We start from the raw sequence: 188,844 nt of genomic DNA on the forward strand, positions 1-188,844 counted from the left end.
GGATGCCGCCCGCATAGCCTGCCCCCTCTCCGGCGGGATAAAGACCCGCCACGTTGAGGCTCTGAAAATCCTTGCCCCGCGTGATGCGGATGGGGGAGGAAGTGCGCGTCTCGACCCCGGTCATCACCGCATCGGGATGGTCGTAGCGCGCAATCTGTCGGCCGAAGGCGGGAATTGCCTCACGAAATGCCTCCAGCGCGAATTCGGGCAGGCAGCGCGACAGGTCGGTCATGGTGACTCCCGGCTTGTAGGAGGGGATGACCTCCCCCAATCCGGTAGAGGCGCGGCCCGCCAGGAAATCCCCCACGGTCTGTCCCGGCGCATGATAGCTTTCGCCGCCCGCGACAAAGGCCATGCTTTCCCAATGGCGCTGCAATTCTATCCCGGCCAGCGGCCCGCCCGGATAATCCCGTTCCGGGTCGATGCCGACGACCAGTCCCGAATTGGCGTTGAACTCCGCGCGGGAATATTGGCTCATGCCGTTGGTGACGACGCGCCCCTCCTCGGAAGTCGCCGCCACCACGCGCCCCCCGGGGCACATGCAGAAGCTGTATACCGTCCGCCCATTGGCGCAATGATGGGCCAGGCTGTAGGCGGCGGCGCCCAGCACCGGATGCCCAGCGCAATTGCCGTAGCGCGCCCGGTCGATCCAGCTTTGCGGATGCTCGATCCGCACGCCGATGGAAAAGGGCTTCGCCTCGATATGCACGCCCCGGCGATGGAGCATTTCGAAGGTCGGGCGCGCGCTGTGGCCGACCGCCAGAACGACATGGTCCGCCTCGATGAAGCTGCCGTCCGCCAGATGCAGCCCACGCAGCTTCTGCGTGCCGTCCGCCTGCCGCTCCAGTTCCAGTTCGTCGACCCGGTGCTGCCAGCGATATTCACCGCCCAGCCCCTCGATCTGCCGCCGCATCGATTCCACCATCGAAACCAGGCGGAAGGTGCCGATATGCGGGTGCGCTTCGGTCAAAATATCGTCCGGCGCGCCCGCCGCAACGAATTCCTCCAGCACCTTGCGGCCCAGAAAGCGCGGGTCTTTCACCCGGCAATAGAGCTTCCCGTCGGAAAAAGTCCCCGCGCCGCCCTCCCCGAACTGCACATTGCTGTCGGGATTGAGTTCGGCCCGGCGCCACAGGCCCCAGGTATCCTTGGTACGTTCCCGCACCACCTTGCCCCGATCGAGGATGATCGGCCGAAATCCCATTTGCGCCAGGATGAGGCCCGCGAACAGCCCGCACGGTCCCGCGCCGATCACGACGGGGCGCTTGCCCGACCAGCCGGGCGCCGCGCTGGCCACGAATTTATAATCCGTGTCCGGACGCGGGCGAATGTCTTGATCCTTCGCGAAACGCGCCAGCACGCCCGCCTCGTCGACCAGTTCGACGTCGACGGTGTAGACGAGCTGGATCGCATTCTTGCGCCGCGCATCATTGCCCCGGCGCACCACGACATGGCGCAGCAATTGCTGAGGCTCAAGCCCGAGCCGCTCGCAAATGGCTGCGGCCATCGCCTCGTCGGGATGGTCCAGGGGCAGTTTCAATCCGGAAAGGCGCAACATCCGCCCGCCCCTAAACCTATTACCGAGTCGGCTCCAGTGCTGTTAGAAACGGGCCCTTATTCCACCATAAAAGGCGCGCCTTTCGATCGGATAGAAGATCGCCCGGCTGGCGGGCGCGAGCTTCGAATAATCGACCACGGCACTGATATCCCCCACGGCCCGCTCGGCCGTCAGGTTGCGCGCATCGACAAACAGGGTCAGCCCCTTCTTCACCTCCGCCTGCGCACCCAGGTTCAGCGTCGCATAATCCCCGACCCGCTTGCTATTGGCATAATCGGCCCAGGCTCCCTGTGGCAGCCATTCGACGGCGGGCGAAATGCTCAGCCGCTCCGTCCCCAGCTTCAGTTCCGCGCGATAGAAATGGCGCGGCACCACGGGCAGGCGGTTGTTCCCGAACTGCACATCGCCCCGGAAGCGGAAATCGCTATATTGATAGACCTGCCGCAGGCTCGCCCATGGGGTGAGCGTCAGGTCCAGTCCCGCCTCTATCCCCTGATGCTGCGTGCGGTCCGCGTTGAAGGTCGCCGCCGGATATAACCCCGCCACGACATTATATTGCAGCAGTTCCCCTCTCAGCCTGGCGCGGTAAAAGCTGACATCCCAATGCGCGATGCCCAGCGTCCCGCGCGTGCCGACCTCAGCCGTCCACGCCTTCTGCGGGGCCAGCGGCGTGAAGCCCGGCGCCCCGCCCGCAGGCGCCTGCCCCAGTTCGATGAAGCCCGGCAACTCCACCGACCGGCCATAATTGGCGTAGAATTGCACAGCCTGCGCTGGTTCGAACAGCAGCCCGAATTTCGGCGCGAAGGCGTCGAAGGACGCATCCCCGCTCCGCACCGGAGCGAAGCGGTTGTCGAGCCGCCGTTCGCCATGGGTATAGATGCCGCCCGCGATCAGCCACAGCCGGGCGACTGGCGCGATCCGCGCCTCGCCATAGCTGTTGATCGTCTGCGCCCGCGCCTTCTGATAGGATGTCGGCGCGCCCGCCCTGCCGTTCACATTGACGAACTGCCGGAACCGGCCCTGCCCGAAGCGTGCCTGCGCACCCAATGTCAGCTCGACCGGCATCCCGCCCAGATCGCCCGCCAGATCAAGGCTGGCGAAGACACCGCGATCCTCCGACTTCTGGTCCACCACCTGATAGATCGGATGGTCCAGCGCCTTCGCATTATAATAGGCGCCGAACGCCAGCTCGCCGCCGTCCAGCGCCACAGTCGTGCGGTTCTGCAAACGGATCGAATCGATATTGCGCGCCTGATCCCCGGCGAAATTGCCCTTCGCCGGATGGTTCAGCGCGTCGCTTTCGTTGAGCGCACCCGCCAGCTTCTGCCGGATTGCCTGTGCACTGGCGTAGAAGCGCGTCTCCACGCGGTCAGTCAGCTTGAGCCCGACATTGCCGTTGAAGCGCAGCGCCCGGCGCCGTCCATGATCGCGGTCGCCGTCCGATCGGTCCCCCGTCACGGCGGCCCAGGCATCGCCCCGCTCATCGGCATAGCCATAGGCGGCCTTCGCCCGCAGCGTGTCGAACGAGCCGCCATCCAGCCGGACTTCCGCCCCCGGCGCCGTGCGCCCGGTCGGCGTCACGGCATTGATGGCGCCGCCCAGCGTCGATCCTCCCAGACGCAGCGCATTGCCGCCGCGATAGACCTCCAGATGCTGGAAGACCTGCGGGTCGAATTCCTGGAAATCGCCATTGTCATCGGCCATGTTGATCGGAATGCCGTCCTGCAACAGCGTCAGGCCCCGCATATGATAGCCACGGGACAGGCCGGACCCCCGAATGGAAATGCGCACCTCCTGCCCGAAGCGCGGCTGGGTATAGACGCCGGGCGAGAAGCTCAGCGCGTCGCGCAGGGAGACGGCGAGCTTGTCCTCGAAATCTTCCGCCGGGACGACGTCCACGCCGCCGGGCGTGCGGACGACCTTCGCCGCGGCTTCCGCGACGACGGGGCTGGCGGTGACGATGATCCGGCTCTGCTCGGCCTCTTCGGCCAAGGCAGGAGCGGACAGGGAACAGGCGAGCGCGCACAGCGAAACGCCGCGCGAAACGGAAAAGACTGACATGAAGAAACCCTTGTTGAAAATCCCGGAAAATGACGGATTTTCAATAGGCGGGCGGCCCCGAGGACGGCGGTGGAGGCGCAGCCAGCCGGGCGATAAGCCCGGTCTTGAGCGCAAAGGCGATCGCCCCGAAACCCAATTGCCAGGCAGGCAGCGGCAGATCGGCGAGGACCAGCGGCGGGACCAGCGGCTGCACCGATGCGGCGAAGGGGCAATGCTGCTGGCCCGGTGCGCCGTCATCCGGACGATGCTTGCCCGACGTGTCGTTCCGGTCGAATCTGGCCCGTTCGACCACGACATTGACCGCGCCCTGCCCGGTGCAAAGCGTCACCACCACGCCGCTTTCGGTCCGCATCGGCATGAAACCGGACGGCGCCACAAGCTGAATCGCCAGCACGAGCAGAGCCAGCGCCGCCAACAGGCGCCTTGCCCCTTCCGATCGTCTGACTGCCCCCATCACGGCACAAGCCCCTAGCGGCAGCGGCTGGCCCTGTCACTAGGACAAAAGAGCCAAGCGCCCAGGCAGGGACGATCGGTTTTGATCACCCGGATATCGCTCTCACCTTGACGTAAACGTAAAGCAACGCTACACCAGCCGCCATGGACAAACGCACCACTATCGCCGGTATCGAGCTTCCCGATCACAGCGATCGGCAAAGCTACACCATCTCGGACCTGTCGGATGAATTCGGCGTCACCGCCCGTGCCCTGCGTTTCTACGAGGATGAAGGGCTGATCGCGCCGGAACGACACGGCCTTGCCCGCATCTATTCGCGACGCGACCGTGCCCGCCTGGCCTGGATTCTGCGCGGCAAGCGGGTCGGCTTCAGCCTGTCCGACATTCGCGAGATGATCGACCTTTATGATGCGGATGAGGAACATGAGGAACAGCGCCGCGTCACCATCGCCAAGTGCGAGGCGCGCATCGCCCTGCTGACCAGGCAAAAAGACGACATCGACGCTGCGATAGCGGAACTGTCCCAGTTCGTATCCGTCCTTCACAAATAATCCGCTCACCAGAACAGAATCGTCCGGAGAAGATCCATGCCCAGCTACGCCGCCCCCATTCGCGACACCCGCTTCGTGCTCGACCACATTGTGGGGCTGGACCGCTACACCAACCTGCCCGGCTTCGAAAATGCGACTGGCGATCTGGTCGATGCGATCCTGACCGAAGGCGGCAAGATCGCCGCCGAAGTTCTTTTCCCGCTGAACGCAGTGGGCGACAAGGAGGGCTGCACCCGCCACCCGGACGGCAGCGTCAGCACCCCGACCGGCTTCAAGGCAGCCTTTGAAGCCTATGTGGGCGGCGGCTGGACCACGCTGAATGCGCCGGTCGAATATGGCGGCCAGGGGTTGCCCCATGTCGTGGCGACGGCGGTGAGCGAATATATATTGTCCGCCAACCACAGTTTCGAAATGTACCATGGCCTGACCAGCGGCGCCGTGGCCGCCTTGCTCGCCAAGGGCAGCGATGAACTGAAGCAGAAATATGTCCCCAACATGGTGTCGGGCCAGTGGACCGGCACGATGAACCTGACCGAACCGCATGCGGGCACCGACCTCGGCCTCATCAAGACCAAGGCCGTTCCCAATGCCGACGGCAGCTACGCCATCAGCGGCACCAAGATCTTCATTTCCGCGGGCGAGCACGACCTGGCGGAAAACATCATCCACCTCGTCCTGGCGAAGACCCCGGGCGCGCCCGACAGCAGCAAGGGCATATCGCTGTTCGTCGTGCCCAAGTTCCTGGTGAACGAGGATGGAACCCTGGGCGATCGCAATGCCGTCTCCTGCGGGTCGCTGGAACACAAGATGGGCATTCACGGCAACGCCACCTGCGTCATGAACTATGACGGTGCGACCGGATGGCTGGTGGGGGAGGAGAACAAGGGTCTCGCCGCCATGTTCATCATGATGAACGCCGCGCGGCTGGGCGTCGGCCTGCAGGGCCTGGGCCAGGCGGAGATCGCCTATCAGAACGCTGCCGCCTACGCCCATGACCGCCGCCAGGGCCGCGCCCTGACCGGGCCCAAGGACATGCAGGAAAAGGCCGACACGCTGTTCGTCCACCCCGATGTCCGCCGCATGCTGATGGAAGGCAAGGCGCTGACCGAAGGGTTGCGCGCCCTGATGCTGTGGGGCGCGCTTCAGGTCGACCTGTCGCATCAGGCCGCCACGGAGGAGGAGCGCCAGGCCGCCGACGACCTGGTGCAACTGCTGACCCCGGTGATCAAGGGCTATGGCACGGACAAGGGCTTCGACGTCACCGTCGTGGCGCAGCAGGTATTCGGCGGCCATGGCTACATCTGGGAAAATGGCGTCGAACAATATGTCCGCGACGCCCGCATCGCCCAGATCTACGAGGGCACCAACGGCGTGCAGGCGATGGACCTTGTCGGGCGCAAACTGCCCATGAACGGCGGTCGCGCGCTTCAGGCCTTCCTCAAGATCGTCGCGGACGAAGTGGCGCAGGCCAAGGGCGATGAAAAGCTCGCCCCCATTGCCGAAGCTCTGGAGAAGGCGAGCGGACAGCTTGGCGCGGCGACCATGTGGTTGATGCAGAACGCGATGAAGAACCCGGACAATGCCGGGGCTGGCGCGGTGCATTACATGCACATCGTGGGCATCGTCGCGACGGGCCTTATGTGGCTGCGCATGGCCAGGGCCGCGACGGCCCTGCTGGCGGCTGGCGAAGGCGACGCCAAGTTCATGGAGGCCAAGCTGGTGACCGCCCGTTTCTTCGCGGAACGCATCATGCCGGACGCCGGCGCGCTCCGCCGGAAGATCGAGGGTGGCGCCGACAGCCTGATGGCGCTTGATCCGGAAATGTTCCTGGCTGCCTGATCTTTACGCCAGGCAAGGTTCGGGCCGCTGTGCAGATCGATTTCAGGAGAAGAGGGCAAGCTCCTGAAGGCGATCTGCTGCGTTATCCCATTGCGCGCGACACTGCATAAGCCCATCAACAGGCGGATGATGCAGCGAGCCGCTTCGTGAACGGGCCTCCTACGGCGAACCGAACGCTCGGTCTTCCCGCCTGTATTGCGCTGGTGATGGGCAATATGATCGGATCGGGCGTGTTCCTGCTCCCGGCTGCACTCGCACCGTTCGGCTGGGATGCCGTGGCGGGGTGGATATTCACCATCGCCGGATCGCTGCTTCTCGCCTATGTCGTCGCGCGGCTCACCGTGCTGATGCCCGATGTCGGCGGCACGGCTCAGTTCATCACCCGTGCCTACGGCCCCCCCGCCGGATTTGCGATCGGGTGGATTTACTGGATTTCGGTGATCTTCACCAATGTCACCATAGCCGTTGCCGCAGCCGCCAATCTCAGCAGCATCCTGCCGGCGCTGAACCGGCCCGGCATGGGGGCGCTTACCTCCATCGGCTTCCTCTGGGCGACGACCGGCATCAATCTGATCGGCGCGCGGGCGGCAGGTGCCACCCAACTCGCCACCACCGCGATCAAGCTGATCCCGATCGCAGTCGTGCTGGTCCTGCTCGCAGTCACGCTGGGCGATGGGCGGGCGGAGATAGCGCCATTCCCGGCGCAAGGCTTCACCAGCGCCGGCATCACCGCCTCGGCTGCGCTCACGCTCTGGGCGCTGCTGGGCTTCGAATCCGCGAGTGTCGCGGCCGACAAGGTACGCGACCCCGCCAGGACCATTCCACGGGCCACGATGCTCGGCACAGCGATCACCGGGCTCATCTACCTGCTGGTCTGCTCCGGCATCGCCCTCACCCTGCCTGCGGCCGAAAGCCGGTCCGGCTCTCCCTTTGCAGCCTATGTCGCGCATTACTGGTCAGCGGGGCCAGCGGGATTCATCGCTGTCTTCGCCACGATCAGTTGCCTGGGCGCACTCAATGGCTGGACATTGTTGCAGGGCGAAGTGCCGCTGGCCATGGCGCGAGGCGGCGAATTGCCGCGATGGCTTGCAGGAACGAACGGTTCGGGCACGCCGGTCCACGCGCTGCTGCTGTCCTGCGCGGTCGGGACGCTGATGCTGATCGCCAACAGTTTGCAGGGGCTGGTCGCGCTGTTCACGGCGATGGCGCTGCTGTCGACTTCGGCCACGCTCTGGCTCTATGTCGGGTGCGCGCTGGCGGCGCTCAGGTTCCGGCTCGTGGTGCCGGCGGCGTTGCTGGGCCTTGCCTATGCGCTCTGGACATTATGGGGCGCGGGACCGGTGCCGAGCGGCGCCAGCTTCCTGTTGATGGCGGCGGGATTTCCCTTTTACGCCTGGGCGCGGCGTGAGGGGCGGAAACGCGCCTGAATCAAGCGCGCATGCTGCCGCCCTTGCAGCGACCCGCCTCCCTGAAGGACGGGGAAGAACTCAGTCCCCCCACAATTCCTTGAGCTTGCTGAAGAAGCCTGTCGACTGCGGGCATTCCTCGCCCGTTTCCGTCTCGCGGAACGCCTCCAGCAATTCACGCTGCTTCGCCGTCAGCTTGGTCGGCGTTTCGACATCGACCTGGATCACCAGATCGCCCTGCCCACGCCCGTTCAACACCGGCATGCCCGCGCCGCGCTGGCGGATCTGCTTGCCCGACTGGATGCCGCTGGGGATCTTGATCTCATGCCGCTGGCCGTCAAGGCCCGGCACTTCGATCACGCCTCCCAGCGAGGCCGTGGTGAAGCTGACCGGCGCGCGGGCGAACAGCGTCGTCCCGTCCCGTTCGAAGATCGCATGCCGCTTCACATGCAGGAAGATGTAGAGATCGCCGGACGGCGCGCCCCGCGCTCCGGCCTCGCCTTCGCCTGACAGGCGGATGCGGGTGCCTTCATCGACGCCCGCCGGAATGTTTACCGACAGCGTCTTGGGCCGGTCCACCCGCCCCTCTCCCCGGCAACTCCGGCAGGGACTTTCGATGACCTGCCCCGCGCCATGGCAGGACGGGCAGGTCCGCTCGACCACGAAGAAGCCCTGTTGCGCCCGCACCTGGCCATGACCATGGCAGGTGCCGCAACTCTTGACGCCGGTGCCCGGCTGCGCGCCGGAACCTTCGCAGCTTTCGCACGCGGCGGAAACCTCGATCTCGATCTCGGTCTTCTTGCCGTGATAGGCATCGTCCAGCGTGATTTCCATGTCATAGCGCAGGTCCGCCCCGCGCCGCTGGGCCTGCCGCCCGCCACCAAAGCCGCCGGCGGCCTGGCCGAAAATCGTCTCGAAAATATCGCCCAGGTCGGAAAAGCCGCCGCCGCCGCCGCGCCCGCCACCGAAACCGCCGCCGCCATTCTGGAACGCGGCATGGCCAAAGCGGTCATAGGCGGCGCGCTTCTGCGGATCCTTCAAACATTCATAGGCTTCGGAAACAGCCTTGAACTTCGCCTCGCTGTCGGTGCAGCCCCCGGTCTTGTCCGGGTGATATTTCATCGCGAGCTTGCGATAGGCGCTCTTGATCGTGGCCGAGTCGGCCGTGCGCTCGACCTCGAGCAGTTCGTAATAATCAACTTCGGTCGTCATATCGCCCCCGACGGCATGTCACCGTCACCCCCGCAAAAACGGGAGTCCATCTTCCAACCTATACGCTCGGGGCGATGTTTGGGAGATGAATTCCCGCTGGCGCGGGAATGACGGCGAGCGTCCATCAGCTTACGCCTTGTTATCGTCCACTTCGGAGAATTCAGCGTCGACGACATCGTCATCCGCCTTCGGCGCGTCCGCGCCCGGAGCAGCCGCAGCCGCCTGCTCCTTCTCGTAAATGGCCTGGCCCAGCTTCATCGCGACCTGCGCCAGTTCCTGCGCCTTCGCCTTCATTGCTTCAGCGTCGCCGCCCTCGACCGCCGATTTGGTCGCGGCGATCGCGGTCTCGATTTCCGACTTCAGGCCGGCATCCACCTTGTCGCCATGCTCGGAAAGCTGCTGCTCGGTGGTGTGGATCAGGCTCTCGGCATTGTTCTTCGCCTCGGCCGATTCGCGCTTCTTCTTGTCTTCCTCGGCAAAACGCTCGGCATCCTTGACCATCTGGTCGATGTCGGCGTCCGAAAGGCCACCCGAAGCCTGGATGCGGATCTGCTGTTCCTTGCCCGTGCCCTTGTCCTTGGCATGGACATTGACCAGACCGTTGGCGTCGATGTCGAACGTCACCTCGATCTGCGGCACGCCGCGCGGTGCAGGGGGAATGCCGACCAGGTCGAACTGGCCGAGCAGCTTGTTGTCCGCCGCCATTTCGCGCTCGCCCTGGAACACGCGGATCGTCACCGCCTGCTGATTGTCATCGGCGGTCGAATAGACCTGCGACTTCTTGGCCGGGATAGTGGTGTTGCGGTCGATCATGCGGGTGAACACGCCACCCAGCGTTTCGATGCCCAGCGACAGCGGGGTCACGTCCAGCAACAGCACGTCCTTGACGTCGCCCTGCAACACGCCCGCCTGGATCGCCGCGCCCATGGCGACGACTTCGTCGGGGTTCACGCCGGTGTGCGGTTCCTTGCCGAAGAAGTCCTTCACGGCCTCGCGCACCTTGGGCATGCGGGTCATGCCGCCGACCAGCACCACTTCGCTGATCTCGCTCGCGGATACGCCGGCATCGGCCAGCGCCTTCTTGCAAGGCTCCATCGTCCGCTTGATGAGGTCGGCCACCAGCCGTTCCAGATCGGCGCGGGTGATGTTCTTGACGAGGTGCTTGGGACCATTCTGGTCAGCGGTGATGAAGGGCAGGTTGACTTCGGTCGACTGCGCAGAAGACAGCTCGATCTTCGCCTTTTCCGCCGCTTCCTTCAGGCGCTGCAAAGCCAGCTTGTCCTTGGTGAGGTCGATGCCCTCAGCCTTCTTGAAGTCCTCCGCCAGATATTCCACCAGCTTGGCGTCGAAATCCTCGCCGCCCAGGAAAGTGTCACCATTGGTTGACTTCACCTCGAACACGCCGTCGCCGATCTCCAGGATCGAGATGTCGAAGGTGCCGCCGCCAAGGTCATAGACCGCGATGGTCTTGCCGTCCTGCTTCTCCAGCCCATAGGCGAGCGCGGCCGCGGTCGGCTCGTTGATGATGCGGAGAACTTCCAGGCCCGCGATCTGGCCGGCGTCCTTGGTCGCCTGACGCTGGGCGTCGTTGAAATAGGCGGGAACGGTGATGACCGCCTGCGTGACCGTTTCGCCCAGATAGCTCTCGGCGGTTTCCTTCATCTTCTGCAGGGTGAAGGCGGAAATCTGCGAGGGCGAATAATCCTTGCCGCCGGCATTGACCCAGGCGTCGCCATTGGGACCCTTGGCGATGCTGTATGGCACCAGCTCCATGTCCTTCTTGGTCATCGGATCGTCGAAACGGCGGCCGATCAGGCGCTTCACCGCAAAGACCGTATTGTCGGGATTGGTGACGGCCTGACGCTTTGCGGGCTGGCCGATCAGTCGTTCGCCATCCTTGGTGAAGGCGACGATGGAGGGCGTCGTGCGCGCACCTTCCGCATTTTCGATAACCTTGGGCTTGCCGCCATCCATCACAGCAACGCAGCTGTTGGTGGTGCCCAGGTCGATACCGATTACTTTTGCCATTGTGTCCTCTTTGAACCCCAAATCATATTCAGCGGTTGACGGCCCCATACCTCACGAAAGCGCCAAGGCAAGGGCGTTTGCGCAAGGGATATAGGCGCGCTTTTGCTTGGCACAAGAAGCTGTGACGATTACCTCTGGGAAACGACCGGAAACGGGACATCAAGAAAGCCATTGCCCATGCGCGCATTTTACCCCCTGATCGCCCTTGCCGCCCCTCTGGCCCTCGCCGCCTGCGGCGACCCCGCGCCCACCTATGTCGACCAGGCCTGGGTGCGGCTCAGCCCCAACAAGGACACGCCATCCTCCGGCTATTTCGTCGCCCATGGCGGTGATGCGGATACAGCGCTGCGCGGCGTGCTCACGGACTATGCGCTGAAGGTCGAGATGCATGAGAGCATGAGCGAAGGCGGAAAAATGACGATGAAGCCGCTCGACAGCGTTCCCATCCCGGCAAAATCCAAGGTCGCCTTCGCGCCGGGCGGCAAGCATCTGATGCTCTGGGGCATCAACGACACGGCCATCAGCCGCGGCAAGATGACGCTCACCTTCCTGCTCGCCAATGGCGACCGCCTGCTGGTCGACGCCATCATCCAGAAGCCCGGCGGCGCCGCGCCCACCCCCGCTCCCCAGGGCAAGGAGCATGACGCGCATTGACCGGGCGCCCGCTGACCGAGGCGGAAGCCGCCCTCGCCCTGTCGGTTTTCGCCGCCGCCATCGATTATCGGCGCGTCCGCGTGCACAACCGCAAATGGTGGCCGTTTCAGCCGCGGCAAGTCACCATGGCGCCCGACGGCAACCTCTGGTTCCATCCGGAAAGCGGCCTGTTCTGCGCCGATTTCTGCGATAGTCCGCTGCACATACAGGGTCATTTCATCCATGAAATGACCCATGTCTGGCAGGCGCAACAGGGCGGCAGATGGTATCTGCCGCTGATGCGCCACCCCTTTTGCCGCTATGACTATGAGATTGTGCCGGGCAGGCCCTTTCACCGCTATGGCCTGGAACAGCAGGCGGAAATCGTGCGGCACGCCTTCCTCATGCGGCGCGGGATTCGCGTGGAAGGCAAGCCGCCGCTGACGACCTATGAGGCGCTGCTGCCGTTCGCAGGGGAAGGGAATGACAGGATCGGCCGATCGCCTTCTTAACCATAAACGCCAGACCGCCTTCAACGAGGGACATGCTGCATCCCGACGCCCTGTCCCCTGTCGCCTTCTCCTTTAAAATTAGGCTTTTGCGCGGAGAGCAAGCCATGCAGGTCGACAGCAACGACACTCTGTCCGAACGGGCGGAGCTCCACTTTCTAGCAGCATTGGTGGACGAGCTGATGCGCAAGCTGCTGGTTTCAGGCGTCCTCAGCCAGGCCCAGCTCAACGAGATAGAGCAGCAGGTCTCCCGTCGCGTCGGGCACAGTCCCCGCGCCTGGTAGTCTTTCAGGCCGCTTCATCCTGCTATATCATCGCCGGATGCGCGTCCTGACTGCCCTCCTGCCCCTCGCGGTCTTCCTTGCCGGACCGGCCTGGGCGCAAGAGTCCCGGTGGGCTGGCCATTATTATCTTAACGGCGTGATGGAGACCGGCTCGGAACTGATGCTCCGCCCGGACGGCCGTTTCCAATGGTATCTGGCCTATGGCGCGCTTGATCTGTTCGCGGAGGGTCGATGGGCCGAAAAGGACGGATCCGTCATCCTCACCTCCGAAAAGACGAAGGATGTACCCGAACCAGGCTTCGAGACGCTTGTCCTGAAGATCAAGGACAGGTCGCTCGTTCCTCCGGACGGCCGTGGCGCCTATGTCCGGCCCTGATGGTGCTTCTATTATCGGACTGCCGGCTCCAGCAGCCGGATCGTACCCGCATCGGCATCGATCTCCGCACGGCAGCCCACCGGCAGACTGAACTGGCTGGCGACATGGCCGAACAGCGCACCCTGGAAGGCCGGAACACCAAGGGGCGCCAGATGCTGCTGCAACACCTCCGCCAGGGTAAATCCGCCATAGGAAGCGCCGCTCGGGCCGCAATCGGTGCATTGCCCGAACACGACGCCCGCCACCTTGCCCAGCACGCCGGCGAGCGCCAGTTGGGTGAGCATCCGGTCGATCCGATAGGGCTGCTCGCTCACATCCTCGATGAACAGGATCGCTCCGTCGAAATCAGGCAGCCACGGCGTTCCCATCATCGTCGACAGCACAGTCAGGTTCCCGCCCAGCAGCCGCCCGCTCGCCTTCCCTCCGCGGAACGTCAATATGCGCCCGCTGCGCTGCACCAGCCTGTCTTCATGCCCCTCTGGACTGGCCATCAACGGCGTCGCCCCGTCGAAGGCGACGGCGCGAAAGGCATCCCAGGAAAAGCGCGGCCAACTGCTCGCGGCATTGGGCCCGTGGATCGTGACGAAACCGGCCCGCGCCGCGAACGCCAGATGCAGCGCCGTGATGTCGGAAAATCCGACCAGCAGCTTGGGATTGGCCCGGATCGTCGCGAAGTCGAGATAAGGCAGGATGCGGGCGCAGCCCCATCCGCCGCGCGTGGCGAACACCGCCCGCACCTGCTGATCGGCGAACATCGCATTGACGTCGGCGGCCCGCTCCGCATCCGTCCCGGCCAGATAGCCGTAACGATCGACCAGATGCCTGGCGGGCCTGGGCACCAGCCCCATGGCGACGATCGTTTCCTTGACCAGGTCGAGGTCGAAGGCGTCGTCGGTAAAACCTGCCGGTTCGATCAGGCCGACACTGTCTCCCGGACGAAGCCGGGGCGGCTTCACCGGGTCCGCGGCGGATGCGGCCAAGGCGCCGGGCGCTGCCATCGCGGCGCCCAGCACGGCCATCAAACCCCGGCGGTCCAGCCTCAAAAGACGCTTCCATTCTTGCGCCTATAGGTGCCCCCGGCCCACTGCATGTCGATGTCGGGATAATGCGCATCCCCCAGTGGAACGCGCCCAACGGCAAGGAACACGCAATCCTCGCTGCTTTCGTTCACCAGCTGATGACCATTGGGCTCGCCCTTCGGGAACGATGCCATATCGCCGACGTGCAGCGGCGTGCGGCTTCCCTCCTCGACCAGCACCGCTTGCCCGCTCAGCATGACGACGAACTCGTCCTCATCCTCATGCCAGTGCCGCTGGGATGATGCCGCACCGGGCTTCAGAACCACATGGCTGATGCCGAAATCGGACAGGCCGGTCACGGGGCCCAGCTTGCGCACCCACCGCCCGGCGACCGCACCGGCATAAACCGGCGGATAGCCCGTTCGATTGGTCTCTTCGACGGCCGCCAGGTCAACCTTGGGCATGACATATCCTCCTGCCGGCAGCGCCGCTTGCATCCTATGCATGCGCGCCTCGCACCCATTCCAGACAGCTTCAAATGCGCGTCGGCCTTCAACGCATTTTGCGAGCCACTGTCTGTTCCAGACAGCTTCAAAATGCGCGCTGGTCTCTAACGCATTTTGCGAGCCGCTGTCTGTTCCAGACAGCTTCAAAATGCTCTAACGCAACCCCATGAGCAAGACCAGCGCCGATGCCAGATCCATCGACATAGCCGAACAACTGATCGCCTGTCCGTCCGTGACGCCCGCCACGGGGGATGTGTTCGCGGTGCTGGAGGCGATGCTGAAACCCCTGGGCTTCACCATCGACCGCTTCCTGGCCGGAGAGGCGCCGGACGGACCGGTAGAAAATCTGCTGGCGTGGCGGACAACCGGGCCGGGCAGGCATTTTGCCTTTGCCGGGCATCTGGACGTGGTTCCGCCGGGCAATGGCTGGGCGAGCGATCCGTTCACGCCAGAGATACGGGGCGACCTGCTTTACGGGCGCGGCGCCGTCGACATGAAGGGTGCGATCGCCGCCTATGTCGCCGCCCTGCATGACCTGCCCGAAGACCTGCCCGGCACGATCAGCCTGATCATCACGGGCGATGAGGAAGGCGCGGCTGTCCATGGCACTCTGGCCCTGATGGACCGGATGGCCGCCCATGGGCTGCGCCCCGACCTGTGCCTGGTGGGCGAGCCCACCTCCTCCCGGCGACTGGGCGACGTCATCAAGATCGGCCGGCGCGGATCAGTCAACATGTGGATCCATGTCGACGGCGTGCAGGGCCATGTCGCCTATCCGCATCTGGCCGACAATCCGATCCCCCGCCTGATCCGCATCCTGTCCGCCATCGACGCTCTGGTGCTGGACGAGGGCAATGACTGGTTCCAGGCGAGCAATATAGAGATCACCGACCTGAATGTCGGCAACCCGACCACCAATGTCATCCCCGCCGCCGCGCAGGCCCGCATCTCCATCCGCTTCAACAACGAACATGGCGGCGCGGAACTGGTCGACCGCATCACCGCCATCGCCGCGGCCGAAGGCGGCAGGGTGGACGCGAAGATCAGCGGCGAACCCTTCCTGACCGAACCCGGCATGCTGTCCGATATGGTTGCTGGCGCGATCCGCGACGTGACCGGGGTGGTGGCGGAACTGTCGACTACCGGCGGCACGTCCGACGCCCGCTTCCTCTCGCGCCTGTGCCCCGTGGTCGAATTCGGCCTCAACAACGCAACCATGCACAAGCTGGACGAAGCGGTGGCTCTGGCGGATCTGCGCGACCTGACGGAGATTTACCGGCTGGTCACCATGCGCGCGCTGGCGACCGGGACGCCCGCCCAGTCATGACCTGAGGGTCAGCTTGAAATTGCCCTGGCCACCGGTGAAGCTATGGCGAAACGGGCGAGATAATCCTCCTCCCTCATCGGCCGCGCCAGATGGTAGCCCTGGAACAGCGTGCAGCCGATCACGCGCAGCATTTCCATCTGCGCCTCGGTCTCCACGCCCTCGACAACCACCTCCATGCCCAATCCCTGGATCAGCCCGACGACCGCACTGCAGATCGTGCGCGCTTCGGCCGAAACGGCGATGTCGCGGACCAGCGAGCGGTCGATCTTCACCCGGTCCACGGGCAACTCCCGCAAGCGCGACAGGTTGGAATAGCCGGTTCCGAAATCGTCGATGGCGATGCGCACGCCCTCCCGCCGCAGGGCGCCGATCTGGTCCAGCGTCCGCGCCTTCATCTCCATCGCAAGCGATTCGGTGATCTCCAGCTCCAGCATGACCGCCGGCGCCTGATGCGCGTCGATGGCATGGCGCAGGCGCATGAAGAAATCGGCCTGGCTCAACTCGCGGGAAGAGATGTTGATGGCGATCCGCTGCCTCACCCCGGCCCGCGCCCAACGCGCCGCCGTCTCGCACACTCGTCCCATGACCCAGTCGCCCAGCGCCACAATGGCGCCGCTTTCCTCCGCCACGGGCACGAAAGAGCCGGGCATCACCAGATCGCGTTCCGGATGCGCCCAGCGGACCAGCGCTTCGGCCCCGATTGCCCGACCACTGCCGATCTCGATCTGCGGCTGGAATTCGAGGAGGAACTCCTCCCGCTGCAACCCCAGCAAAAGGTCGCGTTCCAGTTCGGCGCGGTCGGCCGCTTCAAGCGCCAGTTCGGCGGTGAACATCTCCGCTCGGTTACGGCCCTGACGCTTGGCATGATACATGGCGATGTCGGCCGATCGCAGCAGCGCCGACAGGGTGTCGCCATGCTCGGGATAGCAGGCGACGCCGATCGAGGCGCCAAGGTCGACATGCTGGCTGCCGAGGTCAAAGCGTTCCCGCAGCGCGAACTGGATGGCGCGGGCGATGCGCCCGGCACTGTCCAGGTCGGCCAGGCTGGGCACGAACAGCGTGAATTCGTCGCCTGCCAGGCGGCCTATCAGGCAATCGCCCGCACCCGCGCTCGCCTGCGCCATGGCGACTTCGCGCAGGCGCCCCGCGACACGCGCCAGCAACTGGTCGCCCGCCGCATGGCCCAGCGTGTCGTTGACCCCCTTGAACCCGTCCAGATCGATGAAGAACAGTGCCGCCAGCCCTTCTTCGCTGCGCTCGGCCAGCAGGCGTTCGACCTGCCGGCAAAAGCTGGCGCGGTTGGCAAGGCCAGTCACCTGATCGAACAGGGCCAGCGCCTGCACATGGTCCAGGTTGGTGCGGACCTGGCTGAACAGGCTTTCCATCGCCACCGACAGGTCAGGCAGCTCCAGGCCGATCTCGCGCGGCACGTCCGATTGCAGGTCGCCATGCGCCGCGGCCAGCAGGCGCTCCGTCGCACCATCGATCGCGCTCGCGGTCGTCGCCACGGTCCGGCGCGCGGAAGCCCAGCTCAGCGTACCGCACAGGATCGCGATGATGAGGGAGCGGCCAATGCCGCCAATGTCGGTCGCCTGCCCCTGGCCCAGGACCAGCGACAGGATGAACACCAGCGCCCCCGCGGCGCAGGCGAAGGCAGTGGCGCGGCTCGTCAATGTCACGCCCTGCATGTGCCTCCCTGCCCTGCCAGCCCGTCGCGGACTGGATCAGCGGGATATGAAGGGCAGTGGTTAAGAAAAGGTCAGTGGATCCCTCGGAAATGCTTATTTTTTGCGTCGCATTATGACATAGAGTGCGCCTTCGCCGCCATGGCGCTGATGTGCGATCCGCACGCTGGCGATACGGTCGGCATAGCTGCTGGTTTCCAGCCAGTGGCCGATCTCGCCCCGAATGGCGCCGCGCCGCGATCCACCGCCCATCGACGGGCTTTTTGGCGGTTTGCCGGTAACGACCAGCATGATGCGGACGTCCCGCGCCCAGGCCGCGGCCAGTGCCTGGTTAAGCCTTGCATGGGCCGCCGACAGTGTGTGCCCGTGCAGGTCGATGGTCATGTCCGGTGCCAGGTTTCCGTTACGGATTCTGCGCTCCCAGCCCGAATCCAAAATGGCCGCCGGGGTACGGCCCGGCGCCGGCGCCACCCTCTGAACGGAGGGAGCCGTTAACCCTGTCCTGTCCTGTTCGGGGACGGGAAGCGTGGGGAGGGAGAGCGGCCGCGCACCCGGCCGCAGCGGCCTGACCGAGCGGGTCAGTGCCGTCCAGAGCGCCTGTTCATCGGAAGAGAGACTCCGTCGGGGCATGGCCGCATGCGGTCAGCGCTGCTGGGCCAGCCGCGCCGCCGATCCTATCGGCAGCAGGATGAGCGCGCTGCCCCGCGCCGACATGCCGCCCGCTATGCTGCGCGCGTTGCTGCCCGCGCCCCAGAAGCTGTCGAAGCGGTTGGCGCCCTTGATCGCCCCGCCGGTGTCCTGGGCGATCCATATGCCATTGGGTTCGGCCCGGTCGAGCGAAAGCAGCAGCGGCGCGCCCAGCGGGACATAGCTGGGATCGGCCGCCACCGTGGCCTCTGGCGTGACGGCGACGCCCATCGCCCCCAGCGGGCCGGGCCCGGTCAGTTCGCGGAAGAAGACGAAGCTCTTGTTCTCGTTCATGATCGCGGCGCCCTCATCGGGATGGGCGCGCAGATATTGCATGATGTCCTGCATCGATCCGGCCTGGATGAGGCCGCGATCCTTCATCAGCTTGCCGATGCCGGTATAGTCGCGGCCATTCTGGCCGTCATAGCCGATCCGCATGACGCCGCCGCCGGGCAGCAACAGGCGTCCGCTGCCCTGCACCTGCAGGAAGAAGAATTCCACCGGATCGGCCGCCCAGGCGAGTTCCAGGCCCTTGCCCGCCAGCGACCCGCCCACGATCTGCGATCGTTCGTCGAACGGCACCAGATTGCTGCCGTCCACCTTGCCGCGAATGGTCTTGCCCTTCAGGCTGTCGCTGAACAGGCCAAGATTGACGTCGATCAGATTGGACGGACGGCGATAGATCGGCACATCGTAACCGGGCTGCTGCGTCCGCGACCCTGCGATTTCCGGCTCATAATAGCCGGTAACGAATGCCTTTCCGTCGCCCACCTGCACCGCTTCGAAATAGCGGACGAAAAATTCGCTGGCCGATACCTCCGGCCAACTTGCAGCGGCGGCGCAGGCACTGTTCCAGTCCGCGCCGCGCGTCAGTCCGCTCTGGTCGCTGCGCCGCATCAGCGAAGGGCAGGACAAGCGGAAAGCCTGCAAAGCCTTGCGCGAACGCTCCCCCGACGGAATGAGGTCGATGATGGACGGGCCGGGCGTGATCCCTGCGCCGAGGGCGTTGGCGGTGTCGACTGGTGCCGTCACAGGCGGCGCAACCGGCACGGGCGGACGGGGGGTAGCGGGAATGGGACGGGTCGCTGTCTCACCACCCTCGCGAGGGGGCCGCGTCGGCGCCGGGCCACCCGCTCCAGGAGGTATCACACCGCCCGCGCAGGCAGAGAGCAGCAACGCCGCGGCCAGCGTGCCTCCCGACTGCCGCAGGCTCATGCCGCCTCGTCGGTCTCGCTGAGCTTCCAGTTGGGATCGGTGCTGCGCAGGTCGCGGGTAAATGTCCAGATGTCGTTCGTGCCGACCGCGTCGGTCAGCGAACCGGCAACGACATTGCCGTCCCGGTCACGTGTGACAGCGGCGATGTCCGCCTCGAAACGCAGCGATATCTCAGCCATCCGGCCGGTGACGCCCGCTTCGATGATCTGAACCTTTTCTATGCGCACCAGGCGGTTGTCGAGGACATGGCCTTCCGCCTCCCGCGCCGCGATCGCTTCCTCGAAGGAGGCGAGCACGTCGGCGTCGCAAAGCCACTCCAGTTCCTGGCGGTCGCCGCGCCAAAAGGCTTCAAGGACCATCTTGTAGGCCGCCTTCGCACCTTCCACGAACTGCGGAACGTCGAAGCTGCGGTCCGCCGCGATCAACGCGCGCACGCCCACTTCGCCGCCGGGGGCGATCAGCCCATCGGACAGACGGACCGAATCGCCCGCCATTTCCGGAACGGGGCGAGGCTGCACGATCGTTACCTTGGCACGTTCCTCCGCCGGACGAAGGGCAGGCTCCTGCTCATGCCCGGTGCGCTTGCCCAGCACGGAATATAGCCGCAGCGCCAGGAAACCGGCGATCATGGCGAGGATGACGATCACATACACGGGGTAAAGCACCCTTTGGGTTGAATCTGAAACTGTAACGCGACCAACATAGGCATGTTTCCCTGCATATTCAAATGGCCGCTTTTCAAGTGCCGCATTGCTCCCTCCTGCCGCCCCTGCTAAGCGCGCGGATCGACATGCGCGGGCATTCTGCCTGCCAGGCAAACCTTAAAACCAGGGAAAAGAGATGGCCGAGGAAGCCGATACCATTCAGACAACCGGCAATGGCGCCGACAACGGCCCGCAGATCGCGCTGATCAGCCAATATGTGAAGGACATGTCCTTCGAAAATCCGAATGCTCCCGCCGTCTACCAGTGGCAGGACCAGCCGCAGATCGACGTGCAGTTCAACATCGGCGCCGACAAGGTGGGCGAGGAAGTCGTCGAGATTTCCCTGAAGATCGAAGTCAAGGCCATCGCGCCGCAGGGCACTGCCTTCGCCGTGGAGTTGGTCTACGCCGCGATCTTCGGCATGCGCAATGTGCCAGAGGACCAGATGCAGCCCTTCATGCTGGCCGAAGCGCCGCGCCTCCTCTTCCCCTTCGCCCGCCGCGTGCTGGCTGACGCCATCCGCGATGGCGGCTTCCCGCCGCTGCTGCTCGAACCCATTGATTTCGGCGGCCTCTATGTCCAGCAGGCGCAAGCCATGGCCCAGACCACAGGCGAACCGGCCGGCCACGCCTGAGCGCAGCCATGGCTCCCACCCCGTTCGCCCCGAGCGTGTCGAAGGGAATGGCTGAGCCTTCCGAAGCCGCTTCGCTCCGCTCGGCACGGGGTTTCACCCAGCCCTACCCAAGGTTGGTCGTATGAAACTCGCCAAGGCACTCGGTTCGGTCGGCGGTCTGACGCTCGCCAGCCGGGTGCTCGCCCTGGTCCGCGATTCCCTGGCGGCGCGCTATGTCGGCGCCGGATTCGCGTCGGACGCCTTCAACGGCGTGGCCTTCCGCCTGCCCAACATGTTCCGCGCCCTCTTTGCCGAGGGTGCCTTTTCCGCGGCCTTCATCCCGATGTTCAACCGCAAGGCGGCTGGGCCGGGCGGCGTTGCGGACGGCTATCTGTTCGCGGAGCGCGCGCTGGCCGTGCTGCTGCCGGTGCTGGTCGCCTTCACCGCCCTGCTGATCGCGGCGGCATGGCCGATCACCTGGGCGCTCTCCGGCGGCTTTTCCCGCCAGAATCCGACGCCGGAACAATTCGCCTTCGCGGTCATGCTGTCGCGGATCACCCTGCCCTATCTCGCGCTGATCAGCCTGGCCTCGCTGCTGGGCGGCATCCTGAATTCGCTCGACAAATTCTGGGTCAATGCCGCCGCGCCGATCCTGCTCAACCTCGCCATGATCGCGGGCCTGTGGCTGTTCCACGGCGCCGACGAATATGAAACCGCCAGGGTGCAGGCAATCTCCGTCACCGTGGGCGGAGCGCTGCAATTGCTGTGGCTGATCCTGGCCTGCCGCCGGGCGGGCGTGTCGATGCGGCTGAAACGGCCGCGTCTAGACGCCGACGTAAAGGAATTGCTCCGGTTGATCGTGCCGGCGGCGGCGGGGGCGGGAGCGTCCCAGATCAACCTGCTGATCTCCACGGCGCTGTCGGGCTGGCTGCTCGCCTCGGGCTCGATCACCTACATCTATTATGCCGACCGGCTGAACCAGTTGCCACTGGGACTGATCGGCATCGGCCTGGGCACCATATTGCTGCCGACCATATCCCGCCTGCTGTCGACGGGGCAGGAGCAGGTGGCGATGGACACGCAGAATCGCGGCATCGAACTCGCGCTGTTCCTGACCCTGCCCGCGACCGTCGCCTTCATCACCGTGGCGGAACCGATCGTGCGGGGGCTCTTCCAATATGGCCGCTTCACCGCGCTGGATGCGCAGCGCTGCGGCTGGGCCCTGTCCGCCTTCTCCCTCGGGCTGCCCTCCTATGTTCTCGTGAAGGTCCTGACGCCCGGCTATTATGCCCGCGGCGACACGAAGACGCCGGTCCGCTATGCGATGCTGTCGATCCTCATCAACATCGTCGGCAATATCCTCCTGATCCCACTTCTGGGTCATGTCGGGCCGCCGCTGGCGACGGCGCTCTCCTCCACCGTCAATGTCGCCATGCTCTATTCTACACTTGTGAAGCGCGGCCATTTCGCCGCCGACGGTCAGTTGCGGCGGCGCCTGCCCCGCCTCGCGATAGCGGCGGTGGCCATGGGCGGGGCGCTCTATGCGGGCGAGGGACTGCTCGATCCATGGCTCGGCGGGATGATGGTCCAGCGCTATGTGGCGCTGGCGGTGCTTGTCGGCGTGGGAATCGCGCTGTACGGGGTGGCCTGCTTCCTGACGGGCGCCTATCGGCTCTCGGACCTGAAGGCGCTGATGCGGCGCAAAAGTGCAACCAAGACAGAGAACGGATAGAAGAATGCGCGTCCTTTCCGGCATCCAGCCGACCGGCAATCTGCACCTGGGCAATTATCTGGGCGCGATCCGCAACTGGGTGCGGATGCAGGACGAGATGGATGCGGGCAGCCAGTGCTTCTTCTTCCTGGCCGACATGCATTCGATCACTGTGCATGAGGGGCGCGAACAGCGCATCCGCAACGTCCGCGACATGGCCGCCGCGCTGGTCGCCGCCGGGATCGACCCCGACCGCTCCGTGCTCTTCAACCAGGCGCGGGTGCCCGCCCATGCGGAACTGTGCTGGCTGCTGAACGGCACGGCGCGGATCGGCTGGCTCAACCGCATGACCCAGTTCAAGGACAAGGTGGGCAAGGACCGCGAGGGCGCCTCGATCGGCCTGTTCGTCTATCCGGTGCTCCAGGCGGCGGACATACTCGTCTACAACGCCACCCATGTGCCGGTGGGCGAGGACCAGAAGCAGCATCTGGAACTGGCGCGCGACATCGCCACGAAGTTCAACACCGATTTCGGCGTGGAGCTTTTCACCCTGCCCGATCCGATCATCCCCAGAGAATCAGCGCGCATCATGTCGCTGCGCGACGGCACCGCGAAGATGTCGAAGTCCGATCCCTCCGACATGAGCCGCATCAACCTGACCGACGATGATGATGCGATCATGCAGAAGGTTAGGAAGGCCAAGACCGATCCCGAACCGCTGCCGGACAATGCCGGCGGGCTGGCCGGGCGTCCCGAAGCGAACAATCTGCTCGGCATCTATGCGACCCTGTCAGGAACGAATGTGGACGCGGTCTGCGCCGAATTCGCTGGCAGGGGCTTTGGCGCGTTCAAGCCGGCCCTGGGCGAACTGCTGGTGGAAACGCTCCGTCCCATTCGCACCCGGTTCCTGGAACTGCGGACCGATGACGCCGCGCTGGACGCCATCCTTGAAAAGGGTGCGGCCAGAGCCGCGGCGGCTGCCGACCCTACATTGCGGGCGGCCTATGACGCGATGGGGCTGATGCGCTGATGCCACAGGGGCCGTCAAAATGGCGGCCCCTTCCGGTTCGTGACGGAATAATCCATGCCGCGCCGTCGTAGGGATGGCAGGACATGGTTTGCGCCCGTTCGCCCGTTACGTGCGTTCAAACGATGTTCAGTTGCGTTTTGCTATGGCAGGACGCAAGATGTTTGGCAGGCGTAGTGCCTGATACAGGACGCAAGAAAAATGACCCGTTTCAAAAAGATCGGCCTCCTCGCGGCGCCCGCCCTGGCGCTTGTGGCGCTGTCCGGCTGCGCGACATCGTTCAAGGCTGACGTCGCCCGCTTTCAGCAGCTTCCGGCACCTGCCGGCCAGAGCTTCACGATCGTCGCCGACGATCCGCGCCTGGCAGGCGGCCTCGAATTTTCGCATTATGCCGACCTCGTCGGTCAGCGGTTGACCCAGACCGGCTATGTCGCCGCCGGCGACCCGGCGCGGGCCGACCTGATCGTGCGGGTGGCCTATGGCGTCGACAATGGGCGCGAAAAGGTGCGCTCGACCGGCTTTGGCAACCCCGACCCGTTCTTCTACGGCGGCTGGGGCTGGAGGGGCCGCTGGGGCCGTCCCTGGGGCTATGGCTTTTATGATCCGTGGCTGTTCGGCCCGGGCGGCTATAATGACGTGTCCAGCTACACCGTCTATACCGGCGACCTCAGCATGAAGATCGACCGCGCCGCCGACAATCGCCGCCTGTTCGAGGGCAAGGCGCAGGCCCAGTCGCTGTCGAACAAGCTGACCTATCTGGTGCCGAACCTGATCGACGCGATGTTCACGGGCTTCCCCGGCCAGAATGGCGAGAATGTGAAGATCACGCTGCCGCCCGAAAAGAAGGGATGAGCGGTTTGCCATTCTGATCGAAAATCACTTCGGGCGGCTCCCAGCCATGCCCTTTGCCCGGCGGTCGAGGATCGCCGGGCTTTCTTTTTTGGGCTTGGGCGGTCTGGCCTCGAGCGATCCATGATTGTCCCTTCCAAGGAGGCCATCAAGCTTTGCGCCGGAGGAAGACTGAAAGTGGCGCTCCGTCCGAACCCTCAGGCTTATGGGCTTGCAAGCATCAGGGAATGCGCCGCGCCGTCAGGATCTTCACCGGCTGCTCCAGCATCTGCCCTTTCATCACGCCCTCGCCCGCTGTCGGCGACTTGGGGGCAGCGAGGATCGCCTTCACCACATCCATTCCTTCGACCACATGGGCGAATACGGCGAAGCCCTGATTGTCGCCCGCCGCTTCCGGATGGGCGTCCATCCCCGGCATCTTGCCCAGAACGATGAAGAAATCCCCCGTCGCGCTGCCAGCGGCGTAGCGGGCCATGGAGAGAGCGCCATCGTCATGGGTGAGGCCCGTCTGGCTGGTGGGCTCATGCTTGATCGGCGGCAACAGGCGCCTGGGATCATTTTGCGCCCCGCCTTGCACGAAGCCATAATCGGCCGAGCCGACGCTTCGGTAGAAGCTGGTGCCGTCCAGCCGCTTCTGGTCGACATAATGCAGGAAATTGGCCGCCGTCACCGGCGCTCTTGCGACATGCACCGCGATCAGTATGCGGCCGGCGCTGGTATCGAGCGCCACCCGCACATCGGCCGGCGGCGCCGCAGGCGCGTCCTGGGCCAGGGCGGGGGCTAGGCAGAAGAAGGCGGCAAGGAGGAGGGCGAATTGTCGGATCATGGCGAAAGCCTAATCCAAAGCTCCTCGCCTGTCAGCCTTCCAACTGGCGCTGCAAGGCGCGAATATCGGCGTCGATATCCGGATTGCTCTGGCGCAGTTCCTCGATCGTGCGCACGGCATGGATCACCGTGCTATGATCGCGACCGCCGAAGATGCGGCCGATTTCAGGCAGGGAACGCGGCGTCATCTTCTTGGCCAGATACATCGCCACCTGGCGCGGCCGGGCCACCGCCCGCGCGCGGCGCTTGGAGCGCATTTCCGCCGGGTCGATCCGGTAATGCGCGGCGCAGGCCTTCTGGATCTCATCGACGGTGATACGGCGGGCATTGGCGCGCACCGCGTCCGCCAGCATCGCCTGCGCGAACTCCAGGTCGATGGACCGCCCGGTCAGTTGGCCATAGGCGATCAGCTTGTTGAACGCGCCTTCCAGCTCGCGCACATTGGAACGGATCGAACGCGCGAGGAAATCGACCACCGCGTCCGGCACTGGCGGATCGCCCGCAATCGCCCGCTTAGCCTCCAGGATCGCGAGCCGCAGATCAAGGCTGGCGGGGCGTATATCGGCGACCAGTCCGCCGGCCAGGCGCGACAGGATGCGCGCATCGATCGCGTCCAGCATCTGCGGCGCGCGGTCAGCGGTGACGACGATCCGGGCGCCCGAATCGATCAGGTCGTTGATCGTGTGCAGAAACTCTTCCTGCGTCGAACCCTTGCCGGCGATGAACTGGACGTCGTCGATCAACAGCAGTTGCGCCGCCCGCAGCCGCGCCTTGAACATCATGGTTTCGTTCGCCCGCATGGCGTTGACGAATTCCATCATGAACCGCTCGGCCGACATGTAGAGAACGGGCGCCGAGGGCGAATGCGCCGAAAAGGCCTGGGCAATGGCGTGCAGCAGATGGGTCTTGCCCTGTCCGGTCCCGCCATGGATGAAAAGCGGGCTGAAACGCGGCCGGCTTTTGGCCGCCATGGCCTGCGCCGCCGAAAAGGCGAGATGGTTGGTCTCGCCGGTCACGAACTGGTCGAAACGGTGGCGCGGCTGGAAATTCGATGCGGGCGCCTGATCATAGGCCGATCCGTCTTCCGCGATCGCGTCGGCATCCGCCTGCGGCAGTTCCAGAACGCGGGGACCAACGGCATTGGGTGCGCGTCGCAGGCGCACCTCGCGCACGCCGGCGCCAGCGCAACGCCATGCCATGCGCAAACGGTCGCCGAACTGGCCCGACACGAAATTGGCGCTGAAGTCCGACGCGAACAGCAGGTCCAGCGTCTGGGATTCCGGGCAATAATCGCCCAGTTGCGCCGCCTTCAGCCATTGGTCGAACATGCGCGCACCAATGTCGCGGCGCAGGCCGGCACGGATGGTCGCCCAGGCGTTCTCCAGGCGCGCATTCTGCTGCGTGTCGAGACCGCTCAAACTTCCAATCACTGCCGCAATATCCTTCATAAACAGTCGACCCCCATCAACTGCGCCCCCATAGGCAGGAGCGATACGACACAGAAACCCGTTCCGGGAAAGCCCCGCTTTCCTGGATCTCATGCATCAACCAACCTTCTGATGACCGCCGGAATTCGATTCGAGTGGCGGCCGGAGATCCAAAATAGACAGGGCTGCTTCGCCTGATCAAGGCCGCTGCCCGTCAAAAATGTGAAATAAAGGCGTTGACTCGGCAAACCCGCGGAAAAAGCCAAGTTGAAAAATTATCGTTATATTTCAGTATATTGATAAAGGCCATATGACGCCGCTCGTCTCGAATCGACGGGGAATCGCCGGAAATCCTGGCTTCCTCCGAAATGACGCTTTCGTGAACGAAACATGAAAAGCCCGCCCCGCATCGAAATGCGGAGCGGGCCTGTTATGCTTGACGAGCTGTAAAGGGTGTCGGCTTCAGCCGAGCGCGCTGACGCGCTTCGTCAGGCGGCCGAACTTGCGGGCCGCGGTGTTCTTGTGCAGCACGCCACGCGCAACGCCGCGCGCGAGTTCCGGCTGGACCGACTGGAGCGCCGTGGTCGCGGCAGCCTTGTCGCCGGCGGCGAGGGCGGTTTCGACCTTCTTCACCAGGGTGCGAATCCGGCTGATGCGGGCGCCGTTGATCTCGGCGCGGCGGGCGTTGCGGCGGATGCGCTTCTTGGCTTGCGGCGTATTGGCCATTTATTGTCCTCGGTTCTCGTCAAATCTCGTGGAGGAGCCCGTCGGAATCGCCAACCAGCTCTCGTGAAGGTGCGCCCCTTACAGGGGAACGCGGGGTGCGTCAACCGCTCAGCGTCCCGCTATTTCTGGCATTTCGGGCAGAAAAAGGTCGATCTGCCCCCATCCACACGACGCCTGATGGGCGTGCCGCAGACGCAGGATTCCCCTTCCCGCCCATAGACCCGCCATTGCTTGGAAAAATAGCCCAGTTCCCCATCGGGCCGCGCATAGTCGCGCAGGGTGGAGCCCCCCGCAGCGATCGCGGCGGCCAGCACATCGCGAATCGCGTCGACCAGCAGGACGAGGCGCGCGCGGCTGATCCGGCCCGCTTCGCGCGTCGGGGCGATGCCCGCCATGTTGAGCGCCTCGCACACATAGATGTTGCCCAGGCCCGCGACGACGCGCTGGTCGAGCAGCGCAGCCTTGATCGACGTCGCCTTCCCCTTGAGCGCGCCAGCCAGCACATCTGCCGTGAATTGCGGTCCCAGCGGTTCCGGACCCATGCGGGTAAAGGGGTTGAAGCTTTCCCGGGCGTCGCTGCGAACCAGGTCGAGCGAGCCGAAGCGGCGCGGGTCGTTGAGCGAGAGCAACCGCCCGCCCCCGGTTTCGATCAGCAGATGATCATGCGCCCCGATCTCCGCCGGATCGATTCGCCAGCGGCCCGACATGCCGAGGTGGAAGATCAGCGTATCGCCGCGATCGGTGTCGATCAGCCCATATTTGGCGCGACGGGACAGGCCGGTGACGGTGGCGCCGGTCAACCGCTGACGCAGATCGACCGGGATCGGAAAGCGCAGGTCGGCGCGCCGCGCCTCCACCCGCGCGAGCAGCGCGCCTTGAAGGACCGAGCGCAGGCCCGCCACGGTGGTTTCGACTTCGGGAAGCTCGGGCATGGCCCTCTATGTAATGCGCCGGTCGGCCCGGCAACAGGCCAGTTGCCGCATGCGGCGCGCCATGGACATTTTACCCGATCTCAGATGTTTCCTCTCCCCGGAAAAATGCTCTAGAGCGTGCGCCATGAGTGAAACCGCTTCCTTTGGCTATCGCGATGTCGAAGCCGCCGAAAAACAGGGGATGGTCCGCGCCGTCTTCTCCAATGTGGCGTCCAAATATGACCTGATGAACGACGCCATGTCGGCGGGCGCGCATCGGCTGTGGAAGGATCAGTTCGTCAACCGGGTGAAGCCGCGCCGGGACGAGCGGATATTGGACATGGCCGGCGGCACCGGGGACATCGCCTTCCGCATGCATCGCCATGGCGCGCAGGTGACCATATCCGACATCAATCCGGAAATGCTGGCCGTGGGCATTGACCGGGCGAAGAAAAAGGAACTGGAGGGGCTGATCTGGTCCGAACAGAATGCCGAGGAGCTGACCTTCGCGGATCGGACGTTCGACGCCTATACCATCGCCTTCGGCATCCGCAACGTGACCCGTATCGACAGCGCACTGCGCGAGGCGCACCGGGTGCTGAAGTTCGGCGGGCGATTCTTCTGCCTGGAATTTTCCACCACGACATGGCCCGGTTTTTCCGATGTCTATGACGTTTATTCGCACCGTCTGGTGCCCCGGCTTGGCAAGCTGCTGGCCGACGATGAGGACAGCTATCGCTATCTGATCGAATCGATCCGCCGCTTCCCGCCCATGCCGGAATTCGAGCGGATGATCCGCGAGGCCGGCTTCGTTCAGACGAAGGTGGAGCCGATATTGGGCGGATTGGTGGCGATCCATAGCGGATGGAAAATCTGATGGGGCGCCTGTCCGGTCCTTCTCCCGCCGGGGAAGGGCGTAAATAGCGATGCCGTCCCACCTCACGCATATCTGGCGGCTGCTGAAATGGGGCCGCACCTTGGCGCGGCATGGCGCGCTGACGGGAATCGAGCGCGATCCGCTGACGCCGACGCCGGTGCGGCGGCTGGTGCGGGTGGCGCGGCTGGGCGCGCGCGTGCCCCGGCAACCACGCTATGCCGACGCGTTCCAGTCGATCGGCCCGGCGGCGATCAAGCTGGGACAGACGCTGGCGACGCGGCCCGACCTGGTGGGGGAGGATGCGGCGAACGACCTGCTGCGCCTTCAGGACGCCCTGCCCCCGGTACCGTTCAACACCATCCGGACGCAGATGGAGCAGAGCTTCGGGCGGCCCCTGGAAACGCTCTACAGCCGTTTCGACGAGGTGCCGGTCGGCGCCGCCTCCATCGCGCAGGTGCACCGCGCCGTGACGACGGACGGGCGCGATGTCGCGGTGAAGGTGATCCGTCCCGGCGTCATCGACCAGTTCAACCGCGACATCCAGACCTATGAATGGGCCGCCGCCCATGTCGAGATGCTGGGCGGCGAGATCGCGCGCCTGCGGCCCCGGCTCGTCATCGCGAACATGAAGCGCTGGACGGCGCGCGAACTGGACCTGCGGCGCGAGGCCGCGTCGGCGTCGGAACTGGGCGAAGCAATGGAGGCCATGCCCGGTTATCGCGTGCCCGCCATCGATTGGGACCGCACGACCGGCAAGGTCATGACGATGGAGTGGATCGACGGGGTCAAGATCTCCGACCGGGACGCGCTCGTCGCCGCCGGTCATGATGTGAAGGAGATTGCGGCGCGGCTGGTCAACGCCTTCCTGCGCCAGGCAATCGCTGAAGGTTTCTTCCATGCCGACATGCATCAGGGAAATCTGTTCGTCACCGCCAATGGCGACATCGTCGCGATCGACTTCGGCATCATGGGCCGGATCGACCGGCGGGCGCGGATGTGGCTGGCGGAGATTCTCTACGGCCTCATCACCGGCAATTACCGCCGCGTGGCGGAAATCCATTTCGAGGCGCAATATGTGCCCGGCCATCACAATGTCGAGGAGTTCGCCACGGCCCTCAGGGCTGTGGGCGAGCCGATGCGCGGCAAGCCGGTGCGGGAATTGTCGGTCGGCGGCATGCTGGACGGACTGTTCGCCATCACCCGCGATTTCGACATGCAGACCCAGCCGCACCTGCTGCTGCTCCAGAAGACGATGGTGATGGTGGAGGGCGTCGCGACCGCGCTCGACCCCGACATCAACCTGTGGGAAACAAGCGGTCCCTATGTGAAGGAATGGCTGCGGGCCGAACTGGGGCCGGAGGCGAAGGCTGCCGACGCGCTGATCGAGAATGTCCGGATCCTGCAGCGTCTGCCCGGACTGGTGAAGCGGATCGAGGAAGCCTTTCCGGAAAAGGGCGGCGCGCCGCCGCCGCCGCCGCTGACCGAGGTACGGCTGATCCGCGTGGGCAGCGGCTGGCGCTACATGCTGGTGGCGCTGCTGGCCGGCCTGGCCGGCGCAGGCGCCATGGCGGCAGTGACGACCTTTTTATAAGATCGCGCCTCCCGATCCGGGACCGAAGGAGGCAGCAAAACGCCCGCTTCCTCGGTTCAGCCGTTCGGGACGATCAGATATTTCTCCCCCGTCCGGCGGGCGTTGTAGCGCAGCACCGTGTCCCGGCTCAGCGCCTGGTCAAGCGAGATGCGGGCCTTGTACTGGCTGGCGAAGGTGGTCGTCAGTCCATCGCGCACCCGGCGGCGGAGACGTTCGGCCGATTCGCCACCGATCTTCTGCAGGAAGGGGAAGAGCAGCCAGCCGCCGACATTCCAGCCAAAGCCGAAGCTGCGCGTCAAAATGGTCGGTGACAGGTCCAGAGCGCCATAGATATAGGCCTGCTTCAGAATGTCGGAGCCATAGCGGCTATAGGGCGCCGCCTTGCTCGCCGCCTGTTCCATGGCATGGAGAATCCGGCTGACAAGATCGCCGCCGCCGATCGCGTCGAAGACAATGGTGGCGCCGGTGGCGGTGACGGCATCTTGAAGCCGTGCGTTGAAATCGTCCTTCGAACTGTCCAGCACATAGTCTGCGCCCAGGTCTCTCAATATCGCCACCTGCGCATCGTTGCGGACGATGTTGACCAGCGGGATGCCATCCTCCTGACAGATGCGCACCAGCATCTGGCCCAGATTGGAGGCAGCGGCGGTGTGGACGATCGCCTTGTGCCCTTCCCGCCTCATGGTTTCGACAAAGCCCAGCGCCGTCATCGGATTGACGAAGGCCGACGCACCCTGCTCAGCAGTGACGTCGTCGGGCAAGGCCATGCAGCCTGCGGCGCCCAGCAGGCGATATTCCGCATACATGCCGCCGCCGATCATTGCGACCCGCTTGCCCATCAGCGCCTGCGCTTCCGGCGCCTCGCCCGCGGCGATGACGGTGCCCGCGGCTTCATTGCCGATGGTCATGGGCTGGCCGACGCGTCCCGCCAGCGCGCGACGAGCCGGCTCCGGCATGCGGGCGACGATCCGTCCCTCGGCATAGTCGGCATTCTCGACATCGGCGGACGCGAGAAGCAGGCCCAGGTCGGAGGGATTGATCGGCGCGGCTTCCACCCGGACCAGCACTTCGTCTCCCTTGGGCGGCCGGAGCGTTTCTTCGATCAGTTCGACGATCAGACGGCCATCTTCATGCAGCGTCGAGATCAGCTTGCGGCCATGGACTTCGCGCTTGGGTCTCCCTTTCAGGCAGAGGGGCGGTCGCTGTAGAATGTGGGAAACAGCGCCTTGAGCGCCGTCAGCTTGGGCATGTCCCATCGCTGGATATAGGGATGACGGGGGTTTTTGGTCAGGAAATCCTGATGATAGGCGTCCGCATCCTGAAAACCGGAAAAGCGTTCGATGCGGGTGACAATGGGATCGCCCCAGAGCCCGGACTGGCCAAGCTGAACCAGATAGGCCTTGGCCGCCTTCTCCTGCTCCGCATTGAGCGGGAAGAGCGCGCTGCGATATTGGGTGCCGTGGTCAGGCCCCTGATAGTTGAGCGTGGTCGGGTCCGCTATGACCGAGAAGAAAATGCGCAGCAACGTGCCGTAGCTGACCTGCCGGGGATCATAGGTGACGCGGACGGACTCGGCAAAGCCGGTATCACCCTGGCTCACCTGCTCATAATCGACCTTTCGGCCTCGCGGCCCGCCCGCGAAGCCGGACACGGCCAGATGAACCCCCTTCACATGGGAAAAGACGCCCTCCACGCCCCAATAGCAGCCACCCGCGAAGACAGCGGTTTCGAGCTTGCTGCCCGGAACGGCATCGACCGCCGGCACCGGCGCAAGGACCGGACGTTCGGCGTGCAGGGGGGAAGCGACGGCAATCGCCGCCAGAACAGCGAGGGCCAGGCCGTCAGCGCGCCGCATGATCGACGGACGAGGCGGACGCTGCCATGGCAGTGCCGGTCAATGGCGGCGCGCTGTTCGGCTGGAGCACGAAGACGCCGATCGCACCGATCGCGAACCCGCCCAGAAAGCGCAGGAACAGGTCGGATTTCAAGAAGGCCAACATGGCGTTCTTCCTTTCGGTCGTCTTGGCCGTCCCGTGGACGGCAATGAATGTCGCGCGGCTTAGCCCCCGATCAAAGCTGCGCCAGGCAGTTTCGACCAACGCGCCACAGGACGCGATGGGTAACGGGGGAAGCCAGTTTCGGTTCGCAACGGGATATAGACTCCCGCTCTCCATCTGCAAGACGGCACGAGGGAAATTTTCCGTTTCCGAAATGAGGCTGATGGGACGGAGAGAGGGCAAAAGGGCGCCCTCCCCCCTGTTCCCTGGAGCATGCGGTGCCTTATTTCAGGGCGGCGCAGGCTTCCTGGATACGCGTGCAGGCCTTTTGCAGCACCTCTTCCGACGTGGCATAGCTGATGCGGAAAGCCGGAGAGAGGCCGAAAGCGGCGCCATGGACGGCGGCGACCTTCGCTTCATCGAGGAAATAGCCGATCAACGTTTCGTCGCTGTCTATGACCTGCCCCTTGGGCGTGGTCTTGCCGATCACGCCGCTGGCATCGGGATAGACGTAGAAGGCGCCTTCGGGCGTCGGACAATCAAGACCCGGCGCATCGTTCAGCATGGCGACGACCATGTCGCGGCGCTTCTTGAAGGCGGCGTTGCGTTCCTCCAGAAAGTCCTGGTCGCCCGTCAGCGCGGCCACGGCCGCGGCCTGGCTGATCGAGCAGGGATTGCTCGTCGACTGCGACTGGAGCTTGCCCATCGCCTTGATGATCCATTCCGGACCGCCGGCAAAGCCGATGCGCCAGCCCGTCATGGAGAAGGCCTTGGAACAGCCGTTGACCGTCAGGGTACGGTCATAAAGTTCGGGGCACACCTGCGCTACGGTGGCGAAGGGCGTGGGCGCGTACCAGACATGTTCATACATGTCATCGGTCATCACCAGCACATGCGGATGGCGCAGCAGCACCTCGCCCAGCGCTTTCAGCTCTTCGGCCGAATAGGCCGCGCCCGACGGGTTGGACGGCGAGTTCAGCATGACCCATTTGGTCTTCGGCGTGATCGCGGCTTCCAGCTGCGCGGGCGTGATCTTGTACCCCTGGCGCGCCGGCGCCTCGATGAACACCGGCGTGCCGCCGGCGAAGTTCACGATGTCGGGATAGCTGACCCAGTAGGGCGCGGGAATGATGACCTCGTCGCCCACATCCACGGTCGCGACCAGCGCGTTGAACAGCGTATGCTTGCCGCCCGAATTGACGCTGATCTGGCTGCGCTTGTAGATGAGGCCATTGTCACGCTTGAACTTGAAGGCGACGGCTTCCTTGACGTCGGCGGTGCCATCGACGTCGGTGTAGCGGGTCAGGTTCTTGCGGATCGCCTCGATCCCGGCCTCCTTCACGAAATCCGGCGTGTCGAAGTCCGGTTCGCCGGCGGAAAGGCCAATCACGTCCACGCCTTCGGCTTTCAGGGCATTCACGCGCGCGCTCATCGCCAGGGTGGCGGAGGGCTGGATGCGACCGAGGGCTGCGGAAGTCTGGCTCATTGTGACAATCTTTCTGAAGAATCCCCAAGGCCCGCAATAATACGGACGGCAGGCTCCTTAGTGCGCAACGAAAGAAGGGGCAACCGCCAGTTGGCCTCCTCTGGCCCTAACGGCAGATTATGAGGTTGGACGGTGCCGGTTCGGATGATTGCAGCGCATCCATCCCGGCCGGGTCATCACGTCATCGCGCCAGGGAGGCCGCCACCATGCCGCGCGCCGCATTGCCGATGAAGAAGCCATTTTCAAGGTCGCGGGGACGCAGGTCGGCTTCCACCGCCTCGCCCATGTCGAGCAGGCTGCGGCGCAGCACGCCGGGAAGCAGGCCGCGGGACAGGGGCGGCGTCAGCAGCTTGTCGCCGCGCTCGACGAAAACGGAGGAGAAGCACCCCTCCGTCACGAAGCCCGCCTCATCCGTCATCACCACCTCATAGCTTCCCCCGCGCCGCAGGGCATCGCGGTAGATCGATCGGTCCGTCGTCTTGTGCGCCAGCCGCGCGTCGGCGGCGGGCGCATTGCGCGGGACCAGCGCCACCTGCATGATCGCCTGGGGCCAGGTGCGATGTTCGCGCACTTCGATGGCGATGGCGCCCCGGCGCGACACCAGCAGGCGAAGGCGGCTGCGCTCCCGCAGGCGGAAGGTGGCGGCCTGAAGCTCGTTACGCACATCATGACGATCGAAGGCGAAATCGAGCGCTTCCGCGCTGGTCTTCAACCGCTCCAGATGCAGTTCCAGCAATCTGATGCCCTCGACCGGATCGAAGGCCATGGTTTCGAGCAGGTCGAACCGTCCGTCAGCCAATGCCATGGAAAAACTGCAAACCCCTTATGCCGATCACTGATCGCGCCGATGAATCAGGCTGGTGCGAGGAAGCGCCCCTTGGCCAGGCATTCCGCCCATTCGGACGCGACGTCCGAATCCGCGACAATGCCCGATCCCAGGCCCAGACGACCCTCCTTGCTGCCTTCTTCGACGCAAATGGTGCGGATGGCAACATTGAACGCGGCATCGCCCGCCGGATCGATCCAACCCATGGAGCCGGTATAGACGCCGCGCGGGACGGCCTCCACCGCATCGATGATCTCCATCGCCCGGACCTTGGGCGCGCCGGTGATCGATCCGCAAGGGAACAGGACGCGCAACACATCGACGGGCGTCAGGCCGGGCAGCAGACGGGCACGGACCGTGGACACCATCTGGTGGACGGTCGGATAGGTCTCCACCTTGAACAGGTCGGGCACGGTCACCGTGCCGGCGCTGGAAACGCGGGACAGATCATTGCGCAGCAGGTCGACGATCATCAGATTTTCGGCGCGCTGCTTGGCGTCCCGCTCCAGCCATTGGACGAGTTCGGCATCGCTGGCGAGGTCGGGATCGCGGGGGGCGGTGCCCTTCATCGGCCGCGCCGTCAACTGACCGCGGACATGGGTGAAGAAAAGCTCGGGGGAAAAGGAGAGGATGCTATGCTCCCCGGTGCTGAGCACGCCGCCATAGCCCGCCTGCTGGCGCGGACGGATGGCGGCATAGAGCGCCATGGGATCGCCCTTGAAATGCGCCGCGCAGGGAAAGGTCAGATTGACCTGATAGATGTCGCCGGCGCGGATATAGTCACAAACCTGGGCAAAGGCCGCGCGATAGGCCGCCTCGTCGATCAGCGGCCGGACATGATCGACCCTGGCGCCCGCCGGGTCCGGCAACAGGCCCGGCATGGCGGCCGGGTCGATCAGGCGCACCCCTTCGAACAGGCCGAACCAGATCAGCGGCGTCTTCGGCTGGTCCTGCCGATGCCGCTCCGCCAGCGGACGGAGGCGCTCCTCCAGAGCGAGCCCGGCTTCATAGGCGATGAACCCGGCCGCGTGCAGCCCGGCCTCCGCCGCTTCGGCCAGCCGGTCGAGCGCCGGCTGCACCTCCGCCAATTGATGGGCGACGATCACCGACACCGGATCGCGATAGAGGCGCGCAGGGGCGGGAGCCCGCGGGCGGGCGTCGTCGAACAGGACAAAGGTTTCGGTCGGTCCCGGAAGGCGCATGGCGCTTCTTAACAGGCTTTGCGCGGGGCGGAAGCTTTAACCGGGCGCCGACATGTTGCGTGGCGCGCGCTTTGGTCATAGGGGAATGCGATGCCCGAAGGACCACCCCATGACGATGCGGCACGGCCGCTGCGGCCGGCGCTGGCGCTGGCGCTGAGGGGACGTTGCCCCGCCTGCGGCGAAGGCCGGATGTTCGCGCGCTTTCTGAAGCCCAGCGGCGCCTGCCGCCATTGCGGGCAGGCATGGGACACCTCGCGGGCGGACGATTTCCCCGCCTATATCGTCATCTTGCTGCTGGGCCACCTGCTCGTGCCGCTGATGATAGAGGTGAACGCGGTTCTGGACATTCCACTGGGCGTGCAGGCTGGGCTATGGCCCGGCTTGGCGATCCTGCTTGCACTGGCGATGATCCAGCCGGCCAAGGCGGCGGTCATCACCTTCCAGTGGAGCCGCCGCATGGACGGTTTCCGCTAGAGCGATTTCCAAGCGATCGGAACCGATCGCTGGTTAAGAAATCGCGGAAAACAAGGAAACCGGAGCGGCGATCTGATTCAATCAGATCGAAACCCGCTCTAAGGGCAGGGCCTTCAATCCTGGCGGATGATGAAGTTGCGTTCCATGGCCTCGCGCAGGGTTTCATCGATGGTGCGACGTCCCTCCGACCCATGGGTGACGACGGTGGTGTCGGCGGTGGCGACGCACACCCCTTTTTGAAAACCGGCGGAACTGATCGTCCAGCTGGTGCGACCGATATGGCCGATCGCGCAGTGCACTTCGAACGGATAGGGGAAATGGGCTTCCTCGACGAAATTGAGGTTCACGTTCGCGACCAGCCAGCGCACCCCCTGTTCCTGCGGATGACGGCCCAGATGATGGTGGAACCTAATGCGGGCCGTTTCGAAAATGCCCGATATGGCCACATTGTTGATGTGACCCATGGTATCGATGTCCTGGAAGCGGGTATCGATGCTGGTGACGAAACGATAAGCTTCCGGGCGGAGCCGCCAGGATTCGGGTTTGGCCATGTCCTGCTTGTCCTATGTTTTTTTCTGGTCTTAGTCCCTGATGACGGGGATGCAATCGCCGGGTCGAAATTGATCGGACTGCGACCTTTATGACACAGGCGCGGGGATCATCGGCCCATGACGGTAACGGATTGTTTCCGGTCACGGCGATGGACTTCGCCGCGGGCGCCGCATAGCTTCCGGCTGATTTGTCGCGCATGGGAGTCTTGATGCAACGCTATAGTCGGCTGGCCATTTTCCTGCATTGGGCAATCGCCGCCCTGCTGGCGTTCCAGATCGCCGTCGGATGGGCACTGGAAGATCTTGGCGCCCGCGGCTTTGCACTGTTTCAATGGCACAAGTCGATCGGCATCTCGATCCTGCTGCTGACCTTCGCCCGCATCGCCATACGCTATTGGAAACCGCGTCCTGCCCCGGTCGAGGGCGGCTGGCAGGGCGCTCTGGCCAAGGCGGTGCATGCGGGCCTCTATCTGTTCATGCTGGGCGCGCCGCTGACCGGCTGGGCGCTGGTGTCGACCGCGAAGGTCAAGGTGCCGACCCTGATCTTCGGCATCGTCCCCCTGCCCCATTTGCCCCTGCCCATGAGCACGCATGAACTGGCGGAGGGCGGCCACGGGTTGATCGCCTGGCTCGGCATCGCGCTGTTCGCGCTGCATGTCGCGGGCGCGCTGCGGCATCATGTGCTGATGCGCGACGGGTTGCTCTGGCGGATGATGCCGGCGCGTTCGCCGCTGTTGCTCTTTGCCTTGCCCGCGCTGATCGCATTGGGGTTCGTCCTGGGACGCGCCATTCTGCCGGAGCCCGCTCCAAAGGCGGCGGCCTCCCCGGCCAAGCCGGAGGCAGTGGGGGCAGTGGAGGAAGAGGCGCCCGCCAGTGCAGCGCAGGTCGCCGACAACACCGCCAACGCCGCGGCACCGGCCGAAGCCGACAATGCCGCAGCGGTTGAAGAACCCGTTGGGCCGCCGCCGTCCTGGACGGTGCAGCCGGGCGGGACCATCGGCTTTTCCGTCGGCAACAGCGGTGCGACGATCAGCGGCGGCTTTTCCAAATGGACGGCGAAGATCGTGATGGACCCGGATCATCCGGACGGCGCCGACATTCGCGTGGAAATCGACCTGGCGAGCGCCAGCGTCGGCGACAACTATCAGGACGGCATGCTGGCGGGGGACGAATTCTTCGGCGTGGCGGCGCATCCCAAGGCCATCTTCACCGCACGGGGCGCACAGAAGACCGGCGCCAACAGCTATCGCGCCTCTGGCACCCTGAACCTCAAGGGCGTGAGCAAGCCGCAGAGCATCCGCTTCACCCTCTCCGGCACCGGAAAGGCGCGGAAGGTTGCGGGATCGGCCACCATAGCCCGCGCCGCCTTCGACGTCGGCAATGGCGCCAGCAGCAGCGGTCTGGACCCCAAGGTGTCGGTCAGCTTCGCCTTCAGTGCGAAGGCGGAATGATCCGCGGATAGATTTGCATCGGGACTTCTGCCAAAGCAGCATGATGGACAGCAAAGAGCCACCAGCCACGCGAATAGAGGATGGGGTCTTCCTCGGCTTCGTCCTCATTGTCTCGATCGCCTTCGCGCTGGTGATCGAACCCTTTTTCGCGGCCATATTGTGGGGCGTGATCGCCGCCATCCTGTTCGCGCCGGTCAACCAGGGCCTGATCGGCATGATGCCGCGGCACCGGAACAGCGCGGCGGCGCTGACGCTGCTTCTGATCATCGCGCTCGTGATCGTGCCCGCCATCATCCTGACCATGGCGCTGGTGCAGGAAGCGACCCTCTTCTACGCCAAGGTGCAAAGCGGAGAGATCAACTTCGCGCGGATGTTCGCGCAGTTCCAGGCCAGCCTGCCCCGTTGGGCCGCGGTCTTTCTCAACCGGCTGGGCATCACCAATTTCGCCGCCGCGCGCGAGATGCTGAGCGCCGGCATCTCGTCAAGCTTCCGCACGGTCGCCACGCAGGCGCTGCAGATCGGGCAAAGCGCTTTCAGCTTCCTGATGGCGCTGGGCGTGATGCTGTACCTCACCTTCTTCCTCCTGCGCGATGGACCACGGCTGTCGGCAATGGTGGACAGGGCAGCGCCGATGCGGATCGCCTATCGCCGCGCGCTGATGGCGCAGTTCGTCCTCGTCACCCGCGCCACGATCAAGGGCAGCATCGTCGTCGCCATCGTACAGGGACTGATCGGCGGAATCATCTTCTGGGCGCTGGGCCTGCCGGGCGCGCTGCTGTGGGGCGTATTGATGGGTGCGTTCTCGCTGATTCCCGCGGTGGGAACCGGGCTGATCTGGGTGCCGGTCGCCATTTATCTCTTCGTGACCGGAGCGGTGGTGAAGGGATTGATCCTCGTCTTTTGCGGCATGTTCGTGATCGGCATGGTCGACAATATCCTGCGCCCGATCCTGGTCGGCCGGGATACGCGGATTCCCGATTATGTGGTGCTGATCACCACGCTAGGCGGGATCGACCTGTTCGGGTTCAACGGCATCGTCATCGGGCCGGTGATCGCGGCCCTGTTCATCGCGACGTGGAATATCGTGACGAAGATGCGGACCGGCGCCGACGGGCTGGAAGGGCCGCTGACGGAAGAAGCGCCGGGCGGCTGAAGCACGACGCGTTCCTGCGCAGGAGCACGACCGGAACCGGGCGTCTACAATTCCTCCAGCGCCGCGCTGGCTTCCATCCAGACTTCTTCCGCGGCTTCCAGCTTCTTCTCGACCTCGGAACGCTTCACCATCAGTTGCGTCATGGTCATCTTCGCCTCGACGCCGGTGGCGGACTTGGGGTCGAACAGCGCCTTGTCGATGCGGCTGCGCTCGGCCGCCAGCGTCGCCATTTCCTTTTCCGCTTTGGCAACGGCGTTCTTCGCCGTCTTCTGCCTTTCGCGCCATTCTGCGGCGTTGCGCTTTTCCGCCTTGCGGTCCACCTTGGGCGCGTCTCCGCCGCTCCCATTCCCATCCGCCTTGCGCAGGATGATGTCGGTATAATCCTCCAGGCTGCCGTCGAACGGCTGGGCCGTGCCATTGTCGACCAGCACGAGGCGATCCGCCACCAACTCGATCATGTGGCGGTCGTGCGATACGATCACCACCGCGCCCGAATAGTCGTTCAGCGCCTGCACCAGCGCCTCGCGACTGTCGACGTCGAGGTGGTTGGTCGGTTCATCGAGAATCAGCAGATGCGGCGCGTCACGGGTGATGAGCGCCAGCGCCAGCCGCGCCCTCTCCCCGCCCGACATGGAGCCGACCTTCTGCGTCGCGCGCTCGCCGGAAAAGCCGAAGCGGCCGAGCTGCGCACGTACGGCGGCAGGCGTGGCCCCCTTCATCACCCGGCTCATATGTTCAAGCGGCGTGTCGGTGACGTCCAGTTCCTCCACCTGATATTGGGTGAAATAGCCGACCTGCATCTTGGCAGAGGCGTTCATCGCGCCTTCCATCGGCTTCAGTTGCGCGGCGATCAACCGGGCGAGCGTGGTCTTGCCATTGCCGTTCCGTCCCAGCAGCGCCAGCCGGTCGTCGGGATCGATGCGCAGATTGACCCGGCGCAGCACCGGCGTGTCGTCATAGCCCACCGCCGCCATGTCCATGGTGATGAGCGGCGGGCGCAGTTCGGGCGGGTTGGGGAAACCGAAATGCAGCGTCGGGTCTTCGATCGCGGCGGCGATGGGCTGCATCTTCGCCAGCGCCTTGGCGCGGGACTGCGCCTGTTTCGCGGTCGACGCGCGGGCGGAGTTGCGGGCGACATAGTCCTGCAATTTCTCGCGCTCGGCCTGCTGCTTGGCGCGGGCAGCCTCCTGCTGGGCCAGGCGTTCGGCGCGCTGGCGCTCGAATGCGTCGTAGCCGCCGGGATAGAGGGTGATCTTTCCCCCTTCCAGATGGAGGATATAGTCGACCACATTGTTGAGCAGGTCGCGCTCATGGCTGATCACGACCACGGTGCCGCGATAGCCTTTGAGGAAATTCTCCAGCCACAGTGTCGCTTCCAGGTCGAGATGGTTCGACGGCTCGTCGAGCAGGAGCAGTTCGGGGTTGGAGAAGAGCAGCGAGGCAAGCGCCACGCGCATCTTCCAGCCACCCGAATAGCTGTCGAGCGGACGCCCCTGCATCTCCTCGTCAAAGCCAAGGCCGACAAGGATGCGGGCGGCGCGCGCTGGCGCGGTATAGGCGTCGATGGCGTTCAGCCGCTCATAGATATGGCCCAGGCGGTCGGGATCTTCGGTATGTTCCGCCTCCGCCATCAGCGCGGCGCGCTCACTGTCGGCGGCCAGCACCGTGTCGAAGGGGGTGGCCGTGCCGGAGGGGGCCTCCTGCGCGATATAGCCAAGGCGCGTGTCGCGGGGCATCTCGCATGCCCCCCCGTCCGGGTCGAGCTGGCCGATCATCACCTTCATAAGCGTCGACTTGCCCGCGCCGTTGCGGCCGATCAACCCGACGCGGCTGCGCGGCGGCAGCGCGGCACTGGCGCGATCGAGGATGGTGCGTCCACCGAGGCGCACGGTGATGTCCCTGAGATTCAGCATGGCCGGCCCCCTAGCAGAGCCGATCGCGATTGTCAGCGGTCGGAAAACGGCCGGCCGAAAGGAGAAGGCGGCGAGGTGATGTTTCCGGCAATGTTTCTGAACGATTGTCGACAGCCATATTCAGCATGGCGCAAGCCGCACGGGTGCAAAAGCGTCCTTGTCAGATCCCGCCACGGGAATTTTTGCGAGGTTGCCATGCTGAAGACCATGATCCTGTCACTATCGATGGCCGGTGCCGCCTTGGCCGGCATTGCCGCTTCACCGGCGATGGCGCAGAGCAATTATCATTATAGCGAGCGCTATGACGGCGACGACGGCAGCTATTATCGCAGCGAAACCTATCGGGAGGATGACGGCTATCGCGGCGGCTATGACCGCGACTATCGCGAATATGACCGTGCCCCCGTCCATTATCGCGACAGCTATTATCGCGAGGGTTATGACAGCGGCCCCCGCGTCTACCATGCCAGGCCGCGCTATGCCCGCTGCTCGTCGGGAACGACCGGCACGGTGATCGGCGGCGTGCTGGGCGGGCTTCTTGGCCGGGAGATCGGCCGCGGCGGGCGCTGGGACCGGCCGAGCACCACCGGGCTGATCCTGGGTGCGGGCGCCGGAGCGCTGGCCGGGCGCGCCATCGAACAGAATGATTGCCGCTAATCGACGTTTCTGAAACGCGCCCTGGGCGCATATGGACGACGACGTGAAATCCTCCCCACGGTATCCGTGGGGAGGATTTTCCTCTGCGCGCTATGCGGCATAGAGCGTGAACTGGGCGTGCAGGCCATTGATCGACGACTGCCCGACCCACAGGTCGAAAGCGCCCGGCTCCGCAATGATCCGGTTGCCCGCGCCGACAAATTGCAGGTCGACGCGGGACAGGGAGAATCGAACCGTCCTGCTCTCGCCGGGGTCCAGCGTCACGCGCGCGATGCGTTTCAGTTCGCGGATCGGGCGGGTGCGGCTGGCGACGCGGTCGCGAATGTAGAGCTGCACCACCTCGCTGCCCTTGCGCCCCCCCTTGTTGGTGAGGCGGGCGGTCACCTCAATCGCCCGGTCCCAGCGCAGCGCCATGTCCGAAAGCTTGAGGTCCTCCAGCACGAACTCGCTATAGCCAAGCCCGTGCCCGAAGGGATAGCGCGCGCTGTTGTCGGTCGTGGCATAGCGCGATCGATATTCGGTGCGATTGTCGATCACCGGGCGCCCGGTCGACTTGCGGTCGTAGAAAAAGGGCTCCTGCCCCGATTCCCAGGGAAAGCTGACCGGCAGCTTGGCAGAGGGATTCTCCTTGCCGAACAGGATGTCCGCTATGGCATGGCCGGACTCCGACCCCAGGAACCAGGTCGCAAGGATCGCCTGCGCATTGGCGACGCCGTCATGCAGCGCCAGCGCCCGGCCGTGGCGAAGGAGGACGATGACCGGCTTTCCCGTACCGGCCACCGCATCGGCCAGCGCCTGCTGCACGACCGGAATCTCGATGGCGGTGCGGGATTGCGCCTCGCCCGACATGTCCTGCGATTCCCCTATGGCGAGGATGACGACATCGGCGGCCCTGGCGGTCTCCACCGCCTTCGCCACCCCGCCGTCAATGGGCGTCAATATGCCGCTGCCCGGGGCGATCAGCAATCGGCCGGGATCGGGCATGGCGGCGCGCAGGCCGGTGGCGATGTCGACGCCCTTTCCCTTGTCGCCGTAAAAGGCCCAGGGGCCGTAGACATTCTCCCTGTCCTCGCCGAAGGGACCGATGAGCGCGATGGTCTGCGCCTTGGCCGGATCGAGCGGCAGGACGCCGTTATTCTGCAGCAGCACGACCGAACGCGCGGCTGCTTCGCGCGCCAGGGCACGATGGCCGGGCGTGAAGATACGACTCCTTTCCGCTTCCTCGTTCAGGGAACGCCAGGGATTGTCGAACAGCCCGATGGCCGTCTTCACATAAAGGATGCGCCGGACCGCGACGTCCACCGTCTCCATCGGCACGGCGCCGCTTTTCACCAGATCGGGGATATGGCGGATATAAAGGCCGCTCTGCATAGACATGTCCACCCCGGCCAGGATGGCGAGGCGGGTGGCATCGCGCTCATCCTCGGCATAGCCATGGGCGATCAGTTCCTCATCCGCCGTATAGTCGGAAAAGACGAAGCCGCGAAACTTCATCTCCCCGCGCAGCATGTCGGTCAGCAGGTCACGGTCGGCCGTCGCCGGCACGCCGTTGATCTCGCTGAACGCCGCCATGGTGGTGAGCGCGCCCGCCGCGAAGGCCGCGCCAAAGGGCGGAAGATGGGTTTCGCGCAGCGTCTCGTCACTGATGTCGACGCTGCCATATTCCAGGCCCCCGGCGACCGCGCCATAGGCGGCGAAATGCTTGGGGCAGGCAAGCAGGCTGTCGTCGCGGCGCAGGTCACGCCCCTGGAAGCCGCGCACGCGGGCGGCGGCGAACAGCCCGCCCAGATAGACATCCTCCCCGGCGCCCTCGACCACACGCCCCCAGCGCTGGTCGCGGGCGACGTCGACCATGGGCGCAAAGGTCAGGTGCAGACCGGCCGCCGTGGCCTCGACCGCCATTGCGCGCGCCGTGTGCTCCGCCAGCGAAGGATCAAAACTGGCCGTTTCGGCGAGCGTCACCGGGAAGATCGTCTTGAGCCCATGGATCACGTCGCCCGCGAACAGCAGGGGAATGCCAAGGCGGCTCTGCCTGACGGCGATCTCCTGCGCGCGGCGCGCGCCCGCCACGCCTATGCCGTTGAACAGGCATCCCACACGCCCCTTGCGGATCTCCTCGGCAAGCTGCCTTTCATTCTGGATGCCGGTCTGCGGATTGGGCGGGTTATAGGGACGGAAACTGTCGGCCAGACAGGTCATCTGTCCCGCCTTCTCCTCGATGGTCATGCGCGCGATCAGATCGTCCACACGCTCGACCTCCGTCGCGGCAAGCGCGCGACGGGGCAGCGGAAGCGTCAGGAAGCCGGCAAGGGCGGCGGTCAGGACGGCCCGGCGGGCTACGGGAGGGATCGGGGTCATCAAGGGGGAGCGTAACTGATTCCGGATGAACCGCACCTATCCCGTCAACGCATGAAAGAAAGCAACCGGCGGAGGGATGGACCGAGCCTCAGGGCCGATCAGTTCAGCCGGGGACGCAAGATGGCGGGGCGATGGTGGACAGGGCTGGATTCGAACCAGCGTACGGGAAACCCGGGCAGATTTACAGTCTGCTGCCTTTAACCACTCGGCCACCTGTCCAGTCGCCTAACCATATTCGGAGAAGCCCCGATCGGCTGGAGGGCGCTCCAATGGCGAAAGGAGACTTGCCTGTCAATGGTCCAATGTGAAAAGAGCGCTTCCATGAAAAGAGGAAATCGCACCGGAAAGGCCAAAGGGACCTTTCCCCGCTTCTATGGACGGCATGCCGTCATCGCCGCGCTCGCCAATCCGGACAGGGTGGTGCGCAAGATCTGGGGCACGCGGGAGGCGCTGAACGCGCTCGACCTGCCGCCGGTCCTGCCCATCGTCTATGCCGACGGGGCGGATCTGGGCCGCATGGTGCCGTCCGACGCGCCGCATCAGGGGATCGTGGCGGAGGTAGAGCCGCTGGACGATGTCTGGCTGGGCGACGCGCTGGAGGCCGGGCGGGACGATCATCGTCCCGTGCTGGTGCTGGACCAGGTGACCGACCCGCACAATGTCGGCGCGATCCTGCGCTCCGCCGCCGCGTTCGACGCGCTCTGCATCGTCACGCAGGACCGCCATGCTCCGCCCGAATCGGGCGTGCTGGCGCGCTCGGCATCCGGCGCGCTGGAAATCGTGCCCTGGGTGCGGGTCGTGAACCTTGCCCGCGCCCTCGATGAAATCGCGGAAGCGGGCTTTTGGCGCATCGGGCTGGACGGCACGGCGGAACAGACACTGGGCGAGGCGATCGGCACGTCCCGCGTCGCGCTGGTGCTGGGGGCCGAGGGTGAAGGGCTGCGCCACAACAGCATGGCGCATTGCGACATTTTGGCTAAGCTGCCGATCAGCCCGCGCATGGAGAGCCTGAACGTCTCCAATGCCGCGGCGATCGCCCTTTATGCCGCTGCCAGCCGGTAGCGGCCCGGGGCCACGGACGACAGGGGTTTCGATCGTGATGATTTTTCTGCGCTCGGCCGTTGTGCTGGCGGCCAGTCTGCTGCTCTCGGCCTGCCTGGTGACGCCGGGCAAGTTCGACTCCACGCTGGATATCCGGGCGGACCGGAGCTTCAGCTTCACCTACAAGGGCGAGATCCTGGCATCGGACATGGGCAAGGGCCTGGGTTCGATGCCCGGCAATGACGATCCGATCGACGGCGCACCGCCGAAGGACCAGCAGAGCAGCCTGCATACGGCGCTCCAGTCCAAGACGCAGGGCAAGACGGAAGAGCGCTTCGACGTCAAGGACGACAAGAATGACGAGCAGCAGATGCAGGCGATCGCCGCAGCGCTGCTGAAGGAAAAGGGATTCCGGTCGGCCCGCTACATGGGCAATCACCGGTTCGAGATCGACTATGCGATCAGCGGCCGGCTGACCCACGCCTTCCTGTTCCCCTTCAACAGCGATGCGCAGATCGTGCTGCCCTTCGTCGTCGTGGAGTTGCGCGGGGAAGACCGGGCGCGGGTGAAAGCGCCGGGCTATTCCAATGGCTATGACAAGAGCCAGGGTCCGATGGGCGGGGGCAATGACGATGCCGCCAAGGCGCTGGACGGCACCTTCACCCTCACCACCAATGCAGAGATCGTCAGCCAGAACCAGGAAGACGGCGCGCAGGACACGCCGCAAGGGAAACGAATCGTCTGGAAGGTGACGCCCCTGACCAGCGAAGCACCGGCGGCCACCCTGAAGTTCAGGCCGTAAAGCCATGCTGCGTCAGATTCAACGCAGCACAGGTCTCATCGGCTGACGCGGATCATCGCGCGCTCGCGCCAATCCCGGCCCTTCCGCATGCGGGACGGGAATGTTCGGGATTGGTCACCAGCGACCGGATTCAATCTTCCGGCGCAATCGTCACGCGCAGACCGTCGAGCGAATCGTTGAACTGCAACTGGCAGGACAGGCGGCTCGTCTCGTTGCGATGATCGGAGCTGTCGAGCAGGTCGTTCTCGTCCTCGCTGATCGCAGGCAGGCTGTCGGTGAAGGCAGGGTCGACGAAGACATGGCACGTCGCGCAGGAACAGCAGCCACCGCAGAGGGCCAACAGTTCGTCAAATCCGTTGTCGCGGATGATCTCCATCACGGAAAGGCCGCTGTCCGCCTCCACCGTCTGTTCTTCGCCCGCGCGGTTGACCACGATCAGTTTCGCCATGTACCCAAGTCCCTCTAATTTTTTCCCGCCGCTCATGTCGGACGAGCAGCAGGAAATCAAGGGCCAGGCGACAAATCATGGTGAATACGGCAGAAGCGTTGCGGAACAGCCTGGATATCATAGCTGCGATGGAACCCGGTTTCGCCGCGGCCATCGGCCGGGTCGGTTATCCGCCGCCCCGCGTCCGCGAGCCAGGTTATGAAACCTTGCTGCGCACCATCGTCGGCCAGCAGGTGAGCGTTGCCGCGGCCGGGGCGGTCTGGCGGCGGCTGGAAGCCGAACTGGGCACAGGCTGCGCGCCGGACACCCTTCTCGCCCGTGATTTCGATACGTTGCGCGCCTGCGGCCTGTCGCGGCAGAAGCAGGGCTATGCCCGAAGCCTGGCGGAACTGGTGGTCAGCGGCGAAATCGACCTGCACAATCTGCCCCAGGATGATGAGGAAGCGATCGCGCAACTGGTGCAGGTCAAGGGGATCGGGCGGTGGTCGGCCGAAATCTACCTGCTGTTCGCCGAAGGGCGGCCGGATGTCTGGCCGGCGGGCGACCTCGCGGTGCAGATCGAGATCGGACGGATATTGGGCCTCGCTCAGCGGCCCAGCGAGAAGCTGACCCGCGACGTCGCCGAACGCTGGCGCCCCCATCGCGGCGCGGCCGCCATCATGGCATGGCACCATTATAATACGGAGGTTTTGTAGACCATGTCGAGATGGAGCACAGTTCAGGCCGAACCTGGAGGCCAGCCCCCTGTCCTGCTGCGGACGGGCCGCCGTGCGGGCCTTGGCCTGGAGCTTTGCCCGCCGGTATGCGTCGACCCTCAGACCTCGAATTTGGGAATAATGTGATGCCCCTGCCCCATGCCCGCTACATCGTCCTCGAACATGAGGGCGTCTGGAAGATCAATCTCGACAATCGCTATTATGGCCCTTTCGTGACGCAGGAAGCGGCGGTGGAAAATGCGACCGCCACCGCGCAAAAGGCTGGCGGCGCGGGTTATCCCGCCTCGGTCCTGCTGATGCGCGGCACCGCCTTCGAGACGCTCTGGACCAGCGTGGAGGCAGACAAGGCCTGAAAAATTTTGCGCTCCCACGGGAACCTGTGACGGATCTGCGCATTTAACGCCTCCGGTTGCGTGGACTGTGGGATGAGCAAAAAGGTTCTGATCGTAGAAGACGAAATATTCGTCGCCCTGGAAATCGAGCACATCGTGGAGGATGCGGGCTTTACCGTCGGCGCCATCGCGGCCGATCGTCAGGCTGCATTGGACGCTGCCCGCCATTGCGACATCGCGCTGGTCGATCTCAACCTGCGCGACGGCCCCACGGGACCGGGCATCGGCGTAGAACTGGCCAGCCAATTTGGCATCCGGGTCATCTATGTGACGGCCAATCCGGCGCAGATCGGGACCGCCTCAGCCGCTGCGCTCGGCGTCATCACCAAGCCTTTCCGCGCCCACAGCATCGCCGAAACGCTGCACCTCGCCGCCGCCGAAAGTCCTGAGCTGGAAGCCGCCGAAATCGCCGGCTTCACCCCTTTCCTGCCGCTGCCCGGCTCATTGACCGGGCTGGAATCCAGAGGCTGAGGCTCAAGCCTTCCGGCCGCCATTGCCGGGTCATGCGCCCGCCCAGTTGCCGTTCCACGCTCAACTGCATCAGCCGGCTGCCAAAACCCTCGCTGGTGGCCGGTGCGGGCGGCGGTCCGCCCTCCTCGCGCCAATCGATGCGGATATGGTCGTCCTCACCCTTCACCTCGATCATCACCTGCCCGCCGGGTGCGGAAAGCGCGCCATATTTCGCGGCGTTGGTCGCCAGTTCGTGGAACAGCAACGCCAGCGGCGTAGCGGAACGGTCGTCGATTTCAGGATCGTCGCCGATACAGCGGATACGCGGTCCCAGCGCGTCGCGATAAGGCGTGAAGATCTGCTCCAATATGCCCCACAGCCGGCCGTCACCCTGATCCGGCTGGGAATTCGGGCCATGGGGCCGGACGAAATCATGGGCGCGGCCCAATGCCATGATGCGGTCGCGCAGGTCGTCCGCCGCGGCGCGGATTTCCGGATGCTGGCGCGCCGACAGGCCGATCAGCCCGGAAATCACCGAAAAGATATTCTTGATCCGGTGCGAGAGCTCATGGGCAATGATCTCCCGTTCTTCCACCATCGCGATCTGGTCGTTGATGTCGGTACAGGTTCCGATCCAGCGAACGATCGCCCCATCCTCATCCCGGATCGGCAGCGCGCGCCCCAGCGTCCAGCGATAATCGCCGCTGTGATGGCGCAACCGATATTCGATCTCATAGGGTTCGCCGGTCTCCAGCGAACGGCGCCAGCGGCCCCAGGCGCGTTCCTGATCGTCAGGATGGAACATGCCGTTCCATCCCTCGCCATCGGTCGAACCCGTCGGCACGCCGGTAAACTCGTACCATCGTGCATTGTAATAGTCGTGATAACCGTCCGGCAGCGTCGACCAGACCATCTGCGGCATGGTGTCGGCAAGCGTGCGGAACATACGGTCGCTTTCCGCCACCGCCTGCGCATCCCGTTGCTGCCGGGCGATCACGTCGCGGTCGCGGCGGCGCCCCTCCAGCTCGACCATGACCTGCCGGGCCAGGAGAGACAGTCCCTGACGCTGAAGGACGGTCAGGTCGTCCCGCGGCTTGTCATCGATGACGCAAAGCGCGCCCAGCGACGCATCCTCGCTGTCGATCAGCGGCGCACCGGCATAGAAACGGATGAACGGCGGCCCCGTGACCAGGGCATTGTCACGAAAACCGGGATTCTGCGTGGCATCGGGGACGACGAATATCCCCTCACCCTGCATGGCATGGGCGCAGAAGGACACGTCGCGGGGCGTTTCCTCCGCGTCCAGCCCGGTGCGGGCAAGAAAACGCTGGCGATCATCCTCGACGATGCTCACAAGCGCGATGGGCGCATCACACAGCGCGGCGGCGAATGCGGTAATCTGGTCGAGCGTGGCGAAGCCCCCGGTATCGAGATCGTAGCGCGCCAGCAGCGCCGCGCGATCGGTCTCGAGCCCGCGCCCGTCAACCATCGCTGACGCGTTCGATGTCCGCGCCAACGGCAGAGAGCTTTTCCTCCAGCCGCTCATAGCCACGGTCCAGGTGATAGACGCGGTGGACCTGGGTTTCCCCTTCGGCGGCAAGGCCGGCAAGGATCAGGCTCATCGAGGCGCGCAGGTCCGTCGCCATGACCGGCGCGCCGACCAGCCGGTCGACCCCGCGCACGACCGCGGTGCGGCCGTTGACGCCGATGTCGGCCCCCATGCGCGCCAGTTCGGGAACATGCATGTAGCGGTTCTCGAAGATCGTCTCGGTCAGCACCGATGCGCCGTCCGCGCGCGTCAGCATCGCCATGAACTGCGCCTGCATGTCGGTCGGAAATGCGGGGAAGGGCGCGGTCGAAATGGTCAGTGGGCGCAGCCGGCCGTCAGCCGACACCCTGATCCCATCCTTCAGCTCCTCGACATGGACACCCGCCTCGCGCAGCGCGGCCAATATGGCGTGCATGTCATCGGCGCATGCCCCGGCCAGTTCCAGCGAGCCGCCGGTGATCGCCGCGGCGCAGGCATAGCTCCCCGCCTCGATCCGGTCGGGCATGACGCTGTATGTCGCGCCGTGCAGCCGTTCGCGGCCGTGGATGATAAGCTTGTCGGTCCCCACGCCCTCTATGTCGGCGCCCATGGCGTTCAGCAGGTTGCAGAGATCAACGATCTCCGGTTCTCGCGCCGCATTTTCCAGGATGCAGCTACCCTTGGCCAGCACGGCAGCCATCAGCGCATTCTCCGTCGCGCCGACCGACACGACCGGGAAGGTGTAGATGCCCCCCGGCAGGCCGCCGTCGGGCAGACTCGCGCGCACATAGCCGGCGTTGATCTCGATGATCGCGCCGAACGCCTCCAGCGCCTTCAGGTGCAGGTCGATCGGGCGGTTGCCGATGGCGCAGCCGCCGGGCAAGGACACCCGCGCCTCGCCCGCGCGCGCGAGCAGCGGGCCGAGCACCAGGATCGATGCACGCATCTTGCGCACGATGTCATAGGGCGCTTCGGTCGAGGTCACGCGGCCGGCCCGCAGCGTCATGACGCGGCCGAAATCCTCGGGACGGGCGCCCTCGATCATCGTCGACACGCCAAGCTGGTTCAACAGATGGCCGAAGCTGTCGACATCCGCCAGCCGCGGCAGGTTGCGCAGCGTCACCGGCTCGTCGGTCAGCAGCGCACAGGGCAGCAGCGTGAGCGCGGCGTTCTTCGCGCCGGAAATGGGAAGGCGGCCGTTCAGCGCTTTGCCGCCGCGGATGTGAATGCGGTCCATCGGCTGGGTTCTTAACGTTAATTACGGTTTCCGCAAGGCGGTCGGCGCGGCTGTCCATTCCCGGACATATTTCCGCGCACAATTGAAACATTTGTGCGTTCGTCCGCCCATTATTGATCGAGTTTAGTGCAGTTTGCGCAAATGCAGCCAAAAGACGCGTGGGGCGTTTTGCCATCGTAACGACAATGCAAGCAAAAAGGTGTTTTGGTGGCAACAAGTTGTTTCGCGGACAGGTTGGCGAAGCATGTGGCCCTGTCCGATGCAGAAAAAAAGGCACTTACAAGGCTGGAGGAGAATCCCCGCAAGGTAAAGCGCGGCGCGATGATACAACGCGTCAACGAAATGGTGACCGAACTCTTCGTCCTGCGCGAAGGACGGGTGATGAGCTTCGTGATCCTGCCCGACGGAAGCCGTCAGATCCTGCGCGTCTACTTCCCCGGCGATTTCATCGGATCGGCCAGCACGATCTACAGCCGGGCGCCGGAATCGCTGGTTGCGCTGTCCGATGCGATCATCTGCCCGTTCGACAAGCACGCGCTGCGCCGTCTGCTGGAGGAATATCCCCGCGTCGCAGCGCTGCTGTTCCTGCTTTCCAATGCGGAACGGGTCGCGCTGACGGACCGGCTCGCCTCCCTGGGACGCACCTCTGCCAAGGCGCGGGTGGCATCCTTCCTGCTCGACATATTCGACCGCCTGCGGGTGACCGACGATGGCATCACTGACAGCTTCGACCTCAAGCTGACGCAGGAGGAGATCGGGGACGCGATCGGCCTCACCTCCGTCCACGTGAACCGGATGATCCGGCAGATGGAACAGGAAGGGCTGATCAGCCGGGCCAATGGACGGATCACCCTGCGCGACATGGCGCGGCTGGAGGAAATCGGCCATTATACCAACCGGCACAAGGATATGGACCTGGATTGGCTGCCGGGCCTGGATTGACGGCATCCCCTCCGGCGAGGGATTTTACGCCAGCAGTTCCACGTCCCAATAGAGCCAGTCGTGCCAGCTTTCGTGCAGATAGTTGGGCGGGAAGGCCCTGCCATGTTCCTGCAATTGCCAGCTCGTCGGACGGATCGGCGTCACATGCAATTGCATATGCGCCTCCTTCGGCGTCCGCCCGCCCTTCTTCAGATTGCAGGGCGAACAGGCCGTGGCGACATTTTCCCAGGTCGTCCGCCCGCCCGCGCGCCGCGGAATGACATGGTCGAAGGTCAGGTCGTTCGGGGAGCCGCAATATTGGCAGGCGAACTTGTCGCGCAGGAACAGGTTGAACCGGGTGAAGGCGGGATGTTCCGACGGCTTCACATATTGCTTCAGCGCGATCACGGAAGGTATCTGCATCTGGACGCTGGGGCTGTGCACCTGCCGCTCATAGCTGGCGACGATGTCCACCCGATCCAAAAAAACCGCCTTGATGGCGGTTTGCCAGGGCCACAGGCTCAACGGATAATAGCTTAAAGGCGTGTAGTCCGCATTCAGGACCAAAGCCGGACAGTTTTCCGGATGTCGTATCAGGTCGGGATGGTACATATATTACCCTTCAACCCCCTTTCGCCACCGCCCTGATCGATCAGAAAGGTGACGACAGCATGACAGCATCATCGACCCCATCCCGTCAAGGGCCTGTATGACTCAATCGGCACGACCACAGCATATGGTGACTCGCTTTGCGCCAAGCCCCACGGGTAGGTTGCATGTCGGCCATGGCTGGTCGGCGCTGCTGGCCATGGACCTGGCGCGGGCGCGGGCCGGGTCCTTCCGCCTGCGGATCGAGGATATAGACGGCACCCGCAGCCGGCCGGAGCATGTCGCCGGCATCGTCGAGGATCTGCGCTGGCTGGGCATCGCCTGGGACGGGGACATCGTGTTCCAGTCGGCGCGGCTCGACCATTATCAATCGGCGCTGGAACGACTGAAGGCCATGGGCCTGCTCTATCCCTGCTTCTGCACCCGCGCCGACATCGCCGCCAGCGCGACGGCGCCGCACGGGCCGGAGGGGCCGGTCTATCCCGGCACATGTCGCGGGCTGAACGATGCGCATCGGGCAAGCCGGATCGCGGCCGGCCATCCCCATGCATGGCGGATCGACATGGCGCAGGCGGTCGCGCGGGCGGGCCCGCTGCAATGGCATGCCCTGCCCTTCCCGCCGAATGACGATGCGGCAACGGCCGTCCCTGCCGGACCGCTTGCCGCGGGCGACGTCGTGCTGGCGCGCAAGGATGCGCCCGCCAGCTATCATCTTTCCTGCACGCTGGACGATGCGGCGATGGGCGTGACCCATATATTGCGCGGCGAGGATCTGCGCCCCGCGACCGACATCCACCGCCTGATCCAGGCGCTGCTCGACCTGCCCTCCCCCCTCTATGCCCACCATCCCCTGCTGGTCGGACCGGACGGCAGGCGGCTGGCCAAGCGCGCCGGATCGATCGGCCTGGCCGATCTGCGCGCGGAGGGCATGGACCCGCAGCGCCTGGCCGACGATCTGCGCCATGCGCGCTTTCCGATTGGCATTTCCCTGGGCAGCGCCTAGATTCGATCTCATGAACACGCTGCTCGTCATCGCCCTCATCCTGGCCATGGGCGCCACCCTGTTCGCCCTGATCCGGGGAATCATCGCCTTTCTGCAGGCGACCAAGGAACAGTTGAACTCGCCGGAAGGCGGACCCAGTCCATCCAGCCTCAAGCAGAACAGGATGATGATGAACCGCATCCTGTTTCAGGCAGTGGCGGTGATCATCGTGGCGCTGTTGCTGCTGATGAAGGGCCACGGCTGAGCGCCCGCCCGTCATGGTGAAGCTGAACAGGATCTACACTCGCACCGGGGACGCGGGCACGACCGGGCTGGTGGATGGATCCCGCCTGCCCAAACATGCGCCGCGCATGCAGGCGGTAGGCGACGTCGATGAGGCGAACAGCGCCATCGGCCTCGCCGTCATCGCGATCGGCGACAGGCCGGAGGCGGGCTGGCTGACGACCATCCAGAACGACCTGTTCGACCTGGGCGCCGACCTGGCCACACCCGTGCCGGAGGGGGAGGACGAACCCTGGGCGTTGCGGATCGTCTCGTCCCAGGTCGATCGGCTGGAGCAGCAGATCGATGCGATGAACGCCGATCTGGCCCCACTGGACAGCTTCGTCCTGCCCGGCGGCTCGCCCGCTGCCGCCGCCGTACATCTGGCCCGCGCCGTCGCCCGCCGCGCCGAACGCTCGGCCACCGCCGCAGCCGTCGAGGTCGCGATCAATCCGCAGGCATTGGCCTATCTCAACCGTTTGTCCGACCTGCTGTTCGTGATGGCACGGCGCCTTAACGGCAATGGTGCGGGCGATGTCAAATGGGTGCCGGGCGCGTCGCGCTGAAGCGATTTCCCGGCAATCGACGCCATTCGACTCATGGGCAGCACGGTTCGTCCCTGCGCCAGGCGTTAACCCTGTTGCTTCACCGCCTCTTTACGCGCCACCCCAATTTTGGCCCGATCGCTACGACAGGGCCCAGGGATGCAATTCTACCTCGCGACCTCTTTCATCTTCCCCCGCCCCTTGCGGCTTCGCCTCCTGACCCTCTGCCTTGCGACCACTCATCTGCCGCTGCTCGGTTATATCCTGTGGGGCACGGCGACGGGGCGGATCGCCTGGGCGGAGTTCATCATCTTGACGCTGGCGACCATGGCGGGCGCTGCCGGAGCGCTGATCGGCATTGGCGCGCTGCTGGACCCGCTCCACGGGCAGGTGAACGCGCTGAACCCGGTGGAGCAGCCGGAACGCAAGCGTTGGGCACCGACGCTGCGGGAAATGAGCGACATCTCCACCAGGCTCTTCCACCGCGTGCGCGGCCCCGCCGCCACGACGCGCGAACAGATCGACGCACTGAACATCGCGGCCAATGAGGATGCGCTGACCGGCATTCCCAACCGTCGCGGCTTCCTGGCGCAGCTCGACGCGCTGCCGCTGGCCGGGCGCAAGGGCTGCATCGCGATCATCGACCTCGACCATTTCACGCAGGTCAACGAGATGCTCGGTCATGAGGAAGGCGATCGCGTGCTCGTCGATTTCGCCACGCGCCTGTCGTCGCAGACCCGTCGCGTCGACATCATCGCCCGCTGGGCCGGACAGGCTTTCGCGATCTTCTATCAGGACGCCATAGAGGAGGAGGCAAGCTGGTCGCTGGCCCGCATTGCGGAACGGATGCGGCGGGAGCCCGTGGGCACGGTGAACGGACAACCGATCACCTTCTCCGTCGGGCTATGCGCCTGGCGGGGCGGCCCGGTGATGACGGCGATCGGCAAGGCCGACGAGGCGCTCTATCGCGCGAAAAATTCGGGCCGCGGCCAGATCCAGCGCGCCGAGCGGCCCGCCGTCAGCCTGCGGTAATTCCCGGCCCTCAATCGGCATGATCCATGCCGAGACCACCTCAAGGGTCATCCAGAAGCCGCATCGGAAACAGTTCAGGCGGAGCCTGCTTCCAGACCCCGCCCGACAAAGACCACCGAAAATCGGCAAGCTTATTTCGGCGCCAGCACCATCAGCATCTGGCGCCCCTCCATGCGGGGATAGGCTTCGACCTTCGCGATCTCGCCTACATTCTCCGCCACGCGCTGGAGGAGTTGCATGCCCAGCTGCTGGTGCGACAATTCACGGCCACGGAACCGCAAGGTGATCTTCACCTTGTCGCCTTCGCCGATGAAGTCATGGACCTTCTTCATCTTCGTATCATAGTCATGATCGTCGATGTTCGGACGCATCTTGATCTCCTTGATCTCCTGCGTCCTCTGGGTCTTGCGGGCAAGGTTCGCCTTCTTCTGCGCCTCGTACTTGTACTTGCCGATGTCCAGGAACTTGCACACCGGCGGATCGGCGTTGGGCGACACCTCGACCAGGTCCAGCCCCAGCTCATAGGCGCGCTCGATCGCTTCCTGCGTATACATCACGCCCAGATTTTCGCCTTCGTCATCGATCACGCGCACCTTGGGCACGTTGATGAACTCGTTGTAACGGGGACCGGACTTCGGCGGCGGCGCCATGGGACGGCGCATCATCGGGGGACGTATAGTGGCTTCTCCTATGGCAATTACGAAACGGCTCCGGCGGACTCCCGCGCATTTTGCGATCAGCCGGAACAACCAACCGATCGCGGATACGGCAAAAGACGAGCTAGAGAGTGATCCGACTCAATCGGAGCAGCCTCTAGCGCAAAGCCGAAAGGGCCGGCAAGTCCGCAATCGCTGATTTGCCGGTCCCATGTGGCATTGCTGCCTCACCGCATATCGGGTGCCCGTGCCTCCTTTGCAAGACGGGCGATGACATCATCGAGAGAAAGAAGGCTCTGCCCTTCCTTGCCCAGCTCGCGCAGCGCCACCGTCCCTTCGTCCGCCTCCCGGCGGCCGACGACCAGCAGATTCGGCACTTTCGCAAGGCTATGCTCGCGCACCTTGTAGTTGATCTTTTCGTTGCGGACGTCGGTTTCGGCACGGATGCCAGCCGCCCGCAGCTTCTCCACCACATGGCTCGCATAGCTGTCCGCATCGGACACGATGGTCGCCACCACCGCCTGCACCGGCGCGAGCCAGAGCGGGAAACGGCCGGCATAATGTTCGATGAGGATGCCGATGAACCGTTCATAGGAGCCGAAGATCGCGCGATGGAGCATCACCGGCCGATGCCGCTCGCCATCCTCACCCACATAGGATGCGTCCAGCCGCTCCGGCAGCACCCGGTCCGACTGGATCGTGCCGACCTGCCACGTCCGCCCGATCGCATCGGTCAGGTGCCATTCCAGCTTCGGCGCATAGAAGGCGCCTTCACCCGGCAGTTCCTCCCAGCCAAATTCGGGCGTGTTGAGACCCGCCGCCGCCACCGCGTCGCGCAGTTCATTTTCCGCCTGGTCCCACATCGCATCACTTCCGAAGCGCTTTTCCGGACGCAGGGCGAGCTTGATCGAGTAGGTGAAGCCGAAATCCTTGTAGATGCGGTCGGCCAGCGCGCAGAAGGCCCGCACCTCCTCCACGATCTGGTCCTCGCGGCAGAAGATGTGCGCGTCGTCCTGCGTGAACTGGCGCACGCGCATCAGGCCATGCAGCGCCCCATGCGGCTCGTTGCGATGGCAGCAGCCATTTTCGTAGAAACGCAAGGGCAGGTCGCGATAGCTCTTGATCCCCTGGCGGAAGATCAGGACATGCGCCGGGCAATTCATGGGCTTCAACGCCATCCAGTCGGCATCGTCCGACACCAGCGGCCCTTCATCCGCGACATTGGGCACTTCGTCGGGGATGACGAACATATTTTCGCGATATTTGCCCCAGTGGCCCGACTGCTCCCACTGGCGCGCGTCCATCACCTGCGGCGTCTTCACCTCGCGATAGCCCGCCGCATCGATGGCACGGCGCATATAGGCTTCCAGTTCGCGCCAGATGATATAACCCTTGGGGTGCCAGAAGACGCTGCCATGCGCTTCCTGCTGAAGGTGGAACAGATCCATCTCCGCACCCAGCTTGCGATGGTCGCGCTTGCCCGCTTCCTCCAGCCGCGTCAGATGCGCGTCGAGCTGCTTACGATTGAGCCAGCCGGTGCCATAGATGCGCGAAAGCATCGCATTTTTCTGGTCGCCGCGCCAATAGGCGCCCGACACGCGGGTCAGCTTGAACGCCGCCGGATCGAGCTTGCCTGTCGAGGCCAGATGCGGTCCGCGGCACATGTCGAGCCAGTCGCCGCCCGACCAATAGACGGTCAGTTCCTCGCCGTCGGGCAACTCGGCTGCCCATTCGGCCTTGAACGTCTCGCCCTCCGCCCGCCAGCGCGCGATCAGTTCCTCGCGCTTCCACACTTCGCGCCTGAGCGGCTTGTCGGCGGCAATGATCTCCCGCATCTTCGCCTCGATGGCGGGCAGGTCTTCCTCCGTGAAGGGCCGCTGCTTTCCTTCGACGACCGGGGGCGCGAAGTCATAATAGAAACCATCGTCCGTCGCCGGACCGAAGGTGATCTGCGTCCCCGGAAAAAGCGCCTGCACCGCTTCGGCCAGCACATGGGCAAAGTCGTGCCGCGCCAGTTCCAGCGCATCGGCCTCGTCCTTCGCCGTCACCAGCGCCAGCTGCGCGTCGGCCTCCAGCGGCCGCATGATGTCGCGCAGTTCGCCATCGACGCGCGCGGCGATGGCAGCCTTGGCCAGGCCCGGCCCGATCGCCGCCGCAATGTCCGCCGGGGTAGTGCCGGGCGCGACTTCACGCACGGAACCATCGGGCAGGGTTATCTTGAGCATGGCGGACACGGGGGGTCTTTCTGTTGAAATGCAGGTTGCGCAGCCGAAAAGGGCCGCGCCTTCCCCATAAATGGGCCGCCCGCCCTGTCAATAGAAGCCCTCTTGCCAGAGAAGCCCTCTTGTCAGTGCATCGCAGTCGGTGCATCATGCATGTGTTGTTATATCATTATTTCAACAGGAGGGATGCATATGGCCTTGAGCTTCGCAAGACCCCGGCCGGGCGACGGGGAAACGCCAATGTCGGACATGAACACCACGCCGCTGATCGACGTGATGCTGGTGCTGCTGATCATGTTCATCATCACGATCCCGATCCAGACGCACAGCGTCGGCGTCGACCTGCCGCAGACCCCCAGGGAATTGATCCCACCACCGGTCGACACCGTCAAGAACGGGGTCGGCATCGATGCCGACGGCACCATCCGCTGGAACGGCGGGGCCGTCGACCGGCTGACGCTCCGCCAATATCTTGCCGCCTCGCTGCGCCTGCCTGCCGAACCGGAGCTGCAGTTCCAGCCCGATGCCGGCGCCCGCTATGTGACGGTGGATGAAGTGCTGGCCGACATCCGCCGGTCAGGCGTGACGAAGCTCGGCTTCATCGGCAATGAACGCTACGCCAGCTTCTGATCACCCGTAAAATGCCGATCCGCCTGATTTCAGCGGGATAGCATTCCATACAACCATGAAACCCCTTGACCGACGGTCCCCGGCATAGTCTTCTCCCACCGGGGACCAAAGGGGGGGGCATCATGGATCAGGAACGCATAGGCGGCGACGGCTTCGCTTTCGAGGGCAACTGGCGCGACTATGCGCCGATCGCCTTCACCAACCTGCTGCTGACGATCGTCACGCTGGGCATTTACCGCTTCTGGGCGACGACGCGCACGCGGCGCTATCTCTGGGCGAATACGCGCTTCATCGACGACCGGCTGGAATGGACGGGCACGGGCAAGGAACTGTTCCTGGGCTTCCTGATGGTGGTCGTGCTGATCGGCCTGCCCTTCCTCTTCCTGCAATTCGGCGCGCAGGCGCTGATCCTCCAGGGGCATCAGGGGATAGCCGCGATACTGACGCTCGCGGCGTTCGTGACGATCTTCTACATGGTCGGCCTCGCCCGCTTCCGCGCGCTGCGCTACCGGCTCAGCCGGACATGGTGGCACGGCATCCGGGGCGGCAGCGACGATCAGGGCTTTGGCTACGGCATTTCCTATATGTGGAAGTCCGCAGTGGGCAGCCTGGCTCTCGGACTGCTCATCCCCTGGTCGATGATGTCGCTGTGGAACGAGCGCTGGAACAAGATGAGCTTCGGCCCGCATGCCTTCGAAGCCGCGGGCGATCACGGCCCGACCTTCAGGCGTTTCCTGCTCTTCTACCTCCTGCCGATCCTGCTGTTCGTGGGCGGAGGGGTGATGGTCGCCATGGTGGGCTTTCCGGGGCAGGACAATGTGGGCTCCCGCATGGCCGGGGTCATAATAGGCATCATCGCGCTCGTGCTGGTCTTTTATCTGGGGCTCGGCCTCATCGCGCTCGCCTTCTACGCCAGCTTCTTCCGTGAAGCGGTGGAAGGGCTGTCGCTCACCGGCCTCGACTTCCATTTCTACGCCCGGACCAGGGACTGGATATTGCTGTTCCTGGGTGACATTGCGCTGGTGGTCTGCACGCTCGGCGTCGGTTCGATCTTCCTGCAATATCGGCACTGGAAATTCTTCGTCACCCATATGGGCGTGACCGGCACCATCTATACCGACGAACTCACCCAGTCGCAGACGAAGACCAGCCGCCATGGCGAGGGCCTGCTGGACGCGCTCGACGTGGGCGCTTTCTGAGCCGCATGTCCGACTTCCGGCTCTGGCATTATGACGGCGTGACGGCGGTCCGGCGCGAAGTCCTGCTGCGACCCGCCGGCACGGGCTTTGTGCTGGAGGAGCCGGAAAGCGGCTGGGCGGGCCTGCCCGCCGACTGGAGCGACCTCACCGTCATCGGCCTGCAGGGTGATCGTTCCGCCTATGGCCATAAGACGGTTCCCGGCTGGCGCATGGGCTTTTCCGGCGAAGCGCCAGCCGACATCGCCACCCATTTGCCGAAGGGCGAACGCTATGGCCGCTGGATCGACCGCTTCGGCCTGTGGCCGGCGGCCGCCGTCTTCACCATCGCCGCCGCTCTCATCATCTGGGGCGCGCTCGAGGCACCCGCCGCCATCGCCCCGCTCGTCCCGCACGCCTGGGAGAACCGGATGGGCGACGCCATGGTGGGCGATTTCGGCGGCCGTTTCTGCCACACGCCGGCGGGCGATGCCGCGCTCAGGGGACTGGCGGCACGGATCGACCCGGGCCATGAGGCCCGCGACATCGCACTTGCCAATATTCCGATGGTGAATGCGGTGACATTGCCGGGGGGACGGATCATCCTCTTCGACGGGCTGGTCCAGCAGGCAAAGTCCGCCGATGAAGTCGCGGGCGTGCTTGGCCATGAACTGGGCCATGTGCGCCACCGCGACACGATGACGGGCCTCATCCGCCAGCTTGGCCTCAGCGTCGTGCTGGGCGGCGCGGGGGGCAATGCGGGCAATTATCTGAACGGCGTATTGTCGCTGAGCTACGGCCGCGGCGCGGAGTCTGCCGCGGACGGGGTCGCCATCGACCAGATGCGCGCCGCCGGGATTTCGCCCGCCGCGACTGCCGCCTTCTTCGATCGGATCGGCGGCAAGGACGAAGGCACGGAAGCGCGGGCGATGAGCTGGCTTTCCTCCCATCCGCTCTCCGCCGAACGCCGCCGCCGCTTCGCCGCCGCCGTCAAGCCGGGCACAGCTTACCGACCGGCGCTGGATCAGGCGCAATGGCAGGCGCTGCGAACCTCCTGCGCCAGCGATCCGAAGGTCGCCAAATTCTGGGGCCAGTCCTTCTAGGACGAATCGACATTCAGCCCTGACGGCTCGGAAAACATGCTCCAGGACAATTGTCGTCAGCAGACCGCCCGTTTCCCGGCCCCATGAACGGGCCAGCCACCTCACACGAATATCAGCCGGGCCTCGTCGCTCGTCTGCTGCAGGAACCCGACCGGCCCGCCAACCTCCACACCCTTGGGCAGATCGTCCGCCGACATGCCGCAAAGCACAAGTCCGCTCTGACAGGCGAGCAGGGTCACGCCCAATTCCACCGCCTCTTCGATCAGCATCGCCAGCGAGGGCAGGCCCGCCGACCGATGCGCTTCGTCAAGGGGCGCTGCCAGGGGCATACGCAACAGCCCTACCGCATCCAGTTGCAGGAACAGGACCGCGCCGCCGCCCAGCGCCGCCTGGGTCGCCGCCATCACCAATGCGCCGCGCAGCCGCTCGGCATCCGCCGTCGCGACGACGATCCTCAGTTCGCGCATAGTTCCGCGGCGCAGCCCTGGCAGGCGGCGTCCTTGGGCACCGCCACGGTCCGGAACCGCATCGACAGCAGGTCGGCGAGCAGCAGGCGCCCCGCCATATCTTCGCCAAAGGGAACCAGCGCGCGGATCACCTCCAGCGCCGCCAGGCTGCCCATCACGCCCGTCAACGCCCCGATCACGCCCGTTTCGGAACAATTCCGCTCCGGCGCATCCTCCGGCGATCCGACAAGGCAGCGATAGCAGGGCTTGCCCGCTTCCCAGCCGCGATAGGTCGCCAACTGTCCCTCAAATGGCCCGACCGCCGCCGAAACCAGTGGAATCCTCATCTTTTGCGTGCAATCAGCCACCGCCAATCGGGTCGCGAAACTGTCGCAACCGTCCAGCACCACATCCGCGTCCCGCAGCATCAGCGCGGCATTGTCCGCATCGATACGGGCATTGATCGGGATCAGCTTCACGTCCGGATTGAGCCGCGCAACGGCCGCCATCGCGCTTTCGGCCTTGGACGCGCCGATCGCGTCGGTGTCGAACAGCACCTGCCGCTGAAGATTGGAGAGGGCGACGATATCATCGTCTATTACCCGGATGGTCCCGACCCCTGCCGCCGCGAGATAGAGGATCGCCGGGCTGCCGATCCCGCCCGCACCGATGATCGCCACATCCGCCGACAACAGCCGCGCCTGGCCCGCGCCGCCAATCTCCTTCAGCACGATATGGCGGGCATAGCGTTCAAGCTGATCGTCGGTGAGGGGGAGGGATGCCATCAGTTACGCACCCCCGTCGATCCGAAGCCGCCCGCGCCCCTCGCCGTCTCGTCCAGTTCCTCGACCTCGGCGAAGCGTGCCACCTGCACCGGCGCGGCGACCAGTTGCGCGATCCGGTCGCCCCGCGCGATCACAAAGGGTTCCTCGCCCAGATTGATCAATATGACCTTCAACTCGCCGCGATAATCCGCATCGATCGTCCCCGGCGTGTTGGGCAGGCTGATGCCATGTTTCAGCGCCAGACCGGATCTCGGCCGCACCTGCACTTCATAACCTTCCGGAATCGCCATGGCAAAACCCGTCGCCACCGCATGCCGGCCGCCAGGCGCGAGGGTGACGTCCTCCGCCGACACGACATCCAGCCCCGCCGCATGCGCCGTGGCATAGGCCGGCACCGGCAGACCCTCCCCATGGGGCAGGCGCTTCAGGCGGATTTCAATGGGCGGAAGAGGAGAGGACATGGGCGACCTTTTCTATCAAACGGGTGGCGACGGCATCCTTGGGCAGATGGTCCCAGCTCTCGACGCCATCCTTCGAAACAATGTGCACACTGTTGGAATCGCCACCCATCACGCTGGAGCCGGGTGGGCCCGACACATCGTTGGCGACGATCCAGTCGGCGCCCTTGCGCGCCAGCTTCGCCTGCGCATGTTCGGCGATCTTCTGCGTCTCGGCGGCAAAGCCGACCAGCAGGTTGGGACGCTTCGCATGCCGGCCCAGCGTGGCGAGGATGTCGGGATTCTCCACCAGGGCCAAGGGTGTCGGCTTGCCGGAGCTATCCTTTTTGAGCTTCTGATCCGCGGCATCGGCCGTGCGCCAGTCCGCGACGGCCGCCACCATGATCGCCGCATCGGCCGGCAACGCGGCTTCCACCGCCGCCAGCATCTCCCGCGCGGTTTCCACATCGACGCGGCTTACGCCCGCTGGCGTCGGCAGATGTACGGGGCCCGCCACCAAAGTCACCCGCGCGCCTGCCCGCGCCGCTGCGGCCGCTATGGCAAAGCCCTGCTTGCCGGAGGATCGGTTGGCGATGTAGCGGACCGGGTCGATCGGCTCATGCGTCGGCCCCGCCGTCACCAGCACATGCCGTCCCGCAAGCGGCGCATCCGCCGTCTCGAAATCCGGCTGCCCTGCCAGCGGATCGGCGGCAAGCGGCCGGGCGAGCAGCCGCGCCACTTCCGCCGCGATCGCCTCGGGATCGGGCAGACGGCCCTTGCCGAATTCGCCGCAGGCCATTTCGCCGCTGTCCGGTTCCATCACATGCACGCCGTCGGCCTTGAGCTGGGCAACGTTCCGCTGCGTCGCCGCATGATGCCACATGCGCACGTTCATCGCTGGGACGGCAAGCACCGGCTTGTCGGTCGCCAGCAGCAACGTGGTCGCCAGATCATCGGCAATGCCGCCGGCCATCTTGGCAAGTATGTTCGCCGTCGCCGGCGCGACCACCACCAGGTCGGCCTGCCGCGAAAGCTGGATATGGCCGATCTCCCGCTCTTCCTTGAGGTCGAACATGTCGCCATAGACATGATCCTCGGTCAGCACGCCCAGCGACAGCGGCGTCACGAATTTCCCGGCGCTCTCCGTCAGCACCGCCCGCACGGCGATGCCTCGCTTGCGCAACAGCCGCACCAGCTCCAGCGATTTGTAGGCCGCGATGCCGCCCGACACGATGAGAAGGATGCGCTTGGTCATGACTGGCCATCATTTGGTCAAGCGACGCGCCCTTGTCCAGCAATTCCCATGGATGCGCCGGGGACGGTCGGAACCTACAGGCCCCCTCATGCGATTATTGGTTGAGAGCGGCGCAACCGTATCGAAGGGGCATGCATGGCAAGAAGCCGGACCGCACCGGGCCAGATCGACCTCCTGACCCGCTACCGCGAAGTGCGGGCGTTGAGCGAGGCGATCGCCGCGCCCCTGTCGGACGCGGACGCCACGGTCCAGTCCATGGCCGATGCTTCCCCCGCCAAATGGCACCTGGCCCATGTGAGCTGGTTCTTCGAAAGCTTCGTCCTGCGCGACAATGTGGCGGGCTACACGCCCTTCGACCCGCATTACGCCTATCTGTTCAACAGCTATTATGAGGCCGAGGGTCCACGCCACGCCCGGCCGATGCGGGGCATGCTCACCCGCCCGACGCTGGACGAAATCCGCGCCTATCGCGCCCATGTCGACGCGGCGCTGACCACCGCGCTGCCGATGCTGATGCCCGATGCGCAGGCTCTGGTGCTGCTCGGCCTTCATCATGAACAGCAGCATCAGGAACTCATGCTCACCGACATGCAGCATCTGTTGTCGCTGAACCCGCTGGAGCCGGCCCTGTACGATGCGCCCAATGCGCTGCCGGCGCCCGTTCCCGGCCCGCTCCACTGGATCGAGGGTCGGCAGGGCCTGGTCGAGATCGGCGATGACGGAAAGAGCGATTTCGCCTTCGATTGCGAAACCCCCCGCCACAAGACGATTCTCCACCCCCATGCCCTGGCGCACCGGCCGATAACCAATGGCGAATGGATCAGCTTCATGGAGGATGGCGGCTATGCCGACGCCGCCCATTGGCTGTCGGACGGCTGGGCCTGGGTAGAGGCGGAACGGATCGACGCACCGCTTTACTGGCGACGGGACGGACGAGGTTGGACGCGCTTTGGCCTGGACGGGCGCAAGCCGGTCAATCCCGCCGCCCCGGTATGCCATATCAGCCTCTATGAGGCGGACGCCTATGCCCGATGGGCGGGCGCCCGACTGCCCACGGAGGCGGAATGGGAAAGTGCGGCACTCAATATCGCGCCTACCAGCGGCAATCAGTTGGACGATGCGGCCTGCCCCCGCCCCCGCGCCGCGAATGGTGCTTCCGCCCTGACGCAGATGTTCGGCGACGTCTGGGAATGGACGGGCAGCGCCTATCGCCCCCACCCCGGTTTCCGCGCCGCCGAGGGTGCGGTGGGCGAATATAACGGCAAGTTCATGTCCGGCCAGTTCGTGCTGAAGGGCGGCAGTTGCGCCACCCCGCGGGGTCATTTGCGCGCGAGCTACCGCAATTTCTTCTACCCCCATCAACGCTGGCAGTTCACCGGACTGCGGCTGGCAAAGGATCTGTGAGGCGATGCTCCTGACCGAAAATGCCCCGCCATCGCTGCCCGCCCCCGATCCGGCCTTCCGGCGGGACATTATCGAGGGGCTGTCCCGCGAGCCCAAGGCGACGCCGCCCATCTGGTTCTACGACCAGCGCGGTTCGGAACTGTTCGAAGCGATCACCGATCTGCCGGAATATTATCCGACACGCACGGAAACCGCCCTGCTGGAGCGGCATGGCCGGGATTTCGCCGCCGCGATCGGCCCCGGCCGGGCCGTGGTGGAATTCGGCGCGGGCAGTGCACGCAAAACCCCCCATCTGCTGCGCGCCATCGATCCGGCCGCCTATGTGCCGGTCGACATCAGCGGCGACTTCCTCCATGCGTCGAGCGCGCAATTGGCATCGGCCTTTCCGGGCTTGCCGGTTTTGCCGCTGGTGGGCGACTTCAACACCGATCTGGCCTTGCCCACCGCGATCGACGGGCTGCCACGCCTTGGCTTCTTCCCCGGATCGACCATCGGCAATATGGAACCCCATGCGGCGGTCGACCTGCTGCGGGCGATGCGGCGCCTTCTCGGCGAGGGAGCGATGCTGCTGATCGGCATGGACCGGATCAAGGATCGCGGCCGGCTGGTCGCCGCCTATGATGACGCAGCCGGCGTGACGGCAGCATTCAACCTCAACCTGATCAGGCGCATCAATCGGGAACTGGACGGCGACCTGCCATTGGACGGCTTCGTCCATCGCGCCGTCTGGAACGACGACAAGGCGCGGATTGAAATGCATCTGGAAGCGGTGCGGCCGCTTCACTTCCACGTCGCGGGCCAATGCTTCCGCATGACGGAGGGCGAAACGATCCATACCGAAAGCAGCCATAAATATGGCCCACGCGACGAAAGGCTGCTGCTGCGCGCCGGTGACTGGGAACCGGTGCGCGAATGGAGCGATGAGGAGGGGCTGTTTTCACTCGTCCTGGCAGAAGCCTGACTTTCGCAGGACAGCAACCGGCATCGGAACGATCAGCGCAGGCTGAGCATCAGTCCGGCCAGCGCCGCGCTCATCAGATTGGCCAGGCTGCCCGCGACCAGCGCCTTGACCCCCAGCCGGGCGATCACCGGGCGCTGGCTCGGCGCCAGATTGCCCGTGACGGCCATCTGGATCGCTATCGAGCTGAAATTGGCGAAGCCGCAAAGCGCGAATGTGACGATGGCGACGGTCGCGGGCGACAGCGCACCCTGCACCTGCCCCAGGTTGATATAGGCGACGAACTCGTTGAGCACGACCTTGGTGCCGAACAGGCCACCCGCCACCTGCGCCTCCGTCCAGGGAATGTTGAGCAGATACATGACCGGTGAAAAGACATAGCCCAATAGCTGCTGGAAGCTGAGGCCGGGATAGCCGAGCCAGCCGCCGATGCCGCCCAATATGCCGTTTGCCAGTGCGACCAGCGCGACGAAGGCCAGCAGCATGGCGCCGACCGCCACGGCCAGCTTCACGCCCGTCTGCGCGCCCTGCGCGGCCGCCATGATCAGGTTGGCGGGCTTTTCCTCGTCATGGGTGGCGGACGGTATCGGATCGCGCGACATGTCCTCCGGCGCCAGCACAGCGGGGCCGGTGCCGCCGATCCGGTTTTCAGGAAGGACGATGTCGGGATGATCGCCCAGGGGAAGTTCGGGCTCACGGTCCGCTTCGTCCGGCATCATGATCTTCGCCATCAGCAGGCCGCCGGGCGCTGACATGAAGCTCGCCGCCAGCAGATAATCGATCTTGATGCCCATGGCGGCATAGGCGGCCAATATGGTTCCCGCGACCCCCGCCATGCCGCTGGTCATCACCGCGAAAAGCTGCGGCGGCGTCAGTCCCGCCAGATAGGGGCGGATGACGAGGGGGCTTTCGCTTTGCCCGACGAAGATGTTGGCGGCGGCGCAGAGACTTTCGACCTTCGAAACGCCCGTCACCTTCTCGATCGCGCCGCCGACCCAGCGCACGATCTGCTGCATGATGCCCAGATGGTAGAGGATCGAAACCAGGCTGGCGAAGAAGATGATCACCGGCAGGGCGGCAATGGCAAAGCTCGCCCCGCCAATCTCCGGCTTGGCGAGCGGGCCGAAGATGAAATCCGTTCCCGCCTGCGCATAGCCGAGCAGGTTCGCCACGCCACGCGATATGCCGGCGATGGCGGCGCGTCCGGCGGGGACGTAGAGCACCAGCAGGGCAATGCCCGCCTGCAACAGGAACGCCGCGCCGACGACGCGAAGCCGGATGGCGCGGCGGTCGGAAGAAAGGGCGACGGCAATGGCAAGGATCAGCGCGATACCGGCTAGGCCTGTGAGGAGGTGCATGAAGAGCTTTCGCGGGAAGAAAGAATTGCGCGACCATAAAGAGCGCGCAGCACGGAAGCCAGCAGCTTTGCGAAGGTGAAACAGGCGGTTGTGGAGGCGATATGCGGGCCTTGCTGGCAGCGGGACGATGGCCGGAGGCAAGGTCCCCCCAACCAACTGTATCCTCCGTGCCACGACTGGCGAAAAAGCATCCTATTTCGCGATCCCGCACCATTTTATCCTGTCCTACATCCCCCCGGCCTGCCTATTCCCGCTCCGTCTTTGACATGTGGAAATCATTGCCCCGAACGCTACGCGCGGGCGCGCATGCGCGCGCATATGGTGTGAACTTCGGCGGAAAACGGCCCATTCCGGACCTTCCAAACGCAAAAAGGGCCGGCATCTCGCGACGCCAGCCCCTTTTTTTTCGTCCTTCCGCCAGATCAGGCGGCGGCTTTGGCCCGCGACATGCGCTTGCGCTCGTTCGGGTCGAGATAGCGCTTGCGCAGACGGATGTTCTTGGGCGTCACCTCGACCATTTCATCGTCGTCAATGTAAGCGATGGCCTGTTCCAGCGTCATCTTCCATGGCGGGGTCAGGCGGATGCTGTCGTCCTTGCCCGAAGCGCGAAAGTTCGTCAGCGCCTTCGACTTCATCGGGTTGACTTCCAGGTCTTCCGGCTTGGCGTTCTGGCCGATGATCATGCCTTCGTAGAGCGCTTCGCCCACGCCGACCATCAGGACGCCGCGCTCTTCCAGCGGGCCAAGGGCATAGGCCACCGCCTCACCCACGCCGTTGGAGATCAGCACGCCATTCTTGCGGCCTTCGATATTGCCCTTGTGCGGGCCATATTTCTCGAACAGCCGGTTCATGATGCCGGTGCCGCGCGTGTCGGACAGGAATTCGCCGTGATAGCCGATCAGGCCGCGCGAGGGTGCGGAGAAGGTGATGCGGGTCTTGCCGCCGCCCGACGGGCGCATGTCGGTCATTTCCGCCTTGCGCTGGTTCATCTTGTCGACGACCGTGCTGGAGAACTCATCGTCCACGTCGATCACGACAGTCTCATAGGGCTCGGTCCGGTTGCCGTTCTCGTCCTCGCCGAACAGCACGCGGGGACGCGAAATGCCGAGTTCGAAGCCTTCGCGGCGCATCGTCTCGATCAGCACGCCAAGCTGAAGTTCACCGCGACCGGCGACTTCGAAACTGTCCTTGTCCGCCGATTCCGTCACCTTGATCGCGACATTGGATTCGGCTTCGCGCATCAGGCGGTCGCGGATCATGCGGCTGGTCACCTTGCTGCCTTCGCGGCCCGCCATGGGCGAATCATTGACGGCAAAGCGCATCGACAGGGTCGGCGGGTCGATCGGCTGGGCCCGGATCGCGCTGGTGACCGACGGATCGGCGATGGTGTTGGCGACGGTCGCGACCGTCAGGCCGGCCAGCGAGATGATGTCCCCCGCCCTGGCTTCTTCCACCGGCACGCGTTCCAGGCCACGGAAGGACAGGATCTTCGACGCACGGCCGGTTTCCAGCACATTGCCGTCCGCATCAATGGCATGGATCGCCTGATTGACCTTCAGCGTGCCCGAATTGACGCGGCCCGTGAGGACACGACCCAGGAAATTGTCGCGGTCAAGCAACGTCACCAGGAAGCTGAACGGCGCGTCCACGTCCAGCGCCGGCGGCGGCACATGGTCGACGATCTTCTGGAACAACGGCTCCAGCGTGCCCGAACGCAACGACGGGTCTTCATTGGCATAGCCGTTGCGGCCCGAAGCGTAGAGCACCGGGAAGTCGAGCTGCTCGTCAGTGGCATCCAGCGTCACGAACAGGTCGAACACCTCGTCCAGCACTTCCTGGATACGCTCGTCGGGACGGTCGACCTTGTTGACGACGACGATGGGCTTCAGGCCCAGCGCCAGCGCCTTGCCAGTCACGAACTTGGTTTGCGGCATCGCGCCTTCCGACGAATCGACCAGCAGGATCACGCCGTCGACCATGGACAGGATGCGCTCCACCTCACCGCCGAAATCGGCGTGGCCGGGCGTGTCGACGATGTTGATGCGGGTGCCGTTCCATTCGACCGAGGTAGGCTTCGCCAGGATGGTGATGCCGCGTTCCTTTTCCAGGTCGTTCGAATCCATTGCCCGTTCCTCGACGCGCTGGTTGTCGCGAAAGGTGCCGGACTGGCGGAAAAGCTGGTCGACGAGCGTGGTCTTGCCATGGTCGACGTGCGCGATGATCGCGATATTACGCAGGGACATGCAACTGCCTTCGGGATTTAAGGTTTCCCGGCCGGCACCGCGCCTGCTCAGGACTATCGGGCGCGCCCCTACAGGAAATGACGCGCTGCGGCAAGTTCTGCGCGACGACGGACGCCGCCTTTAATGGTCGGAGGCGGCGAAGGCCCCTATTCCGGTTTCCGCCCGCACCCGCTGCGCCGTATAGCCCGCCCTGTCCACCGCAGCGCGCGGCGATCGGTCAAGCAGAGAGATCAGCCAGATCGAGAGAAAACCTGCCGGAACGGAAAAGATCGCCGCCGAACTATAGGGAAAAGGCGCGGGTCCCAGACCGAAGGTGGTCGTCCAGACCGCGGGTGACAGCAGGGTCAGGACAAAGGCCGTCAGCAGGCCGATGGTCCCGCCCCATGCCGCGCCACGGGTGGTGCAGCCGCTCCAGAGCAGCGAGAGGATCAGCACGGGAAAATTGCCCGACGCCGCCAACGCGAAGGCAAGGCTGACCATGAAGGCCACGTTCTGCTTCTCGAACACCAGTCCCAGCAGCACTGCCAGCGCACCCAGCGCCAGCGTGGTCAACCGCGACACGCGCAGTTCGTCCGCCGAACTCGCCCGACCATTTTTGAAGACCGTAGCGTAGAGATCATGGCTGACCGCGGATGCCGCCGAAAGCGTCAGCCCAGCCACCACGGCAAGGATGGTCGCGAACGCCACCGCCGAAATGAAGCCCAGGAAGGCATTGCCGCCAATCGCATGCGCCAGATGGATCGCCGCCATATTGCCGCCGCCGCGGAGCGCGCCTTCTCCGTCCAGATAATTGCCGTCCGTCCCCACCAGCACGATCGCGCCGAAACCGATGATGAAGGTCAGGATGTAGAAATAGCCGATCCATCCGGTCGCCCAGAGCACCGACTTGCGCGCTTCCTTCGCATCCGGAACGGTAAAGAAACGCATCAGGATATGCGGCAGCCCTGCCGTCCCCAGCATCAGTGCAAGGCCGAAGGAAATGGCCGAAACGGGATCCTTGATGAAATTGCCCGGACCCATGATCGACCGGCCCCGCTCCGCCGCTTCAGCCATGGCGGCCCCGCTGGAAAGCGCGGCCTCAGTCTTCACTTCCACCGCGCGGGCAAACAGCGCTTCAAGGCTGAAGCCCATCTGCGCCAGCACCATCAGCGCCATGAAGCTGGCGCCACCTAGCAGCAGCACTGCCTTGATGATCTGCACCCAGGTCGTCGCGCGCATGCCGCCGAAGAGGACATAGAGCATCATCAGCGCGCCGACGATCACCACCGCCACGGCATAGGGCAAGCCGAACAATAATTTGATGAGCTGCCCCGCCCCCACCATCTGCGCGATCAGGTAGAAGCTGACGACCAGCAAGGTACTGACCGCCGCGAAACTGCGCACCGGTGGCTGGGCGAAGCGGTAGGAAGCGACATCGGCAAAGGTGTAGCGCCCTAGATTGCGCAACCTCTCCGCCATCAGGAACAGCAGGATAGGCCAGCCGACCAGAAAGCCGGTGGAGTAGATGAGCCCATCATAGCCGTCGTTGAAGATCTGCGCCGAAATGCCGAGGAAGGAGGCCGCCGACATATAATCGCCCGCCATGGCGAGGCCGTTCTGGAAACCGCTGATCCCGCCGCCCGCCGTGTAGAAGTCGGACGCGGTACGGGTCCGCGCCGCCGCTGCCTTGGTGATCCAGAGCGTCAGGCCCACAAAGGCGACGAACATGAGGATGGCGACCAGGTTCAACGGCTGGCGCTGCGCCTCCCCCTCCAGCGCCGCCGCGAAGGCAGGAACGGGAAACAGGAGCGCCAGGGCAGCAACAAACCCCTTCATGCATCATACTCCTGCGCGGGAGCATGATCCGAAAGGATCGCAGCCATCCGCGCGTCATGATGGCGATTGGCATGGGCGACATAGACGCCCGTGAGCGCGATCGCCAACAGGATGAGGCCAAGACCGACGGGAATGCCGATGGAGGTGACGCCCGTCCCGATCGGCGCGCCAAGCAGCGCCTTGTCGAACGCGATCAGCAGCAGATAACCTGCAAAGGCCGTGAAGATGATGATGGAGAGCAGCCATCCAAGCCGCGCGCGCGCCGCCACCAGTGCATGATAGCGGGGGTCAGCGACAACCGCCGCCACCCATGCTTCTTCCCGGCCTTTCATCTGATCCCCCTGCTCATCTTGTCCGAGTTATCCTAACCAGACCTCAGACGATTGCAATGGCAACCAGGGCGCCCTTATAACGCTGTGGCAGACTTGCGGCCCCACTGTTTTATGCACATATGACAGCGGACCCGCCACGCGCTTCTGGGAGATAACATGGCTTCGATCGCGCCAACCGCTGCCGCAACGACTTCCGGCGACATGCTGAACCTGACCCCGCCCGATCCGGTGCCGCCCGTCGCGCCGGAAAAGGCGGCCGGCCTGGTACCGCTGGACGAGGACAAAAAGTCAAAGCTCGACGAGAAGGTCGATGCCTTCATCGACGATCTCGTCGCGCAGGACGCCAATTCGCCGGAATTCGGCCAGCGGGTCGACCAGCTCACCAATATGGGGCGCAAGGAAATCGCCGAGGCTGCAGGGCATTCCAACCGATTCCTGGACCGGCCGGTGCGCGCCATGGACAGCGACAGCAAGGTCGGCGCGGACCTGGCCGAGCTGCGCCGTACTGTGGAAGATCTCGATCCCGGCAAGCGCGGCAGCTTGACCGCACCAAAAAAGCTGTTCGGCCTGATCCCCTTCGGCAACCGGATGCGCGATTATTTCGACAGCTACAAGAGTGCGCAGAGCCACATCAATTCAATCCTCGGATCGCTCGCCAGCGGCAAGGACGTGCTGATCAAGGATAATGCCGCGATCGATGTCGAGCGGCAGAATATGTGGGCGACGATGGGTCGCCTGGAACAGATGATCCATATCAGCAAGGCGCTGGACGCCCGGCTGGAGGCCAAGGCGCTGGAACTGGATTCGATCGATCCCACCAAGGCCAAGGCGATCCGCGAAAGCGCGCTTTTCTATATCCGCCAGCGCACGCAGGACTTGCTGACGCAGATGGCGGTGACGGTGCAGGGTTATCTGGCGCTGGACCTCGTCAAGAAGAACAATGTCGAACTGGTGAAAGGTGTCGATCGCGCCAGCACGACGACCGTCGCGGCGCTGCGTACTGCCGTTACCGTGGCGCAGGCGCTGGTCGGGCAACGCCTGGTGCTGGAGCAGATCACCGCACTCAACACGACGACCGCGAACATGATCGATTCGACGGGCGAGATGCTGAAGAACCAGACAGCGCAGATTCACGAGCAGGCGGCGTCCAGCACCATTCCGATCGAAACGCTGCAGCGCGCCTTCCAGAATATCTACGATACGATGGACAATATCGACACGTTCAAGCTGAAGGCGCTGGAGAATATGAAGACGACGGTGACCACGCTGTCGAACGAGGTCGAGAAGTCGAAGGGCTATATCGCGCGTGCCGAGGGGCAGGCGCAGGCCGCAAACCAGGCCCGCGCCGATAATCCGCTGCTGAGTTCGATCGAGGCCTGAAGAAATGAGTCATTCCGACCGCGTGCTGGCCGACGCGGAGGCCGTTCTCCGCCGCCACAGCGAGCGCGGACAGAGCCTGTCGGCGCGCGCCCGGCACCGCCGCAATGCCGCGCTGATGCGGAAGGTCAAATTTGCCTTTTGGGCGATCGTCGCTGTTCTGGTCGCCAGCGCGGTGGCGGGCTTCATCACCCCGCTCGGCACGACCGGGGTGATGATCGCGCTGGGCGTCATGATGGCGGCGGTGCTGCTGATTGCCATTGCCCCCGGCGAGAAAAAAGTGCGCGCCGAGGCGTTGGCGGATACCGCCCTCACCGCTTTGCCCCTGCAAACCGAAATCTGGCTGGAGAACCAGCGCAAGGCCCTGCCCGCACCGGCCGTTACCCTGGTCGACAGCATCGGCGTCAAGCTGGAAACCCTGGCGCCGCAACTCGAACGGCTGGGCGAACAGGATCCGGCGGCCCAGGAAATCCGGAAATTGCTGACCGATCACCTGCCCGAACTCGTCACCGGCTACCAGTCCATTCCCGAACCGCTGCGGCGGGAAGAGCGCAACGGCCGCATTCCCGAACGGCAGTTGATCGATGGATTGGGGGTGATCGATGCCGAAATTGCGCGGATGAGCGAGAATCTGGCCAGCGGCGACCTTGACAAGCTGGCGGTGCAGAACCGCTTCCTGGAACTCAAATATCAGGAAGCGAAGGAACTTGGGCAGGACTGACGTCTTCCTACGGTGATGATCCATTTGACGCTGATCATCGTTGATTTCCTGACCGGTCTGCTGGCGGCCGGAGCCTGGGCTCTGGCGAGTGCGGGCGGGGCGATCGCGGCGCTTGTCGGCGGCGGCCTGCTGGGCGCGTCGCTGTTCCGGAAATGGCGGCAAAAGGGTTGAGGGCGTAAAAGGGGTCAGGCGCCTTCGATCAGCACGGCCATGGCCGGTTCGGTCAGGGGCTGGCTGAACCGGATGCCGAAACGCTTGCCGACGACCCACATGACACGGCCGCTCGCCTGCACTCCCGCGGCCTCGACCATGATATAGGCCCCGGCCGACGGCGGCGTTTCGCAATGCGCAAGCGCGCCCGAGGAGGAAAGGTCGAGAAAATGCGCCCGCGTCTGCGTATCGCCGAGATGCAGGGCGACGGGGCTGAACATCTTGTGGCGCGGATCAAGCCGCCGCTGTCCTGCGGTGCGATTGGGATCAATCATGCCCTGCCTTGTCCCCAAGGCATCCGATCGTCAAGCGCGTGAAGAATCGCCATCCGTCCATCAGCCATGATCCGCATGGAAAGCCTCGCGGCACCATGGAGTTCAGGGTCGGAGGGCGCAAGGGACGATGGAGGAGGGTTCCGGCCGGGCGGTAACGCGCTTGAACCGCGCAAAATAGCCGCCGGCCGTGGGTTTCGGCACCAGTTCCTCCAAACGGAAACCCATGGCCGCCAGTTCGCAGGACAGGAGGCGCGGCGGCGTGCCGTGCCGGTCGGTCGGTCGGTTGGCGTCGACCACGATCAGTTCGCCGTCCGGCTTGAGCGCGGGACTGAGATTCCAGAGAAAGGCGTAGGGTTCCGCGATTTCATGGTACATGTGGACCATGAGGATGCGGTCGAAGCTGTTTGCGGGCAGTTTCGGATCTTCCGGCGCGCCCAGGCGGACGCTGACGTTGCGCCAGTTCTCACGGGTGATGCGGCGGGACAGGGCCTCGATCACTTCGGGCATGATATCCTCCGCCAGGACGCGGCCGCCATCCCCCACCCGCTTGGCGAGCCGCACGGTATAATAGCCCTCGCCTGCACCGATATCCGCCACTGTCATGCCGGGATGGATGCCGGCGCGGTTCATGATGTCTTCCGCTTCGTTCACCCGGTCGCGCGCTTCCTCGCTCGACCAGCGGGTGGACACGATCGGCGCGACCGGACGGTCGGCGCGGGGAAAGGCGCGCGCGCCCGGCGCGCGGTCGCCATTGCGGTCCGACGAAAACGGGCCGCAGCCCGCCAGCAGGAGCAAGCAGCCCGCCAGCGCCGGGGCCTTCATCAGTCGACATCCTCCACATCCACCTTCTCGCCCGTCACCTTCTGCGACAGGGCGGCCGCCATGAAGGGATCGAGAGCGCCGTCGAGCACGTCGTCGGGCGAGGTCGATGTGACGCCCGTGCGCAGATCCTTCACGAGCTGATAGGGTTGAAGCACATAGGAACGGATCTGGTGGCCCCAGCCGATCTCGGTCTTGGCCTGATATTCGCCCGAAGCGGCTTCCTCGCGCCGGCGCAGTTCCGCCTCGTAGAGGCGCGCCTTCAGCATGTTCATCGCGGTCGCGCGGTTCTTGTGCTGCGAGCGGTCATTCTGGGAGGCAACGATGATGCCAGAGGGAACGTGGGTGATGCGAACGGCGGAGTCGGTGGTGTTGACGTGCTGGCCGCCTGCGCCCGAGGCGCGGTAGGTGTCGATCTTGAGGTCGCTTTCGTTGATCTCGATATCGATATTGTCGTCGATCACCGGATAGACCCAGACCGACGAGAAGCTGGTGTGGCGCCGCGCCGAACTGTCATAGGGGCTGATGCGGACGAGGCGATGCACGCCGCTCTCCGTCTTGGCGTAGCCATAGGCATTCTCGCCCTTGAACAGGAAGGTGGCGGACTTGATGCCCGCCTGGTCGCCGGCCTGATAGTCGACCAGTTCGACCTTGTAGCCGCGGCGCTCCGCCCAGCGACGGTACATGCGGCTGAGCATTTCCGCCCAGTCCTGGCTTTCCGTCCCGCCGGCGCCGGCGTGGATTTCGAGATAGGTGTCGCTGGCGTCGGCCTCCCCCGCGAGCAGTGCCCTGATCTTGTCCTCATCGGCACGGTCGGCCAGCGCCTTGAGCGAAGCGATGGCTTCGCTCACCATATCCTCGTCGCCCTCCGCCTCTGCCATTTCGATGAGTTCGGCGGTGTCGTTCTTCTCGCTCTCGATCGCACGGGTCGCGCCGATCGCGGCCTCGAGCCGGGTGCGTTCGCGCATCACCTCCTGCGCGAGCTTCTGATTGTCCCACAGGGTCGGATCCTCGACCCGGGCGTTCAGCTCATCGAGGCGACGAAGGGCGCGATCCCAGTCAAGGAAGCGGCGCAGCAGATCCAGCGCGGCGTCAATGCGTTCAATATATTGCTGCGCTTCGGCGCGCATGGGGCATCTCCAGAATGTCGGGCGCTTGGCTTCTAGACCGGCAAACGCATCAAATGCCTGCCCCTATCCGAGGGCGGCCGATTTGGGAAGATTCAATCCTTGCCGACCTGCACGGAAGGATTGGCGGGAAATGGCCGTTTTGCGTCGAAGTTCACAGTGTATGCGCGCGCGTGCCCGGGCGCGCGTGTGCCTGGGCGGGGTTTTCATCGGACGTTTCAAAGAGGGGTGCGGGATAGAGCGGTGAAGGCGGAATAGGACAGGCTGAATGGCAGCCCGCTGGAGAAATAGGATGTTTTTTGTGGGACGCTGTTGCCGTCGGGCACCCTATTGCTCCGAGTCAGGGTCGGGAAAGGGGCACCGGGAACCCCTGTCTGCTCGCCATCCTGACCGCTATCAGTAAATCCCGCCCTGGTCCTGCAGGAAGTCGCTGTCGGTGCGCTGACGATGCTGGACCGTCGCTTCGATGCGGGCGGCGGCCTTGTCCTGGGCGGCGACCTCTTCCTTGCGGATCGATCGGCGGGGTTCGGATTCGGGCTTGAACGCTTCCCAGATCACGGCGGGCTTGGGCTCGTCGGTCGGCCAGACGCCGTAGACGCGCTTGCCCGAACGGCGGTCGATCGTGACCATGCGGATGCCGGCCGGCGCGATGAAAGGCGTCTTGGGCATGGTTTCCAGGACCGGCGTCATCGCCGCCTTCCAGATCGGCGCAGCGACGCGGCCGCCCTGCGCCCAGCCGCCCAGGCTGCGTGGCTGGTCATAGCCGATATAGACGCCCGCCACGATGTCCGGCGATCCGCCGACGAACCACACATTGGTCGGGCCGTTGGTCGTGCCGGTCTTGCCGAACAGCGGGCGCTTGAGGTCGGCCAGCACGGTAGCGGTGCCGCGCTGGATCACGCCTTCGGTGATGTGGACGACCTGATAGGCGGTCATGGGGTTCATCACCTGGCGCCCCTCGAAACCGAAGCGCGGCATGGGCTTGCCATCCCAATTGGCCATGTTGCAGCCATCGCAGGCACGCCAGCGCAATGGCCAGATCACCTTGCCGCGACGGTCCTGCACATAATCCATCAGCTTGGGGCTGAGTTGCCGCCCCTGATTGGCCAGCATGGCATAGGCGTTCACCATGCGCTCCACCGTGGTTTCGCCCGCGCCCAGGGCGAAGGAGAGATAGGGCTGGTAATCGCCGATCCCCATCGCCTTTATCGTACGCACGACGCGGTCCATGCCGGTCTGGCTGGCGGCGCGCACGGTCATCAGGTTGCGCGACTGTTCGACGCCCCAGCGCATCGTCTGCGGCCCGGCGCTGCCCCCGGAGAAGTTGCGGAAGCATTTCTGGCCGAGGCCCGCGCCCTGATAGACGCACAGCGGGCCATCGACGATGATCGAGGCCGGCGTCATGCCGTTGTCCAGCGCGGCGGCATAGACGAAGGGCTTGATGGTCGATCCCGGCTGCCGCATGGCCTGGGTGGCGCGGTTATAGGAGGAGAGGCGGTTGTCGAAGCCCCCCTGCATGGCGCGGACGCGGCCCGAATGGGTTTCCTCCACCACCATGCCGCCGGAAACTTCCGGCACGTTGCGCAGCGCCCAGCCCGATCCGTTGCGCGCCACCACGATCAGGTCGCCCGGCGCCATCGCTGCGAAGGCTGGTCCGCCTGTCTTGCGATAGGGCAGTTGGGCGGCGTCGGCAGGCAGCGTGCCGGTCGAACCGTCCGAAAAGCCGATCTGCGCCGAGGAGGAATCGCGGCTGACGATCACGGCGACGCGCCATCCCGCATAGTCGACGTCGATATAGCTCGCCGCCAGTTCCCGTTGCCAGCCGCGATCCATGTCGATCTTGGCGACCGGCCCGGACCAGCCCTTGCCCGCGTCGAAGCGCAGCAGGCCGTTGCGCAGCGCCGTCGTCGTCAGGTCCTGGATCTTCGGGTCATAGGGGCTGCGCACCCAGAGGCCCCCGGCATAGACGCTGTTGGGGCCATCCTCCGCCTTCTCCCCGAAAAGCTGGATCAGGCGGCGGCGGACCTCCTCCATATAATAGCCGCCGGCGCGCGCATCGAAGCTGGAGCCGTGCGCGGCCACGGTGCCGAGCGGCTGCGCCTGCGCCTCGTTCCGCTGCGCCCCCGTGATCCAGCCATTTTTGTACATTTCTCCCAGCGCCCAGTTGCGACGCTCCAGCGCGCGTTCGTGGCCGGTCGGACTTTCCGGGCGGTAATTGGCCGGTCCCTTGGGCAGGATCGCCAGATAGGCCATTTCGTGCAGCTTGAGGTCGGCCACATCCTTGTTGAAATAGGCGCGGGCCGCAGCCTGCACGCCATAGGCGTTGCGGCCGAGGAATATCTGGTTGAGGTAGAGTTCCAATATCTGCTGCTTCGACAGCACGCCCTCCATGCGATAGGCGAGGATCATTTCCTTCACCTTGCGCGTGGGCGAATATTCGTCGCCGATCAGCAGGTTCTTGGCCACCTGCTGCGTGATGGTGGAGCCGCCGCGGGCGCGCTGCCCCGATCCGATCTTGGTCGCATAGTCGAAAACCGCGCCGATGAAGCCGGGGATGTCGACGCCATGATGCTCGAAAAAGGTCTTGTCCTCCGCCGACAGATAGGCGCGGATAAGGAGCGGAGGATAATCGCTGTACTGGAGCTGCACGCGCCGTTCGCGGGCATAGCTGTGGACCGGCTGGCCGTTGGTGTCGCGCACTATGGTCGGCAGGGGCGGCTCATATTCCAGCAGCGTCGCCGCATCGGGCAGGCCGCGCGCGAAGATGAGCCAGAACAGCGCATAAGCGAGCAGGAGACCGCCAAGGCCGATCGCGATCCAGCGGAACCAGCGCCTGTCCCAATGGGGCTGGAGGCGCTGCCGAAAACCGCTCAGGCCACGACGCAGGCGCTGAGCAAAGGATGATGCGGCGTGTTGGGGGCGTGCCTCTTCCATGATGGTCGGGCTGTAAGGTCAAAATCGGGGAAGCGCCAGAGTGGAATGCCGGTGGCGGGATATGTCGCGTCCGCCGCGCGCCTGGCTAACCGCCCCGGTCCCTGCTCGCCGCCAGCTTGCGCGCAAAATGCACTTCGATGGCGCGTGCCACGCCCCGGGCGATGTTCGCCTGCCCTTCCCTCGACGCCAGGAAAGCCGCATCGGCGTTGTTGGAGAGATAACCGGTTTCGAACAGCACCGAAGGCGTATCGGGCGCCTTCAGCACTATCAGCGAGGCAAAGCGGTGCGCATTGCCGCGGAACGGGACATAGGGCGCCGCTTCGCGCTGGAGCAGCCGGGCGAAGGCCACCGACATGTTCATCGATTCCCGCTGCGTCAGGTCGATGAGGATCGACGAGACATCGCCCGACTGGCCGCCCAGGTTGATGCCGTTCAACACATCCGCCTTGTTCTCGCGTGCGGCGAGGCGCGATGCCTCCCGGTCGGAGGCGGTTTCGGACAGGGTATAGACGGTTGCGCCCCGCGCCTTGTCGTTATCGGCCGAATCGGCGTGGATGGAAATGAACAGGTCCGCGTTGAGCTGGCGCGCGATGCCGTAGCGCTCCTGCAGCACCAGGAAACGGTCGTCGTCGCGGGTCAGCGCGACGCGGACCCTGCCCGACTTCACCAGTTCATCGCGGATCGCCTGCGCGATGGCCAGCGTCACATCTTTCTCGCGCTCGCCAGTCTCGCGGTTGACTGCGCCAGGATCATGGCCGCCATGACCGGCATCAATCACCACCAGCGGACGCGACGCGTCGCGCGGCCCCTCCACCGGCGGAAGCGAGACGCCACGGGCCACGGGAGGGATCGGAACGGTGATGCTGTGGAGCCGCTTCGCCGGACGAGGCGCCATGTGCGCGGGCACGTCGAAGCGCAAGCCGGGCCGATCGCCATCAAGGCCATCAGCGGAAGCGGGCGCAGCCGAGAGGATCATGCTTGCGAGCGCAAGACTTTGAAGCATGCGCCGCTTGTGCACCGCGCGGCCCGGCGCCGTCCAGCGCAATTTTTACCTCGTCACTTCCCGTTCGCGACGCGGGCGGCATTGTGAGACGGGGCATTGCCGAACAGGCCGCTTAATCCAATCTTAACCATGATGGCGATAAACGGCAGGATGTATTGGGAGCAAAGTGCCGCTGGCGCGAAACAATATTTCCAGGGGCCGTTGCTCCCTGCGGTTTTGACTGCTACCCAATCATATTCCTTAGAAGGCGTGCCTTTATCGGGCGACCGTTCTTTTTTGGATATTCACGATGGCATCGGCAGGCGGATACGCCACTATCGATGCACGAACAGGTTGACGCTGCATGAGGCATGATTTCCAATCGACGCTGAACCCGATCCCGGGCGATGCGGCGTGGTTGGTGGTGTCCGGCACATGGTCCGGCCCTGCCCCGGCAGCAGACACGCAATTTTCCAAACCAAACCGGGCGATGCAGCAACTCGCGCCGCCCCCTTACTATCGCGCGGCAGCCCGGCCCAGTGCCGTCGGCCGCCAGCGCCGGAGAACAATGAATGACAATGCGTATGCTGATCGATGCGCGCCACCGGGAAGAAACCCGGGTCGCGGTCGTCAAAGGTAACCGGATCGAGGAGTTCGATTTCGAATCGGCCGAGCACAAGCAGCTCAAGGGCAATATCTACCTCGCCAAGGTCACGCGCGTAGAGCCGTCGCTGCAGGCGGCGTTCGTCGATTATGGCGGCAACCGCCACGGCTTCCTGGCCTTCAGTGAAATCCATCCCGACTATTATCAGATCCCCCGCGAGGACCGCGAAGCGCTGCTGCGCGAGGAGCGCGAGCATGCCGAGGAAGAGGCCGCGCTGCGTGCCGATTTCGACGATGACGACGATCATCCGGCCGCCGATGGGGGCCTGGAAGTGGTCGAGGCGACCCATCATCACGACGATGAGGAGCATGGTGAGGAAGCGCCCGAGAATGACAAGGGTGGCCGTGGCCGCCGCGGCAAGGGCGACGAAGCCGCCGACGAACTGCGCCGCAAGCGCATGGCGCTGCGCCGCCGCTACAAGATCCAGGACGTCATCAAGCGCCGCCAGGTGCTGCTGGTGCAGGTCGTCAAGGAGGAGCGCGGCAACAAGGGCGCGGCGCTGACCACCTATTTGTCGCTGGCGGGCCGTTACTGCGTGCTGATGCCGAACACGTCGCATGGCGGCGGGATTTCGCGCAAGATTTCCAACGCCGCCGACCGCAAGCGGTTGAAGTCGATCATCGCGGAAATGGCGCTGCCCTCGACCATGGGCTGCATCGTTCGCACCGCCGGCCTGCAGCGCACCAAGCCGGAGATCAAGCGCGACTTCGACTATCTCGCCCGGCTGTGGGACGAAATCCGCGAAAAGACGCTGAAGTCCGACGCGCCCGCGCTGATCCATAATGACAGCGACCTCATCAAGCGGGCGATCCGCGATATCTACAACAAGGATATCGAAGAGGTCATCGTCGAGGGCGAATATGGCTATAAGGCGGCCAAGGACTTCATGAAACTGCTGATGCCCAGCCATGCGCGCCGGGTGAAGCAATATGCCGATGCCGTGTCGCTGTTCCAGCGCGCCAGCGTCGAGGATCAGCTCGCGGCGATGTACAATCCCGTCGTTCAGCTCAAGTCCGGCGGCTATCTGGTCATCAACCCGACCGAGGCACTGGTGTCGATCGACATCAACTCCGGCCGTTCGACCCGCGAGCATGGCATCGAGCAGACCGCGGTCGCCACCAATCTGGAAGCCGCCCGCGAGATCGCGCGTCAGCTCCGCCTGCGCGACATGGCGGGTCTGGTCGTCATCGACTTCATCGACATGGAGATGAACTCCAACATCCGCAAGGTCGAGAAGGCGATGAAGGAGGCGCTGAAGGACGATCGCGCCCGCATCCAGGTCGGCCGTATTTCCGGCTTTGGCCTCATGGAAATGAGCCGCCAGCGGCTGCGCACCGGCGTCCTTGAAGCCTCCACGCGCCAGTGCCCGCATTGCGAGGGCACGGGGCTGGTCCGCACCGCTTCGTCGGCGGGCCTTTCCGCGCTGCGCATGCTGGAAGAGGAGGCGGCGCGTGGTCGCGGCAACCTGATCACGCTGCGCGCGAGCCAGGAAGCGGCCTTCTACGTCCTCAACAACAAGCGCCACGAGCTGGACGAGATCGAGCAGCGCTATGGCGTGCGCATCGCCATCCTGCCCGATGGCGAGGTCGAGGGCGCGCGCATGTCGGTCGAGGCCAGCGGGCCGCGTCCGGAGCGGGTGGTCGACTATACGCCGATCGTGGAGGAGGATGACGATCTCGACGTCGTCGAGGAACTGGACGAGGAAGAGATCGAAGAGGTCGAAGCCGCGCAGGAGGAACGCGCCGAGCGGGGCGAGGACCGTGAAGGCGGCCGACGCCGCCGTCGCCGCCGTCGTCGGCGCGGTGGGCAGCGCGACGAAAATCGCGCCGAATCCGAAACCCAGGGCGAGACCGGTGAAGAGGCCGACGACGCCGAAGAGGAAGGCGAGACCGAAGGGGAGGCCGAGACTGTTTCGGCTGACGCCGCCGCCGAAGCGGAAGGCGAGGGCCGTCGCCGCGGCCGTCGCGGTCGCCGGGGTGGGCGCCGTCGTCGCGAGGCCGGTGAGGACGCCGTGAGCGAAGGCTCTGTTGCCGGCGAGGAAGCGGTCGAAGCCGTCGAAGCCGAAATCGCCCAGGAGCCTGTGGCGGAAGCCGCGCCAGAGGCGGCTGCCGAGGAAGAGGCACCCAAGACCCGGCGTCGCCCCCGTGCCCGCAAGGCGAAGGAAAGCGCCGCCCCCGCCGCCGAGGCGGTCGAAGCCGCTGCGGAAACGCCCGTCGAGGCGGCACCGGAAGCACCCGTTGCTGAAGAGGCGCCGGCCAAGCCCAAGCGGACCCGTCGCAAGAAGGCTGAGCCGGTAGCGGAGGAAGCCGCAGCCGCTGAAGCTGCGCCGGAAGCGCCGGCCGCCGACGCGGCTCCGGCCAAGCCCAAGCGCACGCGGCGGAAGAAGGCCGATCCGGTGGTCGAGGAAGTCGCTGCCGCTGAGGCCGCGCCTTCGGCCGACACGCCCGCCGAGGCTGCTTCGCCCGAAACCGGCGATACGGTCACCATGGACGGAGAAGCGGACGCGACGGGCGAGGGCGACGAGGGCGGCCCGCGCCGCGGCTGGTGGCAGCGCACCTTCGGCCAATAAGCCGACACAGGATGAAAGACGCCGCTGTCTTGCCGCCCCAGGGCGGCCGGACGGCGGCGTTTTCCTTTTCGGTTGAGGATTAAACGGTGCCGGGAGAGAGAGATTGTGGCCATTCTCCACCCCAAAGCCGCTATTGGACCTGCCGCTTAATAGGCTACATAATCGCTTTCAGCACCCGTTCAGCCCGTTCAAGGCATTGACCCTCAGCGATGGAGCCCCCTTTCCCTGCCCTGCCCCGCCCAAAAATGCCGAGCCGTCATGGCATGACCATGCGCTGGCTTCGTTTCGCGGCCATTGCAGCCGCATCGATTGCCCTGTTGTCGCGTCCGGCCGCGGCGCAGCAGATCCTGCGCGACGCGGAGACCGAGGCCTTCATGGCGGACATGTCCGCGCCGCTGGTGAAGGCGGCGGGCATGGAGCCGCGCAACGTCCAGGTGCTGGTCATCAACGATCCCAATATCAACGCGTTCGTTGCGGGCGGCCAATATGTCTGGGTGCATAGCGGGCTGATCGCCGCCGCCGACAATGTGAACCAGGTGCAGGGCGTGGTCGCGCATGAACTCGGCCATATCGAGGGCGGCCATGTCATCCGTTATGGCGAGGGGATGAAGGAGGCCACCGGCATCACCCTGCTGAGCCTGGTCCTGGGTGCGGCGGCGATCGCGGCGGGCGGCGCGGAAGCGGGCATGGGTATCCTTGGCCTGGGGCAGCAGGCGGCGATGGGCAAGTTCCTGGCCTTTTCGCGGGCGCAGGAGAGCTCCGCAGACCTTGCGGGCGCGCGCTATCTCAGCAAGGCGGGGATTTCGGGCAAGGGCAGCCTGGAATTCTTCAAGAAGCTGCAGAACCAGGAATATCGGCTCGCCATTCCGCAGGACGACAGCTATGGCCGCACCCACCCGCTTTCCGGCGAGCGCATCAATGTGCTGCGGGAAGTCTATACGGTCGATCCCGCCTGGGACAAGCCGGTGGACCCGAAGCTGGAGGCCCGGTTCGAACGGATCAAGGCAAAGCTGGTGGGCTTCGTTTCGGAACCCAACCAGACCCTGCTCAAATATCCCGAAAGCGACCAGTCGATCCCGGCCCATTATGCCCGCGCCTATGCCTGGCACAAGAGCGCCTATCCGGACAAGGCGCTCAGCGAGGTCGACGCCCTGCTGGCCGCCGCGCCGCATGATCCCTATTTCCTGGAGCTTAAAGGGCAGGTGCTGCTGGAAAGCGGCAAGCCCGCCGACGCCATCCCGCCCCTGCGCGAGGCGGTGCGGCTGACCAACCAGCCGCTGATCGCCACGTTGCTGGGCCATGCGCTGATCGCTACGGAGAATGACGCCAATTTCGCGGAGGCGGAAACGGTGCTGCGCAACGCGATTGCGCGCGATCGCGAAAACCCCTTCGCCTGGTACCAGTTGGGCGTGGTCTATGAACATCGCGGCGACTTGCCGCGCGCCGCGCTGGCTACGGCGGAGCGCTATTCGATGATAGGCAATGACCAGATGGCGCTGCGCAGCGCCGACGCCGCGATGCAGGGATTGAAGCCGGGCACGGTTGACTATCTGCGGGCGCAGGATATCGCCATGGTTTCCCGCGCAGCCGTCGAACAGAAGCGAAAGAAACGATGACAGACCAGAGCCGGCCCAGCTTTCGCGCGGCGCTTTCCAACAGGACCATCATGATGACCCTTGGCGTTTTCGCCTTCATCGCCGCCACCGCGACGGGCGCGGCGCTCGGCACCCAGAGCACGGGCCGCGTCGATGCCGGTGACAAGGCCGCGATCGAACAGATCGTGCATGACTATATCATGGAACATCCAGAGATCATTCCGCAGGCGGTCGAGAAGCTGCAGGCGAAGCGGATGTCGGGCATGATCGACGCCAGCCGCAAGACGATCGAAACCCCCTATGCCGGCGCGTGGGAGGGTGCCGCCGATGGCGATGTGACCGTGGTCGAGTTTTTCGACTATGCCTGCGGTTACTGCCGGGCGTCGCTGCCCGATCTCGCCAGGCTGGTGGGCGAGGACAAGAGGGTGAAGATCGTCTATCGCGAACTGCCGATCCTGTCCGACGAGAGTATCGACGCGGCGAAGGTGTCGCTGCTGGCGGCAGAGAAGAACCAGTATATGCCCTTCCATCGCGCGCTCTATGCCGCGGGCAAGGTGACGCGCGAGACGATCATGGCGGCCGCGGCAAAGGTCGGGATTGACGCGAAGGCGGCGCAGGGGGCGATAACGGGGGGCCGATATGATGCGGAGATCCAGTCCAATATCGGACTTGCGCAGAAGCTGCAGGCGAGCGGCACGCCCACCTTCGTGATCGGGGGCCAGGTGCTGAACGGCGCCGTGGGCTATGATGCGCTGAAGGCTGCGGTGACGACTGCGCGGGAGAAATAGTCGCTGGATTTCGGCTGGATTCGGGAATGCGCCGGGTCAGCCGATTCTCCTGCTCCATGCAAAGCGAAAAGCGCGCTGCCTCTCTCCTCCGCCATTGACTCGCCGGTCCCTTTTGCCTATCGGACGCCCCCTGACATGCGGCCGCCCACCAGCGGCCCTTTTTTGTCACGCCCGATTCTTTTAGTTTTTGAGGAATGAACGATGAAGCGCACCTATCAGCCGAGCAATCTGGTTCGGAAGCGCCGTCACGGTTTCCGCGCTCGCATGGCGACCCCCGGCGGCCGCAACGTGCTGCGCGCTCGTCGTGCCCGCGGCCGCAAGAGCCTGAGCGCCTGAACGACGCGCCGCTTGATCGCGCGCCTGCCGTCATGGGCAAGCGCGCCGATTTTCTGGCGGCGAATCGCGGACGGCGTGCGCCCATGCCGGGCTTTGTCCTGCTGGTGCGCGAACGTGGCGACGGCGATCCGGCGATGCGTTACGGCATCACGGTCACGAAAAAGATTGGCGGCGCTGTCATCCGCAACCGGATGAAGCGCCGCTTTCGCGTTCTGGCGCGCGAACTGCTGCCAGCGCTTGGCATGGCCGGGGCGGATCATGTGCTGATCGGGCGCGCCGAAGGTATAGAGCGCGACTTCGCCCTGCTTCGACAGGAGCTGGAAAAGGCGCTGGGCAAGGTGATGTCGCGGCCGGTGGGTGAGGCGCATCGTCCCTCCCGCCGGAAAACTCCACGGCCCGCTCCCGGAAGCGACGGGGCACCGAAGCAAGAACATCGACGGGAAAAGCCGTGATCGGGGGCCTTCTCATCCTGGTCGCGCGCTTCTGGCAATGGGGTCCGTCGCGCATCTTGCCGCCTTCCTGCCGCTATGCGCCCTCCTGTTCCGAATATGCGATTCAGGCGATCGGCAAATATGGTGCGGTGAAGGGTAGCTGGCTGGCCACGAAGCGGCTAATGCGATGCCACCCATGGGGCGGTTCGGGATACGATCCCGTCCCCTGACAGTGAATTTTTGAGACACGGCGGAGCCGACAAGCGTGGACGACAAGAAGAATATCATCCTGGCGGTGCTGCTGACCGCGGCGATCCTGTTCGGCTGGCCCTATGTCGCCAAACATTTCTTCCCTGCCGCCAATCCGCCGGCCACCAGGATAGAGGGCGGCAAGACCACGCCGCTCACCCCGTCCGGCACGGCCCCCGCAGCAGAGGGCGCCGCGGCGGTCCGTGATCTGGCCCTGGTGCTGAAGGACAGTCCGCGCGTGCCCATCCGCACGCCCAAGATCACCGGATCGATCAACCTTAAAGGCGCGCGCATCGATGATATCGTGCTGCCGACCTACAAGGAAACGATCGCGAAGGATTCGCCCGCGATCCGCCTCTACAGCCCCAGCGGCACCAAGGATGCCTATTTTGCGGGCTTTGGCTGGCAGGGCGAAGGGGTGAAGACGCCGGACGGCAGTACGGTGTGGACCACGACGGCCAAGGAACTGACGCCGACCAGCCCCGTCACGCTGACGTGGAGCAACGGCGTCGGGCAGACCTTCGAAATCCGCTACTCCATCGACGAAAATTACATGATCACCGCGCAGCAGAAGGTGTCGAACAGCGGCGCCGGGGCGGTGGGGGTCAAAAGCTATGGCTATGTCAGCCGGGCGCATCCTTCGGCCGATCCCGACACCTGGACGATCCATGTCGGGCCGATGGGCGTCTTCAACGGCGCGGCCAATTATGACGTGAATTACAAGGATCTGGCCAAGGGTCCGGCGGTGCAGAGCTTCCAGTCGACGGGCGGCTGGATCGGCTTTACCGACAAATATTGGCTTTCCGCGCTGGTGCCGGACCAGAAGGCCGCCTTCACGGGCCAGATGCGCAAGGGCGACGGCACGCAATATCAGACCGACGCCGCCTTGGCGCCCGTCATGGTCGCGCCGGGCAAGGCAATGACGCAGACCAACCGGCTGTTCGTCGGCGCCAAGGAAGTGAAGACGCTCCAGGCCTATGAACGGGCGGGCATTCCGCTGTTCGACCGGGCGATCGACTGGGGCTGGTTCTACTGGTTCGAACAGCCGATCTTCGCGCTGCTGCACTGGCTGTTCACGGTGATCGGCAATTTCGGCGTGGCGATCATCTGCCTGACATTCGTGGTGCGCGGCCTGATGTTCCCTGTCGCCCAGCGCCAGTTCGCCAGCATGGCAGCGATGCGCGCGGTGCAGCCGAAGATGAAGGCGCTGCAGGAGAAGTACAAGGAGGACAAGCCCAAGCTGCAGCAGGAGATGATGGAGCTCTACAAGCGCGAGAAGGTGAACCCGCTCGCCGGCTGTCTGCCGATCTTCATCCAGATCCCGATCTTCTTCGCACTCTACAAGGTGTTGCAACTCACCATCGAAATGCGCCACCAGCCCTTCGTGCTGTGGATCAAGGATCTTTCCGCGCCCGACCCGCTGCATATCGTCAACCTGTTCGGTCTGTTGCCCTTCACCCCGCCGGCCTTCCTGGGCATCGGTGTGCTGGCGCTGCTGCTCGGCATCAGCATGTATTTCCAGTTCAAGCTGAACCCGGCACAGATGGACCCGATGCAACAGCAGGTGTTCGCGATCATGCCGTGGATGATGATGTTCATCATGGCGCCCTTCGCAGCGGGCCTGCTGGTCTACTGGATTACCAACAACTGCCTGTCGATGTTGCAGCAATGGTGGCTTTACAAGCGTCACCCGCAACTCAGCGCGGCGACCGCGAAATAAGGCCGGCGATTTGAGCGAACAGGAACAGCCTGAGTTGATCGAGGAAGCGCGCAAGGTCTTTGCAGGCCCCATCGCCTTCCTCAAATCCGCGCCGGACCTCAAATTCCTGCCCGACATGGCGGTGAATGAGGTGGCATTTGCGGGCCGGTCCAATGTCGGCAAGTCATCGCTGCTGAACGCGCTGACGAACCGCAACGGTCTTGCGCGCACGTCCAACACGCCGGGGCGGACGCAGGAGCTGAACTTCTTCGACGTCGGCGACCCGCTGCGCTTCCGGCTGGTCGACATGCCGGGCTATGGCTATGCCAAGGCGCCCAAGGACATGGTGCGCAAATGGCGTTTCCTGGTGAACGACTATCTGCGGGGTCGCGCGAAGCTGAAACGGACGCTGGTGCTGATCGACAGCCGCCACGGGATCAAGGATGTCGACACCGATATCCTCGACATGCTGGACGCTGCGGCGGTCAGCTATCGCATCGTCCTGACCAAGGCCGACAAGGTGAAGGCCAGCCATCTGGCGGAAGTGAAGCAGGCCGTGTCCGAGGCGATCCGCAAACGGCCAGCCGCGCATCCGGACATCATCGCGACGTCGAGCGAAAAGGGCATGGGCTTGCCCGAATTGCGCGCGGCCGTGCTGGAAAGCGTGACGCAGGGGTAAGAACGGGCCCATGGTGAAGATCACCTGCCTCTGCGGCCAGATCAGCCTGACGATCGAGAAGCGTCCGGAGTTCATCAACGCCTGCAACTGCACGCTGTGCCGCAAGTCCGGTGCGCATTGGGCCTATCTTCACCCTGACGAGGTGCAGGTGGAGGGTGTCACGCACAGCTATTGCCGCGAGGACAAGGACGATCCGGCAGCGGAAATCCAGTTTTGCGGGCGATGCGGATCGACCACCCATTTCACCCTGTCCGCCAGCGCGGTTTCCCGGTTCGGCAACAGCATGATGGGCGTCAATATGCGCCTGGCCGACGAACGTGACATTGCCGGCATCGAACTGCGCTATCCCGACGGGCGGTCCTGGTCGGGGACGGGCGATTTCGGCTATGTGCGGGCACCACGGATCATTGGCCAGGACGCAGGTTCCGACTGATCCAAAGGGCTTCCGCGCTGAAGCTGCAGCTCGTCAGAAAAGGCTGTACTGTCCGCTCCCCTTCAAAGTCCAGGTGGCAAGGGTTTCATGGTGGGTGCGCCCGACATGGCTGCATATCAGCATGAAGCGGTCGACATGCCAGCCAAAGCCCTCCACCCGACGCTGTTCCGGTGGACCGTCGCGGTAGAAGAGCGTCTGGTGCGGGCTGAAGCTCCAGCCGGGGCGCAGCATCACCCCTGCCCCCTTCATCCCTGCCGCGATCTGTTTCTGCAGCGCGTCGAGCAACGGGACATGACGGGATGGACGCAAGGCGCCGGACCGGCCGCCGATGCTGAGCCTGTCCAGGCGCAGGTCGAACGGCTCCGCCATCACGCCCGTCCCGGCGCGCATCAGCGCCTTGATCACGGCATAGGGATAATCGACATGATCGCAGGTGATCGCCAGCGTCACATGCTGATGATCCACGGCGACCCGCCGGGCTTCCCCAGCGATGCTTTCGGCGAAATGATCCGTCTGGCGGGCGATCAGCGCTGTCGGCTTCAGCGCGAAGAACAGGCGGAACAGGGTCTGGGTGGGGCGGCTTTCCATGCAATCTGCTCCATGCGACTCGGTGGCGTATGTTCATGATATGTTCTTTTCATGCCGAAGGCGAATCCGCTGAAGCCGCGCCTGTCCGCGCCGCCGGATCATCACACGCGCGGCAGGCGGGCGGAGCGGCAGGCTGGCCTCCCGACAAGATGCCGACCTCCGACAACATGATTGTCTTTGAGGGCTGTGGCCCTACTGTGCGGATTTCCAACGAACAGGCAATCAGAGAGCGATGACCCGGCACATACCCTGGATAGTGATGGCGATGGTCGGCGCGGCGTCGCTGTCCGTGGTGGCGGTATCACGCGGTGAAGCGGTCAACGCCTTGTGGATCGTGGTGGCGGCCGCCTGCAGTTTCCTCGTCGCCTACCGCTATTATGCGCTGTATATCGCGCAGAACGTGATGCGGCTGGACCCGTCACGGCCCACGCCGGCGATCCGTCGCGCCGATGGGCTGGACTATGTCGCGACGGACCGGACGGTGCTGTTCGGTCATCATTTCGCCGCCATCGCGGGCGCGGGGCCTCTGGTGGGACCCGTGCTGGCGGCGCAGATGGGCTATCTCCCCGGCACGCTCTGGATCATCGCGGGCGTGGTGTTGGCGGGCGCGGTGCAGGACTTCATGGTCCTCTTCATCTCCATGCGCCGCGACGGGAAGTCGCTGGGCGAGCTGATCCGCATGGAAATGGGCCAGGTGGCGGGCACCATCGCCCTGTTCGGCGCCTTCATGATCATGGTCATCATCCTGGCCGTGCTGGCGCTGATCGTGGTGAAGGCGCTGGCGGAAAGCCCCTGGGGCATGTTCACCGTCGCCGCGACAGTGCCGCTGGCGATGGCGATGGGCGCCTATACGCGCTGGATCAGGCCCGGCCGCATCGGGGAAGTGTCGCTGATGGGGCTGGTCGGGCTGCTGGCCGCCATCGTCTATGGGCAGAGCATCGCCGCTTCGCCGGTCTGGGGTCCGGTCTTCACCTTCACGCCGGTGCAGCTTTGCTGGATATTGATCGGCTATGGTGCGGTGGCTTCGGTGCTGCCGGTGTGGCTGTTGCTGGCGCCGCGCGATTATCTGTCGACCTTCCTCAAGATCGGCGCGATAGCCGCGCTGGCGATCGGCATCGTCATCATGGCGCCGCCCCTCAAAATGCATGCCGTAACCGCGTTCGTCAGCGGCAACGGGCCGGTCTGGTCGGGCGGTCTGTTCCCCTTCCTGTTCATCACCATCGCCTGCGGGGCGGTATCGGGCTTCCACGCCCTCATCTCCAGCGGCACCACGCCCAAGCTGATCGCGAGCGAAGCCGATGCGCCGATGATCGGTTATGGCGCGATGCTGATGGAGGCGTTCGTCGCCATCATGGCGCTGGTGGGCGCGTCGATCCTCGATCCGGGCATCTATTTCACGATGAACAGCCCGGCGGCGGTCATCGGCAAGGATGCGGCGAGCGCCGCGGCGGCGGTGACGGCCATGGGTTTCCCCATCTCGCCCGAACTGATCCTGCAGACCGCGAAGGATGTGGGCGAGCACAGCATCATCTCCCGCGCGGGCGGGGCGCCGACGCTGGCGGTGGCGATGGCGGAGATCTTCTCCCATGTCGTGGGCGGGCCGGCGATGAAGGCCTTCTGGTATCATTTCGCGATCTTGTTCGAGGCGCTGTTCATCCTGACCGCCGTCGATGCGGGGACGCGCGCCGGACGCTTCATGCTGCAGGACCTGATCGCGCTGGTGGTGCCGGGCTTCAAGGACAGCAGGAGCATGGTGCCGGGGATCGTCGCGACGGCGCTGACCGTCGCCGCCTGGGGCTTCTTCCTCCATCAGGGGGTGACCGATCCGCTGGGCGGGGTGAACACGCTCTGGCCGGTGTTCGGCATTTCCAACCAGATGCTGGCGGCCATCGCGCTGATGCTGGGGACGGCGGTGCTGTTCCGGATGAAGCGGGACCGCTACGCCTGGGTGACGCTGGTGCCGACGGCCTGGTTGCTGGTCTGCACCCTGTCGGCCGGTGTACTGAAGCTGTTTTCCGCTGATGCGAAGGTCGGTTTCCTGGCGCATGCGGCCAGATTCAGCGGCGCGGCCGGCCGGGGCGAAGTGCTGGCGCCGGCCAAGTCGATGGCGGAGATGCGGCAGATCATCTTCAACGACCGGATCGACGCGGCGCTGGTCGCGATCTTCCTGTTCGTGGTGCTGGCGGTGCTGGTCTTCACCATTCGCACCTGTCTCGCGGCGCGGAAGGTGGCGGGGTCCACAGCGCGGGAAATCCCGGCGCAACTGGTGCCGGCGGAATGAGCCTCTTCCTCCACCGGCTGCGTCAGATGGCGCGCATGATGGTCGGGGTGCCCGATTATGACGCCTATTTGCGGCATATGCGCGCGCATCATCCCGATCGGACGCCGATGAACCGCACCGCCTTTTTCCGGGAGCGGCAGGAGGCGCGCTATGGCGGCAAAAACGGGGGGAAGTGCTGCTAGGACGGATCGCTGGCCCAGAAATCGTGGAAAACAAGGGATCCAGAGCGGCGATCCGATTGGGCAGGATCGGATCAGCGCCTGGCGTTGAAGCCGGCGACCATGCCGGCCGCGATGGAAAGGGCGATTTCGGCCGCGCCTATCGCGCCAATGTCGAGGCCGGCGGGACCGTCTATCCGCGCCAGCTCTTCTGCAGCGAAACCCAGTGCGGCCAGCCGCTCCAACCGCGCGGCATGGCTTTTGCGCGATCCGAGGGCAGCGATATAGCCGGTGGGCGCCCGCAGGGCGGCGACCAGAGCCGGGTCGTCAATCTTTATGTCGTGGCTGAGCGTCACGATTGCGGTGGATTCGCCGGGAAAGCGGGCCGCGACCGCTTCGTCCGGCCAGCGGTCGTCCAGTTCGACTCCGGGGAAGCGCTCCGACGTCAGGAAGCGGCCCCGCGGATCGATGATCACCGGCGTGACGCCGATCGCCTGCGCCAGCGCGCTGAGCGACTGGGCGATCTGAACCGCGCCCACGATGAATATGCGGCGCGGGGGATCGTAGCGGTTGTGAAACTGCCCCTCTACCACTCCTTCGCGGGTCAGGCCGGTCGCCAGATCGGTCGACAAGGTGAGCGCCCTGCCCTGCCCGCTCTCCGCCGCGATCCGATCCAGCAATGCGGGGTCGAAGCCGTCCGGGCCAAGCGGCTGGACCAGCACGCTGATTTCCCCGCCACAGGGCAGGCCGACCGCCCAGGCGTCGCCATCCGCCACGCCATAGCTCTCCAAATGCGCCGGTCGGCCCGCAATCACCTCCGCGGCGCGCTGGAGCACGTCGGCCTCGACGCATCCGCCGGAGATGCTGCCTTCGAACCGGCCATCCTCATGCACTATCATATGGCTGCCGCGCGGCCGGGGTGCGGAGCCCCAGGTCGATACAACCGTCGCCAGCCCCAGCCGGGCGCCGCGCCATTCCATGGCCTTGCGGATGACCGCGCCATTGTCGTTCAAAAGCCTGCCTCCTAACCAGTCGCCTAAACCAATCGTCTGCCGGTCCATACCACCCGACCGACGATCATCACCAGCGCCGGATCGATGTCGATCCAGTCGGGATAATGGGGGTTGTCGCTGAGCACGGAGAAAAAGCCCCGGCGGGGCCCCAGGGCCACCCGCTTCACCATCAGCACCCCGTCAAGCCGCAGCACATAGACGCCATCGCGCAATCGACCTGCATCATCGTCATGATTGACCATGATCTCATCGCCGTCGCTGAGCGTCGGCGCCATGGATTCGCCGTCGACGCGGATGATGGATATTTTTTTCGGCCGGACACCCAGATGGCGGAGCCAGTTGGCGTCGAAGGCCATCAGGCCGGCCGCCCGCTCATCCTCGTCCAGCGATCCCGGCCCGGCCGAAGCACCCAGCGACAGACGCGGCACGCTGACCACCGAAGGCAGGGAGCGAAGCTTGGCCGGCGATGTTCCAAGCGGGGCCGATCCGCCCAGCATCTCATCCGCCACGCCGAAATAGCGGGCCAACAGGCGCCTGTCCTCCTCATCCAGCTTTCGCGGCGTGCCCCGTTTGATGAACTGCTGAATATAGGCGGGATTGCGGTTCAGCAGGCGCGAGATGTCGGAATAGCTCTCCCCCCGCTCGGCAATCAGCCGTTCCAGCACGATTCGCGGATCTTCCTGATGCCCTGTCATGCTTTCCTTCTACATCTAGGATTTTTCCTAGACAAGTAGGAAATAGGGTAAGAGATAGGAATAAACCTGCGGATCGCATCGGGCGAGTCGCTAAAGCAAAGGAGTAATAGGGGAATGCTGCTTCGTGCCGTCGAGAAGTTCCTGCGGGAGAACGGCGTCCCGGCCACCAGGTTCGGCCGCGAGAGCGTTCGCGATCCGCGGCTGGTCTTCGACCTGCGCAAGGGTCGCGAGCCGGGGGACAGAATGAGGAGACGTGTGGAACATTTCATGAACAACTATCGCAGGAGCGCGGGGCAATGACAAGCATGGACATCCGGAAAAGCGCCATCGATCGCGTGCGGGACGGCATGCCGACCATGAGCGCGCGCGATCCCCTGCCCCGTCTGATGACGCAGCTGATCGAGCGGGCGGGAGGAACGGTCCTGGTGGAGCGCGCCGCCAGCCGTCCATGGGCCAGCGCGCTGTTCCAGGGGCGGCGCCACATCATCGCGCTGACCCTGGCCGGGCCTGACGCGGCAGAGCGGAGTGCGGCCTTTGCCGAGGGAATCGAGGAGGCGGAGTGGATGCTGTCCGGCCACTTCGTCGCGGACATCCGCATCGACAGCCGTCATCCGGCGCCGGATGGCGAGCGGATGGAATTGTCGGCGCTCACCATAGAAGATTGGTGAGCGTCATCAGGGCGATGGCCAGGCGATCGCAACCGATCGCTGGTCAGCAAATCGAGGAAAACAAGGGATCTGGAGCGAGGGGTTGCCCTTCAGCGCATCCTCGCCTGCCGATTTACCGGGCGCGGCCAGTCATGGTGCGCAAAGTCCCCAGAGCGGCGCGCAGGGCTTCGTCCACGCCCTGTTCGACCTCGTCGCGCACCGGAACGGCAGTTTCCACCGGCATGTCGGCCAGGACGGAGACGGGCCGGCCCATGCGCTTGCGCTGGGCAAGGCCCTGCTCCAGCCGCTGGGTCAGTTCCGCCAGCGAAAGATGCGCGATGGGAGCGGGTCTCGCCCGCGCGGGCTGCGCCATCTCCGCAGGATCGGCATCGACGGCTTCCCGGCCGGTTTCGGCGCTGCTTTCCGGCGAAAATGCCTGTTGAAGGCGCGCGAAGGCCGTTTCCTCCGTCATCTTCTCCGGCGCGCCGGAAATGGCGAGACCGCCGGACGGGGCGGCCTGCGCCTCCTCCTCGGCTGGCGGCGCGGTGCGGGTAAAGATGTCGAGGCCGCCAAAGTCGCGGCTGGCGAAGATCGGCGCACGTGCCGGCGCGTCGGGATGCGAGTCGCTCCGGCGCAGCGCCGGACCCGTTTTGCTCCGGCCGCGGGACAGCCAGTTCAGCTTCGACAATGCAAAACCCATTTCACTCACTCCTGCGGCGCCGCTTTCGCGCCCTTGCTTGTCATGCGTCAGCAGAGCGACGCGCCTTTCCCTTTGCCCCGCCCAGGCCAGACCCAGGACCATGACGGCGCCAAATCCCGCGAACAGCAGCCGGGCCTTCGGCCCCAGTGGCGGCGCGGCGGCCGGTATGGCTTCGCTGAGGCCGCTCGATGCCACGACCGTCTCGACCAGCCCGACCGGCAAGGAGAAGAGGAGCAGCCCGGCGCCCAGAGCGGCCAGCAGCGCCTTTGCCCAATTGCTCTTGCGCCCGCTCATTTCTTCACGCCGCCGCCCGCACCCGCTCCGGGCGCGTCAGCAATTGCCGGTAGACAGGTTCGTAGCGAAGAATGTTTGACGACCAGTTACGCTCCCGCTCCACGAAGGCGCGCGCCACCGCACGCCGTTCGTCCCAGAAGCCGCGATCCGCGAACATCCCGGCCAGCGCGGCGGCAAGGGCTGGCGGATCGTCGGGCGCGAACAGCGTGCCGGTGACGCCATGTTCGATCAGTTCGCGATGGCCGCCGACGCTGGACGCGGCGACCAGCCGGCCCTGCGCCATGGCCTCCAGCGGCTTCAGCGGCGTCACCAGATCGGTAAGGCGCATCGATTTGCGCGGATAGGCGAGGATATCGACCTGCGCATAATAATCCTCGACCTGATCGTGCGGCACGCGTCCGACGAAGACGATATGGTCGGCAAAGGGAGAGGCCATGGCCTGGTCGCGCAGCGCCTGTTCACGCGGCCCGCCGCCGACCAGCAGCAGCTTCGCCTTCGGACGGGCGCGCACCAGTTTCGGCAGCGCGGCGATGAGATCGTCCAGCCCCTCATAATCGTAGAAGCTGCCGATGAAACCGACGACGTCGGCGCCATCCAGCCCCAGTTTCGCGGTCAGCGCGGGATCGCGGGGGACGGGCGTGCCGAACTGGTCCATGTCGACCCCATTGGGCGAGACGATGATCTTGGCGGCATCGATGCCCCGCGCCACCAGATCGCCGCGCAGCCCTTCGCAGATCACCGCGACCGCATCGGCGGTGCGGACGGCATGGGTTTCCAGTTGCCGGGTCAGCCAGTAGCGGGGGCTGCCCTCCGTCCCGGTGCCGTTGCCCACCGCCGCATCCTCCCAGAAGGCGCGGATTTCGTAGATCATGGGGATATTGTGCCGCTTCGCCACCTTCTGCGCGGCGATAGCGTTCAGCACCGGCGAATGGGCGTGGATGATGTCGGGCCGCCACTGGCGCACCAGCGCATCGATGGCGTCGGCATGGGCGGAAATATCGCGCCATTCGCGCAGCAGCGCATGGGCGCCGGTCGATTCGCCCGGCGTGCGATGGAAATGCAGGCCGTCAACCATCTCCTCCAGCGGACCCGGCGCGGCGTGGCGATGGCCGGTGATGCCGCGCACCTCCCACCCCTTTGCCTGTTGCGCCCGCAGGATCGCGCGGGTGCGGAAGGTATATCCACTGTGCATGGGCAGGCTGTGGTCCAGCACATGAAGAATCCGGGGATCTGGCAGAATCCGTGTCATGGCCCTGAGTCTTGCCGGAAAAGGTTTAACGGGCCGTCAACTCTGTTGGGTTAGGGGTGGGATGGTTCAGGCTTCAGTACGAGGTGCTCCTGCGAAGGCAGGAGTCCAGTTCTGCCGTCTGGACCGGGCTCTCGCGAGCCGCTCGTCTCACTCGAGTGCCTTCGCAGGAGCAGTTTGCAGATAATGGATGGCCCGCAACACACGCGATGATCGACGCCCTTTCCCTTCTCATCAGCCATGGCGTCATCCTGCTGGCGGCCTGGCGGCTGCTGTCGCGGCCTGACCTGGATCGCGACCCGTCCGACCCGCGAGCGGAGGGCGGCGATGCGTGACCTGTTCTTCGTCGCCTTCCTGGGCGCCTTCTTCCTGGCCGGATTCCGGCGGCCTTTCCTGCTGATCGCGGTCTATGCCTATATCGACATCGTCTCGCCCCAGCGGCTTTCCTATTTCCTGCTGAACAGCATTCCCATTTCCTTCATCGCCTTCGTGCTGGCGGTGGGAGCGTGGATATTGGTCGACGACAAGAAGGATTGCCGCCTGTCAGCGCGGCAGTTCATCCTGCTGCTGTTGCTCGCCTGGTGCGGCTATACCACGGCGACCGCGGACTTCCCGATCAACGCCGCGACCAAATGGGGCTGGGTGTGGAAGGCGATGCTGTTCGCCATCTTCCTGCCCGTCACCCTGCGCACTCGCCTGCGAATCGAGGCGCTGGCCCTGTTCATGGTACTCTGCGCCAGCACGATCATCATCAATGGCGGCATGAAGACGGCATTGTCGGGAGGCGGCTATGGCGTGCTGAACCTGATGGTCGACAATAATAGCGGCCTCTACGAAGGCAGCATCATCTCGACCGTGGCCATTTCGCTGATCCCGCTGATCCTCTGGCTGTCCCGGCATGGCACCGTCTTCCCGCCCGACTGGCGGGTGAAGCTGTTCGCCTATGCACTCTGCTTCGCCTGCCTGCTGATGCCCCTGGGCACGGAGGCGCGCACCGGCATTGTCTGCATCGCCATCCTGGCGGGGCTGATGCTGATGCGGTCGAAGCGGCGTTTCCTCTATGGCCCATTGATGGCTGTCGCGGCGCTGGCGGCCATCCCCTTCCTGCCCGCCAGCTTCACGCAGCGCATGTCGACGATCGAGAATCACAGCCAGGACGAAAGCGCCTCGACCCGCCTGGCCGTGTGGAAATGGACGCTGGACTATGTGCGTGAGCATCCGGGCGGCGGCGGCTTCGACAATTATCTGCAGAACAAATTCACCTATGTCATGCAGGAGCGGGTGATCGACGCTGCCGGTTCGCGCATGGAAAACCGCATCATCACCGATCATGGCCGCGCCTATCACAGCGCCTATTTCGAGATGTTGGGCGAGCAGGGCTATTTCGGCTTCTTCCTGTGGGCGCTGCTGCATCTGACCTGCTTCATCCGCACCGAGGCGATCCGGCGCCTGTACCGAACGCGGGAAGGCGATGAGGCATGGGTATCGCCCTTCGCGCTCGCGCTGCAGCAGGGGCATGTCATCTACATGGTGGGATCGCTGTTCGTAGGCATCGCCTACCAGCCCTTCATCTTCATGATGCTGTCGCTGCAGATCGGCCTCGACACCTATTTGACCCGGAAACGCAAGTTGGCCGCGCGCCAGCCGTTATTTCCCGCAACGGCAGTCGCGCAGGGGAGTCCCGCATGAAGGGCGAGTTGAAGATATTGGGAGTGGCGCATGGGCTGCTGCTGGGACTGGTGCTCGCCGCGCCGCTGATCATGCCGTCCCTGCTGCCCTGGAGCGCGGAGGCCCTGTTCATCGTCGCCGCCTTCCAGTTGCGGCTGGCGGACCGGCGGTGGGAAACCCGCGCGGGATTGCGGGGCTGGATCAGCCATATCCGCATGGCGCCCCTGCGGCTGATGCCCTGGGCCGGGATCGCGGCTGTCGCGCTCTTCGCCGGACTGGAGCAGGGCCGCCTTGCCATGGCCATTCTGGTCGCCATCGCCATGGGCGAATTGCTGATCTATCCGGTCGTCGCCAATCTGCTCGGCCGCCTGCCGCGTCGTGGCCTGGCCGGAGCGATCCTGCTGCTGCTGATCGGCTGCGGCCTGGCGGAGCCCGCCCAGGCTGCTCGCTTCGCCATGGCCTTTGCGCTGGGCATAGGCGGCTGCGTCTTCTGGTTGCGCGGTCCGGATGGGGAGCCGGGCGCGACATTGATGGCGCTGGGCGGAACGATCTTCACGACGGCGGCCGCGCTGCTGGTGCCAGTGGCGCAGGCCGTCGCGATCCCTGCCGCGATCCTCTGCCTGACGCTGACCCTCGCCCATTTGTCGGTGATGCGCCGGCATCCCCAGCACTGGCAACTGTCCGGCGGCATGCGGTTCAGGCGGCTTTAGCCGGCGGCATAGGGGGGGCGCGCTTTGTCCTCCGCCCCCGCATGGCGCTTCGCGGAACGAAGCGATCGACGGCGGGTTTCGGAAAATCATGCCGTCTGTTTCCGTCGTCCATGCCAATGACAGCCTGCCTGGCATCACGCGCCGGGCCGCGAAAAGGGGATGGGCCTATTTCGACGCGGGCGGCAAGCGCATCACCAATCGGGAAGAGATCGACCGGCTGAACGCCATCGCCATGCCGCCCGCCTATCGCGACTGCTGGTTCTGCCCCCACCCGCACGGCCATATCCAGGCGACCGGCTATGACGACCGGGGCCGGAAGCAATATCGATACCATGTCGATTTCCGCGCCGCGCGGGAGGCGGAGAAATATGCCGGCTGCCCGGCGTTCGGCCGCGCCCTGCCCAAGCTGCGCGCGCGGATCGAGGCCGACCTGTCCAGGCGCGGACTGCGCAAGGAAAAGACGCTGGCCGCCGTCGTCCGCCTGCTCGACCTGGCCAAGGTGCGCGTCGGCAATGAACAATATGCCGCCGCGAACAAGAGCTTCGGCGCGACCACGCTGCGCCGCCGCCATGTCGACCTGCGCGGCCAGGCGCTGCGCCTGCGATATCGCGCCAAATCGGGGCGGGAGCATGAGCTGACGATCACCGATCGCCGGCTCGTCCGCTTCGTTCGCGCGATGCAGGACCTTCCGGGACAGCATCTCTTCCAATATCTGGATGAGGAAGGGATCGCCCGGCCGATCACCTCCAGCGACGTCAACGCCTATATATCGGAGGCGATGGGCAGCGATTTCACCGCCAAGCATTTCCGCACCTGGGGCGCCTCCGTCATTGCGTTCGAGACGCTGGCGGCGGGCGACGTGTCACTCGGGCAGATGATAGAGCCGGTCGCCGCGGCCCTGGGCAATACCCCGGCGATCAGCCGCAAAAGCTATATCCACCCTGCGCTGATCGCACTTTGCCGCGATGGACAGGATGTCTGGCGACAGGGGCTTCGCCTGCCGCGCGCAACCCGCTATCTGTCCCGCTACGAACGCGGACTGATCGTCTTTCTGGAAGAGGCTGGCGGAACGACCGCCCTTCCGATAGCGGCTTGATCCGCGGGCCCGAACGCAAGGATTTTCATGGCTGCCGAAAAAGACACCGCCACGCTGCCGCAGATCGACGTCCGCCCGCCCAACCTCGGCGAGATGTGGCATTCGACTGTTCACTGGTTTTCGCTCCACTATCCGCAGATCCTGATCGCCATCGGCGCGGGGGTGATCGTCTACAGCCTGCTGACGGTGCTGCGCGGCGTCGGTGGGCGGTTGAAAGGGCATCCGGGCGACACGCTGGGCCTTGCCAATGTGGTGGGCCGCGCCTTTGCCCGCACGACCCATTTCTTCATGGTGATGGTCGCCGCGCGGCTGGTGGTGAGCTATGCCAGGCCGCCGGAGATGGTGCTCAAGACCATCGCCTTCCTCTTCACCATCGCCGCCGTCTTCCAATGCGCGATCTGGGCGCGCGAGATCATATTGGGCCTGGTGGAACGGCGCACCTCGGCGGACGAGGGCCAGAGCCTGGCCAATGCCATGGGCCTGATCCGCGTGCTGGTGACCTTTGCCCTGTTCGCCATCGCGCTGATCGTCGTGCTGGACAATCTGGGGGTCAATGTCACCGGCCTGGTCGCGGGCCTTGGCATCGGCGGCATCGCCATCGGCCTTGCGGCGCAGGGCATATTTTCCGACCTGTTCGCCGCGCTGTCGATCATCTTCGACAAGCCGTTCCGGCTGGGCGAGGTCATCACCTATGACCAGACCACCGCCCGCGTGGAGCGCATTGGCCTTAAAAGCACCCATCTGCGCGCGATGAGCGGCGAGAAGAAGGTGATATCCAACGCCAACCTGCTCCAGAAGGAGATCACCAGCCTCCAGACGCTGGCGCAGCGGCGGGTGAGTTTCGCCATCGGCATCATCTACCAGACGCCGGAGGACAAGGCCGAGGCCATACCCGCCATGTTGAAGGAGATCGTCGAAGCGGAAGGGCATGTTTTCGTCAATGCAGGCCTGGTCAGCTTCGGCGCCAGTTCGCTCGACTATCAGCTCAATTTCGACGTGCCCGACCCGGACACCCATGATTATTTCGGGTCACGGCACAGCGTGGGCCTGGCGATATGGAAGCGTTTCAACGCGGAGGGGATCGAGTTTGCCTATCCGACGCAGACCAGCTTCACGGCGGCGCCGGACGGCCGCGCGATCATGCCCTATCCGGAGGTGCAGCCGGTGGTCCGCGTCGACCAGCCGCAGCGTGGCGCCCAGGGCTGACTCGCCCGACCGCATATCCGACTCGCTCTGCCTGCTCCCCCTTGCCCGGCGCGTCGGCGGGAGTCAGTCGGGGAGCGCCCTGAACGGATAATTCGGAACAGTCATGAAAAAGATCTGCCTGCTGACCGCCGCCGCGCTCGCCTTCGCCCCCGCCGCCCATGCCGAGGGGATCGGCGCCGAACTCAACTATGGGCGCGCCGACGGGCATTGGGGAACGGAAATCGGCGCCGGCTATGCCATGGATATTGGCGGCTTCAGCCTGACGCCGGGCGGCGGCGTCTATCTGCGCGACGGTGACACGAAGCTCTACGGCCGCGTGGAGGCAAGCTACTCCCTCCCCGCCTCCGCCACCATCGGCGCTGGCGTACGCTTCAGCAGCGACAATGTGCGGCCCTATGCGACGCTTGCCATGCCGCTGATCCCCAAGCTGCGCGCCAAGGCCAATGTAGGACCGAAATATTATGCGCTGGGGCTGACGCTGGGCTATTGATATCGGCGTCGGGCTGCCGCGAAGGTCCGACGATCGCTTGGAAATCGCTCTAGATCTCGCCCCACAGGTTGCCCGGCCATAGCTGCCCCTCGCGCAGTTCCAGTCCCCCTTCCCGGTCCTTCGCCAGCAGCAGCGCGCCATCGAGGTCGATCCAGTCCGCCCCCTGCGCGACCAGCGCGGCGGGAGCGATGCCCAGCGACGTGCCCAGCATGCAGCCGACCATCACCCGGAATCCCCGCGCCCGCGCCTCCCGCGACAGGGCCAGGGCCTCGGTCAGCCCGCCCGCCTTGTCGAGCTTGATATTCACCGCGTCGAAATCGCCCAGCCGGTCGAGGTCGGCCCGTGTGTGGCAACTCTCATCCGCGCAGAGCGGCAGCGGCGAACGGACCCCTGCCAACCGTTCCTCCCGACCATGGAAGACCGGCTGCTCGACCATCTCCACCCCCAGTTCCGCCAGGGCCCGCGCGTCGTCCGCGATATCGAGATCATGCCAGCTCTCATTGGCATCGACGATCAGCCGCACCGCTGGCGCCCCTGCACGCACGGCGGCTATGCGCGCCCGGTCGCCATCCCCGGTCAGCTTGCATTTGAGCAGGCCGAAACCGCGCGCCGCCGCTTCGCGCGCGTCCGACTCCATCTTTTCCGGATCGCCCAGGCTGATGGTGAAGGCGGTGGGCAGCGGGCCGGGCTTCTCCACGCCGGCGAGTTGCCACACCGGTACATCGGCGCGCTTCGCCTCCAGATCCCACAGCGCGCAGTCCAGCGCATTGCGGGCGGCCCCGCGCGGCATCGTCTCCAGCAACGCCTCCCGCTCCAGAGGCCCTGCATAGGCCTGGATCGCCGCGGCGCAGCCTTCCGCCGTCTCCCCCTCATAATAGATCGCCGTGCCCTCGCCTCTTCCGACATGCGTGCCATCGCCCACCGTGCAGACGACCACATCCACCGATGTCTTCGCCCCACGGCTGATGATGAAGGCCCCCGCAACCGGCCAGCGTTCAACAGTCGCGGATATGATGCGGGTCATCGGCGTTCCCTATGCTGGCAAATATACGGGTCTATGCGAACGGTCTATCCCGCCGCATAACCAGTCTCCACCCGCAGATAAAGGACAGGCGCACCCGTGACCTCCAGAGAATTGACCGGAATCCTGTCCCTCGGCGATGCCGACGCATCGGCGTCCCGACGGCGGCCGTCGGATGCGCTGGGCGACTGGGCCTGGCGCATCGGTTTCGGCGCGATCAGCTGGCCCTGGCTGCTGGCCAGCCTGTCGGGCGGGCGCAAGGCGGACAAGCGCGCGCTGCTCGACGAGCTTGGCCTGCCCCATGACGCGCTGCCGCATCTGGGTAGCTGGAAGGCCGATGTCGGCTTCCTGCGCCATATCGTCCGGGAAATCGCGGAGCTGCGGCCCGCCCATGTCGTGGAACTGGGAGCGGGCGCATCGACGCTCATCGCGGCGCGCGCCCTGGCGCTGCATGGCGGGGGTCGGCTGACCAGCTTTGACCAGCATGACGGCTTCGTGCAGGCGACCCGCAACTGGCTGGCCGATCACGGACTGACCGCCGATCTGCGCCATGCGCCGCTGGCCGTGGAGAGGGAAGACTGGCCGGGCCGCTGGTACGACATCGACAGCCTGCCCGAGAGGATCGACCTGCTGATCATCGACGGGCCGCCCTGGGCAGTGCATCCGATGGTGCGCGGCGCGGCGGACAGCCTGTTCTCCCGGCTTTCTCCGGGCGCCGTGGTGTTGCTGGACGACGCGGCGCGTCCCGGCGAACGACTCGTCGCCCGGCGCTGGCGCAAGCGTTGGCCGCATATCGAATTCCGGCTGAGGCATGACGGAACCAAGGGGACGCTGGTGGGCCGGCGCCGCGACCCATCCCTCCCGGTCGCGAACGATAATGACCATCACCGCCTTTGGCGCCATCTGGGCCGGGCAGCGGGCATCGTCGCCCTGATCGCCACGGGCTGGATTGCGCGCGGCGAACTGGGCGAATTCCCGCAACCCGCGCAGGCCTCCGCCTTCCTGGACGAGGCCGCCGCATCCCACCGCACGGGGCTGCTGCGCCAAAGCATGACATCCCAGGTGGAAAGCGCCACGCTCAATCCCGCCGAAATCCAGCATTCGACCGGTATCGTCCTGCCGCCGCTGCCCGCCAGTTGGCATGTCCAAGACGTGCAGCTTTATCCCACGCCCGACAGCCCGGCCATCGCCGTTTCGATCACCACGCCGCAGGGGGAGCAGCTCTCCTTCTTCGCGGACCGGGCCGAAACCCCGGCGGAGGCGCGCCCGCTGCTCGCCCGGCGCGCAGATGACGTCATCGCCTATTGGGAGGCGGGCGACATGGCCTATGCCCTGACCGGCCGCGCCGGGCCGCAGCGCATCATGACGCTGGCGGCGGAGATCGCGCCCGCAAGCTAGCGGTCTTTCGATGCCGCATTTCCCGAGCCGGCGACCGTAACCGGTCAACTTGAAAATGCTCCGGGGCGCATCGCCAGAAAGGGTCGGATTTCGAATCCGGGAATGTTCCCTTTCCCGCGAAATCCCTTTAGAGCCCGGCGTCATGCAGGATGTGGAACAGCCATCGCCGCGCGCCGGGACGCGCCCCCCACTGGGCAGCCTGTCGATGATCTGGCGCTTCGCCAGACGCTATCCCGGCCGCATCGCGGGGGCGCTCTTCGCCCTTCTCGTCTCGTCCGCCGCCACGCTGGCGATCCCGAGCGGGTTCCGGCTGGTGATCGACCGCGGCTTCATGGGCGGGGGCGACATCAGCCGCTGGTTCGAATATCTGTTCCTGATCGTCGCGATCCTGGCGCTGGCCACGGCCGCCCGCTTCTACTTCGTGTCCTGGCTGGGGGAGCGCGTCGTCGCCGACATCCGGTCCGCCACCCAGGCCAATCTGCTGCGTCAGGAACCTCGTTTCTTCGAGGAAAACCGACCGTCCGAAATCGCATCGCGCATGACCGCCGACACCGCGATCATCGACCAGGTGGTGGGATCGACCGTGTCGATCGCGCTGCGCAACGTGGTGACGGGCATCGGCGGCCTCATCTATCTCTTCGCGCTGGCGCCCAAGCTTGCCGGGCTGCTGCTGCTTGGCATTCCCGTCATATTGGTCGCGATCATCGGCCTTGGCCGCCGCGTGCGGGCCCTGTCGCGGGCAAGCCAGGATCGGCTGGCCGAAGTCGGCAGCGTCACGTCGGAAACGCTGGGCGCGATGAAGATCGTGCAGGCCTTCGGCCAGGAGGGGCGGGAAGCGGCGCGGTTCGACAGCACGGTCGAGGCCGGCTTTGCCACCGCGCGCCGCCGGATCGCGCTGCGCGCGGCGATGACGGCGATCGTCATCGCGCTGGTCTTCGGGTCGATCACGGCGGTCATGTGGCAGGGTGCGCTGGACGTTGCCGACGGGAAGCTGTCCGGGGGCAGCATCGCCGCCTTCGTCCTGACAGGCGGCCTGGTCGCGGGCGCTTTCGGTGCGCTGTCGGAAACCTGGGGCGACCTGCTGCGCGGCGCGGGTGCCGCCGGGCGGCTGCATGAGTTGATGGGCGCGACCCCACAGATCACCGCTCCGACGCGGCCCGTGCCGGTGCCGCGGACCGAACATGGCGCGCATCTTCAGTTCGAGGACGTGCATTTCCGCTATCCCACCCGCCCCGACCAGGCGGCCCTGCACGGCATTTCGGTCGACATCGCGCCGGGCGAGACCGTTGCGATCGTCGGCCCCTCCGGCGCGGGGAAATCGACCCTGATCCAGTTGGCGCTGCGCTTCTACGATCCCGATTCGGGCGTGATCCGGCTGAACGGCGTGCCGCTGCCCCAGGCCGATCCGGCGGAAGTGCGCGGCATGATGGCCATGGTGCCGCAGGAAAGCATCCTCTTCGCCGCCTCCGCACGCGACAATCTGCGCTACGGGCGATGGGATGCCAGCGACGAGGATATCTGGGCAGCGGCCCGTGCCGCCAATGCGGAGGGTTTCCTGCGCGCCCTGCCGCAGGGTCTGGACAGCTTTCTGGGTGAAGGAGGCGCGCGCCTTTCCGGCGGCCAGCGCCAGCGGCTGTCGATCGCCCGCGCCCTGCTGCGCGATGCGCCGATCCTGCTGCTGGACGAAGCGACATCCGCCCTCGACGCCGAATCGGAGCGGCTGGTGCAGGACGCGCTGGGACGGTTGATGCAGGGTCGCACCACCATCGTCATCGCCCACCGGCTGGCCACCGTCAGAGCCGCCGACCGCATCCTGGTGCTGGATGAGGGGCGGCTGGTCGAACAGGGCGACCATGCCACGCTGATGCAGCAGAAGGGGCTCTATGCGCGGCTGGCCAATCTGCAGTTTCAGGATGTTGCCGCCAGCTGAGGGGCGTGGCGGTCAGTGCGTGCGGCTGGTAACGTTCGCGGTGCCGTCGGCCTGGATCTCGATCAGATGGGCCGTGCCGTCATTGCACTCGGCCTTCCAGCCCTTGACGCCGGGCCGGACTTCCGTGCGCTCCGATCGGGTGACCGTGGGGCAAGCCGCCCCCGACGCGCGCACGGCCCGTTCCAGCACGCCGTTGCGCTGGGCCTCGTCAAGCTTCGCGACGGCCGCAGCGGCGCCGGTTTCTGGCGTTTCCCGGCGATCGACGGCCGTGATCCGGTCGCTGCTATCGCCGCAGGCGATCAGGGTGAACACCCCCGCCAGCACCATCCATGTGCGCATGATTATCCTTTCGCTTGAGCGGCAAACCCGTCCGTCGCCCGGATGAGCGCGTCCAATATGCCGGGTTCGTTGAATGCGTGGCCCGCCCCTTCGATCATTTCGAAGCGCGCCTGCGGCCAGGCCCGGTGCAGCGCCCAGGCGGTTTCGGCGGGACAGGCCATGTCATAGCGGCCCTGCACGATGACGCCGGGGATGCCCGCCAGTTTTCCGGCGTCGCGGATGAGCTGGCCTTCCTCCAGCCAGCCGCCATGGACGAAATAATGATTTTCGATCCGCGCGAAGGCGAGCGCGAAATCATCGGCCTCATGCGTGGCGGACAGCGTCGCGTCGGGCATCAGGCGGATGGTTTCGCCTTCCCAGACACTCCACGCCTTGGCCGCGGCGATCTGCCGCAACCGATCGTCGCCGGTCAGGATGCGGCGATAGGCGTGGAGCAGGTCGCCGCGTTCCGATTCCGGGATGGGCGCGACGAAGCGTTCCCATTTGTCCGGATAGATGCGGCTCGCGCCCTGCTGATAATACCAGTCGATCTCCTGCCTGCGGATGGTGAAGATGCCGCGCAGCACCAGTTCGGTGACGCGTTCGGCGTGGCTCTGGGTATAGGCCAGGGCCAGCGTCGAACCCCAGCTTCCGCCGAAGACCAGCCATTGGTCGACCCCCATCATCTGCCGCAGGCGTTCGATATCGGCGACCAGATGCCAGGTACTGTTCGCCTCCAGCTCCGCATGGGGCGTCGAGCGACCGCAGCCGCGCTGGTCGAAAAGAAGGACATCGTAGCGTTCCGGATCGAACAGGCGGCGGTGATCGGGCGATATGCCGCCGCCCGGCCCGCCATGCAGGAAGACGGCGGGCTTTGCGCCCGGCGTTCCCGCCCGCTCCCAATAGATGCGGTGGCCATCACCGACGTCGAGATATCCTGAAGCAAAGGGTTCCAAGGCGGGATAAAGCGTGCGCATGCACCAATGTGTAGAAAGTCTGGCGGCCAATGCAATCGACGGACGCGCGATCCGCTTCGATCGGCGACGCTTGAGTGGCGACGAAGCCCGGTGCATCTTTCGCGCGATTCATACAGGAGGGATTCCGATGCGTTCCACCCTTGCGCTTGTCTGCGCTGGCCTTGTCTTCGCTTGCGCTCCCGCTGCCCTGGCGAAGGCACCCGATTTTGCCGCCGCCATTGCCGATCCCGGGCGCCCCGCAGAGGCAAAGGCGCTGGACGAGGGACGCAAGCCGGCCGAAACGCTTGCCTTCCTTGGCCTGAAGCCGGGCATGAAGGCTGCGGACATCGTGACGGGTTCCGGCTATTGGGCGGAGATCATGGCCGATGTCGTCGGTCCGAAGGGGAAGGTGACGGGCTTTCAACCCAGCCAGTTCACGGCCGATGCCGAAAGCCTTCAGAAATGGCAAAAGCTGCAGGCCCGTCGACCCGAAGTGCGGTGGGTCAGCTATCCTTTCGAAGCTTTCACCGCGCCGGCCGGCAGCTTCGACTTCACCATCCTCAACCTCAATTATCACGACCTTTACTGGCAGTCCCAGGAGATGGGCATTCCCGTCGCCGATCCGGCCGCCTTCGTCACGGCGCTCTACGCGGCGACGAAGCCGGGCGGGATCGTCGGCGTGATCGATCATGTCGGACCGGCGGGCGACACCCGGGCGATCGTCGACAAGCTGCACAGGATCGATCCGGCGGTGGTGAAGGCCGACTTCACCAAGGCCGGCTTCGTGCTGGAGGCGGAAAGCCCGTTGCTGGCCAATCCGCAGGACGACCACAGCAAGCCCGTGTTTGATCCCGCCATCCGCGGCAAGACCGATCGCTTCCTCTTCCGCTTTCGCAAGCCGAAATAAGGATCGTTCGAACGCGGGAGGCCGGAAACGGAAGAAGCGGTCGGTGGTGCTGGGCGCGCCATCCCGCTGCGGGGCGCGTAGCGGCCATGGGCGCCCCGACGGCCCAGCCCCCGCCGCGGCGACCTCATGAAGGCGGGCGTCATGGATCCGGCATCCTATTCCATGACGCTTTCCGACCGGCGGTGCGACGCCGGATTACATTTTGCGACAAATCTTTACAGGCGTTGCCAGAGTCTTGCGACAACTCCCCCCTAGAGGGAGGGCATTCAGGTTCCAATCCCAGGGGGTCATAGTGCGCCGTTCCTTCGCCTGCTTTCTGCTTCCATTGATGATGAGCGCGGCGCCGGAGGCGCTGATGGCGCAGACGGAGGGCCCCAAAGGCCCGGCCGGGCAGATGGACGATGCCGATGAGATCGTCGTCACCGGCCAGCCCCAACGCGGCGCCGTGGTCGGCAATATCAAGCCGGAGCAGCAGCTTTCCCCGGCCGATGTGCGTGCCCTGGGCGTCACGTCCATATCGGAGATGATCACGGAATTGTCGCCCCAGACCAACGGAACGCCGGTAGTGCTGCTGAACGGCAAGCGCATCTCCAGCTTTTCGGAGATTCAGGACATCCCGTCCGAAGCGGTGGCGCGCGTCGACATCCTGCCCGAAGAAGTCGCGCTCAGCTATGGCTATGCGCCGACGCAGAAGGTGGTGAACATCGTGCTGCGCCAGCGGTTCCGCGCCGAGACGGTGGACCTGCGCGCGGGCACGACGACGCAGGGGGGAGGCGACAACGGCTCCGCGGAAGGGGCCGTGCTGCGCATCCGGGGCGACAATCGCTTCACCCTGGACATGCAGTACAAGACCGCCGCATCGTTGCTGGAGAGCGAACGCGGCGTGGTGCCGACCGTGCAGGGCGATCGGGCCAATCAATTGTCCGGCATCGGCGCGTTTCTGGTGGGCGAGAATGGCATGACCGGCGGCGAGCTGGCGCATCATCGCACGCTCAGCCCGGCGACCGAGAGCTTTGCCACCAATGCGACCCTGGCCCGCGCGCTGGGCAAGATATCCATGTCCCTCAACGGACGACTGGAACTGTCCGACAGCGACAGCCTGCAGGGGTTTCAAGCAGCACAGTTCGACCTGGCCGCCGGCAATCCCTTTTCACCCCTGTCCACGCCGACGAGTTTCTATCGCTACCTGCGGCAGGCGGGCGATCTGGGGCAACAGATCAGGGGCACGACGGGCCATGTCGGCCTGACGTTGAACGGCCTGTTGGGAGGCGGCTGGCAATGGTCCTTCACCGCCAATGGAGACTATTCCAACACCCGCACTGCGACGGATCGAGGCGTGGGCACGGCGGCGATCCAGAACGCGATCGACGCGGGGGCAGACCCCTTTGGCAGCTTCTCCGCCGACCTGCTGTCGACGCGCCTGATCGACCGGGCAAGGGCGGAATCGAAAGCGGTGCAAGGCGACCTGCTGCTGTCGGGTCCGCTGTTCGACCTGCCGGCCGGGGCGGTGACGACATCCGTTCGGGTGGGCGGCTCGGCCAATGGCTTTGACAGCTGGTCGACCCGTTCGGGCGGGGAGCGCGACAACAGCTACAGCCGCGAAATCGGCAGCGGACAGATCAGCCTGGACGTGCCGATCACCAGCCGGACGAAGGGCGTGCTGGGCGCAATCGGCGACATCGGCGTCAATGTGAATGCGGCGGCCCAGCATTATTCCGACTTCGGCACGCTGTCGACACTGGGCTACGGCATGCGCTGGCGGCCGGTGCCCGCCGTGCAGTTGCTGATGTCGGCCAATCAGGATCGCGCCGCACCCACGGGCCAGCAGATCACCGATCCGCTGATCTCCACGCCCAACGTGTCGGTGTTCGACTATGCGACCGGACAGACCGTGTTCGTGACGCAACTGAGCGGCGGCAATGCCGCGCTCCGGGAGAGCGTGCGCGACCAGTTCCGCCTGAGCGCCACCATCAAGCCGTTCGACAAGCCCAATCTGACCCTCACCGCGACCTATACCAACAGCCGGACCACCAACCCGATCTCGGCATTCCCGACGCCGACCCCGGCGATCGAGGCCGCCTTTCCGCAGCGTTTCCTGCGTGACGAGGACGGCAATCTGGTGCAGATCGATGCACGGCCCGTCAATTATCTGCGTTCGCAGAGCGAGCAGCTGCGCTGGGGCTTCGATCTTTCCATTCCGCTGAAGTCGCATATCCAGAAGGTGGTGGAAGCGTGGCGGGCCGCGGGCGCCAAGCCGGAGGAGCGGCCCAAGGAACTGCAGGATCTGCGTGGATTGTTCGGCAATCGCGGACCGGGGGGTGGTGCCGGAGGGCCTCCTCCTGGACCGGGTGGTGGCGACCAGCCGCGGGGTGATGGCGATCGCGGCGGACCGGGCAGCCAGGGCGGAGGCTTTGGCGGCGGGCCGCGAGGACCGGGCGGCGGCTTTGGCGGACCTGGCGGTTTCGGCGGCGGACGGGGCGGCGGAGGCGGAGGGCGGCTCAGCTTCAGCCTCTACCACAGCTGGCATTTCAACGAGCACATCCTGATCGCGCCCGGCGTGCCGGAACTCGACCTGCTCAATGGGGGTGCCACCGGATCGTCGGGCGGACAGCCCCGGCATGAGCTGAATGCGCGGGCCGGCTATACCAATAACGGCCTGGGCGCACGGTTGAGCGTGGATTGGCAGAGCGGCACCCATGTCGATGGGGCGCTGGGCGGAACGGCTGGTGGCGCATCCCGGCTGGATTTCAGCAGCCTGGCGACGGTGGACCTGCGCCTGTTTGCAAATCTGGGGCAGATGCCCTCGCTGGTGAAGAACCATCCCTTCCTGCGCGGTGCGCGCGTTTCGATCGGCATCGACAATCTGTTCAACCAGCGGCAGAGCGTCACCGATGCAAGCGGCAACACGCCGGTCCGCTACCAGCCGGGATATATGGACCCGACGGGCCGTGCAGTGACGATCAGCTTTCGCAAGCTGTTCTTCTGAGGAAACCGGCCGCGGCTTTTATCGGTGCCGCCATCGGGTCGGTGTTGCCGAAGCGAGGCTGCGGTCGCGACAGAGCGATCTTCGCGGGTCGGGGGGAAGCGCGATCAGGCGATTTCCCGGCATATCCACAAGCTGAAGCGCGTGATTATTCGCCGAGTCGGATGATGTGATCCAGAATGGCGGGGTGCAGCGGCCGTTCGAAGACGCATCCCGATTCATGCGCCCTGGTCCACAGCACGCGCGCGCGGCGGCCTTCAAAGCCGGGCAACATGATCCACAGATCATCGTCGGCTGTCAATTTCATGAAGCTTTTCAGGCGGAAGCCGACTTCGGAGACATCCGCGATGTGGCTCTTGAACCAGGTCTCGCCCGGTCGCCGCACCCGAACGGCGATAAGCGCCGTGCGGCGATCTGCGAGACGCGCGTTGCCGCTATAGGGTTTTGTCTGAACTCTGACGCCCATGATCCAATGCCGATTTGACCATCAGCATCATCGCCTGTCACGGTGAAGAAAGCATTAAGCCGCATCTGGCGCGGCAAAAATAAGGGGCCGCCGAAGCAGCCCCGTTCAAGGTTGCGCATCTCGCGCCCGATTGCGTCACCCCAGCCCGCGCCCGGAAACGGGAAGTCGAACATTCCCGGCCAGACAGCGGCGGCGTTTTCGCGCCCTGGGAGCACATGGACATCCGATGATCCAGCGGATGCCCGCCATGCGCTCCTTACGATGCGCATTCCTGATTTCGAGCCGGGTTCCGGCACAGCCGGACCCGGCACGAAGGCCTTAGAACATGACGGCCTTAGAAATTGCCGTACTGTTCGTTGCCGACGAAGCCCAGCTTCGTCACGCCGGCGCGTTTGATCTCCGCCAGCACTTCATCAACGACCACATAGCGCGTGGCCGCGTTCGGCTGGAACTGCAGTTCCGGCTCGACCGGCAACCGCAGCGACTGCTGCAGATACTGACGCAGGGTCAGCAGGTCGATCGCAGAACCGTTCCAGGTGATGATGCCGCTGGGATCGATCGCCACCTTGTTCTTGACAGGGTCGATGACGCTGTCAGTCGGCGGGGCGTTCTGCGGCAGGTCGATCTTGACCGCGTGGGTCTGGATCGGGATGGTGATGATGAACATGATGAGGAGAACGAGCATGACGTCGATCAACGGCGTCGTGTTCATTTCCACCATCGGTTCGCCATCGTCTCTTCCGGCACTCATTGCCATGGCGATACTCCTAGAGCATTTTCAGTGATGGCCGTTGACGGCCATCCGATTTGAAAATGCAGCACAAAGGGCTGTAACTTAAAGCCGCTGCGTATGCGAACCCGGCTCGGGCTCGGATATGAAGCCGACTTTCGGGAAACCGGCGCGCTGCATCGTGTAGATGGTGCCGCCGATGCACCGATAGGGAACGTTGATGTCGCCGCGGATATGCACTTCGGGCAGATCCTCCGGCGTCAGGTTTTCAACGCCGCCCGCCTTCTTGATGTCCGCCTCAAGCTTCGCGACCGCGCGGTCGAGCAGCTCGCTGGACGTTACGCGGGTCATGTTCCAGTAGACCGCACAGCTACCGTCGGAACCCTGCGTAACTGACAGGGACACGTTTTCCGGTTTTGTCGTCGTCGGCTCGAACGCGACCTTGGGGAGCTGCAGCTGAACCGTCTGGACGACGACCGGGACCGCGATGAGAAAGATGATGAGCAACACCAGCATGACGTCGACGAGCGGCGTCGTGTTGATGTCGGACATCGGCTTGTCTTCACCGCCGTCAGAGCCAACACTCATTGCCATTGATTATTTCCTAACATGCTTGTCGATGGTGCCCCGGCAATCCGGGGCCCACGTCCGATAAGGGGATCCGAGCGTCACAGCGCCGCCGACCCCCTTGCCGGCATCTCAGCCTATCAGGCCTTGGTCGGCGCGGCGGCCGGCTTGGCAGCCGGAGCGGCCGGGGCAGCGGCGATTGCGGGCTTCACGGCGCCGTTCGACACCAGATAGGCCAGCAGGTCGACGGTGAAGCCGGCGAGCTGTTCCTGGATCGACTTGTTGCGGCGCTGCAGGAAGTTGTAGGCGAGCACCGCGGGAACGGCCACGGCCAGACCCAGGGCGGTCATGATCAGAGCTTCACCGACCGGGCCGGCAACGGCGTCGATCGAGGCCTGACCGGCAGCACCGATCTTGATCAGCGCGCGGTAGATGCCGATAACCGTACCGAACAGACCGATGAACGGCGAGGTCGAACCGACGGTCGCGAGGAACGCGAGGCCACCGTTCAGCTTCGAGTTGATCGCCGCTTCCGAACGGGCCAGCGAGCCGTGCAGCCAGTCATGGGCTTCGACCGGGTCGGTCAGCTTGGTGTGTTCTTCCTGCGCCTTGATGCCGTCATCTACGATCTGCTTGTAGGCGGAGTTCTTTTCCAGCTTGGCGGTGCCTTCCTTCAGGCTGGCGGCGCGCCAGAAGGTCGCACGCACCTTCTTGCCCTGGTTGATCACCTTCTGCTGTTCGATCAGCTTGGTGAAGAGAATATAGAAGGTGCCGACCGACATACCGCAAAGGATGATGAAAACGGTCCAGGCGATGGTGCCGCCCTGCTGGAGCGCCTCCATCAGGCCATAGGGGTTCTCCGACTTCGGCGCAGCGGCCGCAGCGATAGACATCAACATGTTCAAGACTTCCCTCTCAAAGGATCAATAACAAGGGGAAGGCGGCGTCCGGAACATTCCGGGGTTTCGCTCGCCCACCCTTCAAATCATTCCGGCAGACGCCAGGTGATACGGCCGTTGTACGTGTCCGACATAGGACCACCCCCGGCTGCTGTCGCGGGCTTGAACCTCGCGCGCTTCGGCAGCAGGCGGCATGTCGCCTCATCAAGGTCGGCATGGCCGGTCGAAGAGGTGATGGTACAGTTGGTCACGCGGCCATCCGGACCGATTTCCAGGCGGAATCCGGCCGTACCCGAACGTTCTTCACGCTGCGCGCGGCTCGGATAGTCGGCATCGCTGAGCCAACTGCCCGGACTGCTGCGCGGCGTCGCACGCGACGCAGGCACCGCAGGCGGTGGAGGCGCCGGGGGCGGCGGGGCCGCGACCGGAACCGGGTTGAAGACCGGCGGCGGGGTCCGAACCGTCTGGATCGGCGGAGCGGGGGCCGGGGTCTGAACAATCGGCGGCGGCGCAACGACCGGCGGCGGTTCGACCGGCTGGTCTGGCGGCGGCGGCGGCGGCTCCTCGTCCGGTGGCGGCGGTTCCTCCTTGACGTCGATCACGTTCAGCTGTTCCGCCGCCTTTTTGACATATTTCATGCCAAGACCGGTGACGAAGGCATAACCCAGAACAGCGTGAATCAGGGCGACGATAATGATCGAGATCGTACGACTCGATCCTTGCGAGTGGTCAGCATAGGCCATTCGGCAACGACACTCCTTAACTCAGCTTACCAGTTGATTATCGGCAAATAAGCCAAAAACGGCCCGAGCTGGCCGGGCTACCCCGGTCATCTTGGCCCCTATCCGTCCATTTGCTACCGTGCGAACTCCTATCGCGGCGCATCGTGGCACGCAAACGCTTTATCGATATGTTCGTTTGCGACCGTCACTACACACCGGAAAGACTTGCGTGTGGTAAATATGCCACGCGCTACTATCATTAGGACGAAGATGAAAAAAAAATCCACCATGACCCTACGGAAACTGGCCCTTCTTTGCCTCATTTCCGCCGCACAATCGCAGATTTCCGCGGCTCAGGCGGGGTCTGAGCGGACCGTCGCGCAACCATCGGAACGAGTGGCGGGACTCGCTTACGCGGATCTCGCGGACCTCGCCGACGCCGCGCCGCTGGTGGCACAGGCGCGGATTGGCAACATCATCAAATTGAAGCCGGGACAGGCCGGCGCGGTCCCGACAGGCTATCAGAGGGTCTATATCGAGGCAAATGTGAGCAATCTGATTCGCGGCGAAGGGGGAATCAGCCCGACTGTCCGCTACCTTTACGACGCGCCGCTCGACGCGCGGGGCAAGATGCCCAAGCTCAAGAAGGCGCAGGTCATACTGTTCGCCCGTCCCGGCGCCCGTCCCGGCGAAATCCAGCTCGTCGCGCGCGATGCCCAGATCATCGCCTCGCCCGCCGAAACCGAGCGCGTGAAGGCGATCCTTTCGGAACTGGTCGCCGCCAACGCACCGCCCCGCATCGTCGGATTGGGAGATGCCTTCCATGTCGCGGGCACCATCGCGGGCGAAGGTGAGACGCAGATCTTCCTGCGAACGGAAAATGGCGATCCGGTCTCACTGTCAATATTGCGCCGGCCCGGGCAGCAGCCGCGCTGGGCCGTGGCGCTGGGAGAGATAGTGGATGAGGCCGCCCGCCCGCCGGCACCAGGCAGCCTGCTGTGGTACCGACTGGCATGCGGCCTGCCCAACGCGCTGCCGGCGCGGTCCGTCCGCGCGCTTTCTCCCCAGGATGCCGAACTGGCCCGCGCTGACTACCAGCTCGTCCTTGACGCCCTGGGTCCGTGCGGACGGACGAGGGCTGTCCGCTGATCGCGCGGCGGCGACAGTTTTCGGTCGCGCCGTCGGTTCCTTTTCCTTGGACAGATGCGCAGGGGCCGCTATCAGCGCGACGTCCCGCGAACAGGAAGGATGAACACAAGCCATGACCAATCTGCACCGCCATGCCCCGCTGCGCGTCGCGCTGGTCGGCCTCGGCACGGTGGGCGGCGGCGTCATCCGGCTGCTCCAGACGAATGCGGACCTGATCGCCCGCCGAGCCGGTTGCCCGATCCAGATCGTTGCCATCTCCGCCCGCGACCGCAACAAGGATCGCGGCGTCGACCTTTCGCCCTATGAATGGGTGGACGACATGACGACCCTCGCGGGCCGGGACGACATCGACGTGGTGGTGGAACTGATCGGCGGCGCCGATGGCCCTGCCCTCACCCTCGCCCGGCAGTGCCTGAGCGTCGGCAAACCCTTCGTCACCGCCAACAAGGCGATGCTGGCGCATCATGGCCTCGACCTCGCGGGGCTGGCCGAGAAGGCCGGCGTCGCGCTCAAATATGAAGCAGCGGTCGCAGGCGGCATCCCGGTCATCAAGGGCATGCGCGAGGGCGCGGCGGCGAACGAGATCAGCCGCGTCTACGGCATCCTCAACGGCACCTGCAACTACATCCTGACCACCATGGAAAAGGAAGGCAGGAGCTTTGACGAGGTGCTGAAGGAGGCGCAGGATCTGGGCTATGCCGAGGCCGATCCGAGCTTCGACATCGATGGCGTCGACGCGGCGCACAAGCTGACCATTCTCGCCAGCCTCGCCTTCGGCACGGAACTGGATTTCGACGCGGTCGCGACCACCGGCATCCGCCATGTCATCGCCGCCGACATCGCGGAAGCAGCGGCGCTGGGCTATCGCATCCGCCTGGTCGGCATGGCGGAGAACGGCCCCGACGGCCTGTTCCAGCGCGTCCATCCCATGCTGGTGCCGCTCGACCATCCGCTCGCCCATGTCGACGGGTCGCTGAACGCGGTGGTGGCGGAGGGCAATTTCGTCGGCCGCCTCTTCTTCCAGGGTCGCGGCGCGGGCGACGGCCCGACGGCATCGGCCGTCGTCGCGGACCTGATCGACGTGGCGCGCGACGAATATGGCGATGCGCTGGCCATGCCGGTCGCCGCGCTGGCGCAGCAGAAGCCTGCGGATGCCGGCAAGCGCGTAGGCCGCGCCTATCTGCGCTTCAAGGTGCAGGACCGTCCGGGCGTGCTGGCGGAGATCGCAGCGGCAACCCGCGACGCCGGCGTGTCCATCGAGAGCATGATCCAGCGCGGCGCCAGCCAGACTGACGGCGTGCTGGTGGCGATCGTCACCCATGCGGGCGAAGAACGCTGCGTGCGCGAGACGCTGGACCGGCTGGCCGGGTCGGACAGCCTGCTGCAAACACCGATGGTGATGCATATTCTGGATTGAGGAGAAGCGCGCGATCCGTCCGCGCCTCCCCTCGCCCCCGCGCCCGGACTGACCCAGGCGGTCGGGTTCAATCCGGCGCAAGGCCCCTCTGATCCAGTCCGAAACTGCGCGCCAGTGTCTGGCCAATGGGTTCGCCAAGCTGGAATATCCGGCGATGGGCGCGCTTGGGACAATCCGTATTGCCGACGATCCGGCACGGCCGCGCATCGAAACGATAGGCGGTCATCTTGCCGTCGCCGGGTGCCGCTGTACCGCCCACTAGGCGCTGTTCCTGTGTCGCCGGCCCGGTCAGGCACAGCGCCGGCACGGCCTGGCATGGCGCGGGCCGAACCTTGGCGATCCGGCGCGGCAGCACGTCGGGCGGGGCGGAAAGGCTGGCGGCAATCAGCAGGAGGATCATCGGGGCGCCCCTTGGTCTTGTCCTGCTGCGAACGCCAGGGACGCGCTTCCGTTGCATCCGCCTTGCGAAAAGCACACCCTCGACAATGGTCCGACGACATCCTATCGCGCTCTCCAAAATAGCGGCTGAAGAGGAAAAGATATGGTGCAGGCAAGCTCGATACTCGATCGCGTGCTGGTGCTGGAAATGGTGCGCGTGACCGAAGCGGCCGCGATCGCAGCATCGAAGCTGATCGGCCGCGGCGATGAAAAGGCGGCCGACGCCGCCGCAGTCGAAGCGATGCGCCTGGCCTTCAACGACCTTTATATGGACGGCACCGTCGTCATCGGCGAAGGCGAGCGTGACGAGGCGCCGATGCTTTATATCGGGGAAAAGGTCGGCAATGCGATCGGCACCGGCCCCCGGATCGACATCGCGCTCGATCCGCTGGAGGGCACCACCATCACGGCCAAGGCCGGTCCCAATGCGCTGGCGGTGCTAGCGATTTCGGAAGAAGGCGGCCTGCTCAATGCGCCGGACGTCTATATGGAGAAGCTGGCCGTCGGCCCCGGCCTGCCCGAAGGCATCATCGACCTCAACAAATCGGTGAAGGAGAATGTCGAGGCGGTCGCCCATGCCAAGGGCGTCGACCCGCATGAGATCATCGTCTGCGTGCTCGACCGGCCGCGCCATGAAAAGCTGATCGCGGAACTGCGCGCCATTGGCTGCGGCATCATGCTGATCCCCGACGGGGACGTGGCGGGGGTGATCGCCACCACCAATCCGGAAACCAATATCGACATGTATATGGGTTCGGGCGGCGCACCAGAGGGCGTGCTGGCCTGCGCGGCGCTGCGCTGCGTCGGCGGACAGTTCAAGGGCAAGCTGCTGTTCCGCAATGATGACGAGCGGGCCCGCGCCCGGAAATGGGGCATTGCGGATCTCGACAAGGTCTATGACCTCAACGAACTGGCGAAGGGCGACTGCATCTTTGCCGCGACGGGCGTCACTGACGGCTCGCTGCTGGCCGGGGTGAAGCGGCTGCCGGGTGGCAAGCTCACAACCGACAGCGTCGTGATGCGCGCCAGCACGGGCACGGTGCGGTGGGTGAAGGGCGAGCATCGGCTGGACCGGAAGCCGATCTAGAGCGATTTCCAAGCGATCGGAACCGATCGCTGGTTAAGAAATCGGGGGAAATAAGGAATCCAGGGCGGCGATCTGATTCAATCAGATCGAAACCCGCTCTGGAACGGTCAGGAAATCGCTGCAAGGCAATGGCATGGCGCTTTGATCAACCGCCCTGTGCCATGCGCGGCGTCGATGCGGCTAGCGTCCGGCGCGGTGATTGAGATCGTGACCCAGCGCCAGGATCGCGACGCCCAACAGCGTATAGGCGCTTTCCTGCAAACCATGGTCCATGGTCAGCGCGCCGGCCATGATGCCCAGGCCCAGCGATCCGATCGCGGCAGGCATCATGAAGCCGTGCGCCACCGCACCATGGCCGAGCGCCACGGCGCCCAGCAGGATCGCCAGCACCAGGCCGGTCTCATGGAAAATCGGACTTTCGAATATGCCGCCCGCCGAGGCCATCACGCCCAGCAGCACGGCCGTGCCGAAGCAATGCGCCACGCACATGCCCGACAGAGCGATCGCGATGCGATCGATCCGGCCGTTGAGCAGATGGTGGCGAAGGCTGATCGGCATGGTTCGAGGTACATAGGCGAGACAAAGAAAAGTTACAACATATCATTCGCTATTTTTCACGATCTCGCGCGACAGGCGCTTCCCATCATATTGCCCGATGCGCCCTGCCCCTTTCTCATATCAAGAAGCCTTTGGTCGCCCGCGCCACGGCGCCGCCCTCCCCCGGCCGCTCCAGCCGCGATTTCCCGGCCGGCAGATGTTCCATTCCGGGCAAAATCGCTCTAGAGGGCTGCCGCAAGCCTGAGCGGCATTCGAACAGCAGGAAGCACCCCCATGTCAGACGTCATCATCAAGCGCGCCCTTCTTTCCGTGTCCGACAAGTCCGGCCTGGTCGAACTGGGGCAGGCGCTGGGCAGGCACGGGGTCGAACTGGTTTCCACCGGCGGCACGGCCAAGGCTCTGCGCGAGGCGGGACTGGAGGTGAAGGACATTTCCGACCTCACCGGCTTCCCGGAAATGATGGACGGACGGGTCAAGACGCTGCACCCCAAGGTGCACGGCGGGCTGCTTGCCGTGCGCGACAATCCAGAGCATGTCGCCTCCATGCAGGAGCATGAGATCGGCGCGATCGACCTGGTCGTCGTCAATCTTTATCCCTTCGCCGCCACTGTCGCCAAGGGCGCGGCGCGCGAGGAAATCATCGAGAATATCGACATTGGCGGTCCTTCCATGGTCCGCTCCGCCGCCAAGAATCACGAAAGCGTGGCGATCGTCACCGACCCCGCCGACTATGCCCGGCTGATCGCCGAAATGGAGGAGAAGGCGGGCGCGACGAGTTACGACTTCCGCCGCATGCTCGCGGCCAAGGCCTATGCCGCCACCGCTGCCTATGATTCGATGATCGCGAGCTGGTTCGCCTTCGCCGACCAGGGCGTGCAGTTCCCCGAAAGCCTCTCGGTCTCCAGCAAGCTGGGTTCGACGCTGCGCTATGGCGAAAATCCGCACCAGTCGGCGGCGCTCTACCTGCCGGTCGGCGGCGGATCGGCTTCTGGCGCCAACGGCATCGCCCAGGCGCGGCAGATCCAGGGCAAGGAACTCAGCTACAATAATTACAATGACGCCGACGCCGCGCTGGAGCTGGTCAGCGAATTCCGGGACGGCCCGCCGACCGTCGTGATCGTGAAACATGCCAATCCGTGCGGCGTTGCCACCGGCGACACGCTGATCGAAGCCTATGAGGCCGCCCTCGCCTGCGACAGCGTATCGGCGTTCGGCGGCATCATTGCCGTCAACCGTCCGCTGGACGGGCCCACGGCCGAAGCGATCAGCGGAATCTTCACCGAAGTCGTCGCCGCGCCCGACGCGGATGAGGAGGCGAAGGCGATCTTCGCGAAGAAGAAGAACCTCCGCCTGCTGCTGACCGGCGAATTGCCCGATCCGGTGCGCCCCGGCCTCCAGATCAAGAGCATTGCGGGCGGGCTGCTGGTCCAGAGCCGCGACAATGGCCGCATCAGTCGCGACCAGCTGAAGGTGGTGACGAAGCGCGCGCCCACGGAGCAGGAGCTGAGCGACTGCCTGTTCGCATGGACCGTCGCCAAGCATGTGAAGTCGAACGCCATCGTCTATGCCAGGGGCAACAGCACCGCCGGCATCGGCGCGGGTCAGATGAATCGCCTGGAATCCGCCCGCATCGCAGCGTGGAAGGCGAAGGACGCCGCCGACAAGGCAGGCTGGGCGGAGGCGCGGACCATCGGCTCGGCCGTGGCGTCGGATGCCTTCTTCCCCTTTGCCGACGGTCTGCTGGCCGCGGTCGAGGCAGGCGCCACGGCCGTGATCCAGCCCGGCGGCTCGATCCGCGATGATGAAGTCATCGCCGCTGCCGACGAGGCGGGGCTGGCGATGGTGTTCACCGGCATGCGCCACTTCCGCCACTGAGCATCTTGCCGAAAGTGGGCAGCGCGTTCCCGCCTTACCGATGCAGCGGCGGGAACGGAGAGCGCGACCTGCGGCGCGATCAAAGGCAGGCGTCCGGGGCATGATTGGTGCGGATGCGAAAGGAGGGAAGATCCTTTCGCATCCGCAAAAATAGCGGTTTTCAGCCAATTTTTATCAACTGGCCTCTTTTCCTCGACCTTCATGAAGCTTATCTCATGCGCGACCCTTCTCCCACGTCAGGCGTTGGGCAGATCCCATGAGTTCGACAGGAGATACAGGATGACCAGAAAGATGCTGGTGGCGCTGACCGCCGCCATGACGCTAGCCTTGCCCGCGGCAAACGCCTTTGCGGGGATCAACGATATGGACGTGGTGGTCGACGGACGGACTGGCGCGGAAACCCGCAGCATCGCCGTTTCGATGGCCGACCTGAACCTTAGCAGCACCCATGGCGCCCGCATGGCCGATTCCCGCATCACCAAGGCCGCCAAGAAGGTCTGCGGCTGGATGAACGGATCGATCCTGCCGGCAACGCCGGAATATCGCGCCTGCTTCGGTGATGCGCTCGACGGAGCACGGACCGACCTCAACACGCTGATCCAGGCGCAGCGCCAGGGCTGACCTGCGCTATTGCAAAAAGCGAATGCCGGCGGCTTAGCCAGGCCGCCGGCATTGCCTTATCTTGCATTGTTACCGGTCATTAACTACTCCTTAGAAGATTTCCTTCACCTAAAATCGGCAAAGGATTTCATCGGGGGGCCTAGATGCCGCAGAACGACCACAATGTGGATGTCGCCATTATTGGCGCGGGTCCGGCCGGGCTTACTGCGGCTTATCTGTTGAGCAAAAAGGGCTATTCGGTCAGCGTCATCGAAAAGGACGCCGTCTATGTCGGCGGCATCAGCCGAACAGTGGAACTTGACGGCTTCCGTTTCGATATTGGCGGCCATCGTTTCTTTTCCAAATCGAAGGAGGTCGTCGACCTCTGGAACGAGATTCTGCCCGACGATTTCATCGTGCGCCCGCGCATGAGCCGCATCTATTATGAGGGCAAATTCTACAGCTATCCGCTGCGCGCCTTCGAGGCGCTGGGCAATCTGGGGCTGTGGCGGTCAACACTTTGCATGGCGAGCTTCGCCAAGGCGAAGCTGTTCCCCAATCGGGATGTCCGCTCCTTCCAGGACTGGACGGTCAATGCCTTTGGCCACAAGCTGTTCTCGATCTTCTTCAAGACCTATACGGAGAAGGTGTGGGGCATGCCCTGCGACGAAATGTCGGCGGATTGGGCAGCGCAGCGCATCAAGGGACTGTCGCTGTGGGGCGCGGTGACCGACGGGCTCAAGCGATCCCTGGGCCTCAACAAAAGGCCCAATGACGGCATGGCGACCAAGACGCTGCTGGAAAGCTTCCGCTATCCGCGCCTTGGCCCCGGCATGATGTGGGAAGCAGCCCGCGACTTCGTGCTCGCGCGCGGCAACAGCGTGCTGATGGCCCATAGCCTGGGACAATTGTCGCAGGATCAGGCCAGCGGCCGCTGGCGCATGACGGCAAACGGACCGGACGGGGAAGTTGCCATTACCGCCGGCCATGTCATCAATTCCGCGCCGATGCGCGAACTGGCCGGGCGCATCCAGCCCCAGCCCGCGACGCTGGGCCAGGCGATGGACCTCAAATATCGCGATTTCCTGACCGTGGCGCTGATGGTGAAGGGCAAGGATATCTTTCCCGACAACTGGATCTACATCCACGATCCGAAGGTGCAGGTCGGCCGAATCCAGAATTTCCGCAGCTGGTCGCCCGAAATGGTGCCGGACCCGGACCTTGCCTGCGTCGGCCTGGAATATTTCTGCTTCGAGGGCGACGGCCTCTGGTCGTCGAGCGACGCCGATCTGATCGAACTGGCGAAGAAGGAAATGGCGACGCTGGGCCTGTGCAACCCCGACGATGTCGTCGGCGGCGCGGTGGTCCGGCAGGAAAAGGCCTATCCGGTCTATGATGACGGCTATGCCGACAATGTCCTTGCCATGCGCACCGAACTGCAACGGCTCTATCCCACGCTGCATCTGGTGGGGCGCAACGGCATGCACCGCTACAATAACCAGGATCATGCGATGATGACGGCGATGCTGACGGTCCGCAATATCGAGGCGGGCGAGCAGCTTTACGACATCTGGGCGGTCAACGAGGATGCCGAATATCATGAAGCGGGTGAGGAAGGGCAGGACGCCGCCGGCCAGCGCGCCGCGCTCGCCAGCGAGAGGCTGGTGCCCAATCGTCTGAAGGCGGCCTGACCCCATGGGTGATTGGGTGCGAAGCATGGCCGGGCCATTCAATGCCGTCTTCGGCCGCTTCACTTTCACGCGCTATCTGCTGGCCAGCATCTGCGCGCTGTCGGCCGATTTCGCGCTGTTCATGCTGTTGCACCGATTGGGCGTGCCGCCTGCGCTGGCCGCATTTGGCGGCTATTCGGGCGGGCTTGTCCTGCACTGGATGATCAGCACGCAATTCGTGTTCGAAATGCGGCAGCCCGCCACCCATAGGCAGCGCATCGCCTTCCTCTTCAGCGCCCTGATCGGCATGGCGATCACCATGGGGCTGGTCGGCGGACTGAGCGCGCTGGGGCTTTCGCCCGCCCTCGCCAAGCTGGCGGCCGTTCCGGTGAGCTTCCTGTCCGTCTATGCGATCCGGAAATATGGCATCTTCGCCCGCGTCTGACAGCAGCCCCATTCCCAGGACATCGCCCCTCACCCGTTGGCAAGGCAACGCGGCGGTGCTGTTGCTCTGGGCGCTGTGCTGTCTCGTCATGCTCTGGCTGTTCCGCCATGGGCTGTCCGGGCTGGAGTTTCGCGACCCCGATGACGCGATGCGCCTGCAACAGGTGCGCGACTGGCTGCATGGCCAGGCCTTCCGCGATGTCAGCCAGCATCGCGTGAACCCGCCGGCCGGCGGGCCGATGCACTGGTCGCGCATCGTCGACATGCCGATCGCCGCGCTGATCCTGATGCTGCAACCGCTGCTGGGAACGGTTCGGGCCGAAATCGCGGCCTGCGCGCTGGTGCCGCTGATGCTGTTGGGTGGATTGACGGCAACGGTGTTCCTGGCCGCGCGGCGCGCGGCAAGTGGCATGTTCGTCCCGCTGCTGGCGGTCGTCCTGCTGCTGACCACGCCCAGCATCCTGGTCCAGTTCACCCCCTTCCGCATCGACCATCATGGCTGGCAGATCTGGATGGCGGCGATCGCCCTTTGCGGCGCGCTGGATGCCCGGCGCCTGCGGGGCGGCATCACAGCCGGTCTTGCCATCGCGCTCTGGCTCCAGATTTCCAGCGAAGCGCTGCCCTATGCCGCGCTGTTCGCCGGTACTTTCGCGCTGCGGACATGGCTCGACCGGCGGGAGGCGGTGCGGATCGCAGCCTATGCCGCCAGTCTTGGCGGCGGCGCGCTCCTGCTGCTGTTGATGCTGCGCGGCACCGGCGCAGCATTGATACGGCAATGCGACAGCCTTTCGGCAGCCTATATCTGGCCTCTTCTGGCGTTCGCGCTGGCGATGCCGCTTGCGCTGCATCTGATCGGCACGACGACCGTCCGGCAGCGCATCCTGGCGACAGCGGCTGGCGGGATCAGCGCAGCGGGCATATTCCTGCTGAGCGGTGGCGCCTGCCTTTCCGGCGATCCGTTCAAGGCGCTGGGCCCGGTCGCCTATCGCTTGTGGTATCTGCAGGTGAAGGAGGGCCGCCCTGTATGGGAACAGGGCACCCTGATGGCCGGGATCATCCTGCTGCCCGCGGCCATGGGGCTGTTCAGCACGATCATCGCGGCCTGGCGCGCCGAGGAGCGGGAGGCAAGGGATCGCTGGATCGTCGTCGCCTTGTTGCTGGCGGGCGCGTCGGCGGTCGCCATCCTCGTGCTGCGCGCCATGTCGGTGGCGCATGTGCTGGCGCTGCCGGGCACGGCGTGGCTGCTGCTGACCCTGTTTCGCCGCATCCAACGCTGGACGAACGCCGTCGCGCGCATATTGGTCACGGCGGGCGTGGCGATATTGCTGACGCCGGCGGGGCTGTGCGGCGCCTGGATATTGATCGCGAGCGGCGCAGCGCGGAAGGAGCAGCCCGAAACCGTCAATTGCCGGGCCGCCGCCCCTTTGGCTCCGTTACAGGCACTTCCCCGCTCGACCCTGTTCGCGCCACTCGATCTGGGACCGGATATCCTCTTGCGGACCGGACATAGCGTGATCGGCACCGCGCATCATCGCAATGCCGTGGGCATCAACGCGGTCATCGACGGCTTCACCCAGCCGCCCGACAAGGCCCGGGCGATCGTCATACGCCTGAATGGCGGGAAAGGCGCGGATTACCTGCTGATCTGCAACGAGATGAACGAGATCAAGCATTATCGCGCCGACTTCCCCCAGGGGCTGGCCGCGGCGCTGAAGCGCGACCGGCCGCCGCAATGGCTGCGACAGCTTCCCGGCAAGGGTCCGCTCCGCATCTACAAGGTGATCGCTCAGCCCGCGACGAAGGCCAGCGCGACGCCATTCATGCAATAGCGCTTGCCGGTGGGCTGCGGCCCGTCATCGAACACATGGCCCAGATGTCCGCCGCAGCGGGCGCAATGCACCTCGGTCCGCGGATAGCCCAGTTCGAAATCGCGCGAGGTGCCGACGGCGCGCGGCAGCGGCGCCCAGAAGCTGGGCCAGCCGGTGCCGCTGTCGAACTTGGTCTTCGAGCTGAAAAGCCGCTGCCCGCAACCCGCGCAGGCGAAGATGCCCGGTCGATGCTCCTTGTTGAGCGGGCTGGTGAAGGGATATTCGGTCGAGCGCTTGCGCAGCACCTGATAGGCGAGCGGACTCAGGCGCTTGCGCCATTCGGCATCGCCGAGCGTGAAGGGATAGGCGGCAGCGGCCTCTCCCACGCCGGCCTGCCAAAGGACGATCATCGTCGCGACGCCGCCACCCAGTCCCAGAAATTGCCGCCGATCCATGGACCGCACCATAGCAGCGTCAGCCTGTCGCGCTTCTGAACAACTGCTTCCACCAGCCACCGCCCGATTTCAGCACATGGCGGCGGAACAGCAGCACGCCGATCCGGATGATGAGGCCGACCCAGAGCATCTGCCAGACGATGGCAAGGAGATGGGGCCAGAGCGCGTCCACCTGCGCGGCGCGGGCGATCATGGCGAAGGGGGAGGAGAAAGGCAGGACCACCGCTGCAACCTCCGGCGGCGATCCCATCTTGTCGACGGCATAGGTGGCGAAGAAGAAGATCAGCATCTGTCCCATGGTCACGGGCATGTTGAGCGTCTGCACCTCCCGCACGGTTGCCGCCTGCGCGCCGATGCCCAGGAACAGCGAACCCAGCAGCGTATAGGCCATCGCGAAATAGATGACGGCCAGCATCAGGAACAGCGGCCAGCCGACGGCGGGGTCCGGCAGGCTGGCGCCGGGCGTCTTGAGGGCCAGGAACACGGCGAAGGCGGTTCCGCCCCAGAAGAGGATGCCGACGAAGCTCATCGCCAGCATCGCCATCAGCTTGCCCAGGAAGATCGCGTCGACCGGCACGGCGGCTGCCAGTATTTCTATGATCTTGTTGGTCTTTTCCTCGACCAGGTTGGATAGGATCATGCCGGCCAGCAGGATGGTGAGGAAGAAGATGACGATCTGCGCGATCCGGCCGATCACCAGCCTGCCCTGGCTCTGCGCGCCGACGCTGGTCGCGACCTGCTGCGCCTCCACATGCACCATGTGCAGCGATTTTTCCGCGACAGCGGCGCTGGCGAGCAGGCTGATGTCGCCTTCCAGCCGCTGGATGTCCTGCGGCTGTCCCGTCATCACGGGGCGGGCCGGCGATCCCGACACTATCACCATGACATCCGCATTCGCCCTGGCCAGTTGAGCGCGGGGCGCGGGCGACAGCGGAACGCGGCGCAGCACGGGCAGGGCCTGAGGCCCCATGCGCTCCGCCAGCCGGGCATGGGCGCGCTCCATCCGCGACGCGTCGGCCGGGGACATGGCGATGCCGACGACCGGCCGCAGATCCGTGGTGGAAATCCTGTCGCCCAGCCCGCCAAAGGCCATGCCGATGACGATGGGGAAGAGCGGACCCAGAAGGAAGAAGATGAAGGTGCGGGACAGCACAACGGCGGTGAAATCCCGCCGGGCGATGACGAAGGCGGCGCGCATCAATTCGTTCATGCGGCTTCCTCCTCCTGCGGGTCGCCCTGCATCTGCCGGGCTGCCGCCTCGCCTGCAATGGCGACGAAGGCGTCGTGCAGGCCGGGGCGCTCGATCGACAGGCTTTCGATCCCGGCATTGCCGTCCAGCAGGGCGCGGAGCAGCGGTTCAATACCCCCCAGCGGCAAGGGGAAATGCCATGTGCCGTCCTGCGCCAGCGTTTCTGCGGGCAAGGCGCGACGCCAGCCGCCGTCGCTGGCGCGGGTGCGCAGGCGCACCTGGGGTCGCAACCGGTTGCGGGCATCGTCCACCGTGCCTTCGAAACGGATGCGACCGCCCGCGACGATGGCGACGCGTTCGCACAGCCGTTCGGCATGGGCGATGACATGGGTGGAGAACAGCACCGTGACGCCGCGCCGGGCCTGATCCCGGATCAGCACCTCCAGCTTGCCCTGGTTGAAGGCGTCCAGGCCCGAAAAAGGCTCGTCCAGCACGAGCAGGCGCGGTTCGTGGACGATCGTGCCGAAAAGCTGCACGGTCTGGGCCATGCCCTTCGACAATTGGCGGATCGGCTTGTCCGCCGAGGCGCCCATGCCATAATCCGCCAACATGGATCGGGCCCGCTCCCGGCCGATCTTCAGCGGCAGCCCGCGCAGCGCGCCCATGAAGGCAACGGCTTCGAAGGCCTTCATCGAGGGGTAAAGGCCGCGCTCCTCCGGCAGATAGCCGACATTGCGCGCCTGGCGCAGCGGCGCGCTGTCGCCCAGCAGGCTGCGATGCCCTTCATCAGGATCGATAATGCCGAGCAGGGTGCGCAGCATCGTTGTCTTGCCCGCGCCATTGGGGCCAAGGATGCCGTAGATCGACCCGGCAGGCACGGCGACGTCGATACCGTCCACCGCCCGGAAATCGCCGAATGTCTTGACAAGACCATGGCCTTCAACGGCATAGGTCGGTTGAGGAGCCCCGATCATCGGCCTCTGATAATCGCATCGCATGCCAACGCAAAATGAAACCTTGGAACAGCGGCTGAAGGCCGAAGCGCTGCGGCTGGGCTTTGCCGCCTGCGCCATCGCGCCGGCCGATGCCGCGCCGCGTTCGGCCGAAAGGCTGCGGCAATGGCTGGATGCCGGCCATCATGGCGACATGCTGTGGATGGCGGAGCGCGCCGGGCAGCGCGGATCGCCGCAGGCGCTGTGGCCGGACGTGCGAAGCGTCATCATGCTGGGCATGAGCTATGCGCCGGGGCGCGATCCCCTGGCGCTGGCCGATGTGCGTGATCGCGGCCGTATTTCCGTCTATGCCCAGGGGCGCGATTATCATGACGTGGTCAAGAAGGGGCTGAAGGCCCTCGCCCGCTGGCTGGTGGAGCAGCAGCCGGGCGCGCTCAAGGTCTTTGTGGACACGGCCCCGGTCATGGAAAAACCGCTGGCGGAGGCGGCTGGCCTGGGCTGGCAGGGGAAGCACAGCAATCTGGTCAGCAGGACGCATGGAAGCTGGCTGTTCCTGGGGGCAATCTACAGCGAGATCGCGCTGGCACCCGACATGCCGGAAAAGGACCATTGCGGCAGTTGCACCGCCTGCCAGGCGGCGTGCCCGACCGACGCCTTCCCGGCGCCTTATGTCGTCGATGCGCGACGGTGCATCTCCTATCTCACCATCGAGCATAAGGGCCCGATCCCGGAGGCGTTGCGCGCCGGGATCGGCAACCGCATCTATGGCTGCGACGATTGCCTGGCCGTCTGCCCGTGGAACAAGTTCGCGGAGGTCGCGGCCGCGAACCGCGCCTTTGTCGGGCGGGCGGAACTGGCGGCGCCGGAACTGGGCGACCTGCTGGCATTGGACGATGCGGGCTTTCGCGAGATATTCGCAGGCTCCCCGATCAAGCGGATCGGACGCAACCGAATGGTGCGCAATGCCGCCATCGCGGCGGGCAACAGCGGTGACAGGGGATTGATCGGGCGGCTGCGTCCGCTGACCGAAGATGAGGATGCCGTCGTCGCGGAGGCGGCGCGCTGGGCGATCGAGCGGCTGGAGCGGGAATAGCTGGAAAGCTGCTCCGGGTGCGCCAGGCGGATGCGCTATTTGCCCTGCAGCGCGGCCGAGCAACTCGCCGGATCGACATCCGTGCCGGTCAGCGTGCGGGCATCGACATGGGTGACGAGCGGCTCTTTTCCCTGTGGCGGAAGGTACAGATAGGCATCGAGCACGCAGCGGCCATTGGCGAATTGCAGCTTGCGCATGGTGCTTTCGCGAATGTCGAGCCGGGGTTGGCCGAACAGGTGCATGAGCTGCTTCGCGTCCGACCCGATCAGCGGACCGGGACGGGTGAAGGCGCTGGCCGGCGGACCGACAGGCGGGCGGGTGATCTGGGCCGCAGGCGACGGCACCACCCCTCCGCAGGCGGCGAGGGTCAAGAGCGAAGCCAGGACGAGCGCCGGATGAGGACGGGTCATGGCATGTTCCTTCGGGCACCGTGCAGCATGTGGACCGCCATAGCGGCGCTCCAGATCGGTGCAAGCAGGTTGAGCACCGGCACGAGGAAGATCAGCGCCGAAGCGAGGCCCATCAGCCACCGGCTGCCACGCGGGATAGGCGGCAGGTCGGGATGGCGCGGCTCGACCATGTCGGCCATGTCGCGGCCCAGCAGGGCGGCGTTCAGGACCAGGAACAGGCCCAGCGTGCCGACGCCCGTCACCAGCAGCAGCAGATAGGCCGGCAAAGCGAACAGGTTCCAGCCGACAGTCCGCAGGATGGAGCGCAGGGCGAGCCGAAGGCTGCGGCCCCAGCCGACCGGCCGGGCGCGGGCCGCCGCCGCCGGATAGCTGTCCCGTTCGATGGCAATGACGATGTCGTCGGCAAACAGGCTCATGATCGCCATGGCGGTGGCGCGGAACAGCAGCCAGCCGGCGGCGATCACGATCAGCGCGGTCGCGGTCGCCTCCGCCAGCCCGCCCCAGCCCACGCCCGGCATCCAGCCTTGATGCTGGCGGAGCGCGTGAACGCCCGCCCACAATGCGGTGGCGAGAAGCGCGAAGATCAGCAGGGTCAGCAGCAGCGACTTGACCAGCAGGCGAAGCGAGGCGCCATGGACGATCGAGGGGCAGGCGCGGAGGGCGGCGGCAAGGACCATGGCACAGCTATTCCCGCCTCTGCGCCCAGCGTCAATCAGCGCCGTTGCGCGCCGCGCCCCGGATCGATAGAGACGGCGGGATTTTTCCCCTCATTCACGAAGGATTTTGCGTGACTGCTGCTGCCCCCACGCTTGATGTTGTCGCCATCGGCAATGCCATTGTCGACGTGCTTGCCCGGAGCGACGACGCTTTCCTCGCCGAACATGCGCTGACCAAGGGCGGCATGCAGCTGATCGACGCGGAGACGGCGGAGAGCCTGTATGCCGACATGGGCGCGGGCAAGGAGATCAGCGGCGGATCTGCGGCGAACACGCTGGCGGGCCTGGCCGCGTTCGGCAAGAAATGCGGCTTCATCGGACAGGTCAATGACGATCAGCTCGGCGCCGTCTTCTCCCATGACGTGCGCGCGCTGGGCATCCGTTATGACACGCCGACGATGCAGGGGGACGTGCCGACGGCGCGCTGCCTGATCCTGGTGACGCCCGACGCGCAGCGAACGATGAACACCTTTCTGGGCGCATCACAATTCCTGCCAGAAGCCGCGCTGGACCTCGACCTTATCCGTTCCGCCTCGATCCTCTATCTGGAAGGCTATCTCTGGGATCCGGAGCAGCCGCGCGCGGCGATGCGGGCGGCCATCGACGCCGCGCGGGGCGCGGGGCGGAAGGTCGCCTTCACCCTGTCGGACAATTTCGTGATCGACCGTCATCGCGCCGACTTCATCGAATTGATCGATCAAGGGCTCATCGACATTCTCTTCTCCAATGAAGGCGAGATCCAGTCATTGGCGGGGCTGCACGATTTCGAAGCCGCCGTGGCGGCCGTGGCCGCGAAAGTTCCGGTGCTGGTCTCCACGCGCAGCGAGAAGGGCGCGATCGCCGTGGTCGACGGCACGCGGTACGAGGCGCATGCCGCGCCGGTTGCAGAAGTGATCGACACGACCGGTGCGGGCGACCTGTTCGCGGCAGGTTTCCTGGCGGGCCATCTGGAGGGGCTGGATGTCGACCAATGCCTGAAGCTGGGCGCTGCTGCGGCGGCTGAAGTGATCTCCCACTGGGGTGCGCGGCCGGAGGAGGATCTGAAGGCGATCCGGGCAAAGACGCTGGGCTGAGGATGCGGGACGTGCTCCTGCGCAGGCAGGAGCACGAGGCGGTCGATTCAGGCGGCCTTCTGCTTCCGGAACAGCGCGCGGTCATCGGGGCCGAAACCCCAGCGCCAGATGACCAGGCCATAGACGCCAAGAATGGTGAAGACGCCGAAGACCAGTTCCATCCATTCGAAATGAGGCGGCAGCGCGACGAAAGCCGCGCCGACGATGCAGGCTACGCCGGAAGCGCTGAGCAGCGGCCAGCGCCAGGCATTGACCTTCGCGCCCAGCAGCCTCGACAGCAGGCGCGCCTTGACCAGCGCGCTGGCGCCAAGCGCGATGCTGAGCGCCAGCGCAGGGGCGGCGGCGACGGCCATGTCGCTCAGGCCCAGGCGCCGCGCGGCGAAGATCAGGGCGAAACTGAGCGCCGCCTGCAGGCCGATCATCAGCAGCGAGATCATCAGATTGCGATGGCGCGCAATATAGACCAGCGCCGATTCGCTGACGACGGCGGTCGCCGCCACGACTTCGGCCAGCAGCAGGAAGGCGAGCGCGCCGGTTCCGCCGACGAAATGGGGTCCAACAAGACCCATGACCGCTTCACCCGGAATGCCCAGCGCGAGCGCGATGCCCGCCTGCGCCGCGATGATCCAGAAGCCCACCTGGCTCACCTGCCTGGCTATGGCGGTCAGATTGCCCTCCGAAAGATTGCGCGTGATGACGGGGCCGAGGATCGGGTCGAAGCTGGTCTTCAGTTTCTGGGGCAGGGATGCGACCTGCTGGGCGACATAATAGATGCCGACGACCGCCGGACTGACGAACAGGCCAAGGATCGCCATGTCGAGCCGGCGCGACCCCCATTCCACGCCGTCCGCGGCCGCCAGCGGGAGATTGCGGCGGGCGAGGCGCCAAAGCCTGCCGACATCGGGGCGCCAGCCATAGGGGATGCCATAATGGCGGGTCATCGGGATGATGGAGGCGACGAGCGCCGACACCATCGAGAGGACGTAGGAGAGGATCAGGCCGTCGCGGGTCGAATAGAAGGCAAAGGCAAAGGCGCCGATGCTGATCGCCCACGGCTCTATGATCGATCGCGCGCGCACCGTGGCGCCGATGTCGAAGCGGTAGGCGCAGGCGGCCAGCGCCACGTCGGACCCCGCGACGGCGATCACGATCAGGGCGAGCAGCCGGTCGAGGCCGTTGATGCCGCTGTTCGGGAACATGGCCTGGGGAATGGCGACCAGGATCGCGCTGCCCATGAGGGAAGCGATCAACGTCACCACCATGGCGTCGGTCACGACATGGCTGTGCGGCCGCCGGGTCTGGGTCAGCGCGCCCGCGAGGCCGCGCTTCAGGCCCAGCGTCGCGAGCTGGGCGATGAATTCCACCACCAGCACCGCATAGGCGAAGCGGCCCAGAGCATCGGCCCCATACCAGCGCCCGGCGATGAACAGGAACGGCAGGCGCGCCGCAAGGCGGAGCAGGAAACCGAACACATTGGTCCGTCCACCCTTGGCGAGCGCCGCAATATCATCCTGCTGCGCCGGAGAGGCCTCTTCAGCCGCCAAAAACCTATGATCCCCCTGTGAACTCAAGACCGTTGCGTCATCTTGTGGAGCCGGACTGTAGCAATAAATGATGATAGGGCGATGAATTTATTCGGCGCGCAGCGGGCGAGCGAGCAGCGCATCCATCACCTGGGCAAGCGGCGCCGCGTCTTCCAGAAGGGCGCAGACCGCCTCGACCACGGGCATTTCGACATGGGCGGCGCGAGCGGCCTCGCGCAGCACGGGCGCGGTAAAGGCCCCTTCCGCGACGGTCCGGCGGTTGGCGAGCAGGGCCGCGGCCGCCTGCCCCTCCCCCAGCCCCTTGCCTAGCGAGAAGTTTCGGCTGTTGGTCGAGGAACAGGTAAGGACGAGATCGCCCAGCCCGGACAGACCCGCCAGTGTCTCGGCGCGCGCGCCCCTGGCCAGGCCAAAGCGGGTCATCTCGGCAAATCCCCGGCTGATCAGCGAGGCGCGGGCGTTGAGACCCAGGCCCGCGCCCTCCGCAACGCCGCAGGCGATCGCGAGCACGTTCTTCACCGCGCCGCCGATCTCCGCGCCGACGACATCGTCCGACAGATAGGGGCGAAAGGCCGGCCGCGCGATGCGGGCGGCGATCGTCGCGGCGAGACCGGCGTCGGCGCAGGCCAGCGTGATCGCGGTCGGCAGGCCCTTCGCGACTTCATGGGCGAAGGTCGGCCCGGAAAGGACGGCGATGGGCGAGGTCGGCTGCGCTTCTCTCGCCACTTCGGACATCAGCAGGCTGGTCCCCGCCTCGATCCCCTTGGAACAGAGGATGAGCGGCGTGCCCGCGGGTGCCTGCGCCACGACGGCGCGCAGATGCTGGGCAGGGCTGACGATCAGCAACAGGTCGCGGTCGGCCATGGCGGCCATGTCGCCGGTCGCCTCGATCGAGGCGCTGAGCGGGATGGCGGGCAGATAGAGCGGGTTCTGGCGCTCTCCATTGACCGCCGCCACCACTTCGGATTCCAGCGCCCAAAGCCGGACATGCTGGCCGTCCGCCGCCAGCGTCTGGGCAAGCGCGGTGCCCCAGGCGCCGGCGCCTATCACACCTGCTTTCAGGGAGGGGGCGTTCATGCTTTCACTCCTGCGCCGCGCGCCTTTTCTGCGCCGGGGTCCAGCGGCCAGCGCGGGCGCGCCGGAACGGTGAGATCGTCGATCAGCCCCGCCGCATAGCGTTCCGCCCCGGCCCAGGCGATCATCGCCGCATTGTCCGTGCAGAGCCAGAGCGGCGGCGCGACGAAGGGCAGGTCGTGCCGGGCGGCCAGCGCTTCCAGCGCGGCGCGGATCGACTGGTTGGCGGCGACGCCCCCCGCGACGACGAGGGCGGTGATGTCGTGAAGGCCGGCCAACTGCCGCTCCGTGCGGTCGACCAGGCAATCGATGACGGCTTGCTGGAAGCTGGCCGCAATGTCCCCGGTCGAATATTGACCGGACTGGGCGGCACGCATGACCGCGCTTTTGAGGCCGGCGAAGGAAAAATGCGGCTCGACCGTGCCGACCAGCGGGCGCGGCAGGGGGACGGCTTTCGGATTGCCCGCGGCGGCGGCCTTCTCGACCGCCGGGCCGCCGGGATAGCCCAGACCAAGCAGCTTCGCCGTCTTGTCGAAGGCCTCTCCGCTCGCATCATCTATGGTCGTGGCGAGGCGGGCATAATCGCCCGGCCCGCGCACATGCAGCAACTGGCAATGGCCGCCCGACACCAGCAGCAGCAGATAGGGGAATTGCAGCGTCGGATCGGCCAGGCGCGGCGAAAGGGCATGGCCTTCGAGGTGGTTGACCGCGATCAGGGGCTTGCCGGCGGCATGGGCAAGCGCCTTGCCGGTGACGAGGCCGACCATCACGCCCCCGATCAGGCCGGGACCGGCCGTGGCGGCGATCACGTCCACATCGGCGAGGGTGAGGTCGGCGTCCTTGAGCGCCGCCTCTATCAAGGGCGAAAGCACTTCGACATGGGCGCGGGCAGCGATTTCGGGGACGACGCCGCCATAGGGGCGATGCGCCTCCTCCTGCGTGGCGAGGCGGTGGGCCAGTATCCTGCCCTCCCCCGTCACCAGCGCCGCCGCAGTTTCGTCGCAGCTTGATTCCAGGCCCAGGATGATCGTCATTGCCGCTTCCATCTAATGCCCGTGGTCATTAGAGCAAGCGGGATCATGCAAAAGCCTTCCCGTCCGCCCCACACGCCCCTGCGCCTCGGCACGCGCGGTTCCCCGCTTGCGCTGGCGCAGGCGCATATGACGATGGCGGCGCTGCGCGCCCATCATGGCTGGGATGAAGGCGCGATCGAGATCGTCGTGGTGCAGACCAGCGGCGACCGGATCCAGGACCGGGCGCTTGCGGAGATCGGGGGCAAGGCGCTGTGGACCAAGGAGCTGGACCGCGCGCTGACCAGCGGCGAGATCGATTTCGCGGTGCATTCGATGAAGGATGTGGAAACCATCCGCCCCGCCGAAATCCGGATCGCCGCCATGCTGCCCCGCGCCGACGTGCGCGACCGGCTGGTGGGCGCGGAGAGTTTCGCGGCGCTCCCGGAAAGGCCGGTGGTGGGCACCAGCTCCCCCCGCCGGGCGGCGCAGGTCAAGCGGCTTCGCCCCGACGCGGAGGTCATCCTGTTCCGCGGCAATGTCGCTACCCGACTGGCCAAGCTGGAAAGAGGAGAGGCGCACGCGACCCTGTTGGCGGCGGCCGGGCTGGACCGACTGGACCAGGGCGATGTGGGCGTCACCATCCCTGTCGAGGTCATGCTGCCCGCGCCGTCCCAGGGCGCCGTGGGCATGGAGACGCTGAGCACCAATGAAGCGATGCTGGAACTGCTGGCGGCGATCAGCGACGCCGACACCTTCGATTGCGTAATCGCGGAGCGCGCGGTGCTGGCCGGGCTGGGCGGCACATGCCATTCGCCGATCGCGGCGCTGGCGCGGCTGGAGGATGGGCAGATCCATCTGCGGGCGGAGATCATCAGCCCCGACGGGCGGGAGACGGTCAGCGATTCGCTGCGGATCAGCCGGAACGACGCCGCCGCGGCCGGGGATATGGGACGCGGGCTGCTGGATCGCGCCAGTCCCGCGCTTCGCGCACTGTTCGAAGCGTGAGGCAAGTCGTCATCCTGCGGCCCGAACCGGGGGCGGGCAGGACGGCGGAACGGGCGGCGGAACTGGGACTTGAAACCCGCATCTTTCCGCTGTTCGTGCCCCAGGCGCTGCAATGGGACGCCCCGGCCCCGGAAAGGTTCGACGCCCTGTTGCTGACCAGCGCCAATGCGGTCCGGTTGGCGGGGCCATCATTGGCGCTTTATCGGAACCTGCCCGCTTATGCGGTCGGCCGGGCGACGGCGAAGACGTTGGAGGAAGCGGGTTTCGCCCGGATTGTCGCGGGGGACGGTGACGGCACCGCCATTGCGCGGCGGATCGCGGCGGACGGCCATGGCCATGTGCTGCACCTGGCCGGACGGACGGTGGCGCCGATCGATGCGGGCGCGCTGCGGATCGATCGGGTCGTCGTTTATGAAATGCTGCGGACCGGCGATGACGGGCTGGCGGAACGCCTGGAGGCTGACAGCATCCTGCTGGTCCACTCTCCTCGCGCCGGTGAGCTGCTGGCGCGGCATGTCGGGCCGGGGCAGCGCGCGTTCCTGCACCTGATCGCGATCAGCCCCGCCGCGCTGGCGGCTTGCGGCACCGGCTGGGCCAGCGCCCAGGCTCCGGAAAAGCCTGATGATGAGAGGATGCTGGCCCTCGCCGTCCGATTGTGCGAATGATCCGCTGCATATGGAAGAAAAGCCCTTGATGAGCGACACGGATGGCCCGCCCGGCGGCGCGGCGGCAACGCGCCCCGCGCGGCGCGGATCCTGGCTGCTGGTGCTGCTGGTCTTGCTTGCCTTTGCCATCGGGGTCGTGCTGACCGTTCTCGCCCTGCCGCGCATCCAGCGATGGAATGCGCCGCAGCAAGCGTCCATGCAAAGCGATCCCCTGCTGAATACCATCGCGCCGGGTGTACCGATGCGCCCGCTCTCCACCGATGCCGGGCAGATGCTGGACGCGCGGGTCGTGCAGCTTGAGGAACGGCTCAACCGCATCACGGTGGAAGCGCAGGCAGCATCGGGCAATGCGGCCCGGGCAGAGGGTCTGCTGGTCGCCTTCGCGGCCCGCCGGGCGCTGGATAGCGGGGCGCCGCTCGGCTATATCGAGGGTCAGTTGCGCCTGCGTTTTGGACAGGCGCAGCCGCGTGCCGTCGCGACGATCATCAACGCGGCGCGGGAACCGGTGACGCTGCCCGATCTGCGCGCCGGGCTGACCGCCCTCGCCGATCAGGTCACCGTCCCCCCCGCGAACGCAAGCTGGTGGGAAGCGCTGGAACATGAGGCGCGGGAGATCATCACCATTCACCGGGCGTCCACGCCCTCTCCCCGGCCGCAGGCAGCGCTGGACCGGGCACTCCGCTATCTGGACGGCGCACGCGTGAACGCGGCACTGGCGGAGGTGGAGCAGATGCCGGGACGCGCCGCGGCCGGCGGCTGGATGCAATATGCGCGCCGCTACATGGAAGCACGGCGAGCTCTGGACCTGATCGAGACCGCCGCCATATTGGAGCCGCGCCAGTTGCGGGCGGCCGATGGCGGGACAGTGGCGCAGACGTCGCCGCTGGCGCCCTGATCCTTCCCCAAAAAGGCACTGTCACAAACGGCGAACCGTTCATGCCTGTGGACGAATGTCCATGGACTTGGGAGCCTGTGTCATGAGAATGTCATTTTTCCTGCTGGGAAAAGGAAGATATTTTCGTGCCGCCCTACGCCGACGCCATTGCCAGTTTCTGGAAGAGCCGTTTGGCGAGCGGTCCCCGCGCGGCCGAGCGGCCCTCCCTCCAGCACCTGCTGGGCAATGCGTCGGTTCCCTTCGATCTGGCGCGTACGCGCGCGCAAGCATCTGAACTGGCGCAGGCGATCCGTGGCGATGGACGGCAAATCCTGCTGATCCCCGGCCTGCTCGCCAGCGAGCAGCGGATGGAGCCCTTGCGCGCCGTGCTGAACGCGGCGGGCTTCAAGGCGCATGGCTGGGGCATGGGCCGCAATTTCGGGCCCAGGCCGGACAGTCTGGAACAGATTGATCGCCGGGTGGAAGCGATCCGGCGGGCGAGCGGAACGCCCGTGACGCTGGTGGGCTGGAGCCTGGGCGGGCTGTTCGCGCGGGAATATGCCAAATATGCCACGGACAAGGTGAACGGCGTGGTGACGATGGGCACGCCCTTTTCGGGCGATCCGCGCGCCAATCATGCATGGCGCCTCTATCAACTTGTTTCCGGCTTCCCGGTCGACCGGCCGCCCTTCACCTGCCGGCGCGAGGAGAAGCCGCCCGTGCCGACGGTTGCGCTCTGGTCCCGACGAGACGGCGTGATCCTGCCGGAATGCGCCAGGGGGCGCGTGGGCGAGCGGGACCGGGCTATGGAGGTCGATTGCACCCATATGGGCTTCGCGGCCGCGCCGGAAGGGATTTTGGCCGTCGGTCGCGCGCTGGAGCTTATGCGGCGCTGAGGTTTTCGGCCGGCGGATGATGGCGGCCTGGTGGCAAGCCTAGCACCGGCTGAATAGCCCCTTCAGGCCGCCAAACGCGCCAAGGCTTCCTCCCGCCCGATCAACGGCAGCAGCTGGCCCATGTCCGGTCCATGGTCCAGTCCCGTCAACGCGCGGCGCAGCGGCAGGAACAGCGCCTTGCCCTTGCGGCCCGTTTCGGCCTTCAGCGCTTCGGTCAGGGTCCGCCAGACGGCGGCGTCAAAGCTCGCCTCGGCCAGCCGGGCATGCGCAAGGACAAGGAAATCGCGATCTTCGTCCATCGGGGCCGGCGCATCGATCGGGCCAGTGACGATCCGCCACCAGTCGGCTGCCCCCGCCAACGTTTCCAGATTGGGGCGGATGGCATCCCAGGCCGCTTCGTCCATCCCCTGGGGCAGGCGATCGGCGACGGCGGCATAGGGCAGCAAGTGGACGATCTTCTGATTGAGGGACGCCAATTCCCCTTCATCGAAGCGCGCCGGCGCGCGGCCGAAATGAGCGAAGTCGAAGCTGTCGATCAACGGCTGCAGGTCGGTAAAGGGTTCCACCGGCATGGAACTGCCCAGCCGCGCCAGCAGGGAGGCGACGGCCATCGGTTCAAGGCCCACCTCGCGAAAATGCGCGACGCCGAGCGATCCCAGGCGTTTGGAGAGCTTGCCCTCACTGCCCGTCAGCAGCGCTTCATGGGCGAAGGCGGGCAGTGGCGCGCCCAGGGCGGCGAACATCTGGATCTGGGTCGCGGTGTTGGACACATGGTCCTCGCCGCGCAGAACATGGGTGACACCCATGGCGATGTCGTCGATCACCGACGGGAGCATGTAGAGCCAGCTTCCATCGGCGCGGCGGATCACGGGATCGGACAGCAGCTTCGGGTCGAAGCGCTGGTCGCCGCGGATCAGGTCGGTCCAGGCGATGGGCAGGTCATGGTCCAGCCTGAAGCGCCAATGCGGCCGGCGTCCTTCGGCTTCATAGGCGGCGATCTGGCCGGCGTCGAGCGACAGCGCCGCCCGGTCATAGACCGGCGGGAGGCCGCGGCCCAGCAGCACCTTGCGGCGCAGATCCAGTTCCTGCGCGCTTTCATAGGCGGGATAGACATGGCCCGACGCCTTGAGCGCTTCGAACTTCTCTTCATAGAGGGCGAAGCGATCGGACTGCCTCTCCTCCCCGTCCCAATGGAGGCCCAGCCAGCTCAGGTCAGCCTTGATGCCGTCGGCATATTCGGGTCGCGAACGCTCAACATCGGTGTCGTCGAGGCGCAGCAGGAACCGGCCGCCATTCTTCCGCGCGAACAGCCAGTTGTGCAGCGCGGCGCGGATATTGCCGACGTGGAGGTTGCCGGTGGGGGACGGCGCGAAACGGGTGATGACTGTCATGCGGTTTACAGCGTTCGGAAGGCGTTGGTGATCGGATAGCGGCGGTCGCGGCCGAAATTGCGGATGCCGAGCTTCACGCCGGGCGGCGACTGGCGGCGCTTATATTCCGCGACATAAAGCAGCCGCTCGATACGGGCGATGGTGTCGCGTTCGAATCCGCGAGCGACCAGTTGCTCGGCCGACAGTTCCTCCTCCACCAGGCCATAGAGTATGGGGTCCAGCACCTCATAAGGGGGCAGGCTGTCCTCGTCCTTCTGGTTGTCGCGCAGTTCGGCGCTGGGCGGCTTGGTAATGACGCGTTCCGGCATGACGGGGCCGATGGGGCCGAACGCCTCGCCCAGCGACGGGACATTCCCGTTCCGCCAGCGGCTCAAGTCGAACACCGTCGTCTTGTAGGCGTCCTTCAACACGGAATAGCCACCCGCCATGTCGCCATAGATGGTGGCGTAACCGACCGACATCTCGCTCTTGTTGCCGGTGGTGAGCAGCATATGGCCGAATTTGTTGGACAGGCCCATCAGCGTCACGCCGCGGATGCGGGACTGGATATTTTCTTCCGTCAGGTCGCGCTGGCGACCGTCGAAGACGTCGGACAGCATGGAATCAAAGGCTGCGACCGCCGGTTCGATGGAAATGCTGTCGTAGCGGACGCCCAGCAGGCGGGCGCATTCGATGGCATCGTCCAGGCTCTCCCGGCTGGTGAAGCGCGAGGGCATCATCACGCACCAGACCCGGTCGGCGCCCAGCGCATCGACCGCGACGGCGGCGGACAAGGCGGAATCAATGCCGCCCGACAGGCCGAGCACCACTCCGGGAAAGCGATTCCTGTTCACATAGTCGCGCAGGCCCAGGACCATGGCGTTGTAGATGTCGGCAGGACGATCATCGAGCACATGGCACTCACCGGGAAGGCAGACCCACTGGCCATCCCATTTTTCCCAGTGCGTCAGGACCAGCGCCTCTTCCCAGTCGGGAAGCTGCTGCGCCAGGCTGAGGTCGCCGTTCATCACGAAGGAGGCGCCATCGAACACCAGTTCGTCCTGCCCGCCGACGCGGTTCAGATAGACGAGTGGCAGGCCGGTTTCGCGGACCCGCGTGCCGGCGACGGCGTTGATGCGGCGGTCGTCCTTGTCCACCTCGAACGGCGATCCGTTGGGGCTGATCAGGATTTCGGCGCCTTCGGCCCGCAAATGGGCGGTGACGAAGGGGAACCAGATGTCTTCGCAGATCGGGACGCCGATCCGGACGCCCCGGAAATCGATGGGTGCGGGCAACGGGCCGGGCGCAAACAGGCGCTTTTCGTCGAACGTCCCATAATTGGGCAGCTCCCGCTTCTGCCGGATGGCGGTAACCGCGCCATTTTCCAGCAGGGCGACGACGTTGAACAGGACGCCCTGCGACGCCACGACCGTGCCGACGAGCATGGCCGGGCCGCCATCGGCGGTCGCCTGCGCCAACCGGTCCAGCTCGTGATTGGCGCGCTCCACCAGCGCCGGCTTCAGCACAAGATCCTCGGGCGGATAGCCGATCAGTTGCAATTCGGGATAAACGATCAGGTCGGCGCCCATGGCCCGCGCCCGCCATTCCAGCATCGCATCGGCATTGGCGGACAGGTCGCCCACCGATTGCGTCATCTGGGCCAGGGCTATCACGAGTTTGTCGGTCATGCGCGCGGCCCTAGAGCATTTTGCGACGGCGCGCAAAAGCGCCTTTTCAGGACGGGCCTCCGCCGCTAAAGGGGCCGCGTTCCGACAGCGTCACCATTTTGTCACGGGGGTTTGGCCATGAAGCTCATGACCGGCAATTCCAACAAGCCGCTCGCGGCCGCCATCGCCGACTATATCGAGATTCCCCTGACCGACGCCAGCGTCCGCCGCTTCGCCGACGAAGAGGTTTTCGTGGAAATTCATGAGAATGTCCGCGGCGAGGACGTGTTCGTTATCCAGTCGACCAGCTATCCGACGAACGACAATCTGATGGAGCTGCTGATCATGATCGATGCGCTGAAACGCGCATCGGCCAAGCGAATCACGGCGGTCGTCCCCTATTTCGGCTATGCCCGGCAGGACCGGAAGCCCGGCCCGCGCACGCCGATCTCGGCCAAGCTGGTCGCCAATCTCATCACCACGGCGGGCGCCAACCGTGTCCTGTCGGTGGATCTCCACGCCGGACAGATCCAGGGCTTTTTCGATATCCCGACCGACAATCTGTTCGGTGCGCCGGTCATGTCGGCCGACATCCAGGCGCGCTTCGGCGACCGCAACCTGATGGTCGTGTCGCCGGACGTGGGTGGCGTGGTGCGCGCCCGCGCCCTTGCCAAGCGGCTGGATAACGCCCCCCTCGCCATCGTCGACAAGCGCCGCGAGCGCGCCGGCGAATCGGAAGTGATGAACATCATCGGCGACGTGAAGGGGCGCTTCTGCGTGCTGATCGACGACATCGTCGATTCGGCGGGGACACTCTGCAATGCGGCGGGCGCGCTCAAGGCGGCAGGGGCCGAGGATGTGGTCGCCTATGTCAGCCATGGCGTGCTGTCAGGCGGCGCGGTGGCTCGGGTCGAGGCGTCGGAACTCAAGGAACTGATCATCACCGACTCGATCCAGGGCACCGATGCGGTCTGCGGCGCCAAGAGCATCCGTCATCTGCCGATCGCACCCCTGCTGGGCGAGGCGATCAAGCGCATCGCGGACGAAAGCTCGGTTTCCAGCCTGTTCGACTGAGATCGTTTCAAAGGACCAAAAAAAGCCGCCGATGGATCATCGGCGGCTTTTTTTTGGCCTGCTCGCGGAAATCGGGCGGCGCGACTTTGCTCAATTGCGCGGAAACAGCAGCAGCGGCAGGCTGCACACCAGCGCCATGGCCAGGAAGATGCGCTGGCTAAGCGATATGCCCAGCGGCTTGTCGCGCCACAGCCAGGGGCAGGTCAGCAGAGCCAGCATGAACAGGATGTTCGCCAATGCGGGCGAACCGTCGGCCGGCATGTCCTGCCACAGCGCCAGCCCCCCGAACAGGGCCATGAAACTCACAATCCAGCCGACCAGCGCCACCTGCAACTCCTTCAAGACATGTCGAAGGCGTAGGACGGCGCGAAACGGGGGAAGTTTAGGGCGATTTCCAGGCGGCCGGAACCGATCGCCGGTTAGGAAATCGCGGAAAACAAGGAATCTGGAGCCGCGATCTGATTCAACCAGGTCGAACCCCGCCCTATGCGGAATGCGTCCAGGGATCGTAGGTGCCGAAGCTCCAGATATTGCCTTCCGGGTCCAGCGCTTCATAGCCGCGTCCGGGATAGCCGTCATTGTCATGCGGCTCGGTCACCACCACGGCGCCTTCGTTCCGGGCGTGGAGGCAATGGGCGTCGGCATCGGGCACGATCACATAGATGCAGGTGGTGACGCCGCCCAATTCCCTGGGAGTGGTCCAGCGATAGAGCGACTCCGCCTCGCCGTCGCGAGCGCTGCCCAGCATCACCATGCCCTCCCCCAGCACCAGCTGGGCGTGGTGAATGATGTGCGGATCGTCCGCATCCTCATAGCTGGCCTGCACTTCGAAACCGAATGCCTGGCAGAGAAAACGGATGGCGGCGGGCGCATCGGCATAGCGCAGGCCGGGGATGACGGGAGAACCGGGCATCACATCCCTCCTTCAAGGATCGAGGAAGGCCCAACCTATCCTCTTGGCGCGCGCATCGCGACATATGTTTACGCATTTTCCGGCCGTCGACCGTTCCGCCGGGCGACAAAATGCTCTAGGCGGGCAGCATGACGACCCGCGACGACCTGGCCCTTGCCAACCGCCTTGCCGACGCCGCCCGCACGGCGATCCGCCCCTTTTTCCGCGCGCGCTACGACATGGAATTCAAATCCGACCAGTCCCCCGTGACGGAGGCGGACCGGGCGGCGGAAGCGGCGATCCGCGCGATCCTGGAGAAGGAACGGCCGCAGGACGGCATCATCGGGGAGGAATATGGCGCGGTCCGCGAGGATGCGGAGCGGGTGTGGATTCTCGATCCCATCGACGGCACGCGCAGCTTCATCGCGGGGCGACCGATCTTTGGCACGCTGATCGCGCTGACCCAGTCGGGCTGGCCCACCGTCGGCATCATCGACCAGCCCATCGCCGGCGAGCGCTGGGCCGGGATGATGGGGCAGCCGACGACCTTCAACGGCAAGCCGGTGACGACGCGCCCCTGCCGCGCCCTGGAAGAGGCGATCCTGGCCTCCACCGCGCCGCAACTGTTTCCAGGCTGCACCGGGGAGCATTTTTCCCGGTTGGCGGGACAATGCCGGGACACGGTCTGGGGCGGGGATTGCTATAATTACGGACTGGTCGCGTCCGGCCATGTCGATATCGTGGTCGAAGCGGGCCTCAAATTGCACGACCTGGCCGCGTTGGTGCCGGTGGTCGAGGGCGCGGGCGGTCGCATGTGCGACTGGGCCGGCGAACCCCTGACCCATGACAGCGACGGCCAGGTCATCGCGCTGGGCGATGCCGCGCGCCTCGACGATGTGCTGGAGGCGCTGGCCGAGGGGCACGACCATCATTAGGACGGATCGGCATTCAGCCCTGACGGCCTGCAAATGGCGGCCTTTCGCGCTTCCGGTGCTCACCTACTGGAAGTACGCTGCGCGCCAGGTCACGAAAAATCACCATTTTCGGCTCGTCATCATCTGAATGTCGATCTGTCCTAGCGCCTGATCATTCCATATAGACGACTTCTTCTTCCGCAGCCGGTTGGCGTTGCTCTCTGTCGCGGACGGTGGATAGCCGCCGCCTTGTCCGCGTCGCGGAACTCCCCGGACCGCCGCCCACCAGCTTCTGCAGATCGATCATCGCCCGGGAGAGGGAGATGCCGCGCGGTCCGGCAATGAAGCGCGGTTCCCAGCGCGGGGCATATTTGTCCTTATAGGCGCGCAGCCCCTCGAAACCGTAGAAGCTTTCGCCATGGCGGAAGAAGAAGGCGCCTGCCTTGGCCCAGAAGGGGGAAAGACGACGCGCCTCTATGCCCGACAGCGGCGCTATGCCCAGGGTGAACCAGTCATAGCCCTGCTCTCGTCCCCATTGCATCAGGCGGATGAACAGGAAATCCATCGTGCCATAGGGCATCTCCGCTGCGTGGCGCATCAGGTCGACCGACAGTTCGCGGCGGTTGGTCGTCTCCCAGATATTGGCGAAGGCGACGATGCGCCCTTCCTGCCGGACAAGCGCGCAGTTGCAGGCGGCGATATAGTCCGGGTCGAAACGACCGACGCTGAAGGCCTTTTCGCCATGGCCCTTGGCAGCGAGCCACTGGTCGGAAATCGCCTTCAATTCCGGCAGCAGCGGTGGAACGGCGGATGCGGGCACGATCTCGAACGTCGCCCCTTCGCGCATGGCGCGGCGCTCGGCATAGCGCAGCGGCTTGGCGTCGGCGCCCTCCAGCGTGAAATGATGCAGGTCGACGCGGGCCTCCTCGCCATATTTGACGATGGCGAGGCCCAGGTCGATGGCCAGGGGCAGCGCATCCAGGCTCAGTTGGTAGAGCAGCAGGCGACCCTGTTCGGCATCGGCGCGCTCGCGCAGTTGCCACAGCAGGTCGGGCCATTCCGCCTTGTCACCGACCGGATCGCCCATGACGATCCAGCTATGCCCCTGCACCTGGTACATGACGAACGCCCGTCCGGTGGCGGAGGTCAGGAACAGCTTGTCCCCGGTGGTCGCCAGCAGGGCATCTGTCCGTTCGGCCAGCAGCAGCGCATCGCCGCTGGCCGTGGTTGACGGGTGATCGATCGGCCGCGGTGCGTTCGCGGGACGGAACATGCGCCAAAAGGCGGCACCGACAGCCAGCACAGCGCTGGCAAGGCCCGCGCGCAGGAAGCGGGCGGCGTTGGCGTGCGGGCCGAAATGCCACCACAGGTCGTTCTGGTAATCGACATGCTTGTAGGCGAAGAAGCCGATCCAGATCGACAGGCCGACCGCTACCGCCAGCGTCGCGATCCAGGCAGGGGTCAGCGCCTCCGCCATGAAGCTGGTGCGGCGGTAAAAGGCGCCCCGCGTCCATTGCAGCAGCGCGGCGATAAGGAGCAGCGCACTCGCCTCCTCATAGTCGAGCCCCTTGATCAGCGAGAAGAACGCACCTGCCAGCAGCAAGGCGCGCGTCATCCAGAAAGCCGCATCGAGCCGGCGATAGAGGCCCGAGGCAAGCAGGATCAGCAGCGTGCCGACGATACTGGCGGCAAAATGGGACGCCTCGATAAAGCTGAGCGGCAGCCAGCCGGTCACGATGAGCATGCGCTGCTGGATCGCGGGCAACGCGCCCGAAATCAGCAGGATCACGCCGCCCACGGCGACCAGCAGCGACAGCATGAGGGGCGCCATGCCCGATGCCGCGGCCTGGGCCCCGCCCAGCACCCGGCCGACGGGATGACGCCAGCCATTGCCTTCATGCAGTGCGATGGCGATGACGCCCAGCAGCAGCGGGATCAGGTAATAGATCAGGCGATAGGCGATCAGCGCGGCCAGCAGGCTGGGCCGGTCCACATCGGGCAGGGTGGCGACGATCACCGCCTCGAATATGCCCAGCCCGCCGGGCACATGGCTGACCAGGGTGACAATGATCGCCAGCGCATAGGCCAGGAACAGCGTGGGATAGAGCGTCGGGGCGATGCCGGGCACCAGGATGAAGAGCGCGGCGCTGGCGGCGGCGAGATCGATGCAGGCGACCCCGACCTGGGCGAGCGCCTGCCCCTGCGTCGGCAGGGCGATCCGCCAGCCGAACAGGCGCGGGGCGCGGCCGGGGCGGGCAAGCAGGAACAGGACAGCCACAGCGGCCAGCAGGATCGCCCCGCCCGCCAGCCTCTGCAGCGGCATGCCCACCGCCCCGGCGACGAACCCGATGTCGGCGGGATGAACGAGCATCAAACCGCCCGCCAGCAGGAATACGCCGCCCCAGAAGGACAGGCCGGCAGAGGCGATGATGCGCGCTATGTCCCCGGCCTCCAGCCCGGCGGCGGTGTAGATGCGATAGCGTGCCGATCCGCCGGTCAGCAGCGAAAGGCCGAGATTGTGGCTGAGCGTGTAACTGCAGAAGGACGCCAGAGCGGCCGTCCGCCACGGCAGGGGCCGCCCGACGATGCGCAATGCGACATAATCGTAGAAGGTGAGCGCCACATAGCTGACCGCCGTCAGCGCGAGCGCCGACGCCAGCCGCCAGTCCGGGATCATGTGCACCGCATGGCGGATGTCCTTCAGCCGCACTTCCGCCAAGAGGCCGTGCAGCGCCGCCAGTCCGATCGCCGCCACCGCCAGCATGGCGACCACCATGAGCGGTCCCTTCCACGCCCTGATCCGGTCGAGCGCGATCATATCGCCAGCCCCTGCAGCATGTGGCTCACCAGCAGCGGAGCGTTGCGATCGAAATGATGGCCGCCGGGCACCACCACCATCTGCGCCAGTCCGGCGGGGATGGAGGGGCAGGCGCTGTCATTCTCCAGCGTTCCGCGCACGCACAGCATGGGCACGCCGCGCAGCCGCTCTATGGCGGGGATGGTCGGATATTGGCTATCCGAATCCATGTTCAGCCAACTGCTCAGATGGAACTGGAAATCGGCGGTGGGACTGAGCCCCATCAAGGACAGGCGCTGCACCTGGGCGCGCTGGGCCGCGGGCAGGCCACCGACGATATAGGGCAGCACGTCCGCGCCGAAGCTGTATCCGACCAGCAGGATGCGGGGCCGGTGCCAGTGACGCGAATAGCCCCGGATGATCGCGCTCAGGTCATGGGCAGCCCCCTGGGGCGTGCGCTGGCTCCAGAAATAGGACAGGCTGTCGACGCCGACGACCGGGATGCCACCACGGGCGAGCTGGCCCGCGACGTCCTTGTCCAGCCCGACCCAGCCGCCGTCGCCCGAATAAAGGACCGCCATCATGTCTGTCCTGGGCGCGGCGGCATCGGCGACGATATTGAGCGGCAACCCGCTGGGCAAAGCCGCGTCGACGGGCTGCGCGGCAAGGAACGGCCGAATGCGGGAGAGCAGGGCGAGTTCCCCCTGCCCCTTTGCCGCCGTTACCAGCGTGCCGCTGCCGGTGTGGGCAACGAACCGGCGCAGCGCCGGACTCGCATGGACTTCGGCCAGGGCAATCCAGGGTGAGGGCAAGCGGCGGCTGGGCGCGAAGGCGAAGCCACGGCCCTGGCGCATCATCGCGGCCTTCAGGCTGCCGGACCGGCACCAGGATCCTCCGCCGTTCAGAAGGGGCGTAAAATCCTGCGACAATACCGCCTTGTACGCGCCATCGGGTCCGGCGGCCAGCGTCGCATAGGCCAGAGCCGCCCCCTCGCCACGGCCGATCAGGATCGGCTTGTCGTACATGGGCAGGGCCAGCCGGTGCTGCAGGTCGCGAGCCAGCGCGATGATCCCGTAATTGGGATTGATGCAGCGGTGCGTCGCCTGCAACGCCTGGAGGAAGGACGGTGTCGAAATCCCCGCTACCAGCGCGCCGCGTGCCGACAGGGCGCGGGCGACGTCAGCGCTTTCATCGTCCCAGCCGTCGCTGCCCGACAGCGACAGCACGACTCCGCTGGGCACGCCCGCCGGCCGATAGACCATGATCCGGCCCATGGGAGGGAGATCATATTGGCTTTGCACCACCGGCCCTGCCGCGCCCGGAAGCGGATCGGCGGCCGCCCGCGCCGGATTGGCGGCGTTGGAGGTCGACAGAAGCAATGCCGCCGCCGCCAGGAAAGCGGATACGAGCCAGAGACGGGCGCGGCGAACGGCGATCATCATTGCACCGGCAACCGTTCAATCCTGGTCCAGAGCTGCGACTTGCAGATGAGGCCACCCAATATGCAGCCCTTGACCCGCAACTGACCCGGTGAAAGCAGGCTGATTTCCGAACTGAAACGACGTCCCAGATCGGGGACGAACACAGTACCGCGCCATTGGCCCTCGCCCTCGGCGCGATAATCCTCCAGCAATTCGGTGCCGACCAGCCGAGCGGTGCCGCCGTCGCGCGCGTCGGCCTGCGCCTCGCGGTCGGCCCAGACGATCCAGCCGCACAGCCGATCCCCGCAGGCGCCGGTGCGCACGGCCACATTGTTGTGCGGGCTGAGCCACATGCCTTCAGGCGGCGGAGCAAGGATGTGGGCAGCGGACACCGGCGCAGCCGACAGGGGCGCGGCCGCCACCAGAAATGCCATCAATGCCCAAAGCCTCCCCACCCTCATATGCCCTCTCCTTTCCCGATCAATCACCGTCCTAGGCGCATTCAGATTGCGGGAGGCTCTGCGCTGCCTGAACTTTTGGCAATGTTCGGCGGCGCGGCAGGCAAGGCACGCAGCAGGGTTTCCGCCACCCGCTGCGAATTATCGTCCAGGAAATGGCCGCCGGGCAGGCCGATGACGCGCACATTGGACTGGCGCCAGCCGGGGCAGAGGCTCCCGCTTTCCTCGATACCGTGGATGCACAATACCGGGGCCCAATCCAGTGCCCGGGCGACGGGAGTAGCCGGGCCGTCGTCGCCGAAGTCGAACACGCCGCCCGGCGTGGCGCGAAACAGCATGGTGTCGGCCGGGACGATCAGCACGACCATGGCGACGCGGGACCGCAACCGGGGCGGCAGGCGCTCCAGCCCGGCGAGCAATATATTGGCGCCGAAGGATTGCCCGGCCAGCACCAGCCTGCGCGCGCCCGGCAGCGAGAGGGCGCGGCGTGCCGCCTGCTCCACCAGAGCCGCGCTTTCCTGCAGCGAGCGGCGGCGGGCAAAGGCTGTCAGCGAATTGACCCCGATCACCGGAACGCCCTGTCGCGCCACATGGCCGGCGATGACCGGCCCCATGCCCGTATTGAATCCCATGTCACCGGAGAAGAAGACCGCGACCGTACCATCCTGCCGGGGCGATTGTGCCGGAAGGACGGTGAAGAGCTGCCCGTCGGGATAGCCCAGATAACGGCAATAGGCCGCGCCCGCGACGGCAAGGACGGCAATCACCGCCAGGGCCAGACGAACCCGTCGCCGGGGCCGCCCTGCCCCACCATGGCGGCGCTGTTTCAGCATCCATCGCCCCCTGGGACAGAACGGACCATGGCAAGGGATGGAAGCTGAAATCCGGTCAGCATGAGCAAGGGCGAACATGGAGTCACCCACCCAGCCTAGAGCGATTTCCAGCCGATCGGAACTGATCGCCGGTCAGGAAATCGCGGAAAATGAAAACAGTCGAGCCGGTCATCTTCCTGCAAAAGCCCGACTGCCCATGGAATAGTCAGATGATGCCGGGCGTATATCGGCGATGGACAATGCCGCCGATCTTCGTTCCCGTTCGATACGCTTGCCCACATCCGGCCTCGCGCTGACGAAGGCGTTGCGCCGTCCGCTGCGGGTCGCCCTGTTTTCCGGCAATTATGATTGCGTGCGGGACGGCGCGAATCAGGCGCTCAACCGGCTTGTCGCCTATCTGCTCCACCGCCTGCGGGCAGAGGTCCGGATCTATTCGCCGACGGCGCCACGCAAAGCATTCGAATCGGTGGGGGACGTGCGCTCCGTCCGTTCGATCAGCATCCCCGGGCGTCCCGAATATCGCGTCGCGCTGGGCTTCCCCCGCGCCGTCAGGGAGGATTTCGAGGCATTCGCACCCGACATCGTGCATCTTTCCGCCCCCGACCTGCTGGGACGGCAGGCACAGAAACATGCGCGCGCGCTCGGCATCCCGGTCGTCGCGAGCCTGCATACCCGCTTCGAAACCTATCTCGATTATTATCGCCTGTCTTTCCTGCGCGGGCCGGTGGAGCGCTATCTGGATCGCTTTTATGACGATTGCGATCGCATCCTTTGTCCGACACAGCCAATCGCCCAGGACATGGCGGCGCGCTTCGGTACGGAACGGGTGACGATCTGGGGACGGGGCATCGACCCGGACTGTTTCCGCCCCACGCTGCGCGACGAGGGCCTCCGCGCGCGCCTCGGCCACGCGCCCGGCGATGCGGTGCCGCTGTTCTTCGGGCGGCTGGTGATGGAAAAGGGGCTTGCCGTCTTCGCCCGGACGATCGCGGCTGTCCGTGCCGAGGGCCTGGCGGTGCGCCCGCTGATCGTCGGCGAAGGCCCGGCGCGGAACTGGCTGGCGGAACATCTGCCCAATGCCACCTTCATGGGCCATTTGTCGGGTGAAGAACTGGGCCGGGCCGTTGCCAGCGCCGACATATTGATCAACCCTTCGGTCACGGAGGCATTCGGCAATGTCAATCTGGAGGCGATGGCATCCGGCCTAGCAATCGTGTCCGCCGATGTGCCCAGCGCATCGACCATGATCGCCCATGGCCGCACCGGGCTGCTGGTGCCGCCGGCGGACGTCGGGGCCTATGCGGCGGCGGTGGCGGACCTTGTTCGCCGACCCCGTCGCCGCGCTGCGCTGGGTGCCGCGGCGGCCGCTGCGGCGGCGTGCTTCGCCTGGGACGACGTGCTCGACGATGTGGCGCGCTGCTATGGCGCACTGGTGCACGTCCCGCTTGCAACGCCGACGGCGCGGGCCGCATGATAGGGCCGAGATGAACGAGGGCTCCGACATCAGGGATGATCTGGTCGCGATGCGGCGCTATGCCCGCTCGCTGACCCGCGACGATCAGGATGCCGACGACGTCGTGCAGGACGCCATCGTCCGCGCCATAGAGCGCCAGGAAACGTACCAGCCCGACCGCAACCGCCGCCGCTGGCTGCTGGCGATCGTCCATAATGTCTTCTTCTCGTCGAAACGGCGCGAGGCGTCCGAGGCTCGGCGCAACGACCGCTTTGCCGAAACGCTGGTCGACCGGCTGGAGCCCGGGCAGGAGGAGCATGCCCGGCTTGTCCAGATCGCACGGCAGTTCGCCGCTTTGCCCGAACATCAGCGCGCCGTGCTTCATCTGACCGCTATCGAGGGCTTCAGCTACCAGCAGGCGGCAGAGGCTCTGGAAGTGCCCGTGGGCACGGTGATGTCAAGGCTGGCGCGTGCGCGCGCCGCGCTCAGGGAAAAGGAAGAGGGGCAGCAGGGAGCGGCTGGCCTCCGGTTGATAGGAGGAAGCGATGACTGATCGTCCGACCGATATGGAGATCGACGCCTATATCGACGGTGAACTGGATGTGGAGCGACGCTTTGTCGTGGAAACCCATCTTTCGCACCAACCCGACCTTGCAGCGCGCGTGATGGGCGATCTCAGCATCCGTAGCGCGCTGCGGATGCTGACGCATGACCGGCGGCCGGTGCCCGCCCGCCTGGCGGACATGGCAGGACGGCTTACGCGGCCGCAGAAAAGCCGCTGGCGCGGCCTGATGCCGGCGGGCCTCGCCACCTCTGGCCTGGCAGCAGCGCTTGCCGTGTGGATATCGGGGATCGAACGCCCCCCATCCTATGTCAACTATGCCGTCGCCTCGCACCGGATCGCCATGCTGCGCGCCGACATGCGTTCGCAGATCGAAGCCCCCCGCTTCGACGCGCGGGAAGTGGCGCGCAACACCCGCATCGCCATGCCGCAATTGCCCGATGACTGGCATGTCACCGACGTCCAGCTTTTCCCGACAGACAAGACGCCCGCCCTGCTGATGGCGGTGCGCACTGAAACGGGACATAGGATGACGATCTTCGCCGTGCATCAGAAGACCGCCGCGCCCGAGCATCCCGATGCGGTGCGGGAGGGCGAACAGTCCGTGGCCTATTGGCGGCGCGGCGACATGTCCTACGCCCTTACCGGAGACCAGGAACCGGGCTTTATGGACGCGACGGCGGAGGCGCTGACGCGGATCTGAGGGGCAGCTTTCCGCTGCGATGAGGGACGCCGCGCGGACGGGAGCAAGCCCGCAGCCATTGTCACCGCAATTCCAGCGAGGGTTCCATCCGTTCGCTTTTCTCGGTCGATGGCGCCAGGGCTTCGGGGCCGCGGTCCAGCAGCACGCGGTCGGGCTCCCGCAACAATTCGCGCTTCATGGCGTCACTCCAGCGACCCCAGTGCCGACCGATTGCAGAGCGCCATTCCATATTTCTTCTCCTGCGAATCGAGACGCGTCTTATCTAGTGTTCAGATAGAGATTTGTCTTTCAAGCTTTGCTGATCATCGGGGTAGAAAAGCTTGGCCGGGCGTGCCGCGACGCGTGCTCGCATCCTCGCATCCCTGAGAGGATTCATGACCAATAGTTCATGAGCGGCTCATTGGCCCGGCATGACCCACCGCGTAAAGGCGGTCCCGAAACAGGGCGACAGCGCGAACCATGAGCAGACCAATCTTCTTCGATCCCACCGGCCGCCGGGGGCTTTGGGCGCGGCGCCTGCTGGCGGGCGCATTGCTGCTTATCCTGCTGGGCGCGATCGCCTTCGCCACCACGCTGGTCGCCGTCCCGTCGGAGGGTGACCTTGCGTTGCCCCTGCCCCAGCCGCATGCGGCGCGCCTGTCGGGCATATCGTCGCTGCGGCACGATATCGCCAAATGGCTGCCGCATTGGGGCAAGCGTCACGTGCAGGCCCGGCCGCTCAACATCGGCTTCTACATGCCCGGCGACGAAGGCAGCATCGCGTCGCTGCGCCGCCATGTCGCACAGCTCGACTGGGTGGTGCCGGCGCTGGTCACCATATCGGGTTCCGGCCAGCCCATCCACGTCGCCAGCGACCCCGCGTTCGACCGCATGATCGCCGCCATGCCCCGGCCGCCCAAAGTGCTGCCCATGGTGCAGAATATCGGCAGCGAAAGCTGGGACGGCGCGGGTGCGGCGCGGCTGTTGCGCGATCCGGCTGCGTCGCAGGCACTCGCCCGGCAGCTAGGCGGCTTTGTTGCCCGCAACCATGAGGCGGGGCTGGTCATGGACCTGGAATCGCTGCCGGGCAATGCCATGCCCGGCTATCTGCGCTTCCTCCAATTGCTGCGCGCGGCCATGCCGCATGGCACGCAGATCGCGCTGACCGTGCCCGCGGGCGAACAGGGCTGGCCGCTTGCCCGCTTCGCCGCTGTGGCCAACCGGGTGATCCTGATGGATTACGATCAGCATTGGCAGGGTGGCGAGCCGGGGCCCATCGCCGCGCAAGGATGGTTCGCGCGGGAAGCCGAGACCGCCTTGCGTGAAATCGGCGCGGACCATATCGTCGTCGCGCTGGGCAGCTATGCCTATGACTGGCATGGCGGCACCGCCGATGCCCTGTCGCTGGACGAGGCGTGGCTGGCCGCGCATGACAGCGACGCCCGTCCGCTTTACGACGCCGCGAGCGGCAATGCCGGCTTTGCCTATGACGAGGCGGGGCAGCGCCACCAGATCTGGATGCTGGACGCCGCCGCGAGCTGGAACGAGCTGTTGGTGCTGAAGCGGCTGGGCATCCAGAGCGTCGCGCTCTGGCGGCTGGGCAGCGAAGACCCTGGCATCTGGTCGGACCTGACCGCCTGGCGCAACGGCGGCCGCCCGAAGCTGGACGTGATGGCGAGCACGCTGGACACGGATGTCGAGGGTTCCGGGGAGATATTGCGGATCACCGCCACGCCCACGCAGGGCCATCGCGCCATCACCTTCGGGCAGCAGGGAACGATCGCGCAGGAAATCTATGAAACGATGCCGACGCCCTATCAGGTGCAGCGTACCGGTGCGCAGGACCCCAAGAAGCTGGCCCTCACCTTCGACGACGGGCCGGACGCGGAATGGACGCCCAAAATATTGAACGTGCTGGAACAGACCCACACGCCCGCGACCTTCTTCGTGATCGGCGAAAATGCGCTGGAGCATCCGGGCCTGCTGGCGCGGATCGTTGCCGACGGGGACGAGATCGGCAATCACACCTATGACCATCCCAATCTCGCCACATGGTCCGAAGAGCCGACCCGGCTGCAGCTCAACGCCACCCAACGGCTGGTGCAGGCCTATACCGGGCGCAGCACGCGGCTGTTCCGTGCGCCCTATTTCGGGGACGCGGAACCGACCACCGCGGACGAACTGGGGCCCGCGCTGACGGCGCAGGAGCTGGGCTATACGGTGGTTGGGCTGCACGTTGACCCCAATGACTGGCAGCGTCCCGGCGCCGACGCCATCGTGCAGCAGGTGATCGATCAGGTGCATGCGGCCGACAGCGAGCGGTCGGCGAACATCGTGCTGCTGCACGATGGCGGCGGCGAACGGTCGCAGACGGTGGCCGCGCTTCCCCGCATCATCGCGCAACTAAGGGCTGAAGGCTATCGCTTCGTGCCGGTGTCCCAACTTGCCGGGCTGCCGCAGAATGCCGCCATGCCGCCGGTCAAGGCCAGCGACCTGCTGGCAGTGCGGGTCGACGTCGCCGCATTCGTGGTGCTGGCGACACTTTCCGCGCTGCTCGGCTGGATCTTCTACGTCGCCATCTCCCTGGGGCTGGCGCGGGCGGTGTTGATGACCCTGCTCGCCTGGTTCCAGGCGCGGCGGGGGCGGCCGACGCCACCGGATCATCAGCCGACCGTCTCCGTCATCATCCCCGCCTATAATGAGGCGCGGGTGATCGAAGAATCGGTGCGCCGCGTGCTGGCCAGCGACTATCCGGGCCTTCAGCTGATCGTCGCCGACGACGGGTCGAAGGACGCAACCAGCGCCATCGTGGCGGAGGCCTTCGCCAACGATCCGCGCGTCACACTGCTGACGCTGCAGAATGGCGGCAAGGCGGCGGCGCTCAACCGCGCGCTGCAGGAGGCGACCGGAGAAGTCGTCATCGCGCTGGATGCCGACACGCAGTTCGAGCCGGCAACGATCCGCCGCCTTGCCCGCTGGTTCGCCGACCCCACGCTGGGCGCGGTGGCGGGCGACGCGCGGGTGGGCAATCGCGTGAACCTCGTCACCCGCTGGCAGGCGGTGGAATATATCACCGCGCAGAATCTGGAACGGCGTGCGCTGGCCGGCTTCGACGCGATAACGGTGGTGCCGGGCGCGGTCGGCGCTTGGCGCCGCGCGGCGCTGGACACCGTTGGCGGCTATCCGGAAAACACGCTGGCAGAGGACCAGGATCTCACCATCGCGATCCAGCGCGCAGGCTGGCGCGTCACCTATGATCCCGAAGCGGTCGCATGGACCGAGGCGCCCGAAAGCTTCAGGACGCTGGCCAAGCAGCGCTATCGCTGGGCCTTCGGCACGCTGCAATGCCTGTGGAAGCATCGCCGCATCCTGCGCGATAGGAAGCCCACCGGCCTTGCCCTGGTCGGCCTGCCCCAGGCCTGGCTGTTCCAGATATTGTTCGCGGCCATTTCGCCCCTGATCGACCTGGCGCTCATCACCTCCATCATCGGCACGCTGGTCCGCGTGCACCAGCATGGCTGGGCGCAGACCAGCAACGATGTGTGGACGATGGGCGTCTACTGGCTGGCCTTCACCGGCATCGACGTCCTCTGCGGCTGGGTGGCCTATGCGCTCGACAATCACGACGTGCGCTATCCGCCGCACCTGCTGGTGGCGCAGCGCTTCGTCTACCGCCAGATCATGTACTGGGTCGTGGTGCGGGCGATCGCGTCGGCCATTGGCGGCTGGGTGGTCGGCTGGGGCAAGCTGGAACGGACAGGCCGGGTCGCCGTCACCCAGCCAGGCATTCCGTCCGGGGCATGAACAAAGCTTAACATGACTTGGCAGCGCACCCGCTTCATCCTTCAATCGGCGGCGGAGATCCCGTCAGGACGGGCAAAGCGCCGCCAGCAAGTGAAGGAGATGATCCATGAAATACCTGATCTTCCCTCTCGTCGCTTTGGGCATGGGCACAGCCGGCATGGCGCAGGCGCCCAGCACCCCGCCCAGTCCGCCCAGTTCCTACCCCCCCTGCTCCAAGACCGTGACCGACGAATGCACCAGCTCGTCGGGCGAAATGATGCACCATGCCGCACGCCCGGCCGCCCATCACAAGGCGGCACACCACAAGGCCGCGGCACATCACAAGGTCGCCGCACGGCATCACAGGACAGCGCATGCCGCCAAGCCCGCAGCCGAAGGCACGCCGGCGCCGAAACCCTCCTGATGCCGGCACGGCCGGGGAAGGATGGGACGCCGCCATCCTTCCCCGGCGCGACGGGGATGGGGGAGTAGGCGGATGACGAAGCGACCGATCGACAGGAACGCGACCGGCCTGCTGCTGGCCGGACTGGCGCTGTGCGCGCTGCTCATGAGCGGCGCCTTCTTCATGCATGTCCGCCGCGTCACGGACGGCCATATCGAAGCGGCGGCGGCCAAGGCCCGCGCGCTGCCCGGCATCACCCTGACCGACGGAAGCTGGCCCGACGGTCGCCCGGCGGTCGTCGTCACCAGCATGGAAACGGACGGGGAAGCCGCGCGCCTGGGCATCAGCGTCGGCGACGACGTGGTCAGCCTGAACGGCACGCCGATAAGCTCGCTGGATCAAGCCAGCACCTATCTGTTACATCATTCCCAGCCAAAGATAGCGCTGGGGCTGAAACATGCGGATCATATGCGCGTGGTGATGCTGGACCGGCCGGAAAGGGAGCAATGAGCCACAAGATTCTGGTGGTCGAGGACGATGCAGCCACCGCCGCCTACGTCGCCAAGGGCATGGGCGAGGCAGGCTTCACCGTCGACCGGGCGGATAATGGCCGGGACGGCCTGTTCCTGGCGAGCGACGGCAGCTATGGCGCGATCATCCTGGACAGGATGATGCCGGCGATGGACGGGATGGCGATGCTGAAGGCCCTGCGCGCGGCGGAGATCGAGACGCCGGTCATCATCCTTTCCGCGCTGGGAACGCCGGAGGACCGGGTAGAGGGGCTGACCAGCGGCGCGGACGATTATCTGGTGAAGCCCTTCGCCTTTGCCGAACTGATGGCGCGGGTGCAGTTGCTGCTGCGGCGAAGCGGCGGCAGCAGCGCGGTCGTCACCAGCCTGCGGCACGCGGATCTGGAAATGGATTTGCTTTCCCGGCGGGTGAAGCGGGGGTCGCGGAATATCGACCTGCAACCGCGCGAATTCCGCCTGCTGGAATATTTTCTGCGCCATCCCGACCAGGTGGTGACGCGCACCATGCTGCTGGAAGGCGTATGGGACTATCATTTCGATCCGGGCACCAACGTCATCGACGTGCATGTCAGCCGCCTGCGCCGCAAGCTGGACGAAGGCGGGGACAAGCCGCTGCTGCACACGGTGCGCGGCATGGGATACCGGCTGGGGCCGGAGGGCTGAGGGCGGGCGGAAAGCAGGGTGGTCTCAAGCTCAAGATCGCCTACTTCGCCCTCCCCCTTCCGGAACTTGACCAGCGGCTGAGGAGGCCCCGACCATCCCTGGAAACCATCCTTCCCGTCGTTGGTTCGGTTTTGTCCGATCGACCATCGGGCGGTTCGTGGGTCTGGCCTTTCTCTGCCAGTTCCTGGTGACCGGCGGCGTGCTGCTGTTCGTGCAGCAAGCAAGCCAGCGTACCGTCGTCGCCGCCGATCGTCAGGCGGCGGAGGATGCCCGCGACGACCTGCTTGCGCTCCATCGCAGCGGAGGGACCGCCGCCCTGCGCGCGGAGATCGCCCGACGTTTCCGCGCGGTCGAGGGGGAGCGCGCCGTGCTGCTGCTGACAGATCCGTCAGGCCGCCCCGTCAGCGGCAATCTGGGCGCCTGGCCTGCCGGACTGGCCGCTGACGGACGCTGGCAGATCATCTCGCTCTACCGCGTCGGCCGCGACGAGCCCGAGCCGATGGGCGTCATCCCGATAAGGTTGAAGGACGACACTCAATTGCTGGTCGGCATGGTGGTTTCCAACAGCCTGCAACTTACCCGCATCTATGAGGAGGCGCTGACCGCCGCCTTTGCAATAAGCCTGGTCCTGGCGCTGGGCAGCGCGATCATGCTGGGCCGCATCCTGGCGCGGCAGGTTTCGGACATCGCGGAAACCGCCAATGACGTGGCTGTCGGCGCGCTCGACCGGCGTGTGCCGACCGACGACAGCGGCGACGCCTTCGACCGCCTGGGCCAGTCGATCAACGCCATGCTGGAGCGGATCGACGCCCTGGTGACGCAGTTGCGCATGATGACCGACGGCCTTGCCCACGACCTCAAATCCCCGGTGACGCGCCTGATTTCCGTTGTCGAGCAAGCCAGCGCCCAAACCGCCGACGACACCGCGCTCGACGCACTGGAAAAGGTGCATCATGAGGCGCAGACGCTGCGATCCATGCTCACCACGGCGCTGCTGATCAGCCGGACCGAAGCGGGATTCGGCGGCGACCAGCGGCGCGACACCGATGTCATGGAACTGCTGCGCGATGTGGGCGAGATCTACGGCCCGCTGGTGGAGGACAGCGGCTTTGCGCTGACGATCGCGGCCGCCGATCCGCTGGTCTTTCCGCTCCATCGCGAACTGGTGAGCCAGTCGCTCGCCAATCTGATCGAAAATGCGCTCTATTATGCTGAGGGGGGCGATCGCATAGAAATCAGCGCGGCGATCGACAATGGCGATCTGCTGATCACCGTGGCCGACAACGGTCCGGGGATTCCGGCAGAGAGCCGGGCCGCCGCCCTGAAGCGCTTCGGACGGCTCGATCCGGCGCGCGGCAAACCGGGATCGGGACTGGGCCTGTCGCTGGTCGAAGCGGTGGGGCGGCTGCACAACGGCATGGTGACGCTGGCTGATAATGGGCCCGGACTGAAGATCCTGCTGACCTTGCGGCGACCCTGAAAAGCGCATCCCGGGCAACGATCAGGGCGTGCAGTTCCACCGACCGCTGCCCAGGATGGTATCCGTTGTCGTGCTTGGAGAGTATGACAACGTTGTCCAATCGATGTAGACCCCTGTGGCTGCCAGATCAAGGGCATTTTTTCGTGACAATCCCTGCAGGAGTGCGCCCGGCCCGCCTGGCAGCAACGGCGGCTTCGCAAGAGGAACCTCGGGCCGCGGACAAACCGGGTAAACGCTGTTCCATCCCCCGGCCTTCCATGGCAAGAGCGGTGCCATGACGGCCCTTTTTCCCATTCAGTACTGCTGATGTCCAACATTCACGACGTTGCGGCCCTGGCCGGCGTATCCATCAAGTCCGTTTCGCGCGTGGTCAACAAGGCGCCCAATGTGAGCGAGGAACTGCGCGAACGGGTGACGACGGCGATCCGCCAGCTTGGCTATCGGCCCAACCAGTCGGCGCGGCGGCTGGCCGGCGGGCGGTCTTTCATGATCGCCTTCCTCTACAACAATCCCGCCCCTTCCTATAACAGCGGCATTCAGTCCGGCGCGGCGAACCGATGCCGGGACATGGGCTATCATCTGGTGGTCGAACCCATGCCGCTGTCGGGGGAGGAGCGCTTTGCCATTCTCGACCGGCTGGTGGCGGCGCTGCGGCCAGATGGCGTCTTCCTGGTGCCACCCCTGTCCGATGATGCGCAGTTGCTCCAGCGCCTGTCCGAACTGAAGCTGCCCTGCGCCCGCATCGCCGGCTCAGTGATGGCGGAGAGCTTCAACATCCCGACGCCGGAGCGCGCGGGGGGACGGATGGTCGCGGATCATCTGATCGGCCTTGGCCATCGCCGCATCGGCGTGATCACTCCGCCCGCCAGCCACAAGGCGGCGATGCAACGCGTCGAGGGTTTTCGCGACGGCATGGCCGCGGCGAAGCTGCCGCTCGATCCGCTGCTGTTTGTGGAGGGCGCCTTCGATTTCGAGTCCGGCATCAGCGCAGGCACGCATTTGCTGACCCAGGACCAGCGTCCCACCGCCATCTTCGCGACCAATGACGACATGGCGCTTGGCACCCTGACCGTCGCGCATCGGATGAAACTGCGCGTGCCGGAGGATCTGTCAGTGGTCGGCTTCGACGATACGCCCGCCGGCCTCACGGCCTGGCCGCCGCTCACCACCGTCAGCCAGCCGCTTGAGGAGATGGGCCGTGCCATGATCGACGCCCTGGCTGGAAGCGCCGACGATGCACCGCATTTCACTTTCGACCTGGTGCAGCGCGACAGTTCCGGCCCGGCGCCCGCGTGATGGTTTGACGGCTCATCCCTGACCATGAAATGATCAGGATGATCAGGATGATCGGCTGGGATGGCGCTGAAAAACGGGCCGGATCGCCCCGGCGATAGCGCAAACGCGACCCTTCCGATCCGGCACCCTGCCTCATCGCGTCAATTGGAATAGATTTTGATATCCTTGACAATCATATCACCTGAGCCATCGGCATAATCGCCATTGGTTTTTACGGCGACATCCATGATCGGATACCAGCGGAAGCCGGCGAACGGATTGACCGCCTGATAGGTTTCCTTGCCATCGATGAACCAGGTTATGTAGTCGGGCTGGATATCCACGGCAAAGCTGTGAAAACCCTTGGTGAACCCGCCGATGCCGTAGACCTCGTCGCTGTTCATGAATATGCCCTCCTGGAAGGTGCGGGTGATATTGGCGCCGCCATGCAGGGTGTTGGCGGTATAACGGTCGAAATCCCACCAACTCTCGAAGCCGAACCCCTCGTAGATATCGATCTCCGGCGGCCAACCGGCCGTGGAGATGAGCCAGAAAGCCGGCCATGACCCGCGCCGGTCGGGCATTTTGGCAGTGAATTCATATTGGCCATAGCCGATCTGGACCGGCCTGGTGTTGTGGCCGCTGAGGACGACCGAGCCGTAATCATAGGGGACGCCGTCCCACTCCAGCGGCTGTTTCAGCTTCTGGGTGTGCATGACAAGCCCTTCATCCGTGTAGCGCAGCGGCGCCTCGATCCCGGCATCACGATATACCCAGCCATCGAGATAAATGCCGGTTTCCTGGTTGCCCGGCTGCGAGCGGCCGTTGGGCAATTTGGTGGACCAGGCCTTGTCATGGCCTGCATCGGACCACTTCAATGTGTCCCGGCTCATCCGCCACTGAAGCGTGCCGCTTGGGCTGAAGGTTCGGGGTTCCCGGCCTTCTGTCTGCGCCGGCGTTGCTTCCTTCTGAAAATCGCACTGCACATAGGCGCGGTCGGTGCCCATCATCCCGCCCCAGGGTGCCTCAACGAACCGGACGATGAAATCAGCCCCAGGGATCCCAAGGATGATCGGCACCTCCACCGTCTTGGTAAGCGGATCGCCCGGGCGGAAGATGACGGATTTATAGATGGGTTGGTAATTGATTCCGGCAACGCCTCTCACCAGACCGGTCCCATCCTCTGTCATGACCCTGGCAATCACGGTGTTCGGGGTGGGCCGGTCCAGGCTGATCGGAACATATGCTATGGTGGACCCGGGCCGATAGGTGGCTGGCCCGACGGATGCCGTGGCTCTTTCCGGATATCGGGTGCCATTGGCGAAGTCGAAACTGGCAAAATCCCCGGCATCCGTCGACAGGGAGGAAGCAGCCGCCAACTGCTGCATAGATGCGTCGTCTATGGCGGAGCGCATGAATGCCAATGTGTCGAACGCGTCATCCGAAGCATGACGGCCATCTGTCGCCGCGAGCCGCGCTGTTCCACCTGAACGTTGAAAATCGACGTTTGAGGTCAGGCCCCAAGCGCTGACACAAACCACAAAAAGACATGCGAACAAAGCGCTCGAAAGCGAGCGCGAGAACGATGATTTTTTCATGATGCAACCCCCGTTGCTTTTTAGGCCGATAGGCCTTCTGTCCGCTCCTTCTTCAAGGGCAGATAGTCTCCGGCAATGTAGCCGTTCGAGTCTATCACATTGATTATCATATATTTTATTGCATCTGAAACGATCCTGAATGCGCGCCTCATCGGCTTTGCAGCACCTTTCATCGTGCTGCCTGCGGATGGCGTTTGGGACTGGGTGCCCGGATTGGTGAATCGCACGGAAGCAAACAGGGCTGCTGCTATCTTAACCCATGTTGTACAGATTCCCGGCAGACCGGAGGGACGGAGCGATCTCGATGCCTTCGGCCAGCGTCAGGCCGTCTTCTACATCGACGCCGAGATATCGGACCGTGTTCTCGATCTTGGAATGCCCGAGCAGGATTTGGACCGCGCGGAGATTGCCCGTGCCTTATAGATGATGGAGGCCTTTGTTCTACGCAGAGAGTGCGTGCCATCGCGGAGCCGCCTCTTTCGGTCGAACCAAAATCGAATTTCCCAAATCTGTTTGGACTTCAACGCGCGCTTTGAACCAACCTTCCTGCCCGCATTCCAGGCGGGGCGTTCTGAAAAGGCGGGGTCATACACTGAATGTCCCATGACACATCTCTGTTGGCCGCAGGTGGCCGGAGACAGAATAGCGGGACGGTGCATTTATGTGCTCGCGCTCCGTATATCATGATAACCGATCAGCGTCTTTAGGATGCGGGATCCAGCAGCTCTCGCGTTTGCCAAAAATGCGGTAACGGTTACGGGCGACCCAGCGATAAATCGGATCACGCAGGTTTCTGGGTATAAGTGCTGCAGCACCGGCGATCCGCCACGGCCAGCCAAGGCCGGCGTAGATCGATATCACTGCGTCGCTGTCGCGCAGCACTCTGTCCCCGTCGATTACCAGGATCGTGTCCGGATCGCTCGGATCAACGCCGTGCCGACGAAAGAGATCGGCACCCACCGCGCTCTGCATCGACGCCAGCCGATAGCGGCGGTCGCGGTCATGCGTCATGATGAACTGGGCATTGGCGGAGCAGAGTACGCACTCGGCATCGAACAGGATGATGGGGTGGGCATCAGTCATCAATGCGCTCCATCTGACCGGTATAGCGAATGACATGCCCTAACCATGGAAGGCTCACCGGCACGTCAAAGACATAATGCCCCGCCTCTTCCCTTTCCCGTGCATGGCAGCGCGGACGCGCCCAGCGCGGGAAGGGAATGCCCAGAAAACGAAAGCCGACGAGGTCCAGATGAAGCAGCCCGGCGATTATCGAAATCTGGAAAATATTGGTGGCCGGTCCCATCCGCTCGATCATCAGCCCGTTGCGTTCGGTCAGGCTGCTGCGATAGCGGCGCCCGGCAAAGGTCCGGCTCCACCGTTCGGCGGTGCCGGTACGCTCGAACAGAATGGTGACGGGCACATCGTCCCCCGGAGAGGGCAGCTTCATCATTCGGCATAACAGTCTGGCGATCGGATTTGCGCTGCGCGTTACGACAGCCGTGCCTACCCAGAGCCGCCTATCGTCCGCATCATGCGCCTGCCGCAATATCGGCGGCAATCGCTCCATATCCTGCCCCAACAGGCGGCGGAACAAGGGGGTGGTCATAGTCCTATCTCCGGTTTGGCGACCATCAGCCAGAAGATGATGATGACCCCGATGAAGGCCGGCCAACCTAGCGCGAACCACCAGCGGGAAAGGCGGAAGTAACGCGGCGGCAGCGGTATGCCATCAGGCGTTGCATCCGCGATCCTTCGCATGGCGATCTGGATGCAGACGACCGGCAACCAGCAGGCTCCCACCAGCAGATAGAGGAGCATTGCCGCAACAAGCCACCCGCTGGTCAGGGGAAAGCCCGCAATCTGCGCCAGCCATATGCCGGTGAAGGGCTGGACGATGACGGCGGAGGTCGTGAACAGCCAGTCCGCCAGCACGACATTGCGGTTCACCACGCGGCGCGCGTCCAGCGACCCGGCGCGGTTGGCCATCCAGCCATGGAAGGCGGTGCCCAGCCCGGTGCCGAACAGCAGGGTGGAGCTGAGGATATGGATCGTCCTCAACAGCATATAGTCATCCATGGCGAATTTCCTTCGCGTGGACGGCCAACGACAGGCCGAGTACGGCGATATTCTTGACGAGCGGGCCGAAGGGATCGGCCCATAGTTCGGGAGCGGCTGCGGTCAGGATCGCGGTATAGGCCAGCATCAGCGCGACACCGGCCAGTGCTGCGCCGCGAACCCTTGCCAGCAGAGCGATGCCGATGGCTATATCGGCGAGCGATCCTGCCCATAGCGTCGCAGTCGCAGCGGAACCGCCAAGGCTCACGCGCGCCAGCCATGTAGCGATCAGATCGGGCGGTGCGAACGCCAGCGAGACGACCCGACCTTCGCGCCCGCCCCGGTGGTGGTGATGACCGGTCATGCCGACCATGCCCTGGCTTTGAAAGCGGTACAGGCCGGAGCATGGGATTTTCTGGCCAAGCCGGTCGATCCGGACATGTTGCAGGTGGTCATCGCCCGTGCCGTCGAGCGCGCCCGTCTCGCCCGCGAAGTGGCGCAGTTACAGGCGCAGGCGAGCGGCGGCGAGGATATGGGCCTGTTCGGCGTATCGCCTGCGATGGCGGGCCTGCGCGATCTCATCCGCCGCGTCGCGCCCACCCAGTTGCCGGTGATGGTGCTGGGTCCAAGCGGCACCGGCAAGGAACTGGTCGCTCGCGCGATCCATACGGATTGTTAACCTGCCGGAGTGGCGGCATCATGTGCTGACCCGTCTGCGCGACGAGGCCGACCGTGCCGGCGATCCGGTGCTTGCTGCACTCCACGACGAACTTCGCGCTTTACCCGCCCCGGCGAGCCGTCATCCTCCCGGGCCCGGCGGGCGTATCGCCGTGCCTCTCGTTCTGCGCGGTTCGAGTGACGGCCAAAACCTCAGCTTCATCTCCACAACGACCGTATTCGGGAGCGCCACCGACATCACGCTCGCCGAACTAACGCTCGAATGCTTCTATCCCGCGGATGACCAAACCCGGCTAGCGCTGCGCCCGACAGATCAGCGGGGATGACCGCTACCATCCGAATCAGTCGCTGTGCGATCGTACCTCAAACGGCCTGATCGCGTCTGATAGCCACACTCCTACGCAAGTGCAGCATTGTTTGGCCATTCAATCGCTGCGATTTTTTTACCTCGAAAGATCTGTCGCATTGGTGAAACCGATTCTGAACTCGGCCTCTGTGACACCCACCCGGATCTCGAGTCAGTAGGCGGGCAATGGGATCGATAAGTCTGCTATCGGCAGAAGCTGCCATGTAAATTCGCTCGTCGAACGGCGTAAGCTAGGTCGCAAGCTACCGCTTCAAAGGTAGCCTGTGGAGTGGCAAATGCCGCCGACAAAGCAGTCGCTCCCAGGGCCAAATTCTCCGTCGTAACCAGCCATACATTCATGCACTCGAGCCGACCGCCGAATGACCGGGACGGAAAATGGCGCCGGGTAGCCCTGTGGTCGGAAAGGGTGGGAAGAGGACTGTCTGCTTTGCGGCTGCTGGCGTTGGTAAGCTGCTAACTGAGCCTACGCCGCGCGCTTAATTTTCACGGCATTAGCTACACTTCCACCAAAGAGTGGGGGTTCACCATCGCAGGAAATCTGACCATTATTGATGAGCGCACGAAGCCGCCATAGAAGCAAATCACTACCGGCGGATTGTCCAGTGTCCCAAATGTCGCCCATGGCATCGGCGATGACGCGATGAAACTTCGTCCAGCCAACTGGGCAGCGTGCAAGCAAAAAGTCATCAAAGTAATTGTCCGGCGCGCTCCGAAGGTGCCCTCCCTCGGCGACGACGCGGACGAGGGCATTTTCCGCAACCAACGTGTTCCATAGATCCTCGGGAAAGCGTAAAGGGTCCCATGGCACGCGAGGGCATTCATTATAGAGTTCGCCCATTGGCTCAAGGCCAAGTTCACCTAGTTTAAGTGGTGATTTGCCGTTCCAGGTTCCGCGAAGGTTATAGTCAGCGATTGCCAATCTCGTCCCGTTTCCGCCGAACTGCGAAAGATACCAGTAAAGACCGGCCTGTTCCGTAGCTGATGCCGGGGCGATCCAAACCAACCGTTCAGGATTTCTGGCTATATGGTTTCTAAATCTGACCTCGCTCTCGGCAAGCCAGTCTCGCTTACCGAAATCCATTGGCGCGAATTGATCGAGCCATACCTCTCGATCAGCAAGATCACCATGAGAGATGGGACCGAGATCAAGCTCTTCAGAAATATCAGCCACTTCTTCAGCGATATCTCTGGCGCGCAGTAGTTGCCGAAAGGTCCCCGCAGCCGAGGCACAGAAAAAAATGTGGATCATCAATCACCTCGTGCGCGGTCTTGGACAATGGAATGCTCAGGCAGTCTTATTATGCCCTTAACAATGAGGGATGATATTGAGGAGTGGCGGCTTTTGGCATCGATCGTAGGGACTGTGAACGTCCATAATTGGTCGCGAGCCGTCCGGCAGCTTGCCCGTTCCGGACCGGACGGTCGCCAATGGAGCGGCTCTTGCGCGAATCGGGGCCGCATATGGCTGGCGGGGGTGGTGAGCGGACGGTCTGGTTGGGGGTGTTGGGCTGAACGGCATGCTAGCGCGACAAGGCGGTCGCACCGCTCACTCGTGCAATCGGCCTACCGAACCATTAACCTGACCCTGTAACAGTGCGTTGTGGCAGCACCTTTAAAATCTGGGGTTCACAATTGGGGGTGACCATGAAGACCGCGGCTTCTGTTACAGCGATAGCAATCGTGTGCGCAGGAGGTTTTGCTTTCGCGACGCTTACCCCGCAGACGGATGCGCCTGTGAGCTCTCCTGTACTCTTGGAGCAATTGCGCCCGGGCTCAGTGTTGGAACAGTATGTTGCTCAAATGGTGGGCAGGCTCCGGCAAGCGGACCGTCAGGGTGATGGCCTTGATCGAGACGACGTCAAACTGGATCTGGCAGCGGCGCGCGCCCAAGCGCGAGCCAGTTCTGTAGCAGAGTTTCTTCGGTACGACCTCGACGGCAATCTCGAAGTCACGCGTTCAGAGGTCGAGCAGGTGATGAAGCGAGATGACGACATCTCCACCGCAAACCAGGTAAATCGACTGCTCAATCGCGCCGATGCCAACGGCGACGGGAAAGTGACCGTAGTTGAAGCTGCAGCGTCGAACCGTATGTTTGGCAGCCGCAATCAGCTGGATGGTATGCTGGACCTTGATCCGGATGGCGACGGAAAGCTCACGCCGCAAGAATTGACAGCGCTGGCGGAACACGCCTTTGCAAAGGTCGATACCGACGGCGACCAAAAGATCTCGCAGGGTGAATACGCCGTGATAGCGCCCAGTGTGCGGGAAGCGCAAGTTGCCAGCTCCGCACCCGTGTGCGACTTGCCGGTCTTGTCGGGTGAGGCAAAGTTGATCGCGTTCGGTGCTTATGAAGGTGACGCTATTTCATCTGCCGTGATAGGTGGACCGGACGAAGAGACAAATATTATAGACGTGGCGATTGAACCAGGGTCCCAGCCGCTTTACCTCGTCCTTACGTCCTATGAATCAATGGTCTGGCGTTTCACGGGTGCTACCAGCCGCGTGGCTCGTGCCGTGGTCACGTCCCTCGGAACGGAAGCTGGTATCTCTGCATCCGGCGTCGTGGGTCTTTCCGCCCGAAAAGTGACAATCGGCGATCCCGACTGCCCGCGGTATTTCTACAAGACGGACTCGCAGTCCACCGTTGCGGCAGCAACGCTCCACCGATCCCTCGGACGTGTGCCCGACGGGATTTCCGGCAGCTATTCCGTTCAGCGCGTGTCGCTCCCATCCGGTCAAATCGTGCGCGCAGAACGCAACTCCGCGCCGCTGCCACAAGGCTTCGATGCGCAGATGTGGCGTGAGGCTGTCAGATTTTGGCCCGGCGGACTTGTAGCCGTCAATCCGCGCAGCGTGGTGGCGAAAGGGCCCGTCGAAGCCTACAAGGTTCTGCCGAGCCAGATGGGGCTTTCACAGTTGCTTGGATCAGGCGCCATTGAGCGTAAATCCAACGGCGCGTTAAGGATTGTTCGGCCGATCGCACACATGCCGCCCAGCATGGGAGGTGCGCATTCGGTCACGTTGATCGTCGCCAGCGGCGTGCCTGTTCCTCTTGGTGATCCGGTCCATAGTTGTATTATAACCGAAAGCTCCGGGCAATCACGCGGCGCGGCATGCCGTGGTTCGGATTAATCAAACGGGGGGGCCAAAAACCCCATAGCACGGTCGAATGTCTGCTTGTGGCGCCGCGAAGCTGACAGTTTAAGTCGGCTATTGATCGACGGGCGACAGGCAGCTATTTCTGCCCACGATCGTGTCGCCTGTCCTAAAGAGGACCGGCGGCTATCCCTTCTTACCCGCCGGTAAGGCGACATTCCGAAATCGGCCAGTTGCCGTCGCCGGCGAGTGTCTGAACGTAGGGCAGCTTTTGGCGAGCTAATCCGAAGCAAGGAATGACGGCTATGTTAGCGTTCGCCGGCATCCCCCAGGTGCCCTACTTCCCCACTGAAAAGCTGTACGGAATATACAGAAATACATCGGTGTTGCTGACTTGAGACCAGGCGACGGCCCGGTCGAGGCCGCTGACATTCACGGCATAGTCCGCACCATAGAAACCGACTGCGCGGTTCGCTCCCGCGGCGATGCGGCGGTAGATCTCGTCACGGTACTGGTCGGGATTGACGATGGTCAGCGCCAAGCCCCCTTTCTGTTCGATCTGCGAACGGCCCGTGGGGGGCACGGCCTTGACGAAGGCGGTGATCCTTTGCTGGGCGTTGGAAATCGAACCATCCAGCCTGACCTTGACCTTCAACCGAGCAATTGCATTGCTGCCGCTATCCTCGAAGCTCGGCTTGGGCTTGCTGTCCTCTTCTTCGTCGTCATCATCCTCGTCGTCCGCGTCGGCGTCGACCTTGCCCGCGAGGGCGGGAAACTGGTCACGCCAGTTGTCGCCGGTGATCTCGACCACTTCGAACTGACCGGTGACAAGACTGAGTCCCTCACGCTTGGCGCGGTCGAGCGCGGCGAGGAGCATGGCCTGAACCTCACGCCGGCGCATTTCAGCGTCGCGCGAGTCCGACATGATCTCGATGTTCCGCACCGCTGAATCCGCCTGCCGCTTGAGCCCGATGACCGGCGGTTTCTCGACCACGGCTCCTGCGCCCGGGCTCGGGATCCTTTGAGCCGTGACGATGACTTCGCTGGCATCGTCCTGCGCCAACGCGGAACTCGTGAAAGCCGCGCTCGCGAACAGGGCGAGGCCGGGAATTATAAGACATGAAAGGGATTTCATGGCACCTCTTCTCATTGCGTCGGGCCCCCGCGGCCTATTTCGGCACGATGGTGTACTTGTAGGGCAGGTACAGGAACACGTCGGTGCTACTTACCTGTGACCAGGCGACTTGTCCGTCGATCCCGCTGATGTGGAAGGCGAAGTCGGGTCCGAAGATGCCGGCGTTGTGCTTGGCATCCTCCGCGACGAGCTTGACGATGTCGTCGCGGTACTGGTCGGGATTGACGATTGTGAGCGTCAGACCGCCGGTCTTGTCAATCGTCGCGCGGCCGGAACCCGAGATCGCCTTGATGAAATCGATCAGTTTCTTCTCGGCGACCGCGGCCGAGCCAGCCAACTTTACCCTCAGCATGATGTCAATCTTGCTGGTGTCGACCCGGCCCGCGTACTGGAACTGCAGTTCCTGGTAATTCGCCTTCGTCACGGGGGACAATTGCACCGTCCCGGAGACCAGTTCGATGTCGGCATCCGGCGCGCGGTCGAGCGCGGCCAGTAGCACAGTATGGATCTCCTTCTTGCGCGTAGTTTCATCGCGCGTGTCCGACGAGATCGAAACCGGCATAACCGCCGCGTCGGCCTGCCGCCGCAGACCGACCACCGGGCGGTCTTGCTGGGCATAACGGGTATTGAATCGATTGCCGGTGACGATCACCTCGCCAAGTCCCGCAGGACCGGCCTGCTGCGCAAGAACAGACGGTGCACCGATCGCAACTGCCGCCGCCAACAAATACCACAATTTCATGAAGCCACTCCCCCACATGAGGCTTCACGATTTCGCACGAATTTGCAACGTCCGCTTTTGCTCCCGATAGCCAAGCTGCAGATCCGCAACTGCGGTTGAGGGCGCTTATCGCTTACCAGTGAATGTAGGACTGCTTTCAAGCAAGTTGGAGGAGCGCCGCAACGTCCGCAATGTTGGCGTATGCCGACAGGCGGACCGCCGTTGAACCGGAAGGTGCCGACCAAAGCCGGACACTGAACATCGCCGGAGGAATGGCCGAACTTGAGAAAATCGGACGTTGCCACCACTGCGACCTACGCGAACTCAGAAGCGAAAGTCTCCTGCAAAGCCGGTGCGGTTCACTTTCTGGTTGTCTTCATCACCGTGCAGTCCTCAAATCGATATTAGGTTAACACCCCGTCCGAATTATAGGCACCACCTCACCTCAACCGGTCTATACAGCTCAGTACCGAAATTGGTAATCTGGCCCCTAACCGTAGAGTCGAAATCCGTTGCAAACTCCGCAAACTTGCCCTCCGATTGTGCCCATGCACAGTGCGATTGATCTGGCACGACAAGCGGCCCGCATGGGCCGCTGGCAGGAAGCCGAGGACCGGGTTCGCGCGATTCTTTTGCATGATCCGTACGCCATTGACGCGCTGGAAGTTGTCGCCTTGTCGCGCCGTCAATTGGGCGATGTTGCCGGATCGGAAGCGGCGTTGCGCAGCGCGATCGCGATCGCGCCGGATAGGCGCTGGCCCTATGGCGACCTTGCGCGGCTGCTGATCGATGCGGGCCGACCGAAGGAGGCCGAAACCCTCGAGCGACAGGCGCTGGCAGCTGACAGCGCCAATGCCGATGCCCATATGCTGCTGGGACGGCTGCTGACCGATCGCGGCTTGGCTTTTGAAGGCGCGCAGCATCTGCGGCAGGCCATTGCGCTCGCCGGACGGCATCCGGAGCTGCTTTACGGGCTCGGCCGCGCGCTTTCGCAACAAGGGCTGCTCGATGACGCGCGCCGGTTGCTGGAAGAGGCGGCCGGGGCCACGCCGCTGCACCTTGCCACGTTGGCGGCGCTTGCCGAAGTGGAAGAGCGCGCCGGCCGCTTCGCGCAGGCCACCGCCTGGCTCGACAAGGCCGATGCGGTGGCGCGGGGACAAGGCCAGGACGTCATACTTCAGCGCAGCGTGCTTATGGCACGGATGGGAGACGAGGCCGCCGGGCTGGCCCTGCTCGAAATGCAACCGGAACTCTCTGGCGCCGCCATGCTGCAGCGCGGGCGTCTGCGCGACAAGCTGGGTCGCGGCGACGAAGCCTGGAGGGACTGGACCGAAGGCAAGGCCTTGATAGCGCGGGCCGCCGGCCGGCGCTACATGGCTCAGGCCATCGCTGAGGAAGCCGCAGAACTGGCAATGCTCGCCCGGACGATACTCCCGGCAGGAGCGGCACCCCGCGATACAGGTGCAGAGCCGGTGTTCATCCTCGGCTTCCCACGCTCTGGCACTACGCTTGTGGAGCAGATCCTGGCTGCGCACGATCAAGTTGTTGCGGGAGGTGAATTGCCGTTCGGACCGGAATTGCGCGAATTGGCGGAGCCGTTAAAAAGCGCTGATGCCGCTGTGCTTCGCGAACACTATCTGGCCCGCGCCGGGGAATATGGCCTGACGAAAGGCCCGGCACGCTTCTTTACCGACAAGATGCCGCTTAACGAATTCCATTTGCCCCTCATTCGCCTCGCCTTCCCGGCGGCGAAAGTGATTCGCGTGGTACGCCATCCGCTCGATGTGCTCGTCTCTGTGCTGAGCCACGATATGACGCATGGCCAGAATTGCGCCTATCGGATCGAGGATGCGGCGCGACATTTCGCACTGATTCAGCAGCAGGTTGCAGCATATGAAGGCGCTGGCCTCGTGATCGATCATACGCTGCGCTACGAGACCCTGGTGGCGGATCAGGAAGGGGAAACCCGCGCGCTGATGGCAGTACTCGGTCTGGACGTCCAGCCCCGGCAGCTTGCCTTCCACCGCGAGCCGCGCCATGCGCCGACGCCAAGCTACGCCCAGGTGCGCGAGCCGCTGAACGATCGCTCGATCGGCCGCTGGCGCTATTTCGCATGCGAGATCGAACCGATACTCCCGCTTGTTTCCGATGCGACGAAAGCGCTGGGTTACGCCGCTTGAAGCGCCTCGTTCAGCGCGTCGGCACCCGCCACCAGCAATTGCACGCCGTCATCGGTCCGCGCGACCATCCGCACGCCCAGCGAAATGAGCGCAGCCTCGTCGAGCGCATCGGGTGAAGCCAGATCGAGCCAGAGGCGGCTATGCGCGGCGCCTGAAGCACGGATATTCGTTTGGCCGCCGAGTGCCGCGAGCCACGGAATCGTATCGACCTTGGGCGCCAATGTACTTCCGGTCGAGCCGTTGGCCGGCGCATCGCTTGCCGCTCTGAGAGGTCCCGCCGCCGCGCGCATTTCTCCAGCGATGATCTCTGCCTCCGGGCCAATCACCACCTGGAGATTGTGGTCGGACAGGCGCACAAGCCCCTTGGCTCCCAGCGCGCGTAATCTGGCCTCGTCCGCCCACGCCTGATCGCGGATCTTGAGGCGCAGTCTGGTCGTGCACGCGGCGATGTCGGTGAGGTTTACTGCGCCCCCCAACGCCGCAACATAGGCCGCACCTCGCCCTCCTTCGACCGGCAGCGGTACGCTCGGACCCGAAACTTCGTCCTCGCGCCCCGGCGTCTTGAGATTGAAGCGAAGGATCGCGAAGTGGAAGATGCCATAATAGAGCGCGCTATAGACGAGGCCCACCGGCAACAGCAGTAGGGGCCGCGTCGCCTTGCTATAGTTGAGCGCGTAATCCAGCAGTCCGGCGGAGAAGCCGAAGCCCAGCTTCACGCCTAGTGCGTTCATTAACGCCATCGCCACACCGGTCATCAGTGCATGCAACGCATAGAGCGCGGGGGCGAGGAACATGAAAGTGAACTCGATCGGCTCGGTCACGCCGGTCAGCGCGGCGGTGAGCGCCATCGAGAGCAGCATGCCGCCTACTTCCTTGCGCCTCTCCAGACGCGCGCAGCGGTACATGGCCAGGCAGGCGGCGGGCAGGCCGAACATCATCACCGGGAAGAAGCCCGACATGAAGGCCCCGGCGGCGGGATCGCCCGCGAAGAAGCGGTTCAGGTCTCCGGTCGCGCCGTGATAGTCACCGATGATGAACCAGGCGACGTTGTTCAGGATATGGTGCAGTCCGGTGACTATCAGCAACCGGTTGAGCGCGCCGTAGACGATCAAGCCGAAGGGCCCGGAAGCAACCACCGCGCGCGAGAGGCCGTCCATTCCGGCGGCGATTCCCGCATAGCCCGCGCCGAATACCAGCGCGAGGCCAAGCCCTGCCAGTCCCGACAGGATCGGCACGAAGCGCTTGCCGCCGAAGAAGGCGAGATAGGTGGGCAGCCGGATATTCGCGTAGTGGTTATAGAAACTCCCCGCGATCAGCCCGGACAGGATGCCTATCGGCACCGCAAGCTTGCTGATCGCCTTCTCGCGCCAGGCCGCGTCCGCCAGTGCCGCCAGCGCATCGGGAAGACTGTGCGTGACGCTGCCCGGCATCACCACCAGCGCCTCTGCCCCGCGCGTCGCGACGATGAAGCAGACAAGCCCGGCAAGGCCCGCCGCGCCGTTGTTGTCGCGCGCAAAGCCCACCGCGATACCGAGTGCGAACAGCAGTCCGAGGTTGTCGAAGATCGCGGCGCCTGCTGCTGCCACGAAGGCAATGTCGAGCAGGTCCGGCTGGCCGAGGCGCAGCAAAAGGCCCGCCACCGGCAGCACGGCGATCGGCAGCATCAGCGATCGGCCGAGCGGCTGCAGCGTATCGAGCCAATGCTTCATTGTGCATCCTCCAGAACCAAGCTTGCCAGTGCCCGGACCGCATCGGCATCGGGCAGGTTCAGCGCGCGCCGTGCGAGTGCCTCGCAGGCCTGCCGGTCAAGCCCGCGTATGACCTGCTTGGTCATGGCAACGGCGGCGGGCGGTGCCGACAGTTCGTCCAGCCCCAACCCGACAAGCAGCGGCACCGCGACGGGATCGGCGGCAAGTCCACCGCACAACCCGGTCCAGCGGCCATGCTTGCGCGCGCCCTTCACCGTTTCGACGATGAGCCGCAGCACCGCCGGGTGCAGTGCATCGAGCCCGGCGGCAACGCTGGCGGTGGTACGATCGCGCGCGAGGGTATATTGCGAAAGGTCGTTGCTGCCGATCGAGAAGAAGTCCGCCTCGGCGGCGAACGACCCCGCCAGCAGCGCGGCCGCCGGCGTCTCGACCATGATGCCAAGGTCTGGCATCGGCCTGCCCATTTCCCGGGCAAGTCTGCTCAGTGTCCGCCGGGCCTCGGCGATCTCGGCGAGGTCCGAGACCATCGGCAGCATCACCCGCAGGCCGCCCGGCGCGTGGATCGCCACGAGTGCGCGCAACTGGTCTTCGAGCAGTGCGGCATTGGCAAGCTGCAGGCGAATGCCGCGCAGGCCCAGCGCCGGGTTCTCCTCATGCGGCTGGGCCAGCCAGGGCACCGGCTTGTCCGCCCCAATATCGAGCGTGCGCACGATGAGCGGCCGGGGGCCGAGCGCATCGGCGATGTCCTGGTAGGCCTGCCGCTGTTCCTCTATCGTTGGTGGCACGCTGCGGCCAAGGAACAGGAATTCAGTGCGCAGCAACCCGCAGCCTTCGGCTCCCGCGCTTACCGACGCATGCGCATCGGTGAGCGAACCGAGGTTGGCGAAGACTTCGATGCGCGCGCCATCGCGTGTCACCGCAGGTTCGGCGCTGCGCGCTTCGGCTGCGCGGCGTAAGTCGGCGAGCGAGGCGGCGGCGGCCCGGGCGCTCGCCATCTCGCTTTCCGAGGGATCGACGGTGAAGTGCCCGTCGCGGATCATGAGCTGCGTGCCCGGCTCGATCAGGTCCACGGCGGGGCCAAGGCTGCAGAGCATGGGCAGGCCGAGCCCGGCGGCGATGATCGCGACATGCGAGGTCGTCCCGCCCGCGCCGCAGGCGATCCCGGCGAGCCCGGCACCGGCCAACGCCATGAGCTGCGAAGGCAGGATATCGCCGCCGACCAGGATCGCGCCCAGCGGGGGTAGAGCGGAATCGCCTGGCTGACCGCTCAATGCGGCTAGCACAGACTGTTCGATGTCCAGCAGGTCCGCCACGCGTTCGGCAAAGCGCTTGTCGGGCGAGGCGCGCAGAGGCTCGGCAAAGCGCGCGATGGCCGCGCTCCACGCCGCCCCCGCGCTGCGCCCCGCAGCGATCGCGGCAATCGCCCCGGCTTCGAGTTCGGGATCGTCCAGCATGGCCGCGTGCCCGGCGGCAATGGCGGCAAGTGGCCCCGCAGCTTGCGCCTTTTCGCAAAGCCGCGCGCGGACATGTGCGAGAGCGGTGGCAAGCTCTTCCCGCTCGATCTCGATGCCTTTGCCTTGATCCGAACATTCGGAATGGCGCACGGCGACATGCCAGGCGGGACCGATGGCGATGCCGGGCACGGCAACCCCACCGCCGAGACGGCGCGGCAGCGTGATCGCGGCGGCGGCCGGACGCTGACCGGGAATATCCTGGCCCACCGCCAGGTATTCGTCCATCCCGCTCTCGATCAGTGTGCAGACGGCGTCGAGGGCGGCCACCGCCCCGACGCCGCGTGCGCGCAGGGTCACTCGCGTCCCGTGCGAGAGGGAGAGCGCCAGAACGGCGACGGCGCTGCGCATCGAGGCCGTGCGACCATCCGGTGCCATAACCTCCAGCACAGCGCTATGGCTGGCAGCGAGCGCGGACAACCGCGCCGCGGGGCGTGCGTGCAGGCCGTGGGCGAGCGGGAGGCGCAGCGTACGTTCGGCCAGATCTTCCATGATCTCGGGCGATAGCGGGCCTTGGCCGCCACCCGCCGATACCAGCGGTTCAAGCTGCAGCAGCATGTCTCCCGCCGCGATCGCACCAGCGGGGGCCGAGGCGGAAATGCGGAACGCCTCGCCGTTAGTGACCACCATCGGCGTCACCAGGGAGCGCGCGCGGCGGGCGAGCAGGGCAAGGTCGAATGCGATCAGCACGTCGCCATCTGAAACCCTGTCCCCCTCGGCGACCTGCGGCTGGAAACCCTCGCCGCTCAGCGCCACCGTATCGAGGCCGATGTGCAGCAGCAGAACCGGCCCCGCGTCGAGTTCGATCGTCACCGCGTGGCCCGCCGTGTGGACCGACACGATCCGCCCGGCTCCCGGCGCGCGCAGCATGCCTTCGGTGGGATCGATGGCGACACCGTCACCCAGCATCCGTCCGGCAAAGACCGGATCGGGCACGTCCTCAAGCGGCGTAACCCAGCCAGTCAGCGGGCTGGCGATCGTGATTGTCTCTTGCGGGGCCATCATGGTTTCAGCGTCAGCCTATCGAGCACCCACAGCGGGTCTACGCCTTTTTGAGCGAAAGTGATGCAGAGATCGTGGTGTCCGGTAATGGGCGCGGAAAGGGCGCCTTCGATCCGGCTGACACCTGCTATCGTGCTTGCGGGAGCAAGCGGAAGGCTGGCGATGACTGGTCCGTCGCAATTGTCGAGCCGCACCTTGAGCGCTTCGCCGTCGTTACCGGCCTGCTCGATCCGTACTTTCACCATCGCCGCGCCGAGCGAGAAATTGTAAGGCCGGTGGCCCACATCGGCGGCGATGCGCGTCACGCCGTCCAGCGCCGCCCCGTGCCAATTCCAGCAGGGGTGCATGACATCGACCGTGTGAATGCGGCGCACGCCGCCGGTCGGCGCATCGTCTTCCAGCCGCAGCGGCAGGTTTTGGGTGCACAGTTGCATATCGCCGCCGGAAAGGGTGCGGCTGAGCGCGGTGAAAACGGTCCAAGTCCGGGGGCTTCCGAGCGGTTCGCTGCCCGCGAAAGCCTGGGCCGTAAGTACGGTGCCCGCCGCAAGATCGAGCGGTTCGGAATAGGCGGGGGATGCCGGCACCGGCGCGCTGCCATCCAGCGTGTAGCGCAGCGTGCCGATGCCGACCGGCTGTTCGAGGACAGCCTTGATCGCGCCGCCATCGGTTCCGGTAAAGCGGCCGGTGGGCTCAAGCGGCGTGACGTCAGATCGGAAACCGAGCTTGCGCTCACGCGCCATCGCGCCGAGCAGGCGCGGCGAGAAGCTCTGCCAGTCGCGCGGTGCCGAGGTCCAGGCGATCTCAGCCAGCACGTCGGCACGGGGCCAGATCATGCGGTCGGCATATTCGGCGGTGCGCACATGCTCGGTCCAGAGATTGACCTGCAGGCCAAGAATGTGCGCGCGCTCGTCCCCGCTGAGTGCGGGAGGCGCGGTTTCGGCTTCGTAGAGCCTCCGCCAACTCACGATCTCGCCGCGGCCCGGCGGTTCGTTATCGGAGGCGCTCTGGCGGTTGTCGAGATAGAACACTGGCGCGGGGGCCAGCACCGTGTCGTGCCCGGCCTTGGCCGCTGTGACGGCGCCGTCGCTGCCGCGCCAGGACATGATCATGGCGTCGCCGGGCACCGGCGCGGCAAGGATCTCGTCCCAGCCGATCGCGCGGCGGCCATGTGCGGCAAGATAGCCGGCAAGGCGGCCGGTGAACCAGCCCTGCAGTTCCTCGGCATCCTTGAGGCCGAGCGTCTTCATCTGTGCCTGGATTGCCGGATTGGCGTTCCATTGATCCTTCGTCGCCTCATCGCCGCCGATGTGGATCACCTTGCTCGGGAACAGGCGCATGAGCTGGTCCAGCACCGCTTCGCAGAAAGCCAGTCCGCGCTCGTTCGGGTTGATAAGGTTGGGCAGGATGCCCCAGTCGTTGGCGGTCGCCGCCGGCGGGTTAGGAGTCGAAGCGAGCCAGGGATAAGCGGCGATGGAGGCCGTGAAGTGACCCGGCATGTCCACTTCCGGAACAATTACGATATGGCGGTTGGCGGCATAGGCGATGATCTCGCGGATCTCCGCCTCGGTGTAGAATCCGCCCGAACGCACCGGCTTGCCGCTGTCAGGATCGATGCCCTCGGCGCCCGCCTCATGCCGCCAGCCGCCGACCGACGTAAGGCGGGGATAGGCAGGCACCGGCAAGCGCCACCCCTGATCGTCGGTAAGGTGCCAGTGCAGCGTGTTGAGCTTCACCATGGCCATGCGGTCGATCAGTTCGCGGATATAACTGACCGGCTGGAAGTGCCGCGCGGAATCGAGCATGACACCGCGCCAGCCGTAGGCCGGTGCGTCCGCTATGCGTATGGCGGGAAGGGCTTTGCCGTCGCCAGCAAGGATCAGTTGCCAGAGCGTTTCCGCGCCATAGTAGAGCCCGGCGTCGGTGCTGGCGGACAGGGTCACGCCGGCGGGGGCCACGGTCAGGCGATAGGCTTCGGCGCCGGAGATCGACGGATCCCGCAGGAACCGAATTGAGCCGTGCTGCGCGGCCGGGATCAGGGGACGGCCCGAACGCTTGAGCAGTGAGCCCAACCTGTCCGCCGCCGCCCGCGCTCCGGCGTCGTCTGCCTGCAGGCTCGCGCCGGCGAGGGAGAAGGAACCGTCCTCCTCCGTCACCGACGCGGGCAGCGGCAGCAGGGCAGGCGGGGAGGAGACCGCCGCCCGTACCGGTACCGCCGTCATGGTGAGGAGCATGACGGCGGCAGTGGCTGGTGCCAGCTTACGCTGTGGTTTTCGCATCGCTGGCATGTCTCTCAGAGTTTCAGCTTCGCACCGACCCAGAAGGTGCGGCCGTTGTCATAGTAGGCGCGCGGGATCGAGGGATCGCCGACGTAGTAGTAAAGCTTCGCGTCGGTCAGGTTCTGCGCATCGACCGACAGCGCGACGTTCTTGGTCACGTTGATCAGCAGCGAGCCGTCAAGCGAGCCGAAGTTATCCTGCCACATCTCGGTATTGCGATCGAGGCCGGAGCGGAACTTGGAACGGAAGGTATAGGCAAGGCGGGCCGAGATCAGGCTGTCTTCGTAATACCCGGTCAGGTTGAAGGTGTTGTGCGAATTGCCGTCAATGGTGCCGCCGCCCTTCTTCTTCGCATCGGCGTAGGTGTAGTTGGCGATCACGCCGAAGCCCTTCCAAATTGGCTGCTGCCAGTTGACCTCTATGCCCTGGTTGTGGCCGCCGGGGCCATTGATCGGACCGGAGAAGGAGAAGGTCGCGCCGTCGGGATGCTGCAGCGTCTTGAGGAAGATCGTGCCGGTCGAACTGGTGATGTAGGATTTGATGTCGAGGTAGAAGAGATTGACCGAGAGCAGAGCGTTGGGAGCATAGTACCATTCGGCAGCGAGGTTGAAGTTCCAGGCGCGGTAGGGATCGAGGTTCGGGTTACCGCCGGACGTCGCCGCGAGCGAGAGATCGTCCGCGGTGAAGGCGCCGGCAAGCTGGGCGTAACCGGGCCGCGACATGACCTTGGCGACCCCGCCACGCAGCAGGAGGTTGTCGGTTGCCGTGTAGGTGACGTTCGCGCTGGGGAGGATATCCCAATAGCTGCGGTCAGTGGTTACCGAACCGCAGGTGCCGCAGAAGATCGACGTTGCATTCGCAACCGCCGCGTTGGGCGAATACTGCAGCGTCTGCTGCTCGGTGTGCACCGCACGCACGCCGATGTTGCCGCGCCAATGGCTGTCGTCGTCGAAGCGGGCCATGGCATAGGCCGCCTCGGTCTTCTCCTTCACCGAGAAGCTGGCCTGCGGATAGAAGGCAAACTGGCGGCCGCCGTTGGTGGCCAGTTCCTGCAGCACCAGCGCCTGATTGGCGAAGGAATAGCCGGTCACGCTGCCGATGCCGTCGCCGTAATCGGACGGGGTCGTGTCTCCGTCGAAGACCGTACCGAGGTTGACGCCCTGAGTGCCAGAGTAGGCACCGTTCCCCGCCCAAGCATAGGCAGTATAGTCTAGGCTGCGCTTGTGGTTGGTATAGCGTCCGCCGACCTTGATCGATTTGAGGAAGCTGCCATCGAAGTCATATTCGGCATCGAGTTTGCCGTAGAGTTCCTTGTCCGGCGAGACGATCTTCCCGCCCCACGACCAGCTATAGTAGTTGTCGAGGTAGGCGGCGGAAGTAGTGTCAGACGGCAATCCCGGATAGCCGACGGTCGCACCCTTGCCGCCAAATGCGTAGCTCGCGCCAGTGTGCCAGTAAGTCTCCCAGGCATAAGTGTCCGACGTGGCGCCCGTGCCCTTGGTATAGCCGAGTTGGCCCGTCAGCGTGAGGTGGTCGCTCGCCTGCCAGGTCATGTCGGCGTTGAGATCCCAGGTCGAGGAATAGGCCTGGCGGAAGATGTCGTCCTGCACCTTCCCGTTGGGACTCCCGCCATTAGCCGTCGTATCGGCCCAACTGGCCGAGGTGAGATAGCCGTTCTTGATGGTGTAGTCTGTCAGCGCGTAGCCGTCAGTACCGGGCGTCGAGTTGTTGCTCAGCAGGCTTGACACCCACATCATCGAGTTGCGGTTGACGTTGTTGGCGTCCATCCGCGTGTAGAGCCCGTTGAGGTCGAGTTCGAAGCGGTCGCTCGGCTTGATCTGAATAGCCAGCGTGCCGCCCTTGCGGATGCGTTGTTGGGTAAAATAGGCCGAGCCGATGAGGTTGGGCGCCGAGACCGTCTGGCCGGTTCCGTCGAAGTCAGCATAGTCGCCATAGCCCAGGAATTCCTGCCCGTCGCGGCGGAAGCTGCGCTTCTGGTAGAAGCCGGTGGCGAGCACGCCGAAGGTCTCGGCCTTGTTCTTCCAGCTTACCAGACCGCTGACCTGCGGCGTCCACTTGCCGGCGAGGTCATTGTAGTTTTCCTGGGCAGTGAGCGAAATCGCGCCCGCCTTGAGATCGAGCGGCTTGCGGGTCTGCACGTTGACCGTACCGCCGATGCCACCTTCGGGAATGTCCGCTTCGGAGCTTTTGAAGACTTCAAGGCTGCCGACGATCTCGGAGGGCAGCAGGCCGAAGTCGATGCTGCGCCCGCCTGTCGTCTGGTCCAGCACGAACCAGTCGCCGGTGGCGATTCCGTGACCGTCGATAAGCGTGAGGTTGAGCGCCGGGTCCGTGCCGCGGATCGAGATGTTCGAGTTCTCGCCGAATCCGCCCGCGGCCGAGCTGCCGGTGACGACATTGACGCCGGTCAGGCGGCCGAGCGAGTCGGCGACGTTCTTGTCGGGAAACTTGCCGATGTCCTGCGCGGTGACGATTTCGGAAACGAGGTCCGATTTGCGCTTGGCGTTGAGCGAGGCCTCGATCGAGGCACGCAGGCCGGTAACGACGATTTCATCCTGGTCGCCACTCGAGGCGGAGGGGGATGCGACGTCCTGCGCCTGTGCCACCGTGGCGAGGGCGAGAGCGGCGGTGCTCGCCGTGACGGAGAGTAGTGTGTAACGAATCGAACGGGATAGAGACATGAGGTACCCCCTGATGAAGCCTGATTCTAATTGGTATCTACCAATGCAAACCCATAAATCGGCAATCCCGCATGGTTGCTTTACGATTCGTGCAGATTCGCCAGCGGTCGGGAGTGGATACTCTCAATTTGTCACAAAAATGCAATACCAAAAATGAGGCCAATCTAAAATTATCGCATTTTGGTATTGCAAAGGCATTATATTTGCGTTTAGACCGGTTGGCGAAAGGAGCGGATATGTTCGTCGAGCGCATTGGAGCACTGGAGCCTGAAAACGGGGTACCGCTCTACCTCCAGTTACAGCGCCGCCTGCGCGCCGCGATCGAGCAGAGCGTGCTAACGCCTGACGAGGCGCTGCCTCCCGAGCGCGACCTTGCGGAGGCCTTCAACGTCTCACGCGTTACCGTGCGCAAGGCGATCGACGGACTTGTCGATGCGCATCTTCTCAGCCGCCGCCAGGGCGCCGGTACTTTCGTGGCAGCGCGCGTGGAAAAGAACTTCGCGACAATCTCCTCCTTCAGCGAGGATATGCTTTCGCGCGGCCGCCGCCCGCATTCGCAGTGGCTGTCTCGCAGCGAAGGTTCGGTCAGCCCAGATGAATCCATGGCGCTGGGGCTCAGCCCGGGCAGCGCGGTCTACCGCTTCGCACGCATCCGCTTCGCCGACGAGCAGACGATGGCTCTAGAGTACACCACGATTCCCGCCGATTCGCTACCGTCGGTCAATGCCGTGAGCGATTCGCTCTATGACGCATTGGCCGATCGACGGCCCGCGCGGGTGCTCCAACGCTTGCGCGCCGTGCTGTTCACGCCCGAACAATGCGAACTGCTCAAGATCGAGGCCGGCGCGCCAGGCCTCGAAATCGAGCGGCGCGGCTATGATCGTGATGGTCGCACGGTTGAATTCACGCGCTCCTACTATCGCGGCGATGCCTATGATTTCGTCTCCGAACTGAGTGTACCCCCCCGATGATCCTCGACCCACCTTCCCGCATGTTCGTCGAAGCCGCCGAAAGCGGCGCCGTGGCAGCGCGCCAACGCAAGGCCAATGCCGCCGCGCTGGTCCGGCTTTGCGCGCAACTGCGCAAACAGCCGCCCCGCGCGGTCCTAACGCTTGGGCGCGGCAGTTCCGATAACGCCGCCACGTTCGGGCGCTATCTGGTCGAGCGGCAACTTGGCGTTTTGACCAGTTCCGTCGCGCCTTCGGTCGCTTCGGTCTATGAGGCGACGCCGACACTCGCCGACACCTTGCTGATCGCGATTTCCCAGTCCGGGCGAAGTCCCGACCTGTTGGCGACGGTCGATGCGGCGCGCGCGCAGGGTGCGCGGATTGTCGCCATGGTCAATGACGAAACCTCGCCGCTTGCCCATGAAGCCGATGCCTTGCTGGCCCTCTCGGCGGGACCGGAGCGCAGTGTCGCCGCCACAAAGTCTTTCATCGCCTCGCTGGTCGCGGCGCTTGACCTGATCGCGGCCTGGACCAGCGATGCCGAAATGGCGCGCCAGCTCGATGCCTTGCCCGATTTGCTTGACCGCGCCTGGGCGCTCGACTGGTCGGCGGCAATCGAGCCGCTGGCCGATGCCCGCAATCTCTTCGTCATCGCGCGCGGCCATGCCCTCGGCGTGGCACAGGAAATAGCGCTCAAGTTCAAGGAAACCTGCGGTCTCCATGCCGAGGCCATCAGCGCCGCCGAAGTCCGCCACGGCCCGATGACGCTGGTCGGCGAAGGGTTCCCCGTACTGATTCTGGGCCAGCCGGACGAAACCCGCGAAAGCGTCGCAGCGCTGGCCCGCGAATTCGCCGGGCGCGGAGCCATGGTGTTCCACGCAGGGCTGGACATTGCCGAGGGCGTGTCTCTCCCCGTGCTGCCGGCCGATCCGCTGATCGCACCAGTGCTGCAGGTCCAATCCTTCTACCGCTTCTGCGAGGCCTTGGCGCGCTGCCGGGGGATCGATCCCGATCAGCCGCCGCATCTGGACAAGGTGACCGAAACGCTGTGAACCAGACTGCGCTCATCAACGGCAAGGTTCTTGCCCCGGCAGGCCTGCGCGAGGATCTCGTGGTGGTGCTCGAAGGCGACCGGATCATGGCCTTGTGCAACCGCGTTCCAGCTGGTGCCAAGATCAGCGATCTGGGCGGCGCGCTGCTGTTGCCTGGTTTCATCGATGTCCAGGTTAATGGCGGTGGCGGCCGACTGTTCAACGACGATCCCTCGGTGGAAACGATCGCCTGCATTGCCGCCGCTCACCGGCGCTTCGGCACGACCGGCCTGCTGCCGACCCTGATCAGCGACGATCTCTCCGTAGTCGAGCGCGGTATCCGTGCGGTCGATCATGCGATCGAGGTCGGTGTGCCCGGCGTGCTTGGCATCCACATCGAAGGACCGTTCCTCAGCCCCAAGCGCAACGGCATCCACCTGACGGAGAAGCTGCAGCCGCTTACCGACGAATTTCTGGCCCTGCTCGCGTCAGCAAGAAATGGCCGGACGATGGTGACGCTGGCACCCGAATGCGCCAGCCCGCAGCAGATTTCGTGGCTGAACCGGGCGGGCGTGCGAGTGTCGCTTGGCCATTCCGATGCCGAATATGCCGTTGCCCGCGCGGCGCTGGACGCAGGCGCGACCGGCTTCACGCACCTGTTTAATGCCATGTCGCAGCTCGCCAACCGTGCGCCGGGCATGGTTGGCGCCGCCCTCGAAAGCGAAACCGCCTATGCCGGCATCATCGTCGATGGCCAGCACCTCCATCCGGCGACGGTGCGGATCGCTCTGCGGGCAACTGGTCCTGACCGGCTGATGCTGGTCAGCGACGCCATGCCGACGGTTGGGTCCGACATCAAGAGCTTCGAACTGCAGGGCCGCAAGATCCTGCTCCAGGAAGATCGGTTGACCGACGAAGCCGGAACGCTCGCCGGCTCGGTCCTGACCATGGCCCGCGCGGTACGCACGCTGATGGAGCAGACAGGCGTCTCGTTGCAGCGCGCAGTTGCCATGGCAACGCGCGTGCCGGCCGCTTTCCTCGGGCTCGATCATGAACTGGGGACTATCGCTCCGGGGATGCGCGCGAACCTCATCGCACTCGACCGGGACTTCACCACTAATGCTTGCTGGATTTCGGGCGTCCCCACCGAACTCGGTGCGGTTCGAGAGACCACGACCAGATGACGAGCGCCTCTCCCGCGCGCATGATCTCGCTGGATATGCTGCGCGGACTGACTGTCGGGGGCATGATCCTCGTCAACACCGCAGGCGGCGTCGCGCTCGGCCTTGGGGCGCCGCCCATCGCGATACTCGAACATTCACCCTGGGCCGGACTGACCTTTGCGGATGTGGTGTTCCCCTCGTTTCTCATGATTATGGGGGTATCGACAGTCTTTTCACTCAGCCGGCAGCGGCAGGCCGGACTGACCATGTCTGCTGCGCGTCAGATCGCCGAGCGCAGTTTGCGGTTGTTCGTACTTGGCTTTGCCCTCACCAACCTTGTCTGGCTAGCAGATTTCACGGCAGCTCCCTGGCGGCTGTTCGGCGTGCTGCAGCGGATCGCCCTGGTCTATGGCATCTGCTCGGCGCTGTACCTCGCCGTACCGCAGCGTGGACGGCTCGTCCTGACCGTAGCGATCCTGCTCCTTTATTGGCCGCTGTGTCTGCAGCCCTCGCTCAACCATGTGCCGACGGACATCTGGCAGCGCGGCATGAACTTTGTGTCATCCACTGACCGCTGGATGCTGGGTGCAGCTGGGCACAACTACGTGAAAGGGCCATACGGCTATGACCCGGAAGGGCTGCTGAGTACGCTTCCGTGCATCGCCCATGGCCTGATCGGTATCGCGGTGGGCGAATACCTGCTGCAGGTGCGCGGAGCGGCGGCGGTGCGCGGCTTGCTCAAAGCCGCTGCGGGAATGATTGTCGCGGGACTCGCCTGGGGGATAGTCTTCCCGATTGTGAAAGACATTTGGACCAGTAGCTTCGTCTTGCTCACTTGCGGCTTTACCACGGCCGCTCTGGCATTGGCGCATTCCGCGCTTGACGGTCCCGGCGTGCGCGGCCGACTGGCTCGGACCCTGCTCGGTCTGACGCTGCCGTTCGGGATGAACGCGATTCTGATTTATGTGCTGCACGATGTCCTGACGCCTATCTTGTCCTGGCAGGCCATGCAGCTTCCGTACATGGTGCTGAGCCCGATACTCGGCGCACAAGTTGCCGCAACTATCCCCTCGCTGGTGTTCATCGCCATGCTGTGGCTGATTGCCAATTACATGGCCCACCAGCGCTGGCTCGTGAAGATTTGACGGGCCGGCGCGTCAAGCCGAAAAACTGGAGGTACCGGACTGCGCTGACAACCGACCGCAGTCAGTTCCAATAGCGGTGCCGTAACGGAGAGGCCCGATCTTCTAGAAATGCAGCGGAACATACGCCTTACCTGACAAAGCGCGATCCCCAGCAGATTGGTGAATCGCAGCATGGCTACATTATGAGGTACAAAGTAGGTGTTCTTGGCATTTTTTAATTAAAAGCACATCATAATAATAAGTTATATTATAATATCGAATCCCGGCGGCTCCATTAACGAGAACGCAAGCGCCGGAGCGGCTGCCACCGCGCGAGACGTCCCAACAGGATTTAGGTTTGTCCGCTTCTGACAAAACTGGTCGTTCCGGAGGGCCGCGCGAAGGACAACAGTGTCCCAAGCCAAGTCTTTCCGTTGTACCGCGACATGGTGAACGAACGACCGGTTTCGCGGCGCTGACAACGGGCTCTGAATGACCGCTATGTTGGCGGCATGCGCCCATGTTGCGCCACTGCGCTGGCAATGGCCGCTTAAAATGATACTGCAACTGCAGCAGCCCTTCCGGACACGACCAGTTGCCGTCTACGAAGCCGGTGAAGCCACCAAAAGCAGCCGTTCATTGAGCGGGTTTGCGTGATCGCCATATCTTGCTAATTTCGCCTGAATGAGAATAGCGGTCTTGATGGTTGTGGCTGCCGCGAGTGGTTGTACTGGTCCGGGCACGAGTGCTGGCCCTTACGCTAACTGTGCAACGCGGGTTTCCGGCTTTCATAGTTTCCGCTCACGATATTTTGCTGAACATTGGTCCGCTCCGATAGACGGATATTACGCTAACATCGTAAAGGTCGAAAAATCCGGTAGGATAACGTGGAATGGTGTGGGTCTTACCTCTCTGCACGACGACGGTGAGACCGCTCTTGAAAGTCATCTGGCGGCGCTGAAATCCTTTCCGATTCAGCCTGTCACCGCTTTAGATTTTGACGCTGGCGCGCCTTGCTCGAGAATCACTGCCGTTCGAAAGTTGATGATCGAGCACTTGCATTGCTTCGAGACAGATCAATGTTTTCAGGGCACGTTCGACTAGGCGATGTTGACAAAAGATTTCAGCCATAGGCGCACGGCGGCGAGGTTAAGGAAGCTGGCGAAGGAGAGCGCGGTCTTGTCATAGCGGGTGGCGATGCGTCGCTGGTTTTTCATGACCCCGAA

The 188,844-nt window shown here is 65.0% G+C and carries 179 protein-coding genes, 1 tRNA gene and 2 pseudogenes (1 of these 182 cut by a window edge); 92 read left to right on the forward strand and 90 right to left on the reverse strand.

Going from position 1 to position 188,844, the window contains the following annotated elements:
* The 3 genes in view from MRBLMC3_RS17765 to MRBLMC3_RS17775 are tightly spaced (at most 42 nt apart) and all read right to left on the reverse strand, a layout consistent with a single transcriptional unit that may run on beyond the window.
* Nucleotides 1–1,558, reverse strand: partial view of an NAD(P)/FAD-dependent oxidoreductase gene (locus MRBLMC3_RS17765; protein ID WP_363830938.1) — the 5' portion only. 65 nt of this gene lie to the left of the window's left edge; the window shows 1,558 of its 1,623 coding nt (coding positions 1–1,558); its start codon is at nt 1,556–1,558; the stop codon falls past the left edge of the window.
* Between the two features lie 42 nt (nt 1,559–1,600).
* A complete protein-coding gene (locus MRBLMC3_RS17770) occupies nt 1,601–3,619 on the reverse strand; it encodes a TonB-dependent receptor family protein (RefSeq protein ID WP_363830940.1) in 2,019 nt (672 codons plus the stop codon).
* A 40-nt stretch (nt 3,620–3,659) separates the two neighbouring features.
* Nucleotides 3,660–4,076: a DUF2946 family protein gene (locus tag MRBLMC3_RS17775; RefSeq protein WP_363830942.1), complete on the reverse strand. Its 417-nt coding sequence runs from the start codon at nt 4,074–4,076 to the stop codon at nt 3,660–3,662.
* Between the two features lie 140 nt (nt 4,077–4,216).
* On the opposite strand from MRBLMC3_RS17775, the gene MRBLMC3_RS17780 reads away from it, so the two are divergent.
* From MRBLMC3_RS17780 to MRBLMC3_RS17790, 3 genes are all read left to right on the forward strand, one after another.
* Entirely contained in the window at nt 4,217–4,624 is a 408-nt protein-coding gene (locus MRBLMC3_RS17780; protein WP_363739438.1) for a MerR family transcriptional regulator, read from the forward strand.
* A gap of 36 nt (nt 4,625–4,660) precedes the next feature.
* Complete coding sequence (locus tag MRBLMC3_RS17785) at nt 4,661–6,463, forward strand: acyl-CoA dehydrogenase C-terminal domain-containing protein (protein ID WP_363830945.1); 1,803 nt, start codon at nt 4,661–4,663, stop codon at nt 6,461–6,463.
* Nucleotides 6,464–6,609: 146 nt separating this feature from the next.
* The gene (locus MRBLMC3_RS17790; protein WP_363830948.1) at nt 6,610–7,890 is read left to right on the forward strand and encodes an APC family permease; all 1,281 of its coding nucleotides are present in this window, start codon (nt 6,610–6,612) and stop codon (nt 7,888–7,890) included.
* Between the two features lie 60 nt (nt 7,891–7,950).
* Here the strand turns inward: MRBLMC3_RS17790 and dnaJ are convergent, their stop codons facing one another.
* Together dnaJ and dnaK are read right to left on the reverse strand one after the other, a co-directional pair.
* The gene (gene dnaJ, locus MRBLMC3_RS17795; RefSeq protein ID WP_363739434.1) at nt 7,951–9,081 is read right to left on the reverse strand and encodes a molecular chaperone DnaJ; all 1,131 of its coding nucleotides are present in this window, start codon (nt 9,079–9,081) and stop codon (nt 7,951–7,953) included.
* Between the two features lie 129 nt (nt 9,082–9,210).
* Nucleotides 9,211–11,109: a molecular chaperone DnaK gene (gene dnaK, locus MRBLMC3_RS17800; protein ID WP_363830951.1), complete on the reverse strand. Its 1,899-nt coding sequence runs from the start codon at nt 11,107–11,109 to the stop codon at nt 9,211–9,213.
* A gap of 177 nt (nt 11,110–11,286) precedes the next feature.
* On the opposite strand from dnaK, the gene MRBLMC3_RS17805 reads away from it, so the two are divergent.
* From MRBLMC3_RS17805 to MRBLMC3_RS17820, 4 genes are all read left to right on the forward strand, one after another.
* On the forward strand, nt 11,287–11,763 hold the full coding sequence (locus tag MRBLMC3_RS17805; protein WP_363830954.1) for a copper chaperone PCu(A)C: 477 nt from the start codon (nt 11,287–11,289) through the stop codon (nt 11,761–11,763).
* Nucleotides 11,760–12,254, forward strand: coding sequence for a vgr related protein (locus MRBLMC3_RS17810; RefSeq protein ID WP_363830957.1), 495 nt, complete (start codon nt 11,760–11,762; stop codon nt 12,252–12,254). Before MRBLMC3_RS17805 ends, MRBLMC3_RS17810 begins: the two co-directional genes overlap by 4 nt.
* Nucleotides 12,255–12,358: 104 nt before the next feature.
* Nucleotides 12,359–12,535: a hypothetical protein gene (locus MRBLMC3_RS17815; RefSeq protein WP_166666373.1), complete on the forward strand. Its 177-nt coding sequence runs from the start codon at nt 12,359–12,361 to the stop codon at nt 12,533–12,535.
* Between the two features lie 37 nt (nt 12,536–12,572).
* Nucleotides 12,573–12,911, forward strand: coding sequence for a hypothetical protein (locus MRBLMC3_RS17820; protein WP_133653387.1), 339 nt, complete (start codon nt 12,573–12,575; stop codon nt 12,909–12,911).
* An 11-nt stretch (nt 12,912–12,922) separates the two neighbouring features.
* Here MRBLMC3_RS17820 and MRBLMC3_RS17825 read toward each other — a convergent pair whose 3' ends face one another.
* The gene (locus MRBLMC3_RS17825) at nt 12,923–13,930 is read right to left on the reverse strand and encodes a S66 peptidase family protein (RefSeq protein WP_414714668.1); all 1,008 of its coding nucleotides are present in this window, start codon (nt 13,928–13,930) and stop codon (nt 12,923–12,925) included.
* A gap of 20 nt (nt 13,931–13,950) precedes the next feature.
* Nucleotides 13,951–14,394: a cupin domain-containing protein gene (locus MRBLMC3_RS17830; protein ID WP_363830960.1), complete on the reverse strand. Its 444-nt coding sequence runs from the start codon at nt 14,392–14,394 to the stop codon at nt 13,951–13,953.
* A gap of 208 nt (nt 14,395–14,602) precedes the next feature.
* Here MRBLMC3_RS17830 and dapE point away from each other — a divergent pair, with 208 nt between their 5' ends.
* Nucleotides 14,603–15,763, forward strand: coding sequence for a succinyl-diaminopimelate desuccinylase (dapE, locus tag MRBLMC3_RS17835; protein ID WP_363830963.1), 1,161 nt, complete (start codon nt 14,603–14,605; stop codon nt 15,761–15,763).
* A gap of 8 nt (nt 15,764–15,771) precedes the next feature.
* Here dapE and MRBLMC3_RS17840 read toward each other — a convergent pair whose 3' ends face one another.
* The 4 genes from MRBLMC3_RS17840 to MRBLMC3_RS17855 form a co-directional block, all read right to left on the reverse strand.
* A complete protein-coding gene (locus MRBLMC3_RS17840) occupies nt 15,772–17,451 on the reverse strand; it encodes a putative bifunctional diguanylate cyclase/phosphodiesterase (protein ID WP_363830966.1) in 1,680 nt (559 codons plus the stop codon).
* Between the two features lie 93 nt (nt 17,452–17,544).
* The gene (locus tag MRBLMC3_RS17845) at nt 17,545–18,078 is read right to left on the reverse strand and encodes a Smr/MutS family protein (RefSeq protein WP_363830969.1); all 534 of its coding nucleotides are present in this window, start codon (nt 18,076–18,078) and stop codon (nt 17,545–17,547) included.
* A 12-nt stretch (nt 18,079–18,090) separates the two neighbouring features.
* Complete coding sequence (locus tag MRBLMC3_RS17850) at nt 18,091–19,350, reverse strand: murein transglycosylase A (RefSeq protein WP_363830971.1); 1,260 nt, start codon at nt 19,348–19,350, stop codon at nt 18,091–18,093.
* Nucleotides 19,347–20,003 carry a Tim44/TimA family putative adaptor protein gene (locus MRBLMC3_RS17855; protein WP_363739559.1) on the reverse strand — a complete coding sequence of 219 codons (657 nt, stop codon included), beginning with the start codon at nt 20,001–20,003 and terminating at the stop codon, nt 19,347–19,349. The genes MRBLMC3_RS17850 and MRBLMC3_RS17855 overlap by 4 nt, the downstream gene beginning before the upstream one ends.
* A gap of 187 nt (nt 20,004–20,190) precedes the next feature.
* On the opposite strand from MRBLMC3_RS17855, the gene secB reads away from it, so the two are divergent.
* From secB to MRBLMC3_RS17875, 4 genes are all read left to right on the forward strand, one after another.
* The gene (gene secB, locus MRBLMC3_RS17860) at nt 20,191–20,688 is read left to right on the forward strand and encodes a protein-export chaperone SecB (protein ID WP_363739411.1); all 498 of its coding nucleotides are present in this window, start codon (nt 20,191–20,193) and stop codon (nt 20,686–20,688) included.
* 121 nt (nt 20,689–20,809) lie between these two features.
* Complete coding sequence (murJ, locus tag MRBLMC3_RS17865; protein WP_363830974.1) at nt 20,810–22,399, forward strand: murein biosynthesis integral membrane protein MurJ; 1,590 nt, start codon at nt 20,810–20,812, stop codon at nt 22,397–22,399.
* Between the two features lie 4 nt (nt 22,400–22,403).
* Nucleotides 22,404–23,408 (forward strand): tryptophan--tRNA ligase, encoded by a 1,005-nt coding sequence (gene trpS / locus MRBLMC3_RS17870; protein ID WP_363739407.1) that lies wholly within the window; start codon nt 22,404–22,406, stop codon nt 23,406–23,408.
* 198 nt (nt 23,409–23,606) lie between these two features.
* Nucleotides 23,607–24,257 (forward strand): DUF4136 domain-containing protein, encoded by a 651-nt coding sequence (locus MRBLMC3_RS17875; RefSeq protein WP_133653397.1) that lies wholly within the window; start codon nt 23,607–23,609, stop codon nt 24,255–24,257.
* 217 nt (nt 24,258–24,474) lie between these two features.
* On the opposite strand, the gene MRBLMC3_RS17880 is transcribed toward MRBLMC3_RS17875, so the two are convergent.
* The 4 genes from MRBLMC3_RS17880 to mutM all read right to left on the reverse strand — a co-directional run bounded on the left by MRBLMC3_RS17880 (nt 24,475) and on the right by mutM (nt 28,164).
* Entirely contained in the window at nt 24,475–25,080 is a 606-nt protein-coding gene (locus MRBLMC3_RS17880; RefSeq protein WP_363830976.1) for a peptidylprolyl isomerase, read from the reverse strand.
* 31 nt (nt 25,081–25,111) lie between these two features.
* Nucleotides 25,112–26,527, reverse strand: a complete 1,416-nt coding sequence (gene dnaA, locus MRBLMC3_RS17885) for a chromosomal replication initiator protein DnaA (RefSeq protein WP_363830979.1) — start codon at nt 26,525–26,527, stop codon at nt 25,112–25,114.
* A gap of 441 nt (nt 26,528–26,968) precedes the next feature.
* Complete coding sequence (rpsT, locus tag MRBLMC3_RS17890; RefSeq protein WP_007687699.1) at nt 26,969–27,232, reverse strand: 30S ribosomal protein S20; 264 nt, start codon at nt 27,230–27,232, stop codon at nt 26,969–26,971.
* A gap of 119 nt (nt 27,233–27,351) precedes the next feature.
* A complete protein-coding gene (gene mutM, locus MRBLMC3_RS17895; RefSeq protein ID WP_363830982.1) occupies nt 27,352–28,164 on the reverse strand; it encodes a bifunctional DNA-formamidopyrimidine glycosylase/DNA-(apurinic or apyrimidinic site) lyase in 813 nt (270 codons plus the stop codon).
* A gap of 124 nt (nt 28,165–28,288) precedes the next feature.
* On the opposite strand from mutM, the gene MRBLMC3_RS17900 reads away from it, so the two are divergent.
* Nucleotides 28,289–29,020, forward strand: a complete 732-nt coding sequence (locus MRBLMC3_RS17900) for a class I SAM-dependent methyltransferase (protein WP_363830984.1) — start codon at nt 28,289–28,291, stop codon at nt 29,018–29,020.
* Nucleotides 29,021–29,069: 49 nt separating this feature from the next.
* Nucleotides 29,070–30,611, forward strand: a complete 1,542-nt coding sequence (gene ubiB / locus MRBLMC3_RS17905; protein ID WP_363830987.1) for a 2-polyprenylphenol 6-hydroxylase — start codon at nt 29,070–29,072, stop codon at nt 30,609–30,611.
* A 56-nt stretch (nt 30,612–30,667) separates the two neighbouring features.
* Here the strand turns inward: ubiB and MRBLMC3_RS17910 are convergent, their stop codons facing one another.
* The 6 genes from MRBLMC3_RS17910 to pabB form a co-directional block, all read right to left on the reverse strand.
* Complete coding sequence (locus tag MRBLMC3_RS17910; protein WP_363830989.1) at nt 30,668–31,867, reverse strand: zinc-binding dehydrogenase; 1,200 nt, start codon at nt 31,865–31,867, stop codon at nt 30,668–30,670.
* Nucleotides 31,795–32,466, reverse strand: coding sequence for a peptide-methionine (S)-S-oxide reductase MsrA (gene msrA, locus MRBLMC3_RS17915; RefSeq protein ID WP_363830992.1), 672 nt, complete (start codon nt 32,464–32,466; stop codon nt 31,795–31,797). Before msrA ends, MRBLMC3_RS17910 begins: the two co-directional genes overlap by 73 nt.
* Nucleotides 32,453–32,611, reverse strand: coding sequence for a hypothetical protein (locus MRBLMC3_RS17920; protein ID WP_363739389.1), 159 nt, complete (start codon nt 32,609–32,611; stop codon nt 32,453–32,455). The genes msrA and MRBLMC3_RS17920 overlap by 14 nt, the downstream gene beginning before the upstream one ends.
* A 280-nt stretch (nt 32,612–32,891) precedes the next feature.
* Complete coding sequence (locus MRBLMC3_RS17925) at nt 32,892–34,094, reverse strand: pyridoxal phosphate-dependent aminotransferase (protein ID WP_133653405.1); 1,203 nt, start codon at nt 34,092–34,094, stop codon at nt 32,892–32,894.
* Nucleotides 34,095–34,275: 181 nt separating this feature from the next.
* Nucleotides 34,276–34,899 (reverse strand): aminotransferase class IV, encoded by a 624-nt coding sequence (locus MRBLMC3_RS17930; RefSeq protein WP_363830996.1) that lies wholly within the window; start codon nt 34,897–34,899, stop codon nt 34,276–34,278.
* A 47-nt stretch (nt 34,900–34,946) separates the two neighbouring features.
* Entirely contained in the window at nt 34,947–36,122 is a 1,176-nt protein-coding gene (gene pabB / locus MRBLMC3_RS17935; protein ID WP_363830999.1) for an aminodeoxychorismate synthase component I, read from the reverse strand.
* Between the two features lie 90 nt (nt 36,123–36,212).
* On the opposite strand from pabB, the gene MRBLMC3_RS17940 reads away from it, so the two are divergent.
* Complete coding sequence (locus tag MRBLMC3_RS17940; RefSeq protein WP_363831001.1) at nt 36,213–36,596, forward strand: DUF983 domain-containing protein; 384 nt, start codon at nt 36,213–36,215, stop codon at nt 36,594–36,596.
* A gap of 113 nt (nt 36,597–36,709) precedes the next feature.
* On the opposite strand, the gene MRBLMC3_RS17945 is transcribed toward MRBLMC3_RS17940, so the two are convergent.
* Nucleotides 36,710–37,147 carry an acyl-CoA thioesterase gene (locus MRBLMC3_RS17945; protein WP_133653409.1) on the reverse strand — a complete coding sequence of 146 codons (438 nt, stop codon included), beginning with the start codon at nt 37,145–37,147 and terminating at the stop codon, nt 36,710–36,712.
* A gap of 209 nt (nt 37,148–37,356) precedes the next feature.
* Between MRBLMC3_RS17945 and MRBLMC3_RS17950 the strand changes: the two genes are divergently transcribed.
* Both MRBLMC3_RS17950 and MRBLMC3_RS17955 read left to right on the forward strand, forming a co-directional pair.
* On the forward strand, nt 37,357–38,598 hold the full coding sequence (locus MRBLMC3_RS17950) for a cytochrome b/b6 domain-containing protein (protein ID WP_363831004.1): 1,242 nt from the start codon (nt 37,357–37,359) through the stop codon (nt 38,596–38,598).
* Between the two features lie 43 nt (nt 38,599–38,641).
* A complete protein-coding gene (locus MRBLMC3_RS17955; protein ID WP_363739557.1) occupies nt 38,642–39,751 on the forward strand; it encodes an AI-2E family transporter in 1,110 nt (369 codons plus the stop codon).
* Between the two features lie 44 nt (nt 39,752–39,795).
* Here MRBLMC3_RS17955 and MRBLMC3_RS17960 read toward each other — a convergent pair whose 3' ends face one another.
* A complete protein-coding gene (locus tag MRBLMC3_RS17960; protein ID WP_363753111.1) occupies nt 39,796–41,664 on the reverse strand; it encodes an ABC-F family ATP-binding cassette domain-containing protein in 1,869 nt (622 codons plus the stop codon).
* Between the two features lie 195 nt (nt 41,665–41,859).
* Here MRBLMC3_RS17960 and MRBLMC3_RS17965 point away from each other — a divergent pair, with 195 nt between their 5' ends.
* The gene (locus MRBLMC3_RS17965) at nt 41,860–42,321 is read left to right on the forward strand and encodes a glycine zipper 2TM domain-containing protein (RefSeq protein WP_363831007.1); all 462 of its coding nucleotides are present in this window, start codon (nt 41,860–41,862) and stop codon (nt 42,319–42,321) included.
* A gap of 90 nt (nt 42,322–42,411) precedes the next feature.
* On the opposite strand, the gene MRBLMC3_RS17970 is transcribed toward MRBLMC3_RS17965, so the two are convergent.
* Nucleotides 42,412–44,679 carry a glycoside hydrolase family 3 N-terminal domain-containing protein gene (locus MRBLMC3_RS17970; RefSeq protein ID WP_363831009.1) on the reverse strand — a complete coding sequence of 756 codons (2,268 nt, stop codon included), beginning with the start codon at nt 44,677–44,679 and terminating at the stop codon, nt 42,412–42,414.
* A gap of 132 nt (nt 44,680–44,811) precedes the next feature.
* Nucleotides 44,812–44,898 (reverse strand) — tRNA-Tyr (locus MRBLMC3_RS17975).
* Nucleotides 44,899–45,000: 102 nt separating this feature from the next.
* On the opposite strand from MRBLMC3_RS17975, the gene rlmB reads away from it, so the two are divergent.
* Together rlmB and MRBLMC3_RS17985 are read left to right on the forward strand one after the other, a co-directional pair.
* Complete coding sequence (gene rlmB, locus MRBLMC3_RS17980; RefSeq protein ID WP_133653414.1) at nt 45,001–45,741, forward strand: 23S rRNA (guanosine(2251)-2'-O)-methyltransferase RlmB; 741 nt, start codon at nt 45,001–45,003, stop codon at nt 45,739–45,741.
* Nucleotides 45,742–45,778: 37 nt separating this feature from the next.
* The gene (locus MRBLMC3_RS17985) at nt 45,779–46,522 is read left to right on the forward strand and encodes a hypothetical protein (RefSeq protein WP_414714669.1); all 744 of its coding nucleotides are present in this window, start codon (nt 45,779–45,781) and stop codon (nt 46,520–46,522) included.
* Nucleotides 46,523–46,652: 130 nt separating this feature from the next.
* Here the strand turns inward: MRBLMC3_RS17985 and MRBLMC3_RS17990 are convergent, their stop codons facing one another.
* A complete protein-coding gene (locus tag MRBLMC3_RS17990) occupies nt 46,653–46,970 on the reverse strand; it encodes a 2Fe-2S iron-sulfur cluster-binding protein (RefSeq protein WP_133653416.1) in 318 nt (105 codons plus the stop codon).
* Between the two features lie 77 nt (nt 46,971–47,047).
* Between MRBLMC3_RS17990 and MRBLMC3_RS17995 the strand changes: the two genes are divergently transcribed.
* The 3 genes from MRBLMC3_RS17995 to MRBLMC3_RS18005 all read left to right on the forward strand — a co-directional run bounded on the left by MRBLMC3_RS17995 (nt 47,048) and on the right by MRBLMC3_RS18005 (nt 48,549).
* A complete protein-coding gene (locus MRBLMC3_RS17995) occupies nt 47,048–47,665 on the forward strand; it encodes a DNA-3-methyladenine glycosylase family protein (RefSeq protein WP_363831012.1) in 618 nt (205 codons plus the stop codon).
* 146 nt (nt 47,666–47,811) lie between these two features.
* A complete protein-coding gene (locus MRBLMC3_RS18000) occupies nt 47,812–48,039 on the forward strand; it encodes a DUF2188 domain-containing protein (protein ID WP_363831013.1) in 228 nt (75 codons plus the stop codon).
* 72 nt (nt 48,040–48,111) lie between these two features.
* Nucleotides 48,112–48,549: a response regulator gene (locus tag MRBLMC3_RS18005; RefSeq protein ID WP_363831015.1), complete on the forward strand. Its 438-nt coding sequence runs from the start codon at nt 48,112–48,114 to the stop codon at nt 48,547–48,549.
* On the opposite strand, the gene MRBLMC3_RS18010 is transcribed toward MRBLMC3_RS18005, so the two are convergent.
* Nucleotides 48,494–50,017 (reverse strand): sensor histidine kinase, encoded by a 1,524-nt coding sequence (locus MRBLMC3_RS18010; RefSeq protein WP_363831017.1) that lies wholly within the window; start codon nt 50,015–50,017, stop codon nt 48,494–48,496. The two genes, MRBLMC3_RS18005 and MRBLMC3_RS18010, sit on opposite strands and share 56 nt — an antisense overlap.
* Nucleotides 50,010–51,293, reverse strand: a complete 1,284-nt coding sequence (gene murA / locus MRBLMC3_RS18015) for a UDP-N-acetylglucosamine 1-carboxyvinyltransferase (RefSeq protein WP_363739365.1) — start codon at nt 51,291–51,293, stop codon at nt 50,010–50,012. Before murA ends, MRBLMC3_RS18010 begins: the two co-directional genes overlap by 8 nt.
* A gap of 204 nt (nt 51,294–51,497) precedes the next feature.
* Between murA and MRBLMC3_RS18020 the strand changes: the two genes are divergently transcribed.
* Nucleotides 51,498–52,235: a Crp/Fnr family transcriptional regulator gene (locus MRBLMC3_RS18020; protein WP_363739363.1), complete on the forward strand. Its 738-nt coding sequence runs from the start codon at nt 51,498–51,500 to the stop codon at nt 52,233–52,235.
* Between the two features lie 24 nt (nt 52,236–52,259).
* On the opposite strand, the gene MRBLMC3_RS18025 is transcribed toward MRBLMC3_RS18020, so the two are convergent.
* The gene (locus MRBLMC3_RS18025; protein ID WP_025549923.1) at nt 52,260–52,826 is read right to left on the reverse strand and encodes an HNH endonuclease; all 567 of its coding nucleotides are present in this window, start codon (nt 52,824–52,826) and stop codon (nt 52,260–52,262) included.
* A gap of 124 nt (nt 52,827–52,950) precedes the next feature.
* On the opposite strand from MRBLMC3_RS18025, the gene gluQRS reads away from it, so the two are divergent.
* The 4 genes from gluQRS to MRBLMC3_RS18045 all read left to right on the forward strand — a co-directional run bounded on the left by gluQRS (nt 52,951) and on the right by MRBLMC3_RS18045 (nt 55,664).
* Nucleotides 52,951–53,826 (forward strand): tRNA glutamyl-Q(34) synthetase GluQRS, encoded by an 876-nt coding sequence (gluQRS, locus tag MRBLMC3_RS18030; RefSeq protein ID WP_363831019.1) that lies wholly within the window; start codon nt 52,951–52,953, stop codon nt 53,824–53,826.
* Between the two features lie 10 nt (nt 53,827–53,836).
* The gene (locus tag MRBLMC3_RS18035) at nt 53,837–54,070 is read left to right on the forward strand and encodes a twin transmembrane helix small protein (RefSeq protein ID WP_133653424.1); all 234 of its coding nucleotides are present in this window, start codon (nt 53,837–53,839) and stop codon (nt 54,068–54,070) included.
* A 13-nt stretch (nt 54,071–54,083) separates the two neighbouring features.
* Nucleotides 54,084–54,653: a cob(I)yrinic acid a,c-diamide adenosyltransferase gene (locus MRBLMC3_RS18040; RefSeq protein WP_363831022.1), complete on the forward strand. Its 570-nt coding sequence runs from the start codon at nt 54,084–54,086 to the stop codon at nt 54,651–54,653.
* 138 nt (nt 54,654–54,791) lie between these two features.
* The gene (locus tag MRBLMC3_RS18045; protein ID WP_363831025.1) at nt 54,792–55,664 is read left to right on the forward strand and encodes a GGDEF domain-containing protein; all 873 of its coding nucleotides are present in this window, start codon (nt 54,792–54,794) and stop codon (nt 55,662–55,664) included.
* A gap of 131 nt (nt 55,665–55,795) precedes the next feature.
* Here the strand turns inward: MRBLMC3_RS18045 and infC are convergent, their stop codons facing one another.
* Nucleotides 55,796–56,329 (reverse strand): translation initiation factor IF-3, encoded by a 534-nt coding sequence (gene infC, locus MRBLMC3_RS18050; RefSeq protein WP_133653427.1) that lies wholly within the window; start codon nt 56,327–56,329, stop codon nt 55,796–55,798.
* Between the two features lie 218 nt (nt 56,330–56,547).
* Nucleotides 56,548–58,545 (reverse strand): threonine--tRNA ligase, encoded by a 1,998-nt coding sequence (gene thrS / locus MRBLMC3_RS18055; protein WP_363831236.1) that lies wholly within the window; start codon nt 58,543–58,545, stop codon nt 56,548–56,550.
* Nucleotides 58,546–58,734: 189 nt separating this feature from the next.
* Between thrS and MRBLMC3_RS18060 the strand changes: the two genes are divergently transcribed.
* The 3 genes from MRBLMC3_RS18060 (at nt 58,735) to MRBLMC3_RS18070 (ending at nt 61,450) form a co-directional block, all read left to right on the forward strand.
* On the forward strand, nt 58,735–59,172 hold the full coding sequence (locus MRBLMC3_RS18060) for an ExbD/TolR family protein (protein WP_363831028.1): 438 nt from the start codon (nt 58,735–58,737) through the stop codon (nt 59,170–59,172).
* 122 nt (nt 59,173–59,294) lie between these two features.
* Nucleotides 59,295–60,371 carry a YjgN family protein gene (locus tag MRBLMC3_RS18065; protein WP_363831031.1) on the forward strand — a complete coding sequence of 359 codons (1,077 nt, stop codon included), beginning with the start codon at nt 59,295–59,297 and terminating at the stop codon, nt 60,369–60,371.
* 5 nt (nt 60,372–60,376) lie between these two features.
* Nucleotides 60,377–61,450 carry a M48 family metallopeptidase gene (locus MRBLMC3_RS18070; RefSeq protein WP_363739354.1) on the forward strand — a complete coding sequence of 358 codons (1,074 nt, stop codon included), beginning with the start codon at nt 60,377–60,379 and terminating at the stop codon, nt 61,448–61,450.
* A 101-nt stretch (nt 61,451–61,551) separates the two neighbouring features.
* Here the strand turns inward: MRBLMC3_RS18070 and MRBLMC3_RS18075 are convergent, their stop codons facing one another.
* From MRBLMC3_RS18075 to coaBC, 4 genes are read right to left on the reverse strand one after another with little or no spacing between them, the layout of a single operon-like run.
* Entirely contained in the window at nt 61,552–61,917 is a 366-nt protein-coding gene (locus MRBLMC3_RS18075; protein ID WP_363831034.1) for a DsrE/DsrF/DrsH-like family protein, read from the reverse strand.
* Nucleotides 61,905–62,681 (reverse strand): HesA/MoeB/ThiF family protein, encoded by a 777-nt coding sequence (locus MRBLMC3_RS18080; protein ID WP_363831037.1) that lies wholly within the window; start codon nt 62,679–62,681, stop codon nt 61,905–61,907. Before MRBLMC3_RS18080 ends, MRBLMC3_RS18075 begins: the two co-directional genes overlap by 13 nt.
* Nucleotides 62,681–63,142: a dUTP diphosphatase gene (dut, locus tag MRBLMC3_RS18085; RefSeq protein ID WP_363739350.1), complete on the reverse strand. Its 462-nt coding sequence runs from the start codon at nt 63,140–63,142 to the stop codon at nt 62,681–62,683. Before dut ends, MRBLMC3_RS18080 begins: the two co-directional genes overlap by 1 nt.
* Nucleotides 63,117–64,373, reverse strand: a complete 1,257-nt coding sequence (coaBC, locus tag MRBLMC3_RS18090) for a bifunctional phosphopantothenoylcysteine decarboxylase/phosphopantothenate--cysteine ligase CoaBC (protein WP_363831039.1) — start codon at nt 64,371–64,373, stop codon at nt 63,117–63,119. The genes dut and coaBC overlap by 26 nt, the downstream gene beginning before the upstream one ends.
* Nucleotides 64,374–64,508: 135 nt before the next feature.
* Here coaBC and egtB point away from each other — a divergent pair, with 135 nt between their 5' ends.
* Together egtB and egtD are read left to right on the forward strand one after the other, a co-directional pair.
* On the forward strand, nt 64,509–65,777 hold the full coding sequence (gene egtB, locus MRBLMC3_RS18095; protein ID WP_363831042.1) for an ergothioneine biosynthesis protein EgtB: 1,269 nt from the start codon (nt 64,509–64,511) through the stop codon (nt 65,775–65,777).
* A 4-nt stretch (nt 65,778–65,781) separates the two neighbouring features.
* Entirely contained in the window at nt 65,782–66,738 is a 957-nt protein-coding gene (gene egtD / locus MRBLMC3_RS18100; RefSeq protein WP_363739344.1) for an L-histidine N(alpha)-methyltransferase, read from the forward strand.
* Between the two features lie 32 nt (nt 66,739–66,770).
* Here egtD and MRBLMC3_RS18105 read toward each other — a convergent pair whose 3' ends face one another.
* The 4 genes from MRBLMC3_RS18105 to MRBLMC3_RS18120 all read right to left on the reverse strand — a co-directional run bounded on the left by MRBLMC3_RS18105 (nt 66,771) and on the right by MRBLMC3_RS18120 (nt 72,483).
* Nucleotides 66,771–68,093, reverse strand: a complete 1,323-nt coding sequence (locus tag MRBLMC3_RS18105) for a NupC/NupG family nucleoside CNT transporter (RefSeq protein WP_363831045.1) — start codon at nt 68,091–68,093, stop codon at nt 66,771–66,773.
* Nucleotides 68,094–68,515: 422 nt separating this feature from the next.
* On the reverse strand, nt 68,516–70,336 hold the full coding sequence (gene typA / locus MRBLMC3_RS18110) for a translational GTPase TypA (protein WP_363739342.1): 1,821 nt from the start codon (nt 70,334–70,336) through the stop codon (nt 68,516–68,518).
* Nucleotides 70,337–70,456: 120 nt separating this feature from the next.
* Nucleotides 70,457–72,151 (reverse strand): cation acetate symporter, encoded by a 1,695-nt coding sequence (locus tag MRBLMC3_RS18115; RefSeq protein WP_363831048.1) that lies wholly within the window; start codon nt 72,149–72,151, stop codon nt 70,457–70,459.
* Nucleotides 72,148–72,483 carry a DUF485 domain-containing protein gene (locus MRBLMC3_RS18120; RefSeq protein ID WP_363831051.1) on the reverse strand — a complete coding sequence of 112 codons (336 nt, stop codon included), beginning with the start codon at nt 72,481–72,483 and terminating at the stop codon, nt 72,148–72,150. The genes MRBLMC3_RS18115 and MRBLMC3_RS18120 overlap by 4 nt, the downstream gene beginning before the upstream one ends.
* Nucleotides 72,484–72,639: 156 nt before the next feature.
* Here MRBLMC3_RS18120 and MRBLMC3_RS18125 point away from each other — a divergent pair, with 156 nt between their 5' ends.
* From MRBLMC3_RS18125 to MRBLMC3_RS18135, 3 genes are read left to right on the forward strand one after another with little or no spacing between them, the layout of a single operon-like run.
* A complete protein-coding gene (locus tag MRBLMC3_RS18125) occupies nt 72,640–73,863 on the forward strand; it encodes a toxic anion resistance protein (RefSeq protein WP_363831053.1) in 1,224 nt (407 codons plus the stop codon).
* 4 nt (nt 73,864–73,867) lie between these two features.
* Entirely contained in the window at nt 73,868–74,581 is a 714-nt protein-coding gene (locus tag MRBLMC3_RS18130) for a hypothetical protein (protein WP_363831056.1), read from the forward strand.
* Between the two features lie 12 nt (nt 74,582–74,593).
* On the forward strand, nt 74,594–74,752 hold the full coding sequence (locus MRBLMC3_RS18135; RefSeq protein WP_167706561.1) for a hypothetical protein: 159 nt from the start codon (nt 74,594–74,596) through the stop codon (nt 74,750–74,752).
* 14 nt (nt 74,753–74,766) lie between these two features.
* On the opposite strand, the gene MRBLMC3_RS18140 is transcribed toward MRBLMC3_RS18135, so the two are convergent.
* The 5 genes from MRBLMC3_RS18140 to MRBLMC3_RS18160 form a co-directional block, all read right to left on the reverse strand.
* Entirely contained in the window at nt 74,767–75,066 is a 300-nt protein-coding gene (locus MRBLMC3_RS18140) for a PilZ domain-containing protein (protein WP_363753091.1), read from the reverse strand.
* Between the two features lie 102 nt (nt 75,067–75,168).
* A complete protein-coding gene (locus tag MRBLMC3_RS18145) occupies nt 75,169–75,888 on the reverse strand; it encodes a class I SAM-dependent methyltransferase (protein ID WP_363739330.1) in 720 nt (239 codons plus the stop codon).
* Entirely contained in the window at nt 75,888–77,015 is a 1,128-nt protein-coding gene (gene prfB, locus MRBLMC3_RS18150; protein ID WP_363831059.1) for a peptide chain release factor 2, read from the reverse strand. The genes MRBLMC3_RS18145 and prfB overlap by 1 nt, the downstream gene beginning before the upstream one ends.
* A gap of 393 nt (nt 77,016–77,408) precedes the next feature.
* Entirely contained in the window at nt 77,409–79,946 is a 2,538-nt protein-coding gene (locus tag MRBLMC3_RS18155; protein WP_363739327.1) for a penicillin-binding protein 1A, read from the reverse strand.
* A gap of 85 nt (nt 79,947–80,031) precedes the next feature.
* On the reverse strand, nt 80,032–80,991 hold the full coding sequence (locus MRBLMC3_RS18160; protein WP_414714663.1) for an N-acetylmuramoyl-L-alanine amidase family protein: 960 nt from the start codon (nt 80,989–80,991) through the stop codon (nt 80,032–80,034).
* Nucleotides 80,992–81,500: 509 nt separating this feature from the next.
* Between MRBLMC3_RS18160 and MRBLMC3_RS18165 the strand changes: the two genes are divergently transcribed.
* From MRBLMC3_RS18165 to MRBLMC3_RS18205, 9 genes are all read left to right on the forward strand, one after another.
* Nucleotides 81,501–84,161 (forward strand): Rne/Rng family ribonuclease, encoded by a 2,661-nt coding sequence (locus tag MRBLMC3_RS18165; RefSeq protein ID WP_363831065.1) that lies wholly within the window; start codon nt 81,501–81,503, stop codon nt 84,159–84,161.
* Between the two features lie 263 nt (nt 84,162–84,424).
* Nucleotides 84,425–85,777, forward strand: a complete 1,353-nt coding sequence (locus MRBLMC3_RS18170) for a M48 family metalloprotease (RefSeq protein WP_363831068.1) — start codon at nt 84,425–84,427, stop codon at nt 85,775–85,777.
* Nucleotides 85,774–86,544, forward strand: coding sequence for a DsbA family protein (locus MRBLMC3_RS18175; protein WP_363739319.1), 771 nt, complete (start codon nt 85,774–85,776; stop codon nt 86,542–86,544). Before MRBLMC3_RS18170 ends, MRBLMC3_RS18175 begins: the two co-directional genes overlap by 4 nt.
* A gap of 201 nt (nt 86,545–86,745) precedes the next feature.
* Nucleotides 86,746–86,880 (forward strand): 50S ribosomal protein L34, encoded by a 135-nt coding sequence (gene rpmH / locus MRBLMC3_RS18180; protein ID WP_007683189.1) that lies wholly within the window; start codon nt 86,746–86,748, stop codon nt 86,878–86,880.
* Between the two features lie 32 nt (nt 86,881–86,912).
* On the forward strand, nt 86,913–87,332 hold the full coding sequence (gene rnpA, locus MRBLMC3_RS18185; protein ID WP_363739317.1) for a ribonuclease P protein component: 420 nt from the start codon (nt 86,913–86,915) through the stop codon (nt 87,330–87,332).
* Complete coding sequence (yidD, locus tag MRBLMC3_RS18190; RefSeq protein WP_133653450.1) at nt 87,329–87,541, forward strand: membrane protein insertion efficiency factor YidD; 213 nt, start codon at nt 87,329–87,331, stop codon at nt 87,539–87,541. Before rnpA ends, yidD begins: the two co-directional genes overlap by 4 nt.
* Nucleotides 87,542–87,576: 35 nt before the next feature.
* The gene (yidC, locus tag MRBLMC3_RS18195) at nt 87,577–89,280 is read left to right on the forward strand and encodes a membrane protein insertase YidC (protein WP_363831071.1); all 1,704 of its coding nucleotides are present in this window, start codon (nt 87,577–87,579) and stop codon (nt 89,278–89,280) included.
* Between the two features lie 10 nt (nt 89,281–89,290).
* Complete coding sequence (yihA, locus tag MRBLMC3_RS18200) at nt 89,291–89,938, forward strand: ribosome biogenesis GTP-binding protein YihA/YsxC (RefSeq protein WP_363831073.1); 648 nt, start codon at nt 89,291–89,293, stop codon at nt 89,936–89,938.
* 10 nt (nt 89,939–89,948) lie between these two features.
* The gene (locus MRBLMC3_RS18205; RefSeq protein WP_363739310.1) at nt 89,949–90,371 is read left to right on the forward strand and encodes a GFA family protein; all 423 of its coding nucleotides are present in this window, start codon (nt 89,949–89,951) and stop codon (nt 90,369–90,371) included.
* Between the two features lie 33 nt (nt 90,372–90,404).
* Here the strand turns inward: MRBLMC3_RS18205 and MRBLMC3_RS18210 are convergent, their stop codons facing one another.
* A complete protein-coding gene (locus MRBLMC3_RS18210; RefSeq protein WP_363739308.1) occupies nt 90,405–90,959 on the reverse strand; it encodes a 2'-5' RNA ligase family protein in 555 nt (184 codons plus the stop codon).
* A gap of 232 nt (nt 90,960–91,191) precedes the next feature.
* Between MRBLMC3_RS18210 and MRBLMC3_RS18215 the strand changes: the two genes are divergently transcribed.
* Together MRBLMC3_RS18215 and MRBLMC3_RS18220 are read left to right on the forward strand one after the other, a co-directional pair.
* Nucleotides 91,192–93,240 (forward strand): carbon starvation CstA family protein, encoded by a 2,049-nt coding sequence (locus MRBLMC3_RS18215; RefSeq protein ID WP_363831076.1) that lies wholly within the window; start codon nt 91,192–91,194, stop codon nt 93,238–93,240.
* The gene (locus tag MRBLMC3_RS18220; RefSeq protein WP_363831079.1) at nt 93,237–93,422 is read left to right on the forward strand and encodes a YbdD/YjiX family protein; all 186 of its coding nucleotides are present in this window, start codon (nt 93,237–93,239) and stop codon (nt 93,420–93,422) included. The genes MRBLMC3_RS18215 and MRBLMC3_RS18220 overlap by 4 nt, the downstream gene beginning before the upstream one ends.
* 71 nt (nt 93,423–93,493) lie before the next feature.
* Here MRBLMC3_RS18220 and MRBLMC3_RS18225 read toward each other — a convergent pair whose 3' ends face one another.
* Nucleotides 93,494–94,411, reverse strand: a complete 918-nt coding sequence (locus tag MRBLMC3_RS18225) for an XdhC family protein (RefSeq protein ID WP_363738938.1) — start codon at nt 94,409–94,411, stop codon at nt 93,494–93,496.
* A 23-nt stretch (nt 94,412–94,434) separates the two neighbouring features.
* Nucleotides 94,435–95,106, reverse strand: coding sequence for a S24 family peptidase (locus MRBLMC3_RS18230; protein ID WP_363831082.1), 672 nt, complete (start codon nt 95,104–95,106; stop codon nt 94,435–94,437).
* Nucleotides 95,107–95,220: 114 nt separating this feature from the next.
* Here MRBLMC3_RS18230 and MRBLMC3_RS18235 point away from each other — a divergent pair, with 114 nt between their 5' ends.
* Together MRBLMC3_RS18235 and MRBLMC3_RS18240 are read left to right on the forward strand one after the other, a co-directional pair.
* The gene (locus MRBLMC3_RS18235; protein ID WP_133653459.1) at nt 95,221–95,406 is read left to right on the forward strand and encodes a hypothetical protein; all 186 of its coding nucleotides are present in this window, start codon (nt 95,221–95,223) and stop codon (nt 95,404–95,406) included.
* Between the two features lie 5 nt (nt 95,407–95,411).
* Nucleotides 95,412–95,774: a hypothetical protein gene (locus tag MRBLMC3_RS18240; RefSeq protein WP_363831238.1), complete on the forward strand. Its 363-nt coding sequence runs from the start codon at nt 95,412–95,414 to the stop codon at nt 95,772–95,774.
* Nucleotides 95,775–95,886: 112 nt separating this feature from the next.
* Here MRBLMC3_RS18240 and MRBLMC3_RS18245 read toward each other — a convergent pair whose 3' ends face one another.
* Together MRBLMC3_RS18245 and MRBLMC3_RS18250 are read right to left on the reverse strand one after the other, a co-directional pair.
* On the reverse strand, nt 95,887–96,747 hold the full coding sequence (locus MRBLMC3_RS18245; RefSeq protein ID WP_363831085.1) for a hypothetical protein: 861 nt from the start codon (nt 96,745–96,747) through the stop codon (nt 95,887–95,889).
* 4 nt (nt 96,748–96,751) lie between these two features.
* On the reverse strand, nt 96,752–97,996 hold the full coding sequence (locus tag MRBLMC3_RS18250; protein ID WP_363831087.1) for a TIGR04063 family PEP-CTERM/XrtA system glycosyltransferase: 1,245 nt from the start codon (nt 97,994–97,996) through the stop codon (nt 96,752–96,754).
* Between the two features lie 206 nt (nt 97,997–98,202).
* Here MRBLMC3_RS18250 and MRBLMC3_RS18255 point away from each other — a divergent pair, with 206 nt between their 5' ends.
* The 6 genes from MRBLMC3_RS18255 to MRBLMC3_RS18280 all read left to right on the forward strand — a co-directional run bounded on the left by MRBLMC3_RS18255 (nt 98,203) and on the right by MRBLMC3_RS18280 (nt 103,163).
* Complete coding sequence (locus MRBLMC3_RS18255) at nt 98,203–98,328, forward strand: hypothetical protein (RefSeq protein ID WP_363738930.1); 126 nt, start codon at nt 98,203–98,205, stop codon at nt 98,326–98,328.
* Nucleotides 98,321–99,682 carry a putative O-glycosylation ligase, exosortase A system-associated gene (locus MRBLMC3_RS18260; protein ID WP_363738928.1) on the forward strand — a complete coding sequence of 454 codons (1,362 nt, stop codon included), beginning with the start codon at nt 98,321–98,323 and terminating at the stop codon, nt 99,680–99,682. The genes MRBLMC3_RS18255 and MRBLMC3_RS18260 overlap by 8 nt, the downstream gene beginning before the upstream one ends.
* A complete protein-coding gene (locus MRBLMC3_RS18265; RefSeq protein WP_363738926.1) occupies nt 99,679–100,371 on the forward strand; it encodes a hypothetical protein in 693 nt (230 codons plus the stop codon). The genes MRBLMC3_RS18260 and MRBLMC3_RS18265 overlap by 4 nt, the downstream gene beginning before the upstream one ends.
* Before the next feature lie 88 nt (nt 100,372–100,459).
* Complete coding sequence (locus MRBLMC3_RS18270; protein ID WP_363831090.1) at nt 100,460–101,467, forward strand: DNA topoisomerase IB; 1,008 nt, start codon at nt 100,460–100,462, stop codon at nt 101,465–101,467.
* Nucleotides 101,468–101,494: 27 nt separating this feature from the next.
* Nucleotides 101,495–102,673, forward strand: a complete 1,179-nt coding sequence (locus MRBLMC3_RS18275; protein ID WP_363755701.1) for a mechanosensitive ion channel family protein — start codon at nt 101,495–101,497, stop codon at nt 102,671–102,673.
* Between the two features lie 103 nt (nt 102,674–102,776).
* Nucleotides 102,777–103,163 carry a hypothetical protein gene (locus MRBLMC3_RS18280; protein ID WP_363831093.1) on the forward strand — a complete coding sequence of 129 codons (387 nt, stop codon included), beginning with the start codon at nt 102,777–102,779 and terminating at the stop codon, nt 103,161–103,163.
* Between the two features lie 49 nt (nt 103,164–103,212).
* Here MRBLMC3_RS18280 and dgcA read toward each other — a convergent pair whose 3' ends face one another.
* Nucleotides 103,213–104,187: an N-acetyl-D-Glu racemase DgcA gene (gene dgcA / locus MRBLMC3_RS18285; RefSeq protein WP_363831096.1), complete on the reverse strand. Its 975-nt coding sequence runs from the start codon at nt 104,185–104,187 to the stop codon at nt 103,213–103,215.
* A gap of 96 nt (nt 104,188–104,283) precedes the next feature.
* On the opposite strand from dgcA, the gene MRBLMC3_RS18290 reads away from it, so the two are divergent.
* Both MRBLMC3_RS18290 and MRBLMC3_RS18295 read left to right on the forward strand, forming a co-directional pair.
* Nucleotides 104,284–105,582, forward strand: coding sequence for a class I SAM-dependent methyltransferase (locus MRBLMC3_RS18290; RefSeq protein WP_363831099.1), 1,299 nt, complete (start codon nt 104,284–104,286; stop codon nt 105,580–105,582).
* A gap of 142 nt (nt 105,583–105,724) precedes the next feature.
* The gene (locus MRBLMC3_RS18295) at nt 105,725–107,512 is read left to right on the forward strand and encodes an ABC transporter transmembrane domain-containing protein (RefSeq protein WP_363755693.1); all 1,788 of its coding nucleotides are present in this window, start codon (nt 105,725–105,727) and stop codon (nt 107,510–107,512) included.
* Nucleotides 107,513–107,524: 12 nt separating this feature from the next.
* Here the strand turns inward: MRBLMC3_RS18295 and MRBLMC3_RS18300 are convergent, their stop codons facing one another.
* Entirely contained in the window at nt 107,525–107,851 is a 327-nt protein-coding gene (locus tag MRBLMC3_RS18300; RefSeq protein WP_363738913.1) for a hypothetical protein, read from the reverse strand.
* Nucleotides 107,852–107,853: 2 nt separating this feature from the next.
* Nucleotides 107,854–108,807, reverse strand: a complete 954-nt coding sequence (gene pip / locus MRBLMC3_RS18305; protein ID WP_363831102.1) for a prolyl aminopeptidase — start codon at nt 108,805–108,807, stop codon at nt 107,854–107,856.
* A gap of 127 nt (nt 108,808–108,934) precedes the next feature.
* Here pip and MRBLMC3_RS18310 point away from each other — a divergent pair, with 127 nt between their 5' ends.
* Nucleotides 108,935–109,693 (forward strand): class I SAM-dependent methyltransferase, encoded by a 759-nt coding sequence (locus tag MRBLMC3_RS18310; RefSeq protein ID WP_363831104.1) that lies wholly within the window; start codon nt 108,935–108,937, stop codon nt 109,691–109,693.
* Nucleotides 109,694–109,985: 292 nt separating this feature from the next.
* On the forward strand, nt 109,986–112,679 hold the full coding sequence (locus MRBLMC3_RS18315; RefSeq protein WP_363831107.1) for a TonB-dependent receptor: 2,694 nt from the start codon (nt 109,986–109,988) through the stop codon (nt 112,677–112,679).
* Between the two features lie 145 nt (nt 112,680–112,824).
* On the opposite strand, the gene MRBLMC3_RS18320 is transcribed toward MRBLMC3_RS18315, so the two are convergent.
* The 5 genes from MRBLMC3_RS18320 to MRBLMC3_RS18340 all read right to left on the reverse strand — a co-directional run bounded on the left by MRBLMC3_RS18320 (nt 112,825) and on the right by MRBLMC3_RS18340 (nt 116,081).
* A complete protein-coding gene (locus MRBLMC3_RS18320) occupies nt 112,825–113,142 on the reverse strand; it encodes a PilZ domain-containing protein (RefSeq protein WP_363738905.1) in 318 nt (105 codons plus the stop codon).
* Nucleotides 113,143–113,476: 334 nt separating this feature from the next.
* Nucleotides 113,477–113,899: an ExbD/TolR family protein gene (locus tag MRBLMC3_RS18325; protein ID WP_013848753.1), complete on the reverse strand. Its 423-nt coding sequence runs from the start codon at nt 113,897–113,899 to the stop codon at nt 113,477–113,479.
* A gap of 78 nt (nt 113,900–113,977) precedes the next feature.
* A complete protein-coding gene (locus MRBLMC3_RS18330; RefSeq protein ID WP_363738902.1) occupies nt 113,978–114,466 on the reverse strand; it encodes an ExbD/TolR family protein in 489 nt (162 codons plus the stop codon).
* Between the two features lie 113 nt (nt 114,467–114,579).
* Entirely contained in the window at nt 114,580–115,338 is a 759-nt protein-coding gene (locus MRBLMC3_RS18335) for a MotA/TolQ/ExbB proton channel family protein (RefSeq protein ID WP_133653477.1), read from the reverse strand.
* Between the two features lie 86 nt (nt 115,339–115,424).
* On the reverse strand, nt 115,425–116,081 hold the full coding sequence (locus MRBLMC3_RS18340; RefSeq protein ID WP_133653478.1) for an energy transducer TonB: 657 nt from the start codon (nt 116,079–116,081) through the stop codon (nt 115,425–115,427).
* A gap of 249 nt (nt 116,082–116,330) precedes the next feature.
* Here MRBLMC3_RS18340 and MRBLMC3_RS18345 point away from each other — a divergent pair, with 249 nt between their 5' ends.
* Nucleotides 116,331–117,209, forward strand: coding sequence for a hypothetical protein (locus MRBLMC3_RS18345; RefSeq protein WP_363738900.1), 879 nt, complete (start codon nt 116,331–116,333; stop codon nt 117,207–117,209).
* Nucleotides 117,210–117,321: 112 nt separating this feature from the next.
* Complete coding sequence (locus MRBLMC3_RS18350; protein ID WP_133653480.1) at nt 117,322–118,626, forward strand: homoserine dehydrogenase; 1,305 nt, start codon at nt 117,322–117,324, stop codon at nt 118,624–118,626.
* Between the two features lie 67 nt (nt 118,627–118,693).
* On the opposite strand, the gene MRBLMC3_RS18355 is transcribed toward MRBLMC3_RS18350, so the two are convergent.
* Entirely contained in the window at nt 118,694–119,026 is a 333-nt protein-coding gene (locus MRBLMC3_RS18355) for a hypothetical protein (RefSeq protein WP_363831110.1), read from the reverse strand.
* A gap of 141 nt (nt 119,027–119,167) precedes the next feature.
* Here MRBLMC3_RS18355 and glpX point away from each other — a divergent pair, with 141 nt between their 5' ends.
* On the forward strand, nt 119,168–120,151 hold the full coding sequence (gene glpX, locus MRBLMC3_RS18360; RefSeq protein WP_133653482.1) for a class II fructose-bisphosphatase: 984 nt from the start codon (nt 119,168–119,170) through the stop codon (nt 120,149–120,151).
* Between the two features lie 180 nt (nt 120,152–120,331).
* On the opposite strand, the gene MRBLMC3_RS18365 is transcribed toward glpX, so the two are convergent.
* Entirely contained in the window at nt 120,332–120,709 is a 378-nt protein-coding gene (locus MRBLMC3_RS18365; RefSeq protein ID WP_133653484.1) for a MerC domain-containing protein, read from the reverse strand.
* Nucleotides 120,710–120,982: 273 nt separating this feature from the next.
* On the opposite strand from MRBLMC3_RS18365, the gene purH reads away from it, so the two are divergent.
* The 5 genes from purH (at nt 120,983) to MRBLMC3_RS18390 (ending at nt 127,127) form a co-directional block, all read left to right on the forward strand.
* Nucleotides 120,983–122,584, forward strand: a complete 1,602-nt coding sequence (purH, locus tag MRBLMC3_RS18370; RefSeq protein ID WP_363755679.1) for a bifunctional phosphoribosylaminoimidazolecarboxamide formyltransferase/IMP cyclohydrolase — start codon at nt 120,983–120,985, stop codon at nt 122,582–122,584.
* 279 nt (nt 122,585–122,863) lie between these two features.
* Complete coding sequence (locus MRBLMC3_RS18375) at nt 122,864–123,205, forward strand: UrcA family protein (RefSeq protein ID WP_133653486.1); 342 nt, start codon at nt 122,864–122,866, stop codon at nt 123,203–123,205.
* A 143-nt stretch (nt 123,206–123,348) separates the two neighbouring features.
* A complete protein-coding gene (locus tag MRBLMC3_RS18380) occupies nt 123,349–124,875 on the forward strand; it encodes an NAD(P)/FAD-dependent oxidoreductase (RefSeq protein WP_363831113.1) in 1,527 nt (508 codons plus the stop codon).
* 4 nt (nt 124,876–124,879) lie between these two features.
* Nucleotides 124,880–125,299, forward strand: a complete 420-nt coding sequence (locus tag MRBLMC3_RS18385) for a GtrA family protein (RefSeq protein WP_363738889.1) — start codon at nt 124,880–124,882, stop codon at nt 125,297–125,299.
* Nucleotides 125,277–127,127: a hypothetical protein gene (locus MRBLMC3_RS18390; RefSeq protein ID WP_363831116.1), complete on the forward strand. Its 1,851-nt coding sequence runs from the start codon at nt 125,277–125,279 to the stop codon at nt 127,125–127,127. Before MRBLMC3_RS18385 ends, MRBLMC3_RS18390 begins: the two co-directional genes overlap by 23 nt.
* On the opposite strand, the gene msrB is transcribed toward MRBLMC3_RS18390, so the two are convergent.
* From msrB to MRBLMC3_RS18405, 3 genes are read right to left on the reverse strand one after another with little or no spacing between them, the layout of a single operon-like run.
* Entirely contained in the window at nt 127,085–127,573 is a 489-nt protein-coding gene (msrB, locus tag MRBLMC3_RS18395; RefSeq protein ID WP_363831118.1) for a peptide-methionine (R)-S-oxide reductase MsrB, read from the reverse strand. The two genes, MRBLMC3_RS18390 and msrB, sit on opposite strands and share 43 nt — an antisense overlap.
* 7 nt (nt 127,574–127,580) lie before the next feature.
* A complete protein-coding gene (locus tag MRBLMC3_RS18400) occupies nt 127,581–128,771 on the reverse strand; it encodes an ABC transporter permease (protein WP_363738883.1) in 1,191 nt (396 codons plus the stop codon).
* Nucleotides 128,768–129,724, reverse strand: coding sequence for an ABC transporter ATP-binding protein (locus MRBLMC3_RS18405; RefSeq protein WP_363831121.1), 957 nt, complete (start codon nt 129,722–129,724; stop codon nt 128,768–128,770). Before MRBLMC3_RS18405 ends, MRBLMC3_RS18400 begins: the two co-directional genes overlap by 4 nt.
* A 22-nt stretch (nt 129,725–129,746) precedes the next feature.
* On the opposite strand from MRBLMC3_RS18405, the gene queG reads away from it, so the two are divergent.
* Complete coding sequence (gene queG / locus MRBLMC3_RS18410; protein WP_363831124.1) at nt 129,747–130,796, forward strand: tRNA epoxyqueuosine(34) reductase QueG; 1,050 nt, start codon at nt 129,747–129,749, stop codon at nt 130,794–130,796.
* Between the two features lie 35 nt (nt 130,797–130,831).
* On the opposite strand, the gene MRBLMC3_RS18415 is transcribed toward queG, so the two are convergent.
* Both MRBLMC3_RS18415 and MRBLMC3_RS18420 read right to left on the reverse strand, forming a co-directional pair.
* Entirely contained in the window at nt 130,832–131,206 is a 375-nt protein-coding gene (locus tag MRBLMC3_RS18415) for a hypothetical protein (protein ID WP_363831126.1), read from the reverse strand.
* On the reverse strand, nt 131,203–131,883 hold the full coding sequence (locus tag MRBLMC3_RS18420; protein WP_363831129.1) for an EI24 domain-containing protein: 681 nt from the start codon (nt 131,881–131,883) through the stop codon (nt 131,203–131,205). The genes MRBLMC3_RS18415 and MRBLMC3_RS18420 overlap by 4 nt, the downstream gene beginning before the upstream one ends.
* A gap of 110 nt (nt 131,884–131,993) precedes the next feature.
* Between MRBLMC3_RS18420 and MRBLMC3_RS18425 the strand changes: the two genes are divergently transcribed.
* Nucleotides 131,994–132,995, forward strand: a complete 1,002-nt coding sequence (locus tag MRBLMC3_RS18425; protein WP_363738875.1) for an adenosine kinase — start codon at nt 131,994–131,996, stop codon at nt 132,993–132,995.
* Between the two features lie 47 nt (nt 132,996–133,042).
* On the opposite strand, the gene MRBLMC3_RS18430 is transcribed toward MRBLMC3_RS18425, so the two are convergent.
* From MRBLMC3_RS18430 to tsaD, 3 genes are all read right to left on the reverse strand, one after another.
* Nucleotides 133,043–134,539 (reverse strand): lipopolysaccharide biosynthesis protein, encoded by a 1,497-nt coding sequence (locus MRBLMC3_RS18430; protein ID WP_363738873.1) that lies wholly within the window; start codon nt 134,537–134,539, stop codon nt 133,043–133,045.
* 87 nt (nt 134,540–134,626) lie between these two features.
* Entirely contained in the window at nt 134,627–135,613 is a 987-nt protein-coding gene (locus MRBLMC3_RS18435) for an NAD(P)H-dependent glycerol-3-phosphate dehydrogenase (RefSeq protein WP_363831132.1), read from the reverse strand.
* Nucleotides 135,610–136,644, reverse strand: a complete 1,035-nt coding sequence (tsaD, locus tag MRBLMC3_RS18440; protein ID WP_133653498.1) for a tRNA (adenosine(37)-N6)-threonylcarbamoyltransferase complex transferase subunit TsaD — start codon at nt 136,642–136,644, stop codon at nt 135,610–135,612. Before tsaD ends, MRBLMC3_RS18435 begins: the two co-directional genes overlap by 4 nt.
* Before the next feature lie 45 nt (nt 136,645–136,689).
* Between tsaD and hemC the strand changes: the two genes are divergently transcribed.
* The 4 genes from hemC to MRBLMC3_RS18460 all read left to right on the forward strand — a co-directional run bounded on the left by hemC (nt 136,690) and on the right by MRBLMC3_RS18460 (nt 140,063).
* Nucleotides 136,690–137,628 (forward strand): hydroxymethylbilane synthase, encoded by a 939-nt coding sequence (hemC, locus tag MRBLMC3_RS18445; RefSeq protein WP_363831136.1) that lies wholly within the window; start codon nt 136,690–136,692, stop codon nt 137,626–137,628.
* Nucleotides 137,625–138,293 carry a uroporphyrinogen-III synthase gene (locus MRBLMC3_RS18450; protein WP_363831139.1) on the forward strand — a complete coding sequence of 223 codons (669 nt, stop codon included), beginning with the start codon at nt 137,625–137,627 and terminating at the stop codon, nt 138,291–138,293. Before hemC ends, MRBLMC3_RS18450 begins: the two co-directional genes overlap by 4 nt.
* 10 nt (nt 138,294–138,303) lie before the next feature.
* Entirely contained in the window at nt 138,304–139,188 is an 885-nt protein-coding gene (locus tag MRBLMC3_RS18455) for a hypothetical protein (protein WP_414714664.1), read from the forward strand.
* A gap of 125 nt (nt 139,189–139,313) precedes the next feature.
* Nucleotides 139,314–140,063 (forward strand): esterase/lipase family protein, encoded by a 750-nt coding sequence (locus tag MRBLMC3_RS18460; RefSeq protein WP_363831142.1) that lies wholly within the window; start codon nt 139,314–139,316, stop codon nt 140,061–140,063.
* A gap of 62 nt (nt 140,064–140,125) precedes the next feature.
* Here the strand turns inward: MRBLMC3_RS18460 and gltX are convergent, their stop codons facing one another.
* Nucleotides 140,126–141,454 carry a glutamate--tRNA ligase gene (gene gltX, locus MRBLMC3_RS18465; protein WP_363831145.1) on the reverse strand — a complete coding sequence of 443 codons (1,329 nt, stop codon included), beginning with the start codon at nt 141,452–141,454 and terminating at the stop codon, nt 140,126–140,128.
* 5 nt (nt 141,455–141,459) lie between these two features.
* Nucleotides 141,460–143,121 carry an NAD+ synthase gene (locus tag MRBLMC3_RS18470; RefSeq protein ID WP_363831148.1) on the reverse strand — a complete coding sequence of 554 codons (1,662 nt, stop codon included), beginning with the start codon at nt 143,119–143,121 and terminating at the stop codon, nt 141,460–141,462.
* Nucleotides 143,122–143,238: 117 nt separating this feature from the next.
* Between MRBLMC3_RS18470 and MRBLMC3_RS18475 the strand changes: the two genes are divergently transcribed.
* Nucleotides 143,239–144,174 carry a ribose-phosphate pyrophosphokinase gene (locus tag MRBLMC3_RS18475; RefSeq protein ID WP_133653505.1) on the forward strand — a complete coding sequence of 312 codons (936 nt, stop codon included), beginning with the start codon at nt 143,239–143,241 and terminating at the stop codon, nt 144,172–144,174.
* A 90-nt stretch (nt 144,175–144,264) separates the two neighbouring features.
* On the opposite strand, the gene MRBLMC3_RS18480 is transcribed toward MRBLMC3_RS18475, so the two are convergent.
* The gene (locus MRBLMC3_RS18480) at nt 144,265–144,501 is read right to left on the reverse strand and encodes a hypothetical protein (protein WP_133653506.1); all 237 of its coding nucleotides are present in this window, start codon (nt 144,499–144,501) and stop codon (nt 144,265–144,267) included.
* Nucleotides 144,502–144,658: 157 nt separating this feature from the next.
* The gene (locus MRBLMC3_RS18485) at nt 144,659–145,087 is read right to left on the reverse strand and encodes a VOC family protein (RefSeq protein ID WP_363738855.1); all 429 of its coding nucleotides are present in this window, start codon (nt 145,085–145,087) and stop codon (nt 144,659–144,661) included.
* A 128-nt stretch (nt 145,088–145,215) separates the two neighbouring features.
* On the opposite strand from MRBLMC3_RS18485, the gene hisN reads away from it, so the two are divergent.
* Entirely contained in the window at nt 145,216–146,001 is a 786-nt protein-coding gene (hisN, locus tag MRBLMC3_RS18490) for a histidinol-phosphatase (protein WP_363831151.1), read from the forward strand.
* A gap of 151 nt (nt 146,002–146,152) precedes the next feature.
* On the opposite strand, the gene mprF is transcribed toward hisN, so the two are convergent.
* Genes mprF through MRBLMC3_RS18510 form a run of 4 tightly spaced genes read right to left on the reverse strand, consistent with a single transcriptional unit; the run spans nt 146,153 to nt 151,489 of the window.
* Nucleotides 146,153–148,798 carry a bifunctional lysylphosphatidylglycerol flippase/synthetase MprF gene (gene mprF, locus MRBLMC3_RS18495; protein WP_363831154.1) on the reverse strand — a complete coding sequence of 882 codons (2,646 nt, stop codon included), beginning with the start codon at nt 148,796–148,798 and terminating at the stop codon, nt 146,153–146,155.
* Nucleotides 148,795–150,219: a virulence factor family protein gene (locus MRBLMC3_RS18500; protein ID WP_363831157.1), complete on the reverse strand. Its 1,425-nt coding sequence runs from the start codon at nt 150,217–150,219 to the stop codon at nt 148,795–148,797. The genes mprF and MRBLMC3_RS18500 overlap by 4 nt, the downstream gene beginning before the upstream one ends.
* On the reverse strand, nt 150,216–150,659 hold the full coding sequence (locus tag MRBLMC3_RS18505; protein ID WP_133653509.1) for a DUF2147 domain-containing protein: 444 nt from the start codon (nt 150,657–150,659) through the stop codon (nt 150,216–150,218). Before MRBLMC3_RS18505 ends, MRBLMC3_RS18500 begins: the two co-directional genes overlap by 4 nt.
* 41 nt (nt 150,660–150,700) lie before the next feature.
* A complete protein-coding gene (locus MRBLMC3_RS18510) occupies nt 150,701–151,489 on the reverse strand; it encodes an AcvB/VirJ family lysyl-phosphatidylglycerol hydrolase (protein ID WP_363831160.1) in 789 nt (262 codons plus the stop codon).
* A 232-nt stretch (nt 151,490–151,721) separates the two neighbouring features.
* Here MRBLMC3_RS18510 and MRBLMC3_RS18515 point away from each other — a divergent pair, with 232 nt between their 5' ends.
* Genes MRBLMC3_RS18515 through MRBLMC3_RS18525 form a run of 3 tightly spaced genes read left to right on the forward strand, consistent with a single transcriptional unit; the run spans nt 151,722 to nt 154,207 of the window.
* The gene (locus MRBLMC3_RS18515; protein WP_363831163.1) at nt 151,722–152,963 is read left to right on the forward strand and encodes a glycosyltransferase family 4 protein; all 1,242 of its coding nucleotides are present in this window, start codon (nt 151,722–151,724) and stop codon (nt 152,961–152,963) included.
* 10 nt (nt 152,964–152,973) lie between these two features.
* The gene (locus tag MRBLMC3_RS18520; RefSeq protein WP_363831166.1) at nt 152,974–153,495 is read left to right on the forward strand and encodes a sigma-70 family RNA polymerase sigma factor; all 522 of its coding nucleotides are present in this window, start codon (nt 152,974–152,976) and stop codon (nt 153,493–153,495) included.
* Nucleotides 153,488–154,207, forward strand: a complete 720-nt coding sequence (locus MRBLMC3_RS18525) for an anti-sigma factor family protein (protein WP_363831168.1) — start codon at nt 153,488–153,490, stop codon at nt 154,205–154,207. The genes MRBLMC3_RS18520 and MRBLMC3_RS18525 overlap by 8 nt, the downstream gene beginning before the upstream one ends.
* Before the next feature lie 61 nt (nt 154,208–154,268).
* Here MRBLMC3_RS18525 and MRBLMC3_RS18530 read toward each other — a convergent pair whose 3' ends face one another.
* Nucleotides 154,269–154,436, reverse strand: a complete 168-nt coding sequence (locus MRBLMC3_RS18530; protein WP_363738842.1) for a hypothetical protein — start codon at nt 154,434–154,436, stop codon at nt 154,269–154,271.
* 230 nt (nt 154,437–154,666) lie between these two features.
* Between MRBLMC3_RS18530 and MRBLMC3_RS18535 the strand changes: the two genes are divergently transcribed.
* The 6 genes from MRBLMC3_RS18535 to MRBLMC3_RS18560 all read left to right on the forward strand — a co-directional run bounded on the left by MRBLMC3_RS18535 (nt 154,667) and on the right by MRBLMC3_RS18560 (nt 162,341).
* Nucleotides 154,667–157,990 (forward strand): glycosyltransferase, encoded by a 3,324-nt coding sequence (locus tag MRBLMC3_RS18535; RefSeq protein WP_363831171.1) that lies wholly within the window; start codon nt 154,667–154,669, stop codon nt 157,988–157,990.
* Nucleotides 157,991–158,096: 106 nt separating this feature from the next.
* Entirely contained in the window at nt 158,097–158,393 is a 297-nt protein-coding gene (locus MRBLMC3_RS18540; RefSeq protein ID WP_363831173.1) for a hypothetical protein, read from the forward strand.
* A 72-nt stretch (nt 158,394–158,465) separates the two neighbouring features.
* Nucleotides 158,466–158,882 (forward strand): PDZ domain-containing protein, encoded by a 417-nt coding sequence (locus MRBLMC3_RS18545; RefSeq protein ID WP_133653516.1) that lies wholly within the window; start codon nt 158,466–158,468, stop codon nt 158,880–158,882.
* On the forward strand, nt 158,879–159,565 hold the full coding sequence (locus tag MRBLMC3_RS18550; protein ID WP_133653517.1) for a winged helix-turn-helix domain-containing protein: 687 nt from the start codon (nt 158,879–158,881) through the stop codon (nt 159,563–159,565). Before MRBLMC3_RS18545 ends, MRBLMC3_RS18550 begins: the two co-directional genes overlap by 4 nt.
* Nucleotides 159,566–159,722: 157 nt before the next feature.
* The gene (locus MRBLMC3_RS18555) at nt 159,723–161,045 is read left to right on the forward strand and encodes a sensor histidine kinase (protein WP_414714665.1); all 1,323 of its coding nucleotides are present in this window, start codon (nt 159,723–159,725) and stop codon (nt 161,043–161,045) included.
* Between the two features lie 306 nt (nt 161,046–161,351).
* Nucleotides 161,352–162,341 carry a LacI family DNA-binding transcriptional regulator gene (locus tag MRBLMC3_RS18560; protein ID WP_363738834.1) on the forward strand — a complete coding sequence of 330 codons (990 nt, stop codon included), beginning with the start codon at nt 161,352–161,354 and terminating at the stop codon, nt 162,339–162,341.
* Between the two features lie 140 nt (nt 162,342–162,481).
* On the opposite strand, the gene MRBLMC3_RS18565 is transcribed toward MRBLMC3_RS18560, so the two are convergent.
* The 6 genes and pseudogenes from MRBLMC3_RS18565 to MRBLMC3_RS18590 form a co-directional block, all read right to left on the reverse strand.
* Entirely contained in the window at nt 162,482–163,918 is a 1,437-nt protein-coding gene (locus MRBLMC3_RS18565; RefSeq protein WP_414714666.1) for a glycoside hydrolase family 16 protein, read from the reverse strand.
* 252 nt (nt 163,919–164,170) lie between these two features.
* Nucleotides 164,171–164,523: pseudogene (locus tag MRBLMC3_RS18570) on the reverse strand (tyrosine-type recombinase/integrase).
* Nucleotides 164,524–164,599: 76 nt separating this feature from the next.
* Nucleotides 164,600–165,001 carry a thiol-disulfide oxidoreductase DCC family protein gene (locus MRBLMC3_RS18575; protein ID WP_363831179.1) on the reverse strand — a complete coding sequence of 134 codons (402 nt, stop codon included), beginning with the start codon at nt 164,999–165,001 and terminating at the stop codon, nt 164,600–164,602.
* The gene (locus MRBLMC3_RS18580) at nt 164,994–165,527 is read right to left on the reverse strand and encodes a DUF4166 domain-containing protein (RefSeq protein WP_363831182.1); all 534 of its coding nucleotides are present in this window, start codon (nt 165,525–165,527) and stop codon (nt 164,994–164,996) included. Before MRBLMC3_RS18580 ends, MRBLMC3_RS18575 begins: the two co-directional genes overlap by 8 nt.
* Complete coding sequence (locus tag MRBLMC3_RS18585) at nt 165,524–165,997, reverse strand: DUF2269 family protein (RefSeq protein WP_363831185.1); 474 nt, start codon at nt 165,995–165,997, stop codon at nt 165,524–165,526. The genes MRBLMC3_RS18580 and MRBLMC3_RS18585 overlap by 4 nt, the downstream gene beginning before the upstream one ends.
* Nucleotides 165,990–166,340, reverse strand: a complete 351-nt coding sequence (locus MRBLMC3_RS18590; protein ID WP_363831187.1) for a DoxX-like family protein — start codon at nt 166,338–166,340, stop codon at nt 165,990–165,992. Before MRBLMC3_RS18590 ends, MRBLMC3_RS18585 begins: the two co-directional genes overlap by 8 nt.
* On the opposite strand from MRBLMC3_RS18590, the gene MRBLMC3_RS18595 reads away from it, so the two are divergent.
* Complete coding sequence (locus MRBLMC3_RS18595; RefSeq protein WP_363831190.1) at nt 166,329–166,655, forward strand: sigma 54-interacting transcriptional regulator; 327 nt, start codon at nt 166,329–166,331, stop codon at nt 166,653–166,655. The two genes, MRBLMC3_RS18590 and MRBLMC3_RS18595, sit on opposite strands and share 12 nt — an antisense overlap.
* 22 nt (nt 166,656–166,677) lie before the next feature.
* Nucleotides 166,678–166,980 (forward strand): hypothetical protein, encoded by a 303-nt coding sequence (locus MRBLMC3_RS18600; protein WP_363831193.1) that lies wholly within the window; start codon nt 166,678–166,680, stop codon nt 166,978–166,980.
* Between the two features lie 504 nt (nt 166,981–167,484).
* Here MRBLMC3_RS18600 and MRBLMC3_RS18605 read toward each other — a convergent pair.
* A complete protein-coding gene (locus MRBLMC3_RS18605) occupies nt 167,485–168,270 on the reverse strand; it encodes a DUF3658 domain-containing protein (protein ID WP_363831196.1) in 786 nt (261 codons plus the stop codon).
* A gap of 395 nt (nt 168,271–168,665) precedes the next feature.
* Between MRBLMC3_RS18605 and MRBLMC3_RS18610 the strand changes: the two genes are divergently transcribed.
* Nucleotides 168,666–170,153: an EF-hand domain-containing protein gene (locus MRBLMC3_RS18610; RefSeq protein ID WP_363831199.1), complete on the forward strand. Its 1,488-nt coding sequence runs from the start codon at nt 168,666–168,668 to the stop codon at nt 170,151–170,153.
* A 301-nt stretch (nt 170,154–170,454) separates the two neighbouring features.
* On the opposite strand, the gene MRBLMC3_RS18615 is transcribed toward MRBLMC3_RS18610, so the two are convergent.
* Entirely contained in the window at nt 170,455–171,180 is a 726-nt protein-coding gene (locus tag MRBLMC3_RS18615) for a hypothetical protein (RefSeq protein ID WP_363831202.1), read from the reverse strand.
* A gap of 106 nt (nt 171,181–171,286) precedes the next feature.
* Complete coding sequence (locus tag MRBLMC3_RS18620) at nt 171,287–171,994, reverse strand: TonB-dependent receptor (protein ID WP_363831205.1); 708 nt, start codon at nt 171,992–171,994, stop codon at nt 171,287–171,289.
* A 527-nt stretch (nt 171,995–172,521) separates the two neighbouring features.
* On the opposite strand from MRBLMC3_RS18620, the gene MRBLMC3_RS18625 reads away from it, so the two are divergent.
* On the forward strand, nt 172,522–174,153 hold the full coding sequence (locus MRBLMC3_RS18625) for a tetratricopeptide repeat-containing sulfotransferase family protein (RefSeq protein WP_363831208.1): 1,632 nt from the start codon (nt 172,522–172,524) through the stop codon (nt 174,151–174,153).
* Here MRBLMC3_RS18625 and nagE read toward each other — a convergent pair.
* From nagE to MRBLMC3_RS18645, 4 genes are read right to left on the reverse strand one after another with little or no spacing between them, the layout of a single operon-like run.
* Nucleotides 174,141–175,862 (reverse strand): N-acetylglucosamine-specific PTS transporter subunit IIBC, encoded by a 1,722-nt coding sequence (gene nagE / locus MRBLMC3_RS18630; protein WP_363831211.1) that lies wholly within the window; start codon nt 175,860–175,862, stop codon nt 174,141–174,143. The two genes, MRBLMC3_RS18625 and nagE, sit on opposite strands and share 13 nt — an antisense overlap.
* A complete protein-coding gene (gene ptsP, locus MRBLMC3_RS18635) occupies nt 175,859–178,378 on the reverse strand; it encodes a phosphoenolpyruvate--protein phosphotransferase (RefSeq protein WP_363831213.1) in 2,520 nt (839 codons plus the stop codon). Before ptsP ends, nagE begins: the two co-directional genes overlap by 4 nt.
* Nucleotides 178,375–180,651, reverse strand: coding sequence for a family 20 glycosylhydrolase (locus MRBLMC3_RS18640; RefSeq protein WP_363831216.1), 2,277 nt, complete (start codon nt 180,649–180,651; stop codon nt 178,375–178,377). The genes ptsP and MRBLMC3_RS18640 overlap by 4 nt, the downstream gene beginning before the upstream one ends.
* A 14-nt stretch (nt 180,652–180,665) precedes the next feature.
* Nucleotides 180,666–183,353: a TonB-dependent receptor gene (locus MRBLMC3_RS18645; RefSeq protein WP_363831219.1), complete on the reverse strand. Its 2,688-nt coding sequence runs from the start codon at nt 183,351–183,353 to the stop codon at nt 180,666–180,668.
* A 236-nt stretch (nt 183,354–183,589) separates the two neighbouring features.
* Between MRBLMC3_RS18645 and MRBLMC3_RS18650 the strand changes: the two genes are divergently transcribed.
* The 4 genes from MRBLMC3_RS18650 to MRBLMC3_RS18665 are packed head-to-tail and all read left to right on the forward strand — an operon-like array spanning nt 183,590 to nt 187,639.
* A complete protein-coding gene (locus MRBLMC3_RS18650; protein ID WP_363831244.1) occupies nt 183,590–184,324 on the forward strand; it encodes a GntR family transcriptional regulator in 735 nt (244 codons plus the stop codon).
* The gene (locus MRBLMC3_RS18655) at nt 184,321–185,352 is read left to right on the forward strand and encodes an SIS domain-containing protein (protein WP_363831222.1); all 1,032 of its coding nucleotides are present in this window, start codon (nt 184,321–184,323) and stop codon (nt 185,350–185,352) included. Before MRBLMC3_RS18650 ends, MRBLMC3_RS18655 begins: the two co-directional genes overlap by 4 nt.
* Nucleotides 185,349–186,515 carry an N-acetylglucosamine-6-phosphate deacetylase gene (nagA, locus tag MRBLMC3_RS18660; protein WP_363831225.1) on the forward strand — a complete coding sequence of 389 codons (1,167 nt, stop codon included), beginning with the start codon at nt 185,349–185,351 and terminating at the stop codon, nt 186,513–186,515. Before MRBLMC3_RS18655 ends, nagA begins: the two co-directional genes overlap by 4 nt.
* The gene (locus MRBLMC3_RS18665) at nt 186,512–187,639 is read left to right on the forward strand and encodes an acyltransferase family protein (RefSeq protein WP_363831228.1); all 1,128 of its coding nucleotides are present in this window, start codon (nt 186,512–186,514) and stop codon (nt 187,637–187,639) included. Before nagA ends, MRBLMC3_RS18665 begins: the two co-directional genes overlap by 4 nt.
* A 1,079-nt stretch (nt 187,640–188,718) precedes the next feature.
* Here the strand turns inward: MRBLMC3_RS18665 and MRBLMC3_RS23115 are convergent.
* Nucleotides 188,719–188,844: pseudogene (locus tag MRBLMC3_RS23115) on the reverse strand (IS5/IS1182 family transposase); the annotation flags it as partial.

This window comes from Sphingobium sp. LMC3-1-1.1 (genome assembly GCF_040676285.1).
Lineage (GTDB): Bacteria > Pseudomonadota > Alphaproteobacteria > Sphingomonadales > Sphingomonadaceae > Sphingobium.

Excerpts from the sequence above, each read along its gene's own strand:
- MRBLMC3_RS18065 (WP_363831031.1), top strand. The coding sequence starts at position 59,295 with ATGGATCAGGAACGCATAGGCGGCGACGGCTTCGCTTTCGAGGGCAAC.
- mutM (WP_363830982.1), bottom strand. The coding sequence starts at position 28,164 with ATGCCCGAGCTTCCCGAAGTCGAAACCACCGTGGCGGGCCTGCGCTCG.
- MRBLMC3_RS18115 (WP_363831048.1), bottom strand. The coding sequence starts at position 72,151 with ATGAAGGGGTTTGTTGCTGCCCTGGCGCTCCTGTTTCCCGTTCCTGCC.
- MRBLMC3_RS17925 (WP_133653405.1), bottom strand. The coding sequence starts at position 34,094 with ATGAGCCAGACTTCCGCAGCCCTCGGTCGCATCCAGCCCTCCGCCACC.
- MRBLMC3_RS18455 (WP_414714664.1), top strand. The coding sequence starts at position 138,304 with ATGGAAGAAAAGCCCTTGATGAGCGACACGGATGGCCCGCCCGGCGGC.
- MRBLMC3_RS18515 (WP_363831163.1), top strand. The coding sequence starts at position 151,722 with ATGGACAATGCCGCCGATCTTCGTTCCCGTTCGATACGCTTGCCCACA.
- rpsT (WP_007687699.1), bottom strand. The coding sequence starts at position 27,232 with ATGGCCAATACGCCGCAAGCCAAGAAGCGCATCCGCCGCAACGCCCGC.
- hisN (WP_363831151.1), top strand. The coding sequence starts at position 145,216 with ATGACGACCCGCGACGACCTGGCCCTTGCCAACCGCCTTGCCGACGCC.
- MRBLMC3_RS18605 (WP_363831196.1), bottom strand. The coding sequence starts at position 168,270 with ATGATCCACATTTTTTTCTGTGCCTCGGCTGCGGGGACCTTTCGGCAA.
- murJ (WP_363830974.1), top strand. The coding sequence starts at position 20,810 with ATGAAACTCGCCAAGGCACTCGGTTCGGTCGGCGGTCTGACGCTCGCC.
- MRBLMC3_RS18585 (WP_363831185.1), bottom strand. The coding sequence starts at position 165,997 with ATGGATGACTATATGCTGTTGAGGACGATCCATATCCTCAGCTCCACC.
- MRBLMC3_RS18335 (WP_133653477.1), bottom strand. The coding sequence starts at position 115,338 with ATGTTGATGTCTATCGCTGCGGCCGCTGCGCCGAAGTCGGAGAACCCC.
- MRBLMC3_RS18045 (WP_363831025.1), top strand. The coding sequence starts at position 54,792 with ATGCAATTCTACCTCGCGACCTCTTTCATCTTCCCCCGCCCCTTGCGG.
- msrA (WP_363830992.1), bottom strand. The coding sequence starts at position 32,466 with ATGCGGCGCGCTGACGGCCTGGCCCTCGCTGTTCTGGCGGCGATTGCC.
- MRBLMC3_RS18215 (WP_363831076.1), top strand. The coding sequence starts at position 91,192 with ATGACCCGGCACATACCCTGGATAGTGATGGCGATGGTCGGCGCGGCG.
- MRBLMC3_RS18120 (WP_363831051.1), bottom strand. The coding sequence starts at position 72,483 with ATGAAAGGCCGGGAAGAAGCATGGGTGGCGGCGGTTGTCGCTGACCCC.
- MRBLMC3_RS18665 (WP_363831228.1), top strand. The coding sequence starts at position 186,512 with ATGACGAGCGCCTCTCCCGCGCGCATGATCTCGCTGGATATGCTGCGC.
- MRBLMC3_RS18525 (WP_363831168.1), top strand. The coding sequence starts at position 153,488 with ATGACTGATCGTCCGACCGATATGGAGATCGACGCCTATATCGACGGT.
- rlmB (WP_133653414.1), top strand. The coding sequence starts at position 45,001 with ATGAAAAGAGGAAATCGCACCGGAAAGGCCAAAGGGACCTTTCCCCGC.
- MRBLMC3_RS18510 (WP_363831160.1), bottom strand. The coding sequence starts at position 151,489 with ATGCTGAAACAGCGCCGCCATGGTGGGGCAGGGCGGCCCCGGCGACGG.
- MRBLMC3_RS18355 (WP_363831110.1), bottom strand. The coding sequence starts at position 119,026 with ATGATCCTCCTGCTGATTGCCGCCAGCCTTTCCGCCCCGCCCGACGTG.
- MRBLMC3_RS17950 (WP_363831004.1), top strand. The coding sequence starts at position 37,357 with ATGCAACGCTATAGTCGGCTGGCCATTTTCCTGCATTGGGCAATCGCC.
- MRBLMC3_RS18500 (WP_363831157.1), bottom strand. The coding sequence starts at position 150,219 with ATGATGATCGCCGTTCGCCGCGCCCGTCTCTGGCTCGTATCCGCTTTC.
- queG (WP_363831124.1), top strand. The coding sequence starts at position 129,747 with ATGCCAACGCAAAATGAAACCTTGGAACAGCGGCTGAAGGCCGAAGCG.
- MRBLMC3_RS18265 (WP_363738926.1), top strand. The coding sequence starts at position 99,679 with ATGAAGGGCGAGTTGAAGATATTGGGAGTGGCGCATGGGCTGCTGCTG.
- MRBLMC3_RS18170 (WP_363831068.1), top strand. The coding sequence starts at position 84,425 with ATGACCATGCGCTGGCTTCGTTTCGCGGCCATTGCAGCCGCATCGATT.
- MRBLMC3_RS18255 (WP_363738930.1), top strand. The coding sequence starts at position 98,203 with ATGATCGACGCCCTTTCCCTTCTCATCAGCCATGGCGTCATCCTGCTG.
- MRBLMC3_RS18545 (WP_133653516.1), top strand. The coding sequence starts at position 158,466 with ATGACGAAGCGACCGATCGACAGGAACGCGACCGGCCTGCTGCTGGCC.
- MRBLMC3_RS18390 (WP_363831116.1), top strand. The coding sequence starts at position 125,277 with ATGGCATCTTCGCCCGCGTCTGACAGCAGCCCCATTCCCAGGACATCG.
- MRBLMC3_RS18595 (WP_363831190.1), top strand. The coding sequence starts at position 166,329 with ATGACCGGTCATGCCGACCATGCCCTGGCTTTGAAAGCGGTACAGGCC.
- MRBLMC3_RS18275 (WP_363755701.1), top strand. The coding sequence starts at position 101,495 with ATGGCTGCCGAAAAAGACACCGCCACGCTGCCGCAGATCGACGTCCGC.
- MRBLMC3_RS18005 (WP_363831015.1), top strand. The coding sequence starts at position 48,112 with ATGAGCAAAAAGGTTCTGATCGTAGAAGACGAAATATTCGTCGCCCTG.
- MRBLMC3_RS18070 (WP_363739354.1), top strand. The coding sequence starts at position 60,377 with ATGTCCGACTTCCGGCTCTGGCATTATGACGGCGTGACGGCGGTCCGG.
- MRBLMC3_RS18230 (WP_363831082.1), bottom strand. The coding sequence starts at position 95,106 with ATGACAGGGCATCAGGAAGATCCGCGAATCGTGCTGGAACGGCTGATT.
- MRBLMC3_RS18165 (WP_363831065.1), top strand. The coding sequence starts at position 81,501 with ATGACAATGCGTATGCTGATCGATGCGCGCCACCGGGAAGAAACCCGG.
- MRBLMC3_RS17965 (WP_363831007.1), top strand. The coding sequence starts at position 41,860 with ATGCTGAAGACCATGATCCTGTCACTATCGATGGCCGGTGCCGCCTTG.
- MRBLMC3_RS18080 (WP_363831037.1), bottom strand. The coding sequence starts at position 62,681 with ATGGCATCCCTCCCCCTCACCGACGATCAGCTTGAACGCTATGCCCGC.
- MRBLMC3_RS18535 (WP_363831171.1), top strand. The coding sequence starts at position 154,667 with ATGAGCAGACCAATCTTCTTCGATCCCACCGGCCGCCGGGGGCTTTGG.
- MRBLMC3_RS18175 (WP_363739319.1), top strand. The coding sequence starts at position 85,774 with ATGACAGACCAGAGCCGGCCCAGCTTTCGCGCGGCGCTTTCCAACAGG.
- dgcA (WP_363831096.1), bottom strand. The coding sequence starts at position 104,187 with ATGACCCGCATCATATCCGCGACTGTTGAACGCTGGCCGGTTGCGGGG.
- MRBLMC3_RS18655 (WP_363831222.1), top strand. The coding sequence starts at position 184,321 with ATGATCCTCGACCCACCTTCCCGCATGTTCGTCGAAGCCGCCGAAAGC.
- MRBLMC3_RS18330 (WP_363738902.1), bottom strand. The coding sequence starts at position 114,466 with ATGGCAATGAGTGTTGGCTCTGACGGCGGTGAAGACAAGCCGATGTCC.
- MRBLMC3_RS18145 (WP_363739330.1), bottom strand. The coding sequence starts at position 75,888 with ATGAAGGCCCCGGCGCTGGCGGGCTGCTTGCTCCTGCTGGCGGGCTGC.
- MRBLMC3_RS17985 (WP_414714669.1), top strand. The coding sequence starts at position 45,779 with ATGATTTTTCTGCGCTCGGCCGTTGTGCTGGCGGCCAGTCTGCTGCTC.
- MRBLMC3_RS18260 (WP_363738928.1), top strand. The coding sequence starts at position 98,321 with ATGCGTGACCTGTTCTTCGTCGCCTTCCTGGGCGCCTTCTTCCTGGCC.
- MRBLMC3_RS18155 (WP_363739327.1), bottom strand. The coding sequence starts at position 79,946 with ATGGAAGAGGCACGCCCCCAACACGCCGCATCATCCTTTGCTCAGCGC.
- MRBLMC3_RS17940 (WP_363831001.1), top strand. The coding sequence starts at position 36,213 with ATGCCCGAAGGACCACCCCATGACGATGCGGCACGGCCGCTGCGGCCG.
- coaBC (WP_363831039.1), bottom strand. The coding sequence starts at position 64,373 with ATGACCAAGCGCATCCTTCTCATCGTGTCGGGCGGCATCGCGGCCTAC.
- prfB (WP_363831059.1), bottom strand. The coding sequence starts at position 77,015 with ATGCGCGCCGAAGCGCAGCAATATATTGAACGCATTGACGCCGCGCTG.
- MRBLMC3_RS17875 (WP_133653397.1), top strand. The coding sequence starts at position 23,607 with ATGACCCGTTTCAAAAAGATCGGCCTCCTCGCGGCGCCCGCCCTGGCG.
- MRBLMC3_RS18365 (WP_133653484.1), bottom strand. The coding sequence starts at position 120,709 with ATGCCGATCAGCCTTCGCCACCATCTGCTCAACGGCCGGATCGATCGC.
- MRBLMC3_RS18010 (WP_363831017.1), bottom strand. The coding sequence starts at position 50,017 with ATGGTTGACGGGCGCGGGCTCGAGACCGATCGCGCGGCGCTGCTGGCG.
- MRBLMC3_RS18520 (WP_363831166.1), top strand. The coding sequence starts at position 152,974 with ATGAACGAGGGCTCCGACATCAGGGATGATCTGGTCGCGATGCGGCGC.
- MRBLMC3_RS18610 (WP_363831199.1), top strand. The coding sequence starts at position 168,666 with ATGAAGACCGCGGCTTCTGTTACAGCGATAGCAATCGTGTGCGCAGGA.
- MRBLMC3_RS18345 (WP_363738900.1), top strand. The coding sequence starts at position 116,331 with ATGAAAAAAAAATCCACCATGACCCTACGGAAACTGGCCCTTCTTTGC.
- MRBLMC3_RS18210 (WP_363739308.1), bottom strand. The coding sequence starts at position 90,959 with ATGGAAAGCCGCCCCACCCAGACCCTGTTCCGCCTGTTCTTCGCGCTG.
- pabB (WP_363830999.1), bottom strand. The coding sequence starts at position 36,122 with ATGCGCCTTCCGGGACCGACCGAAACCTTTGTCCTGTTCGACGACGCC.
- MRBLMC3_RS18485 (WP_363738855.1), bottom strand. The coding sequence starts at position 145,087 with ATGCCCGGTTCTCCCGTCATCCCCGGCCTGCGCTATGCCGATGCGCCC.
- dnaK (WP_363830951.1), bottom strand. The coding sequence starts at position 11,109 with ATGGCAAAAGTAATCGGTATCGACCTGGGCACCACCAACAGCTGCGTT.
- MRBLMC3_RS18560 (WP_363738834.1), top strand. The coding sequence starts at position 161,352 with ATGTCCAACATTCACGACGTTGCGGCCCTGGCCGGCGTATCCATCAAG.
- MRBLMC3_RS18325 (WP_013848753.1), bottom strand. The coding sequence starts at position 113,899 with ATGGCAATGAGTGCCGGAAGAGACGATGGCGAACCGATGGTGGAAATG.
- egtB (WP_363831042.1), top strand. The coding sequence starts at position 64,509 with ATGGCAAGAAGCCGGACCGCACCGGGCCAGATCGACCTCCTGACCCGC.
- MRBLMC3_RS17880 (WP_363830976.1), bottom strand. The coding sequence starts at position 25,080 with ATGATCCGACAATTCGCCCTCCTCCTTGCCGCCTTCTTCTGCCTAGCC.
- MRBLMC3_RS18060 (WP_363831028.1), top strand. The coding sequence starts at position 58,735 with ATGGCCTTGAGCTTCGCAAGACCCCGGCCGGGCGACGGGGAAACGCCA.
- MRBLMC3_RS18320 (WP_363738905.1), bottom strand. The coding sequence starts at position 113,142 with ATGGGCGTCAGAGTTCAGACAAAACCCTATAGCGGCAACGCGCGTCTC.
- MRBLMC3_RS18235 (WP_133653459.1), top strand. The coding sequence starts at position 95,221 with ATGCTGCTTCGTGCCGTCGAGAAGTTCCTGCGGGAGAACGGCGTCCCG.
- MRBLMC3_RS17815 (WP_166666373.1), top strand. The coding sequence starts at position 12,359 with ATGCAGGTCGACAGCAACGACACTCTGTCCGAACGGGCGGAGCTCCAC.
- dapE (WP_363830963.1), top strand. The coding sequence starts at position 14,603 with ATGAGCAAGACCAGCGCCGATGCCAGATCCATCGACATAGCCGAACAA.
- MRBLMC3_RS18625 (WP_363831208.1), top strand. The coding sequence starts at position 172,522 with ATGCACAGTGCGATTGATCTGGCACGACAAGCGGCCCGCATGGGCCGC.
- MRBLMC3_RS17920 (WP_363739389.1), bottom strand. The coding sequence starts at position 32,611 with ATGTTGGCCTTCTTGAAATCCGACCTGTTCCTGCGCTTTCTGGGCGGG.
- MRBLMC3_RS18540 (WP_363831173.1), top strand. The coding sequence starts at position 158,097 with ATGAAATACCTGATCTTCCCTCTCGTCGCTTTGGGCATGGGCACAGCC.
- MRBLMC3_RS18590 (WP_363831187.1), bottom strand. The coding sequence starts at position 166,340 with ATGACCGGTCATCACCACCACCGGGGCGGGCGCGAAGGTCGGGTCGTC.
- MRBLMC3_RS18075 (WP_363831034.1), bottom strand. The coding sequence starts at position 61,917 with ATGCGCGAACTGAGGATCGTCGTCGCGACGGCGGATGCCGAGCGGCTG.
- MRBLMC3_RS17900 (WP_363830984.1), top strand. The coding sequence starts at position 28,289 with ATGAGTGAAACCGCTTCCTTTGGCTATCGCGATGTCGAAGCCGCCGAA.
- MRBLMC3_RS17955 (WP_363739557.1), top strand. The coding sequence starts at position 38,642 with ATGGACAGCAAAGAGCCACCAGCCACGCGAATAGAGGATGGGGTCTTC.
- MRBLMC3_RS18470 (WP_363831148.1), bottom strand. The coding sequence starts at position 143,121 with ATGACCGACAAACTCGTGATAGCCCTGGCCCAGATGACGCAATCGGTG.
- MRBLMC3_RS18105 (WP_363831045.1), bottom strand. The coding sequence starts at position 68,093 with ATGCACCTCCTCACAGGCCTAGCCGGTATCGCGCTGATCCTTGCCATT.
- MRBLMC3_RS17960 (WP_363753111.1), bottom strand. The coding sequence starts at position 41,664 with ATGCTGAATCTCAGGGACATCACCGTGCGCCTCGGTGGACGCACCATC.
- ubiB (WP_363830987.1), top strand. The coding sequence starts at position 29,070 with ATGCCGTCCCACCTCACGCATATCTGGCGGCTGCTGAAATGGGGCCGC.
- MRBLMC3_RS18580 (WP_363831182.1), bottom strand. The coding sequence starts at position 165,527 with ATGACCACCCCCTTGTTCCGCCGCCTGTTGGGGCAGGATATGGAGCGA.
- trpS (WP_363739407.1), top strand. The coding sequence starts at position 22,404 with ATGCGCGTCCTTTCCGGCATCCAGCCGACCGGCAATCTGCACCTGGGC.
- MRBLMC3_RS17785 (WP_363830945.1), top strand. The coding sequence starts at position 4,661 with ATGCCCAGCTACGCCGCCCCCATTCGCGACACCCGCTTCGTGCTCGAC.
- MRBLMC3_RS18415 (WP_363831126.1), bottom strand. The coding sequence starts at position 131,206 with ATGACCCGTCCTCATCCGGCGCTCGTCCTGGCTTCGCTCTTGACCCTC.
- MRBLMC3_RS18270 (WP_363831090.1), top strand. The coding sequence starts at position 100,460 with ATGCCGTCTGTTTCCGTCGTCCATGCCAATGACAGCCTGCCTGGCATC.
- MRBLMC3_RS18300 (WP_363738913.1), bottom strand. The coding sequence starts at position 107,851 with ATGCGCACATGGATGGTGCTGGCGGGGGTGTTCACCCTGATCGCCTGC.
- purH (WP_363755679.1), top strand. The coding sequence starts at position 120,983 with ATGTCAGACGTCATCATCAAGCGCGCCCTTCTTTCCGTGTCCGACAAG.
- MRBLMC3_RS18620 (WP_363831205.1), bottom strand. The coding sequence starts at position 171,994 with ATGAAATTGTGGTATTTGTTGGCGGCGGCAGTTGCGATCGGTGCACCG.
- gluQRS (WP_363831019.1), top strand. The coding sequence starts at position 52,951 with ATGGTGACTCGCTTTGCGCCAAGCCCCACGGGTAGGTTGCATGTCGGC.
- MRBLMC3_RS18645 (WP_363831219.1), bottom strand. The coding sequence starts at position 183,353 with ATGTCTCTATCCCGTTCGATTCGTTACACACTACTCTCCGTCACGGCG.
- glpX (WP_133653482.1), top strand. The coding sequence starts at position 119,168 with ATGGTGCAGGCAAGCTCGATACTCGATCGCGTGCTGGTGCTGGAAATG.
- MRBLMC3_RS17780 (WP_363739438.1), top strand. The coding sequence starts at position 4,217 with ATGGACAAACGCACCACTATCGCCGGTATCGAGCTTCCCGATCACAGC.
- secB (WP_363739411.1), top strand. The coding sequence starts at position 20,191 with ATGGCCGAGGAAGCCGATACCATTCAGACAACCGGCAATGGCGCCGAC.
- MRBLMC3_RS18420 (WP_363831129.1), bottom strand. The coding sequence starts at position 131,883 with ATGGTCCTTGCCGCCGCCCTCCGCGCCTGCCCCTCGATCGTCCATGGC.
- MRBLMC3_RS18130 (WP_363831056.1), top strand. The coding sequence starts at position 73,868 with ATGAGTCATTCCGACCGCGTGCTGGCCGACGCGGAGGCCGTTCTCCGC.
- gltX (WP_363831145.1), bottom strand. The coding sequence starts at position 141,454 with ATGACAGTCATCACCCGTTTCGCGCCGTCCCCCACCGGCAACCTCCAC.
- mprF (WP_363831154.1), bottom strand. The coding sequence starts at position 148,798 with ATGATCGCGCTCGACCGGATCAGGGCGTGGAAGGGACCGCTCATGGTG.
- MRBLMC3_RS18035 (WP_133653424.1), top strand. The coding sequence starts at position 53,837 with ATGAACACGCTGCTCGTCATCGCCCTCATCCTGGCCATGGGCGCCACC.
- murA (WP_363739365.1), bottom strand. The coding sequence starts at position 51,293 with ATGGACCGCATTCACATCCGCGGCGGCAAAGCGCTGAACGGCCGCCTT.
- MRBLMC3_RS17805 (WP_363830954.1), top strand. The coding sequence starts at position 11,287 with ATGCGCGCATTTTACCCCCTGATCGCCCTTGCCGCCCCTCTGGCCCTC.
- MRBLMC3_RS18240 (WP_363831238.1), top strand. The coding sequence starts at position 95,412 with ATGGACATCCGGAAAAGCGCCATCGATCGCGTGCGGGACGGCATGCCG.
- MRBLMC3_RS17770 (WP_363830940.1), bottom strand. The coding sequence starts at position 3,619 with ATGTCAGTCTTTTCCGTTTCGCGCGGCGTTTCGCTGTGCGCGCTCGCC.
- msrB (WP_363831118.1), bottom strand. The coding sequence starts at position 127,573 with ATGGTGCGGTCCATGGATCGGCGGCAATTTCTGGGACTGGGTGGCGGC.
- MRBLMC3_RS18565 (WP_414714666.1), bottom strand. The coding sequence starts at position 163,918 with ATGAAAAAATCATCGTTCTCGCGCTCGCTTTCGAGCGCTTTGTTCGCA.
- MRBLMC3_RS18220 (WP_363831079.1), top strand. The coding sequence starts at position 93,237 with ATGAGCCTCTTCCTCCACCGGCTGCGTCAGATGGCGCGCATGATGGTC.
- MRBLMC3_RS18435 (WP_363831132.1), bottom strand. The coding sequence starts at position 135,613 with ATGAACGCCCCCTCCCTGAAAGCAGGTGTGATAGGCGCCGGCGCCTGG.
- ptsP (WP_363831213.1), bottom strand. The coding sequence starts at position 178,378 with ATGATGGCCCCGCAAGAGACAATCACGATCGCCAGCCCGCTGACTGGC.
- dnaJ (WP_363739434.1), bottom strand. The coding sequence starts at position 9,081 with ATGACGACCGAAGTTGATTATTACGAACTGCTCGAGGTCGAGCGCACG.
- MRBLMC3_RS17820 (WP_133653387.1), top strand. The coding sequence starts at position 12,573 with ATGCGCGTCCTGACTGCCCTCCTGCCCCTCGCGGTCTTCCTTGCCGGA.
- typA (WP_363739342.1), bottom strand. The coding sequence starts at position 70,336 with ATGTCCCTGCGTAATATCGCGATCATCGCGCACGTCGACCATGGCAAG.
- MRBLMC3_RS18125 (WP_363831053.1), top strand. The coding sequence starts at position 72,640 with ATGGCTTCGATCGCGCCAACCGCTGCCGCAACGACTTCCGGCGACATG.
- MRBLMC3_RS18575 (WP_363831179.1), bottom strand. The coding sequence starts at position 165,001 with ATGACTGATGCCCACCCCATCATCCTGTTCGATGCCGAGTGCGTACTC.
- MRBLMC3_RS18505 (WP_133653509.1), bottom strand. The coding sequence starts at position 150,659 with ATGAGGGTGGGGAGGCTTTGGGCATTGATGGCATTTCTGGTGGCGGCC.
- dnaA (WP_363830979.1), bottom strand. The coding sequence starts at position 26,527 with ATGAAGGATATTGCGGCAGTGATTGGAAGTTTGAGCGGTCTCGACACG.
- thrS (WP_363831236.1), bottom strand. The coding sequence starts at position 58,545 with ATGCTCAAGATAACCCTGCCCGATGGTTCCGTGCGTGAAGTCGCGCCC.
- rpmH (WP_007683189.1), top strand. The coding sequence starts at position 86,746 with ATGAAGCGCACCTATCAGCCGAGCAATCTGGTTCGGAAGCGCCGTCAC.
- MRBLMC3_RS18375 (WP_133653486.1), top strand. The coding sequence starts at position 122,864 with ATGACCAGAAAGATGCTGGTGGCGCTGACCGCCGCCATGACGCTAGCC.
- MRBLMC3_RS18025 (WP_025549923.1), bottom strand. The coding sequence starts at position 52,826 with ATGTACCATCCCGACCTGATACGACATCCGGAAAACTGTCCGGCTTTG.
- MRBLMC3_RS17825 (WP_414714668.1), bottom strand. The coding sequence starts at position 13,930 with ATGGCCGTGCTGGGCGCCGCGATGGCAGCGCCCGGCGCCTTGGCCGCA.
- MRBLMC3_RS18040 (WP_363831022.1), top strand. The coding sequence starts at position 54,084 with ATGGTGAAGCTGAACAGGATCTACACTCGCACCGGGGACGCGGGCACG.
- MRBLMC3_RS18400 (WP_363738883.1), bottom strand. The coding sequence starts at position 128,771 with ATGAACGAATTGATGCGCGCCGCCTTCGTCATCGCCCGGCGGGATTTC.
- MRBLMC3_RS18295 (WP_363755693.1), top strand. The coding sequence starts at position 105,725 with ATGCAGGATGTGGAACAGCCATCGCCGCGCGCCGGGACGCGCCCCCCA.
- hemC (WP_363831136.1), top strand. The coding sequence starts at position 136,690 with ATGCAAAAGCCTTCCCGTCCGCCCCACACGCCCCTGCGCCTCGGCACG.
- rnpA (WP_363739317.1), top strand. The coding sequence starts at position 86,913 with ATGGGCAAGCGCGCCGATTTTCTGGCGGCGAATCGCGGACGGCGTGCG.
- MRBLMC3_RS18340 (WP_133653478.1), bottom strand. The coding sequence starts at position 116,081 with ATGGCCTATGCTGACCACTCGCAAGGATCGAGTCGTACGATCTCGATC.
- MRBLMC3_RS18310 (WP_363831104.1), top strand. The coding sequence starts at position 108,935 with ATGCGTTCCACCCTTGCGCTTGTCTGCGCTGGCCTTGTCTTCGCTTGC.
- nagE (WP_363831211.1), bottom strand. The coding sequence starts at position 175,862 with ATGAAGCATTGGCTCGATACGCTGCAGCCGCTCGGCCGATCGCTGATG.
- MRBLMC3_RS18205 (WP_363739310.1), top strand. The coding sequence starts at position 89,949 with ATGGTGAAGATCACCTGCCTCTGCGGCCAGATCAGCCTGACGATCGAG.
- dut (WP_363739350.1), bottom strand. The coding sequence starts at position 63,142 with ATGTCCTCTCCTCTTCCGCCCATTGAAATCCGCCTGAAGCGCCTGCCC.
- MRBLMC3_RS17995 (WP_363831012.1), top strand. The coding sequence starts at position 47,048 with ATGGTGAATACGGCAGAAGCGTTGCGGAACAGCCTGGATATCATAGCT.
- MRBLMC3_RS18250 (WP_363831087.1), bottom strand. The coding sequence starts at position 97,996 with ATGACACGGATTCTGCCAGATCCCCGGATTCTTCATGTGCTGGACCAC.
- MRBLMC3_RS17970 (WP_363831009.1), bottom strand. The coding sequence starts at position 44,679 with ATGACCCCGATCCCTCCCGTAGCCCGCCGGGCCGTCCTGACCGCCGCC.
- MRBLMC3_RS18550 (WP_133653517.1), top strand. The coding sequence starts at position 158,879 with ATGAGCCACAAGATTCTGGTGGTCGAGGACGATGCAGCCACCGCCGCC.
- MRBLMC3_RS18530 (WP_363738842.1), bottom strand. The coding sequence starts at position 154,436 with ATGGAATGGCGCTCTGCAATCGGTCGGCACTGGGGTCGCTGGAGTGAC.
- MRBLMC3_RS18350 (WP_133653480.1), top strand. The coding sequence starts at position 117,322 with ATGACCAATCTGCACCGCCATGCCCCGCTGCGCGTCGCGCTGGTCGGC.
- MRBLMC3_RS18280 (WP_363831093.1), top strand. The coding sequence starts at position 102,777 with ATGAAAAAGATCTGCCTGCTGACCGCCGCCGCGCTCGCCTTCGCCCCC.
- MRBLMC3_RS17850 (WP_363830971.1), bottom strand. The coding sequence starts at position 19,350 with ATGAGCCTGCGGCAGTCGGGAGGCACGCTGGCCGCGGCGTTGCTGCTC.
- MRBLMC3_RS17990 (WP_133653416.1), bottom strand. The coding sequence starts at position 46,970 with ATGGCGAAACTGATCGTGGTCAACCGCGCGGGCGAAGAACAGACGGTG.
- infC (WP_133653427.1), bottom strand. The coding sequence starts at position 56,329 with ATGATGCGCCGTCCCATGGCGCCGCCGCCGAAGTCCGGTCCCCGTTAC.
- MRBLMC3_RS18405 (WP_363831121.1), bottom strand. The coding sequence starts at position 129,724 with ATGATCGGGGCTCCTCAACCGACCTATGCCGTTGAAGGCCATGGTCTT.
- MRBLMC3_RS17830 (WP_363830960.1), bottom strand. The coding sequence starts at position 14,394 with ATGCCCAAGGTTGACCTGGCGGCCGTCGAAGAGACCAATCGAACGGGC.
- MRBLMC3_RS17910 (WP_363830989.1), bottom strand. The coding sequence starts at position 31,867 with ATGGGACATGCCCAAGCTGACGGCGCTCAAGGCGCTGTTTCCCACATT.
- MRBLMC3_RS18385 (WP_363738889.1), top strand. The coding sequence starts at position 124,880 with ATGGGTGATTGGGTGCGAAGCATGGCCGGGCCATTCAATGCCGTCTTC.
- MRBLMC3_RS18245 (WP_363831085.1), bottom strand. The coding sequence starts at position 96,747 with ATGAGCGGGCGCAAGAGCAATTGGGCAAAGGCGCTGCTGGCCGCTCTG.
- MRBLMC3_RS17845 (WP_363830969.1), bottom strand. The coding sequence starts at position 18,078 with ATGCCCCGACGGAGTCTCTCTTCCGATGAACAGGCGCTCTGGACGGCA.
- MRBLMC3_RS18000 (WP_363831013.1), top strand. The coding sequence starts at position 47,812 with ATGCCCCTGCCCCATGCCCGCTACATCGTCCTCGAACATGAGGGCGTC.
- MRBLMC3_RS18640 (WP_363831216.1), bottom strand. The coding sequence starts at position 180,651 with ATGCGAAAACCACAGCGTAAGCTGGCACCAGCCACTGCCGCCGTCATG.
- MRBLMC3_RS17840 (WP_363830966.1), bottom strand. The coding sequence starts at position 17,451 with ATGCAGGGCGTGACATTGACGAGCCGCGCCACTGCCTTCGCCTGCGCC.
- MRBLMC3_RS18140 (WP_363753091.1), bottom strand. The coding sequence starts at position 75,066 with ATGATTGATCCCAATCGCACCGCAGGACAGCGGCGGCTTGATCCGCGC.
- MRBLMC3_RS18650 (WP_363831244.1), top strand. The coding sequence starts at position 183,590 with ATGTTCGTCGAGCGCATTGGAGCACTGGAGCCTGAAAACGGGGTACCG.
- pip (WP_363831102.1), bottom strand. The coding sequence starts at position 108,807 with ATGCGCACGCTTTATCCCGCCTTGGAACCCTTTGCTTCAGGATATCTC.
- egtD (WP_363739344.1), top strand. The coding sequence starts at position 65,782 with ATGCTCCTGACCGAAAATGCCCCGCCATCGCTGCCCGCCCCCGATCCG.
- MRBLMC3_RS17930 (WP_363830996.1), bottom strand. The coding sequence starts at position 34,899 with ATGGCATTGGCTGACGGACGGTTCGACCTGCTCGAAACCATGGCCTTC.
- MRBLMC3_RS18380 (WP_363831113.1), top strand. The coding sequence starts at position 123,349 with ATGCCGCAGAACGACCACAATGTGGATGTCGCCATTATTGGCGCGGGT.
- tsaD (WP_133653498.1), bottom strand. The coding sequence starts at position 136,644 with ATGACGATCATCCTGGGCCTGGAATCAAGCTGCGACGAAACTGCGGCG.
- MRBLMC3_RS18475 (WP_133653505.1), top strand. The coding sequence starts at position 143,239 with ATGAAGCTCATGACCGGCAATTCCAACAAGCCGCTCGCGGCCGCCATC.
- MRBLMC3_RS17945 (WP_133653409.1), bottom strand. The coding sequence starts at position 37,147 with ATGGCCAAACCCGAATCCTGGCGGCTCCGCCCGGAAGCTTATCGTTTC.